The sequence below is a fragment of the Sporofaciens sp. St.21A7 genome (assembly GCF_059728535.1).
This window is the reverse complement of record NZ_BAAGFN010000001.1, coordinates 806415-1037100: the sequence shown is the minus strand read 5'-3', so window position 1 is coordinate 1037100 and position 230686 is coordinate 806415. Positions and strand designations below refer to the sequence as shown.

The 230686-nt window shown below is 45.3% G+C and carries 239 protein-coding genes and 18 pseudogenes (2 of these 257 only partly in view); 108 read left to right on the top strand and 149 right to left on the bottom strand.

Annotation, left to right across the window (positions count from 1 at the left end; all coding sequences use genetic code 11):
• The 18 genes and pseudogenes from AC6I3O_RS05085 to AC6I3O_RS05000 form a co-directional block, all read right to left on the bottom strand.
• Positions 1–4, bottom strand: the 5' portion of a protein-coding gene (locus tag AC6I3O_RS05085) for a hypothetical protein (RefSeq protein ID WP_497849976.1). It extends 206 nt beyond the left edge of the window; 4 of the gene's 210 nt are visible here — the first part of the coding sequence; the start codon lies at positions 2–4; the stop codon falls past the left edge of the window.
• 198 nt (positions 5–202) lie between these two features.
• On the bottom strand, positions 203–532 hold the full coding sequence (locus tag AC6I3O_RS05080) for a DUF6618 family protein (RefSeq protein WP_497849975.1): 330 nt from the start codon (positions 530–532) through the stop codon (positions 203–205).
• A 13-nt stretch (positions 533–545) separates the two neighbouring features.
• On the bottom strand, positions 546–1355 hold the full coding sequence (locus AC6I3O_RS05075) for an ExeA family protein (RefSeq protein ID WP_497849974.1): 810 nt from the start codon (positions 1353–1355) through the stop codon (positions 546–548).
• Positions 1352–2623, bottom strand: coding sequence for a DDE-type integrase/transposase/recombinase (locus AC6I3O_RS05070; protein ID WP_300918200.1), 1272 nt, complete (start codon positions 2621–2623; stop codon positions 1352–1354). The genes AC6I3O_RS05075 and AC6I3O_RS05070 overlap by 4 nt, the downstream gene beginning before the upstream one ends.
• Before the next feature lie 94 nt (positions 2624–2717).
• Positions 2718–3236: a DUF6431 domain-containing protein gene (locus AC6I3O_RS05065; RefSeq protein WP_497849973.1), complete on the bottom strand. Its 519-nt coding sequence runs from the start codon at positions 3234–3236 to the stop codon at positions 2718–2720.
• A 307-nt stretch (positions 3237–3543) separates the two neighbouring features.
• Entirely contained in the window at positions 3544–4110 is a 567-nt protein-coding gene (locus tag AC6I3O_RS05060; RefSeq protein ID WP_497853421.1) for a ParB/RepB/Spo0J family partition protein, read from the bottom strand.
• Positions 4111–4149: 39 nt separating this feature from the next.
• Positions 4150–4935: pseudogene (locus AC6I3O_RS05055) on the bottom strand (ParA family protein); the annotation flags it as partial.
• A gap of 135 nt (positions 4936–5070) precedes the next feature.
• Positions 5071–5250 (bottom strand): hypothetical protein, encoded by a 180-nt coding sequence (locus AC6I3O_RS05050; RefSeq protein ID WP_257341044.1) that lies wholly within the window; start codon positions 5248–5250, stop codon positions 5071–5073.
• Positions 5251–5434: 184 nt separating this feature from the next.
• On the bottom strand, positions 5435–5689 hold the full coding sequence (locus AC6I3O_RS05045; RefSeq protein WP_497849972.1) for an AlbA family DNA-binding domain-containing protein: 255 nt from the start codon (positions 5687–5689) through the stop codon (positions 5435–5437).
• Positions 5690–5736: 47 nt separating this feature from the next.
• Positions 5737–6603 (bottom strand): DUF2971 domain-containing protein, encoded by an 867-nt coding sequence (locus tag AC6I3O_RS05040; RefSeq protein ID WP_497849971.1) that lies wholly within the window; start codon positions 6601–6603, stop codon positions 5737–5739.
• 4 nt (positions 6604–6607) lie between these two features.
• A complete protein-coding gene (locus tag AC6I3O_RS05035; protein WP_497849970.1) occupies positions 6608–7822 on the bottom strand; it encodes a hypothetical protein in 1215 nt (404 codons plus the stop codon).
• 102 nt (positions 7823–7924) lie between these two features.
• Positions 7925–9055 (bottom strand): transposase, encoded by a 1131-nt coding sequence (locus AC6I3O_RS05030; RefSeq protein ID WP_497849426.1) that lies wholly within the window; start codon positions 9053–9055, stop codon positions 7925–7927.
• A gap of 547 nt (positions 9056–9602) precedes the next feature.
• Positions 9603–11222: a recombinase family protein gene (locus AC6I3O_RS05025; protein WP_497849969.1), complete on the bottom strand. Its 1620-nt coding sequence runs from the start codon at positions 11220–11222 to the stop codon at positions 9603–9605.
• Complete coding sequence (locus AC6I3O_RS05020; protein WP_497849968.1) at positions 11200–12879, bottom strand: recombinase family protein; 1680 nt, start codon at positions 12877–12879, stop codon at positions 11200–11202. The genes AC6I3O_RS05025 and AC6I3O_RS05020 overlap by 23 nt, the downstream gene beginning before the upstream one ends.
• Positions 12863–14584 (bottom strand): recombinase family protein, encoded by a 1722-nt coding sequence (locus tag AC6I3O_RS05015; RefSeq protein WP_497849967.1) that lies wholly within the window; start codon positions 14582–14584, stop codon positions 12863–12865. Before AC6I3O_RS05015 ends, AC6I3O_RS05020 begins: the two co-directional genes overlap by 17 nt.
• 107 nt (positions 14585–14691) lie before the next feature.
• Positions 14692–14958 carry a DUF6870 family protein gene (locus AC6I3O_RS05010; protein WP_497849966.1) on the bottom strand — a complete coding sequence of 89 codons (267 nt, stop codon included), beginning with the start codon at positions 14956–14958 and terminating at the stop codon, positions 14692–14694.
• Between the two features lie 480 nt (positions 14959–15438).
• Positions 15439–15678 (bottom strand): helix-turn-helix domain-containing protein, encoded by a 240-nt coding sequence (locus AC6I3O_RS05005; RefSeq protein ID WP_497849965.1) that lies wholly within the window; start codon positions 15676–15678, stop codon positions 15439–15441.
• A 5-nt stretch (positions 15679–15683) separates the two neighbouring features.
• Entirely contained in the window at positions 15684–16094 is a 411-nt protein-coding gene (locus tag AC6I3O_RS05000) for a sigma-70 family RNA polymerase sigma factor (protein ID WP_497849964.1), read from the bottom strand.
• Positions 16095–16685: 591 nt separating this feature from the next.
• Between AC6I3O_RS05000 and AC6I3O_RS04995 the strand changes: the two genes are divergently transcribed.
• Positions 16686–17051, top strand: a complete 366-nt coding sequence (locus tag AC6I3O_RS04995; RefSeq protein WP_497849963.1) for a helix-turn-helix domain-containing protein — start codon at positions 16686–16688, stop codon at positions 17049–17051.
• A gap of 75 nt (positions 17052–17126) precedes the next feature.
• Here AC6I3O_RS04995 and AC6I3O_RS04990 read toward each other — a convergent pair whose 3' ends face one another.
• From AC6I3O_RS04990 to cysK, 23 genes are all read right to left on the bottom strand, one after another.
• On the bottom strand, positions 17127–17981 hold the full coding sequence (locus tag AC6I3O_RS04990) for a MetQ/NlpA family ABC transporter substrate-binding protein (RefSeq protein ID WP_497849962.1): 855 nt from the start codon (positions 17979–17981) through the stop codon (positions 17127–17129).
• A 30-nt stretch (positions 17982–18011) separates the two neighbouring features.
• Positions 18012–19355, bottom strand: coding sequence for a dicarboxylate/amino acid:cation symporter (locus AC6I3O_RS04985; protein ID WP_497849961.1), 1344 nt, complete (start codon positions 19353–19355; stop codon positions 18012–18014).
• A 21-nt stretch (positions 19356–19376) separates the two neighbouring features.
• Positions 19377–20039 carry a methionine ABC transporter permease gene (locus AC6I3O_RS04980; RefSeq protein ID WP_497849960.1) on the bottom strand — a complete coding sequence of 221 codons (663 nt, stop codon included), beginning with the start codon at positions 20037–20039 and terminating at the stop codon, positions 19377–19379.
• Positions 20008–21045 carry a methionine ABC transporter ATP-binding protein gene (locus AC6I3O_RS04975; RefSeq protein WP_497849959.1) on the bottom strand — a complete coding sequence of 346 codons (1038 nt, stop codon included), beginning with the start codon at positions 21043–21045 and terminating at the stop codon, positions 20008–20010. The genes AC6I3O_RS04980 and AC6I3O_RS04975 overlap by 32 nt, the downstream gene beginning before the upstream one ends.
• A gap of 94 nt (positions 21046–21139) precedes the next feature.
• Positions 21140–21292: a YezD family protein gene (locus tag AC6I3O_RS04970; RefSeq protein WP_022745262.1), complete on the bottom strand. Its 153-nt coding sequence runs from the start codon at positions 21290–21292 to the stop codon at positions 21140–21142.
• Positions 21293–21374: 82 nt separating this feature from the next.
• A complete protein-coding gene (locus tag AC6I3O_RS04965; RefSeq protein ID WP_497849958.1) occupies positions 21375–21791 on the bottom strand; it encodes an SGNH/GDSL hydrolase family protein in 417 nt (138 codons plus the stop codon).
• Entirely contained in the window at positions 21724–22008 is a 285-nt protein-coding gene (locus tag AC6I3O_RS04960) for a hypothetical protein (RefSeq protein WP_497849957.1), read from the bottom strand. Before AC6I3O_RS04960 ends, AC6I3O_RS04965 begins: the two co-directional genes overlap by 68 nt.
• A gap of 29 nt (positions 22009–22037) precedes the next feature.
• Positions 22038–23342 carry an O-acetylhomoserine aminocarboxypropyltransferase/cysteine synthase family protein gene (locus tag AC6I3O_RS04955; RefSeq protein WP_497849956.1) on the bottom strand — a complete coding sequence of 435 codons (1305 nt, stop codon included), beginning with the start codon at positions 23340–23342 and terminating at the stop codon, positions 22038–22040.
• 112 nt (positions 23343–23454) lie between these two features.
• Positions 23455–24027 (bottom strand): pyridoxal 5'-phosphate synthase glutaminase subunit PdxT, encoded by a 573-nt coding sequence (gene pdxT, locus AC6I3O_RS04950; protein WP_016221450.1) that lies wholly within the window; start codon positions 24025–24027, stop codon positions 23455–23457.
• A gap of 1 nt (position 24028) precedes the next feature.
• A complete protein-coding gene (gene pdxS, locus AC6I3O_RS04945) occupies positions 24029–24904 on the bottom strand; it encodes a pyridoxal 5'-phosphate synthase lyase subunit PdxS (RefSeq protein WP_497849955.1) in 876 nt (291 codons plus the stop codon).
• Positions 24905–25022: 118 nt separating this feature from the next.
• Positions 25023–25943 (bottom strand): LysR family transcriptional regulator, encoded by a 921-nt coding sequence (locus AC6I3O_RS04940; RefSeq protein ID WP_497849954.1) that lies wholly within the window; start codon positions 25941–25943, stop codon positions 25023–25025.
• Positions 25944–25986: 43 nt separating this feature from the next.
• Complete coding sequence (gene larE / locus AC6I3O_RS04935; RefSeq protein ID WP_497849953.1) at positions 25987–26805, bottom strand: ATP-dependent sacrificial sulfur transferase LarE; 819 nt, start codon at positions 26803–26805, stop codon at positions 25987–25989.
• Positions 26806–26880: 75 nt separating this feature from the next.
• On the bottom strand, positions 26881–27654 hold the full coding sequence (locus AC6I3O_RS04930; RefSeq protein ID WP_497849952.1) for a class II glutamine amidotransferase: 774 nt from the start codon (positions 27652–27654) through the stop codon (positions 26881–26883).
• A complete protein-coding gene (locus AC6I3O_RS04925; protein WP_497849951.1) occupies positions 27655–28965 on the bottom strand; it encodes a hypothetical protein in 1311 nt (436 codons plus the stop codon).
• Complete coding sequence (locus AC6I3O_RS04920) at positions 28965–30338, bottom strand: glutamate-cysteine ligase family protein (protein ID WP_497849950.1); 1374 nt, start codon at positions 30336–30338, stop codon at positions 28965–28967. The genes AC6I3O_RS04925 and AC6I3O_RS04920 overlap by 1 nt, the downstream gene beginning before the upstream one ends.
• A gap of 12 nt (positions 30339–30350) precedes the next feature.
• Positions 30351–30746 carry a branched-chain amino acid transporter permease gene (locus AC6I3O_RS04915; protein WP_016221444.1) on the bottom strand — a complete coding sequence of 132 codons (396 nt, stop codon included), beginning with the start codon at positions 30744–30746 and terminating at the stop codon, positions 30351–30353.
• Positions 30739–31446, bottom strand: coding sequence for an AzlC family ABC transporter permease (locus AC6I3O_RS04910; RefSeq protein WP_016221443.1), 708 nt, complete (start codon positions 31444–31446; stop codon positions 30739–30741). Before AC6I3O_RS04910 ends, AC6I3O_RS04915 begins: the two co-directional genes overlap by 8 nt.
• A 48-nt stretch (positions 31447–31494) precedes the next feature.
• Entirely contained in the window at positions 31495–32397 is a 903-nt protein-coding gene (locus AC6I3O_RS04905; protein ID WP_497849949.1) for a transporter substrate-binding domain-containing protein, read from the bottom strand.
• Between the two features lie 36 nt (positions 32398–32433).
• A complete protein-coding gene (locus AC6I3O_RS04900) occupies positions 32434–33249 on the bottom strand; it encodes an amino acid ABC transporter ATP-binding protein (RefSeq protein ID WP_016221441.1) in 816 nt (271 codons plus the stop codon).
• 6 nt (positions 33250–33255) lie between these two features.
• Positions 33256–33930 (bottom strand): amino acid ABC transporter permease, encoded by a 675-nt coding sequence (locus AC6I3O_RS04895; RefSeq protein WP_497849948.1) that lies wholly within the window; start codon positions 33928–33930, stop codon positions 33256–33258.
• Positions 33911–34570 (bottom strand): amino acid ABC transporter permease, encoded by a 660-nt coding sequence (locus tag AC6I3O_RS04890; RefSeq protein ID WP_497849947.1) that lies wholly within the window; start codon positions 34568–34570, stop codon positions 33911–33913. Before AC6I3O_RS04890 ends, AC6I3O_RS04895 begins: the two co-directional genes overlap by 20 nt.
• Positions 34571–34657: 87 nt before the next feature.
• Positions 34658–35104, bottom strand: coding sequence for an RrF2 family transcriptional regulator (locus AC6I3O_RS04885; protein ID WP_497849946.1), 447 nt, complete (start codon positions 35102–35104; stop codon positions 34658–34660).
• Positions 35105–35127: 23 nt separating this feature from the next.
• Positions 35128–36060, bottom strand: a complete 933-nt coding sequence (gene cysK / locus AC6I3O_RS04880) for a cysteine synthase A (RefSeq protein WP_016221437.1) — start codon at positions 36058–36060, stop codon at positions 35128–35130.
• A 337-nt stretch (positions 36061–36397) separates the two neighbouring features.
• Between cysK and AC6I3O_RS04875 the strand changes: the two genes are divergently transcribed.
• From AC6I3O_RS04875 to AC6I3O_RS04850, 6 genes are all read left to right on the top strand, one after another.
• Positions 36398–36805 carry an RrF2 family transcriptional regulator gene (locus AC6I3O_RS04875; RefSeq protein WP_497849945.1) on the top strand — a complete coding sequence of 136 codons (408 nt, stop codon included), beginning with the start codon at positions 36398–36400 and terminating at the stop codon, positions 36803–36805.
• A gap of 274 nt (positions 36806–37079) precedes the next feature.
• Positions 37080–38315, top strand: coding sequence for a site-specific integrase (locus AC6I3O_RS04870; RefSeq protein WP_290451271.1), 1236 nt, complete (start codon positions 37080–37082; stop codon positions 38313–38315).
• Positions 38312–39295 carry a tyrosine-type recombinase/integrase gene (locus AC6I3O_RS04865; protein WP_004074395.1) on the top strand — a complete coding sequence of 328 codons (984 nt, stop codon included), beginning with the start codon at positions 38312–38314 and terminating at the stop codon, positions 39293–39295. The genes AC6I3O_RS04870 and AC6I3O_RS04865 overlap by 4 nt, the downstream gene beginning before the upstream one ends.
• Positions 39285–40310 (top strand): tyrosine-type recombinase/integrase, encoded by a 1026-nt coding sequence (locus tag AC6I3O_RS04860; protein ID WP_172538080.1) that lies wholly within the window; start codon positions 39285–39287, stop codon positions 40308–40310. Before AC6I3O_RS04865 ends, AC6I3O_RS04860 begins: the two co-directional genes overlap by 11 nt.
• Before the next feature lie 437 nt (positions 40311–40747).
• Positions 40748–41164 carry a plasmid mobilization protein gene (locus AC6I3O_RS04855; protein ID WP_497849944.1) on the top strand — a complete coding sequence of 139 codons (417 nt, stop codon included), beginning with the start codon at positions 40748–40750 and terminating at the stop codon, positions 41162–41164.
• Positions 41136–42788 carry a relaxase/mobilization nuclease domain-containing protein gene (locus AC6I3O_RS04850; protein WP_497849943.1) on the top strand — a complete coding sequence of 551 codons (1653 nt, stop codon included), beginning with the start codon at positions 41136–41138 and terminating at the stop codon, positions 42786–42788. The genes AC6I3O_RS04855 and AC6I3O_RS04850 overlap by 29 nt, the downstream gene beginning before the upstream one ends.
• Before the next feature lie 308 nt (positions 42789–43096).
• Here AC6I3O_RS04850 and tnpA read toward each other — a convergent pair whose 3' ends face one another.
• From tnpA to AC6I3O_RS04790, 12 genes are all read right to left on the bottom strand, one after another.
• Positions 43097–43531: an IS200/IS605 family transposase gene (tnpA, locus tag AC6I3O_RS04845; RefSeq protein ID WP_300512659.1), complete on the bottom strand. Its 435-nt coding sequence runs from the start codon at positions 43529–43531 to the stop codon at positions 43097–43099.
• A gap of 66 nt (positions 43532–43597) precedes the next feature.
• A complete protein-coding gene (locus AC6I3O_RS04840; RefSeq protein WP_497849942.1) occupies positions 43598–43879 on the bottom strand; it encodes a hypothetical protein in 282 nt (93 codons plus the stop codon).
• Positions 43880–43981: 102 nt separating this feature from the next.
• Positions 43982–44137 carry a hypothetical protein gene (locus AC6I3O_RS04835; protein WP_497849941.1) on the bottom strand — a complete coding sequence of 52 codons (156 nt, stop codon included), beginning with the start codon at positions 44135–44137 and terminating at the stop codon, positions 43982–43984.
• Between the two features lie 56 nt (positions 44138–44193).
• On the bottom strand, positions 44194–44571 hold the full coding sequence (locus AC6I3O_RS04830) for a hypothetical protein (RefSeq protein ID WP_497849940.1): 378 nt from the start codon (positions 44569–44571) through the stop codon (positions 44194–44196).
• Positions 44572–44661: 90 nt separating this feature from the next.
• Positions 44662–45561 carry a hypothetical protein gene (locus tag AC6I3O_RS04825; RefSeq protein ID WP_497853420.1) on the bottom strand — a complete coding sequence of 300 codons (900 nt, stop codon included), beginning with the start codon at positions 45559–45561 and terminating at the stop codon, positions 44662–44664.
• 151 nt (positions 45562–45712) lie between these two features.
• Positions 45713–46612 (bottom strand): YodL domain-containing protein, encoded by a 900-nt coding sequence (locus tag AC6I3O_RS04820; protein ID WP_497849939.1) that lies wholly within the window; start codon positions 46610–46612, stop codon positions 45713–45715.
• The gene (locus AC6I3O_RS04815) at positions 46612–46842 is read right to left on the bottom strand and encodes a transposon-transfer assisting family protein (protein ID WP_497849938.1); all 231 of its coding nucleotides are present in this window, start codon (positions 46840–46842) and stop codon (positions 46612–46614) included. The genes AC6I3O_RS04820 and AC6I3O_RS04815 overlap by 1 nt, the downstream gene beginning before the upstream one ends.
• Positions 46839–50636, bottom strand: a complete 3798-nt coding sequence (locus AC6I3O_RS04810; RefSeq protein ID WP_497849937.1) for a DUF3849 domain-containing protein — start codon at positions 50634–50636, stop codon at positions 46839–46841. Before AC6I3O_RS04810 ends, AC6I3O_RS04815 begins: the two co-directional genes overlap by 4 nt.
• Before the next feature lie 347 nt (positions 50637–50983).
• Positions 50984–51622 carry a hypothetical protein gene (locus AC6I3O_RS04805; protein WP_497849936.1) on the bottom strand — a complete coding sequence of 213 codons (639 nt, stop codon included), beginning with the start codon at positions 51620–51622 and terminating at the stop codon, positions 50984–50986.
• 26 nt (positions 51623–51648) lie between these two features.
• Positions 51649–51969 (bottom strand): hypothetical protein, encoded by a 321-nt coding sequence (locus tag AC6I3O_RS04800; RefSeq protein ID WP_497849935.1) that lies wholly within the window; start codon positions 51967–51969, stop codon positions 51649–51651.
• Between the two features lie 126 nt (positions 51970–52095).
• Entirely contained in the window at positions 52096–52818 is a 723-nt protein-coding gene (locus AC6I3O_RS04795) for a LytR/AlgR family response regulator transcription factor (RefSeq protein WP_497849934.1), read from the bottom strand.
• Positions 52819–53076: 258 nt separating this feature from the next.
• Positions 53077–53946, bottom strand: a complete 870-nt coding sequence (locus AC6I3O_RS04790) for an ABC transporter ATP-binding protein (RefSeq protein ID WP_497849933.1) — start codon at positions 53944–53946, stop codon at positions 53077–53079.
• Positions 53947–54804: 858 nt separating this feature from the next.
• On the opposite strand from AC6I3O_RS04790, the gene AC6I3O_RS04785 reads away from it, so the two are divergent.
• Together AC6I3O_RS04785 and AC6I3O_RS04780 are read left to right on the top strand one after the other, a co-directional pair.
• Positions 54805–55548, top strand: coding sequence for a sensor histidine kinase (locus tag AC6I3O_RS04785; protein WP_497849932.1), 744 nt, complete (start codon positions 54805–54807; stop codon positions 55546–55548).
• 699 nt (positions 55549–56247) lie between these two features.
• Positions 56248–56991: a sensor histidine kinase gene (locus tag AC6I3O_RS04780; protein ID WP_497849931.1), complete on the top strand. Its 744-nt coding sequence runs from the start codon at positions 56248–56250 to the stop codon at positions 56989–56991.
• Between the two features lie 102 nt (positions 56992–57093).
• On the opposite strand, the gene AC6I3O_RS04775 is transcribed toward AC6I3O_RS04780, so the two are convergent.
• The gene (locus AC6I3O_RS04775) at positions 57094–58347 is read right to left on the bottom strand and encodes an erythromycin esterase family protein (protein WP_497849930.1); all 1254 of its coding nucleotides are present in this window, start codon (positions 58345–58347) and stop codon (positions 57094–57096) included.
• A gap of 533 nt (positions 58348–58880) precedes the next feature.
• Between AC6I3O_RS04775 and AC6I3O_RS04770 the strand changes: the two genes are divergently transcribed.
• On the top strand, positions 58881–60011 hold the full coding sequence (locus AC6I3O_RS04770) for a sensor histidine kinase (protein WP_497849929.1): 1131 nt from the start codon (positions 58881–58883) through the stop codon (positions 60009–60011).
• An 89-nt stretch (positions 60012–60100) separates the two neighbouring features.
• Here the strand turns inward: AC6I3O_RS04770 and AC6I3O_RS04765 are convergent, their stop codons facing one another.
• A complete protein-coding gene (locus AC6I3O_RS04765; protein ID WP_497849928.1) occupies positions 60101–60826 on the bottom strand; it encodes a hypothetical protein in 726 nt (241 codons plus the stop codon).
• A 323-nt stretch (positions 60827–61149) separates the two neighbouring features.
• On the opposite strand from AC6I3O_RS04765, the gene AC6I3O_RS04760 reads away from it, so the two are divergent.
• Genes AC6I3O_RS04760 through AC6I3O_RS04750 form a run of 3 tightly spaced genes read left to right on the top strand, consistent with a single transcriptional unit; the run spans position 61150 to position 62761 of the window.
• Positions 61150–61788, top strand: a complete 639-nt coding sequence (locus AC6I3O_RS04760) for a TetR/AcrR family transcriptional regulator (protein WP_497849927.1) — start codon at positions 61150–61152, stop codon at positions 61786–61788.
• Between the two features lie 2 nt (positions 61789–61790).
• Positions 61791–62381, top strand: a complete 591-nt coding sequence (locus AC6I3O_RS04755; protein WP_497849926.1) for a flavodoxin family protein — start codon at positions 61791–61793, stop codon at positions 62379–62381.
• Entirely contained in the window at positions 62357–62761 is a 405-nt protein-coding gene (locus tag AC6I3O_RS04750) for an FMN-binding protein (protein ID WP_497849925.1), read from the top strand. Before AC6I3O_RS04755 ends, AC6I3O_RS04750 begins: the two co-directional genes overlap by 25 nt.
• Positions 62762–63003: 242 nt before the next feature.
• Here AC6I3O_RS04750 and AC6I3O_RS04745 read toward each other — a convergent pair whose 3' ends face one another.
• From AC6I3O_RS04745 to AC6I3O_RS04685, 13 genes and pseudogenes are all read right to left on the bottom strand, one after another.
• On the bottom strand, positions 63004–63156 hold the full coding sequence (locus AC6I3O_RS04745; RefSeq protein ID WP_497849924.1) for a DUF4177 domain-containing protein: 153 nt from the start codon (positions 63154–63156) through the stop codon (positions 63004–63006).
• Between the two features lie 92 nt (positions 63157–63248).
• Positions 63249–64016, bottom strand: coding sequence for a hypothetical protein (locus AC6I3O_RS04740; protein WP_497849923.1), 768 nt, complete (start codon positions 64014–64016; stop codon positions 63249–63251).
• 5 nt (positions 64017–64021) lie between these two features.
• A complete protein-coding gene (locus AC6I3O_RS04735) occupies positions 64022–64828 on the bottom strand; it encodes a hypothetical protein (RefSeq protein ID WP_497849922.1) in 807 nt (268 codons plus the stop codon).
• A complete protein-coding gene (locus tag AC6I3O_RS04730; RefSeq protein WP_497849921.1) occupies positions 64818–65543 on the bottom strand; it encodes an ABC transporter ATP-binding protein in 726 nt (241 codons plus the stop codon). The genes AC6I3O_RS04735 and AC6I3O_RS04730 overlap by 11 nt, the downstream gene beginning before the upstream one ends.
• 14 nt (positions 65544–65557) lie before the next feature.
• Positions 65558–65764: a DUF1648 domain-containing protein gene (locus AC6I3O_RS04725; protein ID WP_497849920.1), complete on the bottom strand. Its 207-nt coding sequence runs from the start codon at positions 65762–65764 to the stop codon at positions 65558–65560.
• Between the two features lie 283 nt (positions 65765–66047).
• Positions 66048–66581 carry a group II intron maturase-specific domain-containing protein gene (locus AC6I3O_RS04720; RefSeq protein WP_497853419.1) on the bottom strand — a complete coding sequence of 178 codons (534 nt, stop codon included), beginning with the start codon at positions 66579–66581 and terminating at the stop codon, positions 66048–66050.
• Positions 66561–66779: pseudogene (locus AC6I3O_RS04715) on the bottom strand (reverse transcriptase domain-containing protein); the annotation flags it as partial. The gene AC6I3O_RS04720 and the pseudogene AC6I3O_RS04715, both read right to left, overlap by 21 nt.
• 297 nt (positions 66780–67076) lie before the next feature.
• A complete protein-coding gene (locus AC6I3O_RS04710; protein WP_497849919.1) occupies positions 67077–67733 on the bottom strand; it encodes a reverse transcriptase domain-containing protein in 657 nt (218 codons plus the stop codon).
• Between the two features lie 599 nt (positions 67734–68332).
• Positions 68333–68872, bottom strand: coding sequence for a helix-turn-helix domain-containing protein (locus AC6I3O_RS04705; RefSeq protein WP_497849918.1), 540 nt, complete (start codon positions 68870–68872; stop codon positions 68333–68335).
• A 217-nt stretch (positions 68873–69089) separates the two neighbouring features.
• Complete coding sequence (locus AC6I3O_RS04700) at positions 69090–69296, bottom strand: transposon-transfer assisting family protein (RefSeq protein WP_497849917.1); 207 nt, start codon at positions 69294–69296, stop codon at positions 69090–69092.
• Positions 69297–69300: 4 nt separating this feature from the next.
• Positions 69301–70476: a nucleotidyltransferase domain-containing protein gene (locus tag AC6I3O_RS04695; protein WP_497853418.1), complete on the bottom strand. Its 1176-nt coding sequence runs from the start codon at positions 70474–70476 to the stop codon at positions 69301–69303.
• Positions 70477–70641: 165 nt separating this feature from the next.
• A pseudogene (locus tag AC6I3O_RS04690) lies at positions 70642–71549 on the bottom strand (DUF3849 domain-containing protein); the annotation flags it as partial.
• A gap of 186 nt (positions 71550–71735) precedes the next feature.
• A pseudogene (locus AC6I3O_RS04685) lies at positions 71736–72683 on the bottom strand (YodL domain-containing protein); the annotation flags it as partial.
• A 96-nt stretch (positions 72684–72779) separates the two neighbouring features.
• Between AC6I3O_RS04685 and AC6I3O_RS04680 the strand changes: the two are divergent.
• The 26 genes from AC6I3O_RS04680 (at position 72780) to AC6I3O_RS04555 (ending at position 92932) form a co-directional block, all read left to right on the top strand.
• Positions 72780–73256 (top strand): hypothetical protein, encoded by a 477-nt coding sequence (locus tag AC6I3O_RS04680; protein ID WP_497849916.1) that lies wholly within the window; start codon positions 72780–72782, stop codon positions 73254–73256.
• A gap of 198 nt (positions 73257–73454) precedes the next feature.
• Complete coding sequence (locus AC6I3O_RS04675; protein WP_368444840.1) at positions 73455–74048, top strand: DUF6431 domain-containing protein; 594 nt, start codon at positions 73455–73457, stop codon at positions 74046–74048.
• Positions 74049–74138: 90 nt separating this feature from the next.
• A complete protein-coding gene (locus AC6I3O_RS04670) occupies positions 74139–75407 on the top strand; it encodes a DDE-type integrase/transposase/recombinase (protein ID WP_039909679.1) in 1269 nt (422 codons plus the stop codon).
• Positions 75407–76213: an ExeA family protein gene (locus AC6I3O_RS04665; RefSeq protein ID WP_004604850.1), complete on the top strand. Its 807-nt coding sequence runs from the start codon at positions 75407–75409 to the stop codon at positions 76211–76213. Before AC6I3O_RS04670 ends, AC6I3O_RS04665 begins: the two co-directional genes overlap by 1 nt.
• A 13-nt stretch (positions 76214–76226) precedes the next feature.
• Entirely contained in the window at positions 76227–76541 is a 315-nt protein-coding gene (locus AC6I3O_RS04660) for a DUF6618 family protein (RefSeq protein ID WP_004604849.1), read from the top strand.
• A gap of 162 nt (positions 76542–76703) precedes the next feature.
• Positions 76704–78242, top strand: coding sequence for a tyrosine-type recombinase/integrase (locus AC6I3O_RS04655; RefSeq protein ID WP_497849915.1), 1539 nt, complete (start codon positions 76704–76706; stop codon positions 78240–78242).
• The gene (locus tag AC6I3O_RS04650) at positions 78239–79207 is read left to right on the top strand and encodes a tyrosine-type recombinase/integrase (protein ID WP_004058800.1); all 969 of its coding nucleotides are present in this window, start codon (positions 78239–78241) and stop codon (positions 79205–79207) included. Before AC6I3O_RS04655 ends, AC6I3O_RS04650 begins: the two co-directional genes overlap by 4 nt.
• Entirely contained in the window at positions 79197–80234 is a 1038-nt protein-coding gene (locus AC6I3O_RS04645; protein ID WP_497849884.1) for a tyrosine-type recombinase/integrase, read from the top strand. Before AC6I3O_RS04650 ends, AC6I3O_RS04645 begins: the two co-directional genes overlap by 11 nt.
• Before the next feature lie 535 nt (positions 80235–80769).
• Entirely contained in the window at positions 80770–80910 is a 141-nt protein-coding gene (locus AC6I3O_RS04640) for a Maff2 family mobile element protein (protein ID WP_497849914.1), read from the top strand.
• Positions 80911–81336: 426 nt separating this feature from the next.
• Positions 81337–81717 (top strand): GntR family transcriptional regulator, encoded by a 381-nt coding sequence (locus tag AC6I3O_RS04635; RefSeq protein ID WP_497849913.1) that lies wholly within the window; start codon positions 81337–81339, stop codon positions 81715–81717.
• Positions 81710–82570 (top strand): ABC transporter ATP-binding protein, encoded by an 861-nt coding sequence (locus tag AC6I3O_RS04630; protein WP_497849912.1) that lies wholly within the window; start codon positions 81710–81712, stop codon positions 82568–82570. The genes AC6I3O_RS04635 and AC6I3O_RS04630 overlap by 8 nt, the downstream gene beginning before the upstream one ends.
• Positions 82567–83211: an ABC-2 transporter permease gene (locus tag AC6I3O_RS04625; RefSeq protein ID WP_497849911.1), complete on the top strand. Its 645-nt coding sequence runs from the start codon at positions 82567–82569 to the stop codon at positions 83209–83211. The genes AC6I3O_RS04630 and AC6I3O_RS04625 overlap by 4 nt, the downstream gene beginning before the upstream one ends.
• 31 nt (positions 83212–83242) lie before the next feature.
• Positions 83243–83497 (top strand): YgiT-type zinc finger protein, encoded by a 255-nt coding sequence (locus AC6I3O_RS04620; RefSeq protein ID WP_251317895.1) that lies wholly within the window; start codon positions 83243–83245, stop codon positions 83495–83497.
• A 65-nt stretch (positions 83498–83562) separates the two neighbouring features.
• Complete coding sequence (locus AC6I3O_RS04615; RefSeq protein ID WP_497849910.1) at positions 83563–84057, top strand: RNA polymerase sigma factor; 495 nt, start codon at positions 83563–83565, stop codon at positions 84055–84057.
• A 654-nt stretch (positions 84058–84711) separates the two neighbouring features.
• Complete coding sequence (locus tag AC6I3O_RS04610; protein WP_497849909.1) at positions 84712–85107, top strand: plasmid mobilization protein; 396 nt, start codon at positions 84712–84714, stop codon at positions 85105–85107.
• Complete coding sequence (locus AC6I3O_RS04605; protein WP_497849908.1) at positions 85079–86710, top strand: relaxase/mobilization nuclease domain-containing protein; 1632 nt, start codon at positions 85079–85081, stop codon at positions 86708–86710. The genes AC6I3O_RS04610 and AC6I3O_RS04605 overlap by 29 nt, the downstream gene beginning before the upstream one ends.
• On the top strand, positions 86700–87086 hold the full coding sequence (locus AC6I3O_RS04600) for a cysteine-rich VLP domain-containing protein (protein ID WP_497849907.1): 387 nt from the start codon (positions 86700–86702) through the stop codon (positions 87084–87086). Before AC6I3O_RS04605 ends, AC6I3O_RS04600 begins: the two co-directional genes overlap by 11 nt.
• Positions 87087–87200: 114 nt before the next feature.
• Positions 87201–87965 carry a phage replisome organizer N-terminal domain-containing protein gene (locus AC6I3O_RS04595; RefSeq protein ID WP_016308249.1) on the top strand — a complete coding sequence of 255 codons (765 nt, stop codon included), beginning with the start codon at positions 87201–87203 and terminating at the stop codon, positions 87963–87965.
• Positions 87966–88027: 62 nt separating this feature from the next.
• Positions 88028–88873, top strand: coding sequence for an ATP-binding protein (locus tag AC6I3O_RS04590; RefSeq protein ID WP_497849906.1), 846 nt, complete (start codon positions 88028–88030; stop codon positions 88871–88873).
• Positions 88870–89067 (top strand): transposon-encoded TnpW family protein, encoded by a 198-nt coding sequence (locus AC6I3O_RS04585; protein ID WP_117649083.1) that lies wholly within the window; start codon positions 88870–88872, stop codon positions 89065–89067. The genes AC6I3O_RS04590 and AC6I3O_RS04585 overlap by 4 nt, the downstream gene beginning before the upstream one ends.
• A gap of 133 nt (positions 89068–89200) precedes the next feature.
• Positions 89201–90820 (top strand): recombinase family protein, encoded by a 1620-nt coding sequence (locus tag AC6I3O_RS04580; protein ID WP_497849905.1) that lies wholly within the window; start codon positions 89201–89203, stop codon positions 90818–90820.
• A gap of 253 nt (positions 90821–91073) precedes the next feature.
• The gene (locus AC6I3O_RS04575; RefSeq protein ID WP_497849904.1) at positions 91074–91289 is read left to right on the top strand and encodes a helix-turn-helix domain-containing protein; all 216 of its coding nucleotides are present in this window, start codon (positions 91074–91076) and stop codon (positions 91287–91289) included.
• Positions 91249–91626: a TnpV protein gene (locus AC6I3O_RS04570; protein WP_497849903.1), complete on the top strand. Its 378-nt coding sequence runs from the start codon at positions 91249–91251 to the stop codon at positions 91624–91626. Before AC6I3O_RS04575 ends, AC6I3O_RS04570 begins: the two co-directional genes overlap by 41 nt.
• Before the next feature lie 69 nt (positions 91627–91695).
• The gene (locus tag AC6I3O_RS04565) at positions 91696–92472 is read left to right on the top strand and encodes a GNAT family N-acetyltransferase (protein WP_497849902.1); all 777 of its coding nucleotides are present in this window, start codon (positions 91696–91698) and stop codon (positions 92470–92472) included.
• A 15-nt stretch (positions 92473–92487) separates the two neighbouring features.
• Positions 92488–92772, top strand: a complete 285-nt coding sequence (locus tag AC6I3O_RS04560; protein WP_497849901.1) for a BrnT family toxin — start codon at positions 92488–92490, stop codon at positions 92770–92772.
• Entirely contained in the window at positions 92750–92932 is a 183-nt protein-coding gene (locus AC6I3O_RS04555; protein WP_120433857.1) for a hypothetical protein, read from the top strand. The genes AC6I3O_RS04560 and AC6I3O_RS04555 overlap by 23 nt, the downstream gene beginning before the upstream one ends.
• A 119-nt stretch (positions 92933–93051) precedes the next feature.
• On the opposite strand, the gene AC6I3O_RS04550 is transcribed toward AC6I3O_RS04555, so the two are convergent.
• The 3 genes from AC6I3O_RS04550 to AC6I3O_RS04540 form a co-directional block, all read right to left on the bottom strand.
• Entirely contained in the window at positions 93052–93861 is an 810-nt protein-coding gene (locus AC6I3O_RS04550; protein WP_497849900.1) for a helix-turn-helix domain-containing protein, read from the bottom strand.
• 286 nt (positions 93862–94147) lie between these two features.
• On the bottom strand, positions 94148–95005 hold the full coding sequence (locus AC6I3O_RS04545; RefSeq protein ID WP_497853417.1) for an IS3 family transposase: 858 nt from the start codon (positions 95003–95005) through the stop codon (positions 94148–94150).
• 17 nt (positions 95006–95022) lie between these two features.
• The gene (locus tag AC6I3O_RS04540; protein WP_304523298.1) at positions 95023–95301 is read right to left on the bottom strand and encodes a transposase; all 279 of its coding nucleotides are present in this window, start codon (positions 95299–95301) and stop codon (positions 95023–95025) included.
• A gap of 113 nt (positions 95302–95414) precedes the next feature.
• Here AC6I3O_RS04540 and AC6I3O_RS04535 point away from each other — a divergent pair, with 113 nt between their 5' ends.
• The 17 genes and pseudogenes from AC6I3O_RS04535 to AC6I3O_RS04455 all read left to right on the top strand — a co-directional run.
• Positions 95415–96191: an HNH endonuclease signature motif containing protein gene (locus tag AC6I3O_RS04535; RefSeq protein WP_497849899.1), complete on the top strand. Its 777-nt coding sequence runs from the start codon at positions 95415–95417 to the stop codon at positions 96189–96191.
• Between the two features lie 96 nt (positions 96192–96287).
• Positions 96288–96785 (top strand): annotated as a pseudogene (locus AC6I3O_RS04530) (hypothetical protein); the annotation flags it as partial.
• On the top strand, positions 96778–97152 hold the full coding sequence (locus AC6I3O_RS04525) for a TnpV protein (protein ID WP_497849898.1): 375 nt from the start codon (positions 96778–96780) through the stop codon (positions 97150–97152). The pseudogene AC6I3O_RS04530 and the gene AC6I3O_RS04525, both read left to right, overlap by 8 nt.
• 127 nt (positions 97153–97279) lie before the next feature.
• Positions 97280–97819: a PadR family transcriptional regulator gene (locus AC6I3O_RS04520; protein ID WP_497849897.1), complete on the top strand. Its 540-nt coding sequence runs from the start codon at positions 97280–97282 to the stop codon at positions 97817–97819.
• A complete protein-coding gene (locus AC6I3O_RS04515) occupies positions 97816–98613 on the top strand; it encodes an alpha/beta fold hydrolase (protein ID WP_497849896.1) in 798 nt (265 codons plus the stop codon). The genes AC6I3O_RS04520 and AC6I3O_RS04515 overlap by 4 nt, the downstream gene beginning before the upstream one ends.
• On the top strand, positions 98594–98779 hold the full coding sequence (locus AC6I3O_RS04510; protein WP_034229227.1) for a cysteine-rich KTR domain-containing protein: 186 nt from the start codon (positions 98594–98596) through the stop codon (positions 98777–98779). Before AC6I3O_RS04515 ends, AC6I3O_RS04510 begins: the two co-directional genes overlap by 20 nt.
• Before the next feature lie 501 nt (positions 98780–99280).
• On the top strand, positions 99281–99796 hold the full coding sequence (locus tag AC6I3O_RS04505; protein WP_497849895.1) for a sigma-70 family RNA polymerase sigma factor: 516 nt from the start codon (positions 99281–99283) through the stop codon (positions 99794–99796).
• An 87-nt stretch (positions 99797–99883) separates the two neighbouring features.
• Positions 99884–100318, top strand: a pseudogene (locus AC6I3O_RS04500) (RNA polymerase sigma factor).
• Between the two features lie 108 nt (positions 100319–100426).
• Entirely contained in the window at positions 100427–101401 is a 975-nt protein-coding gene (locus AC6I3O_RS04495) for an AAA family ATPase (RefSeq protein ID WP_497849894.1), read from the top strand.
• A gap of 446 nt (positions 101402–101847) precedes the next feature.
• Positions 101848–102813: a MobV family relaxase gene (gene mobV / locus AC6I3O_RS04490; protein ID WP_497849893.1), complete on the top strand. Its 966-nt coding sequence runs from the start codon at positions 101848–101850 to the stop codon at positions 102811–102813.
• An 8-nt stretch (positions 102814–102821) separates the two neighbouring features.
• A complete protein-coding gene (locus AC6I3O_RS04485; RefSeq protein ID WP_497849892.1) occupies positions 102822–103676 on the top strand; it encodes a ParB/RepB/Spo0J family partition protein in 855 nt (284 codons plus the stop codon).
• Between the two features lie 77 nt (positions 103677–103753).
• Positions 103754–103984, top strand: a pseudogene (locus AC6I3O_RS04480) (YdbC family protein).
• Between the two features lie 2 nt (positions 103985–103986).
• Positions 103987–104247: a stage II sporulation protein R gene (locus tag AC6I3O_RS04475; RefSeq protein WP_456300598.1), complete on the top strand. Its 261-nt coding sequence runs from the start codon at positions 103987–103989 to the stop codon at positions 104245–104247.
• 54 nt (positions 104248–104301) lie between these two features.
• Entirely contained in the window at positions 104302–106215 is a 1914-nt protein-coding gene (locus AC6I3O_RS04470; RefSeq protein WP_497849891.1) for a recombinase family protein, read from the top strand.
• Positions 106212–107279, top strand: coding sequence for a helicase (locus AC6I3O_RS04465; protein WP_497849890.1), 1068 nt, complete (start codon positions 106212–106214; stop codon positions 107277–107279). Before AC6I3O_RS04470 ends, AC6I3O_RS04465 begins: the two co-directional genes overlap by 4 nt.
• Positions 107280–107438: 159 nt before the next feature.
• The gene (locus AC6I3O_RS04460) at positions 107439–108383 is read left to right on the top strand and encodes an Rpn family recombination-promoting nuclease/putative transposase (RefSeq protein WP_497849889.1); all 945 of its coding nucleotides are present in this window, start codon (positions 107439–107441) and stop codon (positions 108381–108383) included.
• A 137-nt stretch (positions 108384–108520) separates the two neighbouring features.
• Positions 108521–108724: pseudogene (locus AC6I3O_RS04455) on the top strand (ArdC-like ssDNA-binding domain-containing protein); the annotation flags it as partial.
• A 174-nt stretch (positions 108725–108898) separates the two neighbouring features.
• On the opposite strand, the gene AC6I3O_RS04450 reads toward AC6I3O_RS04455, so the two are convergent.
• From AC6I3O_RS04450 to AC6I3O_RS04435, 4 genes are all read right to left on the bottom strand, one after another.
• Positions 108899–109978 carry a CHAT domain-containing protein gene (locus AC6I3O_RS04450; RefSeq protein ID WP_497849888.1) on the bottom strand — a complete coding sequence of 360 codons (1080 nt, stop codon included), beginning with the start codon at positions 109976–109978 and terminating at the stop codon, positions 108899–108901.
• A 95-nt stretch (positions 109979–110073) separates the two neighbouring features.
• Entirely contained in the window at positions 110074–111102 is a 1029-nt protein-coding gene (locus AC6I3O_RS04445; RefSeq protein WP_160229083.1) for a tyrosine-type recombinase/integrase, read from the bottom strand.
• Entirely contained in the window at positions 111099–112076 is a 978-nt protein-coding gene (locus tag AC6I3O_RS04440) for a tyrosine-type recombinase/integrase (protein ID WP_497849887.1), read from the bottom strand. The genes AC6I3O_RS04445 and AC6I3O_RS04440 overlap by 4 nt, the downstream gene beginning before the upstream one ends.
• 4 nt (positions 112077–112080) lie before the next feature.
• Positions 112081–113295 carry a tyrosine-type recombinase/integrase gene (locus AC6I3O_RS04435; RefSeq protein WP_497849886.1) on the bottom strand — a complete coding sequence of 405 codons (1215 nt, stop codon included), beginning with the start codon at positions 113293–113295 and terminating at the stop codon, positions 112081–112083.
• Positions 113296–113430: 135 nt separating this feature from the next.
• Between AC6I3O_RS04435 and AC6I3O_RS04430 the strand changes: the two genes are divergently transcribed.
• Positions 113431–114024 (top strand): hypothetical protein, encoded by a 594-nt coding sequence (locus AC6I3O_RS04430; RefSeq protein WP_497849885.1) that lies wholly within the window; start codon positions 113431–113433, stop codon positions 114022–114024.
• A 40-nt stretch (positions 114025–114064) separates the two neighbouring features.
• Here AC6I3O_RS04430 and AC6I3O_RS04425 read toward each other — a convergent pair whose 3' ends face one another.
• The 10 genes and pseudogenes from AC6I3O_RS04425 to AC6I3O_RS04380 all read right to left on the bottom strand — a co-directional run bounded on the left by AC6I3O_RS04425 (position 114065) and on the right by AC6I3O_RS04380 (position 123976).
• On the bottom strand, positions 114065–115102 hold the full coding sequence (locus tag AC6I3O_RS04425; RefSeq protein WP_497849884.1) for a tyrosine-type recombinase/integrase: 1038 nt from the start codon (positions 115100–115102) through the stop codon (positions 114065–114067).
• Positions 115092–116060, bottom strand: coding sequence for a tyrosine-type recombinase/integrase (locus AC6I3O_RS04420; protein WP_497849883.1), 969 nt, complete (start codon positions 116058–116060; stop codon positions 115092–115094). The genes AC6I3O_RS04425 and AC6I3O_RS04420 overlap by 11 nt, the downstream gene beginning before the upstream one ends.
• Entirely contained in the window at positions 116057–117958 is a 1902-nt protein-coding gene (locus AC6I3O_RS04415) for a tyrosine-type recombinase/integrase (RefSeq protein WP_288974652.1), read from the bottom strand. The genes AC6I3O_RS04420 and AC6I3O_RS04415 overlap by 4 nt, the downstream gene beginning before the upstream one ends.
• Positions 117959–118100: 142 nt before the next feature.
• Positions 118101–118493 (bottom strand): annotated as a pseudogene (locus AC6I3O_RS04410) (type IV secretory system conjugative DNA transfer family protein); the annotation flags it as partial.
• A 35-nt stretch (positions 118494–118528) separates the two neighbouring features.
• Positions 118529–118678, bottom strand: coding sequence for a transposon-encoded TnpW family protein (locus tag AC6I3O_RS04405; RefSeq protein ID WP_016220928.1), 150 nt, complete (start codon positions 118676–118678; stop codon positions 118529–118531).
• A gap of 159 nt (positions 118679–118837) precedes the next feature.
• Positions 118838–119137 carry a hypothetical protein gene (locus AC6I3O_RS04400; RefSeq protein WP_016220929.1) on the bottom strand — a complete coding sequence of 100 codons (300 nt, stop codon included), beginning with the start codon at positions 119135–119137 and terminating at the stop codon, positions 118838–118840.
• Positions 119138–119211: 74 nt separating this feature from the next.
• Positions 119212–120693 carry a MobQ family relaxase gene (mobQ, locus tag AC6I3O_RS04395; RefSeq protein WP_016220930.1) on the bottom strand — a complete coding sequence of 494 codons (1482 nt, stop codon included), beginning with the start codon at positions 120691–120693 and terminating at the stop codon, positions 119212–119214.
• Between the two features lie 310 nt (positions 120694–121003).
• On the bottom strand, positions 121004–122032 hold the full coding sequence (locus AC6I3O_RS04390; RefSeq protein WP_016220305.1) for a tyrosine-type recombinase/integrase: 1029 nt from the start codon (positions 122030–122032) through the stop codon (positions 121004–121006).
• Positions 122019–123008 carry a tyrosine-type recombinase/integrase gene (locus AC6I3O_RS04385; RefSeq protein WP_016220306.1) on the bottom strand — a complete coding sequence of 330 codons (990 nt, stop codon included), beginning with the start codon at positions 123006–123008 and terminating at the stop codon, positions 122019–122021. Before AC6I3O_RS04385 ends, AC6I3O_RS04390 begins: the two co-directional genes overlap by 14 nt.
• Positions 123005–123976 carry a tyrosine-type recombinase/integrase gene (locus AC6I3O_RS04380; RefSeq protein ID WP_289695973.1) on the bottom strand — a complete coding sequence of 324 codons (972 nt, stop codon included), beginning with the start codon at positions 123974–123976 and terminating at the stop codon, positions 123005–123007. The genes AC6I3O_RS04385 and AC6I3O_RS04380 overlap by 4 nt, the downstream gene beginning before the upstream one ends.
• A 446-nt stretch (positions 123977–124422) precedes the next feature.
• Between AC6I3O_RS04380 and AC6I3O_RS04375 the strand changes: the two genes are divergently transcribed.
• The 5 genes and pseudogenes from AC6I3O_RS04375 to AC6I3O_RS04355 all read left to right on the top strand — a co-directional run bounded on the left by AC6I3O_RS04375 (position 124423) and on the right by AC6I3O_RS04355 (position 127216).
• Entirely contained in the window at positions 124423–124743 is a 321-nt protein-coding gene (locus tag AC6I3O_RS04375) for a TfoX/Sxy family protein (RefSeq protein WP_016289930.1), read from the top strand.
• Between the two features lie 31 nt (positions 124744–124774).
• Entirely contained in the window at positions 124775–125293 is a 519-nt protein-coding gene (locus AC6I3O_RS04370) for a signal peptidase II (protein WP_016218015.1), read from the top strand.
• Positions 125294–125478: 185 nt separating this feature from the next.
• Positions 125479–125766: pseudogene (locus tag AC6I3O_RS04365) on the top strand (MobA/MobL family protein); the annotation flags it as partial.
• A 296-nt stretch (positions 125767–126062) separates the two neighbouring features.
• Positions 126063–126341 carry a transposase gene (locus AC6I3O_RS04360; protein WP_497849288.1) on the top strand — a complete coding sequence of 93 codons (279 nt, stop codon included), beginning with the start codon at positions 126063–126065 and terminating at the stop codon, positions 126339–126341.
• A gap of 8 nt (positions 126342–126349) precedes the next feature.
• The gene (locus AC6I3O_RS04355; RefSeq protein WP_497849287.1) at positions 126350–127216 is read left to right on the top strand and encodes an IS3 family transposase; all 867 of its coding nucleotides are present in this window, start codon (positions 126350–126352) and stop codon (positions 127214–127216) included.
• 165 nt (positions 127217–127381) lie between these two features.
• Here AC6I3O_RS04355 and AC6I3O_RS04350 read toward each other — a convergent pair.
• A pseudogene (locus AC6I3O_RS04350) lies at positions 127382–128425 on the bottom strand (DDE-type integrase/transposase/recombinase); the annotation flags it as partial.
• A gap of 90 nt (positions 128426–128515) precedes the next feature.
• A complete protein-coding gene (locus AC6I3O_RS04345) occupies positions 128516–129109 on the bottom strand; it encodes a DUF6431 domain-containing protein (RefSeq protein WP_304532924.1) in 594 nt (197 codons plus the stop codon).
• Between the two features lie 271 nt (positions 129110–129380).
• Between AC6I3O_RS04345 and AC6I3O_RS04340 the strand changes: the two are divergent.
• From AC6I3O_RS04340 to AC6I3O_RS04300, 9 genes and pseudogenes are all read left to right on the top strand, one after another.
• Positions 129381–130694 (top strand): annotated as a pseudogene (locus AC6I3O_RS04340) (MobA/MobL family protein); the annotation flags it as partial.
• Between the two features lie 320 nt (positions 130695–131014).
• Complete coding sequence (locus AC6I3O_RS04335; RefSeq protein ID WP_354022698.1) at positions 131015–131581, top strand: DUF6431 domain-containing protein; 567 nt, start codon at positions 131015–131017, stop codon at positions 131579–131581.
• A gap of 92 nt (positions 131582–131673) precedes the next feature.
• Positions 131674–132963 carry a TnsB C-terminal domain-containing protein gene (locus AC6I3O_RS04330; protein WP_300968220.1) on the top strand — a complete coding sequence of 430 codons (1290 nt, stop codon included), beginning with the start codon at positions 131674–131676 and terminating at the stop codon, positions 132961–132963.
• Positions 132953–133759, top strand: a complete 807-nt coding sequence (locus tag AC6I3O_RS04325) for an ExeA family protein (protein ID WP_290452041.1) — start codon at positions 132953–132955, stop codon at positions 133757–133759. The genes AC6I3O_RS04330 and AC6I3O_RS04325 overlap by 11 nt, the downstream gene beginning before the upstream one ends.
• Before the next feature lie 113 nt (positions 133760–133872).
• Positions 133873–134712, top strand: a pseudogene (locus tag AC6I3O_RS04320) (DUF4368 domain-containing protein); the annotation flags it as partial.
• Positions 134631–135626, top strand: a pseudogene (locus AC6I3O_RS04315) (SNF2-related protein); the annotation flags it as partial. The pseudogenes AC6I3O_RS04320 and AC6I3O_RS04315, both read left to right, overlap by 82 nt.
• Position 135627: 1 nt before the next feature.
• A complete protein-coding gene (locus AC6I3O_RS04310; protein ID WP_497849882.1) occupies positions 135628–136434 on the top strand; it encodes a DUF3848 domain-containing protein in 807 nt (268 codons plus the stop codon).
• A complete protein-coding gene (locus AC6I3O_RS04305) occupies positions 136431–136775 on the top strand; it encodes a plasmid mobilization protein (RefSeq protein ID WP_004074163.1) in 345 nt (114 codons plus the stop codon). The genes AC6I3O_RS04310 and AC6I3O_RS04305 overlap by 4 nt, the downstream gene beginning before the upstream one ends.
• 149 nt (positions 136776–136924) lie before the next feature.
• Positions 136925–137239, top strand: coding sequence for a hypothetical protein (locus AC6I3O_RS04300; RefSeq protein WP_016318082.1), 315 nt, complete (start codon positions 136925–136927; stop codon positions 137237–137239).
• 245 nt (positions 137240–137484) lie between these two features.
• On the opposite strand, the gene AC6I3O_RS04295 is transcribed toward AC6I3O_RS04300, so the two are convergent.
• The gene (locus AC6I3O_RS04295) at positions 137485–137853 is read right to left on the bottom strand and encodes a hypothetical protein (RefSeq protein WP_497849881.1); all 369 of its coding nucleotides are present in this window, start codon (positions 137851–137853) and stop codon (positions 137485–137487) included.
• Positions 137854–137955: 102 nt separating this feature from the next.
• Here AC6I3O_RS04295 and AC6I3O_RS04290 point away from each other — a divergent pair, with 102 nt between their 5' ends.
• The 3 genes from AC6I3O_RS04290 to AC6I3O_RS04280 all read left to right on the top strand — a co-directional run bounded on the left by AC6I3O_RS04290 (position 137956) and on the right by AC6I3O_RS04280 (position 140606).
• The gene (locus tag AC6I3O_RS04290; protein WP_497849880.1) at positions 137956–138360 is read left to right on the top strand and encodes a hypothetical protein; all 405 of its coding nucleotides are present in this window, start codon (positions 137956–137958) and stop codon (positions 138358–138360) included.
• A gap of 3 nt (positions 138361–138363) precedes the next feature.
• The gene (locus AC6I3O_RS04285; RefSeq protein ID WP_497849879.1) at positions 138364–138906 is read left to right on the top strand and encodes a hypothetical protein; all 543 of its coding nucleotides are present in this window, start codon (positions 138364–138366) and stop codon (positions 138904–138906) included.
• 281 nt (positions 138907–139187) lie between these two features.
• Entirely contained in the window at positions 139188–140606 is a 1419-nt protein-coding gene (locus AC6I3O_RS04280) for a relaxase/mobilization nuclease domain-containing protein (protein WP_497849878.1), read from the top strand.
• 218 nt (positions 140607–140824) lie between these two features.
• Here the strand turns inward: AC6I3O_RS04280 and AC6I3O_RS04275 are convergent, their stop codons facing one another.
• A complete protein-coding gene (locus AC6I3O_RS04275; RefSeq protein WP_004074170.1) occupies positions 140825–141181 on the bottom strand; it encodes a helix-turn-helix transcriptional regulator in 357 nt (118 codons plus the stop codon).
• Positions 141182–141355: 174 nt separating this feature from the next.
• Here AC6I3O_RS04275 and AC6I3O_RS04270 point away from each other — a divergent pair, with 174 nt between their 5' ends.
• The 12 genes from AC6I3O_RS04270 to AC6I3O_RS04215 all read left to right on the top strand — a co-directional run bounded on the left by AC6I3O_RS04270 (position 141356) and on the right by AC6I3O_RS04215 (position 151638).
• On the top strand, positions 141356–141535 hold the full coding sequence (locus AC6I3O_RS04270; protein ID WP_497849877.1) for a helix-turn-helix domain-containing protein: 180 nt from the start codon (positions 141356–141358) through the stop codon (positions 141533–141535).
• Positions 141519–142211, top strand: coding sequence for a response regulator transcription factor (locus tag AC6I3O_RS04265; RefSeq protein WP_497849876.1), 693 nt, complete (start codon positions 141519–141521; stop codon positions 142209–142211). Before AC6I3O_RS04270 ends, AC6I3O_RS04265 begins: the two co-directional genes overlap by 17 nt.
• Positions 142212–142283: 72 nt before the next feature.
• Positions 142284–143192 (top strand): ATP-binding cassette domain-containing protein, encoded by a 909-nt coding sequence (locus tag AC6I3O_RS04260; RefSeq protein WP_497849875.1) that lies wholly within the window; start codon positions 142284–142286, stop codon positions 143190–143192.
• Positions 143170–143934, top strand: a complete 765-nt coding sequence (locus AC6I3O_RS04255) for an ABC transporter permease (protein WP_497849874.1) — start codon at positions 143170–143172, stop codon at positions 143932–143934. The genes AC6I3O_RS04260 and AC6I3O_RS04255 overlap by 23 nt, the downstream gene beginning before the upstream one ends.
• A gap of 7 nt (positions 143935–143941) precedes the next feature.
• A complete protein-coding gene (locus AC6I3O_RS04250; protein WP_497849873.1) occupies positions 143942–144844 on the top strand; it encodes a sensor histidine kinase in 903 nt (300 codons plus the stop codon).
• A 106-nt stretch (positions 144845–144950) separates the two neighbouring features.
• On the top strand, positions 144951–145124 hold the full coding sequence (locus tag AC6I3O_RS04245; RefSeq protein ID WP_497849872.1) for a hypothetical protein: 174 nt from the start codon (positions 144951–144953) through the stop codon (positions 145122–145124).
• Positions 145125–145136: 12 nt separating this feature from the next.
• The gene (locus AC6I3O_RS04240) at positions 145137–145826 is read left to right on the top strand and encodes an ATP-binding cassette domain-containing protein (protein WP_497849871.1); all 690 of its coding nucleotides are present in this window, start codon (positions 145137–145139) and stop codon (positions 145824–145826) included.
• Positions 145826–146581 carry an ABC transporter permease gene (locus AC6I3O_RS04235; RefSeq protein ID WP_497849870.1) on the top strand — a complete coding sequence of 252 codons (756 nt, stop codon included), beginning with the start codon at positions 145826–145828 and terminating at the stop codon, positions 146579–146581. The genes AC6I3O_RS04240 and AC6I3O_RS04235 overlap by 1 nt, the downstream gene beginning before the upstream one ends.
• A gap of 448 nt (positions 146582–147029) precedes the next feature.
• Positions 147030–147488: a sigma factor-like helix-turn-helix DNA-binding protein gene (locus tag AC6I3O_RS04230; RefSeq protein WP_497849869.1), complete on the top strand. Its 459-nt coding sequence runs from the start codon at positions 147030–147032 to the stop codon at positions 147486–147488.
• A gap of 369 nt (positions 147489–147857) precedes the next feature.
• Positions 147858–148208 (top strand): hypothetical protein, encoded by a 351-nt coding sequence (locus tag AC6I3O_RS04225; protein ID WP_497849868.1) that lies wholly within the window; start codon positions 147858–147860, stop codon positions 148206–148208.
• A 138-nt stretch (positions 148209–148346) separates the two neighbouring features.
• The gene (locus AC6I3O_RS04220; RefSeq protein WP_497849867.1) at positions 148347–150014 is read left to right on the top strand and encodes a recombinase family protein; all 1668 of its coding nucleotides are present in this window, start codon (positions 148347–148349) and stop codon (positions 150012–150014) included.
• Positions 149998–151638, top strand: a complete 1641-nt coding sequence (locus tag AC6I3O_RS04215) for a recombinase family protein (RefSeq protein ID WP_300815857.1) — start codon at positions 149998–150000, stop codon at positions 151636–151638. Before AC6I3O_RS04220 ends, AC6I3O_RS04215 begins: the two co-directional genes overlap by 17 nt.
• Before the next feature lie 142 nt (positions 151639–151780).
• Here AC6I3O_RS04215 and AC6I3O_RS04210 read toward each other — a convergent pair.
• The 6 genes and pseudogenes from AC6I3O_RS04210 to AC6I3O_RS04185 all read right to left on the bottom strand — a co-directional run.
• Positions 151781–152188, bottom strand: a pseudogene (locus AC6I3O_RS04210) (recombinase family protein); the annotation flags it as partial.
• A gap of 60 nt (positions 152189–152248) precedes the next feature.
• Positions 152249–152791: pseudogene (locus tag AC6I3O_RS04205) on the bottom strand (VirD4-like conjugal transfer protein, CD1115 family); the annotation flags it as partial.
• A 68-nt stretch (positions 152792–152859) separates the two neighbouring features.
• On the bottom strand, positions 152860–153390 hold the full coding sequence (locus tag AC6I3O_RS04200; RefSeq protein ID WP_300815856.1) for a PcfB family protein: 531 nt from the start codon (positions 153388–153390) through the stop codon (positions 152860–152862).
• Positions 153371–153724: a hypothetical protein gene (locus tag AC6I3O_RS04195; RefSeq protein WP_497849866.1), complete on the bottom strand. Its 354-nt coding sequence runs from the start codon at positions 153722–153724 to the stop codon at positions 153371–153373. The genes AC6I3O_RS04200 and AC6I3O_RS04195 overlap by 20 nt, the downstream gene beginning before the upstream one ends.
• Positions 153681–153842, bottom strand: coding sequence for a hypothetical protein (locus AC6I3O_RS04190; protein ID WP_497849865.1), 162 nt, complete (start codon positions 153840–153842; stop codon positions 153681–153683). Before AC6I3O_RS04190 ends, AC6I3O_RS04195 begins: the two co-directional genes overlap by 44 nt.
• Positions 153843–154044: 202 nt before the next feature.
• Entirely contained in the window at positions 154045–159501 is a 5457-nt protein-coding gene (locus AC6I3O_RS04185; RefSeq protein WP_497849864.1) for a SpaA isopeptide-forming pilin-related protein, read from the bottom strand.
• 578 nt (positions 159502–160079) lie between these two features.
• Between AC6I3O_RS04185 and AC6I3O_RS04180 the strand changes: the two genes are divergently transcribed.
• The 4 genes from AC6I3O_RS04180 to AC6I3O_RS04165 all read left to right on the top strand — a co-directional run bounded on the left by AC6I3O_RS04180 (position 160080) and on the right by AC6I3O_RS04165 (position 162233).
• On the top strand, positions 160080–160391 hold the full coding sequence (locus tag AC6I3O_RS04180; protein ID WP_497849863.1) for a hypothetical protein: 312 nt from the start codon (positions 160080–160082) through the stop codon (positions 160389–160391).
• Positions 160392–160497: 106 nt separating this feature from the next.
• The gene (locus AC6I3O_RS04175) at positions 160498–161034 is read left to right on the top strand and encodes a helix-turn-helix domain-containing protein (protein WP_497849862.1); all 537 of its coding nucleotides are present in this window, start codon (positions 160498–160500) and stop codon (positions 161032–161034) included.
• Positions 161035–161068: 34 nt separating this feature from the next.
• Complete coding sequence (locus AC6I3O_RS04170; protein ID WP_497849861.1) at positions 161069–161551, top strand: pyridoxamine 5'-phosphate oxidase family protein; 483 nt, start codon at positions 161069–161071, stop codon at positions 161549–161551.
• Positions 161552–161597: 46 nt separating this feature from the next.
• Entirely contained in the window at positions 161598–162233 is a 636-nt protein-coding gene (locus tag AC6I3O_RS04165; protein ID WP_497849860.1) for a GNAT family N-acetyltransferase, read from the top strand.
• A gap of 119 nt (positions 162234–162352) precedes the next feature.
• Here the strand turns inward: AC6I3O_RS04165 and AC6I3O_RS04160 are convergent, their stop codons facing one another.
• Together AC6I3O_RS04160 and AC6I3O_RS04155 are read right to left on the bottom strand one after the other, a co-directional pair.
• Positions 162353–162571: a helix-turn-helix domain-containing protein gene (locus AC6I3O_RS04160; protein WP_497849859.1), complete on the bottom strand. Its 219-nt coding sequence runs from the start codon at positions 162569–162571 to the stop codon at positions 162353–162355.
• Positions 162572–162754: 183 nt separating this feature from the next.
• Positions 162755–162973, bottom strand: a complete 219-nt coding sequence (locus AC6I3O_RS04155; RefSeq protein WP_497849858.1) for a helix-turn-helix domain-containing protein — start codon at positions 162971–162973, stop codon at positions 162755–162757.
• 177 nt (positions 162974–163150) lie between these two features.
• Between AC6I3O_RS04155 and AC6I3O_RS04150 the strand changes: the two genes are divergently transcribed.
• Entirely contained in the window at positions 163151–163489 is a 339-nt protein-coding gene (locus AC6I3O_RS04150) for a hypothetical protein (RefSeq protein WP_497849857.1), read from the top strand.
• Positions 163490–163554: 65 nt separating this feature from the next.
• Here the strand turns inward: AC6I3O_RS04150 and AC6I3O_RS04145 are convergent, their stop codons facing one another.
• The 13 genes and pseudogenes from AC6I3O_RS04145 to AC6I3O_RS04085 all read right to left on the bottom strand — a co-directional run bounded on the left by AC6I3O_RS04145 (position 163555) and on the right by AC6I3O_RS04085 (position 173098).
• The gene (locus AC6I3O_RS04145) at positions 163555–164010 is read right to left on the bottom strand and encodes an RNA polymerase sigma factor (RefSeq protein ID WP_497849856.1); all 456 of its coding nucleotides are present in this window, start codon (positions 164008–164010) and stop codon (positions 163555–163557) included.
• The gene (locus AC6I3O_RS04140; protein WP_497849855.1) at positions 164007–164258 is read right to left on the bottom strand and encodes a sigma factor-like helix-turn-helix DNA-binding protein; all 252 of its coding nucleotides are present in this window, start codon (positions 164256–164258) and stop codon (positions 164007–164009) included. Before AC6I3O_RS04140 ends, AC6I3O_RS04145 begins: the two co-directional genes overlap by 4 nt.
• 76 nt (positions 164259–164334) lie before the next feature.
• Positions 164335–164511: pseudogene (locus AC6I3O_RS04135) on the bottom strand (helix-turn-helix domain-containing protein); the annotation flags it as partial.
• Between the two features lie 267 nt (positions 164512–164778).
• A complete protein-coding gene (locus AC6I3O_RS04130; RefSeq protein ID WP_497849854.1) occupies positions 164779–165135 on the bottom strand; it encodes a DUF6050 family protein in 357 nt (118 codons plus the stop codon).
• An 83-nt stretch (positions 165136–165218) separates the two neighbouring features.
• The gene (locus AC6I3O_RS04125; RefSeq protein ID WP_497849853.1) at positions 165219–166373 is read right to left on the bottom strand and encodes a replication initiator protein A; all 1155 of its coding nucleotides are present in this window, start codon (positions 166371–166373) and stop codon (positions 165219–165221) included.
• A complete protein-coding gene (locus AC6I3O_RS04120) occupies positions 166354–167256 on the bottom strand; it encodes a ParB/RepB/Spo0J family partition protein (protein ID WP_497849852.1) in 903 nt (300 codons plus the stop codon). The genes AC6I3O_RS04125 and AC6I3O_RS04120 overlap by 20 nt, the downstream gene beginning before the upstream one ends.
• A pseudogene (locus tag AC6I3O_RS04115) lies at positions 167246–168032 on the bottom strand (ParA family protein). The gene AC6I3O_RS04120 and the pseudogene AC6I3O_RS04115 overlap by 11 nt, the downstream one beginning before the upstream one ends.
• A gap of 26 nt (positions 168033–168058) precedes the next feature.
• The gene (locus AC6I3O_RS04110; protein ID WP_497849851.1) at positions 168059–168226 is read right to left on the bottom strand and encodes a hypothetical protein; all 168 of its coding nucleotides are present in this window, start codon (positions 168224–168226) and stop codon (positions 168059–168061) included.
• Positions 168219–168683, bottom strand: a complete 465-nt coding sequence (locus AC6I3O_RS04105) for a DUF6075 family protein (protein ID WP_497849850.1) — start codon at positions 168681–168683, stop codon at positions 168219–168221. Before AC6I3O_RS04105 ends, AC6I3O_RS04110 begins: the two co-directional genes overlap by 8 nt.
• A 225-nt stretch (positions 168684–168908) precedes the next feature.
• Complete coding sequence (locus tag AC6I3O_RS04100; protein ID WP_497849849.1) at positions 168909–170561, bottom strand: S8 family peptidase; 1653 nt, start codon at positions 170559–170561, stop codon at positions 168909–168911.
• 162 nt (positions 170562–170723) lie between these two features.
• Positions 170724–171338, bottom strand: a complete 615-nt coding sequence (gene rbr, locus AC6I3O_RS04095) for a rubrerythrin (protein WP_491868249.1) — start codon at positions 171336–171338, stop codon at positions 170724–170726.
• A gap of 134 nt (positions 171339–171472) precedes the next feature.
• Positions 171473–172489: a glycosyltransferase family 2 protein gene (locus AC6I3O_RS04090; RefSeq protein ID WP_497849848.1), complete on the bottom strand. Its 1017-nt coding sequence runs from the start codon at positions 172487–172489 to the stop codon at positions 171473–171475.
• A 342-nt stretch (positions 172490–172831) separates the two neighbouring features.
• Positions 172832–173098: a sigma factor gene (locus AC6I3O_RS04085; RefSeq protein WP_497853416.1), complete on the bottom strand. Its 267-nt coding sequence runs from the start codon at positions 173096–173098 to the stop codon at positions 172832–172834.
• Between the two features lie 274 nt (positions 173099–173372).
• On the opposite strand from AC6I3O_RS04085, the gene AC6I3O_RS04080 reads away from it, so the two are divergent.
• The 5 genes from AC6I3O_RS04080 (at position 173373) to AC6I3O_RS04060 (ending at position 177539) form a co-directional block, all read left to right on the top strand.
• A complete protein-coding gene (locus AC6I3O_RS04080) occupies positions 173373–174092 on the top strand; it encodes a LytR/AlgR family response regulator transcription factor (protein WP_497849847.1) in 720 nt (239 codons plus the stop codon).
• Positions 174089–175390 (top strand): sensor histidine kinase, encoded by a 1302-nt coding sequence (locus AC6I3O_RS04075; RefSeq protein WP_497849846.1) that lies wholly within the window; start codon positions 174089–174091, stop codon positions 175388–175390. The genes AC6I3O_RS04080 and AC6I3O_RS04075 overlap by 4 nt, the downstream gene beginning before the upstream one ends.
• Before the next feature lie 119 nt (positions 175391–175509).
• Positions 175510–175689, top strand: coding sequence for a hypothetical protein (locus tag AC6I3O_RS04070; RefSeq protein ID WP_497849845.1), 180 nt, complete (start codon positions 175510–175512; stop codon positions 175687–175689).
• Between the two features lies 1 nt (position 175690).
• The gene (locus AC6I3O_RS04065) at positions 175691–176401 is read left to right on the top strand and encodes an ATP-binding cassette domain-containing protein (protein WP_497849844.1); all 711 of its coding nucleotides are present in this window, start codon (positions 175691–175693) and stop codon (positions 176399–176401) included.
• On the top strand, positions 176382–177539 hold the full coding sequence (locus tag AC6I3O_RS04060) for a hypothetical protein (protein ID WP_497849843.1): 1158 nt from the start codon (positions 176382–176384) through the stop codon (positions 177537–177539). Before AC6I3O_RS04065 ends, AC6I3O_RS04060 begins: the two co-directional genes overlap by 20 nt.
• Positions 177540–177553: 14 nt before the next feature.
• Here the strand turns inward: AC6I3O_RS04060 and AC6I3O_RS04055 are convergent, their stop codons facing one another.
• The 4 genes from AC6I3O_RS04055 to AC6I3O_RS04040 all read right to left on the bottom strand — a co-directional run bounded on the left by AC6I3O_RS04055 (position 177554) and on the right by AC6I3O_RS04040 (position 180745).
• Entirely contained in the window at positions 177554–177811 is a 258-nt protein-coding gene (locus AC6I3O_RS04055) for a TfoX/Sxy family DNA transformation protein (protein WP_491868258.1), read from the bottom strand.
• Positions 177812–178006: 195 nt separating this feature from the next.
• The gene (locus tag AC6I3O_RS04050; RefSeq protein WP_497849842.1) at positions 178007–178543 is read right to left on the bottom strand and encodes a hypothetical protein; all 537 of its coding nucleotides are present in this window, start codon (positions 178541–178543) and stop codon (positions 178007–178009) included.
• 113 nt (positions 178544–178656) lie between these two features.
• On the bottom strand, positions 178657–179958 hold the full coding sequence (locus tag AC6I3O_RS04045; protein WP_497849841.1) for a sensor histidine kinase: 1302 nt from the start codon (positions 179956–179958) through the stop codon (positions 178657–178659).
• 49 nt (positions 179959–180007) lie between these two features.
• Entirely contained in the window at positions 180008–180745 is a 738-nt protein-coding gene (locus tag AC6I3O_RS04040) for a LytR/AlgR family response regulator transcription factor (protein WP_497849840.1), read from the bottom strand.
• Between the two features lie 277 nt (positions 180746–181022).
• On the opposite strand from AC6I3O_RS04040, the gene AC6I3O_RS04035 reads away from it, so the two are divergent.
• The 5 genes from AC6I3O_RS04035 to AC6I3O_RS04015 all read left to right on the top strand — a co-directional run bounded on the left by AC6I3O_RS04035 (position 181023) and on the right by AC6I3O_RS04015 (position 187830).
• On the top strand, positions 181023–182591 hold the full coding sequence (locus tag AC6I3O_RS04035; protein ID WP_497849839.1) for a P-loop NTPase family protein: 1569 nt from the start codon (positions 181023–181025) through the stop codon (positions 182589–182591).
• A gap of 23 nt (positions 182592–182614) precedes the next feature.
• A complete protein-coding gene (locus AC6I3O_RS04030; protein ID WP_497849838.1) occupies positions 182615–183313 on the top strand; it encodes a LytR/AlgR family response regulator transcription factor in 699 nt (232 codons plus the stop codon).
• 19 nt (positions 183314–183332) lie between these two features.
• Complete coding sequence (locus AC6I3O_RS04025) at positions 183333–183995, top strand: sensor histidine kinase (RefSeq protein ID WP_497849837.1); 663 nt, start codon at positions 183333–183335, stop codon at positions 183993–183995.
• Between the two features lie 128 nt (positions 183996–184123).
• Positions 184124–185956: an ABC transporter ATP-binding protein gene (locus tag AC6I3O_RS04020; protein WP_497849836.1), complete on the top strand. Its 1833-nt coding sequence runs from the start codon at positions 184124–184126 to the stop codon at positions 185954–185956.
• Complete coding sequence (locus tag AC6I3O_RS04015; protein ID WP_497849835.1) at positions 185953–187830, top strand: ABC transporter ATP-binding protein; 1878 nt, start codon at positions 185953–185955, stop codon at positions 187828–187830. The genes AC6I3O_RS04020 and AC6I3O_RS04015 overlap by 4 nt, the downstream gene beginning before the upstream one ends.
• 122 nt (positions 187831–187952) lie before the next feature.
• On the opposite strand, the gene mscL is transcribed toward AC6I3O_RS04015, so the two are convergent.
• The 9 genes from mscL to AC6I3O_RS03970 form a co-directional block, all read right to left on the bottom strand.
• On the bottom strand, positions 187953–188366 hold the full coding sequence (gene mscL, locus AC6I3O_RS04010; protein ID WP_497849834.1) for a large conductance mechanosensitive channel protein MscL: 414 nt from the start codon (positions 188364–188366) through the stop codon (positions 187953–187955).
• Between the two features lie 66 nt (positions 188367–188432).
• Positions 188433–189470 carry a cytidylate kinase-like family protein gene (locus AC6I3O_RS04005; RefSeq protein ID WP_497849833.1) on the bottom strand — a complete coding sequence of 346 codons (1038 nt, stop codon included), beginning with the start codon at positions 189468–189470 and terminating at the stop codon, positions 188433–188435.
• A 15-nt stretch (positions 189471–189485) separates the two neighbouring features.
• A complete protein-coding gene (locus tag AC6I3O_RS04000; protein WP_497849832.1) occupies positions 189486–190928 on the bottom strand; it encodes a sodium:proton antiporter in 1443 nt (480 codons plus the stop codon).
• 276 nt (positions 190929–191204) lie between these two features.
• A complete protein-coding gene (locus AC6I3O_RS03995) occupies positions 191205–191855 on the bottom strand; it encodes an L-fuculose-phosphate aldolase (protein ID WP_497849831.1) in 651 nt (216 codons plus the stop codon).
• A gap of 35 nt (positions 191856–191890) precedes the next feature.
• On the bottom strand, positions 191891–193333 hold the full coding sequence (locus AC6I3O_RS03990; RefSeq protein WP_497849830.1) for an FGGY-family carbohydrate kinase: 1443 nt from the start codon (positions 193331–193333) through the stop codon (positions 191891–191893).
• A gap of 41 nt (positions 193334–193374) precedes the next feature.
• Positions 193375–194325, bottom strand: a complete 951-nt coding sequence (locus AC6I3O_RS03985; protein WP_497849829.1) for a 2-hydroxyacid dehydrogenase — start codon at positions 194323–194325, stop codon at positions 193375–193377.
• A gap of 45 nt (positions 194326–194370) precedes the next feature.
• On the bottom strand, positions 194371–195426 hold the full coding sequence (locus tag AC6I3O_RS03980) for an S-methyl-5-thioribose-1-phosphate isomerase (RefSeq protein ID WP_497849828.1): 1056 nt from the start codon (positions 195424–195426) through the stop codon (positions 194371–194373).
• Positions 195427–195463: 37 nt separating this feature from the next.
• Positions 195464–196669 (bottom strand): S-methyl-5-thioribose kinase, encoded by a 1206-nt coding sequence (gene mtnK / locus AC6I3O_RS03975; protein WP_497849827.1) that lies wholly within the window; start codon positions 196667–196669, stop codon positions 195464–195466.
• A gap of 24 nt (positions 196670–196693) precedes the next feature.
• Positions 196694–198016 carry a Na+/H+ antiporter NhaC family protein gene (locus tag AC6I3O_RS03970; RefSeq protein ID WP_497849826.1) on the bottom strand — a complete coding sequence of 441 codons (1323 nt, stop codon included), beginning with the start codon at positions 198014–198016 and terminating at the stop codon, positions 196694–196696.
• 358 nt (positions 198017–198374) lie between these two features.
• Between AC6I3O_RS03970 and AC6I3O_RS03965 the strand changes: the two genes are divergently transcribed.
• The 5 genes from AC6I3O_RS03965 (at position 198375) to AC6I3O_RS03945 (ending at position 202800) form a co-directional block, all read left to right on the top strand.
• Positions 198375–199145 (top strand): DeoR/GlpR family DNA-binding transcription regulator, encoded by a 771-nt coding sequence (locus AC6I3O_RS03965; protein ID WP_497849825.1) that lies wholly within the window; start codon positions 198375–198377, stop codon positions 199143–199145.
• A 34-nt stretch (positions 199146–199179) separates the two neighbouring features.
• Entirely contained in the window at positions 199180–200346 is a 1167-nt protein-coding gene (locus tag AC6I3O_RS03960) for an iron-containing alcohol dehydrogenase (protein ID WP_497849824.1), read from the top strand.
• Between the two features lie 102 nt (positions 200347–200448).
• Positions 200449–201066: a TetR/AcrR family transcriptional regulator gene (locus AC6I3O_RS03955; RefSeq protein ID WP_497849823.1), complete on the top strand. Its 618-nt coding sequence runs from the start codon at positions 200449–200451 to the stop codon at positions 201064–201066.
• 67 nt (positions 201067–201133) lie between these two features.
• A complete protein-coding gene (locus AC6I3O_RS03950) occupies positions 201134–201997 on the top strand; it encodes an ABC transporter ATP-binding protein (RefSeq protein ID WP_497849822.1) in 864 nt (287 codons plus the stop codon).
• Between the two features lie 14 nt (positions 201998–202011).
• Complete coding sequence (locus AC6I3O_RS03945) at positions 202012–202800, top strand: DUF2705 family protein (protein WP_497849821.1); 789 nt, start codon at positions 202012–202014, stop codon at positions 202798–202800.
• Positions 202801–203150: 350 nt separating this feature from the next.
• On the opposite strand, the gene AC6I3O_RS03940 is transcribed toward AC6I3O_RS03945, so the two are convergent.
• Together AC6I3O_RS03940 and AC6I3O_RS03935 are read right to left on the bottom strand one after the other, a co-directional pair.
• Entirely contained in the window at positions 203151–203339 is a 189-nt protein-coding gene (locus tag AC6I3O_RS03940) for a helix-turn-helix domain-containing protein (RefSeq protein ID WP_497849820.1), read from the bottom strand.
• A gap of 22 nt (positions 203340–203361) precedes the next feature.
• Positions 203362–204084, bottom strand: a complete 723-nt coding sequence (locus AC6I3O_RS03935) for a helix-turn-helix domain-containing protein (RefSeq protein ID WP_497849819.1) — start codon at positions 204082–204084, stop codon at positions 203362–203364.
• 153 nt (positions 204085–204237) lie between these two features.
• Between AC6I3O_RS03935 and AC6I3O_RS03930 the strand changes: the two genes are divergently transcribed.
• Positions 204238–206505: a glycoside hydrolase family 3 C-terminal domain-containing protein gene (locus AC6I3O_RS03930; RefSeq protein WP_497849818.1), complete on the top strand. Its 2268-nt coding sequence runs from the start codon at positions 204238–204240 to the stop codon at positions 206503–206505.
• An 88-nt stretch (positions 206506–206593) separates the two neighbouring features.
• Here AC6I3O_RS03930 and AC6I3O_RS03925 read toward each other — a convergent pair whose 3' ends face one another.
• From AC6I3O_RS03925 to AC6I3O_RS03810, 24 genes are all read right to left on the bottom strand, one after another.
• Positions 206594–207289: a thioesterase II family protein gene (locus AC6I3O_RS03925; RefSeq protein ID WP_497849817.1), complete on the bottom strand. Its 696-nt coding sequence runs from the start codon at positions 207287–207289 to the stop codon at positions 206594–206596.
• A 2-nt stretch (positions 207290–207291) separates the two neighbouring features.
• Entirely contained in the window at positions 207292–207516 is a 225-nt protein-coding gene (locus tag AC6I3O_RS03920; RefSeq protein ID WP_497849816.1) for a phosphopantetheine-binding protein, read from the bottom strand.
• A gap of 2 nt (positions 207517–207518) precedes the next feature.
• Positions 207519–209027 carry an amino acid adenylation domain-containing protein gene (locus AC6I3O_RS03915; protein WP_497849815.1) on the bottom strand — a complete coding sequence of 503 codons (1509 nt, stop codon included), beginning with the start codon at positions 209025–209027 and terminating at the stop codon, positions 207519–207521.
• A gap of 17 nt (positions 209028–209044) precedes the next feature.
• On the bottom strand, positions 209045–209827 hold the full coding sequence (locus AC6I3O_RS03910; protein ID WP_497849814.1) for an AAC(3) family N-acetyltransferase: 783 nt from the start codon (positions 209825–209827) through the stop codon (positions 209045–209047).
• Positions 209828–211147 carry a DUF4910 domain-containing protein gene (locus tag AC6I3O_RS03905; RefSeq protein ID WP_497849813.1) on the bottom strand — a complete coding sequence of 440 codons (1320 nt, stop codon included), beginning with the start codon at positions 211145–211147 and terminating at the stop codon, positions 209828–209830.
• Entirely contained in the window at positions 211132–212175 is a 1044-nt protein-coding gene (locus AC6I3O_RS03900; RefSeq protein WP_497849812.1) for an N-acetylneuraminate synthase family protein, read from the bottom strand. The genes AC6I3O_RS03905 and AC6I3O_RS03900 overlap by 16 nt, the downstream gene beginning before the upstream one ends.
• Before the next feature lie 16 nt (positions 212176–212191).
• Positions 212192–213799, bottom strand: coding sequence for a cytidylyltransferase domain-containing protein (locus tag AC6I3O_RS03895; RefSeq protein ID WP_497849811.1), 1608 nt, complete (start codon positions 213797–213799; stop codon positions 212192–212194).
• Positions 213800–213806: 7 nt separating this feature from the next.
• The gene (locus tag AC6I3O_RS03890) at positions 213807–214919 is read right to left on the bottom strand and encodes a polysaccharide pyruvyl transferase family protein (RefSeq protein WP_497849810.1); all 1113 of its coding nucleotides are present in this window, start codon (positions 214917–214919) and stop codon (positions 213807–213809) included.
• Positions 214916–215599: a CatB-related O-acetyltransferase gene (locus AC6I3O_RS03885; protein WP_497849809.1), complete on the bottom strand. Its 684-nt coding sequence runs from the start codon at positions 215597–215599 to the stop codon at positions 214916–214918. The genes AC6I3O_RS03890 and AC6I3O_RS03885 overlap by 4 nt, the downstream gene beginning before the upstream one ends.
• A gap of 27 nt (positions 215600–215626) precedes the next feature.
• Positions 215627–217018: an oligosaccharide flippase family protein gene (locus AC6I3O_RS03880; protein WP_497849808.1), complete on the bottom strand. Its 1392-nt coding sequence runs from the start codon at positions 217016–217018 to the stop codon at positions 215627–215629.
• A complete protein-coding gene (locus AC6I3O_RS03875) occupies positions 217015–218178 on the bottom strand; it encodes a hypothetical protein (protein WP_497849807.1) in 1164 nt (387 codons plus the stop codon). Before AC6I3O_RS03875 ends, AC6I3O_RS03880 begins: the two co-directional genes overlap by 4 nt.
• 12 nt (positions 218179–218190) lie before the next feature.
• On the bottom strand, positions 218191–219336 hold the full coding sequence (locus tag AC6I3O_RS03870; protein ID WP_497849806.1) for an O-antigen ligase family protein: 1146 nt from the start codon (positions 219334–219336) through the stop codon (positions 218191–218193).
• Positions 219337–219366: 30 nt separating this feature from the next.
• Positions 219367–219828 carry an acyltransferase gene (locus AC6I3O_RS03865; RefSeq protein ID WP_497849805.1) on the bottom strand — a complete coding sequence of 154 codons (462 nt, stop codon included), beginning with the start codon at positions 219826–219828 and terminating at the stop codon, positions 219367–219369.
• 1 nt (position 219829) lies between these two features.
• Positions 219830–220600, bottom strand: coding sequence for an SDR family NAD(P)-dependent oxidoreductase (locus AC6I3O_RS03860; RefSeq protein WP_497849804.1), 771 nt, complete (start codon positions 220598–220600; stop codon positions 219830–219832).
• A 47-nt stretch (positions 220601–220647) separates the two neighbouring features.
• A complete protein-coding gene (locus AC6I3O_RS03855; RefSeq protein WP_497849803.1) occupies positions 220648–221937 on the bottom strand; it encodes an ATP-grasp domain-containing protein in 1290 nt (429 codons plus the stop codon).
• Positions 221938–221957: 20 nt separating this feature from the next.
• Positions 221958–222719: an MBL fold metallo-hydrolase gene (locus AC6I3O_RS03850; RefSeq protein ID WP_497849802.1), complete on the bottom strand. Its 762-nt coding sequence runs from the start codon at positions 222717–222719 to the stop codon at positions 221958–221960.
• Positions 222712–223959, bottom strand: a complete 1248-nt coding sequence (locus tag AC6I3O_RS03845; RefSeq protein WP_497849801.1) for a glycosyltransferase family 2 protein — start codon at positions 223957–223959, stop codon at positions 222712–222714. The genes AC6I3O_RS03850 and AC6I3O_RS03845 overlap by 8 nt, the downstream gene beginning before the upstream one ends.
• Positions 223960–223979: 20 nt before the next feature.
• Positions 223980–224630: a PIG-L deacetylase family protein gene (locus AC6I3O_RS03840; protein ID WP_497849800.1), complete on the bottom strand. Its 651-nt coding sequence runs from the start codon at positions 224628–224630 to the stop codon at positions 223980–223982.
• Positions 224596–225288, bottom strand: coding sequence for a sugar transferase (locus AC6I3O_RS03835; RefSeq protein ID WP_497849799.1), 693 nt, complete (start codon positions 225286–225288; stop codon positions 224596–224598). Before AC6I3O_RS03835 ends, AC6I3O_RS03840 begins: the two co-directional genes overlap by 35 nt.
• A 13-nt stretch (positions 225289–225301) precedes the next feature.
• The gene (locus AC6I3O_RS03830) at positions 225302–226186 is read right to left on the bottom strand and encodes a UDP-3-O-(3-hydroxymyristoyl)glucosamine N-acyltransferase (RefSeq protein WP_497849798.1); all 885 of its coding nucleotides are present in this window, start codon (positions 226184–226186) and stop codon (positions 225302–225304) included.
• An 11-nt stretch (positions 226187–226197) separates the two neighbouring features.
• A complete protein-coding gene (locus tag AC6I3O_RS03825; RefSeq protein ID WP_497849797.1) occupies positions 226198–227034 on the bottom strand; it encodes a 3-hydroxyacyl-CoA dehydrogenase family protein in 837 nt (278 codons plus the stop codon).
• Positions 227035–227050: 16 nt separating this feature from the next.
• Complete coding sequence (locus tag AC6I3O_RS03820) at positions 227051–228241, bottom strand: acetyl-CoA C-acetyltransferase (protein ID WP_497849796.1); 1191 nt, start codon at positions 228239–228241, stop codon at positions 227051–227053.
• A 28-nt stretch (positions 228242–228269) separates the two neighbouring features.
• The gene (locus tag AC6I3O_RS03815; RefSeq protein WP_497849795.1) at positions 228270–229568 is read right to left on the bottom strand and encodes a DegT/DnrJ/EryC1/StrS family aminotransferase; all 1299 of its coding nucleotides are present in this window, start codon (positions 229566–229568) and stop codon (positions 228270–228272) included.
• A gap of 95 nt (positions 229569–229663) precedes the next feature.
• Entirely contained in the window at positions 229664–230023 is a 360-nt protein-coding gene (locus AC6I3O_RS03810) for a hypothetical protein (RefSeq protein ID WP_497849794.1), read from the bottom strand.
• 491 nt (positions 230024–230514) lie between these two features.
• On the opposite strand from AC6I3O_RS03810, the gene AC6I3O_RS03805 reads away from it, so the two are divergent.
• Positions 230515–230686: the start of a site-specific DNA-methyltransferase gene (locus AC6I3O_RS03805; RefSeq protein ID WP_497849793.1), read on the top strand. Its footprint extends 1574 nt past the window's final position; the window shows 172 of its 1746 coding nt (coding positions 1–172); the start codon lies at positions 230515–230517; its stop codon lies beyond the right edge, outside the window.

Below are 230686 nucleotides of genomic sequence, written 5' to 3'. Positions count from 1 at the left end.
GCATGAACTTTTTCATCTTGATTGTTGAACGGCGAATTGTAATCGGAACTAACAGCGAATTATTTTAACATGTTCTGAATATTTGACTGCGCAGTCCCGTATTTAACCGCACGCTGCCAGTAAACAAACAACACACTTCTATCGGCAGTTTCAAACATACAGAAGGCCATGGTCTTTAAGAATCCATGGCCTTTCACGTTTTTTACCCGGATACTGCGCCAGCCTTTTCAAGATGGCTAATACCGGCAGCTACTGTTACGGCATCTACTTTCCCTATCGGATGCATAGAAAGCCGTCCGACCGTCCAGCGTATATCAGAAAAATCCGCAAGCTCGCAGCCGATATCGTGGTTTGGTATGCACAGGAAGCTGCCGTATTTATGCCGTCCCGCAATGACATGGAAATAGGTGCCCCGTCCATTTATTTCAGCTTCATACTGGCCGGATGCTGTCATCCTGAGCGTGTCGATGCTGGCTGTCCATGATACCATACGTCCCTCTTCCTCCATGGCGCATTTATAATAGTAACCCATGCCCGCACCTCCCTTACATCAGGTTCTGGCCGGCAACAGCCGCCAGGATGACCTCTGCGTCGATGGTCTTCTTATCCATCTGTGAGCCAAGTGTGAACGCATCCGTCATCAGGTTGTCGATCAGGCGCGGGTTCCCGTTTGAATGGCTGTGCACGGCAGAGAGCGCGGCATTGTCCAGAATGGCCCGGGATCCACCGGCACATGTGATCTTATGCGCGATATACTCTGCGACCTCGGAATCGCCAAGCCCCATGAAATTATAATGCACCGTGATGCGCTGGCGGAGGGCCTCATGCACCGGGCGGCGCAGGATGCTGTTGAGGTGCGGTTCCCCGCAGAGTACGAGCGTGAAGCAGTTCAGCGAGTCATACCCGTGGTTCATCAGCATTTTTATGTCATTGAGGATGCCTGTGGACAGGTACTGCGCTTCATCGACCGCAAGAAGCAGCGGCTTGCGCTTTTCCTTGTAAAGGCTGTATACCTGCTCCTGTATCGCTTTGAACATGCCGGGCTTGCCGCCCCGGTCCTCCAGGCCGAGCACAGAGCAGAACTGGCGGTAAAACTCCATCACGCTGACGGTGGAAAGGCAGATGTATTCCATATGGTAAAGGCCCGGGTTCAGCCCGGCGGCAAAGCAGCGCAGGGCGAAGGACTTGCCCATGCCGGGGCTGGCGGTGAACACGCCAATGCCACGGGAATCCTTTAAGTAATCAAGCCTGGACGTCATTTCCTTAAGGTCCGCGGAAAGGAAACGGTCTTTCTCCCGGACAGCCTGCTTGTCAAACGGGTTGAATGACAGGCCGTAATAAGCCAGAGGTGTCATGACCCTGCACCCCCGATCCTCGAATAGTCAATGGCTGGCTGGTTTTCCCGCTTCGCGCGGCAGTTTTCGTTGCGGTCCGTCCTGCGGATCGGGTAATGCCCGCCGTCAGAAAGGATGAACGCGGAACCCATGTCCTCCGGAAGATAACGGATCTCCACTTTTGAGGAGATGAACTGCATGGGCACATCATAGGATACCTTGTCAATGGAAACCGTGGAATCCCTGTTTACCCTGCGCCAGACACGGTTCAGGAAGCACTCATCCAGCCATTCCCTGGATTTTGGAAGGCGCGTACAGCCGCATGTGCCGCGGTAGCGTTCAAAAGGGACGCCATCAATACCGGTATGGTATGTGGTATTGTATTCCCGGATATAATCCGCAAGCAGGCCGTTGAACTGCGCGAGGGAATGGATGGATTCGATGTCAAGTGCGTACAGCCATCGTTCCTTGAGCGTACGGAAATGCCGTTCGACTTTCCCCTTGCTTGCCCCATCCCTTACTTTTGTATGGAGGAGCACCGTCCCGATGGAGCCGCAGATCAGGGAAAGCTGCTCATTTGCATAGCTGCACCCATTGTCAACGTATAGTTTCGTCGGGATCCCATAGGCGGAAACAGCGGCCTTGAGTACTTTCTGGAAGTGATAGGCATTATCACTGTAAAAAAGCTCTCCGCCAACCAGGAGCCTGGAATGGTCATCAATGATCATGATACAGTAGACACGCCTGCGTACCCCGTTTTCTGTAATGTAAGGGAGGTAGCAGGTATCTGCCTGCCACAGCTTCCCGAACGCGTCTTCCTCAAATGCCCTGCGGTCACGTATGGACGGGTTTTTTGCGGATTTCAGGTCATGGTGCTTGACAAACCGCTGGACAGCGCACACGCTGACGGTTGCCGGGATGAACGAGCCTGCCACAAGCTGGCGGTGGATCTGTGTTGCGTTCAGCCTTGGGAATTCCGCTTTCAGGCGGTAGATCTCATCCACGGCGGCATCCGGGAGCACGCGTGTCCCGCCGCTGTCAGAGCGTTCTTTCGGCATGAGCGCGTCAATCCCCCCTTTCCGGTAAAGGGATTCCCACTTGGAGAGTGTCCCTGGCTTATAGTGCGCCGTACTGCCGTCCGGGAGTGTGAGCGGCTGCTGTGTGACGCGCTTATAATAAGCGTTCCTTGAGGCATCCGGATAAAGCCCGTGGATGGCAGGGGCTATGACTGCGAGCTTGAACTGCGCTATGGCAGCGGCTCCCGAAAGTTTTTTTGCGTGATGTTCCATAGACATGGATCCTCCTTTGTTTTTTTCCATCATATCCCCTGGATGCCGGGAGGGGAATTCCCATGGCGTGTGAAGCCCCACAGAACTGGATGTGTCAGAAAAACTCCTGACGGTAATCTGCGGGGTTCCTGTGTGACTGCAGGAATGAGCGCGCGGACAGGAGGACGAACTGGCAGGCAAAAGAAATGGAATACTGCTCCAGAAAACAGAGGCCCTTTATGAATGCGGACGGGGCGGTCTCTGCGGAAACAAGCATGCCGAGCCACTCCTGCTTGTGGGACAGGAAGAGGTCCCTCCAGCGGTAAAGCATGGACACGGAGATGCCGAAGCGGGAGCAGAGTTTTCCTACCGTATGCAGAGGAAGGAAGTATTCTGCCAGCACCCGAAGGATGAAGAAAAGGCCATATTCAGAGTAAGGGATGATGACATCAGGGAGGATGGCATGGGTATGCCCGCAGCTTGTACAGCACAGCCGCAGGACACAGATTTCCCCATAGACTGTCTTTCCATACGTGAAATCAGCCATGGAGCGCATGTAAGAGCCATGGGAGACGCAGTTCCCTTTGGAGCCGCACCATGGACATGTCTCATCCTCCCATGAATAAGACAGCATATATTCATTGAAAAGCTGTATGGATGTTTTTTTTATACAAATTATCTTGCAAATCAGTGAGTTTTTTCTTATCATAGTATTGTAGTGTTTTTAGTGCATCCACCTTAGTACTGGATGCCATTACAGGAAGAAAGAACCGGCTGGGGAGTTTGGTTCTTTCTTTTTTTGTTCCATACACCAATATATACCAATGGATGTGGGGATTCAATACCGAAAACAATGTGCCGGAAAAAACGGCACATTTACATAGTAATGTTTTTTAGAATGAAGATTTTAATTTGCAGCAAACCTGCGGTAATAGATAAATTTAATTTGCTGGCTGACACTTGATAGCCTGTGCAAGTGAGGGTGTGGCATCGTTGTACTCCATCGCTTCAAGCAGGGTGTACTGCTGTCCCTCGGTGAGATAGGATAATTCCACCGCAGGATTAAGGGCAATCCGCCGTTCGTCTACCATCATTAAAATCTCTGGTACAAGCTCGGTCAAACGAACAAAACGGAAAACCTGCCTTTCGCTATCCCCGCTTTTTTTAGCTACTTCTGAAGCACTCGACAACTTACTGCCAACTTGGCAGGAAGTTAAATCGCTTCTTTGCCCCTGCCTGTTCATGGCTTCAAGCCGCATCTTGTACGCAAAGGCTTTCTCGCTCGGCAGGATGGTGGTTCTCTGGAGATTGCTCTCCACCATGACGATAATCGCCTCGTCACGGGTCAGCTCCTTAACCTCGCATTTGAGCGTTTCAAGCCCTGCAAGCTCGCAAGCCTTTTTCCGTCTGTGACCGCTGATAAGCTCATAACGCCCGTCCTCTTTCATGCGGACGGTGGCAGGCGTCATCACGCCGCTTCGCTTGATGCTGTCAACAAGCTGCTCCATGTCCTCGTCCATTAAGACCTTGAACGGGTGGTCTGGGAACTCGTCAATCTCCACCTCCTTTCCGAACTGCTCATAAGCTGCGGCTACCTTGCCGCCTTTATCATAGGCAAAAATGCTTTTTCCCTCTGCGGTGGCTTCCACGGCACGGATGGAATGAGGTATCTGGGTATCAAACACCTTGATTTTCTGTCCGTAGGCACTTCTCACCGTGGCGGTGATTTCCTTGGAGATGTTCGTGCGGGGCATTACCATCGTCATTAGGATGCCGTCAATCCGCAGAGGGGGATTGATTTGCCGTCTGACTTTCGACACGGAGCGAAGCAACAGCTCTAAGCCTTTGGCAGAAAGATAGTGGGGCTGCGTAGGGATAACCACGCTGTCAGCCGCCGCCAGTGCGTTGATGGTGAGCATACCAAGGCTCGGCATACAGTCTATTAAACAATAGTCATAGTTCTTTTTGACCTCGTTCACGCAGGTTTTCAGCACACTTTCACAGCTTATGGCGTTAATCAGCCTTACTTCCAAGCCCGACAGCTCAATATTGGACGGTAACAGGTCAACACCCTCGCCGTGGTGCAGGATACTTTTCTGAACATCTATGGGATTGCCCTCAATGATGTCCTGCATGATGGTGGAGAGCGTGACGGGTAAATCGTCTGGTCTGTTATAGCCGAGGGACATCGTTAGATTTGCCTGTGCATCAGCATCAATGAGCAGGACTTTCTTGCCCTGCTGTGCCAGACTTACGCCCAGATTGACCGCCGTGGTGGTCTTGCCCACACCGCCTTTCTGGTTGGTTAAAGCGATTACTTTGCAATTTGACATAGGGTGCGTCCTCCTTTCGCATAGATTTAGCCGCTTTGTCGAGGCGGCTATGTAACTGTACCAGAAGACGCAGGACGCAAAAAAACCGCTTACTCTTAAAATCCATAAGAATAAGCGGCTTCATGGTGATGTGCCTTAGACATATTCGATTTTCACTTTCTTTATCGGGGCATTGGCTACCTTGAAGATAAGCTCGTCAACGCAGTCCCCGTATCTGCCCTGCTGTATGAGCTGGTTTTTCAGCTCCACAAGGCTATGTAAAAGTAATGATTTCTCCCTGCTGTCTACATATAGATGAGTTGTCTTTTCCCTCATGCCGTCCACCGTCCTTTCTTGGCTTCATTATACCGTTAAAGGGAAGTTCGGTCAAAACTGTAACTTTGCATTTCTTGGTATTTTACCGTATCAAGGCTCATTCCCCAGTAGTAAATAAGTAGTAAATAGGGGTTGCAATCCTCAAGAAATGCGGGGAAATGCTTTGTTTTGCGGGGATAGTTGCTCATTTACTTGATTTTTCGATTGAATTATTGACCGCGGTAACAAAATCTTTTTTCATTTGATCCAAAGCTTCCGGTGCAATCCCTGTAATTGACCCATTATCCTTTATCCCAAGAAAAATATGTCCGCCATCCCGATTAGAAAATGAACAAACTGTATCATAAACATCTTTTGTAATTTCATTTGTAGATTTTTTGAATTCTACAGTAGTGCTTTCTCCACTTCTAATTAATTCCAATATTTCAGCTTCTGTCATTTGATCATCCCCTTTATCACATATTGCTCTTTTGCGACATATAAAATTTATCTATAATCTATATCAGATATCGTAATTTCTGGCATTCTTACTCCTGTACGGCGACACATCTCTTCTACTTGTTCCTGTATATACGGAATTTTTCTGGATAAATTTTCAAATTTAGGACCCAGAATAATTTCCTTTAATTGTACCGGAAAATCTGTTTGCACAAATAATAATGGATATTCGCCATTTGTGTGTCGTATTATATTCTGACAATCAGAAAACTCATATAAAATTCGACATTCCTGTTCATAATAATAACTATTGTCTTTAAACAGATAAACCAGTATCCCTAAAACATCACAAAACATCTTGCGCCAATCATCTTCCTGCATTTCTTTAAAAATCTTAGCGAGTATTCTTAAATTACGCTGAATCATTTTTGTATTTATAATATTTCGGTTATCCTGCTGTTTTATATAGAACTCATGTCCTGTACGTTTCACATAGCAAACTTTATACAATGGAATTTGAATTTGTGCAGCTGGCTGTTCCCGATCCAAAACCAAGCAGCATCCTTTTGCATGCTCTCCATACATTTCCCACATAGGCAAATAATCTACTTGTGATGTAAAACACTTCATAAATACATAGGGTATTCGTACACTTTTTCTGCTTTTACTATTTTCACCCTGTGACCAACCATCACATACACAATTTCGCAAAATTTTCCCTTCATTAGGATCATTCATATAAGAAATGTTCATAATTGATAGCCGTCCACAGAACTCCGTATCTTTTACTCCTGCTGGAAGCATTTTAAAAAAAGTATCCATAGAAGTGTAATATGCCAAATCTTGTTGTATCTCTTTTATTCGAAGTTCCCAAAGAATTTGTTCTATAACCTCTGCAGCCTTGCATAATAACAATGCGTTATGTACTAATCCAATTTCTGTAGGATGTTGAGAATAGCGCCAGTTTACTAAGCTTCCCCTCCTTCATTTTTTTCAAAACATTTAGAACTTTTTCATTATAACATGCCTTTCCCTGTTTATCTCCATCCCCGTATAGGCAAGCTGTCGCTGCCAAAATTGTTTTTTTCCGCACTACATGAGCCATAAGATATAGTTGACGAAGTGCATTCTTTTTCTTACATGATTTTACAATTTCCGAAAATTCCAGCCAAAATCCATTTGATCTACGCACTACATCCTCACTCGCAGCACCTTTTTCTTCCATGAGCAGAATTTTCAAATACAGACTAACAATACCGGTAACTTCTATTTTAGATAAATCTAATTCATTTGCAGTTCCTTCTACAATTTGCTTATAAAGAGCAATTTCTTCATGCAATTCCATCTTTTTATTTCGAACTGATTCATCTAAATCAATTTCTGTTATCAATTCTTCTGTATAAAGGCCATACCAGTCAAGATCCGCCAAGCGATAATAACACATAGCAAGATCTATATCTTCTGATTCATATAGTGCTTTATCTCCTGCCTGCATATATAAATCATCAAAGTCAAATTTGAATGACCTGTTTACAATTTCCTCAAGGGGTTCATCTTCCACATAATAAACATCGTTATAATACTCTTGAACTATATGAATCAGCCATCTATCTTGATTATAACCGATAAGATTTCTAAACAATGTTTTCATAAAAATTATATTTTCATCATTACCACATTTAGCACATAGAAAATAATTCTCTATATCACTGCGCAATAAAGACAACCATAATTTTTTCTGCTCAATCGAAACATCTTGCTTCTTTAATTGAACAAGCATAAAAAGCGCATGTGAAATTGCATTTCTGTCATCATGTGAATAAAGTCCATAGTCATAATGATTAGCATAATTATCTACAATTTCAAGATTATGTAATTGTTCTGGTTTCAGTTCAATCAGCCATCTATCAATCTTATCTGGATACTCTTTTCGATATAAATCAGTATCAAAAATTCCATATTGAAATTTCATAATTATCCTCCGTGAAAACTCTTTTAACTCCGTTATCGTAAATAAACTAATTATATCATCTTTTGAATATGAAGTATACTTTTTCAATTCAGTTTCAGCTTTGACGCTTAAATTTATGTTTACTTTCTTAGAGCACATTGGATTCCATTTTCTCACATCCATTTATCGTAACATCCGATTTGAGCCATAAAATCCCTACGCCCTGTTTCCGTACGTTTTTTCTTTATCGTCTATCCTTCCATCACCACCTCTCCCTAATGCTTTCTATATAAACCGTATCTGTATCTTCTGATTTATCTCTTCCTTATATTTCTCTAGCAGCAGTTCCTTCATGGATTCCATCATCCGCTTATGCTTTTGCTCCAAACTTTGCTTTACTTTCTTCCATATCCGCTCCCATGCCTCCAGGAACTGTCCGATCATATGTCCAATCTGAATCAGGTAATAATGGTTTTTCAACGCCTGGTAATTCCTGCTGTACAGATGCTCCAGATAGTATCCATGCTTCTTCTGTGCATTGAATCCCTCATTTTCAATCCTCCAGCGCATCCTTCCCCTCTCCGTCAGATCAGCCACATTTTTTCGGGTGACAGGCAGATCCGTCAGAAACCAGAATTCTTTTTGAATGATTTCTGCTCTTCCTTTTTTCTTCCCCTTTTTACTGAGTTGTTCTTGATATTCCCCGTATTCTGCCAGATTCACCTTATACCCTTTATAATCTATCTCTGTTACGTAATCATGCCATTCCTTCCCCGTCTCTCTTTTGCGTTCCTGATAATTCTTTTCTATTCCCTTCAATTTCCGGTATTCCGTTCCGATTGTTGGGATACTCCCTTCCTTATAACGCAGAATATATTTCCAATTTTTTCTCTTGCATCTCTTAAAAAAACCTTCACAGGCATACAGGCTGTCACCGCACAGGCAGATTGGCAACCTTGGAAATGCCTTTTTCAGCTTCTCCATCAAACGCCAGCACGCTTTCCTTTCACAATCCTGCTTCTCTATCTCCTTCCCATCTTCATTGTCTACGAATTCTGTTTGGATACTGATGAGGATTTTCGGGTGTAATACCAGTTTCGCCTCCAACACATAATAATAATTCTCCTGGTACTCCTTTCCCGTCCCTTTGTTATGAATCCGGTGCAGACTCTTCCCGTCCAATTCCCCACGGCTACTGCAAAGCTGCGTCCCGTCTATGATTACCTGCCAGTATTTTCCCCTGATACGCATATCTTCAAATACCCGGCTGCGCAACCATCTGCGGCATAGACAATTGATCACATCCTGCAGATTTTTCGGCTCCAGTTTTTCCAGATACCGGTTGATGGTTTCCCAATAAGGCAATTCATCCACTACAGCTTCTTCTTTGCACAAGCTCCAGACATTTTTTATCATGATCTCCGAATTGAATTCTTCACTTGTTTTCCGCATACTACTGATGTAAAATAGAGAAGAAAGAATACGGGTCATAAGAAGTATCACACCCGGATAGGTAATATAACTCTGATTCCGGGGATCTGGTAATTGTTTTAACAATGACAAAAGATCTGGAAAATGGTGTCGGATCAGCTTGGCTAATTCGCAGGCAAGATGAAACTGTTCCAGGTGTTCCCTAGCTTCTTTTCTTGTGATTTTTATTCTCGCTTCATGGTAAAACCTCCTCTCTTTTATGGGTACTGCGAAAAAATAGTTTGTCGTTAATTCTATTATCTCGTATTTCCCCGTAAAATGGGAGGTTTTTTTACGAAAATTTTTTAAGCGTCAAAGCTGATTCAGTTTTAATAAAGTTTTCCCATGTTCTCACACTGGTATACTATCCCTAATACACAGCGCCCCATACCCCACCTGCGGATTCGGATACACGTCAAACCCCGGAAGCGGCCTCGCCCCTCTTCTCAAATACGCCTTCACCTTCTCCCCATATGGTGCTGTCAAGTAAGGACTAACAATTTTTTATACTTTTTTTAGATTTCTTTATTTTCTCTTTATAAACTATATCAAACTGCGTTTTCCCATATACATATATGGCTTCAATCCATTCATCCACCACTTCCTTGGTAAGGCTTTCCATTTTTCCAGTATATTCAACCTCTTCCTGATGTGAACTGCTTTCTTCCTCACGCCGATCTCTTTCTTCCTGTATCTTTTGAAGCTGTTCATTTAAACTGCTTTCTTCCTCCCTCAATGCCCCTACTCTATTTAAGTAAGTTCTCCGCTCCATCTGATTCAGTTTGTATTGCTCATAGAGATACTGCTTTTCCCTCTTTAATGAATCCTGTTTCTGCTCCAACACCATGCACATTTTTTTCATCTCTTTTACCGAAGGGAGTTTCGATGACCTGTTGTCCATCGTTGAAAAAACCGCCTCTGATTTCTGATTTTTTCTAACCAGAATCTCTTGCCCTAATTCCTGATTGATACGTTCCAGAACAGCCGCTTCCAGTTCCGGCTCGCTTAGCCGTTCACTGATACATCGGCTTCCCTGCTCATATGCCGACTTTTTACAGATAAAGCATGGTGTACTTTTACGCCTGAGCCGAACCAGGCTTCTTTTACAATGCCCACACCGCAGTTTACCCAACAATACGCTCTCTTCCTTCCGGTTATGCTTTTTCCCTTTCTGCTGTCCATTGTTCTTTATCACCTCTGATGCCAACAAAAACTCCTGCTCTGTAATAATCGCCTCATGCATATCCGGGACACATATCTGCTCTGCATCCGGCACCTGCCGGAAATGGCTGCCCCCGACCTCTGTCACTTTGGTTCTCCCATTTACAACAGTCCCCATATAAACTTTGTTCTGAAGAACTTTCCGAACCTTCCCACAATTCCAGTACCCTTCTCCGTCCATGATATGGTACTGCTGTTTCTCCCGGTTCTTATACCATCCCGGCGTTGGTATTTTTTCTTTATTTAATATTTGCGCTATTTTTCCAGTTCCATATCCTTCGCAGGCCAACCCGAAAATCCGCCTGACATACTGCGCCGCCACTTCATCCACTGCCAGGACTTTTTTATTTTTGGAGAACTGATAGCCAAACGGCGCTCTGGGGCCAATGAAATCCCCTCTCTTTCTCCTTACCAGCAGTGAAGAACGCATTTTTTCAGACAAGTCTTTACTATACATATCATAAAGAAGGCTCTTAAAAGCAATCTCAATCCCTCCGGTCGTCCCTATGTGGTCGTTACTATCATATCCATCATTGATTGCAATAAACCGGACTCCCATAAAAGGAAATATCTGCTCTAAGTAATCCCCAACTTCCAGATAATTCCTCCCAAACCTGGAAAGGTCTTTCACAATAATGCAACATACCTTCCCTTCCCTGACTAGCGACAGCATCTCTTTTACTGCCGGCCGGTCAAAGTTTGTCCCACTGTATCCATCGTCTACAAATTCCAATATCTGTACGGCGGGGTAAAGCTGTTTGTCACGGACATACCGTGTAATCAGTTCCCTTTGATGGCTGATGCTGTCACTCTCTGCTTTCGTATCGTCCAATACAACGTCCCCATCCTCCACAGAAAGCCTGAAATATTCAGCCAGAAATTTCTCTGCCACAATCCTCGCCCCTTTCCGCTAACTGGTTCATCAGGTACTCGTACTCATTCCGGAAACGGAATCTGATATGGATTCTTTTATCTTCATATACCTCCACCTTCTCCAACAGGCTTACCGCCATATCCCTTGTAAGCTCTTTTGCATCCCTGAATTTCAGGAAGGCTTTCAGCCATCGGTTTTCCCCGCTCATGCATTGCTTAAAATGATCCAGTTCGGCCTGCTTACTGTTCAATTCTGTTTCCAATTCAGAAATCTTCCTTGTATACCTTTCTTTCGCAGCTAAATATTCGCTCTTTGTTAAAATCCCCTGTTTCATATCTTCGTAAATACTGGTTTTTAGATATACATATCTTTGCAGTTCATCCCTTGCCTGCTCCGCTTCCTTCTTTTTCATCCTGTAAGCGGCAAGCTGGCACTCCGATTTTTTCATCCGCTCCAACAGGCTGTTGGCTTCTACGGCCAAATCTATCTGTAGCTTTATCTGCTTTAACACCATATCAAAAATTCTATGATCCACAATGGAGGATGTATTGCACTTTACCTGGGAATGGCCGTAGGCAGAGCCACAATAAAAATAATACCGCACCTTCCCATTCTCCACCTCTTTATTCCTCCACATCGCATGATGGCAGATCCCGCACACCAGAATCCCTTCCAGCACATTCCCATATCCCGGCCTGCCCTGCCTGACCTTCCATACTTTCCGGTTCTTTTCCCGGATTTCCTGTATTTTCTGGAACGCATCCCTGCCAATGATTGCCGGGTGTGCATTTTCGATGACTTTCCATGCATCTTCTTCTTTTTTCCCCCGCTTTTCCCTGGAATAAATGGAACGGTTATACTTTCCCTGCTCCAAATCCCCGGCATACGCCCTGTTATAAAGAATCCGGCTGACTGCTTCCTGCTGCCATAAAATATTACCGCAGTCCTTATACTTTTTCACGCCATGTTCCCCCGCATATCTGCTGGGGGACGGGACGCCCTCCTGGTTCAGTATACGGGCAATCTTGTAGGCGCTTATCCCATCTGCCTTCATTTCAAAAATCCGCCTGACAACATCAGCCGCCGGTTCGTCAATTACATAATGATTGTCTTTCAGGACATACCCATATGGAGCCTTCCCACCTATAAACTGTCCCTGTTCCTTTTTCACCCGGAACGCTGACATGATTTTATTTGATATATCTTTTGAATAGTAATCGTTTGCCAGGTTTTTAAATTCCGTGATCAAGTCCTTCGGAGGGAAAATCTCTCCTGCGCTGTCAAAACGGTCGTTGACTGCAATAAAACGGATGCCCAGGAATGGGAATATTTTTTCCAGATAATCCCCTGCTTCCAGATAATTCCTTGCAAACCGGGAAAGGTCTTTCACAATAATGCAGTTGATTCTGCCGCATTTTGCATCCTCCATCATCCTTTCCCATCCCGGCCTTTCAAAATCAGTCCCCGTCTGTCCGTTATCCATATAAGTTTCAGCGACCTTCATCTTTTCAAACTGTTTTACAAATTCCAGTAAATACTCAAGCTGGTTATCTATCCCGTCTGCACTTCTGCCTCCATTATCTTCATCGGACAAACGGACATACAGCCCTGCTTCCACGGCAGTCGGTTTAAACCGGGCTGCAGATTTTCCCTGCTTTCTACTCGTCCTTGCCATATGTACCCTCCTTTTTCCCATCGCTGGCAGACAGGCTGTCTGTATGCCCTGTGAAAGTTCCCCCATGCAATTCTTCCAGCATGTTTACAGACGTTTGGAATTCATCCTCATATTTGAAGCGTATTTCTATCCTCGGATAGCGCTCCCCTTCCTTCTTTTCATAAACCAGTATCTGCTCAATCAGGGAAACGACCACTTCCCTGGACAGGCATTCCAAATATCCATACTTCTTAAATTCATTGAGCCAGCCGCATGTATCTTTCTCCCCATCGACGAAAAAAGCCATTTCCACTTCCATTGCTTCCAATGACTGTTCCGCTGCCCTGGTTCGTCTTTCATAAATCTCTTTTAACTCCAGATATTCTTCCTTCGTGATCAACCCATCCTTGTAATCCTCATACAGATCCAGGCGCAAATGGTTATATTTCTGCACTTCTTCCTTTTTCTTTGTAATCTGGCGGTTCCTTTTTTCTATCTCCCCTTTCCTGATCTGCGCATCTTCCAGCTTATCCAGAATCCGTCCTAAATCCGTCACATTCTTAATCTGATGGTTCAACAGCTTCAGTACACTTTCCTCCAAAGCCTCCGCGTTGATGCTGTGGGAACTGCAAATATCCTTATTTCCTTTATGGCTCCCGCATACATAATAAATAAATTTCCTTTTTCCAGAGGGAACCGTCTTTCTGACCATGTTAGCGCCACAATCGCCGCACTTTACAACGCCGGACAGATAATATACCTTCTCTTTTGCAGTCCCTGTCCTCGTATCCATCTGTAACTGCACCTGTGCATTTTGGAAATCAACGGACGGGATGATCGCTTCATGGGTATTTTCCACCTGGCTCCATTTGCTCTGGTCACGCTTTACTTTCTTTTTCACTTTATAATTTGGCGTGGTTTCCTTCCCTTGAACCAGCGTCCCGGTGTAAACGGGATTCCCTAAAATGCGGAGTACATGCATATGCGTCCACTGGCTTTTCAGGTTCTTCTTAAAGCCGGTATAAAACGCACTGCCATTCTCCTTCTTATAGTCCATCGGCGTAAGGATGTTCTTCTTATTCAGCTTCTCCGCTATTTTATATGCATTGCTGCCCTGCAGATACATCCGGAAGATAGACCGCACCACTTCCGCAGCTTCTTCATCTATCTCCAGCTTATTTTTATCTGCTTCTGACTTCCGGTAGCCGTAAGGGGCAAATGGGCCTACAAAATCCCCCCGTTTCCTTTTCACTTCCAGATTGCTCCTGATTTTAGTGCTGATGTCTCTGCAGTATGCATCGTTGATCAGGTTTTTGAATGGAATGATAATGTTATTTGTCTGTGCGTCATTGGTTAGGCTGTCATAATTATCATTAATTGCAATAAAACGGACACCCAGGTATGGGAATATTTTTTCAATATATTTCCCTACCTCGATGTGGTTCCTCCCAAAGCGCGATAAATCCTTTGTCACCACGCAGTTCACTTTCCCCGCTTTAATATCCTCTAACATCTGCTGGAATGCCGGACGCTCGAAATTCACACCGGAATAGCCATCGTCCACCCTGACTGCATGGATCCTGATGTCCTCCCTGGATTTTAGAAACTCTAAGATAAGCTCTCTTTGATTCGTAATGCTGTCGCTTTCCTCCTTATCCCCATCTTCTTTTGACAGGCGCAGATAAACGTCAGCATTATATACATCAGTATTCAGATTTGTATTCATTTCATCACCTCAAATAGTCTTGTCTGTTGTCAAACCTTTCCTATTTGGGGTTCTGCTTCGTCCGTAATTATTGTACCATTCCAGACCGCAAATGTCCATAGGAAGCTCTAACAAAAACCCTGCCCTTCCATACTCATGCATAGCTGAACCAGTTTGTTTTCAAGGCTCTCTTTTGCTTCGGAGTAGGAAACCTTTACAACCATACCGTTACAGATAAAACAAAACGGATTCTTAATCTTCTCCGCAAAATCCACCCATCTTTCCCTGGCTGAAAGGGAACTGTCAATTTCTATTTTCTCTATATCTTCTAAAACGGAAACATCCACTGTGCGGACATCCACCTTTTTCAATTCTTCTAATTCTGCCCTGTTCATCCTAAATTCCTCGACTTTCCTTTCTTCACTATATTATCCTTTGATTGTCCATTATGTTCCTTTTCTAAATCCTGCAGGCGGCTGTCGGGAAACAACGCCATTTGCCATAACTTACGGAAAAAACTGCCAATGGCAGACTTTCCGTAGGAATTGCAATCTTTTCAGACCGGAGCAGCTTACCTCCGGAAGTATCATTGTCTGAAACAGCATCATCGCCGCAAAGTCCCTGTCCCTTTGCCAGTAATCAAATAGTTATCGCTCGTACCTTTACTTCAATGTCCGCATCAACATTCCCTCGTTTCTAATACCCACCACTTTACGACACCGTGTCGCAAAGTGGCGGATACAGATAGTCCTGGCGTATTCATTAAATAGCTCCGCTGCTTCATACATCCTGCAGGATTTTCTATATGAAATTGTCAAGGTACGCTTGTCTATTTCATTCCCGATGAATAGAAAGGGATATCCTATTCGGGATGATCAGACTTGGATTTTAAAGTCCAGAATTTTTGTTATAAGCTTTGTTTCCAGCCTTCGCTTCATATATTCATCCGTCATATAATGCTCATGTCCAAATTCATCTTTGAATTTTCTTCTGCATCTGGCATTGATATACGGCTGAAAATAGGAAATGATCTGGTTGATAGAATCAGCGTCACCCTGTATTGCCGCCCGAATCACATCAAATTCAACCGGCTCTCTGTATTTCTTGCCTTCCATATGTATTACTCCAAAATATCCTTTAACATCCGCAGAGATTCTGCTTTGTGATAATGCACGGTACTTTGTACCAGATGATAGTAGTCTGCAATTTCCTGTTCCGTCATTTCCAGAAAGAAAGCCATAAGTATAATCATGCGCTTCCGTTCCGGAAGTTTTTTCAGAGCATTGCTGATATCTTCATCACGAACTGGCACATCTGTGTTCATAACCTGAAAATAATTGATTTCCAACAAATCATCATATGCGCTCAACTTATTTTTCTGCTCTGCTGTCAGATCCGAAAAGCACACTTCACGCTCCTGCTGTTTCTCCAACTGCCGCAGATAATACAGCACTTCACCTTCCATAACCTTAATGCAATACTTACAGAATTTTCTCCGCACAATATCTTTTTCCTGACTGGTCAGCTCCAAAGGGGATCACCTCCCCTCTGCATGAAAGCCGTAGTAAAAAGTGTCTGATTCTCCCTTTCATATCTAGGAGAACTGGTTTTGCGGAAATTATCGAAGTTTTGAAAATATTTTTTTTACTTTTTTCTTGCGCATATCCTCAACTCCCTTCATCCGTCATATACTAATGATGAACAGGTGGAGAACGACATCTGACCATACGTCGAAAAAAGTCGATTAAAAATAAAACACCAAGATGCTTATTTTGCTTCTTGGTGTTTCTTTTCTTTAATTTATAAAAGTAATTTTTGTACCGTTTTAAACTATATAGTGATGCATATTTCTTTCCAAACTTATGCCCCGGGGGAATCAAATTTTTTTTGGCCAACATCTATTGTTTTGTTGTCCTCGAAAAATAAAGTTATCCATAAATTACTCCTACGGCAATTTGCAGATAGCTAGTGCAAATAGGTTCTACTGCAAAAAGTTATGTTTTTTAGCAGAGTTTTAATAATACGCTCCCAAAATCGGTATATTAGTATCTATTAAAAACATATATTGAGGGAATGTGAAATTTGTTATATGTACGATAGAATATATTCGAGGTGAGCTATTATGCCGACAGACAGATTGACTTATTTAGGTAACCGTATTCGAACTGCAAGAAAAGATTGCCATCTTACTCAGCAGGAATTAGCTGATCAATGTGGACTAGCAGTGAAAACAATACAAGATATTGAAAAAGGCCGTAAAAATGCGACTTATGAAACATTAGCACAGATAATAGAAAGATTAGGAATTCCTGCAAATTCCTTATTTCAATCAAATACACCCACTGATATTGAAAAAGTACAAAAATTCATCAGTAAATTTGAATCCTGCAATCCCGAGAACCAAAAAATCTTACTTAATACATTAGATTTTTTGGCAGAACAATTACTGAAAGACAAACATGATTTCAAATCCCCTCATTTTCAATGAAACCAGTAGAAATTATTTTTCCACTGGTTTCATTGTAATTCTCTAGTTTGTAAGAAGACACCATATCCATATAGTTCAAAAAACCGGAACAACTGCCCCTTTGTAATTATCCATAATGAAATCTTTCACTTTTTTTGACAAAACTGCTTCTACAAGCGCCTGCGTTTTTTCTGTATCTTCGTTTCCTTCTTTTACTGCAATCAGATTCGCATAGGTCTCAGCCGCTTCAGATTCTGCAGATTCCAACGCAATTGCCTCTTCTAATCCTGCCTCAATCGCATAATTTCCATTAATGCAGGCAATATCTACATCGCTGACCGCTCTTGCCACCTGAGCAGCTTCTAACTCTTTAATCCTAAGGTTTAGGGGGTTTTCTTCAATATCCAATATTGTTGCCTGCAGGCCAGCCTTCTCTTTCAGTTTAATTAACCCCTCCTGCTCTAACAGAAGAAGGGCCCTTGCTTCATTTGTCGTATCGTTTGGAACAGCCACTTCAGCCCCATCCTTCAGATCATCCAGACTTTTTGTCTTGCCTGCATAAATCCCAAGCGGTTCAAAATGAACATTTGCCACACCTACAATATGCGTTCCGTTTTCTGCGTTAAAGTCATCCAGATATGGTTTATGCTGAAAATAGTTTGCGTCTAAATCACCATCCTCTAATGCTGTATTGGGAAGCACATAATCATTGTATTCCACCACTTCAAGGGCGTATCCTTTTTCCTCCAGATCATCTTGAATTTCTCTTAATATCTCTGCATGAGGAGTTACACCTGCGCCAACTCTAATTGGTTCCAGTTCTTTTTCAATTTCAGAAGGCTGCTCCGAATTCCCATCCTTAGAAACCGTTCCTGATGATTGACCGCAACCCGTTAAAACTCCTGCTGTTAATGCCGTAATTATTATCAATCCTATAATTCTGTTTTTCATTATAATTATTCTCCTTTTTCTATGAATTCATTAATGCTGTGTAACTGCATTTCCTAATTTTTCTGAACCACCTCTATGATTATATATTTCACAATCAAGAAGCTGTTCCGATTTTGCAACGAGTATCGCTGCTGTTGCTGCTCCCGTCACGTTTGTTGCTGTACGCATCATATCAACAATACTTGAAATTGGAACCAAAAGCACTATAATTTCCACCGGCAGTCCCACTGCTGTAAAAATTGCTGTTGTTGTCACTGTAGATGTACCTGGAACCCCTACCGTCCCAATGGAAACGATTAGTGTAAGGACGATCAAAAATACATATTGTCCTAATGAATATGGTATATCAAAAATATTAATTGCAAGTACCGCTAAAAGCATTGGCCAAATACCTGCACAGGCCGGCATTCCAAGATTTGCCCCAAGAGCTGCAATAAATGACGCAATATCTTCATTCACCCCAAGTTCAGATACCAATTGTTTTATAGTAACCGGTATTGTTCCCACACTGGATTGTGAAGTAAATGCAACCACCTGAGCAGGCCAGAATCCCCGAAAAAATTTTAGCGGATTTAACCCTCCAACAATTTGAATTAAAGCCCCATCAATGATAAACATTTGAATCGCACATAAGATATAAGCTAATGCAAGAATACCCAATAATGGAACCAGTTCTGCAACACCATATGTACTTACAGCATTTGCAATAAGCGAAAGCACTGCAAATGGAGTCAGATCAATTACAAATTCTACAATTATAAACATCAGTTTGTTTGCTGAATCTATAAAATTTTTAAATGGTGCTGCTTCTTCATTGTTCTGTCCCTGCAAATATACAAGCGCAACTCCCACAAGAATTGTAAAAACAATGAAAGGAATTATTTCCCCATTTGCTGCATGCGCTACAATATTCTTGGGAAACAATCCAACAATTGTATCAAGAAACCCTGGCACTTCTCTTACATCATAATCTTCGGGCAATGTAAAATTTATTGCTTTTCCTATTTTTAAATTTCCTGCAATTATAAGTGTAAGTACTGAAGCAGTAAAAGTATTTGCAATCAGCCAGAATATACTTTTTAAGCCGATTGTTTTCAGTTTCCTTATATTTTCTAAAGATGATATGCTTGAAATAATACTTACAAATAATAATGGAATCACAAGCGCAGATATAACATTCGCATATATTTTTCCAAAAACCGCCGTTAATTCCACATGGTTTTTAAATACAATTCCAATTAAAATTCCAAAAATAAGTGCAAGTACCGTCAACACTCCAAAGTCAATATTCTTTTTCCTTCCCAAATAAGACAGCACTCCAAACAAAATGACTGTAACAGTCACGGAAGCAATTGATAAAATACTAACATCCATAAAATCTCCTCCTGTTTTTTCCTATTGTTTAATCCGCTTATCAATCCGATTTACTAACCACAGACCCCCCTCCTGAAACAACTGTACAATTACTACCAACAAAACCACAGTAATCAGCATGGTTTCACTGTCGTACCGATAATATCCATAGTTGGTTGCAATCGCTCCTAAACCGCCGCCGCCGACAAATCCTGCCATAGCAGAATAGCCAAGTATTGTTGCCAATGAAATTGTAACCCCGACAACCAAGGAAGGCCTGGCTTCCGGGAGAAGCACTTTACAGATAATCTGAAATGCTGATGACCCCATTGCCTGTGCCGCTTCAATTACCCCCTCGTTTACTTCCTTTAGAGAAGATTCCACCATGCGGGCCACATAAGGCGCTGCCGCTGCCACTAACGGGACAACGGTTGCAGTGGAACCGATACTGGTTCCCACTACCCACCTTGTAAATGGAAGGATTGCCACCAACAGAATCAGAAACGGAATTGAGCGGACCAAATTAATAATTCCTCCCACTGCCAGATTAATCCCCCTGTTTCTACAGATGCTGTTCGTATCAGTCACATATACCAGCACTCCCAGTGGAATTCCTATCAAATAAGCAAATCCCGTAGAAACCAACACCATATATAATGTTTCTCCAGTTCCCTTAACAAGCAACTCTATCATTTCCTGGCTCATAATTTCCTCCTTCCTCAAAGTATATCTTTTTTTCTTTTAAAAATTGCCTGATCTTCCTACATGTCTTTTCATTTTCAGGCTGTTCAATCAAAATCTGCCCATATGCCTTACCTCCAATGTTCTGTGTATTCGCTCCGAGAATATTAATCAATTCATTACAGTACACTGCTAATTCAGAAACAATTGGATCAAAAGAAGATTGTCCGTCAAATGCAATCCTCAATATCTTTCTGTCGTTCCCCATTTCATCCTGCTGATGATCGGGCAGGATCAGCTTTCTTGCCGTTTCTGACCTGGGATTCAGGAAAATCTCCTTTACGGTTCCGGATTCTACAATTTCCCCCTCACTCATAACCGCGATTCTGTCGCAGATCTGCTCTGCAACCTTCATCTCATGGGTAATGACAATCATAGTCACCCCGTATGATTGGTTAATCTTCTTTAGAAGCTCCAAAATAGATCTGGTAGTAATTGGATCTAACGCACTAGTCGCCTCGTCGCACAGCAGTACTTCCGGATTTGTTGCCAGGGCCCTGGCAATAGCCACTCTCTGCTTTTGGCCTCCAGACAACTGCGACGGATATGCCTTCTCCTTTTCAGTCAGATCAACCAGCTCCAGCAGTTCTTTTGCCCTCTTTAATCTATCTTTCTTTTTTACTCTGGCAAGTTCCAGCGGATAACAGATATTTTCAATTACATTCCTCTGCTCCAATAAATTAAACTGTTGGAAAATCATTCCCATTCTTTGGCGTATCTTTCTAAGTTCTCCCGATCCTGCCATCATCAGATTTGTATCGCCAAAATATACTGCGCCTTCTGTTGGATGCTCCAACAGATTGATACATCTGACCAGCGTGGATTTCCCGGCTCCGGAAAATCCTATGATGCCAAATATTTCACCTTTTTCTATTTCCATGCTGACATCCCTGACGGCAAGAACTTCTTCCTTTTTTCCGTAAAATTTCTTATATATATGATCCAGTCTTATCATACTTTTACCGCTCATATTTCTCATCCTTCCCACAAGACAATAAAAAAGAGACTTTAAAGATATAGCTTCTATAACCTATATCAATAAAACCTCTGGTTTTCCAGTCAGTTTATATTCTTATTTTCTCTTCTTTTTGTATCTGGACAATTCTGCCGTCCTGTACTGTCAGAGTAACAGAACCAAATTTTAATTCTTCCACTATCTGTCTTAGCAGTTTTATGTATTCATCATTTTTTCTGTCTTCCGACACCTGACATCTCATCCCTTTCCCAATCCCGACAAAAAACTGACTGTAAGATTTTTCGCCGGGATATGTATTCTAATAGATTGTTTCTTCTATACCGTTACCAATCTCTTATAATCGTATAAACGGCTTCTGCGAACACTCCATGTCCATGTGCATCCATATGCTCCTGATCTGCGTCACAACAGCTTACATATGCCGACGCTTTCATAAAACTCAGATTCCGTTCTGCGGCTATACCCTCATATACCTGATCCAAATTTCTGGACAATGCAACGGACTGTTTGGAAAATTCTCCGTCATATCCTTCGTGGAAAACTTTTTCGCCAAGATGGATCGGGGATACTAACAAAACTTTTGCCTTATCTGCATACTCATTAATCTGGTTCAGTAACAGAATGATCCCCTTTCCAATCACTTCTGCCGATGCCCCATATACGCTTTTACAGTCATTGGTTCCAAGCATAAGGACTATTCCATCCACCTGTGCATGGGTTTCCAGTAATATCGGCAGCAATGCTGTTCCCCGCCGTCCTTTCCCTTAACGGGTCTTCAAATACCGTTGTTCTCCCGCATAATCCTTCTTCAATAACATGATATGCATCTTCACCCAGCTTTTTCTGTAGCAGACCTGTCCAGCGCTGTTCCCAAGGGAGCCTCATCCCTGTTTCTCCATTCAGCCCCCATGTATTAGAATCTCCAAAACAAAGCAGTTGTTTTATATTGTTTCCCATAATCCCTTCCCCGCACTTTTATTTGCAGGCTATTTCACTGCCTCAAATGCTTCATCCAGCGCGGCGATCAAATCTTCCACTTTCTCGATACCAATAGAAAGACGGATTGTATTCGGCTTGATCCCCTGCTCTAGAAGTTCTTCCTCCGTACTTTGGCTGTGGGTAGTCGTCGCGGGATGGATCACCAGTGATTTCACATCCGCTACATTTGCCAGCAGCGAGAAAATCGCAAGATGGTCGATAAATGTCTGTGCCGTCTTTGCATCTCCCTTAATCTCAAATGTAAAAATGGAACCGCCGCCTTCCGGAAGATATTTCTGATACAGTTCATGGCTGGGCTCACCCTCAAGGGACGGATGATGCACTGCCTCTACCTGCGGATGGCTCGCAAGATATTCTACAATTTTCAGCGCATTGCTTACATGGCGCTCCACCCGGAGCGATAACGTCTCAAGCCCCTGCAGGAACAGAAACGCATGGAATGGGGAAAGCGTCGCCCCCGTATCGCGCAGGATGACTGCACGGATATAGGTCACGAAAGCCGCCGCCCCCGCCGCATCTGCGAAAGATACTCCGTGATAACTTGGATTCGCTTCTGAAATCCACGGATATCTTCCGGAGGCTTTCCAGTCAAAATTACCGCTGTCAACAATTACACCGCCAATCGCTGTTCCATGGCCTCCGATAAATTTTGTTGCGGAATGAACCACAATATCAGCCCCATATTCAATCGGGCGGATCAAATATGGTGTTGCAAATGTAGAATCTACTACCAGTGGGATCTGATGCTTATGGGCAAGATTCGCAAGCTCTTCCAGATCTGCCAGATTGGAATTCGGATTGCCCAAAGTTTCTACAAAGATTGCCTTCGTGTTATCCTGGATCGCCGCCTCAAAGGAATCTTCTGCCTCCGGGTCTACAAAAGTCGTAGTAACATTATTTGTCAATGGCAGTGTATGTGCCAGCAGATTGTAGGTCCCTCCGTAGATTGTCTTGGATGCCACAATATGTTCTCCTGCCTTCGCCAGCGCCTGGAAGGTATAAGTAATTGCCGCCGCACCGGATGCCACAGCCAGCGCTGCCACGCCGCCCTCTAAAGACGCAATCCGCTGTTCAAAAATATCCTGTGTCGGATTCGTCAGCCTTCCGTAAATATTCCCCGCATCCCGAAGTCCGAAACGGTCTGCCGCATGCTGTGAATCATGGAATACATAAGAAGTAGTCGCATAGATTGGAACTGCCCTTGCATCCGTAACCGGATCTGCCTGTTCCTGCCCGATATGTAACTGCCTTGTCTCAAAACCCCAGTTTTTTGAATCCTTTATATTTGCCATTTTAAATTCCTCCTTCTTTAAATCCTATAAATATACTAGCATAATAGGTTTACTTTGTCTAATACATGCAAAAAATATCTGGCTATAAATTCAATTTATAACCAGATATCCGTTAACTGCTGTTCCTGACCGTATCCAGGAACATTTCATGTATTCTGTTGTCCCTATCTAATTCCGGATGAAACGCCATACCATACTGCACTCCACATTTCACTGCCACAATTTTACCTTTCACTGATGAAAGAATTTCCACTCCATCTCCAACTTCCTCAATATACGGCGCCCGTATAAATGTCATGGGAACTTTTCCAATCCCTTTCATTTCCTGCTCCGTGTGAAAGCTTCCAAGCTGCCTGCCATAAGCATTACGTTTCACCTTTACTGGAAGTGTTCCAAAATAGACATGCTGATCATTGGTCAATTTTTCTGCCAGAAGAATCAGTCCCGCACAGGTCGCAAGCACCGGCATCCCACATACAATCTTTTCCTTCAATAGAGGATACATACCCAATTCTTTCAACAATTTCCCCTGGACAGTACTCTCGCCTCCCGGCAAGATCAGGCCATCGAAGTTCTCCTCTAAATCATCTTTTTTACGAAGCTCTATGCAGGATACCCCCAGATTTTCCAGTTTCTTTTGATGCTCAATAAAAGCTCCCTGAACCGCAAGTACCGCAACTTTCATCCTATCTGCCCCTCTCTGCCATCAGAAGTTCTATTTCCTGCTCATTGATTCCCACCATCGCCTCTCCAAGATCCTCTGAAAGTTCTGCTAACAGCCTGCTGTCCTCATAATTCGTCACTGCTTTCACGATTGCCGTTGCGCGCTTCTTGGGATCTCCGGATTTAAAGATACCCGAACCCACAAAAACCCCCTCCGCGCCAAGCTGCATCATCAGGGCTGCGTCTGCCGGTGTGGCAACTCCTCCCGCCGCAAAATTCACAACCGGAAGGCGGCCGTTTTTATGTACATACTCTGCCAATTCATAAGGTACTCTAAGATTTTTTGCCTCCTCGAACAATTCATCCTCACGCATAGAAACAATCTTTGCAATTTCCTGATTCATCATCCGCATGTGCCGAACAGCCTGGATCACATCACCGGTTCCCGGCTCGCCCTTTGTCCGAATCATCGATGCCCCTTCGTTAATTCTTCGGAGCGCCTCTCCAAGATCTCTTGCTCCACACACAAATGGAACTTTGAATTTTCGCTTATCAATATGATATAAATCATCCGCCGGAGAAAGCACCTCACTTTCATCTATATAATCAATTTCTATCGCCTCTAAAATCTGTGCCTCCACAAAATGTCCGATCCTGCATTTCGCCATAACCGGGATTGTCACTGCCTCCTGAATCCCTTTGATCATCTTGGGATCGCTCATTCTCGATACACCGCCTGCCGCACGGATATCCGCAGGAATCCGCTCCAATGCCATAACCGCACATGCTCCTGCCTTTTCTGCTATTTCAGCCTGCTCAGGCGTGGTCACATCCATGATCACACCGCCCTTTAACATCTGTGCCAACTGTCTGTTCAATCCATATCTTTCCATATCCATGTCTGATTCCTCCTTAATCATTCCTGCAAGTTTATATAAATATTAACGTAATACTGGCATTGTTAAAATATCCAATTATATATTATTTAACCATACCATTTATCTATTTGTTTCTTTTTCAGGAAATATGCAGATACTTTTTCAATTTATCGACATACAATTCCCCCATTTTACTTAAAATTGTATTTTTTCTTACAACATATCCAATCTCCATCACGCTGTTTGGATTCTGCTCATCTTCCTGAAAGGGAACCGCAATATAATCACTTCCATTCAGTTCCTCACAGATAATCCCGGAGCAAAGAGTATAGCCGTTCAGGCCAACCATCAGGTTCAGCATCGTCGCACGGTCATTTGCCTTGATAACCTGTGAGTACTCATTCGTTGAGAGAATTTCTTCTGCAAAATAAAAGGAACTGTTATCTCCCTGTTCAAAAGACAGGCAGGGATATCCGTTCAACTGCTCGAATCGAATCGTCTTTTCCTTCGCCAGCGGATGATTCTTCCAAATATAAACATACGCCTGACATTCTATGAGATGATGAAATTCTAGGCTCGCTGATTTTAAGAGTTTTTCCATAGATTTCCGGTTAAAATCACAAAGATAAAGGATACCAACCTCACTTTTCATGGTACTAACATCACGGATTACCTCCGCCGTCCTTGTCTCCCTAACAGCAAATTCATATCTTGACATATCAAATTCCTTTGCCATATCTACAAACGCTTTTACTGCAAAAGAATAATGCTGTGTGGACACTCCGAATTTCTTCTTATGGGCACCGCCCATTCCATATTTTTCCAGAACCGCCTCGTATTGACTGTAGAGCTGTTTTGCATAAAGCAGAAACTCTACTCCGTCATTAGTCAAAGTAACTCCCCTTCCACTCCTGTAAAGCAGGGTAACTCCCAGTTCTTTTTCCAGCTCCTTAATTGCGCTGGTCAGGGACGGCTGTGATACATATAACTGTTCTGCTGCTTTATTCAAAGAGTTTGTTTCTGCAATAACAATCAGATAATGCAATTGAATTAATGTCATCTTTTTTTCCTCATATATTTTCTAAATCCATAATGCCGACAGTTCACAAAATCTCATTCATACTGCCTGTCCGATATCCCTGCAGATCCATCGTAATATAAGTAAATCCCTCTTCTTTTAATCTATTTACAATATCCTCTCTACTGCGCAATAATTTTTCAAATTCATCCGGCATCACTTCTATCCTTGCCATCTTATCATGAATGCGTACACGCACCTGATGAACTCCCAAATCCAAAAGCAACTGTTCCGCATGATCCACCATGGATAATTTTTCTCTGCTTATCGTTTCTCCATATGCAAATCTGGACGAAAGGCAGGCAAAGGACTGCTTATTCCATGTTGCAAGCCCCATAGTCTTCGACAATATGCGTATATCTGCCTTCGACATACCGCTGTTTCTTAACGGACTTTTTATTCCAAATTCAGCCACTGCCTGCAATCCAGGACGATAATCTCCGTCATCATCCAGGTTAGAACCTTCTGCGATAGTTTTTATATTTTCCCGTTTTGCAATTTCCCTGATTTTTTCAAACAGTTCCCGTTTGCACAGATAACAGCGGTTCGGAGGATTTTTACCAAATCCTTCTATTTCCAATTCTTCTGATTCTACTATAATGTGGCGTATTCCCTCTGCCGCACAAAAGCCTCTGGCCTCTCCAAGTTCCCTTTCCGGGAAAGAACAGGAGCTTGCTGTAACCGCAATGCAATTATCTCCCAGAATATCATGTGCCGTTTTCAGAAGAAACGTAGAATCCACGCCGCCGGAAAAGGCAACTGCAACACTTCCCAATCCTTTCAAATAATTTTTTAAAGCTTCCAATTTCTTGAATTGTTCTTTTGACGCTGTTTGTTCTTCCATACTTATAGCTCCTTTTTCGCATAGTCAGTCAAATCCATTATCACTTCGCCGACCTTGAGCAAGCCAGCCACACCGCTACAGTCCCGCATAATCTAAAAAAAGCATCCTCATTTTTTCTTCACTGTCGAAGAATTCATTTTCATGGGGGTTCCCTGTATATTTCCATTTGCCCGCCTCAAAAGCAAGCAGCGTATTCATAGGCGCTTTCTCCCAATTCCCCTTATCCAGCGGCCTTGTGGACACAAAAACAGCCGTCTCTTTCCGTAAAAAATGCAGACTGTCCCTGTAGTTTGTATGCACATACATCAATTCTCCGTCAAACAAAAGCAAATTCACCTTGTTTTCAGGCGTGATCTCTTTTATCACCGCTTCTATTACCGCAAACCGTTCTTCCTGTGATAGTGTTCTTCCTTTTTTCTGTTCCTCCCCATTGATCCTGTCCACAGCATACAAAAGGATCCGTTCGCTGTCCGTCTGCCCTTTCTGGCTGTGTACGTATGGATTCAGTGCCTGACTCTCAAATATCGTGCCGTTATGCGCCAGCGTCCATGTCCGGCCTGACCAGTCCCTCTTCACAAAAGGGTGCGTATTCTCATATTCCAGCGTTCCTCTGGTGGCAAGACGGATATGAGCGATCATCTGGTCTGCTTCCATGTTCGCTCGCAGGCGCTGCCTTAAATACATACTTTTACATGCATTCTCTGGCTGTTTTTCCAATGATACTGCCTTTTCATAGAAAAAAGCCATGCCCCAGCCATGAGGATGCTCCACGCTATGGGAAAAAAATTCCTGAAGAAGGCTGTTAAGCCTTACTTTTTTTGCAGAGCTTACTCCAAATAATTCACACATTTATTTTTCCTGTCTTTCCTTTATCAGCTCCAGAGTCTTATTTACATAACCATCCTTGAACTGTTCCCTGATTTTCCACGCATACCGGTTCCGAGCGTCTGCAAATTTTTCATATTCAAATTCCAGGATCTCCTGTACCGGAAGGCCAATTTTTCCATAAAATTCCTTCATCCTGCGGATGATGGCAAGAGCCGCCTCTGCGGCCGACATACTGTCATTGTCCTGATTCAATATTCCTACTGTTTTTAAGTCATAATGCGCCGCATTCTTGAAATTCTGCACAGCCTGTATCTGATCCCTCTGCGTAAGAGGGACAGTTGGCGCAGACGCCAGCCAAACCATCAATAACTGCGCAAACCGAATGTCCTTTGCTTCCACCCCGGCTTCTACCAGAGGGTTTAAGTCAAACATCCGAAGCTCAATATGGTCCACCCCGTGCCTTCGCAGCACTTCCAGGCTGTTCTCTCCCCTGGGCTTTAGCCGGATAGGGTAGTACAATTCCGACGGCGCTTTCAGTAGGACATTATCAACATATTTTTGGATACTGTCTGCATACGCCTTGACACTGCTGTAATCAAAAATCGGCGCAAATTCATTCCAGTATCCCATTTCACTGCACCTAACGGATGCCATCCCCGTAAAAATATCCCTGTCATAGACTCCCTTTTCCAAAAATGAGCTGTCTAAAATCGGGCTTGCCGCCGTTACCGCCACGAGAATCCAGCCACATGCCGCCATTTGCTCTGCCAGTCTCAAATACAGACTGTTTTTATATTCCAGATAATCCGACTCATTTTCCAGCGGTTTCTTCTTCCCGCCAGTCCTCGCTCTTTTTTGTTCTTCTGTAAAATCTGCCCGCAGCAATTCCTCTGAAAATGAGAAATTCACATGGATCCCGGAAAAAGTCATCTTATACCGCCCGTATTTTTGGGACAGATAATCTCGGTAAGCGGTTTTGGAGACTTCCCTGCCTTCAAATACGGCTACCGGTATATCTCTTTCATTCTCAATATAGGGCGGGTTGGAGAAGGGCCATAGATATTCTTTCTCTGGAAGGCTCCACAGTTTCTGACAAATACGCTGATTATGGAATTCTAATTCTTCCAGTGTTTCTTCTATGCTGGCATGTACAGAAGTATTGATTTCCGTCTGGTTCTCGCAAAAATCCTTCACAATATGCCCATCCTCCGGAAATGGATGCAACGTATGGGCAAACATCCCATTTCCAAAAATCCGAAGACTTTCCTTTTCCAGCCCAAAATTCCCATCCAAAATATGCTTTTTTATAAATTCATTTTCAATATGAAGCATCACAATCTCCCATATTCTTCGATATATTCATCTAGCGTCCTGCCGAGCGCAAGCCCTTCCACCATCTCCCTTGCCGGGCTTTTCAGTTTTGCAGCACGCCTGTACAGTGGTTTTAGGAATTCGTCTTCTCCAAATCCACGCTTGCCCAGTCCATCCTTTGCGGTATCCAGAATCACAAAAAGCAACCCGGAAACCTTCTCCCAGTCAAAGGCGTCCGGCAGCTCTATTTTTACGAACATGCGCCGCAGTTCCGATGCATTATAGCCTTTGTGGTAGATGACGTGATCCCTCTCTATAATCTCAGTAAGCGCGTGTAGATTTTCCATCAAGCCGGCATGGAAGGCAGCCGAAGCCATGATCTCCTTTACCGGCTGCTCGCAGACACTGCGGAATTCTACGGTGCCCCGGAAAGTCAGATCCTCGAATTTAAAAGAACGCAGATACGAAAGATCGGAAAGTTCCGGGTGGAACCAGATTGTCTGGTACTGGTTTCCGTCAAAATACTCTCCTTCTATACTTTCCGAAGAAAAATATTCCTCAAGCGGAATCGGCCGGAAATTTACATATTTGCCATTCCTCTCCACGCAGTACAGGCTCATGCTTCTGATATAACAGATAATCTCATCCACAGACTCAAACTCCAGTCCATACATATCCACATTATGCCTGTTGAGGCCGTGCAGGCTGTTCCTCCAGAAATAATCCCTGCCGCAAAGCTCCTCGTTTTCCTTCCATGGTGAGTTGGCAAAAATAAGCGCTTTGAAAGGCTCCAGTTTTGTAAATGTATTTAATGTTTCCACCAGGTCTTTTTCCTCTACATCCAGTTGAATCTGGCTCGCACAGGAAAACAGGCCGAAATTGGGATAGTGATGGAATAACATCTCCTGTCCATATCTTCCGTAAGAAGAAAGATGGTGGTACAGCATACGGTATCTCTCACTGACCACCGGTATATTCCGGTTTACTTCATAGTGGGGATTGATTCCCATGCCAGTCAGCGTATGGCCGTATGTTTCCAGTTGCTCCCTCACAAAAGCATAGTACCGGGAAAACCGTCCATATACGGTATGCAGATCCATCTCTGTCCCAAAGGAAAATTCCAGCGTATTATAGCTGCAGTCAAAGGATAAGCTGTCCCCTGTCTTTCCATCCAGCGCCGCATAGATAAATCCATCGTCATCTCTTCCCGCCTCCTGGAAATGGAACTTACAGAGGAATGCGTCCGTCACTTTATGTATCACTTCAAAATCCACCGGAGCATGTTCCCGGTTCACAACCGGAAGCTCAAATTCCAGCCCCACACGCCCGGTTCTCTGCCTTTTCGTAGGCGCTATGTACCGATTATAAATTGCTTCATCAAGTGTCTGATCCATGATTTTGTTCTTTCAGAATTTCATAAAAAAATGTAATAAAATAATATTACATACCGTTCCAAGTGCAATCGACAGCATTGTATGATGCCTGTATTTGTAGCTTACAGCCACCAGACATGCGGATATCAGTTCCGACATGCCATACCCAAAGAAAATACCGCAAGACATACCCTTACGGGATTGGAAGACTCCGTTCATCAAGATAAAGTTTTTAAAATCCAGCAGCACATCTTTCAGGCAATATACAATCAGCACCGCCATAATCGCAGAGGGCAGGATACCCCCAAGACGCTTAAGCTTTTCCGGCATCTTCCTTCCATCCCGGAAGGCAAAAAAAGGCAGGGCACGAAGAAAAAATGTAATTGCCGCAGATACCGCCACTGCCGCAATCATCCATCCTCTATCCATCTTGCTTCTCCTTTGGGGCAGTTTCAGTCTGTCTATATTCTCTTTTTAACACCAGGATCCCGGAAGACGCTGCCAGCGCCGGAAGCATGAAATTCCTTTCTCCGAAAACAAGCAGACAGATAACTGCCGCTATAAAACCTGTGAAAGCAGGAACGTGATCCTTGGTTTTTTCCCATTGATCTATAAAAATAATAATAAATAATGCCGTCATACAGAAATCAATTCCCTGAAACCTTACTGGAAGAATCTGTCCCAACATTCCGCCAGCCACTGCTCCAATCATCCAGTAGCATCTGGACAGCGCTGCAATCAGGAACATCATATCTTCTTTCTGGGCGCCCTGCTCAGTAAGAGCCAGATTGACTGCATATGTCTCATCTGTCATTGTATGTATCATATAAAGCATTCTTTTTCCCATGCTCCGAAATTCATGGACAAACGTCAGACTGTAAAAGGTCTGGCGGCTGTTCATCAAGAGCGCCGCCAGAGCTATCGTAATCATAGATGCATTGCTGCTTAATAATGTAATCAATAAAAACTGGAATGCTCCTGTATATACTGTCATACTGATAAACAGCGAATCATACCATCCAAACCCGGCCTCCTCCATCATAATCCCGTAAGCCATGCTGACAAACAGGTAGCTGCACATGATTGGCAGGGATTTCACAAATGCTTTTTTGAAGATTTCTTTTTTCATAGAATCTTTCCTAAGAAACCGTTCAGGCAGACGTAAGTACTATTTCTCCTATTCCGTCACTCCGCCTTCTACCACCAGTTCTTCCTTGTATTCTTCCCCGTAAGTATCTACCAGCGTAGCGTCATAATCAGCATGGAAAAACTGTTCATCTGCTAACGCTTTTATCTCATCATTGATCCACTGAAGAAGTGTCTCATTTCCTTTTGATACGGCCGGCGCAATCGTATCTTTGCTTCCCAGTTCCGGAATGCCTACCGTATATCCTTTATTCTGCAGCGCATATGCGATGACTTCTGTATTATCATTCGCCCACGCAACGCCATTTCGATTTTCAAGGGCGTTTTTCGCTGTCGCATAAGAATCATATTTCTGCAGCGGAATATCCGGATAATTTTCTGTCAGGTAGGTCTCGGCCGTTGTGCCGGAGATCACAATGATCTGGTCGTCACTGTTCCAGTCGTCCAGGCTTTCCACTACTTTATCGTCCGGCGATACTACCCCAAGCGCCACATTCATATATGGCAGGGCAAAATCCACTTCTTCTGCCCTTTCCTCTGTTACGGTAAAATTCGCTAAAATAATATCTACTTTACCAGTCTGGAGATATTCAATACGGTTCGCGGCCTCTGTGGAAACGAAATCAACCTTCACTCCCAGATCCTCTCCGATCTTATTGGCAAAATAAACATCATATCCCTGGTATTCTCCGTTCTCATCTACGTAACCGAAAGGATTCTTATCGGAAAATACCCCGATATGGATGGTTCCGTCTTCCTTGATTTCATCCAGAGTACGGTATACTGTATCTGCGCCTGCTGTCTGTTCCTCCTTCTGAGCCTCCTCTTTCTGGCTGTCGCTTTCTGTTCGCTGACTCCCGCATGCTGTCAGTGCCAGAATGGCAGATACTGCAGCCGCTATGGATATAAATTTTTTTAAAACTGAATTTTTCATGATGATATATCTCCTTTCTTCTCTTTTTATTTTCTTTCATTTTCCCTGTTTATCTTTACCCTTTACCGTTTCAAAAGAAAATGTATTTAAAAATTGTTTTGCCCTTTCTGTTTTCGGATTTTCAAAAAATTCTTCCGGCGGCGCGTTCTCTATGATTTTCCCTTTATCTAAGAATAGGACTCTGTCTGCGACCGCACGGGCAAACTGCATTTCATGGGTAACGATCAGCATGGTCCTTCCCTGGGCTGCCAGCGCTAATATAACATCCAGCACCTCCCTGACCATCTCCGGATCCAATGCCGCCGTCACCTCATCAAACAGCAGCAGTTCCGGATGCATACACAAAGCCCTGACAATCGCCACCCGCTGCTTCTGCCCCCCTGACAACTGTCTGGGAAAACATCCGGCTTTCTCTTTTAAGCCTACCCTCTCAAGAAGGCTTACGGCTTCCTCTGTAATATCCGCTTTTTTTCTCTTTTGCACCTTCATCGGCGCAAGCAGGATATTATCAAGCACTGTCATATGAGGGAACAGCTCGTAGCTCTGAAATACCATGCCAATCTTCTGCCGGATACTGGTCAGTTCCCGGCTCTTCGGATCAATCTGTTCCTCCCCTAACCGGATGATTCCACCCTGAATCGGTTCTAAAGCATTGATACACCGAAGCATCGTACTTTTCCCGCATCCGCTTGAACCTACCAGCACGATCACTTCGCCCTTTTGGATCGTCAGGCTGATATCGTCAAGGATCCGGCTTTCTTCAAACTGCTTGGTTACATGTTCCATGGTAAGCAGCGCCTGGCCGCTGGCTACATCCTGCCCCGGCATATCCTGCAAGAATGGTCCTGCCATAAAAGATCACCTCCATCTTTGTTCCAGATATCTTGCTGCCATACTGATGGGCCAGCAGGCGAAAAAATATAATAAAAATACGACGAGGTAAATGCCAAATGCCGCATTGGGGCTTGCCGTCCGGTTTGCCTCTATGATCTGCTGCGCGACTTTGAGGATTTCAACCACTCCGATCATCAACACAAGGCTGGTTGTTTTGATCATTCTTGTAATCAGATTGATGGACAGCGGAATTAATCTTCTTAATGTCTGTGGAACCACAATATACCGATAAATCTGTACCTTACTAAGCCCTAATGCCTCTCCGCTCTCATACTGATGGACCGGTATGCTGACGAGCGCCCCTCTTACCAGATCGCTCATCTCTGCAGTTCCCCAGAGGGAAAATACGATAACCGAAGCACTTTCCCCTGACAAATCCCATCCAAACGCCCGTGTCGTCCCAAAAAACACAAGGAACAACAGCACCATCTGAGGCATGATGCGGATGATTTCCAGATAAACCCGGAGCGCTGCTTTTATGAACGGATTTTTCCATGTCATGAGGGTTCCAAGCAGGATTCCTGCCGGAAGGCTGACCGCCACAGATACCAGGCTGATCTTTAACGCTGCCAGAAGTCCGGTAAAGAGCCTTGCCATGTTCTGGCCTTTTAGCAGCACCTCAAGCCCCAAATCCAGCATAACGCACCCTCCTCTCCAACGCCGCCCCCAGTATGGATACCGGAAGCAGGATAATCAGATAGAACACCACCAGCAGAAACAGGCTTTCTGTCGTCTTATAATACAGTCCGATCAGATCTTTCGCTGTAAACATCAGATCCATCAGGCTTATGGCGCTGAATACGCTGGTTTCCTTCAAAAGAAAGATCACATTTGCAACAAAAGCAGGTACACTGATGGAAAATGCCTGTGGCAGAATAACATACCGCATAGTCTGATAACGGTTCATCCCCAGGCTTTGGGCGCTCTCCATCTGTATCTTCTCCACCGCCTCCAATCCGCTGCGGAAGGCTTCCGCCATGTAGCTACCTCCGAGAAACGCCAGCCCGGCCATACCGCAAACCTGTGCATCTGTCCTGACTCCGATCTTTGGCAGCCCATAATACAGAAAAAACAACTGGACAAGCAGCGGCGTATTGCGGCTAAGTTCTATATATACTACCGTTAATCCTGTTAAAACAGGAATTCTATAATACTGGATGGCCGCGCACAGCAAACCGATCACAATGGAAAGCAGAACTCCGGCAAATCCAATCTTTACAGTAAGCCATGCCGCTTTCTCATACAAAGGCAAATATTTTGTTATAAATTCGAGACTCATCGTGCCATCTCCTAATACAATGCTGCTTCTATACTCACGACCGATGAAATCTGCTGTGAGTATTGCGTCAGCACATTTACTGTTGTTTTAGATATAATACATATTCTGCAAAGCTTCTTCCTGCTCTTTTGCACATTCCGCAAGTTTTTCTAATGTCAGGCTATTGAAAAAGTGTCCTGCCAATTCATTTACAGGTTCAATAATTTCCCGCTGGACTACAGATACATTCGTTTCTCCTTTTCCATCTCCCTGTACTTCTTCGCTATCCAGGAAATAGCTTCCATCTAACGCTACAATAATATCTGCCGCCCTGATATCCTTTGGAGGCCTTGCCAGGAGATAGCCTCCCTGCGGGCCTTTAATGCTCTTGATAATTCCAGCTTTTCTGAGCGATGCGAATATCTGTTCCAGATACTTAACAGAGATGCTGTTCCTGTCAGCAATTTCATTAAGCTGCATACTGCCGTTTTCAGCGTTCCGTGCAAGATCAATCAGCGCCCGGATTCCATACCTGCTCCGTTTTGAAAAAATCATTGTTCCTGCCTTCCTTATCTTCTTTATTCGGTAAACAATGGAGTGGAATAATACCTGTCTCCCGTGTCCGGCAATAACGCCACAATGACCTTTCCCTGGTTCTCGGGACGCTTTGCCAGTTCAATGGCTGCATGCAGCGCTGCGCCGGAAGAAATTCCCACCAGGATACCCTCCTTTTTTGCGAGGAGCTTCGCCGCCGCAAAAGCATCTTCATTTTCTGCCCGAAATACTTCATCATAAATATCTGTATCCAGCACATCCGGAACAAAACCGGCTCCGATTCCCTGAATCTTATGGGCTCCGGCTTTTCCTTCCGACAATACAGGCGATGCTGCCGGCTCCAGCGCAACTACCTTCACATCAGTTTTTTGTTCCTTCAGATATTTTCCAACGCCTGTCACCGTTCCTCCAGTTCCTACGCCGGCGATAAAAATATCAATCTTTCCGTCTGTGTCATTCCAGATCTCCGGTCCCGTCGTCGCTTCATGGATCTTTGGATTCGCCGGATTTACAAACTGTCCGGGGATGAAGCTGTCAGGAATTTCCTCCGCTAATTCATCCGCTTTTTCAATGGCGCCCTTCATTCCTTTTGCACCTTCGGTCAGTACAAGTTCCGCTCCATATGCCTTTAAAATATTCCTCCGCTCCACGCTCATAGTCTCCGGCATCGTCAGAATAATACGGTATCCCTTTGCCGCCGCGATTGCCGCCAGTCCGATCCCCGTATTTCCCGATGTGGGTTCAATGATCACAGAGCCTTCTTTCAGTAAGCCTTTTTCCTCGGCGTCTTCTAACATCGCTTTGGCAATCCTGTCCTTTACGCTGCCAGCCGGATTAAAATACTCCAGCTTCACCAACACGGTTGCTAAAAGCCCAAGCTCCTTTTCAATATTCACGATTTCTACCAGCGGAGTATTCCCAATCAGCCCCAATGTGCCTTTATAATATTTTGCCATTTTCATTTCCTTCTTTCTTCATAATTACAGGCATAAAAAAGGAGTACTGTTATCTTCCAGTACCCGGATATATGCCGTGCCTTTTTACATGGAACTTAAGCATAACAAAGTCTGCTGCTACACCGTATCACACAACATATCCGGTAAACCAACATCCGACAACAGCATAAATTCCTGCAACAGTTATTTGCCATGACTTTTCTCCTTTCCTTTTCGTTGAATGTATATTACTACTACTTACCTACTATGTCAATAGGTTTATATGATTTTATTGAAATTATTTTTCGCATAGGATATAATGAGATATAGTAAAGAAGCAATATGGAGGTTCATTTCTATGATTTCAACAAAGGCACGCTATTCCCTCAGAGTGATGGTCGATCTTGCACAGCACCAGGAAGAAACTTACGTTCCGTTAAAAGAAATAGCAAAACGTCAGGAAATTTCTGAAAAGTACCTGGAAATCATTCTGAAAATGTTAGTGAAAGGCAAAATCGTAAAAGGACTTCGCGGAAAGGGCGGCGGATACCGGCTTACCCGTATGCCAAAAGAATATACCATAGGAGAAATCATAGAACTGACAGAAGGCCCCCTTTCCCCGGTTGCCTGTTTAATGCCGGATGCAGAAATCTGCCCCAGAAATGAAAAATGCATTACTTTACCATTGTGGAAGAAATACAACACCCTTATTCATGATTTTTTTTATAATATAACTTTAGAGGATCTAATAGCTGGGCACTTTTAAATGAACCACCCCGCAGTAAGTACGGGGTATCACATCTTGGCTTCCTTTTCGGAACGCAACAAGCCGCAGGGCATTAACCAAGGTATGACAAATAAATACCTTATCCCGAATTCGGGATAAGTAAAGGGCATTATCCGAGAAGTTTCATTATCAAAGAAACATCGTAAGAAGTGCAGTTTATAGGCGGTTTTCAAAAAACTTCTCAGATAATTACTTAAACCTTATACTGTAGATACAGCGTAAAAATAATGCTGAATGTATAAGGAGGACAACAATGATGTGCCAAAATAACAGTGTGCCGTTTGAGCAGGTAATCCAATCCTTAATGCAGCTTTTGGAAGGGCAGGGATACTGTGTAGCTGTATTAGCAAGGAATCGCCGGATTTCAGATGAGATGAGGGGATTTTTAAGGGAAAACAAATCTGACTTCTATACCGAAGATACCGGTAGGGCTTTTGTTGAGTTTTGCAAAACGCACGATGTGTCATCAGAAACAAAAAATAATGCTGCTCTATTCACCCAACGCCTGAATGCTATTTTAAGGGGAGAAAAACTCCCCATCTGCCTTATGCCGGAAGAAAATTACGTTCTTCCTGATGGTTTAAAGATCCTTTTGGATTATTACCATGCTGACTGTATGGTCAGAGGATTAAAGGAGATTACTGCCAGAATAAACATCCAGCAGAACAGGCGTTTTCTTTATCATCTTTCCTGCAATGGATGTACAGAAGCAGGCCAGATCAATTCAAAAGTGGTTGGAACAGCAATACTTGCTATGGGAAGCGGCTGTTACATTCCGAGGATAAAGACTTTTTTAAGATTCCTTTTTGAGCATGGACATACGGATAAAGATTTCTCTTACATAGTACCTGGCTACAGGATTCCACAGCCAGTTCCTTCTGTCTATTCTGAAGACGAACTGTCAAAAATAGAAGAAGCCGTCCTTTCAGGAAATCCTCTTGGCAGACGGGACTATGCAATCGTGTTGCTTGCCTCCCGTCTGGGTCTCCGCAGTGGCGATATTGCAACGCTCACTTTTGATTCGATTGATTATGACGCAAACCTTATCTGTATTATCCAACAAAAAACAGGTACGGGACTGGAACTTCCACTGCTTCCTGAAATCAGGGAGGCGATTGCTGCATATGCCAGTGAGGAACGCCCCATTTCCGACAGCCCCTATATATTCCTTACGCCGCGCGCACCATACCGGCATATTTCAGCCAAAGCGATAGGGAAACGGATTGCAAAGGCATTAGAGAGAACAGACATTGATATCGGAGGCCGTAAACATGGCGCACATTCTTTACGTGCCTCTCTTGCCAGTTCCATGGTAAATGAGGGCATTCCCTATGAAGCAGTCCGCAAGACCCTCGGGCATTCAGATTTGAACTCCACTAAATGCTATGCCCGTCTTGACTTAGAACAGCTGCGCCCTTATACGCTTTCCCCACCAGAGGCATCGGGGTTTTTCCTCGAATTCCTTATGGGAAGGAGGTGTGTTGAATGATGAAATTCAAGAGTGCTTTCAATCAGGAAATAAATGATTACCTTGCGCTTAGGGAACATACCGTATCCCATGGTACATACAAATGTGATTGCGTTACACTGCATTCTTTTGATGACTATCTCGCTGCAAATGGCATTTGCAACAAAGAAATCTCCAGTAAAGATGTTTACGGATGGATGCAGTTGCTGCACCCGGCTTATGCCAGAAGCACAGTCGTTGGAAAAGTCAGTAACTTAAGGAAGTTCCTTGAATATTTGCGCCATGTTGGATTTTCGGTATTTTTGCCAGACTGTCCGAAACTGCGTGATACATATATGCCATATATTTTCTCAGATGATGAACTGGATAAGATTTTCCGGGCTGCTGATTCAATCCAGATGACAAAAAACAGCATCCCCCATATACAGCTTGAAATCCCCATGCTTCTCAGGCTCCTGTATTGCTGTGGCCTCCGGGTAAATGAAGCGCTGACAATCCGCATAAAAGACATCCATTTTGAAAATGATGCTATTTTGATCCGCAATGCAAAAAACAAGAAGCAGCGGATTGTTCCCATAGGCGGGGAATTAACAGATATGTTGAAAAAATACTGTCTCTCAATAGACCTGTCAGGCAGTCCTGAAAACTTTCTGTTTCCAGGCCGTGTCCCGGAAAAACATATGTCAGAAAACACTGCTATGCGCCGGTTCAAGGCAATCCTGAAAGAAACTGACATTTATATAGAGCCTGTGCCGCATACCCGTGGACAGTGCCTTCATTGTTTCCGCCATCTGTTTGCCATCAGGTCGTTTGCGCAGGCAGAGCGCAACGGCCGGCTTACGGACGATTCTGTGCCATACCTGTCCTTATATCTGGGGCATGACGACATGAACGGCACAGAAAAATATCTGAAATTCAGCAGCGATATGTTCCCTGAATACAACGACCTGTTTGAGTCTTATGCCGGGGATGTTTTTTCGGAGGTGTCGTATGAGGAATAAAACAGAAACATTCATGGAAATATTACAGAGCTTTTTTGATATTTATATGCCCTATTCAGCCGGACTGTCTGACAATACAATCCATTCTTATAAATATGCATTCCGTCTGCTGTTGGAATACATGTTTGTCAAGCGTGGGATTCCAGCAGACAAAGTTACTTTTAAACTTTTGGATTACAATACGGTCAACAGTTTCCTTATCTGGCTGGAAGAAGAAAGGGGATGCACAGCTTCCACCCGCAATCAACGGCTGGCGGCTTTATCATCATTTGCGGCGTATGCACAAAACCAGGATCTTGAGGCTGCGTCCGTATTCATGCATAATTTAAAGAAGATACCAGTAAAAAAGCAAAAATCAGGCCCACGCACGGTATTTTCCTTAAATGAAGTCACTGTCCTGCTACAGATTCCAGACGAAAGGAAATATACTGGCAGACGGGACAAAGTCCTCCTAAACTTCATGTATGCCAGTGGTGCCAGGGCACAGGAGATCTGCGATTTAAGGGTTCGTGACATGCAGAAACAGAAAGATCAGGTTCGGATTACCCTCATCGGAAAAGGGAATAAATCCCGGCGAATTATAATAGCAAAGCAATGTGGAGAGATACTTTGCCAGTATTTGTCATACCGGAAAATTGAAAACAGGCCTAACAGCCATGTTTTCTCAAGTCAAACTCATGAGCAAATGACAATTTCCTGCATTGAAGGGATTTTCAAAAAATACGTCCAGGCAGCAAAACAGCAGAATCCGGACATGTTCCTTGAAGCGCATTATTCGCCGCATACTATGAGGCATACTACCGCTACCCACATGCTAGAAGCTGGCATTCCAATCATCGCAATAAAGAATTTTCTGGGGCATACGTCGGTTGCAACTACTCAACGATATGCGGAGCTTTCACAAGGAACGGTGAACAAGCATATCAAAGAATGGAATGAAAAGTGGTTCCCGAAACAGAATGTTGTCACCCAAAAGTCTGATAATGAAAATATTATGCCTGATTTCTTGAATTAGTACTGTATGAACATACATATATTATCCGAGAAGTTTTTTGAAAACCGCCTATAAACTGCACTTCTTACGATGTTTCTTTGATAATGAAACTTCTCGGATAATGCTCTTTATTTCAGTTCTGACATAAAAAGCAAGATTCGCCTGAGTAACTCAAAACCCACTTCGTGGATTTTGCTTACCCGGCAAACTTGATGGGGATTCCGCTCCCCATGCCCTCGGTTATTGCATATCTTCCAAAATATGCAGGCTGGCTCCTATTAAAAATAGTCGCAGCGTGATTGTTCCCATCACGGTGAAATCTAAATATTTCTATAAAATCCTTTTTTCATTTCCCATTGGTGTTCCCTAATCGGCTTATATTATAGGAACTCTTTTTGAATCCTTATACTCAACAACGAAATATCTTTTTTACGATTTTAACAGAAAGGGACTATACAATGGCAAGACCAAAGAAGGACAGGGAACTACAACACAAGCACCAAATCATGCTCCGCCTTACCGATACGGAATATGAAATCGTCTCTGAAAAAGCAAAAGCCACGCACCTTCCAGTGGCTGAATATGTCAGAAAACAGGTTATGAAGCAGACGGTCACGGCTAAATATGAGATTGTGGCAGACCTACCGGAGCTGAAAAAGCTGGTTGCGGAGTTTGGGAAAATCGGCAGCAACTTAAACCAGATCGCAAGACATTTTAACAGCGGTGGCATCCATTCACAGGAAATGCGTAAGGCAATCGACCGGAGCGTTGCCAGAATCTATGAAATGAAATATGAAGTCTTGAAGATGGCGGGAGATTTCCACTCTGCCGCCGGAGGAAGCCCTAATGGCAATACTGAAACACATAGCGAGTAAAAATGCCGACTATGGGGAAGCACAGCGGTATCTCATGTTTCAGTATGATGAAGATACAAACAAACCGATACTTGATGAAAATGGTGAATTGATCCCACGTAAGGAGTATATCATGGACGGCATAAACTGTGATCCGTTCACGTTTGACATGGAGTGCAGGGAACTAAATGCCCAATACCACAAAAACGAATCCTATGATGAAATCAAATCCCACCATTATATCATCAGCTTCGATCCAAAGGACGCAGCAGAAAATGGCCTGACCGGGGAACATGCACAGCAGATTGGAATGGAATATGCAAAGAAGAACTTTCCCGGCCATCAGGCTCTTGTCTGCACACACATGGACGGGCATAATGGAAGCGGCAACATCCACGTACATATCGTAATCAACAGCTTACGAAAATATGATGTGGAACGACAGGACTTTATGGAGCGGGCTTGCGATTCCCGTGCCGGGTATAAGCATCATGTCACCAAGGATTACCTGATCCACTTAAAGCAATCACTCATGGATATATGCCATCGGGAACATCTGCACCAGATAGATTTGCTTGCCCCGGCAGGGAAAAAGATCACAGACCGGGAATACCACGCAGGGCGCAGGGGGCAGAAGAAACTGGATGAACGGAACAGACAGCTCCGTGCAGACGGGCTTACACCGCGAAAAACGGTATTCCAGACGCAGAAAGATTTCCTGCGATCTGCAATCGAAGATGCCGCAGCCGTTTCCAGCGGCCAGGAAGATTTTCAGGCATTTCTTCTGGAAAAATATAATATCCGCCTGAAGGTCAGCCGTGGAAGGTTCAGCTACCTCCATCCGGAACGAAACAAGTATATCACCGGGAGGATACTCGGCACACATTATGAAGAAGATTATCTTTTGGAGCTGTTTAAGGAAAATGCAGAGCATAGAGAAAACAAAAAGAAAACGGTTGATGCGGAAAAACATAATACAGAATCGGAGAAATCTACAGCCCGTCCATCCAATCTACTGCTGGAGGAAGCTGTATCAATCTTGTTTATCAAGTCGGATCTGCGGCTGGTGGTTGATCTGCAGGATTGCGTAAAGGCACAGCAGAATGCCGCCTACGCTAACAAAGTGAAACTTTCCAACCTGAAAGAGATGGCTAAGACAGTCGCTTACATACAGAAACATGGGTATGACACAAGGGATTCCCTGGAAGATTCTTTTTCAGAGATTAAGGGCCATGCTTCCGCTTCCAGAAAAGATTTGAAGTCTGTGGAAGATAATCTCCGAAGGATAAATGAGCAGATTCATTATACAGGCCAGTACCTTGCCAATAAACCTGTCTATCAAAAATTTATGAAAGCAAAGAATAAAGGGCATTTCCGGCAGGAGCATCCGACAGAAATCGCACTCTATGAAACGGCACGAAACTTTTTAAAAGAGCAGTCTGCAGATGGGAAGCTCCCCTCCATGAAATTGCTGAAAGCGGAAAAAGAAAAACTTATCCAGCAGAAAAAAGAGGCACAGAAAACCTACCATTATTACCGGGATTATCAAAAAGAATTAAATACAGTCTGTTCCAATGTCGATAAGATTTTAGGGCAGACGAACACCCGGCAGACGGAGAAACAGAAAAGCGCCGATATTTCTTAATCGTTGTGACGGAAAAACAGCCGCAGGATTCCTTTATCAAATCCTTGCGGCTGTTATGATTCCAATGAAACGAATATGTTTAAAAAATATCTTCCACTTTAGGGATTATTCCGCTAATACCTTCGCTTTTTTCTCTCATAATACGGAGCATTTCATCCATTTTCTTCTCCACATATTTCCGCATTTCCACCCGTGCCGCTTCTTTCGGTTCAAAGGAAAACTGAACCACTACCGGCTAAAGCCGGTAGGTTCGGTGTGCTGCTAAAGCAGCCTAAAGTTGTCTCTGCTCTTTGTTATTCCTTTTATCTTTAACTTATTTCAAAGTTGTCTGTTTTTAATTTCTCTTGTAAATCTTGATTTTTAATATACTCTTTGATAATTTCATCTGTTACATTTCCACTACTTGCCACAAAGTATCCTCTTGCCCACAAATGCCGTCCCCAGAATTGCTTGTTCAATTCTTTGTATTCCATCTGCAATTTTCGGGATGTTGTTCCCTTAATATATTGTACCAGCTTACTTGCTGATAGATGCGGCGGTGCTGATACCAGCATATGGATGTGATCACTTCCTACATGCCCTGCCAGGATTTCTACCTCGTTCTTTTCGCATATGATTCGGATTAATTCTCTTGTCCGTACCGCTATCTTTCCTGTTATCACCGGTTTTCTATATTTTGTTATCCAAACCAGATGGTACTTAATATCATACGTGCAATGTGACGATTTTCTATAATTCTCCATATTCTTCACCTCACGTTTAGTATTTCTATTTTTACTTTTTTCTAAACTTGAGGTTATGGGGTTGACCTAAAGGTTTCGCCTTAAGGCGAGGGTTTTAACCCCATTATACAGACAATAAAGTGGCTTCTCCCATTTTGCCTGGAATGGATAGGGGAAAACATATAATTTCTTCACTCCCGGCATATCCGTAAACAACTGGAAAATCTCATAGGGCAGGATTTCCCCGCATACCAGGACAGAGCTTGTATCGGCATAGTAAACCTGGCCCTGATACGTCGGCGTACCCAGGGACGCAAGCTGCTTCAATGCGTTCATACGTATCGGTTCAATCTGGGTATGCTGTCCCACACGCCACCTTGTCTGCGGGGCAAGCGCCCTGTAAATCCGTCCGGCTTCTTCATCCTCCCGGATATTATCGTCATAGTCATACCTGTAATTTTCTACCTGTATCTATCTGTATGCAATCAGGCTTGTAAAAAGTGCAAGGGAATCCAGGTCAGCATATACTGATTGATGTCCCCTGCCCTGATAAGAGCATAGAATATCCTCTAATGCGTCCATGATTTTCTTCATGGTTTCATATTTTTTGTCCGGTTCTTTTCCCATTTCTTCTTCCTATTCTACGCTCCGTTTTTGCTGTCAGAAATATTTATTGGCATATCTTATGTCTTGTCCGATATTTCAGCCTGGTTTGCAGTTGCCGCCTTCTCCATTTTTTCTTTCTTCAACTGCTCTGTACGCCCTAAATCCACATAGTGCCTCTTCTTCACGCCCCACCGCTTGTAATAGCAGAATGACGGTTTTAAATTCGTTTTCTTTGCATAGGAGCGGATCTGTTTCATAATAAAAGAAAGTTTCTTTAAATTACACGTACAGACTGCTTCCAGATACCGTACTTTCCCGAATCTCCAATCCTCATATTTTTGTTTAGGCAGCACTCCTACGTCAACCAGTACATCTGCCGGGGCGGCGTACCCTCTCTGCTGGCATTGGTGGTAGACAGCGGAATGTACTTTCCCTATCATTTCTGATTCCTTCACTTTGTCCTCCATGTGAATAACCCCGGCTGTATCCATTTGCAGCCGGGGACTCCAATATTCTTTCTTTTTTATCTGCTTACTCCAAAATTATTATACCGTTTGAAGCAGCCCTTTTTCAATTTCCCGAATGTCTTCCACAGACAATTCAGGAAAACAGCCTGCAATTTCTTCTGCCGACATTTTCCCCAACTTTAACATATTTTCTACGCCACCCCTTACTGCCTCTTTTGCGGCCTCACGCCTTTCACTTGCGATATGGGTACGCATGATCTTCTCTTCATCAAACAAAGACATCATAATAGATATAACCTCCTTTTCCCTGCCTAACAAAAACTCACGTAACACATCCCTGTCCTTACAGATACGGATGGTTTCCGTGACAGCTTCCCGGCTCCTCCCATACTGTTTCACCTGTTCGTTATATACTTTTGTAAAATTTACATACTGGCTGATAATATCATTTCCTTTGCCGCCATAAAGCACTTTCACCTTTACTTCAATGGCACATTCCTTTCCGCCGAAAAATTCTTTGGAAAGTGAGATCGTTTCCGGCCTGCTGGCACGCTCTCCTGTAAATATCATGTATAACTCCGGTTCCGGGACATGGACTTTCTTGCTCCCGTATAAGTCTGCACCCTGTTCCTCAAAGTAATCATGGTAAATCTGCACTAAATACATCAGCACTCGTATAATGATATTCATCGTCCATGAAGATTGATGCTCGACCAGAAACATGATTTTATCCCCAACTCTGAAAGCCAGGTCATTAAAGATTCCGTTCGCAAGGACATTTCTTATGGTAATGTCTGTAAGCGCATCTTCCGTCGTCTCCGCATCCTCCGGGTGGAGCGCACGGTATAGCTGCATCAGGTACTTTTTATCCCGGAAAAGCGCCCCGAAAACACTGTCTTTCGCCGTATATTTTGCAAACGATTCCTTTTTCTCTGCCGTTTTCTCTTGTTGTTCTTCCTGTAATGTCTCACCCTGCATCATATCACCTCGGTTCCGGCTTTTCTGATCAGTCTGGCAAATCAGCTATGCCCTGTCTGCTATGGTTTTATTATACAGAGAAATTCTCCATTGTTCAAGACATAAAAAGAGAGAAGCATCCGGCAGCATTGGCCAGACACTTCTCCCTTTCTTACTTCCTCCTGCGCTCCATATCCTCTGCCATTTCCATCTGCTGTGCCGGCTTCCCATACCGCTTTGCAATCTCTGCCTGTTTGCGGCGGAGCTTTGCCAAGACGGATGCCCTGCCATTCTTCCCCTTGGGGGACATATTATTCCGCCTGCCATCTATCATGTTGTAGTTCTGTTCCTCGTCTATCTCGGAACTGCGGAGATACTCGCCATTCTCCATATATTTCTGCCAGTTTTCAAGAGGCGGCTTATCCATAGTATTGCCGGACGGCATCTGGATATACCTATTGGTTGTACTCTGTTTTTGCATCTCTGGCTCTGCGGTATGCTGCGGTGAATGGAGACAATCCTTGATCTGCTGTACGGTTGCCTGGTCAAAACCCTGGTATGTATGGTCTACAATGATCTTCCCTTCTTCATCCAGCACAACCCATGCCACTTCTTTTCCATAGGTTTCATGCTCCATCAGGAAGAACTGCTTTCCGTCTATGATAATGCTGTCAAAAACGTGCCAGCACCCCTCCTTCCCTTCGATATGAAAATCTGCTGTATCAATAGACACAAGTGCGCCGGATGAACCGCTCCGGATAAAACCTGCTATTACTGTAAAGCCATCTTTTTCAACATAATAGGAAGTCACAACACCGTCCTTATTCAGCACAAGCACATCGCTGACACTGATCGAATGGCCATGAAATGTCCGTGGCAGTTTCCTGTTAAAATGCCTGCGGATCTGTTCTGGTTCGTCTCCCGGCTGCATCCGTGCCAGGTATACCTGCTCATAATCCCCGTACCGTACCCGGATTCCCTTCTCCTGCAGCGCACTGTAAGACCGGAACCGTATCTGCCTGTTTTCCGGGATATTTTTAAGCTGGTAGACTGCAAATTGGTTCACATCCATCATTCATCCTCCACCGTTTCCTCTTTGTACGGTTCCAAATCCATGTTTAAAAATGCTTCATCCGTAAGGAACCATAGCTTTTCCAGTGTGCTGTTAATAAGTGCGAGCATTTCTTCATCCCTGCCTATGTAGGGGATCACATTATATATTTCCTCTATGGTTGCCTGCCTGCTTTCCTTCTGGAACATTGCCATCAGGAAATATTCATTTTCCTCAAACCTCACCATCATAATTCCGGTTCTCCTTTCTTCTTTGCCTGTGCCTTCTGCTCCTGTTTTTCCTGTCCCGGCTTTTCCTTCCCCTGCGCTTTCATTCTTGCCTGCCGTTCCCGGAGGGCATTTAAGACAGACTGCTTCTTGCTGCCGCCGGATATGGCTCTGTCTGCTTTGGGGGCATTTTCAGCCGCTTTTTTCAGTTCTGCAGGCTGCTTTTCCGATACCTCTGTATCTCCAACAGATTTCCGTACCTCTGTGGCTGGATTCCTGTTTTCTTCCATCTGAACAGCTTTTCCTTCCTTTACCTCTGGCATTGTCTGTTGCGGAAGCGCTGCTTTCTCTTGCGGAGCTGATACCTCCTGCCCCGTTCTTTGTTCCAAAAGCATTGCTTCCATATCCGCAATCGCTTTCTGCACCAGCGGGCTTTCTCTGTAATGAGGAATTTCATTGATAAATTCCGTTTGGATTTCTCCCGCCACCATAAGGTCACAAGTCGTACCATCATAGATGCTGTCATCCTCTAATTGAATACCAATACTTTTTATGCCATTTAGTCTGTCCGCAGGGATTTTTTCATATAATTCCATTGCTTCCTGCAATGTCTCCAAACGGTCGTGATATTCTCCCAATATATGAAATTCTGAACACTCTGCCACATAAAATGTTATAGACTGTTTCCGGTCTGCCCGCCCATTACTTTCAGGAATCTCCATATTGCCTTGCTTTTCGTCCAGATACTTCTCCGCACTTTCCAAATATTCTTTTAAACTCCCGGTCTGTTCCGTAGAGATTGGATTGATGTCAACCGGGATTCCTGCTATCTTCAACCCTCCCTCATGTAACGCATTGAAGAAAACATCCTCTTTCAGATTACCGCTGTAAGACACTGCAACATCTATATCCGAGCCTTCGTGGTAAAGCCCTTCCCTGGAACGGCTCCCATATACCCTTGCGCCAAGCAGCTCCACTTCCTCCGACAGCCCCATTTCATCAATCTGTGCCTGGGCATAGCAGAGTACGGTTTCCTCTATCCCTGCACGGCTCTGGCCGTTTAAGGCAGGCTCCGGCTCTGTCATATCAGAAACCAGCGGCAGCTTCCCCTTCTCCGTTTCTTTCGCCTGTGTTTTCTGCAGATCTTCCTGTGCGGCTGCTTCTGCCTTCTCCTGCAATTCCTCATAATCCATAACCTTACATGCCGTCATGGAGATTCCTTCATCAGAAAGGAGTGCTTCCATCGCTTCACCGATGGATATATCCGGGTTATCATACACTCCCCCGTCAATCTCCCGGAAATCCCTGCCATAAATCGTATAGTCGTAGCCATCTGAAACAGTCTGGATGGAAAAATACCCTTTTCCGGTCTGGTATGCAATCTCAACATCGCAATTATCAAGATATTCTTTTGCTTTCTGTGATGCCGCCATCGTTTCCTCACGCACCCATTTTCCACTCAGGGAGTATTTTTCTATGTCTGTGAGTGTTTCGGTTCCATTCCTGCACTCAATCAGGGACATCCTGGAGGGCGGCTGTTCGCTGCTCTCCATGCCAAGCCGCTTGTCCACATGGGGCGGAATCTCATGATAAGCAGTGACTGCCGTATCCATATCTGAAAAATACTGATATGCCCTTTCCGCTTTGCTGCCATCGGCATTCTGTATGACATAGTATTGTGCAATGAATGGCGTTTCCAGCTCTGCCTTCATCTCTATCCCCTTTTCCGAGAAATATTCACTAATGGCTTCCATTGCCCCCTGGTCAAACCCATGCTCCAAGTCCTCTGCCACCAATTCCCCTTGCTGATTAACAACAATAGATGCCACAGAATCCCCATATTCCTCATGCTCCATCCGGTAAAACAGCTCACCGCTGATCTCCTTTGCTTCTACCGTATGCCATGTGCCGAAATGCCCATTTGCAATAAACCCTTTCGTTTCCTCATGGATCTGCACACTTTCTTCCATCCCTAATTCCTGTTCCCTTATCGCATCCCTCGCAAACCCGATAAACCCGTCCAGTACCGCCGGGTGGCTGCTTACCACATAATCAGCATTCATATCCATCCCCAAGTTTATGTTCTCCGGTATCTCATACCCCTTTGCCCACGCCTTGTTCCCGATAGAAAACCGCCCGTCATGTTCCAAATGCTGTACGGTATTGGCAAGGATGAATACCACACGTTCCGCACCATATTCTTCAAGGACTCCCTTAGCGGCGTCATGCGCCAGATGCATCCCGTCAAAGTTCTCCTGGATTGCGTCCTCAATGGCATTTTTGCAGTCCAGGTTCAGCTTTCTTGATTCCAGGTAGTCATCCGCCCTGCCATGCTCCATCGCATAAGTAATGGTATGCGTATAGAGCGGTGGATACACTTTTTCATATGGTTTGCTTATATCATCGTTTTGCGGCTCCTGCAGGCTGCTTCCCTGTAATCCTGCGTTTTTTTCCTGCTCCATCTTTCTCTCCCTTTGCGAAAAGAACTCCGGCAGCTCCGTATATCCAAAAGAATCCACATAATGTGCCGTAACCTCCCCACCTTTTTTCAAAACAACTACATCGCTGACAGAGAGGGAATGCCCGGTAAAATCAAGCGGCCGCCCGATATTGAATTTCTCATACAGGGTATCCAGTGTTTCGTTTTCCCCAAGCACATCATTATAAACCATCTGGTAATCATCATATTCCACGGAAAATCCCTGTTTTTTCAGGTAGTCTATACCCATAAACAGATATTTCCGGCCTTCCCCATCATCCCTGATCTGATAGATGGCGTAACGATCCTGATTACTGCTGAAAAGTAAATCTTCGTTTAGATGTTCCTGCTCCGCATTTTCCTCACGCACGGATTCCATCACCTGGTAGCTTTCCCACTCCCCGCTTTCAATGCCGAATATCCCATCTGTTCCCATTTCCAAAATATCTTCCTGCGTATTCATCAGGGTACGGCTCCCGTCCTTATTCAGACTATATATATTTAAGCCTGCATTATGCAAAGCCACAGCCCGCTCCACCTTGAGGGGCAGGATAGAATCATTGCGGTAGCCAAATTCATGCATCTGCATAAGACCGATCTGGTTGTCCGGCAGAAAGTCAATCTCTGCCTGTACGTCCTCCATGATTTCCCGGATATTATGCGCTTCTGGATTTTCCACAGCCTTCGCAAGTTTATTCACCAACTCCCTTGTGTCCCTTGGATTGTCTAGCTTATAGGCATACAGGACAGCCAGGTTATGCGCTTCTCTCCCCAAAGCCGTATGCCCATACTCCGCACGGCTGATCATCATTTCCACCTGTACCAAAAGGGAAAACTCTGCCGCATCTACGATATGGCCTGCATCCATATACAGGACATCGTAAAACTCCGGCATCTCCTGGTTTTTCTCCGTATCTTCCGAATCCCTCCATAAATCCAGATGTACGCCGTGGCTTTTCAGGAACTGCTCCGGATTTTTATTTTCCCCCTCCTGTTCAGCAAATGTATGTAACAGCCTTAATAAATCTACCCGCCCGACATTATCTACAAGATAAAACTTTTTTGTATCTTCTCCAAGAGGTGCAAACTGGAATACCAGGTCATCTTCTGTCAGCTCCCTCTCAGCCTCTTTTTCTTTCTGCAGCTTCTGGATATTCTCTACCATGCTGTCAATGAAAGCTCCTGCCGTTTTCCGGATAAAGTCCATAGAGCCGCGTAGCTCCTTCATCTCCATGCTGCTGGCCCATCCCGCTAAATACGGAAATGAATAGTCTGACGTATCCAGATTGAAGAAACTGCAGACCGTGAAAGCCACGCTCTCCGCTTCAAATGGATACATCAACATTTATATTCAAATATACATTTTCCATCATTTTCGTTCTTACTATCCTCTTAGAACACGTTTATGAATCGTAAACGTCAATATCTGTTTTCCGCACTGCCTGAAAAGCTATGTACACACATATAGATTCCGGGAAATGCCTCTACAATAAAAAATCTTCGCCAGACAGCGAAGATTCTAAGAATGTCTACAAAATAACACTTATAAACATTCAGCTTTATTTCTATTCTGATACTCCTTTTCTGAAAAGTGTTCCCACTGGTTGAATTGAAGCAGAATACATATTCTTACATTTGATTACTGAATTTACACCCACCCGACAATTTTTCAAACTCGAAGTTATTTTATCCCCAATGTGGAATAACTAATTGATAAATAAATGCAATCACGAATGATAATCCGAGTTCAATGGCAAACTCTTTAGGTTTTCTATGCAAGATAACTACACCAATTATCCATGTAATAATTTCCATGATGTTATATACATAAAACCCCTGTGTAAGCGAAAACGCCTGGGCAAATAATACACCAATAATTACACTGGATATGATAATTGCTATAATTCCTTCTCCTCTTGCATACCAACATATATATGCCATAAAAACAGACGCAAAAGAAATCACAATCCATACCATCATATAAGCTCTCGGCAGGAACCCTAAGATATAATTGCAATAGAGATAATATCCTGCCAACATACTTACAAAGAATAAGAATGTGTTAATAGAAGCCCTTACTGGCGTCTTTGAATATACGGATATAACTGTCGCCAATAAAATCCATATTGCTAATCGACCAAAATAGTTTCTAATGTCAAGTTGCTGCATTAACAACGGGAAGAGATTGCTCGGTGAACCATCAATCCATTTCTGCAATACTCCAAGAGCAAATCCAAACAGTATTACTCCTATTGTTGCCACCATCTGTATTTTAAGAGGAACACCTTTTTCGGGGATTCTGATTTTTTCAAAGAATGATTTCATTTTTCCTCCACAAACTGGAAGTTGAGTTAATCTTTTGGTGTACATAAGTGCCATTCATTATCATACAATACAGCAATTCCACCTTCGACTTTTGCGTATGGCATTTCTAATTCTCTGTTAAAATTTGTTTCTCCGTCTTTTTCTGGAAAAGTATCTATATAAGAAGTTGTATATCCAATAATTGCACTTTCATCTACTTCTGCTGGCATTGGCTCTGAACTATACAAATAGATTCCTCCGTCCACCATAATTGCGGCTGGGTAATCTGACATTGATTCTGTTCTTGTACACCCAATTAATCCTATCAAGCAAACCAAAACTAATGCGATAGTTCTCATCTTTTTCATAGTCTACCTCCTTAACAACAAATCCCGATTTATATACTTGATTATAAATATTTACCTGCAACTTGCAATGTACATTTATAAGCTCATTTTTACTGAGTACACAACTCCAATAAGAAAGTTTTAATGCTATTTCAACCCTTTCATCATACGGCACGAAAGCAGGCATTCATCTCCATTGACCATGTAGATCACCCGGTTCTGAAAGTCTATTTCCCTGATATTATCCTTGTTCACCAAAAAAGACCTGTGACAGCGATAAAACCGCCCATCCACCTCTTTTTCAATCTCTTTGATCTTCCCTAAAAACTCCATCCGACGATTTTTGCAATGCAAAATAATCTTATGCACATTCGGAGATGTTTCAAAAAAGAGGATATCGTCATAATCTACTGTAAATACCTTTTCATTTACTTTCACTGAAAAATTTGCGTGTATCTTGTTATTGGCAGACGCAAATCTTTGATTCGCTTTCAGAATGCACTCGTATACTCTTTTACCTAATTCTTCCGGATCATCCTTCAAAATGAAATCCAATGCCTCTAATTTGTAAATGAATGTCAGGTAACTCATTTCCGAATGGGTTGTAACAAAAATAATAAACCCTCTTGGATCATATTTTCTGATTTCCTGTGCCAGAGTTAATCCTGTCATATCTGCACCAAGAGCAATATCCAGAAAATAGATTCCAACCTCCTCTGTAACTTTCACTTTTTCAAGGATTTTATGTGGGTCTTCCGAAACGCAGCTAAGTTCCATGTCCAGCTCTTCCATAAGGACAATATTTTCAACCACCTGCTGTATTTTATCTCTTTGCGCTTCTATATCTTCACAAATATATATTTTTAACATACTGCATTTCTCCTTACATCTGACACCATACCATAGCGAAAGCAACTCTTTCCGGCTACCATATAGGGCAGTTCTTTTTCGACTACCATAAAGACAGTTCACGGGACGAATTGTCCGTTGTTTTATTATCACGAAATGCCTGGAATTTGTCAATAAAAAAGAGGACAAATTACTATCATTCCGCATATTTTTCATAAACCGCCAAACCGAAAGAAGCCAAATGACTCCTTTCGGTTCAAACAGTTGATAAAATCGTACTTAGTCTTTCATAAGCTCTAAGAATGTATCCTCCAGCGTCTCGCCTGCCTCATAAAGCCCTGTCATTACTACATTGTGTGATACCAGTAATTTTGCCACATCCTTTTTTTCATCGGCATCAATGTGGAGCCGTAACTCCTGCCCGTTCTGCGAAACCACATGATATCCATTTTCCTGAAGGATTTTTTGTGCAGCTTCCGTGTCCAGACTTTCTATTACATAAGTAATCGGTTTCTCCGTCCTGCCACCCCGGAACTCCATAAACCTAATGACCTCACCTTTTTTGATTATGATCGCCCTGTCACACATTTTTTCCAACTCGCCCAATAAATGACTTGATATCAATACTGTGATGTTTTTTTCATTTGCAATCTTCCTTATATATTCACGGACTTCATAGATACCTTCCGGATCCAGTCCATTAGTAGGCTCATCCAGTATAAGAACATCAGGATCCTTTAATAAAGCCTGTGCAATCCCCAGCCTTTGCCTCATGCCAAGGGAGTATGTTTTGACATTCTTATTCGCAGCATCCATAAGCCCTAACAGTTCCAGCAATTCTCCTACCTTCTTTTTCCCTACACCATTTAATCCGGCAAAGTACATGAGATTCTGATAGCCCGTGTTGTACGGATAAAAACTAGGTGTCTCGATCATGCTGCCAATATCCCTAACACCACTCAGATCCACTTCCCCGGTATAATTTCTGGTCAGCCCTACTAAGATTTTCATGATACTGGTTTTTCCGGCTCCATTCGGTCCAATCAGCCCGACAATCTCTCCGCTTCCAAGTTCAAAGGATACTTTATTCAAAATTTGAAAATCTTTTGCCCTTTTACTGACATCTTTAACTCTTAATACACAATTCATATTCCGCCTCCTAATCCTGTTACTCAGATTTTCATCTTTACAACTTTATTATAAAGCAAAAATCCCTGTTCTATCTTTTCTGTCGTAAACGCCTGTTTTTTAATCATAACCGCTATTTTCCTTGCCAATTTATCCACAATAAGCTATAATGAAAGAAACGCCAAGATTAGCTCGCGGGTCTTGGCGTTGGTTTTTGGGGTCAGCTTTCCTGACAAAACACATTGATGGCTTCGTAAGCGCTCTTACGGAGCATTTATCGAAACTGATTACAATAATATGCTGCTTTAAGGAGTTTTTATGATTACACTATATTTGATTGCTTCCATATTGACTGCGCTTATGATGATATGTAATATTTTTATACTGACTCATCCTCATCTTTCCATAAAGAAATATCCCATTTTCTTTTTCTCATTTTCAACGCTTTTTTTCATAATGGTATATTTCACCTTTTATCCTATGTTATTTGTTATACTGGCGGTCAATTCTATTCTGTTAGTGAAATTCACTAAGAAATTATATTCGGTTTTTTATATTCCGCTTGGTTATATTTTCAACAACATTTTAGGCAATTTAATAACGTTTGCCGCCAATATATTATGGGGTCTCTCCATCAAAGAATTAAATGCTGATAGATTTCTTGTGACCATATTTCACATCTGCACAATAGCAGCGTCTTGTCCCGTTCTTTATCTGGTCAGACGCTTGCACGAGCGATATCTTATCAGTACTTTTGAAAAAATGAGCAAAAAACTGCTCACTTTGATAGCTTTAACCCTTTTGCTTTGTGCATCTATGCTTCTCACGATGGCTTCTTTTTTTGATAACCTAGAGATTACACGCAGAGAGTTCATTTTAATGGTTTCTTCGCTTGTCCTTTATTTTCTGTTTACAATAAGCATGATTGTAATCGTACTGCACACAACCCGAAAAAATTATGAAGCCCAGAAAAAAGTTGAGTATCTGGAAAACTTAAACGAATACACCAAGAACCTGGAAATGGTATATAATAACCTGCGGTCGTTCAGGCATGATTATATCAATATCATGGCTTCCCTTGCTGCATATATTGATGAGAAAAAATATGAGGAACTGGGAGCCTTTTTCTATGAACATATTTTACCGATGCAAAAAAACCTCACACAAAAAAATGGGGCGTTGAACAACTTATCAAATATAAATATACTGGAACTGAAAAGTATCTTATATACGAAACTGCTCTTAGCCGTCAATCAGGATATCGAAGTGAATATAGATATTCCGGATCAAATTGACTCCATTCACATGGAGCCGGTTGATCTGACCAGAATGCTCGGCATTTATCTGGATAATGCGATAGAGGCATCTTTGGAAACAGAACATCCGGTCATTCATTTTCATCTGGGCAAAATAAATCAGGATATCGTATTTATTATATCAAATTCGTTTATTGACAAAGGACTCTCTGTAGACCAGATGCTCAAAAAGGAAGTAACCACAAAGGGAACTGGACATGGTATCGGTCTTTACAATGTGTCTGAGATATTGAACCGCTATGATAATATCTACCATGAAACCTTGATTAAAGAGGGCTTGTTCATACAGCAGGTTCAGATATCATAAAGGATTGCCGTGAAATAGATCGACACTCGGATTTGAGTTAGCTTCGCTGACAAAACACATTGGCGGCTCCGTGAGCGCCCTTACGGAGCGTTTTTTCTAAACAGGCCACAAAAATTATACTGTTTTAAGGAGACTTTTATGATTACACTATATTTGATTGCTTCCATAGGAATTGGGCTTATGATGATCTGTGATATTTTTATATTGACTCATCCAGATCTTTCCATAAAGAAATACCTCATTTTCTTTTTCTCGTTTTCAGTGCTTTTTTTTATAATGGTATATTTGACCTTTTATCCTATGTTATTTGTTATACTGGCGTTGAACTCTATCCTGTTAGTGAAATTCACTAAAAAATTATATTCGTTTTTTTATATTCCGATTGGTTATATTTTCAACAACGTTTTAGGCAATTTAGTATCGTTTGCATTCAATATATTATGGGATCTCTCCATCAAAGAATTAAACGCTGATAAATTTTTTATTACCATATATGTTATCAGTACAATAGCAGCGTCTTGTCCCGTTCTTTATCTGGTCAGACGATTGCTCGAAAGGTATTTTATCCGTACTTTTGAAAAAATGAACAAAAAACTGTTCATTTTAATTGCATTAACCCTTTTGCTTTGTGCGTCTATGCTTCTCACGATGTCTTCTTTTTTTGATAACCTGGAAATTACGCACAGGGAATTTTTTTTAATGGTTTCTTCTGTTGTCCTTTATTTTCTGTTTACAATAAGCATGATCGTAATCGTACTGTACACAACCCGTAAAAATTATGAAGCGCAGAAAAAAGTTGAGTATCTGGAAAACTTAAACGAATACACCAAGAACCTGGAAATGGTATATAATAACCTGCGGTCGTTCAGGCATGATTATATCAATATCATGGCTTCCCTCGCTGCATATATTGATGAGAAAAAATATGAGGAACTGGGAACCTTCTTCTATGAACATATTTTACCGATGCAAAAAAATCTCACACAAAAAAATGGGGCATTGAACAACTTATCAAATGTCAACATACTGGAACTGAAAAGCATCTTATATACCAAACTGCTTCTGGCCGTCAATCAGGATATCGAAGTGGATATAGATATTCCGGATCAAATTGATTCCATTCACATGGAGCCGGTTGATCTGACAAGAATGCTCGGCATTTATCTGGATAATGCCATAGAGGCATGTCTGGAAACAGAACATCCGGTCATTCATTTTCATCTGGGTAAAATGAATCAGGATATCGTATTTATTATATCAAATACGTTTATCGATAAAGGACTCTCTGTAGACCAGGTGCTTAAAAAGGAAGTAACCACAAAGGGAGCTGGACATGGTATCGGTCTATACAATGTGTCTGAGATATTGAACCGCTATGATAATATCTACCATGAAACCTTGATCAAAGAGGGCTTATTCATACAGCAGGTTCAGATATCATAAATGCGTACCCATAGTAAATGACAAAATTTTTGTTTTTGGCACTCACCATAGGTACGCATTTCTTACGGATTATCCGCTTTATTAAAATCAGGGAATATATTTTTATTTATTAAGTAATGTTGACGGTGTAACAGCCTTGAAAACAATCATACCATCAAAAGTATCCTGTGGAATAATCGTACTTGTATATGCAGCTTTTACCTTTTTCAGCATACTGGACAAACCGACATTAAGCGTAGTAATTGTCTGCTCACTGCTCAGAATCTGTTTCCATGTTTCATCCAAGGCAGGACTTGTAAAGTCAATAAAATACTGACTGTTATCGGCATTAGTAAGTTGACTGTTTAGATCATTTGAATTGCTGACTTCAATAACCTCAAAATCCCCATTGTCTTTCTGGGAGTTAAATTGTGTTTTCTGTGCGTCCGTCCCAATCGCATAGTAGCCGTTGTCAAGATTTTCCGATAACAATTCTCCTAAACAGGTATAGCCTGCCACAGATGTTTTTCCAATGTGTCCATTATGTCCATTGATAAACAGGACGCTGCCATCGCCATGCTGCATAAACCACTCTACCTTCTCATACATATATTGGTCACGGGTGGCATTGTAGTTGTCACTCAACTGCACCTCACAAAACGCATAAATGGTATTTACACATTCTTTTGCAAAATCAAAGGCGGGCTGGCCCAGACTCTCTGCAATGTCGGTTTCAGCAGCGTCCAGTTTAAGTAAAAACTCTGAAACGCCTTCTTTTGCACTATTCAATATGGTTTTATCTAAAGAATATCTATTTTCATCTGTAAGTTGTGCAAATACTTCTGAATATTCTGCACTTAATTCCGGGTAGGCTTGGTCGATAACGGAAAACAGATATTCTTTGTTGTTATCAAACCCCTGTACATCCATACCATAAAAATGCAATGCTTTTTCCTGCGAAACGGTTTCGTTGTATGAACGCATCCAATCTACCAGATCCGCCATTTCCTGTGTACAATAAATGGAAAAACCTATTTCCGCAACTGCTTCTTCGGCAGTGCCATTGCCGCCATTGATATATTGATCCACTTTTAGCGCACCGCCAAAATCTCCTTCTATGATAAAAGTACGGCAGCCGTTATTCTCCACTAATGCTTTGAACACATCAGCTTTCATCTGATGATATTGCGCCACGCCATGACTCGCTTCTCCTAAACCCACTACCTGCACATCTGAAGATATTGGAATCGTTCCAATGTCAGCCTGTGTGTAAGACAGATCTGCGGAAACAGACGATGTAGAATTACCGCAGCCAGCAAACAGAGCCAGACAAATTGATGCTGAAAGGCATACATTAAAAAATCTTTTCAATTTCATACAAATCACCTCATTGTTTTATGTTTTTACAAATATGATTATACCTGTCTTTTACTGATTCTCACGATTTTATATTCAAATACCTGTTTTTCGTCATTTTCGTCTTTACAATCTTTTTGATATTCATTTAAGAATCGCAAACGTCAATATAAGCCCACCAATCATAAATACTGTTTTTCTTGCCAATTTATCCACAATGAGCTATAATGAGTGAAACGCCAAGATTCGCTCGCGGGTCTTGGCGTTGGTTTTTGGGGTCTGCTTTGCTGACAAAACATATTTGCCGCTCCGCGTGAGCACCCTTACGGAGCGTTTTTCCATACTGATTACAAAAATTATGTTGCTTTAAGGAGTTTTTTATGATTACAATATATTTAATCTCTTCAATATATATTGCGCTTATGTTGACCTGTGATATTTTTATATTGACTCATCCACATCTTTCCATAAAGAAATACCCCATTTTCTTTTTATCGTTTTCAGTGCTTCTTTTTATACAAGCATATTTTACCTTTTATCCTATGATATTTGTTATGCTGGCGTTGAATTCTATCCTGCTGGTGAAATTCACAAAGAAATTATATTCGGTTTTCTATATTCCGCTTAGTTATATTTTAAACTGCGTTTTAATAAATATATTAGGATTTGCCGCCAATATATTATGGAATCTCTCCATTAAAGAATTAAATTCCGATATTTTTTTCCTTACCATAATTGACATCTGTACATTAGCAGCGTCCTGCCCCGTTCTTTATCTGGTCAGACGCCTGCTTCAGAGATATCTTATCAGTACTTTTGAAAAAATGAGCAAAAAACTGCTCACTTTGCTTGCTTTAACCCTTTTGCTTTGTGCATTTATGCTTTTCACAATGGCTTCTTTTTTTGATAACCTGGAAATTACACGCAGAGAGTTCATTTTAATGGTTTCTTCGCTTGTCCTTTATTTTCTGTTTACGATAAGCATGATCCTTATCGTGCTGCACACAACCCGAAAAAATTATGAAACGCAGAAAAAAGTTGAGTATTTGGAAAACTTAAACGAATACACCAAAAACCTGGAAATGGTATATAATAACCTGCGTTCCTTCAGGCATGATTATATCAATATCATGGCTTCCCTCGCTGCATATATTGATGAGAAAAAATATGAGGAACTGGGAACCTATTTCTATGAGCATATTTTACCGATGCAAAAAAACCTCACACAAAAAAATGGAGCATTGAACAACTTATCAAATGTCAATATACTGGAACTGAAAAGCATCTTATATACCAAACTGCTCTTAGCTGTGAATCAGGATATCGAAGTGAATATAGATATTCCGGATCAAATTGATTCCATTCATATTGAGCCGGTTGATCTGACAAGAATGCTCGGCATTTACCTGGATAATGCGATAGAGGCATGCCTGGAAACAGAACACCCCGTCATTAACTTTCATCTGGGCAAAATGAATCAGGATATCGTATTCATTATATCAAATTCGTTTATTGACAAAGGACTCTCTGTAGACCAGATGCTTAAAAAGGAAGTAACTACAAAGGGAGCTGGACATGGTATCGGTCTTTACAATGTATCTGAAGTATTAAACCGCTATAATAATATTTATCAAGAAACATTGATTAAAGAGGGCTTATTCATACAGCAGGTTCAGATATCATAAAATGCGTACCCATAGTAAATGACTTTTAGCGTTCACTATAGGTACGCATTATTACGGATTATTCGCTTTGTTAAAGATTGGGGAAACTATTATAAATCTTTTTTCTGTAAAACAGCCATACCTGTGATTAAAAATACAATGCCTGTGACTATAAATACTGCAATGTTCTTGATACTCAAAACCTGATACATCAGGAATTCATCGGATATGCAAAACAACACATACTCCAGTCCTTTTTCCAGTGCTGTTATTTTCTGTCCAATCATATTTAAAATACTTGGCATTATCCAAAACAGCACGATCAGATAAATAAAAGGCGTAATGGTTGTGTTGAGAAAACATGTGACCATCACTGCTGTTGCACCTACGGCAAAACCGTAAATCATATAAATCAGGATTACTTTTCCAATGGTTTCCAATAACATAGGCGCTGTCCAAGGCTGTTTACAGATGATCAATGCAATGTCATATAGAATTCCGCCACATAGACCAATCAATATATTGGCAAGCGCTATACTCATAATTTTTGCCATGATGATCTGGATTCTGCTGCTTCTTGATGTAAAAACAAATGTCGCTGTTTTTAAATCAAATTCTTCCCCTAAACTCTTTGCTGCTAAAAACATGATTAAAATACTGGAAAAGTTTCCATAAAGGGCGATTACATTGTGTACCCCAAAATTATTTGGAAACGCATACGCACCGTACACCATTCCCCCATCCACGACCAGCACCATGATCAGACCTAAGAGAAATTCTCTTTTTTTCAATAATTTTGACAATTCCAGTAATGTAATACTTATTGTTTTCTTCATAACTATGACTCTCCTTTCACTTTAAACTCATTATATACATTTCCACTCCCTATTCCCGTTTTTTTCTTAAACGGGTAAAATTAAGTCGTAAGCGTAAAAGTATGTGTAAAATACTGCTTTTCCGCATCCTGCAGACAGAGTTACCCACATTTCCATAAAACAGCCAGTTATACACATTCCCACGAATGACGGCGACTACGAAATTCCATTCACTCATACATAATACATACATTTTGCTAAACACCTTTTTCCAGATAAAAGTTGACATTGTTCCTTAAAACCATTATAATTAAACTCTAAGTTTAATTATAAGGAGATAGGCAATGGCGCGGAGAAAAAAAGAACCGAAAAGCGTACACCGAGAAAAAATTGCTTCCGCTGCGTCAGTATTGTTCATGGATAAAGGTATTGCAGCAACATCTATGGACGATATAGCAAAAGCAGCCGGATATAGCAAAGCGACTTTATATGTGTATTTTGAGAACAAAGAGGAAATTGTTGGTATTCTAGTGCTGGATAGTATGAAAAGACTTTATAATTACATCGTTTCTGCACTAGAGCAACAAAAAACTACAAAAGAACAATATAATTTCATATGTCGTGGGTTGGTTCAGTACCAAGAAGAATTTCCATTCTACTTCAAAATGGTATTAGATAAAATCAATATTGATTTTGAAAGCCACGATTATCTTCCCGAAGAAAAAGAAACTTATCAAATAGGGGAAGAAATAAACGAAAAGATAAAGGAGTTTTTAATCTCCGGCATAGATAAAGGCGATTTGCGTGGCAATCTGAAAATCATGCCTACTATTTTTAATTTTTGGGGTATGCTGTCCGGGCTTATTCAGTTTGCAACAAACAAAGAGGAATATATTAAAAAAACAATGGGATTATCAAAAATCCAGTTTTTAGAGTATGGTTTTCATATGCTGTATTGTTCTATTGCAGACAAGGTGGAATGAGTATGTATGAAAAAAATTTGCTTGCTATTTTGGGAAGCCCTCATGCAAACGGTATGACCGCAACTATGTTAAATTATGCGATTCGTAAAGCCGAAGAAATGGGCTATAGCGTAACAAAGATTAACCTATACGAAAAAAATCTTTCTTACTGTACGGGTTGTAGGGCTTGTATGAGTACACAAACTTGTATTCAAAAGGACGATATACAGGAAATTGTAATGTGTTTACAGAAATGTCAAACGGTTCTACTTGCAGCTCCTGTTTATTGGGCGAATGTACCTGCTCCTGTTAAGAATTTATTTGACCGATTATTGGGAACGGCTATGGAGGAAACAAGTACTTTTCCTAAGCCACGTTTAAAGGACAAGAAATATATGCTTTTAACTTCCTGCAATACGCCTTCTCCTTTTTCATGGATATTCGGACAAAGCAGAAGGGCAATCCGCAGTATGGACGAGTTTTTTATGACAGCAGGAATGAAGCCAATAGGCAAAATTGTATGTGCGGGTACAGCAAGTAAAAAAGAGTTGCCAAAACAAACAATCAAAAAAATTGAAAGGTATATGAAATGCGAATATTCAAAAAGAAAATAGTTTTAATTGCTATTATGCTCCTTTTACTTGTTGGTTTAGTTTGGGGAATAATCTACCTTAAAAGTGTTGCAGATTATAAACGGGCAGTAAAGGAAACCACTTTTGAAGAAATAAATATTTCGGATATTTCCGACGGAGTTTATATTGGTGAATATGATGTGAATTTTATATATGCAAAAGTGGAAGTTACCGTACAAAATGGAGAAATTACAAATATTAGTATTTTGGAGCATAGGAATGAACGCGGAAAATCCGCAGAAGCCATAACTAACAAAATTGTTGATGAACAAAAAACAGACGTAGACGCTATATCCGGTGCAACAAATTCAAGCACCGTTATAAAGAAGGCTGTTGAAAATGCCCTAAAAAGTGAGCAATAGCCTTTAAAATGTAACTGTATATTATGCACCGCCCTATGTGGGAGAACGAGGGAAATTTCTGCAACTTGTACAGAAGCATACAAGGAACACATTATGTATTCTTTTAATGGCTTTTCAAATCTGTGAGATAATGTGCGGAATTCCACAGTCGTTGGTATTGTGGAAATTGACGGTATCCAAAAACAGATATAAAAAACAGGCTTTCCTATCCCAAATTTCAAACGGGAGAAAGCCTGTTTGTGTTAATCTTTCTTTCGCTCATATGTTACAATCACACCATATGGCTTTGCTAAATCTGGACTAACTGCAATAACTCTCCAACCCTCTTTTGCTACCATATTCATTTCTTTTTCGGCACTCTTTACTTTATAAACTTCCACTTTGTATTCATACATTCTTATTATCTCCACTAACTTCTTTTCTTCACTCTGCTAATCAATCCTGCGTTTTCACTTCAAGCTGTTTAATAACTGCATTCTTTCCTTTCTTATATCTCATAAAGCCGATACCGTCGGAGCCTCCCGTATAATACGAAAGAAACTGTCAGCAGCAAGAAAGAAGTTACAAGCATTACCAGACCGCTGTAATCTTGAAAAGCAGCACAAATCAACAGAGGTATCACACTGCTTAACATACCAATACCCATTGTCGCAAGAACGGAAATGGCGCCGCCTTTTACGGCATAATATTCACTCGTCCAGTCGTACTTCGGGAACTTTACATTCATATACATTCCCAAAACCGATATGAAACAGGCATAGACTGCCGGAACAATACACAAGAAAACAGCCTGCATCAAAGAAACCTCCATTTTGATACCTGCCAAAAGGGCGCTTATCAATACAAACGGACAGATCACTGTAAGATTGACAGCTACCTTTGCATGAAAGATATCAATGGCGCGGACAGGTACAGAACACATGATCCAACGGCTTTTTCCCTCTAAGGACAAAGAAGCGGAAGCGGTGGAAGTCATAGTAATGAATACGGCAATCACTAACGGAAGTACCCTGTGCAGCATCCCGCTAAGACCAATTATGCCGCTTTGCTGTTCTATCATTTCAGGACTAATGAACTGCAGCAATAAGGAAACCACAAGCAGCAACACCATTCCAATCGTAGAATTGAGCGCATAGATCGTACAGGAAAAATAGCGGCCAAATTCACGTTTATACATTGCTTTCAGTGGAGTGGAAACCTTTAAGGGCCTGCCCTCATACTTTGCAGCGGAATGGCTGAATGCTGCTGTATTCATTTTTCTTAGAAATGCGATACTATCCCTACAAAAGCACCATAGGTTAAAGCAGTCATTCCGATAAATATGAAAAAATATAGGAAATTTTGACTTTCAACTGCTTTGGATATAAGGGCTGCCGGGGGATAAATCCGGTTTGCCATATTGGAGAGTGTAAGTCCAATATCCAAAATTTCATCGGGCTTCATATTCTGCGCCTGTGTGGAAGCTGCCACGACCAGCAATACAACAAGTGTGCTTAATACAAGTGAAAGGATATTCTTATGCCTTGACCGGGACGAAACAGCAGCAATCAAAACACCAAGCCCTAAAGCGATAATCATAGGGATAACAGGCAGAAACACAAGGGAAAGCAGAAAAATAATACTTCCTGATGTTCCGGTTTCCGCATTTATCCCATAGATAATAACAGCGGGAAGTACCACAATGATACTGATCAACAGGTTTGACAGGTAAACAAAAGTCAGCCGGCTTAAAACCACTTCCCAACTGTTCACCGGGAGCGACATAACCATATCGTAGTCCCGTAACCCTACAAGAACGCCCGAACTTTTAAGGAAAGTCAGTATCAATGTGACCAGAGAGCATATCAGTATGGAAATTGTCGGCAAAATATTGACAGCTCCCATGCCTGCAAATCCGGCGCTGATCGATGTACTATGTGCAAGCATCAGCCCCACAGCAACGATCGCAATCACCCCGAAAGCCGCCCCGTGCTGCTTTTCCCTTTTACTGCGGGAGTGTAGTATGCGATTAATGCCGAAGAAGTTGTAAAGCTGCATTTTCAAAAGAAGCAGATACTTATTTTTCATTTTCCACTACCTCCATGAAAACATCTTCAAGACTGCCGGAACCCCGTACATCTTCCATACTTCCGCTTATGACTAACTTTCCCTGTTTGATGATAGAAACCTTGTCACATAATTTTTCTGCAACGTCTAGAACGTGAGTGGAAAAGAATATGGCGCTCCCCTGATTACACAATTCCTTCATGATTTCTTTCAGATGAAAAGCTGCTTCCGGGTCTAGTCCCACAAAAGGTTCGTCCAGCACAAGAAGTTTCGGCTTATGCATAAAAGCACCGATCAGCGCCAGCTTTTGCTTCATACCATGTGAATAGGAACTGACCAGGTTTCCTAAGTTGTCAGTAATACCGAACAGCTCTGCGTATTTTTGTATGCGTTCTTCACGGTGCTTCTTATCAACAGAAAACATATCCGCCATGTAGTTCAGATATTGAATACCTGTTACATAATCATATAAATCCGGGTTATCGGGAATATACGCTGTCATTTGTTTACACATAACAGGCTCCTTTCTTACGGAATGTCCGGCAATTAAAATCTCGCCCTTATCGAAGCCCATTACACCAACCACGGCACGAATGGTAGTTGTTTTTCCGGCTCCGTTGTGCCCGATAAACCCATGAATTTCTCCGGGCATAACCGCTAAAGACAGGTTATCCACTGCCTTTTTATCCTGCGAATATTCTTTCGTAAAATTCTTAATCTCCAATACTGACTGCATAATATCCCTCCCTATTATTTCAATTTGCGGCAGACCGCCCAAAAGAGAATGGCAGGAACAGGCACAAAAATCAGCAGGAAATATTTGCTTGCTACATTGCCCGCCCCAGTTGCTCCAAAATGTAACGGAACCAAGTCCGGCAAAAAGTTAAGTGCAACAAGTACGCAGATCAGCGTAACTAAAGTAAGGATAAGCATAATGCCTTTTTGTTTTTTGTTCATAGAAAATGCTCCTTTCGATTTTTCGCAATACACTGTAATTTTCCTGATTTGAAATTTAACATCTGTCAAAAAATGGCATTCATAAATGACTACCTCCCAGAAAAATCATTGTTCCATAGTGCAGTCCGTCATGTATGGAATTTGCTCTATGTTTTCATATAGAGAATATTATCACTATGAGAATATAAAGTCAATAGGGTAGAGGGAGGATAATTCCTCGCCCCTCCCGTTGCACCGTACGTACGGGTCTCGTATACGGCGCTACATCAATTGTAATCCTATATCAAGTGTTACTAAGATAATACGCAAGGGGGTCTACAAGGCCGGGATATACTGTGCCTCCTCCTTTGCGTTTTAATTTTGTCCCAAGGACTTTCGGACTTAGAATATAGTTGATCACATCTCCATTGCACTGCGCATATAGTCCCTTTCTCGAATTGGCTACTTTATAGAGGGCTTCTTCTTCAAAGACGAACCCGAATACTTTGCAGTACCATCTTAATCCTTTCATGATGGTCTTAGGCTTCTTCCATTGCTTCACTATGACCACTCTGATCCTGTGTCTTATCCATGACCCTATTTCCGCCATGAAGCCTTTCATACTGCCAATCCGGTAATAATTAATCCAGCCTCTCATTATCTGGTTCACTTTGGTGACTGTCTCTGACAATGGCCTTGCCGCCGCTTTCCGTCTACAGGTTACTTCCCTGAGTTTATCCCGTAGCCTTTGCTTTCTGCTTGCCAGCGGTTTGCATTTCCATGTGCCTTTGTCACTCCAGTAGCCAAATCCCAAAAACTCACTTTTGCTTGGACGCACGATGTTTGTCTTGCTCGCGCTGACTTTCAAAAATAGTTTTCTTTCCAGCCAACTGCTTACGGATGCCATGACTCTTTTTGCTGATTTTTCACTTCTTGCAAATATATCGAAATCGTCACAGTACCTGACAAAACACAACCCTCTTGCTTCCAGCTCTTTATCCAGTTTGTCCAGATACACATTTGACAGCACGCAGGATAATGGTCCTCCCTATGCAAAGAAAGTAACTATGCAAAGTAAATCCCTAAAATCCCCTTTTCAAGCCATTTTTTGTTGCGCTACTTAGCATAGTCTCCGGAGATATCAACGAGAGCTATTTTTAAAAATATCATATCAGAGGTGTCTTTATGGAAAAGCATACTTACAAGACCTGATTTTAGGATTAGACAAGGAGCCGAACTGGAGCAAAAATAGTGACTTGATGCAGTAGCTATCTAAGCCGTAATTACTATATGTGGAATATTATGCAAAGTAAAATCTAAGAGAAGCCTTTATTTATAAGGAAAAGTGGTACATTCTTTGCATAGTCTTCTGCTTTGCATAGGGGGGAATATGCAAAGCTTTGCATAGTCCCCCCTGCGGCACTCCTTCCTCCGTTGGACTTACCAGACCATCCTCCATCACTCCTGCTTTCAGGAAGGAACGTATCAGATGCAATATCTCTGCGTCGTTCATCCGTTCTCTTAGTATTGAAATCAGTTTATCATGATTTACTGTGTCAAAATACTTTTCCACATCAAAATCGATTACCCAGGTTCGCCCTTCATTGAGATATTCCAGGGCTTGATGCATTGCTTTGTGCCCGTCCCTGTTTGGTCTGTAGCCGTAGCTGAATTCACTGAAGTAGGGCTCATATTCCCTTACCAGCACTCTCGCTACCGCCTCTTGTATCACACGGTCTACTACTGCCGGTATTCCCAATGGACGGAATTTTTCTGTGTTCGGTTTCGGTATGTATACCCTTCTCACAGGTTTCGGTGTATACCTTTTATTCCTTATCTGTTCTTTGATGTCCGCACCATGTTTCTCAAAGTATCCTTGTAATTCTTTTACGGTCATCCCGTCTATACCGGGTGCCCCGTTATTTTCTGTTACTTTCTTTATGGATTCCCTGATATTTTCTTCACTTAAAATCATTTCCACCAGATTCACCTGTTGCTCCTCCTCTCTCGTAAAGATGCCGGGAAACTTCTTCCTCTCTACAGTCCCCACGAAATACGATTGCGCTTGCTGGACTGCTTCGGGGTGTAATGCAGAATATCCCGACCTTGCTTGCAGCGATTTGCAATACAATTAACATTAGACCCTTCGGGAACTGGCGCAGTTCCCTCAATGCTGTCCTATGGTCTCAGCTGACTCCCAGCCATAAACTTTCTATCGCACGTGCGTAAGATTGCGACCGCAGCATCGGCCGCTTTGTCCCCCCTTTCCTCTGGCACGCTAACTGGGTCTCCCGGGGTAATTCACAATTCTTTCATCACACAACCTCCTGATTTACTCTCTTGGTTCTACGCTTACCACGGACTTTGGTTTGTTATGCAACCTTATCCACCATTTAGCCTCATATCAGGTTTCTGTTCGTAGGCTCATGACTTTGCTATGCGCTTCCTTCACCCCACCGTCTCCGGTTTCGGCTTGCGCTCCACTACACAAGCGGTAAGTTACTCGTGACCGGACTTTCACCGGCTAGAATTGTGCCATGCCCGGCACACATAAGAACCGCTCCCATTTTTAAGGGAGCGGCATATAACTTATTTTGATTTTTCCGGTGGGGAAACAATTACCCCTATCGTCCTTAATTTCCGTCCTTCCTTTGGCGCATTCTTTTCTGCAGCGCTGATTACTTTTGAAATGCTCTTTATGAGTTCGGTCAATTCTTCGTCCGATAAATATAGGTGAGAAAGAGAAAAACCCGACATATCCTCTTTGATATTGATGTCTGGAGAGTTACAATACTCCCGGAACTGCTTAGCAAATCCTAAAAAATACTGCGTGAACGTCTGCATATAAAGTGTGCCGGAGTTTTCAGCTAATATCGTTTCAAAGTCGCTTCCTAAATCAAATGCAAGTGCATAAGTTTTTTCTAATGTGCCACGCACCGGAGTTTCCTCTGTCACTTTTAAGATACCATCACTTAACATCTTCTTCAAATGGCGGTATAATGTAGCTTGTGGGATATCATCAAGCGTATCAGATAAGTGCTTTGCGGTTGCCTGTTCCCTAGCATATATTTCAAGCAATAATTTACATTTTACCGGGTTCGTAATACACTCCATAATTTTGTCCGTCATGTTCTGTCCTCCTGCTCAAATATATGAAAATATTATCATTTTGAGAATGAAAAGTCAATCCATGACTACCTCGTTTAAAATCATCATATATGATATTACAGTTTTATATTGTAGTGCTGTTCATGCTTGCCGTTGTTACCCAAATGAAAACAGCAACAAAAAACAGGCTCTCCTTGCCCGCACTATAAACGGGAAGGAAGCCTGTTTCCGTTACATTTTAATCTGCTTCAATCAATTCAAGCTGTTCAAATTCTTCATCTGTCATGTTCCGCAGCTTTTCGATTATCCTGTTGGACAACTCCTCCATATCCGGATCATCAATATATGGCAAAGCTCTTTCAATATCCTCTATGACTTCGCCCCTGCTCTCTCCTGCATATATACAGATTAAATTTACTTCTTCCACAGTGAAATTATGTTCCATGCTCTTACATCTCCCTCTGATTATTTTTTATATTTTCCTGTGCTTCATGGTCTTTTCCCTGACCGAAAACAAGTGCCTTTTTCTCTGCAAGGCGGGCTTTCAAAGAAGTTCTTGCCGCAGGACGCTCCTGCTCTTTTTTGTTTTCTTCCTTTTGCGCCTTTTCCCCTGCGCCGTTATTCAGCACATTATCGACCATGTTGTAATTCTGTTCTTCCATTTCCTCAACTTTGGCAAGAGGCTTGTACTCTGTCAGCTTTTTGAGAATCTCCATAGCCTTTTCTTTTTCAGGTTCTGTTCCCTCCGAAAACACATCAACAAGCCACAGCGCAATGTCATGGGTATCCCTCTGATTTAAAGCTTCTGCAATCTCTGACACATTCACTGTCATGCTCTGGGAATTGTCACGGTAAAGGGCGGTATCATAATCATATACAAAACGGTCAATCTCTACCGCAAGCTGTTCTGCAGGTGTCAGATCAGGCATACGTTTCTCCCATACCTTCGCTTCAAATTCCTCGCTCATGCGTCCGTCTATTTCCATTTCCGGCAATTTCGCCACAAGCTCCGCAATCACTTCCATTGCCTGGGGATTACCCTTGATGTCAGGGATATACTCTAAAATATCCAGGTCAATCCGGTTCCCGGTTAAAATGTCAATCCCCACATCCTCAAACGCCTCCGTTCCCGGTGTATGGATATTGACGCCGATTGCAGGGATACCATTCATACGCTCCGGCGGTATCTGTTTCCAGATTGCGACAGCTTCCTCCACTGTAGGGATATTCTCATAAAACTCGCCCAAATTGTGGAACTCGCCGCACTCCGCAACCGTCAGCGTCACTTCTGGTTCCGCCTGCTCCTGGAACAGGCTTTCTTTCGTTTCTTTTTGGTTTTCCTCTCTGGAAATGCTGGCGGCCAAATCTCTCTCCATCGCTTCACGCATCCCCTCCAGATAGTCCTCCACCAGCGGGAGATATGTTTCAAGGCTCCCCGTCCTCTGTGCTGTGATTGGGTCAATATTCACTTTTACACCGCCGATAGAAAGCCCGTTTTCATTCAGCATATTAAACAGCTCATCTTCCCGCTCATTCGTGGAAAACTCCACTACCACATCAAGGTCAGAGCCTTCCTGCTCCAGCCCCCGGCAACGGCTCCCGACGACTGCCACATCCACGATCATAGCATCCATGCCGGATTCCTCTAACTGCGCCCGCACATGGCATTTTACAGTTTCCTCTATCTCTGCCGGGTTCATTTCACTGATCTCATGGAACAGCTCATTTGTCTTTGCCTTAAAATCTGCTACCACACTGCTCTGCGGCGCAATCGCTTTTGCCGCTTCCACCTTCTCCATCAATCCATCATAATCAATCGGTATCCGCTCGTCACGATCATGGATATTTCCCCTTGCGCCATTGTCAAAAGGAATGATTCTCAAATCTTCCATGATTTCATCAAACGCTTCCCGGATGCTGATATCGGGATTGTGATATATGTCCTCATATAACTCCTTATAATTCAAGTCCATAACAGAATAACCATAGCCGTCCTCTGTTTTCTGTACGCTGATGTAACGGTCTGCGATCTGAAAGGCAAGCTCTGTTTCTGCCGTTTCCTCCGGTTCTGCCTGTTCCGGCTTCTGGACATTGTGTCCAGAAGTTTCCTGTCCTCCCTCTAAAGACTGCCTCATTTCCGCAAGGACTTTATCCTTTTCATCTCCAAGGTCAATGATCTCGTCACCCTCGTCCAAATCTTCCAGTTCTGGTATCTCGACAGGCTTCTCCTTCCCGCTCTGCTCTGTCTGCGGTTCTGATTTCTCCACTTCTGTCTGCTCCGGATCTGACTGTTCCATAACTGTCTGTTCGGTTTCCGGCTTTTGGACATCATGTCCAGAAGTCACTTTTTCCTGTCCGGTGGACAATTCTTTTTCCTGTTCCAGAACTTCCTCACGGAACATACCGATAAAACCATCCAAGACTGCCGGGTGGCTGCTCACAATCAGTTCACGGTTCATATCTATTCCATGCACGAGATTTTCAGGAATGGAAAACTCTGATGCCCACGCTTTGTTATCCCTTGAAAACGTCCATCCCACGATTCCTGCTGAAGCGTATTGGCAAGGATAAACGCCATGCGCTCCGCACCGTACTTTTCCGCCAGAGGCTTCACAATATCATGGTTTAAGTGCATACCGTCAAAATTCTGCCGGATTGTTCCCTCAATCGCTTCCTTACATTCCCGGTCAAATTTGTGGGATTCCATATATCTGTCCACTTCCCCATGATCGGCTGCATAACGCAGGGTATGCCCATAGAAATCCGGATAGGTTTTCTGTTCTGTCTGTTCCGCTTCCGGCTTCTGGACATCATGTCCAGAAGTTTCCTTCTTTTCTTCCGGTTCCGCCTTTTGGGTATCCTGCTCTTTTACACCCTCCAAAGCCCTCATAAACTCAGGAAGTTTTGTAAATCCGTAAGAATCTACAAAGTGTGCGCTGTTCTCCCCGTCCTCATGCAGCACTACAATGTCACTGACGGAAAGGGAATGCCCTCTGTAATCTGCCGGGTGGTCTATGTTGAATTTCTCATAAATCGCATTCAGCTTCTCCATTTGCGACTGTCCATGTATGTCCGAAAGCTCCCCCGCATAGACAAGGTTATAGTTTCCCGGCTGGATTTCCCTGAAATCGTCAGAAAGGATACCTCTTTTCAAAAGCTCCGCTGTGCCTGCAAAGTGAAAATCCCGAAGCCCCGGATCATCCTTTAACTGGTAAATGCCATATTTATCGGTATCCCCATGCAGAAGCTGTGCTTCCCTGTCTGCCCTGTTTTTTTCTATCGCCGCTTTTATGTCGGTGATCTCATTGGTATCCGTATTATACCGCACATCAAGGTGGTACTCTCTAACTTCCCTCGTCTGCTCATTGGCAACCTCCGTCGTCCATGCGCCCCTGCTCTCCAGATATGCGGCAATGCTCAGCCTGTCATCCTCATTCATGGCAGAGAGGGCTTCCACGACCTCCGCCGCATCCATTCCCCGGACGCTTAAAAGGCTGTACTCAGAAAGGTCACTGTTCTGTATCAGCAAAAGGCTCTCCTTTTCCTGCTCCTGCATCATTTCCCGGTCACGTTGTATTTCTATAAGCTGTTCCTCAATGCCCGTGATCAGCTCCGATGCAGTCCTGCGGATTGTGTCAAGGGAAGATTTCAGCTCTTTCATATCCTTTCCGCTGCTCCATCCGGCAATATACCCGAAAGAATATTCCGATGTGTCTATGCCGAAGTGCTGGCACACCGTATAAGCGATACTCTCAGCCTGAAATGTTGATGTATCCATTTGAGGCCTTATATCCATGTTTTTATAATGTTGATCTTTTAAACTATTTCCCATAAATCCTCACTTTCTTGTACAAAAGATGAGCATTATCAGATACGCTATTCTTAGGTTTTCCCCTCAGATGGGAATCCGGAAAGGAGCGCATTTGATATGCAAATAAACTATTTAGATGCTGTTTCATCAGTTCTCAATATGATGAAGCAGCCTGACAGTGCATGTAAAAATATAGACATGCATAGAACCTGTTACACTACATTTTTCAAGTACCTGATGGATAATGACATTCCTTTTTCTATGGATGCCGCACTGGACTGGCTTGAGATTAAGAAACTGGAAATTTCCTACGAGGCGTGTTCCCAATATAGAAATGCCCTGTTCCGCCTTGAGCATTACCTGCTTTTTGGGGATATCAAAAGTCCTTTCTGCCGTTCGGAAGACAGCTTTTTCTGCAGGAGCGGAATGTCGGAATCCTTTTTCCGTCTGACATATGAGCTGGAAGAATACTATGCGGCCAGCCAAAACCCCGGCTATTACCATACGTATTCCGTTGCCATAATGTCGTCCCGCAAACTAAAGTTCAAATCTCCCGCACAAAAACGTCAAATTAAAATCTCAAGTCCCAAATAACGTCTATAAGAATGTGCTGTAGGAAGCAGCACGTTTTCCTCTTGACCATTCCATGCTGTTCCGATATAGTTTTTATGGAACGAAAAAAAGAGAAAGAACAGCACCCCTACAGTTCGTTCTTTCTCTCATACACCAGTGTGCCTGCCATATACGGGATCATGTCCCACTCTTGTGACTCCGGCACTACCGACATATACTATGATAAGAGAAAACTCCCTGTTTTGCAAGCTGATTCGTATAAAAACTTCATCTAAAGTCCTGTTTGATTCTTTCATGGAGGGATTCTGCCCTGAGCTGCAGACCTGTCCCTGTTGTGGGGCTAAGGGAAGCTGCCGGATCCATGCCTACTATGGCCGTTCTCTGGTGGACTTCGTGGGTGGCACCCCTGTCCGCCACAGCCTCTGCATTCTGCGCCTTATCTGTACCTGCGGCCATACCCATGCCATCCTTCCGGACTTCATCATCCCCTACTCCGGCTATGGCCTGTTCTTTCTCCTGCGTGTCCTGGCGGAGTATTTCCTGCACCTGTCTACCGTGGAGAGACTCTGCGAGCGCTTCTCCATCTCTCTTTCCCAGCTGCGCCGATGGCTGGATCTTTTCCGTGTGCAGAAGGTGGAATGGCTGGGCATCCTCTCTTCCGTGGAGATATCCGCCCTTTCTTTCCTGAAGGCTCTGTCCATCCAACCCGCCTATTCTGATTTTGCTTCCGCCTTTGTCCGCCGCTTTGCGAAATCCTTCCTCCAGTCCCATAGGAATCCGGCGCCTTACTGCCAGCAGGTATTCGGCCCGTGAAATGCTTTCCCTCAACCACACGCCATAGGTATGGCTTCCTTTCCCCACCTCCCTCATAATGGTGCAAAACAACCTAAGGAGGATATTTTTATGGACAACAATCAAAAGAACCTTTCGGATGCAGCCGCCATGGCACAGTTCCGGCTCGCGCTCATTGCACCGGTCATCCATGACCTTTACCCAGATGCGTCCAGGAACGCCTACTACCAGCGTATCACCGAGAACCCTCTCACCCTGCCGGATGGTTCTGTGTTCCGCTATAGCCCCAAAACCATCAGCAAGTGGGTATCCCTTTACCAGAACGGCGGCATCGACGCACTTATGCCCCGGGAGCGCTCCGATAAGGGTGCCACCCGGGTGCTGCCAGATACCGCCATCGAAGAAATCTGCCGGCTCAAGGCGGCTTTCCCAAGACTGAATTCCACCCAGATCCACAAACATCTTGTGGAAGAAGCCTTCATCCCTGCTTCCGTCAGCGTCTGCGCAGTCCAGCGTTTTGTGAAGAAGCATGACCTGAAATCGGCATCCAACCCAAACCTGAGGGACAGGAAGGCCTTCGAGGAAGATGCCTTTGGGAAAATGTGGCAGGCGGATACCTGTTACCTTCCTTATATCACGGAAAACGGCCAGCGCAGGAGGGTCTACTGCATCCTGGTCATTGATGACCATTCCCGTTTCCTGGTGGGCGGCGGACTCTTCTATAATGATACGGCCTACAACTTCCAGAAGGTGCTCAAGGATGCCGTGGCCGCTCACGGGATCCCGTCTAAGCTCTATGTCGACAACGGTTGCAGCTACGTGGGTGCGCAGCTCTCCCTGATCTGCGGTTCCATCGGCACCGTCCTTTTACATACAAAAGTACGGGACGGTGCCTCCAAAGCCAAGATAGAACGCCAGTTCAGGACACTCAAGGAAACCTGGCTCTATACCCTGGATATGGATTCCATCACCTCCCTGGCGCAGTTCAACGGGCTCCTTAAGGATTACATGCGCTCCTACAACACTTCCGTCCATTCCGGCATCGGCACTACACCCCTTGCGCGCTACCAGCAGACCCGTTCTTCCATCCGCAGGCCTAAGTCCAGGGAATGGCTGGAGGAATGCTTCCTGAACCGTATTACAAGGAAGGTGAACAAGGATTCTACCGTCTCCATCGACAGGGTGGCCTACGACGTCCCCATGCAGTTCATCTCATCAAAAGTGGAGATCCGGTTCCTTCCGGATGACATGTCCTCCGCCTTCATCCTTTACGAAGGGGAGCATTACCCCATCCGGCCTACGGATAAGAACGAAAACTGCAGGACCAAGCGCAATAACGCACCAGGCATTGACTACTCAAAGTTAGGGGGTGGCTGTTGATGTTCCGTTCTTACTATGGATTATCTTTCAATCCTTTTGATAAACAAATGGCCCGGGAGAAAGACCGTTTCCTTTCTAAGGACATTTCTGAGATGCTCTCCCGGCTGGACTACTTAAAAGATACCAGGGGCATCGGCCTGTTCACGGCACGCCCCGGCATGGGCAAGTCCTTCGCCCTGCGCTGTTTTGCAAAAGGACTCAACCCCAACCTCTACCACATGGAGTACATCTGCCTCTCCACCGTAAGCGTCATGGAGTTCTACCGCCAGCTCTGCTCCGTCCTGGGGGTGGAGCCAAGGGGCGGTAAGCCCGGGATGTTCCGCGCCATACAGGAGCAGATCCTCTACCTTTACAAGGATAAGAAGCAGCCCCTCCTCCTGGCCGTTGATGAGGCCCAGTACCTATCCACAGGCATCCTGGAGGACATCAAAATGCTCATGAACTACGGCTATGACTCCCTGAACTGCTTCACGCTCATCCTGTGCGGGGAACCCCATCTTAACAATACCCTGCGCAAGCCCGTTCATGAAGCCCTGCGGCAGAGGATCACTGTGCACTACAACTTCTCCGGTCTCTCTGATTCGGAGGTGGCGCAGTACGTGCTCCATAAGATCACCTGTGCGGGAGGCTCTTCCTCCATCATAGAGCAGGCCGCCCTTTCCGCGGTCCACAGCCACTCCCAGGGAAGTCCCAGGCTGGTGGACAACCTCATGACTAACGCTCTCACCCTTGGCGCACAGATGGAGAAGAAGATGATCGACACAGAAGTGATACTAGCCTCCGTCAGCAGCCAGAATCTTGGGTAGGGAGGTGCTGCTTATGGAATATAACTGTATCCTCAGGGATGGTCCCCGCAGGGAAATCTGGACAGGAAAGATCCTCTTATTACGGTGGCGGCCTGGGTGGTATGAAGCAGAGATCAATGGGCGGGGGACTTACTTCCACATCCTGGCCGGGCAGCATAAATATGGGAATTACCTTTGTATCCCGAACCATGATGTAGGATGTGAACTGTCTGATTTTTCTGATATTTTTTGGAATGAGGGGCGGCTCAGCAGTCTGATGCGGAAGGTAGATGCAGTTACGGTTGCCTCTGGCTTGGCTTATCTCCCGACTCTGGCTGACAAACAATGAACCACCTATATGCATCTTGTGGCCGTGGATCTTACGACAGGATCTATGGCCTTTTGCGTTTCAAAGGAAAAATCAATACCGGCAGTGTGCAACATTTTCGACAGCATTATGCATTTGCAGAAGGCACTGCGCAGTCTACGGGAGAAAAGTTGGAAAAATAATTTGCTGTTTGCGTCTCCCTCAATTCGCCGCCCAACAGCCATAAAAGAGTTTTTCCGGCTTGCGACGTCCCTTGGAATTACAGAGCCGGAAGCAGTAACCATAGATACTCTTATCGAATACTGGAATACTTACTGCAAATCCTGCAGTTCTTCCGGCAGACGCCAAAACGCCGTATGCGCTATGACGGCGCTTATGAAATACCTTCACCGCCGGGGTGATGTGCCGGAGTGCTATCAGCTGGTTCTTTTTGGTGGGAACGCTGAAATACTGCCGGGTATGAGGCTTCCAAAAACAGGCGTCGCATTTCATCCCAGTGTACCCCTTGAACATAAAGCGGAAGAATATCTTGACGCTCTGAATGATTGGAAATACATGGAGTCATCAAAAGCTGTTTACCGCAATGATTTCACCTGGTATTTTATGTTTTTGGAACTTAACCGTCTGGAACATTCACCAGAAACTGTAACCCTATGGATAGATATGCTTCCGGATTGTCCGGATCAGGCCAAAGCCGGCAATTCCATATCGGCCCGCCGTTCACACACGATCAGAATGTTTGGGAAGTATCTCCAGGGCACAATGGAATCTAACATAACTGCAGGCCAAAAGCGTGCGTCCGACCAACTCCCGTCATGGAGCAAAACCATTCTTGATGGTTTTATAGAGAGCCGCAGGCGGGATGGGATGGCCAATAATACACTTACCATGTGCAGAGCTGCCGGATGCAGTTTTTTCAAATATCTTGAAGACAACGGGATAGATCATCCAATGTCCATAACGCCGGATGTGGTGAAAGCATTCCATAACCAGGATGTCCACTCGACCCCGGAGAGTAAAAATGCATATGGGTCTAAACTCCGCCAGCTTCTGCGGTACATGGCCGGCCAGGATCTGGTTTTGCCGACACTTGTTTTTGCGGTATCCGCAGGCTGCGCTCCCCATCGCAGCATCGTTGATGTCCTGAGCGATGATATGGTTAAGAAAATATATGAATACCGTGAGAAAGCCTCCACCCCCATAGAACTCAGGGACACAGCCATGGTTATGCTCGGACTCCGGATGGGTATCAGGGGCGCAGACATCCTAAAGCTCCAGGTAAATGATTTCGACTGGAAAAATAAAACGGTCTCCTTCATCCAGCAGAAAACAAGAAAAGCAATCACGCTTCCAGTACCGACAGACGTAGGTAATTCAGTATATAAATACATCATGGATGGGCGTCCGGAATCGGCTGCCGCAGGTAACGGATATATATTTATCCGCCATCAGGCGCCATATATCCCGCTTAAAGTTACAACGGCATGCCGCGGGGCTTTAAAAAGAATACTTGCCGAATATGGTTTTGAACTGTCTGCCGGCCAGGGCTTCCATATGACACGGAAGACATTTGCCACAAGAATGCTCCGGGCAGGCAACAGGCTTGATGATATTTCTAATGCCCTTGGGCATGCACGTCAGGAAACTGCTGAGGTATATCTTGAACGTGACGAAGATAAAATGAGGCTCTGCCCTCTGGAATTTGGAGGTGTCTTATCATGACATACATTTTTGAGAGCGGCCTGGCACATCATATCGAAGGGCTTATACAACAAAAACGGGCTGATGGATATGCCTATCATGCCGAAGAAAAGCTGTTAAAACGCTTTGATACTTTTTGCGTACAGAATTATCCGGAACTGACAACAGTTACTTATGAAATGGCAGCCAAATGGTCCGAAGCCAGACCTTGCGAAGGAGATGCCTATCACAACCGCCGTATGTCGGTCGTGAAAGTGCTGGGTGAATATATCCTTTCCCTCGGCCAGGAAGCATACATCCCTAATTTTTTCTGCAAGGCTTACCGTCCGGCCCTTTACATCCCGTCAAAAGATGAGGTTAAGGAGCTGCTGCGGAAAATGGATATCCGCACATCCCATAATTCAGAGCAGCTAAGGCTCGACAGGGAGTGCAAGATTCTTTTTCTCCTGTATTTTTGCTGTGGGCTGCGTCTGTCAGAAGGGCGGCTGCTAAAGTGGGAACATATAGACCTGGAAAAAGGGATCCTTACTATCCTTGGCTCAAAAGGCAGCAAAGACCGCCTTGTATACCTTCCGCAGGACAGCCTTCCAGTACTTAAAAGCTATAAAGAATGCCAGGAAAAGCTTTTCCCCGGAATTGACTGGGCTTTTCCAGGAAAAGACCCGCATAAGCCTGTTTCGTGTTCCGGAGTAGAGTCAAGTTTTAACCGTCATTGGGCTATGCTTCCAGCTGCCGGGACACTTGCTAAACACCCGACGCCCCACTGTTTACGCCACGCTTTTGTAGTGGAGAGGTTTAATGAGTGGATGCACCAGGGAATTGATACAAACACTATGCTCCCATATTTAAGCAGATACCTTGGACATAAAAGCCCTGATGAAACGTATTATTACTATCATCTTGTAGAAAAGGCATTTGATACTATCCGGGAGAAAGATACAGTGTCGGGAAAGGTTATTCCGGAGGTGGTTCCCTATGAAGAATAAACCAGAAAAGATACGGTCTGGCCAGCTGTTCTTTTCCCAGACATGGAACTTTCTAAATGTCTATTTGGTAAAGCAGGCCGGACGCAGTCAGGCTACAGCAGAATCCTATAGGGATTCCCTTACAATATTTAAAAACTATCTTGTAGGTGAATTAGGTAAGTCCATAAGCACCTTTCAGTTTTCCGACTGTACCAAAGAATGTATTTATAACTTTAGAGAGTATCTGCTTGCAAATGGCAGCCAGCCATCAACTGTAAATGTAAGAGTCGCGGCTATCCGCGCCTATCTGAACTATGCCTCGGATATGGACATATCCATCCAGTCGGTTGCTCTGGCAGTCAGCCAGATATCACCCTGCAAAACCATAAAAAAGGAAAAGCCTGTTCTGTCCGAGGATGCACTTGCCGCAATACTGTCCGCACCGCCGGATACGAAGTTTGGTGTACGGGACCGTGCTATTTTGATTCTCCTCTACGATACAGCTGTAAGAGTCAGTGAGCTGCTCAACATCCGCTTATGTGATGTTGCAATGGAATCAAAATATCCCAATATTTTCATAACAGGCAAAGGCAACAAAGAGAGAACCATACAATTGACAGCTAAGGCGGCTGGACACCTTAAGGAGTATATGCGTGTATATCACAACAATTCTTCTAAAGAAGCCTACTTATTTTCCACAACGATAAAAGGTGTGGCAGACAGGATGTCCGTTGGAAATGTCCAGAGGATTATAAAAAAATATGCAGCCCTGGTAAGCGAGGCAGGGATCAGCATTCCAGATTCAGTCCATTGCCACATGTTCCGGCGGACCAGGGCCACAAATCTTTACCAGGATGGGATCGCCATTGAACTTGTCTCTATAGTGTTAGGACATGCCAGGACTGATACAACCAAAAACTACTATGCAAAGCAGTCTGTTGAACAGCTTCGGGGAGCAATGGAATCTGTTCCAACACCTATACCTGATGAAGCGGCAATGTGGGAGGGCAGTGAAGATGAAATGGCAAGGATTTGTGGATTGCGCTAACGAATAATGCTCATCTTTTAGTAGTAAAGTGCCTTATTTCTCAGCATTCTTTAAAATGATTAACATTTTGGAATGCTGAGTATAACGCTTCAAATGTTGATGTATCCATTTGAGGCCGAAACGCCGGAGCCAGCGGATGGGGAACGGCAGAGGGCATAGACAGGGAAGCTATTCTTTTTGCTGTATGTCAGGCTGGAACTTTGCGACACGATGTCGTAAAGTGGGTTCCATGCAGAAATATTCTTTTGAGATTTGACAGAAGGAAACTTTACGACACGATGTCGCAAAGTCAGAAAGGGGAGATAATGATTTTTAATAATATTCGGGGAATGCAATCGGAGCATATCCTGCCGCATGTCCGGGCAGAGCCTGTGGTGGGCAGGAAACAGTCCATTGCACAATAAAAATAATACAAAATAAAAAAGAAAGGATAAGCCAAACTGGAAAGGGCGAGCCGTCAGTAGATACTGGCGGTTTTTTGTTTGTGCAAAACAGATAATTCTGTTTATTTCCGGTTTGGGTTTCAGGACAATTTATGGCATTTTTTACATCGGCAATCAGTATTTTAAAGACATTGGTAGTAGCTATCGGAGCGGGGCTTGCAGTATGGGGAGTGCTCAATCTTCTGGAGGGTTATGGAAACGATAATCCGGGAGCCAACGCTCATGTACGGTAAAGAAGCAAGCAACCAAAAACAAGAGATAGACCGCCAGCACCACACTATTCCGAACCAAAGAAGCCAAAGACCAAAAGACAAGCATTATGGAAATGTGCATAACAGGCTATGGAATCATGGATAACTCTATTCACAGGACGTGGAAAAGCTAAAGTGCAGCTTTCCCACGTCCTGCAAACAGAGTTACCCACAATTCCATAAAACAGCCAGTTATACACATTCCCACAATGCCGACTACTACGGAACTCCCCTCATTCTTTCTTTGATATTTCCCTATCAACAAATTTATAGAAAACCTGTTTTAGTCGTAATGTTCTTTGAAATATGCAAAACTCTATAAAAGTTATTTTTATCCTATTGACATGGCTGATATTTCTGGATATACTGTATATGTTCTTTAATATACAGTTGAAGAGAGGTGATTGCATGCATATTGTAATATCAAATAGTTCTGATTTGCCGATTTATGCGCAGATAAAGGAACAGGTAAAAGAACAAATCTTAACAGGGGAACTTGCAGAAAACGAAACGCTTCCTTCGCTTCGGCAACTGGCAAAAGATTTAAAAATAAGTGTGCTAACCACTACACGAGCCTACAACGAATTGGAACAGGAGGGTTTTATTACAAGCCGTCAAGGTAAAGGCTTCTTTGTGATGTCAAGCGGCTCAAACTTAATCAGAGAGCAGCTAATCAAAGAAGTAGAAAAAAACCTTAACAACGCAATACTGGCAGCCGGGCGCATCCCTATGTCTGATGATGAAATTGTCAGTTTGTTAAAACTTTTATTGGAGGTAGACCATGACTGAAAAATGTTTGGAATTAAAAGGTGTAAGCAAGAGCTTTCAAGGGTTTAGACTCAATCATATCAGTTTTACTTTGCCGCAAGGTTACATTATGGGACTGGTTGGTTCAAATGGCGCTGGAAAAACAACAACGATACGGCTTATTCTTAATATGCTTGAAAAGAATGAGGGAGAAATTCTGGTTTTTGGCAAAGATAATGTACTTCACGAAAAGGCGGTAAAACAGGAAATCGGTGTTGTATTTGACCATATGTTTTATGTTGACAGTTGGACAGTAAGGGATACAGAAAAGGCGATTTCTATTTTCTATGACGATTGGCAGCACAATACATTTGACGATATGATAAGACGTTTTTGTCTGCCGCAAAATAAAAAAGTTGGCGAGTTATCGCGTGGTATGCAAATGAAACTAATGCTTGCCTGTGCTTTTTCACATAATGCGAAGCTGCTTATATTGGACGAACCAACAAGCGGACTTGACCCCGTTACCCGTGACGAGTTTTTAGAAATTCTGCAAGACTATATAAAAGATGGGGAACGGAGCGTTTTATTCTCAACGCATATTACTTCTGATTTGGAGCAGGTTGCCGATTACATTACGTTTATCAATCAGGGCAATATGATTTTTACGGGCAGTATGGAGGATTTGATAAACAGTTATCGGCTTGTCAAAGGCAGACCGCAAGACCTCACGCCGGAGCTTGAAAAAAATATTGCCGGATTGCGTAAAACAAATATGGGATTTGAAGGGCTTATTGCCGCAAATGAAGCAGTTCAATACGGGCATTGTATTCTTGATACTGCCACGATTGATGATATTATAATTTGTATGAGCAAAGGAGGTATAAAGAAATGAGAGCTTCTATGAAAGTCGCAAAATTGGATTTTTTCACGATGAAATCACAGCTATTTTCATATTTGTCGTTGGCAGCAATCGTTTTGATGTTTGGATTTATGGGTTCCTCTGTTACTGTGTTATGTATTACGGGCGCATGGTTCGTAGCATTGCAGGCTTCCAGCATTTTTGCCATACAGGAAAAAAACAACCTTGACCACCTATATGGTTCTGTTTCCGTTGGGTTAAATGATATTGTTCTTGGACGATATATTTTTATGTATGTAAACTATCTTATCACTGTTTTGGCGGTTATTGCCCTATATTTTGGCTTTGCGTTTTATCGAAACGCAGCGATTAGTATACAAGATATCATGTTTGGATTCAGTTTATCTTTTTTGGTTTTTTCTGCAATAACGGGAATACAAATGCCCTTATATTTCAAAATGGGCTACACCAAAGCCAAAATGTGGTCTTTGATTCCTTTTGTAGCAGTAATGGCATTCGTGTTAATTCCTTCTTTTGTATCCGCATTGTCTGGAATTGTAAAAAGTTTGCTGTCGCACACAATCGTTTTAACGATTGGAGGTATAGCGGTAGGCAGTATGATTCAATTCATTTCGTATCGAATTGCTGTTGTTCTTTATCTTAAACGAAAATAAGAAACAATAATTCAATGTAAGGAGGCAAAATATGTTTTTCAGTAAGTGCAAAAAGTGTGGCGGCAAAAAAGTTTCCATCATCACTAATATTGACATTGAAATACACGGAACCATGCGGAAAGCAACAAATGTCCCGGCAAAACAATGTGAAAAATGCGGGGATATTGTTGTGAACGATATTATATTAGAACGCCTGAAAAAATATGCCCATGATTATCCATCAAGGAATCTTGATTATGCAAAATATGAAGAGGAAGAAAGCGCAGCGTCACAAATCCTTTTTTAGTTGAATGATAAATATGCAACCGTAAACCATGCACCGCCCTATGTGGGAGAAAGGGGGAATCATTTATGCCTTGCACAGAAGCATACAAGGAACATATCATGTATACTTTCAATGGCTATTGCAAGACCGTCATACGCTTTGCGGCTATCAACGCATGGCGTAACAGGAGCAGACGGCGGCAAAAAGAAATATCCCTTGAATACCTCACAGAAGAAAAGTTTTACCCATTAGGCACAACAGACGAATGTTTTGAAGCACCCTATGAAGAATACCCCATTACGATATGCGGTCAGACAGTTATCCTCACCAATGGGGAGCTTGCCGCCGCACTGTTATCTCTGCCGGAGAAGAACCGGGAAATCATTTTCCTTTACTTTTTCGGGCATTACACACAGCGGGAAATCGGGGAAATGTACGGACGCTGCCGGAGTACCACCGGGTATCAAATCCGCAGAACTTTACAGCTTCTGCACAAAGAAATGGAGGTGCTTTCACATGGGGAATCCGAATCGCCGCCATTGAAAACGGGCATATCGACAGGGATACAGAGGACAGCATAAAATCCCGGCTTGTTGCTGCATTATTTAAGTTTCGTTTTGATGAACAGCCATACCCCAAAACTGAATAACCGCCGCTACATAGAACGGCACACCAAGACAGGAAATCAAGAAAAGGTTTCCTGTTTTTTTGCGTCCATTTTTGGCATTTTCAAAAATCGCCAGTATTATGCCGTGCAAAGGGGGATAAAAAAGAATTTTCCTCTCCCGTTTGGCAAATCCGCAAGCTGTCCGTGGAGGGTGGGCGAGAAGAAATTTTCATAAATTCCCGCCTATTCGAGTTTGTGTGGTGTTGTAGGTAATGAGGGGGAATTTCTGCAAATCAACGTCCATTTTGCTTTTTGTTGGTTTGTAGGTATTAGAGGGAGAAATATCGCTGCAACTTTGGCAAACTCTCCGCTTGTGGCACTAAAGATATTGAGAGGGAAATACCAACGTAAAGTTGGCAGAAGCCCCGCCCTCTCCGTCGAGGGTATCAGCAAAAGCCCACACAGCAGAAGCCGTCACTTTCTTAGAGCAAGATTCTACCACAGTACCAAATTTCGCTAATCGCTCATTTTGTCCTGCGGGAATCTTGTTGGGGTTGCCACCCCAAGCCCGCCTTTTTGCGGCTTACGCCGCTTGAAAAAATCCACCCATGAAAGGAGGTTCACAGCCATGAAAAAATACAACACGCCCCACCGCCACCGGGTAATCAAGACACGCTTGACCGAGGAAGAATACGCCGAGTTTTCCGAGCGTGTCACCCTCTGCAAAATGAGCCAAGCCGAGTTTATCCGGCAAGCCCTCATTAAGTCAAGCATACGCCCGGTTATCACCGTTTCCCCGGTCAATGATGAATTGCTGTCTGCCGTTGGGAAGCTAACCGCTGAGTACGGGAAAATCGGCGGCAACTTGAATCAGATTGCCCGCTGTCTGAATGAGTACGGCGCACCTTATAACGCCCTCTCCCAAGAGGTACGAGCCGCCACAGCGGAGCTTGCCGCCTTGAAGTTTGAAGTCTTGCAGAAAGTAGGTGAAGCCGTTGGCAACGTTCAAACATATCAGCTCTAAAAATGCCGACTATGGGGCGGCTGAACAGTACCTAACTTTTGAGCATGACGAGTTTACCATGAAGCCCACTCTTGATAAAAATGGGCGGCTTCTCCCCCGTGACGATTACCGCATAGCTTCCCTTAATTGCGGCGGGGAAGATTTCGCCATAGCGTGTATGCGCTCCAATCTGAAATACGGCAAGAACCAAAAACGGGAGGACGTAAAGAGCCACCACTATATTATCAGTTTTGACCCCCGTGACGCACAGGACAACGGCTTGACCGTAGACCGGGCGCAACGGTTAGGCGAGCATTTCTGCAAAGAGCATTTCCCCGGACACCAAGCCCTTGTATGCACCCACCCGGACGGGCATAACCACAGCGGCAACATTCATGTGCATATCGTAATCAATTCTTTGCGGATTGCGGAAGTGCCGCTACTTCCCTACATGGAAAGACCAGCGGACACAAGGGAGGGCTGCAAGCACCGCTGTACGGACGCTGCTATGGAATATTTCAAAGCGGAAGTCATGGAGATGTGCCACCGGGAAAACCTCTATCAGATTGACTTATTGCATGGGAGCAAGAACCGTGTCACCGAGCGTGAGTATTGGGCGAAACGGAAAGGACAAGCCGCACTGGATAAAGAGAACGCTTCCCTTGCCGCCACAGGAGAGCCGCCCAAACTCACGAAATTTGAAACCGATAAGGAGAAGCTACGGCGCACGATCCGCACCGCCCTGTCCTCTGCCCTCTCTTTTGAGGACTTCTCCGGGAAGCTGTTACAGCAAGGCGTGACCGTCAAGGAGAGCCGGGGGAGGTTATCGTATCTCACGCCGGACAGGACGAAGCCAATCACCGCCCGGAAGTTGGATGATGATTTTGACCGTGCCGCCGTACTGGAAGCACTCACCCTAAACGCACAGAACGCCGCCAGAGCCGCCGAAAAGCCCCTACCCAAAGAGGAATACCCCCGGAGCATAAAAGACCGCTTACAGCGGAATAAAGCCGCCACAAACGCCCCGAAACAGGACAGCGTACAGCGCATGGTAGACATAGCTGCCAAGAGAGCCGAGGGCAAGGGGAAAGGCTACGAGAAGTGGGCGACCCTGCACAATCTGAAGCAAATGGCGGCGACCATGAGCATTTATGAGGAATCCGGCTTTTCTCCCCCGGAAGAACTGGAAGCCGCCCTTGCCGCCGCCAGTGCCGGGCTGCATGAAGTGACCGGGAAACTGAAAGCCGTGGAAAGCACCTTGCGGGAGAAAAAGGACTTGCAGAAACAGCTATTAGCCTACATCAAGACCAAGCCAGCCCGTGACGGACTTAGGGCGCAGAAAACGGAGAAAGCCCGGAGAGCCTACCGGGAGCAGCACGAAAGCGAGTTTATCATTTCCGAATCTGCCGCCCGGTATTTCAAGGCACAGGGAATCTCCAAGCTGCCAGCGTCCAAGACATTACAAGCAGAGATTGAGCAGCTTACACGGGAGAAGAACACGCTTTACAACGAGTACCGGGAGAAGAAAGGGAACGTCCGGGAATTGCAGACCGTCAAGGGCAATATTGAGCAAATCCTACGGCGTGAGCCGGAACGGGGAAAGGGGCGGGAGAATGAACGGTAAACGCCCCTACATGGACTACCGCCAGTACCGGGCGGCGTGTCGGCTTGTGCATGAGTGCTGCAACTATGACAACGGGAATTGTATTGCGCTGGATAACGGCGAGCCTTGCGTGTGTGTGCAGAGTATCAGCTATTCCCTCTTGTGCCGCTGGTTCATTGCCGCCGTGCTGCCGCTGGACGGGAAGCTGGAAGCCGCCCTTTTGCACCGGGCAGACAGGAAACGTTGTACCGAGTGCGGCGGGTATTTTCTCCCAAAATCCAATCGGGGGAAATACTGCCCGGATTGCGCCGGACGCATGAAAAGAACCAAAGCCGCACAGCGCAAGCGGAAACAAAGGCTACTATGTCACGCTTTAGGAACTGGAAAGCCCCCGTAAATCAAGGCTTTTTTGACCGCCCTCAACGGGTAGGCGATATTTATATCCTTTACCCCTCAAAACGGCGTCCTAAAGCGTAACAGAAGCCACAGAACAGACCATAAGGAGGAACGAATGGCAGACAACCGCAAATATTACTACCTAAAGCTGAAAGAGAGCTATTTTGACGAGGACGCTATCGTGCTGCTGGAAAGTATGCAGGACGGTATGCTCTACTCAAACATCCTCTTGAAGCTGTACCTAAAATCACTGAAAAACGGGGGGAAGCTCCAGCTTGCCGAGAATATCCCCTACACCGCACAGATGATAGCCACAATCACCCGCCAGCAGGTAGGCACAGTGGAGAGGGCTTTGCAGATTTTTATGAAACTGGGGCTTGTAGAACCCTTGCAGAACGGGGCTTTATACATGAGCAACATTGAACTCTTAATCGGTCAGTCCTCTACCGAGGGGGAGCGCAAACGCCGGGCAAGGCGGGCTTTGCAGGAACAGAAAGCCCTGCCGGAAGCCGTGGCGGACAAACGTCCACCATATGGGGCGGACATTTGTCCACCAGAGATAGAGATAGAGAAAGAGATAGATATAGAGTTAGAGATAAAGAGAGAGGGAGAGATAAAGACAGGACAGACAGCCCCCGCCCCTTTTGGCAGATATGAAAATGTATTCCTGTCAGAAAGAGAGCTTGCGGAGCTGCAAGAGGAACTTCCCGGCAAATGGGAATATTACATAGACCGCTTATCCGGCTATATCGCTTCCAGCGGGAAGAAATACAAGAACCATGCCGCCACTATCCGGCGTTGGGCGGCTGATGACAGGGCAAAGGGGAAGCCGAAAAAGGGAATCCCCGATTATTCCTACAAAGAGGGCGAGAGCCTTTGACGCATATACACAACGCCCTGTAAACAGGGCGTAAAAGACCATGAACAAGGAGGAACGATTTTATGTGTGATTATGATAACGCTATTTTCCGGCTTGCCACAGAAGCAGAGCCGGAGGACTACACGGGCGAGGACGGGCTTTTGTATTGCGGGAGCTGCCGCCAGCCCAAAGAAGCCTATTTCCCGGAGGGCAAGACCATTTTCGGACGTGACCGCCACCCCAAAGAATGTGACTGCCAGCGGAAACAGCGGGAGGAACGGGAAGCCGCAGACCGTGAGCAGAAACACCGGGAGGAAGTGGAACGGCTGAAAAGGATAGGCTTCACCGACCCGGCTATGAGGGAATGGACTTTCGGGAACGACAACGGGAAATGCCCGCAAATGGGTTATGCCCGTGAATATGTGGAGTGTTGGGAACTGATGAAAGCGGAGAACCACGGATTGATTTTATGGGGGAGTGTCGGCACAGGCAAGAGCTATTTTGCCGGGTGTATCGCCAATGCCCTTATGGAGCGTGAAGTATCAGTCTGTATGACAAATTTTGCGGCGATACTTAATGACCTTGCCGCCAGTTTCAAAGACCGCAACGAATATATCTCCCGCCTTTGCAGCTTCCCTCTGCTTATCCTTGACGATTTCGGCATGGAGCGTGGCACGGAATACGGCTTAGAGCAAGTCTATAACGTGATTGACAGCCGTTACCGCAGCGGCAAGCCCTTAATCGTGACAACGAACCTCACGCTGGAGGAATTGCAGAACCCGGAGGACACCGCCCACGCCCGGATTTATGACCGACTAACAGAAATGTGCTGCCCCGTCTGCATTACCGGGGAGAATTTCAGAAAAGCCAAGGCACAGGCGAAAATGGAACGCCTTAAAACGCTGCTGAACAGAAAGGAGAGCCTATGACCGACACCCCCAACAGAAGCACCGCCACTACCGCCCGCCGCCCGGATTGCGTCACTGAGGTACGCCGGGGGAACACCGTCCTTGTGGTTTCCGGCTATTTCAAACAGGACACTACCGCCACCGCCGCCGACAAGATGATGAAAGTGCTGGAAGCGGAAAGCGCAGCCGGGGGAACAGCCGCCCATGCCATGTAAAGCGACATTCCTTACTGAAAATCAATCGACATTATGTGCCATAAAGTAACAAAAAGGACTGTACAGCCAGCCCCGCCCTATGGTATAATAGACATACGGAATAGTGGGCTGGCTGTCGGAAACGGAGGAAACCATGTTAAGACAGACCACCCAAAAAATCACCGCCCTTTATCCGAGGTTATCCCATGAGGACGAGCTGCAAGGCGAGAGCAATTCCATAAGCAACCAGAAGCGAATCCTTGAAAACTACGCAAAACAGAACGGCTTCGGCAATCTGAAATGGTACACGGACGACGGTTATTCCGGGGCGAATTTCCAAAGACCCGGCTTCCAGTCCATGCTTGCCGACATTGAAGCGGGGCTTGTGGGAACGGTTATCGTAAAGGATATGTCACGGTTAGGGCGAAACTATCTTCAAGTGGGAATGTACACAGAAATGATTTTCCCACAGAAAAACGTCCGTTTCATTGCAATCAATGACGGCGTTGACAGCGCACAGGGCGACAACGATTTTGCCCCCTTGCGTAACATTTTTAACGAATGGCTGGTGAGGGATACGAGCAAGAAAATCAGAGCAGTCAAGAGGTCAAAAGGCATGAGCGGGAAGCCTGTCACAAGCAAGCCTGTTTACGGCTACCTCATGGACGAGGACGAAAATTTCATCATTGACGAAGAAGCCGCCCCCGTGGTGAAGCAGATATACAGCTTATGCCTTGCCGGGAATGGACCGACCAAGATAGCCCGTATGCTTACCGAACAGCAGACACCCACGCCGGGAACGCTGGAATACCGCAGGACGGGAAGCACACGCCGCTACCACCCCGGCTATGAGTGCAGGTGGGCGACAAACACCGTGGCGCATATCCTTGAAAACCGGGAATACACGGGCTGCCTTGTGAACTTCAAGACCGAGAAAGTGTCCTACAAGGTAAAGCAGAGCAAGGAGAACCCCGCCGAAAAGCAGGTAATCTTTGAGAATCACCACGAGCCAATCATAGACCGCGACACATGGGAGCGTGTGCAGGAGCTACGCAAGCAGCGCAAACGCCCCAACCGCTATGATGAAGTGGGTTTGTTCTCCGGCATACTGTTTTGTGCCGACTGCGGCAGCGTAATGTACCAGCAGAGGTATCAGACGGACAAAAGGCGGCAGGACTGCTACATATGCGGCAGCTACAAGAAGCGCACGGCAGACTGTACGGCGCACTTTATCCGCACCGACCTTTTGACCGAGGGCGTGACCGAGAATTTACGGAAAGTCACCAGCTACGCCGCAAAGCACGAAGCACGGTTTATGAAGCTGTTGACCGAGCAGACCGAGGACGGGAGCAAACGCCGGAACGCCGCCAAGAAGAAAGAGCTGGAAGCGGCAGAAAAGCGGATTGCGGAACTCTCCGCTATCTTCAAGCGGCTGTATGAGGACAGCGTGACCGGACGCATATCGGACGAGCGTTTCACGGAGCTTTCGGCAGACTATGAAGCCGAGCAAAAGGAACTGAAAGAGCGTGCCGCCGTTCTGCAGGGCGAGCTTTCAAGGACGCTGGAAGCCACGGCAAACGCTGAAAAGTTTATGAAAGTAGTTCGCAAGTACACCAGCTTTGAGGAACTCACCCCTACCTTGTTACGGGAGTTTGTGGAGAAAATCGTAATCCACGAATCGGAAGCCCTTGACGGGAAACGCCGGGGGAAGCTCCGCAGACAGGAAATCGAAATCTATTACTCTTTTGTCGGCAAGGTAGAGTTGCCCGACTAAAGCCCGACCCGTCCGGCAGTCAGCCGGACAGGGAACGGCAAAATTTTTTACACTTCTTTTACTTCTTTATCTCACATGAGCAAAATCGCAAGGAATTAAGCAGGTCATGGCTAATTAGAGGTAATCAAAAGAGGAAAGGAAAAGCACAATCCAGACGGAACCGGCGATACCGTCAAGAAATATTTGTGAGTTAGCAAGAATCCTGATATAATGGGTTTAAACGCCCATCCGGGGCAGAAAGGCAGGGAGAAACATGCACATCAGCTACAAACCGCTCTGGCACACGCTAATAGAGCGGAATATGAGGAAAGAGGGAAAACACATCAGCATGGACACGCTGGCACGAATCTGCGAAACGCTGGATTGTGGTATTATGGACGTGATTGAGCTGGCCAGTGACGAGCCTTCCACCACAGGAGGGAACGACAATGGAAAAACTGAAAAAAAGAATCACAGAGAACGGCATTGATTATATTCTGGTAGGCGACTACTATATCCCGGACTTGAAGCTGCCGGAGGAAAGCCGCCCCATCGGACGCTATGGGCGGCTGCACCGGGAATATCTCAAACAGGAACACCCGGCACGGTACAGCTCCCTTATCCTGACCGGAAAATTGTGGACATACCTTGCCGACCTGAACGAGCAGGCGGAGGAACGGATGGACTTAATCATAGAGCAGATGAAAGCCGCCGAGGGAGTGACCGAGGAACTGAAAGCCCAGAACCAGTTTGGTTGGGTAGGCCGGATGAACAATATCCGCAACCGGATAGAAGAAATCATAAAAAGTAAGATGATTTATTCGTAGATATATGATAGAATTATTTCAGACGATAAATTGGGATTGAGTAACTGAGGCGATAGGAGGACACGATTTATGATCACCGAAGAGATATTGCATATTGCGATGGAACAGTCTGCCGAGGACATTAACTGTAAAACGGAAGACTTTCTAAAAAATCAGAATGTTATCGTTCCATTTCGTTTGGGAAAAAAAGCACGAAAATATCTGAAAGAGCCAATTATAGCGAATTTTGTTTCTTATGGAAATAATGTGGTTGCATCAGTCACTGAGGATGTTAGAGAAATAGTAACAGAATATGTTGGCAAATATGAATTCTATCACCTTTTTGAAACACCGAATTTGCACTGGTTGAGTAATAGACTGGCTGGGCATGGATATAAGATATGTTTTATGGCAGAATATTTTCTTCCCGATATTAATAATCTTCGTCCAATCTCCTGTGATTATGAGATGAGGGTTCTTGAACAACAAGACTTTGAAAAGTTATATTTGCCAGAATGGAGCAATGCCCTTTGCAAGGATAGAAAACATTTAGATTTACTCGGTGTTGGGGCATATGAAGATGAGAAATTAATCGGGCTTGCAGGCTGTTCTGCTGATTGTGAAAAGATGTGGCAGATTGGGGTGGATGTACTGCCAGAATATAGGAGAAAAGGAATTGCATCTGCACTTACCAGCGGACTGGCTCATGAAATACTTGAGAGACGAAAAATTCCATTTTATTGCTCCGCATGGTCAAATATCCGTTCTGCAAGAAATGCTGTAAAAAGTGGTTTTATTCCCGCTTGGGTGGAGATGACAATAAAGCCAAAAGCCATTGTTGATGAAATAAACGGAGAAGTGAAATAAAAGAAGGAAATTCACATGGAACTAAAATTTGAATGGGACGAGGAAAAAGACCGTATCAATCGCCAAAAACACGGCATCTCTTTTGAAACAGCTTCATACGTTTTTCGTGATGAATATTACATAGAGATGTATGATTTCGAGCATAGTATGGAAGAAGACCGTTATATTGCAGTTGGTATGGTTGGCGATTTATTGTTTGTTGTATTTACCGAACGGGGGGAGAATATCCGGTTAATCTCCGCAAGATTGGCAACAGAAAGTGAAAGGAGGCTTTACTATGACCAAAACTTTTACAATTAAGGATGGCCAGGCTCCTACGCAGGAGCAGTTGGAGGAAGTCAGGGCGGCGGCAAAGCGGGAAATTCAATTTGATGAAGATTCCCCTGAACTGTCCCCAGCAATGTTTAAGGCATTTAGGTGTACCGTAACACAGCGCAACAGAAAAAAGAAGAACGCATAAAATTCTGTTACGAAGTGAAGATGTGCCACCCCGGACATTTCGGCTTATGTATTGAAAACTGAATTAGATTTATCCCAAAATGCCGTTGCATGGACAAAAACCCAAGCAACGGCATTTCCTTATCTCCGCTTCATCCTGCTCAACGGGGAATCCTTATATGCCGGAGTTTTCTTCATAACATTCTTCAAAACTGTGCGCTCCTGCTCCGACAGCTTCTCATACCGGATTTGAAGCTGCGTACACATCAGGGCGGTGAACACATCCAGATAGGAACCCGGCACGGCCAGCGCCTTCTTTGCGTCCTTGATTAGCTTCATGCCATTGGAGCCGTCCGGCGCACTGTCTGTATCATTCTTGTGCGCTTCCCTTATGGCATGGAGGATAGTGTCCCAAGTCCGGTGCGTGACCTGACAGAAATAATCTTCTTCCTGTACCTGCATGGTTTCCAACGCCTTTAACGCAGCATCTTCCTCCACCGGCTGATATTGGGAAAGGACTTGCCCCCGCAGGACTTCCAGAAGGCTGTTGAAGTTTTGGAAGTGGGCGGTTGCCACACCATCTACATAAATTTCCGTGTCCGTCATCAGGGTAACAAAATCCTCATGTGTGGCAATCTCACACAGCAGCCGGTTGTTGATACGCCCGCTTTTCAACAACTCCACCATGCTGTTACTCAAATGCAGCTCCGTAAGTTCCATGCCCGGATGGTTCTGGTTCTCTGTCAGGCAGAGTAGGTAATCCGTTGATACACCGTAAAACTTTGCCAGCTCCACAAGGTTTTTGTGGCTGATTTCCTTGAGTTCGTCATTCTCATAGCTTCCAAGGGCTGATTTGGAAATCCCCGTAACCGCTGCCAGTTCCTCTAATTTTAAATGCCGCTCCGTCCTTAAATCCTTTAACCGTTCCTGAACCGTTATCCCCTGTTTCATAACTTCCTGCTCCTTCCCTGTGGCCAGCTTTTGCCTCCATCCCCATTGTACCACATATCCATGCCGGGCGCATTTCCCTTTGTGATTCTTTTCAAAGGCGCAAAATGCGCTTTTGATTTGCCCGGATTTTCAGAAGTGCAAAATGCACGTCTGATTTTTGCACCCGTCCGGCAGAAAGCCTTTTCCGCAATCGTGGAATTTTTTAAATTTTGGTCTTTATTCCTGATTCGTGGACATACGGCACATTGGACCTATGTCAATACTTTGGACAAAAAAAGTTGAAAGCTTATGCTGCTTTTTTTAATTCCTCATCCTCCTTTTGCTGAGGTGTCATATAACCAATAGCACTGTGTATCCGCTTACGGTTATACCAGCCCTCTATGTATTCAAAGATTGCCCTTCGGGCCTCTTTCGAATCCTGATAATTATGAAGGTAGATTTCTTCTTTTTTCAGTACAGAATGGAACGATTCGATACAGGCATTATCATAAGGGTTTCCCTTCCGGCTAAATGAATGCAGTATCTCCCTGCTCTTCAGGATCCTCTCAAACGATTGACTCGTATATTGGCTTCCTAAGTCACTGTGGAGAATAATCCCCTTTGTCTCCCTGACATTCAGACAGGCGTTCTTAACAGCTTCTATCGCCAGTTCTGCTGTCATGGATGTTCCATACGCATATCCGATAATCTTACGACTGCACAAGTCCATGACTGAAGCCAGATAGGTCCATCCTTCTTTTTGTACATGGATATAGGTAATATCGGTACACCATTTCTGGTTGATGGTTTCCGTCTCGAAATCACGCTTCAGAATATTCTCTTTATTATCGGGAACGGTTCCGTGATTGGCATGATGGTTGTATTTCTTTACTACAACAGAGCGAAGCCCTTGCTCTGCCATATGCCGCTGAACCCGTTTTATGCTGCAGGGAGTCCCGCTGCCATTGAGCGTACGGCATATTTTAACTGCCCCATACCGCTGCTTTGAATCTTCATAAGCGTCTTTTACCTTCTGGCTGAATTCCTTATATTCCTTCTGCCGGTTTGAGGGTACACAAACCAGAGCTTTGTAATAGGTACTCCTTGGGAATTTCAAGGCGCTGCAAAGCTGGGATACCGTATAATGGGCTAAGTTTTGCTGAATAAAAGAAACAATCTCAGCTATTGTTCTTTTGCGAATATGGCGGTCGCTTTTTTTAAGATTTCATTTTCAATTCTAAGGCGCTGGATCTCTTTCTGGAGAGCCTTATACTCTTTGAGGGTAACGGTTTCCTCCTCGGACACATTGATAGGAGAAAGCTGTTTTACCCAGTTGCTGAGTGTACTCCGATTTACGCCATATTCACGTTCCAGTTTTGGATACGAGGTTCCTCCGGCATTATACAGATCCACAATCTGCTGTTTAAATTCCGGAGTGTAAGATTTTTGGTTCTTCGCCATGTTGAACATCTCCTTTGCTCTTTCACTTGATAGTATAGATTGTTCAACTTTTCCTGTCCACACTTATATACTAACACCACGATAAGGCTGTAAAGAAAGCGGCAAAGAAGCTGGTGGAGCAGATAAAGCGCATACAGAAGCCGGACAGCGGCAAAGAGCAGTATAAGATGATACAGAACTACAACTCAAAAGTCATGGGCATACACAATTATTATAAAACAGCTACCCGGATATGCCTTGACTGCCGGAAGATAGCGTTCCAGACAACGGCTGTGTTTAAGAACCGTATGAGGAAAAACTATAAATCCGTGAAGTATTATAAAAAGCGGAAAAAGAGAGTGCCGAACATATCAAAAGCTGTGAAAATGAACTATGGGAAAAGCGAGCAAATCCGATTTATAAGCGGCTATGCAGTAGCCCCGGTTGGGTATGTACAGAACAAAATCCCTAAGTGTAAGAAAAAGTCTGTCAATAAATACACAGCGGAAGGGCGTGCTGAAATCCACAATAATTTAGGGATAGACACCTTTACGCTGTTGAAACTCATGCAGAACCCTGTCAGCAACAGGAGCATACAGTATGCGGACAACAGGATTTCACTTTATGCCGGGCAGTATGGGAAATGTGCAGTAACAGGGATAAAACTGGAATACAGCGACATCCACTGCCACCATAAAACCCCACGCTGTCAAGGCGGTACAGATGAATATAGAAATCTGGTAATCGTGCATGAGGACATCCATAGGCTAATCCATGCGACAAAGCAGGACACAATATCACAGTATATTTCCGAATACAAAGACACCATAGATTTACGCAAACTGAATGAGTTGAGAAACTTAGCTGGAAACACAGAAATAAGTTCTTTGGATAATACTATTGCAATCTAATTATTGATGGAGCGCCGTGTGATGGGAAACTGTCATGCACGGTGCGAACCGGGGGAAAGCGGCGAGAACTGTAAAGCCAGTTCAGACCGTTACCTATCGGTATTGAAAATTACCAACGATGGGAGGAAATGCGCCCTGGATCAGCGGCTTATCAATGACATGCTGCCGGATGCGGGGGAAAGCAAGGTCAACCGCTGTGTAAACAATGCGTTTGACATTTGGGAAAAGACTTCTGCAGACAAAGGGACACAATTAATTTTTTGCGACCTGTCTACGCCGAAAAATGACGGCACATTCAATGTCTATGACGATGTGCGGGAAAAACTGGTGGCAAAAGGAATCCCCAGAGAGGAAGTGGCGTTTATCCATGAAGCCGGGACGGAAACAAAAAAAGCGGAATTATTTTCAAAGGTGCGCTCCGGGCAGGTGCGTATCCTTCTCGGCTCTACACCGAAGTTAGGAGCCGGGACAAATATACAGGACAGGCTGGTTGCCTTACACCACCTGGATGCGCCTTGGAAACCGGCCGATGTAGGACGGATTTTGCGGACATTCAAAATAAAAAAGAATGTGGAGGTAACAGACAATGGCTAAATCATTATTTGAGGAACTGGGCGGCAAATATGAGCGGCAAGGAGATTACTTAATACCGTGCTTAATCGTACCCGCCGAAGAAGAACAGCCGATAGGCACATGGGGACAGCGGCATCTGGATTATCTGAAGCAGTACCGCAGGGTTACATACACCAATCTTCTCACAAGCGGCAGACTGAACATTTACCTTGCCGACATCGACAGGCAGGCGCAGGAACGCTTTGAAAGGCTCATAGAGGGCATGAAACAGGCGCAGGGCATTACGGAACGGCTAAAGGCTGAAAACGCCTTAGAATGGGTCGGGAGGATGAACAACATACGGGCTTGTGCAATGGAGATTGTAAACGAGGAAATAATCTACGCATAACAGACAGGCGGCAGAGGGTAAAAGCTCTGTCGCTGTGCATTTGTTAAAAAATATCTGTCTACTTGACTTTTAAACACAAGATGCGTATAATAGTAATGTTACTAATAGGAATATATGGAGGTTAACGATGGACAATATCATTCTTGGGCTTTTACTTATGTGCAATAGAACAATCTATCAACTAAGGGAAAGAATAGATAAAGGAATCAATTTGATGTATAGCAGTAGTATGGGAAGCATACAGGCAGCTATAAGAAAATTGCTGAATTGTGGGTTTATCAGCTATGAGGAAATAGTTGATAATGGAAAGTATAAGAAAGTTTATTGCATAACCGAAAGTGGACGGCAACATTTTTTCGCATGGATAAATGCACCCATAGAAGAACAAAGTCCCAAAAGCCCAGAGTTGGCAAAGGTCTATTTTATGGGATTTTCGGATAAAAAAAATCGTGAAATAAGCATACAACAGCATTTAATATTTTTGAATGAAAAATATAATGTATTATCGGCAATATGTGAAGAAGCAGAAAATATCAAAATTTCAGAGGAAAATAAAGATATACTTAACTATCAGTTTGTTTCCGCTCTTTATGGAAAAGAACTGATTAAATTTAATATCGACTGGTTTGAAAGCTTGTTAAGAAAGATGAGGAACGGTGAAATATGAAACAATACCATTTAGAAGAATCGCCTATTGTTTATTATATCAGTAGAAAGGAAAGGGCTGAGTGGATACTTTTTATACATGCTGCTTTTGTAAACCACAATATGTTTCAAGCACAAATTGACTATTTTCAAGATAAATATAACATTCTTACCCTTGATATTATCGGTCACGGTAAATCAACAAAAGTACAAAAAGGCGATAGTATAGATAAAATGTCATCGTGGATAAACAAAATTCTAAAAACAGAAAAAATAGAAAAGATACATATTGTCGGGATTTCATTGGGGGCTATATTAGCGCAAGACTTTGCAAACCAGTATCCAGAAGCCGTACAATCACTTGCTTGTTTCGGCGGTTATGATATAAACAATTTCGATGTCAAAATGCAGAAGGAAAATAGCGCATCACAGATACTTATGATGCTTAAAGCTATATTTTCAATTAAATGGTTTGCAAAGTCGAATAAAAAAATATCTGCTTATACTTTACAGGCTCAAAAGGATTTTTACGAGATGAATATTCAATTTTCTAAGAAGTCATTTATGTATTTATCTTCTTTAAGCAGTATGATAAATGTTCGGCAGACAGAACCGAGGAAATACCCTTTGCTTATTGGCTGCGGAAAGTACGATATTCCAATGGAACTATCCGCCGTAGAAATGTGGAAGAAAAATGAACCAGAATGTGGTGTGATTATTTTCGAGGGAGCTGGACACTGTGTGAATATGGACACACCGAATAAATTTAATGCAGCTATGGAGGAATTTTGGTTAAGTGGAAACGGCAAATACTAAAAGTGATTGGATACGCTGCCCTGTTTGCGGAAATAAGACCCGTGACAAAATTAGAGAAGATACGATTTTAAAAAACTATCCTCTCTATTGCCCGAAATGCAAGCAGGAAACATTGATTGAAGCAAAAAATTTACAAATAACAGTCATCAAAGAGCCAGACGCTTAAGACGCAGAGCCGATGAACAAGTGAGTAGTCACAGTTCATTGGCTCTATTTTATTTCATAAGGTTTTAAGGCAAACGCCCACCATATAAAAAAACGGCGTGTGGTGGGCGGTATTGCTATGCCCGAAAAGACTTAACAGACACTCTCCAGACCTGTTTTAAAGTTTGGAAGGATTTTTTTATGTCCTTTTTTCGGGCAGTAATTCATCTGCTCATGCAATGCAGAGTTAATCCATACATAGCATATCGAGGAATGGCAGAAAGCCAGTTAAAAAAATCCCTGCCTATGCAACGCTACTTCTCACCATGAAATCAGAAGTAGAATCTCCACTTATCAGAATATATATCTCCTATAACCGTAGAGGTCACAGTGCCTTTGCGGTTTTTCTTTTGTCGTTTTTTATCGGAATGTGCCGCAGGGCTGTATCTGGTATTCATTGCCGCTCCCCACCCTCTCTATCTGGATTTCAGCATTTCAAAAATTCAGATGGGAGGTACTTACGGTGAAGTATGCACCAAGAAAAGTATATATCAAAGAGAATAGCGGCTATGTGGAATTATCCTATACGGACTTCTGCCGCCGCAGGCAAGCCGACCAGAGTTACATGGACAAGCTGTTTATCCCCGTGCAGGGCTGTCTGCTTGAAGTCGTGCGGGAACAGTACGCAGATTTCTACAAGGAGAAAGAGCGGTGGCGTTATCTGAAAAAACTGGACACGAACCACAGCCTGCTGTCATTAGAGGGATTTACGGACAGCGAGGGGAATATTCTTGATTTCATTGTTGATGAAGCGGTGGACGTTGCGGAAACCGTTGTCCGTGCGGTGATGGTGGACAGGCTGAAAGCCGCCCTGCCTTTGTTGTCGGACAGTGAACAGACGTTGATACAAGCAATCTTCTTTGAGGAACTTTCCGAGAGGGAAGTCGGGTTGCGGTTAGGCATAACACAGAGCGTTGTGAACAAGCGTAAATCCAAAATCCTTGCGAAGCTGAGGAAGATAATCGAAAACAAAATTTAAGGCGTTCAGCCCCCTTGTTTTTTCCTTTGGGAAAATGAGGGGGCTTTTCCCTGCCCCCTCAATCAATTCTGATTGGAGGAAATAAGGATGGCATACAACCACGGACGGGAGGACAGAAAATGGCGTATCTGGAAAGAAGCCGAGGAAAAGGTTCTGCGTGAATGCGGCGTTGATGAAGCGGTCATTGAGCAAATCCGCACAGACGACAGGGCAGATTTTAATTCCAACAGGCGGTTTTACTGATGGGCGAGCGACTTCGGCGAATACCTTGAGGGCATGGCGGACAGGGAGAAGCAGGCAGAGGTAAAGTCTGTCTCTGATTTACTGGACGAGATTGAGAACGAAACTCTGTACCTTGCCTTAATCAAGGTGGACAGGCGCACGTTACAAATCGTCCTGCTGAAAATGCAGGGATATTCCACTAAGGAGATTGCCCCACTTGTGGGATTGACAACGGGAGCAATCTACGCAAGGTTAGACCATCTGCGGAAGAAGCTGCGGAGGATTTTAAGACTGCCGTAATTGGCGGCATTACATACTCTCACTTCTTTTCGTGGGAGTAAATCTATTTTAGGAGGTCAACGCCTATGTGCAACAAAACCAAAGACACCGCCCGAAAGGAGGAATCCCATGCAGAAGCTCCAGACGGTCAACGCCGACACGCTCCTCTATGAGCCGCTTGAAAAGCCGTCCTTTGTGGTAGACGGTCTGATACCCACGGGCTTAACCCTATTCTGCGGCTCACAGAAAATCGGCAAAAGCTGGCTCATGTTAAAGCTATGCCTCTGCGTGTCGCAGGGAATCCCCTTATGGGATATGCCGACACGGGAGGGTGACGTGCTTTACCTCTGCCTTGAAGATACGTTCTGCCGCATTCAAGACAGGCTGTTTCGTTTGACGGATGAAGCGAGCGGGCGGCTTCACTTTGCCGTGGCAAGCGATAAGCTGTCAGACGGTCTTATCGTGCAGTTGGAGGACTATTTGAAAGAATACCCCGACAGCAGGCTCATTGTCATTGACACCTTGCAGAAAATTCGTACCGCATCCAAAGACAACGCCTATGCAAGCGATTACGGGGACATCTCCCTTATCAAAGACTTTGCCGACAGGCACTCTCTGGCGGTCATTGTCGTACACCACATCCGAAAGCAGAACGACAGCGACGTGTTCAACAAAGTGTCTGGCACGACGGGATTGACGGGGAGTGCGGACGCAACCTTTGTCCTGGAACAGGAAAGCCGTGCGTCCAACGCCGCAAAGCTGTATGTGACGGGCAGGGACACGCCCTATCAGGAGTTTACGCTCCGTTTCCGTGATTGCAGTTGGGAGCTTGTGGAGCGTAAGGAGCAGGAACAGCTTGCGGAAGAAGCGATACCAGATATTCTTTTTCGGTTAGTGGATTTCATGCAGGGCAGGGAGGAATGGACTGGCACAGCCACCGAGTTACTGGACGCTCTGGGGGAAACAGGGACGGCGGCGAATGTTTTGACAAAGTGGATGAACGAGTACCGCCTTGATTTCCTGCTTGAAAACCATATCCGCTATGATTTCAGCCGCAGGAGCAGCGGGCGGATGATTTCCCTTGCTGTTATCAACGACATTTAGACTTAAGCAGAACCGGCGGCTCTGCCCACTGCGTGACGGTCATGACGATGATGACGGTGTTTTTGGGATACCCCCGCCGCTGTCATCCCTACGGGAGAACACCCCGTAAACGCAAAATGCAGGCGTAGGCATTACTCGCCCTTTTCGGCTCGTAATGCCACCCCTGCGGTCAGAAAAATCTTCTGATTTTTCCGACTGCGTTTACAGGGTGTAACACACTACACTTTGCCCTGCAAAGTCGTGTGCCAGACGTTCCCTCTGGACTCCCTTATGGCAGGGCTTTGCCCTGCTTATCCTACGCTTTCCGCTTCGGATAAAAGAATGTCGGCGTGACGGTTACGGCTCTTATGAGGGGGTATCCCAAAAACACCGTCATCATCGTCATGACCGTCACGCACCAAAGACAGGAAACGACAGTTACCCACCGAAAGAAAGGAAGATGAACTATGCCCTATGCAATCCTGCGTTTCCAGAAACGCAAGGCAGGCGGCGTTGCGGCTTGCGAACGCCACAACGAGCGGAAGAAAGAAGCCTATAAAAGCAACCCAGACATTGACGTGGGACGCTCCAAAGATAACTACCATCTTGTGAAGCCGCCCCGTTACACCTATAAGAAAGAGATAAACCGAATGGTGGCTGAAGCAGGGTGCAGGACAAGGAAAGACAGCGTGATGATGGTGGAAACACTTATTACCGCTTCACCCGAATTTATGAACAGCTTACCGCCCGAAGAACAAAAAGCCTATTTCCAGACGGCTCTTGACTTCATTTCGGAGCGTGTGGGGAAGAAAAATATTCTCTCCGCAGTCGTCCATATGGACGAGAGAACGCCCCATATGCACTTATGTTTTGTGCCGCTTACGCCCGACAACAAGCTGTCAGCGAAGAGTATCTTAGGCAACCAGAAATCCCTATCCGAATGGCAGACCGCCTACCATGAGAGGATGTCCGCACGGTGGAATCAGCTTGAACGGGGGCAGTCCTCAATGGAAACGAAGCGGAAACACATCCCCACATGGCTCTATAAACTGGGCGGCAGACTGGATAAACAGTATGAAGAAATCGTATCTGCCCTCTCCGACATCAACGCTTTTAACGCTGGCAAGAAAAGGGATAAGGCGTTAGAACTGCTCTCCGCATGGCTTCCAGACGTGGAGAAATTCTCTAAGGAAATCGGCAAACAGCAGGCGTATATCGACAGCTTGAAAGAGAGAATCGGGCAGGAATCCGATTATGCGGGGCGTATGCGTGATGAAAAGTACGAGCAGGAACTAAAGGTACAGAAAGCCAACCAGAGGATATTTGAGTTGCAGAGAACCAACGAGCAGATGGGGCGGCTGCTCTCCAAAATCCCGCCAGAGGTATTGGAAGAATTGCAGAAAAGTAATCGGAACAGAGCGAAAGAAAGGTAGGAATGTGAATGAAGAAACAGGATTTTAAGGTATTAAAGACCGCAGATTTATATCCGTTTCCAGATAACCCGTTTCATGTAGTGGAGGACGAAATGTTATCAGAATTAGCAGAGAGTATCAAAGAGTTTGGAATTGTAACGCCGATAATCACACGCCCGAAAGAGGATGGGAATGGATATGAAATCATTGCGGGACAGCGGCGTGTCCGTGCTTCGGAGCTTGCAGGGATAAACACAATCCCCGCTTTTGTCCTGCCCTTAGACCGTGACCGAGCCATCATCACCCTTGTGGACAGCAACTTACAGCGTGAAAATATCCTGCCGAGTGAGCGGGCGTTTGCCTACAAGATGAAATCCGAAGCCATGAAGCGGCAGGGCTTCCGCACGGATTTAACCTCGTCACAAGTTGGGACGAAGTTGCGGACAGACGATAAGGTGGCGCAGGGCTTTGGCGTTGGCAGGATGACCGTGCAGAGATTTATCCGATTGACGGAACTGATACCGCCGATTTTGCTGATGGTGGACGAGGGGAAAATCGCCCTCACGCCTGCGGTGGAGCTGTCCTTTTTGAAGAAAGACGAACAGGAAAATTTATTCGCCACGATGGAAAGCGAGGAAGCAACGCCCTCACTCTCACAGGCACAGCGGATGAAAACCTTGAGCCAGAGCGGGCGGCTTGACATGGATATGATATTTTCCATTATGACGGAGGAAAAGGGAAACCAGAAAGAAACCGTGAAAATCGGCATGGAGCGGTTAAAGAAATACTTCCCGAAAGGCACAATGCCGAAGCAGATGGAGGACACCATCATCAAACTTTTAGAGCGTGAATTGCAGAGGAAACGGAACAGGGACAGCCGATAATCTTCTCTTTTCGGGAGGTAAATATATAACTTTATTCAGATAAAATGCGAAAAGCCAAGACAGGAAAGGGGCAGGAAATGAAAGAAATCCAGTATGAGATGGTAAAGGAAATCGCCGTATTGTCTGCGGGTGACAGCGGCTATACAAAGGAAATCAATTTAATCTCATGGAACGGGAAAGAGCCGAAGTATGACATCCGCAGCTTTTCCCCCAACCGTGAGAAATGCTGAAAGGGAATCACGTTGACCGCCGATGAAGCGGCGGCTCTCCTTAAAGCATTGCAGGAAGAATTGAACAGCGGGGATTGATTGTGTCTGATTGGCAGGGCGGGGGCGTTTTCAGACACTCCCCTGCCCTGTCGGGAAAGGAAAATTTGAGTATGGGCGAGGATAAGAAAGCAAACAAAAAGAGAAAGCGTATTGTGGCAAGAGAGCCAGTGCAGATGATTGTCAGCCGTGAATATGTCGGCACACAGACCGTTGCGGAGGCGTTTATCCCGATTATCTCCGAGGACATCCGCAGGAAGATTGCCGAGGGTGACACCTTCGACAATGAGGATATATCCGCTTAGAATGTACGCAATGGAATATGAAATTTAGTAGAGCAAGGACGGAGGTTTCACAGTATGGCAGGAATCAAAGAAGAAAAGAAAATCTATTTAGTCGGCATTTACTGCCGCTTGTCAAAGGATGATGGGACGGATAATGAGAGTGCGAGCATTGCCACACAGAAATCCATCCTCACGGATTATGTAAAAAAACAGGGCTGGCATTTGGCAAAAACGTATGTGGACGACGGTTATTCTGGTACGAATTTCCAAAGACCGAGTTTTCAGAACATGATTAAGGACATTGAAAACGGGCTGATAAACTGCGTGATTACGAAAGATTTATCAAGGTTAGGGAGGAACTATCTTGACTGCGGGCTGTATCTGGAAGTCTTTTTCCCAGAAAATAATGTGCGGTATATAGCTGTCAATGACGGCGTGGACACGCTCAATAAATCGGCGATGGACATCACCCCATTCCGCAACATCCTAAACGAAATGTATTCAGCCGATGTGTCGGTCAAGATAAAATCGGCATATCGGGCGAGGTTTCAGCAGGGGAAATTCATGGGGCCATATGCACCCTATGGGTATATCAAAGACCCTGCCGACCACAACCATCTGCTGATAGATGATAAGGTGGCGCACGTTGTAAGAGAGATATTTGACCTTGCACTTGCGGGAAACGGAATCGCCAAAATCCGCAAGCACATCAATAAACAGCACGTCTTACGACCTGCCGCTTATGCGGCGGAGCAGGGGGCGGCAGGCTATGAGCGGTACTTTGAGGATAACGAGGAAAACCGTTATATCTGGAGCGAGAACAGCGTGAGGGGCATTTTAAGAAGCCCTGTCTATGCGGGAAACCTTGCAGGCTATAAGCGGATTGCCGCCAACATGAAAAGCAAGAAACGCCCCTCTAAGCTGCCCGAAGAATGGGAAGTGATACCCGACACCCATGAGGGGATAGTCACGCAGGAGGAATTTGATACCGTCCAACAGCTTATGACGAGCCGCAGGCGGGAACAGAACGCAGGGGGATTTGAGAATATCTTTGCAGGCGTAATCAAATGTGCAGACTGCGGCTATGCGTTGCGGGCGATGAACGCCAACAGGAGGAAACGCCCAGATGTCATTGACTGCGTACAATATTCCTGTAATAATTACGCCAGATACGGCAACGTCATGTGTACCGCACACTCCATTGAAGCGAGGGACTTATTCAACGCCGTGCTTGCCGACATCAACCGTTTTGCGGATATGGCGGTGAATGACGAGCGGGCGGTGAGGGCGATTGAGAAGCGGCTTACGGAAACAGACCAGAGCAAAGCGAAGGCAATGGAGAAAGAACAAAAGAAGCTGAACAAACGCCTTGCGGAGCTTGACAGGCTGTTTTCCTCTCTCTATGAGGATAAGGTCATGGAGCGTATCACCGAGCGGAATTTCGAGATGATGTCGGGGAAATACCAGAAAGAACAGCTTGAAATCGAAGCACGGTTAAGGGAAGTGACAGAAACGCTCAACGAAAGTTATGAGAAATCGCAAGGAATCCGTGACTTCCTCTCTCTTATCCGCAACTATCAAGGATTAAAGGAACTGGACGCAACAGTAGTAAATGCACTGATAGACAAGATATTTGTTTCGGAGCGTGAAAAGTCAGCGGACGGGACGGTTAGGCAGGAAATCAAGATTTACTATAAATTCATCGGCTTTGTCGGTGAATTACATATCACACCCACAAAACGGTGGACGGCGTTGCCCGCTAAACACTGTACGGTGTGCGGCGTTGAATATGTCCCTGGCTCTGCTATCTCAAAATATTGTCCGATATGTGCGAAAAAGGTGCAGAGGGAGAAATCAAACGAGAGCAGACGCAGGAGCAGGACAAGGGACAGACAAGTATGTATTGAACTGTCCGCAAAAAATGACCGACTGACATTGAACAGCAGGAAGGCCGTATTCTGCGTCAGGGCAATCTCAATCCTAAAGTGAAGATTTTCCGGTATGTGACGGAAGGCACATTCGACAGCTATTCCTGGCAGCTCATTGAGAACAAGCAGAAATTCATCGGGCAGATCATGACCAGCAAATCCCCGGTGCGGAGTTGTGAGGACGTGGACGAAGCGGCGCTCACCTATGCGGAGGTAAAAGCCCTTGCAACGGGCAATCCCTACATTAAGGAGAAGATGGATCTCGACATTCAAGTGTCAAAGCTGAAGCTGATGAAAGGGAACCACACAAGCCAGAAATACAGACTTGAGGACGATATTTTAAAGCGTTATCCGCAACAGATAGCTATTCTGAAGGAGCGGATCAGCGGCATGACAGTGGACATTCAGACCGCAAAAACAAATCTTCCGGCAGACAAGGAACAGTTTGTTATGAAAGTCGGGGATAAGGTTTACACGGATAAAAAAGAAGCCGGAACCGCACTGGTGGAGATGTGCAAGGAAATGAAAACGCTCAATGTGCCTGCCACGGTCGGGGAATATGCAGGATTTAAGATGGCGGTATCCTTTGATTCCTTTAATCACAAATTTGTGATGAATTTAAAAGGGCAGCTTTCGCATAATCTTGAGATTGGCTCTGACCCACTGGGCAACATTGCCCGTATCAACCACGCTCTGGAATCCATGCCGAAACAGCTTGCCGAAGCACAGACCAAATTGGAAACGGTGGAGCGGCAGCTTGAAACTGCAAAGGTGGAGGTCACAAAACCATTTGCACAGGAAGCGGAGCTTGCGGAGAAGCTGGAGCGCCTTGCCGCCTTAAATGCCCTGCTCAACATGGACGAAAAGGGAGATGAGGCTCTCGGCATGGAAGATGCTCCGGAAGAAGAAAACGAGAGCCAGAAAACTTCTGGACATGATGTCCAGAAGTCTGCGGCGGGGGATGACAGTCCACAAAAGCCCAAACCTGCGGCGGCAATGGCGGATAAGCCTATACAGAGAACATCACTAAAGGAAAAACTGGAAGCGTTCAAAGTGAGAGCTGCCGGGGGAAATACTGAGAAAACCATGCCGAAAAAGGCAAAGGGAAAGGAGGAAATGTTATAACGATTTGGCAGTCAATGAAAATCCGGTACATTCGGCAAGGCACTCTGGAAAGTTCCGATTGATTTAGCAAGGATTTCAAGGTATAATGATTTTGAGGTCATATACCTTTGGGGAATGGCTTTTGCATTTCCTGCCAATATAAAAAAGGAGGTTATGGCTGTGGATACAGAGATAAAGAACGCAGTGAGTGCGGCAGACGAAGATGCCCAATATGACGAGAAGGCAAAACGGCTGTTGGGAAATAAGATCATTCTGGCGCATATACTGGTAAAGACCATTGATGAATTTAAGGGTATGAACCCGAACGATGTGGTATCCTACATTGAGGGAGAGCCTTTTATCAGCATGGTTCCGGTAGAGCCGGGGCTGACCAATATCGAAAAAGAAAAAAGCGGGCAGCGGATCGTCGGGCTGAATACGGAAAATGCGGAGATCCATGAAGGGCTGATCCGGTTTGACATTATCTTTTATGTACGCATGAAAGACGGCATCTCACAGGTAATTGTGAACGTGGAAGCTCAAAAAGACGAGCCGACAAGCTACCATATCCTGAACCGGGCAGTTTTCTATGTAAGCCGCCTTGTTTCCTCGCAGAAGGAACGGGATTTTGTCAAGACAAACTATAATGACATAAAACGTGTTTTCTCCATTTGGGTATGTATGAACATGGACGAGAACAGTATGGACTATGTGCATCTGACGGATGATAAGCTGTTAGGCTCTTATCCGTGGAAAGGCGGGCTTGACCTGTTGAACATTGTCCTGATCGGTATAGCAAATGAACTTCCAGAGCATGATGATAAATATGAGCTGCATCGTCTGCTGAGTACACTGTTGTCAATGGAGCTTTCTGTTGATGAAAAATTAGGAATCATGGAAAAAGAGTACAGCATTGTGGTAGACGATAGAATAAGAGAGGATGTGAGCGCTATGTGTAACTTGTCGCAGGGAATTAGGGAAAATGCAACAGATAACGCCATAGCAGGCGTAATAATGAATATGCACAGAAAAGGCTACACATTAGAGCAGATAGCGGAGTGTGTGGAAAAGACGATTGAAGAAGTAGAGGCTGTTATCAAAAAGAGGGAGCCTGTGCTGGCATAGTCAAAGTAACTTAATAACAGATACAGTGAAGCAGTGAACTGGGTTTTGCAAAAAACAGTTCGCTGCTTTTTCTGTTTTCAGGGAGAAAGACAGTCAAATCGGATTGTCTTTTTTATTGCAGAGAAAGGATTGAAAATATGGCAGATGCAAAAACAGAAAAGCAGAAAGTGAAAGAGATCACCGACAAGCTGGAGGAAGGCTTAAAGGAACTTTTTGAAAGTGAAAAATACAGAAGCTACCTCTCCACCATGTCAAAATTCCATAATTACAGTTTTAACAACACGCTCTTAATTGCCATGCAAAAACCGGAGGCAACCCTGGTTGCTGGGTACTTATCCTATTTCTCGGATAAATAGCCATATCCTTGCTTCATAGTTATCCTCCTTTATGCTTGCTGAAATATAAAAATCCGAGAAAATCGCTAAAGATTTCTCGGATAACTTTTTATATCATGAAAATGTTATTTGGGGTAATAATAGAATCCGCTACCTAACTTTAGGTAACGGATTCTAACATTAAACATCTGGACGAACAAGTATTAGATCATTTAAGTCAACGTCGTCACGAGCATAAAGCTGGGGAATATTTTCACCAGGAATGTCTTCTAATAGTAATTCAGCTATAGCCTGATTAAATGAAGTTTGCAGTGAATGTCCAAAACCTATAGATGAATACAACTGGGCAGCAAACGTGCAAGCTGTATCATCTCTGATAGAAGCTGACATGCCGATTGCAGCTTCTATATGCTCCACGACACTTTCGGCCTGTGTTTCTGAAAAGCAGGCGTTAAAAACAACCAGACGTATTGTATCAGATGCAGTTGACATGGCCATTGTAATTGCTTCCTTTGTAACGGTCTTTGTGCTTCCATCTGGATTCAATAAAGCAAGTTCCCCCGATTTGGCGCCATGACCACTAAAATGAACGATTGTGGGGTTCGTTTCATTGATTGCCTGCAATATATCTGATGCGCGAGTAGCCCACCGACTTTCGAAATGAACCGATTCACGATATTCTGATAGGCGGATTTTTTGCTGAATAGAGCGTGCCTCTTCGTCGAGAGAAAGCTGCGGTGTATCTTTTGGGTTTGCAGCAAGAAATAAAACTGTGATTTTTTCAGGTATCGCTTTTAACCGTTCAATTTCCAGCTGCATTTGCGATTGGGCATTTCCGTATTCCCTTAATGAGCGCTCAAATGAAGCTGCCTGGCGCAGTGCATCCTGCTGGCGTTTTTTCTCTGCCTCCATGTTCTTTTTGTTTACCTTTGCTTCCTCATTCCTGTAGTTTTTCTCCGCAGTAGATCGTTCCTTTTCTTTTTGAGCGATTTTTTTCTGGATATCGCCACACTTCTTCTGAATATCAGAAATTGATTTTTCTGCCCGTTCAATCTCATTGAGTTTAGATTTTATGGTAGATTGGCTTTTTGTTCGGCCGATAGCGCCCTTGGCTGATATGATTTTCTTCTGTAGCGGTGCTATTTTGGCCTGTTCCTTTGCCATGTCTTGGTTTAGTTTTGATATATCTTCCTGTTTTTTTAACAAAGTATTTCTGTATGTATCAAGCTGAGACAAAAAATCACCTTCTTTCTTTTCCATGATTATACAGTTTAATCCTTTCTAAAGCAATAAAAATGTTGGCCTTCTTCAGAAATCGCAAAAATATCTGATAAAGATTCTTATCTGGATAATTTTTAGTGATATAAAAATGGCAATGCCTGCGCTAACGGTTTAGGGGATGTTTCTACGTTTCTTTCAGGGATAGGTTTCCCGCGCTCATCAAGATATTTATTTGCCAACTCAGGTGTCACCTGTGCGTAGACAGTTGTTGTTATGATGCTGGCATGTCCCAGAAAGGCTTTTATCGTTACAAGTGAATCCCCAGCCTCAAGCATATGGACTGCTATCGAATGCCTGAATGAATGAGGGGAATATCCTTTTTCAAGAAATTTGTCCGGATGTTCCTGCCTGCAGACAGCCAGATATTTTCTTACAATCCCCTCCACACATGATATCGACATATGCTCATTGGTGCGGCTTGAAAAAAGATGTCTGTTCTGTATGCCGGGGTCATTTGAACAAAATCCACGGCTTTTCATATAGCCCTTTAACAAAACCGTGCAGTTTTGGGGGATGGTGACAATCCTCGACTTGTTCCCTTTTCCAGTCAGCTTTATTCTTGTCGGGTCAGAGAAGGAAATGTCCTTTATCGTGATGTCACAGAGTTCCTGCGCCCTTGCGCCTGTTGCATAGAGGACACTCAGTAGAGTTATGTCCCTCTGTCCGGTCAATGTATTGGCATTTGGCGCGGAAAGGATGATGCATACTTCTTCTTTGGTAAAATATTTGATGGAAGCATTTTTAGGTTCTTTCTTTTTCGGAGTTTTTACCATCGCCGTATAAAAAGACATGGATTCTGTGAAATCCTTATCCGCTGCATATTTTGCGAATGCCATGAGCGCAGCCCTCCGCAGGTTCCGGGTTTTCACTGTACAGTGCCGCTGTTCTTCCAGATACGCGAGGAAACTGTCAACAGCACTGCCGCTGAGTAGTTCAAAAGTCACTTTATCCGGCAGGATCCCCTTTTCATCTGAAAAATATGCAAACAGAAGCCGGAATGCGTACTGGTAGGCTTTCAGAGTATTGCTGCTGACACCTTTGGAAGATGGGAGGTATTCTGTGAAGAACCTCTCCAATAATGGCAGTATTGATCTTTTTTTCATTCGAAATCCACCTCCGGGAAAATATGTCCTATGGACTGTTCCATGCGATCCTGCGAATCTTTATATAAAGTATAATCTGTTGCAAGATACCGTTCCGTTTCCAAAAGCGATCTGTGCCCCAGGTATGCGGAAAGATATGGAATAAACTGCTCCAGCGTCCGCCCTTTATCTTCTGCCTGCAGGAAGGACTTATAAGTAAAGTAGTGCCGAAGGGTATGCGGGGAGATTGCGCGTCCGTACTTTTCCTGCCGTTCATTGCTTATCCCAGCCTGTTCCATGACTGACAGGAACCAGTTCCGGAAAGTCCATCCAAGGTATGGTGTGCCAGGGACGCGGTCGCTTTCAAAAACATAAACGGAATCCGGGTTTTCAGAAATCCGCCGTTTTTTATATATTTCCAGCAGGCTTGTTAAGGACGGATCCATCGGAACATCGCGCTCCTTATTATTTTTCGCTTTCCTGATGTGCAGAATTCCCGCCCCGAGATCTACATTTTCCCAACGCAGCGCAAGTGCTTCGCCAAGCCTCAGCCCGCAGCCATAAAGCATACGCAGCAGCATGGGGAATGCCCGGGATGACTTTGTGCTTCCACGGCGATTCCCTAAAAATTCATCCGCAGCATGGATAATTGCCCGGAACTCTTCATCCGTAAAAGTATAAGGGATATACTCAGACTGCTCTCTCATATATCCTGGTTCAAAAGCCGGGATTTCCAATGCGTTCAGGTATCTGGAGAATACCCGGACATGGGTTATCCGTCGGTTCTTTGACTGGGGCTTACAGGACAGGGAATCCAGCCATCTGCTGATGGTCTCATCTGTCAATGCTTTCCCCTGGACAGGGTTTTCCGAGATAAAGATGTCGAGGGACTTAAATGTCGCTTCATATCCACGTGTCTGTTGTCCGGCATCCCGGATCATTATTAGAAAGTTTTTAAATTCGGATGCAAAAACACTTTGAAATATATAAGCCATGAACTCAATCCTCCTTAAGGTAATCTGCAAATTTTCCGCCTGCTTCCGGCACTGGAAGCGCGCAGGAGCGCAGGCTCTCCGTTGAAAGCGCTACATAATGGGATATCGCTGCGTTATCTTCATGTCCCAAAAGCCGGCTTACAGCTTCTAAAGGAACATCCTCGGCAACCAGTTCACTTGCGAAAGTCATGCGCAGTGAGTGCGAGCCGTGATGGCGGCCTTTCGGAGCTATCCCAGCCAGCTTGAAATATTTGTCAGCTACTACTGAGACTACAGACCGAGACAGCTGCGTTTTCCTGTAAGTAAGGAAAATGTATGGCTCATCTGTCTTCGGACGGCCATTTTCAATATAGTCCCGCAATGCATCCTCAATCTCAGGAAGTAATGAAAGTGTCTGTGGGACATCGGTTTTGAATTGGATGTAGGAAATCTTCCTGTTTTTGAAATCAATATCCGGGAAGCAGAGAAGGCGGATATCGGAAGCCCTCATGCCCAGCCGGACAGCCAGCAGAAGGATTGCGTAATCCCGCTTTCCCATAGGAGTACTACGATCCACACATGACAGGAGCCTTTCTACTTCCTCATATGTATAAACAGAAGGAACTCTTTGTGGATAACGTACCCTGGGGAGGATGCCTGAATAATTGGCGGCTACGGTTCCCTGTTCCACAAGATAAGAAAAGAATCTTCTTGCATATGTGGCAAAGACTGCTCGGTTTGCTGATTTTTCAAAAGCCTGCTGTACACAGGACGCATTAACTTCTCCCCATGAAGCAATCCCGTTTTCCGAAAAGCAACGGAGCATTTTTACAAGCTGTGAATGGTATTGGCGCACCGTGATTTCTTTATAACCGTCATCCCGGAGAGTCTGGAGAAAAGCCTCCAGTTCACATTCAAAGCATTCAGGGCATTGGTATAAAATCCTGAGCCGGGCAAAAGTATAACTCCTTCCGTTTATGTATTCATCAAGGCGGCGGATTACTGTAGATTTGAAGCCAAGTGTTTTGGAATCCCATTCCTTCAGCCGTGCTTCAGACTTCAAGAATTCCTGCCCGATTTCAGGTGTGTATTCCATGTACCCCAATGCATTGGCATAACGTATCAAGAAATCGAGCTGCCCCCTGTAATGCGTAAAGGATGATTTACCATAACCTTTTTCCCGTAAAAAATCTATGAAGTCATCCTTTAGCTGGTACCAATAACTGCTTTTTTCGTTCATTTTGAACCTCCTATGTAATGAATTTGGCCTTAGCAAAGGTCATACATAGGATTATACCGTAACCAAAAGTTATCCGAGCAAACCATACGGTAATGCCCGGATTTACAGAAAAAACAACGATTAAGGAGGATAACTGTGAAACAAGGATATGGCTACAAGGCATGGCAGAAGAATTTTAACCGCCACGTAAACAAGGGGGAAAAGGGAATCCGTATCCTTGCCCCTGCCCCTTATAAAATCAAGGAGGAACGGGATAAATTAGATCCTGTGACCGGGGAAGTGATGCTGGATCAGGACGGTATGCCGCAGAGGGAGGAAGTAGAGATAAAAATACCCGCCTTTCGTGCTGTGTCCGTGTTTGATGTATCACAGACGGACGGGGAGCCAATCCCGGAACTGGAAGCAAAGGAGCTTTTATCCACGGTGGAGGGCTATGAGGATTTTATCAAGGCAATCACTTATGTTGCACCTGCGCCAATCGGTTTTGAGGACATTCCCGGCGATTCAAAGGGATATTTCAGCCCGACAGAAAACCGGATTGCGGTGCAGGAGGGCATGAGCGAGAGCCAGACCTTAAAGACAATGGTGCATGAAACAGCCCATTCCATGCTGCACAATAAGGAAGTTAATAAAGGGGATATCCTTGCCCCGGTAAAGGATAGAAACACCAAAGAGGTGGAAGCGTTATACTCAGCATTCCAAAATGTTAATCATTTTAAAGAATGCTGAGAAATAAGGCACTTTACTACTAAAAGATGAGCATTATTCGTTAGCGCAATCCACAAATCCTTGCCATTTCATCTTCACTGCCCTCCCACATTGCCGCTTCATCAGGTATAGGTGTTGGAACAGATTCCATTGCTCCCCGAAGCTGTTCAACAGACTGCTTTGCATAGTAGTTTTTGGTTGTATCAGTCCTGGCATGTCCTAACACTATAGAGACAAGTTCAATGGCGATCCCATCCTGGTAAAGATTTGTGGCCCTGGTCCGCCGGAACATGTGGCAATGGACTGAATCTGGAATGCTGATCCCTGCCTCGCTTACCAGGGCTGCATATTTTTTTATAATCCTCTGGACATTTCCAACGGACATCCTGTCTGCCACACCTTTTATCGTTGTGGAAAATAAGTAGGCTTCTTTAGAAGAATTGTTGTGATATACACGCATATACTCCTTAAGGTGTCCAGCCGCCTTAGCTGTCAATTGTATGGTTCTCTCTTTGTTGCCTTTGCCTGTTATGAAAATATTGGGATATTTTGATTCCATTGCAACATCACATAAGCGGATGTTGAGCAGCTCACTGACTCTTACAGCTGTATCGTAGAGGAGAATCAAAATAGCACGGTCCCGTACACCAAACTTCGTATCCGGCGGTGCGGACAGTATTGCGGCAAGTGCATCCTCGGACAGAACAGGCTTTTCCTTTTTTATGGTTTTGCAGGGTGATATCTGGCTGACTGCCAGAGCAACCGACTGGATGGATATGTCCATATCCGAGGCATAGTTCAGATAGGCGCGGATAGCCGCGACTCTTACATTTACAGTTGATGGCTGGCTGCCATTTGCAAGCAGATACTCTCTAAAGTTATAAATACATTCTTTGGTACAGTCGGAAAACTGAAAGGTGCTTATGGACTTACCTAATTCACCTACAAGATAGTTTTTAAATATTGTAAGGGAATCCCTATAGGATTCTGCTGTAGCCTGACTGCGTCCGGCCTGCTTTACCAAATAGACATTTAGAAAGTTCCATGTCTGGGAAAAGAACAGCTGGCCAGACCGTATCTTTTCTGGTTTATTCTTCATAGGGAACCACCTCCGGAATAACCTTTCCCGACACTGTATCTTTCTCCCGGATAGTATCAAATGCCTTTTCTACAAGATGATAGTAATAATACGTTTCATCAGGGCTTTTATGTCCAAGGTATCTGCTTAAATATGGGAGCATAGTGTTTGTATCAATTCCCTGGTGCATCCACTCATTAAACCTCTCCACTACAAAAGCGTGGCGTAAACAGTGGGGCGTCGGGTGTTTAGCAAGTGTCCCGGCAGCTGGAAGCATAGCCCAATGACGGTTAAAACTTGACTCTACTCCGGAACACGAAACAGGCTTATGCGGGTCTTTTCCTGGAAAAGCCCAGTCAATTCCGGGGAAAAGCTTTTCCTGGCATTCTTTATAGCTTTTAAGTACTGGAAGGCCGTCCTGCGGAAGGTATACAAGGCGGTCTTTGCTGCCTTTTGAGCCAAGGATAGTAAGGATCCCTTTTTCCAGGTCTATATGTTCCCACTTTAGCAGCCGCCCTTCTGACAGACGCAGCCCACAGCAAAAATACAGGAGAAAAAGAATCTTGCACTCCCTGTCGAGCCTTAGCTGCTCTGAATTATGGGATGTGCGGATATCCATTTTCCGCAGCAGCTCCTTAACCTCATCTTTTGACGGGATGTAAAGGGCCGGACGGTAAGCCTTGCAGAAAAAATTAGGGATGTATGCTTCCTGGCCGAGGGAAAGGATATATTCACCCAGCACTTTCACGACCGACATACGGCGGTTGTGATAGGCATCTCCTTCGCAAGGTCTGGCTTCGGACCATTTGGCTGCCATTTCATAAGTAACTGTTGTCAGTTCCGGATAATTCTGTACGCAAAAAGTATCAAAGCGTTTTAACAGCTTTTCTTCGGCATGATAGGCATATCCATCAGCCCGTTTTTGTTGTATAAGCCCTTCGATATGATGTGCCAGGCCGCTCTCAAAAATGTATGTCATGATAAGACACCTCCAAATTCCAGAGGGCAGAGCCTCATTTTATCTTCGTCACGTTCAAGATATACCTCAGCAGTTTCCTGACGTGCATGCCCAAGGGCATTAGAAATATCATCAAGCCTGTTGCCTGCCCGGAGCATTCTTGTGGCAAATGTCTTCCGTGTCATATGGAAGCCCTGGCCGGCAGACAGTTCAAAACCATATTCGGCAAGTATTCTTTTTAAAGCCCCGCGGCATGCCGTTGTAACTTTAAGCGGGATATATGGCGCCTGATGGCGGATAAATATATATCCGTTACCTGCGGCAGCCGATTCCGGACGCCCATCCATGATGTATTTATATACTGAATTACCTACGTCTGTCGGTACTGGAAGCGTGATTGCTTTTCTTGTTTTCTGCTGGATGAAGGAGACCGTTTTATTTTTCCAGTCGAAATCATTTACCTGGAGCTTTAGGATGTCTGCGCCCCTGATACCCATCCGGAGTCCGAGCATAACCATGGCTGTGTCCCTGAGTTCTATGGGGGTGGAGGCTTTCTCACGGTATTCATATATTTTCTTAACCATATCATCGCTCAGGACATCAACGATGCTGCGATGGGGAGCGCAGCCTGCGGATACCGCAAAAACAAGTGTCGGCAAAACCAGATCCTGGCCGGCCATGTACCGCAGAAGCTGGCGGAGTTTAGACCCATATGCATTTTTACTCTCCGGGGTCGAGTGGACATCCTGGTTATGGAATGCTTTCACCACATCCGGCGTTATGGACATTGGATGATCTATCCCGTTGTCTTCAAGATATTTGAAAAAACTGCATCCGGCAGCTCTGCACATGGTAAGTGTATTATTGGCCATCCCATCCCGCCTGCGGCTCTCTATAAAACCATCAAGAATGGTTTTGCTCCATGACGGGAGTTGGTCGGACGCACGCTTTTGGCCTGCAGTTATGTTAGATTCCATTGTGCCCTGGAGATACTTCCCAAACATTCTGATCGTGTGTGAACGGCGGGCCGATATGGAATTGCCGGCTTTGGCCTGATCCGGACAATCCGGAAGCATATCTATCCATAGGGTTACAGTTTCTGGTGAATGTTCCAGACGGTTAAGTTCCAAAAACATAAAATACCAGGTGAAATCATTGCGGTAAACAGCTTTTGATGACTCCATGTATTTCCAATCATTCAGAGCGTCAAGATATTCTTCCGCTTTATGTTCAAGGGGTACACTGGGATGAAATGCGACGCCTGTTTTTGGAAGCCTCATACCCGGCAGTATTTCAGCGTTCCCACCAAAAAGAACCAGCTGATAGCACTCCGGCACATCACCCCGGCGGTGAAGGTATTTCATAAGCGCCGTCATAGCGCATACGGCGTTTTGGCGTCTGCCGGAAGAACTGCAGGATTTGCAGTAAGTATTCCAGTATTCGATAAGAGTATCTATGGTTACTGCTTCCGGCTCTGTAATTCCAAGGGACGTCGCAAGCCGGAAAAACTCTTTTATGGCAACGGAATACGTATGGTAATAGCCGGGGTTTTGGCTGGCCGCATAGTATTCTTCCAGCTCATATGTCAGACGGAAAAAGGATTCCGACATTCCGCTCCTGCAGAAAAAGCTGTCTTCCGAACGGCAGAAAGGACTTTTGATATCCCCAAAAAGCAGGTAATGCTCAAGGCGGAACAGGGCATTTCTATATTGGGAACACGCCTCGTAGGAAATTTCCAGTTTCTTAATCTCAAGCCAGTCCAGTGCGGCATCCATAGAAAAAGGAATGTCATTATCCATCAGGTACTTGAAAAATGTAGTGTAACAGGTTCTATGCATGTCTATATTTTTACATGCACTGTCAGGCTGCTTCATCATATTGAGAACTGATGAAACAGCATCTAAATAGTTTATTTGCATATCAAATGCGCTCCTTTCCGGATTCCCATCTGAGGGGAAAACCTAAGAATAGCGTATCTGATAATGCTCATCTTTTGTACAAGAAAGTGAGGATTTATGGGAAATAGTTTAAAAGATCAACATTATAAAAACATGGATATAACTCTGTAATTTCCTTTGTCTCCGAAGCATTGATAAACTCCAGTAACGTAGAGAAGTTCTGTTCTTCCTCCGGCGCTTCATAATAGATGTAACCAATCAATGCACAGTACAAAAGTCTCTCTGCTTTCGTCCAGAAATCCTCTGAAGATTTTTCTCCTTCCCCTTTCGTATTTGCGATAATGGTATTCACCAGTTTCAAAATATCTTTTTCCGAGCGGATATACTGGAACGGATTGTAGTGCATACTTTTCTTAAAATTGATAGTGTTTAAAACTTTAATCTTATACGGTTCATATACAACCTTCCCATCCTTATCCCGTACTGCTTTCCCATCTTTCATTTTCGGTGTGCCACGCTTTAACATTTCCCCGCATTCGACCAATATTGTACCTTTTCGGACGATATGTCAAGGACATAGAGCAAATCCCCTCAAAAATTCATTCCTGACAGGTCATTTTCCAGTAACCGCATAACTTTATCACTCATACTTTCACTACTGGTCTTGCTGAAATGTAACGAAACTTCATAAATAGTCCTGCCGATTTTTCGCTTAATTGTCTGTGGTTCTCTAACCATCATTTTTTCATCTCTTGCTTGTCTAGTTTCCGTCATACATTCCCCTTTCTTTAAAAAATAAAAAGGGCGATAAAACCACGTGATTTAATAGTTTTACCGCCCCTGCTTTGTATAGGTGACTATTATTTAATTTTTTCTCATCCTAAAAGTTACATGGCAGGATTATTTTCCTGCCACATCTTTTGATTTATTTTTTACACTATCAATTCTATACCATAAATAAAATATACTACTACCTGCCGCTACCAATAAACTTATCCCCAAGATTATATCCTTTCTTATAATTTCATAAACACCGACAATTATCAATCCAAAACTAATGGCTACGGCACACCAAAAACATAATGCCGGTACGAATGATTTACGCTTTCTTTCTTTATCTGATTGAATATATTCTTCTGTCCTTTCCCAAAACAGAAATTCTGTGATACCGCTGATTATTATTTCAAAAATATCTTTCATAAGCTCAATCCTTCCCCAATAAACTCAAGTTATCCATATGTTTTCATATCTATTGTATCACTCATCCACCTCAATTACAATTCCATATTTTTCTGCTTTATTTTTGTTTTGGTTTGTTCGGTCTGTACGGCCTGTTCCACGCATTTCCTAATTGTCTCTGCCTCATATACTTCATCTTGCAGACTCTGGACTTCGCTATACAGACGGTTCTTTTCTAAAGCAAGGGTTTTGATATCCGCTTTCCATCCTTTCAGGTTCAGCATGTTGTTATCGCCTAAATGCTCCTTCAGATAGCGTTCTGCGGTCTGGTACAGTATCAATTCGGCGGTATGCTCGTTGTAAAAGCGTTCCTTCTTTCTTGGCTTCGTCTGCTTATACTCCTTGTAAACAGGGCGGTATTCGAGGTACTTCTCGGACTGGTCTACCAGTTCTTTCCGCTCATGTATCTGCTTCTCCGTCTGTTTGATGCGCTTATTGGTGTCCCGGTAACGCTTCTTTATCCCCGATACAGTATCTTGGAACTGTGCAAGCGTTGTAATCTCTTTCCTTCGCAGGAAACTGACAGCCTTGGCATATGCTTTTAAATCTCTGGCTTTCCCATAGCCGCTCTGTTGGGTGCTGCCCTCCTGCATGGCTTTGTTTAAGTAATCCAACAAAGTGAGGGATTGATTTTGATTGGATTGGATAGGATTGATAGATGGTTTCTCCCTTTCCTGCACTGCCATCTGCCTAACCCATAACGTAAGGCGGGAAATCTGTCTGCGTACTTCTGTCAACAGGCGGTTCTGTTTCCGTATCTCATTGTTCCTCCCACCCTTGTCTGTTGCAATGCCCCTCCGCTCCATCTGGGTAGCCGCAACTCCCATATGTACAGTCGGTATCTTATCAATCCCCTGTCGTTCATAAGAACGGTGGTCAATGCGTTCCGGGCGGTTCTGTTCCGCAAGGTAACGGTTCGTGACGTCCGCCCACGCTTTTCTCCAAACCTCCGCTTTCTCCTTGTCATTCCAGTCTACTGTGTTGATTTTCCGGGTTTTGAATGTCCCATTTTTCAGCTTCACACGCTGGCCGTCTTTATCTAAGATATATTCTTTCCGGGATTTTGCTCCCCACTCGCCGGATTCTGCAAGCGGACGCATGGTAAGCATGATATGTGCGTGTGGGTTTCCATCCTCCTTATCATGGATGGCAATATCGGCGCACATGCCAGCCGACACAAAATTCTCTGTCACATAATCCCTTACAAGCTGTATCTGCTGTTCCCTGTCCAGTTCTACCGGGAGTGCAACCTCTACCTCCCTTGCAAGCTGTGAGTTCCTCGCTTTCTCGGTTTTCTCCACGCTGTTCCATAAAACGGAACGGTCTGAAAAATCCGGCGGGGCATGGGATGGCAAAAGGATTTCTGTATGGACAATCCCCCTTTTCCTCGTGAAGTCATGGGTAATTCCGTCATAATCATTGGTGAGGGTTTCACCGCTCCTATAAGCAGAAGCCGCAACCGCTGACTTCCCTTTCCCCCGGCTGATTATCTTTATACTGCAATGGTAAATCGCCACGCTGTCAACCTCCTTCCGGGTGGCTCGTCCAGACTTTGCGGACAGGTGCGCTCCGTTTTTTGGAGTGTGCCTGTCCGCAAAGTACACAAGGGGTAGGGCATCGCCCGTAGGGGAGTGTAGCTCCCCTGTGCCTGCCGCAAGGCTGGCAGAAGCCCTCGGCAGAGCGCACACACCTGTTAAGGTGTATAAGTGCGCCCTATCCGAGTTCTTGGATAGGGCGCATTATCCGAGATAATCAATTATCCGAGGAAACTCTCAAAACCTCCAGCATAAAAGGCTTTCAGAGAAGTTGCCTCGGATAATGTAAGAACTATTTCAGGAAGTCAGGGAGCTGATGCTCTTTCTTTTGTGTAACAGGATTTTCTTTTTGATGGGAAAACCACTTTTCGTTCCAATCCCGGATATGCCTGTTTACGGTTCCCTGTGAAAGTTCAGCATACCGTTCTGTTGTGGAGATCGAGGAATGTCCGAGAAAATTTTTGATTGCCATAATTGGTACCCCGGCTTCCAACATATGTGTGGCGGTCGTATGCCTCATGGTGTGCGGGGTGTAGCGTTTTTCAAGGAACATTTCCGGATGCCCGGTTCTTGCGAGCATGATATATTTTTTATAAATCTCCTCAATACAGGAAATGCTCATCTGCGGATGGGTCTGGCTGGAAAAGATGTAGGCCTCCAACCGACCGGCCTTTCCCGTTTCCTCCAGATATCGTTCCAGGAGAGTTCCGCTAGGCCTTGCAATCACGATCCTCCGGGTTTTGTTTCCCTTTCCAGTAATTGTAAGCTTATAGAGGTTTTTCTCGGCCAGGAAGTCCCTGACTTTGAGATCGCAGATTTCCTGTGCCCTGGCTCCGCTGGCATACATCAGGTTCAAAAGGACCTGGTCACGGAAGCCCATCCGTTTCCCGGGATCAGGAAGCCGGAGCAGGATTGAAACTTCATCAAGCGTAAAGGTGATCCTCGGCTGGACGGCCTCTTTTTTTACAGGCACTCTTTTCACCGCATTTGCAAACACAGTCGCTGCTTCAAAATTCCTGTTCTGTGCGTAACCGGCAAAAGAGGCCAATGCTGAAAGCCTGAGATTCCTTGTGGATACTGAGCATCCCCGTTCTGCTTCGATCCATTTCAGGAAGCCGTCAATAGTCTCGAAATTCAAATCCCGGAAGAGGATTTCGCCAGCATTTTTCTTCTTTTCCTGATAAACATACTGGAACAAAAGGCGGAAGGCATGTTTATAGGATCTCGTGGTATTAGGGGAAAGCCCTGACGAGAGCGGCATATATTCCGTAAAAAACTGTTCCAGGAGGAGCATGAATTCAGGAAGTTTATTTTTCCTCATACGCCACCTCCGTGAATACGCCAGCGGCATAATCTTCAAACAGCTCCGTATATTCAGGGAACATATCACCACTGAATTTCAGATATTTCTCCGTTTCGTCCATGTCATGGTGCCCAAGATAGACTGACAGGAAAGGAACAGAGTCATCTGTCGGGCGTCCGTTTTTCTCTGCCTGCGCAAATGAATGGATGGCAAAATAGTGACGGAAGCAATGAAGGCACTGCCCTCTGGAATGGGATTTTTCCTGTACATACAGGCCGGTTTCCCGCAAGAGGTTCCTAAACCGAAAATCAAAGGTTCCTTTACTGACGGAAAACTCTTGGCCCCTGGCTGCCGGGAACAGACAGCTTTCCGGTTCTGTTTTGATCCCCATAGCAATGCAGTATCTTTCCAGCATCTCTGTCAATGTCCTGTCCATTGGAACAACACGCTGTTTGTTGTTCTTGGCATGGCGGATCAGGATGGTCCCATTGCGGAAATTTATATCTTTTACCCTGGCGGCAAGCGGTTCTCCCAGGCGGAACCCGCACCCAAGGAGCATCCGGAGCAGCATACAGAACTCCATGTCCGTCCGGCGGGTTTTCGGGTCTGTATGCCTGTTGGCCCAGCTGTCGGCGCAGGACAGAAGCGTTTGGATTTCCCTGTCCGAAAAAATATATGGGACATAGCTGTCTGATGTTTTGGGGCAGGCGGGCATGAAAACACTGTACCCCTTGTATTGAAGGTACCGCAAAAATTTGCGGAGATAGCTTACCTTATCGCTGACCGTTTTGGGCGCGTTTATCTGCTGGAGTTCCCTGATCCAGTGATTGATGGCTGTTTCCGTAACCCTGTCGGCGTTTTCTGCCACCAGCAGTGAATCGAACGAAAAAAGGGTTCTGCGTGTACTCCGCAAAGTATCATCGCTGACAGTCCCCTGGCTGATTTCCAGATATTCTGCAAGCTCATGTTTGAAAACCGACTGGAACTGTGTCATGACAGGCTCCACCTCCCCTCCAGAAAAGCGGCAAATGTACCTGTCGCCTCCATGACCGGGAGGGCGTAGTTCCGCAGCTGCTCCACATCCAGACTGGCATAGGATTGGATGGCGTTCTGGTCTGTATGCCCAAGGGCTTTCCTTACCGCCTCATAAGGGATGTTGTCATTGACCATGGAACTTGCCAGGGACGACCGGAAAGCATGTGCGCCCTGTTTGCGTCCCGCCGGATCAATTCCAGCTGCCATAATGGCAGTCCTGACGATCTTGGTGATTGCCTGCACAGAGATATGGCTGTAAGGGGGAACGATGCGGAGAAATACATACGGGCTGTCATAGCAGGCCCGTTCTTCCTCTAAATACTGTTTCAGGGCGGCCTTTACATCCGGGACCATGGGAAGTTCAATGTCAACGCCGGTTTTGTGCTGTGTAAGCAGAATCAGGTTCCTGCCAAAATCCAGTTCCCGGAATGTCATGGATGAGATGTCCCCGCTCCTGATCCCCAGCCGTGTCGCAAGAAGCAGCACTGCGTAATCACGCTTTCCATGTGGGGAGTCCCGGTCTACGCTGTTTTCAATTTTCAGGATTTCTTCTATTGTATAAACAGAAGGGTACGGCTGCGGCCTCTTGAAAAGAGGAACGATGCCGCTGTAATCCCTGTCGGTATGTCTGGCCTGATATGCATATCTGAGGAATGTCCGGATGTGTGAAAGGTACCATTTGCTGCTGACCATTAAACACGCGGCTCCTACATTTTGGGCGTTCATTGCCTGCGGCGCTGCGCAGCCTGTATCAGCCAGGGCGGATAAAAAGTAGTGCCCAATCTTATCGTGAAGATGGATGCTGCTTTCCTGAAGCCCCTTGCGTTTCCCGTCTTCAAGGTACTCCGCTAAAAGAGCCTCCATTTCCGGATTCAATTCGTGGTATCCGCATGGCACTGTGTTGGTTTCCCTTGTATGGTAACCCATAGTTAAAACCTCCTGTTTGATAGCTTTAACTGTACTATGCCCATGTGGATAAATTTTATCCGAGATTTTTTGCATGAACCCCCGCATACAAAAGGTTTTTAAGAATTTCCTCGGATAATTAAAAATCTCGGATAATGCGCCCTATCCAAGAACTCGGATAGGGCGCAATTATACACCACCCAGAGGTTGGTGCATTGCGTTCTCCGAAGGCTCCTCGCCGGAGGGCTGTGATTTTCCGCAGTCAAGGTCTGCTCCAAATCAAACAGGGGACGCTACGCTTCCCCTGCGCTGGCTGCCGCCAGCTACCCTTTTGTGGACTTGCCATCTGGGGACACCTTGCAATGCAAGCTGTTCCCAGCCGACAAGTTTCATAAAATATGCTATCTTTTCAGGAGGTAATGAAGTATAATGAAAGCAGTAATAAATTTAGAAATTGAGGTAAAGTTATGGCATCCAGCAAAGAATATTTAGAATTTATTTTAGGTCAGTTATCTGGCTTGAATGAAATTACCTATCGAGCTATGATGGGCGAATTTGTCATTTATTATCGTGGTAAGATTGTAGGCGGTATCTATGATGATAGATTACTTGTTAAACCAGTAAAATCAGCAATAAGTTATATGCCAACGGTTTCGTATGAGTTACCTTACGAGGGAGCAAAAGAAATGTTGTTGGTAGATGAAGTTGATAATAAAGAGTTTTTGACAGGATTGTTTAATGCTATGTATGAGGAATTGCCTACCCCTAAATCGAAAAAGAAGAAATAATAAAATAATAATTTGAGAGGAAGTGTTACTGATGGAAAAGTTTAAGCCGTTTATTATACCTGTGGCATTATTGGTTTTAATTGACCAGACGGTTAAAATAGTAATTTCAAAAGTATTTATGAAATGCGAATTTGATATAATAGCCAAAGTTTTAAGATTTAATCCAGAACTAAATACTCGTTTATCTTATGCTGGAAATTTCTTCGAATTATTATCAAGTCCGTTTGTTACCATTTTATTGAATGTGTTTGTTTTGTTCCTCTTTTTTTCAGGATATATGCTATATCAGGCAAAAAGAGCACATATAAGTTTTTGGGTAAAAATAATAATGATTTGTGGCATATCGGGATGTTTATGTAGCTTGATTGATAAGCTGTTTTGGGGTGGAAGTTTAGATTTTTTGCAGATACCTACCCTTTTTATTTTTGATTTGAAAGACTGCTATCTTACAGTTGCAGAAGTTATATTTGTTGCTATTGGAATTTTGAATAGCAAAGAAATATCGGTTAAAGAGTATTTACATTTTTGTTGTAACAAATTTAGCTTGTAAACTTCTGGTTTATTATTTCTTATACATCGGGTCAACTTGCCCCGAACTTTTACAACTAAATACCCGCCGCCCACACAGCGGCACACCGAGCAGGAAATCTGAAAAGGTCTCCTGCTTTTTTTCTGCCCCAAATGAGGTGGTAAAACGCCACCCCATCCACCAATTACCGAAAGGAGGGACACGAAATGCCCTGTCCACACAACGAAATCACGATTGTTCAGCGCAGCCAGCGGCAGTCTGCGGTTGCCGCCGCTGCTTACCAGAGTGGCGAAAAGCTGTTCTGTGAATACGACCAGCAAGTGAAGCACTACCCAGAAAAGCGTGGTATCGTCCACAATGAAATCCTGCTCCCGGCAAATGCCCCACAGGAATATGCAGACCGCAATACCTTATGGAACGCCGCCGAAGCGGTGGAGAAGCAATGGAACTCTCAGCTTGCAAGGCGGTGGGTGCTTACTGTCGGACGGCAAATTGATGGAAACGCAAACAGCGAATTATTTTTCCGACATTTATCCTATTGACTGCGCAGTGCTGTCTGCAAATGCACAATCCTGTCAAAAATGCTGCACGTTGTTGTCGGTATTGTTTTGCGCCTGAAATGCAAAAGGCCATGGATCCCTCATGAGACACATGGCCCATATGAAAAATTTAGTTTTTCCCCTGCCTGTCGGCCAGAACAGGAAGATGAACTGGTGTTAGTATATAAGAGTGGACAGGAAAAGTTGAACAATCTATACTATCAAGTGAAAGAGCAAAGGAGATGAAGGGCATGGCGAAAAACCAAAAATCTTACACTCTGGAATTTAAACAGCAGATCGTGGATCTGTACAATGCCGGAGGAACCTCGTATCCAAAACTGGAGCGTGAATATGGCGTAAATCGGAGTACTATCAGCGGGTGGGTAAAGCAGCTTTCCCCAATCAAAGTATCGGGGGAGGAAACGGTTACCCTCAGGGAGTATAAGGCTCTCCAGAAAGAGAACCAGCGCCTTAAGATCGAGAATGAAATATTAAAAAAAGCGACCGCCATATTCGCAAAAGAACAATAGCCGAAATTGTGGCTTTTATCCAGAACAACCTGGCTGATTACTCTGTGTCCCAGCTTTGCAGCGCCTTGAAATTCCCAAGGGGCACCTATTACAAGGCTCTGGTCCGTGTGCCTTCAAATAAGCAAAAAGAGTATGAAGAATTCGGCCGGAAAGTGAAACAGGCATATGAGGACTCAAAACAGAGATATGGAGCTGTCAAAATATGCCGCATACTGAATGATAACGGTACATCCTGCAGCGTCAAGCGGGTGCAGAGGCATATGGCAGAGCAGGGGCTGCGCTCTGTTGTAGTAAAGAAGTACAACCACCGTGCCAATCATGGCAGCGTCCCAGATGATAAGGTAAATATTTTGCAGCGTGATTTTGAAACGGAGACCATTAACCAAAAATGGTGTACGGACATTACTTACATCCATGTGCAGAAAGAAGGATGGACTTATCTGGCGTCTGTTATGGACCTATGCAGCCGCAAGATCATCGGGTATGCCTATGGAACATCTATGACGGCGGAACTGGCAGTCCAGGCAGTAAAGAATGCGTGCCTGAATGTCGCGGATACAGAGGGGATTATCCTGCACAGCGACCTTGGGAGTCAGTACACGGGTCGGGAATTTGAAAACTACTTGGCCAGCAGGGGAATCCTGCATTCTTTCAGCCGTAAGGGGAATCCATATGACAATGCCTGTATTGAGTCATTCCATTCCGTGCTGAAAAAGGAAGAAATCTATCTCCATGACTATCAGGATTCAACGGAAGCCCGCAGAGCAATCTTTGAATACATAGAGGGCTGGTATAACCGTAAAAGAATACACAGTGCTATTGGTTATATGACACCACAACAAAAGGAGGATGAAGAACTTAAAACAGCAGCATAACCTTTCAACTTTTTTTGTCTAAAGTATTGACATAGATCCAACCTGGTATAACCGTAAGCGGATACACAGTGCTATTGGTTATATGACACCTCAGCAAAAGGAGGATGAGGAATTAAAAAAAGCAGCATAAGCTTTCAACTTTTTTTGTCCAAAGTATTGACATAGGTCCACCTTCCTGGTGATGCGGTTCAGGAAACATTCCTCCAGCCACTCCCTGGACTTAGGGCTCCGGATGGAGGAGCGTGACTGCTGGTAGCGGTCCATGGGCGTTGTGCCGATGCCGGAATGGACAGATGTATTGTAGGTGCGCATATAGTCTTTAAGCAGCCGGTTGAACTGTGCCAGCGTGGTGATGGAATCCAGATCCAGCGTATAGAGCCAAGTCTCCTTGAGCGTTCTGAACTGGCGTTCTATTTTGGCTTTGGAAGCACCATCACGAATTTTTGTGTGTAAAAGTACGGTGCCGATGGAGCCGCAGATGAGGGAAAGCTGCTCATTCGAGTAACTGCAGCCATTATCGACATAGAGCTTCGCCGGGATTCCATGGGCTGCCACAGCGTCCTTGAACACCTTCTGGAAGTTATAGGCATTATCGTTATAGAAGAGGCCGCCGCCCACCAGAAACCGGGAATGGTCATCAATAATCATGATGCAGTAGACTCTCCTGCGCTGGCCGTGCTCCGTGATATAAGGCAGGTAACAGGTATCTGCCTGCCACATCTTCCCAAAGGCGTCTTCTTCAAACGCCTTCCTGTCCCGCATGCCTGGGTTGCGTGCTGATTTCAGGTCATGTTTCTTCACGAAGCGCTGGACGGCGCAGACGCTGACTGTGGCAGGGATGAAGGCTTCTTCAACGAGGTGCCGGTGGATCTGGGTGGAGTTCAGCCGTGGGAAGGCTTCCTTGAGGCGGTAGATCTCCTCGATGGCCGTGTCCGGGAGCACCCGGGTGGAGCCCTTATCGGAACGCTCCTGCGGCATGAGGGCGTCGATGCCACCGTTCTGGTAGAGGGACACCCATTTGCTGAGGGTCTTTGGGCTGTACTGGAATACCGAGCCGTCAGGCAGGGTGAGCGGTTTTTCGGTGATACGCAGGTAGTAAGCGTTCCTGGACGCATCCGGATAAAGGCCATGGATGACCGGCGCTATGAGAGCGAGGCGGAACTGTGCCATGGCGGCTGCGTCCGAAAGTTTTTTTGGATTGTTGTCCATAAAAATGTCCTCCTTAGGTGGTTTTCCACCATTATGCAGGAGAGAAGGGAGGGAAGCCATACCCGTGGCGTGTGGCCGACGGAAAAAGGGTCAGGGGCCGAACACCTGCTGGCAGTAAAGTGTCGGGTTTTTATGGGACTGGAGGAAAGACTTTGTAAAACGGCGGACAAAGGCGGAGGCGAAATCCGAATAAGCCGGCTGCGTGAGCAGGGACTTCAGGAAGGAAAGGCCGGAAACCTCCATGGAGGAAAGCACGCCGAGCCAAACTTCCTTCTGCACCCGAAAGAGCTGCAGCCACCGGCGCAGCTGGGAAAGGGTGATGCCGAAGCGTTCGCATAGCCTTTCCACAGTGGAAAGGCGCAGGAAATACTCTGCCAGGACACGTAGAAGGAAGAACAGGCCGTAGCCGGAGTAGGGAATGATGAAGTCCGGGAGGATGGCATGGGTATGGCCACAGGTACAGATAAGGCGCATGATGCAGAGGCTGTGGCGGACCTGGGTGCCGCCTATAAAGTCCACCAGGGAGCGGTCATAGTAGGCATGGATGCGGCAGGATCCCTTTACCCCACAGCAGGGACAGGTCTGCAGTTCCGAACGGAATCCGGCCATAAAGGAATCGAACAGGATCTTTGATGAACTTTTTATACGAACCAGCTTGCAAAACAGGGAATTTTCTCTTATCATAATATATGTCGGTGGTGCTGGAGCCTCATGAGCGGGACATGATCCCGTATATGGCAGGCACACTGGTATGTGAGAGAAAGAACGAACTGTGGAAGGTGCTGTTCTTTCTCTTTTTTTTGTTCCATAAAAACTATATCGGAATGACATGGGATGGTCAAGAGGAAAACGTGCCGCCTCCTGTAGCACACTTTTATAGACAGTGTTTAAAAACTGAGATTATAATTTGACGTTTTTGTGCGGGAGATAGGAACTTTAATTTGCTGGGCTACAGCTTACCAACCCCAGAGAAATACCGCCCGACCAGTACGCTGTCCTTGTCCGGGAGTTTTGCCAGAAGCAGTTTGTTTCCAAAGGCATGATTGCTGATTTTGCTATCCATGACCCCCATCCGCCGGGACATAATCCCCACGCCCATGTCCTGCTGACCATGCGGGCAATGGACGAACATGGGAAATGGCTTCCCAAGAGCCGCAAAGTTTATGACCTTGACGAAAACGGGGAACGGATCAAACTTCCGTCTGGCAGGTGGAAAAGCCACAAGGAGGATACGGTGGACTGGAACGACCAGAAGTATTGCGAAATCTGGCGGCATGAATGGGAGGTCATCCAGAACCGCTATCTGGAAGCCAATGACCGCCCGGAGCGTGTGGACTTGCGTTCCTATGCCAGACAGGGGCTTGATATTATCCCTACTGTCCATGAGGGGGCTGCTGTCCGTCAGATGGAAAAGCGTGGTATTCAGACGAATATCGGCAGCCTGAACCGGGAAATCAAAGCCGCCAACAATCTGATGAAGTCTATCCGGCAGCTTATCCAAAACCTCAAAGGCTGGATTACCGAGCTGGGAGAAAAACGGAAAGAGCTGCTTGCACAAAAGGCGGCGGAGGAGGCAACACTTCTTCCCAATCTGCTGATGAAGTATATGGAGATACGAAAGGAAGAACGGAAGGACTGGACAAGGGCTGGACAGAACCGGGGGACTTCACAGGACTTAAAGGCAGTCAGCGAAGCCCTGTCCTATCTCCGGCAAAAGGGGCTTTCCACTGTGGAGGACTTAGAAGCGTTTCTGGAATCTTCCGGGAAATCAGCCGCCGATTACCGCAGTCAGATGAAGCCAAAGGAAGCCCGCAGCAAAGTGATTGATGGGATTCTTGCCAGCCGGACAGACTGCAAGGAATGTAAGCCTGTCTATGAGAAGTACCAGAAGATATTTTTCAAGAAAACAAAGGAGAAATTCAAACAGGAACACCCGGAGGTTGCCCGATATGCGAAAGCCGCCGCCTATCTTGCCAAGCACCCGGACGATAAGGATAAAACGAAAAATGAGCTGCAACAGGAGCAGGAAACGCTTCTTAGCGAAATCGCAGAGCTGAAAGTACCGCTGACCGAGGTACAGGAGGATTTGAAGAAGCTGCGGGACATCCGCTACTGGGTACGGAAAGCCACACCCGGCACAGAGGAAAGCAAAGAGCCGCCCAAGAAGCAGCCTATCAAGGAAGTCTTGCAGGATAAGGCAGACGAGAAAAAAGCACAAAGAACCGCCCCGGCGCAGACGAAACACAGACAACAGGATATGGAACTTTAACAGGCACTTGCCATTTTCAAGCAGAGAATGTCAGGTGCTTTTTTCTTTTTAAGGAGGGATAGATTTGAATTTATTTGAAGCTGTGAAGCAGTCCGTCACAACCAGACTGTAGAGCAACATTTTATGAATGATTGAGATTAAAAGAAAAAAGCAAATTATAAGAATAGATAGAACAAGAGGGAGATGAGAGTGTGCTGTGTTTTACTGCATGCTTTTTTCTCTTTACAAACAGGATTATAATAAAAAAGAAGGAACCCCTTCCTGGCAAGAACCGGTTCCATCTTTCATCAAATACATCCCAAAGGAAGTATCCAAGTATTATGATACGCATTTTCAATCTGTTTTGCAAGCTGAAAAAAATAAAAATATCAGACCAGGAGTGGTTTGACCAGGCGGTTGGAGACCTGATGCTTTCGGACCAGTGCTGCCCATACTGTGGGGCAAAAAGCAGCATGAAACCCCATGACAGCTATTCCCGTTACATGGTCACGTTAAAAGGGGATAAACCGGTAACGGAATCCCTGTGTGTTCCACGGGTAAAGTGCACCTCCTGCGGGCATACCCATGCCCTCCTTCCTGAGATGCTGATCCCCTATTCATCTTACAGCCTGCGCTTTGTCCTGTCCGTTCTGAATGCTTATTTCCTGCATGCCCATACGGTAGAAGATATTTGTGAAGCTTACCAGATCTGCCATTCCACACTTTACGTCTTCCGGGACCTGTTCCTTTCCCATAAACAGATGATCCTGGGGCTCCTGAATGATGCACAGAAAAAAGCGTCTGATTTTATCGGAAAACTGGACGGGGAACGGCTCTTCCGGTTTTGGGAGTCGTTCCGGTATTCATTCCTGCAGGCATACCATGCGTCAGATTTCCATCACCGCTGAAGTTCCAGGCAAAACATTCCGGATGTTTCCCATAATCCCGGCATGTACTTTGGGGGGCGGCGGGGATATACTGTAACCGGAGGCGATATAAAATGGAACAACAAAAGAAAACAGAACGGACAGAGGAACAGATGGAGGCAGCCCGGCTTCGCTTTGGGATGATCGCGCCGGTGATCCAGGAAACTTACCCAGATGAATCCGTCATGGCTTACTGTCGGAGGGTATCCCGGACGCCAATGCGGCTTCCGGATGGGCGGACTGTGAAATATAAGCCCAAAACAATCGGAAAATGGGTCAGCCTTTACCGGAACGGCGGGATTGATGCCCTGACGCCGAAAACGCGGTCCGACCTTGGAAAGACCAGGGTGCTCACAGAAGAGGCAATTGATGAGATCTACCGGATCAAACAGAAATATCCGAGGTTGAACGCAACACAGATCCACGCCAGGCTGGTACAGGAGGGCTTGATCCCGGCAACGGTTTCTGTGGCAAGCGTCCAGAGATTTGTGAAACGCAATGGGCTGAAAAGCGCAGACGCGGCATTGGCCGGGCGTGACCGGAAAGCGTTCGAGGAGGCGTATTTCGGCGGCATGTACCAGGCAGATACGTGTTACCTCCCGTATCTGGAAGAAAACGGGAAAAAGCACAGGACGTACCTGATTATGATCCTGGATGACTACTCCCGGATGATCGTGGGCGGGCGTATCTTTTACCAGGAGAATGCATACAACTTCCAGAAGGTCCTTAAGGACGCAGTTGCGGCTTATGGGATCCCGAACAAACTGTATGTGGATTCCGGTGCGCCCTACAAAAACCGGCAGCTGGATATGGTGTGCGCATCCATTGGGACAGTGCTTCTGCATACCCCTGTCCGGGATGGGGCCAGCAAGGGGAAGGTGGAGCGGAATTTCAGGACACTCAAGGAAAGATGGCTTTACGGGCTCGACATCAGCCAGATCCGCTCGCTGGACGAGTTCAATGACCTCCTGGCAGCATATATCCGGAAGCACAATACGACAGAACATTCCACGACAGGGGAAACGCCGCTGTACCGTTATCTCCACAGCCCACGCCCGGTAAGGAAACCACAGTCCGCAGAATGGCTGGAGGAATGCTTCCTGAACCGTACGACTCGCAGGGTATCCCGGGACGCCACGGTGGAGCTGGACTCCCGGTGCTATGACGCGCCGATGCAGTTCATCGGCCAGAAGGTAGAGGTCCGCTATCTCCCGGAGGACCCGGAAAAAGTATGGGTGTTCTCGGAGGGGAAGAGATATCCGATGCGCCTGACAGATCGGGTAGGGAACGGGAAAACAAAGCGGGAGAACCATGTATCCATAGATTACAGCACAGCGCTTGGAGGTGGGGAAGATGTACACTGATTATTATGGTCTGGGTTTTAATCCGTTTGATAAGCAGATGGTAAAGGAAAAAGATGCTTTTGAATCCGAAGATTTCCGTGAGATGACAGCGCGGCTGGAATACCTGAAAGAGATCCGCGGGATCGGGGTGTTTACGGCAAGCCCGGGGATGGGGAAGACATTTGCACTGCGGTGTTTTTCAAAGAAACTGAACCCGAATCTGTATCAATGTGCTTATCTGTGCCTGTCCACAGTAAGCGTGCAGGAATTCTACCGCCAGCTGTGTGAAGCGCTGGGGCTGGAATCCGGATTTGGGAAGAGCCAGATGTTCAAGTCGATCCAGGAGCGGCTGTATTATCTGTATAAAGAGAAAAGGCAGCCGTTCATCTGTATCCTGGATGAGGCACAGTACCTGAACAGCAGCATCCTGCGAGACCTGAAAATGCTAATGAACCAGAAATATGATTCGGTGAATTGTTTTTCGCTGATCTTATGTGGGGAACCTTATCTGAACCACATCCTGGAAAAACAGGTCAATGAGGCATTGCGGCAGAGGGTTGTGGTGCATTACAACTTCCATGGCCTGACAGACCAGGAAGTGCCGGACTATATCCGGCAGAAGATCCGGAATGCGGGCGGGAGCCCGGAGATCATTGATACTGCAGCGATCAGTTCTGTCCACAGCTACAGCCAGGGGAATGCCCGGCTGATTGACAATGTGATGACAGACGCGATGACTTTGGGAAGCCAGATGGAGAAAAAAGTGATTGATGCCGAGGTAATGTTAGCGGCGATCAATAACCAGGCATTGAGCTGAGAGAATGCAGGGAAAGAGGCATGACCGTGTCGTTGAGATGCGGTTGTGCTTTTTTTCTGGAAAAGTTGGCGATTATAAAGTGCCGTTTAAGTCTACCAGAAAGTGTCGCTCGACAGTATGGCAACGTCATGTGTACCGCACACGCTATTGAAGCAAGGGATTTATTCAACGCCGTGCTTGCAGATATTAACCGTTTTGCGGATATGGCGGTGAATGACGAGCGGGCGGTAAGGGCGATTGAGAAGCGGCTCACGGAAACAGACCAGAGCAAGGCAAAGGCAATGGAGAAAGAGCGGAAGAAGCTGAACAAACGCCTTGCGGAGCTTGACAGGCTGTTTTCTTCTCTTTACGAGGATAAGGTCATGGAGCGTATCACCGAGCGGAATTTTGAGATGATGTCGGGGAAATACCAGAAAGAACAGCTTGAAAGCGAAGCACGGTTGAGGGAAGTGACGGAAACCCTTAATGAAAGCTATGAGAAATCGCAGGGAATCCGTGACTTCCTCTCCCTTATCCGCAACTATCAAGGCTTAAAGGAACTGGACGCAACGGTTGTAAATGCGCTGATAGACAAGATACTTGTTTCGGAGCGTGAGAAGTCAGCGGACGGAACAGTGAAGCAGGAAATCAAGATTTACTATAAATTCATCGGCTTTGTCGGTGAATTACATATCACACCTACAAAGCGGTGGACGGCATTACCAGCTAAACACTGTACGGTGTGTGGCATTGAATACGTCCCCGGCTCTGCCATATCGAAGTATTGCCCTGCCTGTGCCAAGAAGATACAGAGGGAGCGTGGGATTGAGGGAAAACGCAGGAGCAGGGAGAGAAAAAGGCAGGTATGTATTGAACTGTCCGCAAAAAATGACCGACTGATCTGGCCCAGCGAAAAGGGCGGATCGAGCGCCAGGGCAACCAGAACCCGCTGGTCCATGTTTACCGCTATGTGACCGAAGGGACCTTCGACGCATACCTCTGGCAGACGGTGGAGAACAAGCAGAAATTCATTTCGCAGATTATGACTTCAAAATCCCCGGTCCGCAGCTGTGACGATGTGGACGAAACCGCCCTGTCCTTTGCGGAGATCAAGGCCCTGTGTGCCGGGGACCCCCGCATCAAGGAGCGTATGGATTTGGATGTGGAGGTATCCCGCTTAAAGCTGATGAAGGCCGACCACCAGAGCAAGCAGTACCGGCTGGAAGATCAGCTGTTAAAGCACTTCCCGGAGGAGATCGAGAAACACAAAGGCTTTATCCAGGGCCTGGAAACAGATATGGAAACCCTGGCGGCGCACCCACACCCAACAGACGGATTTACCGGCATGGAAGTCCGGGGCGATACGCTCACCGACAAAGAGAACGCCGGAGCCGCCCTTCTGGACGCCTGCAAGGAGGTTAAAGGCTCCGAGCCGGTGCAGGTCGGCAGCTACCGGGGATTTGCTATGTTTGTAACCTTTGACGCTTTTCAGAAGGAATATATGCTCCAACTGAAAGGCCGCATGACCCACCGTACCGCCCTGGGCGCGGACCCGCGCGGCAACCTGACCCGGATTGACAACGCGCTTTCCCAGATGCCCCAGCGGTTGGAAAGCGTAAAAGTCCAGCTGGATAACCTTTACCAGCAGCAGGCCGCCGCGAAGGAGGAAGTGGGCAAAGCCTTCCCCTATGAGGAGGAATTGCGGGTCAAGAACGCCCGTCTGGTGGAGCTGGATATGGAGCTGAACATGGACAGCAAGGGGCAGTCCCGTCCAGAAGCGGCGATTGCCAAACGCGAAAGGCCCTCGGTGCTGGAAGGGCTGAAACGCCCCATCCCGCCCCGCAGCATGGAAAAGAAACCCAGACAACAGGAACAGGAGGCAAGATAATATGAACAGCAACGAAAAGAATACGGCCCTTTATGAGAAGATGGCCGCTGAACAGGATACCTTCCGGGATTGGCTGAAAAGCCAGTCCCCGGAGGAGGTCTTAAACCATGCCTATGAGTACACCGTCCGGGAGGACATTGTGCTGGCGATGGAGGAACTGGAACTCTCCGATAACCAGGCACAGGCGCTTCTGGATTCCCCCTCGCCGCTGGCTGATGTGTACCGCCATTTTGAAAAGCTGGAAACCGGCTATATGGATGTGATACGGGAAAGCATTGAGGAACGGGCGAATGAGATGCACAGGGCCAAAGAAGAACAGAGAGCCGCCCCGGTCTATCCCCACTCTGCCGCCTATGCGTCCGAGCATGGGGAGATGGCACAGTACCGCGCCTCCCTGCAAGTCAGTCTTGCCTGCAAAGAAGCCATTGAGCAGGCCATTAACGCCCACTATGGGGATAACCGTCTGAATACCGAGGCCGCTGTCAAAGAGGTGCTGGAACAGTTCGGGCCGGAGCGTATGCAGTACATCCTTGCCAATACGGTGCTGAAAAAGGAGCATGACGGGCGCATCTCCCGCGATAACAAAGCCTGGGCGAAAACAATCCCCATGCCGGAGGATGGCGGCGATCCCCGCCACAGCTATGCCCTGGTGGTGGATAAGGTCAACCCCGGTCTGACCGACCTGTTTTTGAAGCAGGCGCGGAAAGTCCTTCAAGCCCCGGAGAAAGGCTCCGTCCTGGAAAAACTCAAACAGGAGCCGCCGGAACGCAGACCCGCCGCCCCTAAAAAACGGGAACCGGAACGATGAGCGCGGCAAAGCGGAAACGGGAGGTACAGGTGAATTTCCGGGTTTCCCCGGAGGAGCTGGCCCTGATTGAGCAGAAAATGTCCCAGCTTGGAACCGTCAACCGGGAAGCCTACCTGCGGAAAATGGCGCTGGACGGGTATGTGGTAAAGCTGGATTTGCCGGAACTGAAGGAGCTGGTGTCCCTGATGCGCTATTCCAGCAACAACTTAAACCAGCTGACCCGTAAAGTGCATGAAACCGGGCGGGTTTATGACGCTGACCTGGAGGATATATCCCAGCGGCAGGAACAGCTTTGGGACGGTGTGCAGAAGATACTGGCCCAGCTTTCTAAGCTCTCCTGACCGGAGAGTTTACCCCATCTGCGGAGGGAGGAACGGCGTTCTTCGCCGCGCCTTCCTCCGCTTTTTCTTTTTGACGGTAAACTTGCCGGATGTGCCGGAATCATGGATAATAGCGGCAGAACAGGGTTTTACGAAAGGAGTGGACTGCTATGATGTCATTTGAACAGGTGATAGACATTTTTGGGGACTATCTGGCATTGGATACAGAAATGGAAGTCTGCAAAAGCCGGTATGGGTATATCCGGGTGGAGTTTCATGGGACAGGGGAATTACCCGGCTATTGCAGCGGCATGGTCTGCCGTACCCCAAAGGAGCTTTTTGACCTTCTGCTTTCCGATTATGAAAGCTATCTGGAAATCCAGCGGACAAAGGGACGCAGGAATGTGACGGAGGAAGATAAAAACGAAATTACCGCACTGTGTCAATCCCGTTTGGAGAAGTGGGAAAAAGGAAACGCCAGATAGCTTTGGGTGATTTACTTTTGGCATGAAACAGGATAATCCGATATAAAAATGTTGAATAAAAAGAAACAAGCGGTCTGCGTATGCAGGCCGTTTTGTATAGCCTCTCGGATTCTCACCAAATAGCCGGAGAGTAAATTCTGACAACTGAATATTGTGAAATTTTGGAAAGATATTAGATAAATGTGCAAAAAAGGGCGCACTTTTCCCTTGGAAATTGATGAGATTTTTTTGAAATTGTGGTATGATTAAACTGCGGTTGCCATTCGTGTGAATGTAAAAATGGTGTCAACACGAGTCGGCATTTTCCATGCATCAAGATGTTGCAGCATCATGATTGCATAGAGGCGGCAGTACCACATCTTAGAAGAGCGGTGCCTGCCGTCTTCTAATTTATAATCTATCTTTTCCCGTTTATTTGACCTCTCCACAGATGTCCGTCTGTTGTACTCCAGTCTCCATTCCTTACTGTCTCTTGGCGGTATGTTAAAAATCCTTGGATTGTCCTTCTGCTGAATATGTACGGTTCTTCCATATTTGGAATCGGAGCAGGGGTGTTCACAGAAACAGCCTTTCTTCCGGTTCGCAAGAGGACAGCGGTATTTTTCGCGGTGCATTGCTTTTTCCACACCATCGTGGTGCATACGTAAGCCCATTTTACAGACAGGAACACCATCTTCATCTATTGTAAAGTCATCTTTGTATTTGAAGTGTCCCGTATGACCGGGATTGAGGTCAATGAATGGTGTTATGCGGTTTGTTTTGCAGTATTCATAAAGCGGATAAGCATCATGGGCAGCGTCCAGCAGGAGCTTTTCAATATGAAACTGAGGAAGGTAGGATTTCATGGAGAAAAACGTATGCAGGAAAGAGAGCATATCATGTCTGGAAGCGCGCTCGAGCATGGGGAAAACGGGAAGGTCGTTTTCAGAATCAGCAGCAACAAACATGTAGAGATGGTAACCGAAAAAATATTTGTTTCTGGAGGAATCCCATCCCCAGTTGCAGTCAGGCTGAGAAAACTTCCGTTTGCAGCCACAGTCAGAGCCTTTTGGGCAGCCGCAAATCCTTTTGGAGCGTTCCAGCCTTGCGGTTTCAAGAGGGGTGCCGTCACCGGCAAGTGAAAGGTGGCAAGGATTTATCAGTCCCCTGCGGATGGATTCATCAAGGAACTGGGCTTTATACAGCCGGAAGATAAGGTAGAACGGATGATTGTTTGGAAGGTTGATACGCTGCAAAAGAGGAAGGAGTTTTGCGGCAGCACTGTCCGTGTCGCAGGGAGTCTTATCACCATGTTTTTTACCCTTTTGCGGTTTTGCTTTTTTATGTTTGATCTGACGGATGTAGTTGTCTTTGTCAGACTGCCAAATGCGGTTAAAGAAATCGTAAAAAGTGCCGACACCGGGAGTGTCGTCTGCGGGGAACCCACTGAGGATGGCGTACAAAGGAGTTATTTTAAGCAGTCTGCACCATTCAGTAATGGAATCTACTTTGAGTACGATGGAGAGAAGATAGGAACGGAGCAGGCAGGAAGGGAAACGAGTGGCGGGCTTGCCGCGCAGAGAATAAAACTCCTGCAAGATGGTATCCGTTTCAGAGAGATCAAGATACCAGAATTTCACAATGATATCCCAGGTTTGCTTAGGGAGAGCAAATGGATTGGGGAATAATTCAAGGAACTGGGACACGAAAGTGTCCTGATAGGCGGCATGGCCGCCATAATTAACAGGTAACATAAAAATTGCCTCCAATCAAAAAATGCTTGCTGGCTACGCCGGAGTGAAAAGTGCTTTTTTCATTAAGAGGCGCGAAGCGCCGCATTTTTTGACTGGTTTGTCAAGTGTTTTTTGCAAAAAAGTGGGGGAATTTTTAAAAAACGGGATTTGAAAGCCGCAGAAAATAAGGGCTGGAGAATCCGAGAGGCTATTTGTTATGAAGGGAGGATTCCATCATGGCAACCACACGCATCATGCCGCTGCACACCGGTAAGGGCCGCACCGAAAGTCAGGCTGTCAGTGACATCATCGACTATGTATCTAACCCGCAAAAGACAGATAACGGCAGGCTTGTCACCGGCTTTGCGTGTGACAGCCGGGTAGCCGACGCCGAGTTTCTGTTGGCAAAACGGGAGTACATTTCTACCACCGGACGGGTACGCGGCGAGGACGATGTGCTGGCCTACCATGTCCGGCAGTCCTTTGTCCCCGGCGAGATTACCCCGGAAGAAGCCAACCGGCTGGGCGTGGAGTTTGCAAAGCGGTTCACCAAGGGCAGTCACGCCTTTGTGGTCTGTACCCATATCGACAAGTCCCATATCCATAACCACATCATCTGGAACGCGGTCAATCTGAACTGTGACCGGAAATTCCGAAACTTTTGGGGCAGTACCCGCGCGGTCCGGCGGCTCAACGATACCATCTGTGTTGAGAACGGCTATTCCATTGTAGAGGACCCAAAACCGCATGGAAAAAGCTATAACAAGTGGCTGGGGGATCAGGCAAAGCCCTCCCACCGGGAACAGCTCCGCATGATGATCGACCAGGCGCTGGAACAGAAACCGGCTGACTTTGACGCTCTGTTAAAGCTGCTTGCGGAAATGGGCTGTGAGGTGTCGCGCCGGGGACAGGCAATCCGGCTCAAAGCCCCCGGCTGGAAGAATGTTGCCCGCATGGATGAAAAGCTGGGACAAGGGTACAGCGAAGATGAAATACGGGCGGTCCTTGCCGGAGAAAAGCAGCATACGCCCCGCAGAAAAGACGCGGTTTCAACTCCCACTCCCAAGGTCAATCTTCTGGTGGATATTCAGGCAAAATTGCAGGCCGGAAAAGGCGCTGGCTATGCGCGCTGGGCAAAGGTATTCAATCTGAAACAGATGGCGCAGACGATGAACTACCTCACCGAGCATGGCCTGCTGGAATATGCAGTCTTGGAAGAAAAAGCGGCTGCTGCTACCACCCGCCACAATGAGCTGTCGGCGCAGATCAAGGCGGCGGAAACCCGCATGGCGGAGATTGCCACACTGCGGACCCACATCATCAATTACGCCAAGACCCGCGAGGTCTATGCGGCCTACCGCAAGGCGGGATATTCCAAGAAATTTTTAGCGGAACATGAAGCGGATATTCTGCTCCACAAGGCGGCAAAACAGGCATTTGACGATTTGGGTATCAAGAAGCTGCCCACCGTCAAGAGCTTGCAGGCCGAGTACGCAACATTGTTGGAAGGAAAGAAAAAAGACTATGCCGAGTACCGGCGTTCCCGCGAGGAAATGCGGGAACTGCTGGCCGCAAAAGCCAACGTGGACCGGCTGATGGGAGATGGGGAGGAACGCCAGAATGACCGGGAAAAGGAACAGGGGCAGGATCGCTGACGCGCCTGTTTTTTCGCATTTTCTCACCGCCGCAGGCCGGTAAAAAGCGTTCCGCAGGAACGCGCAGCCACAGAATGAAATTCTGTGTTCAAAGGGGCTTGGGGAATCCCCAACAAGCAGCGCCAGGAGCCGGATGGCTATCCTGGGGCATTGCTTGCCACTTTCTTGGTGATACAAAAACAGCCAGAGAGAGAAACTTTCAAGTTTCACTCACTGGCCTATTCTTTTTCAAGTTTCTTAGAAATTTCCTTTAGTTCCTCCGCAAATCCACGAGTATGGCTCAACAAGGTTTCCCGCATCTCTGGCGGACAGTTTAGATATAGCAGCTTCATCTCATTTTGCCCAGCTTCATCTGGTGTCAGCTCCGGCCTGATAAGAGAGTCGAGAGAAAAGTGCAGAACTTTCGCTAATGTTTTCATAATCAGGTAGGATGGATTTCTTCTGCCTTTCTCAATATCGGCAATCTCTTTGATGGAAATATGCGATTCATCTGCCAGTTGCTGCTGCGTGAAATTTTTTTCTTTTCGTGCGGCTCGAAGCATATTCCCCAATATGGTTAAATCATCAATCGGCATTATCGTTCACCTCAATAATATTGTATCGTTCCGGCATGATTTAAGGAATAACCTTATATTACCGGTAAATAGGTATTATTATGCCGATTTTCTTTTTAGCAACATAGTTGCAGGCTTGTATTCTTCGAGCAATAGAAATATAATAGAATAGAATAGATTGCAGGAGGTGCAGAGATGGACTATATGACCTTAAAAGAAGCAAGTGATAAATGGGAAGTTTCCGTTCGGCAGATAAACTATTATTGCGCCGGTGGTCGTATTCCCGGTGCTGTGAAAATGGCCGGTGTCTGGCTGATTCCAAAAGATGCAGAAAAACCGCATGACAGGAGAACAAAAGATGGAAAACAGTTTTAGTATTTTAATTATCGAAGATGACGTACTGCTAAATGATATGACTAAGCGGCTTTTAACCCAACATGGATATTGTGTAACTTCTGCCTATTCTGGAAGTGAGGCGCTTTTATTGATCGAAAAAAGCAGCTTTGACTTGATTTTACTTGATCTGATGCTTCCCGGCATACCGGGCGAGATCGTATTGGACAAGATAAATGCTATGATGGACATTCCGATTATCGGTGTTTCCGCTAAAACAGATATAGACAGCAAAGTGAACCTCATACGAAACGGCGCAGATGATTACATCACAAAGCCATTTGACAATCAAGAGCTGCTGGTGCGGATTGAAGCGGTATTGCGACGCTTTCAAAAATCCACCGGCTCCAATAATGGCAAAATGCTTCATTTTAAGGATTTGTCCCTTGATACAGAAGCTATGGAAGCTAAGATCGGTAATACCACTATTGCTTTGACAAGGTACGAATACCTGATTTTACAGCTTTTGATGTCCGCACCCTCAAAGGTATTTACGAAAAACAATATTTTTGAAAGTGTATGGAATGAAAACTTTATTGGGGATGACAATGCGATCAATGTCCATATTGGAAATCTTCGCAAGAAATTTGCCAATGTCAATCCAGAGGAAAAGTATATTCAGACGGTTTGGGGCCTCGGATTCAAAATGCAAGGTTAATCCTTAGAGAAATCTTATAAAGTTTGAATGACAATCTGCTACAATAAGACTATATAGAAAGGGGATGATTGTTTGGAGGCTGCTTTGGAAACAGCCGGGTTGACTTATGTTTTCCCGGACGGAAACGGGATTAAAAATATCACATTTCAGGTAAAGCGCGGAGAAATCTATGCGCTATATGGCGGCCATCATGCTGGAAAATCTGTACTGTTGCAGGCCATTATAGGAGCAATTAGACCTCAATCCGGCACATTCAAATTATTTGGCAATATAGACGATCAGCAGGAGCGCCGCCGGATTGGGTTTGTACCCCAAAAGCCTGTAACAATCAGCTCTCTATCACCAGCTAATATGCTTCGTTATTTTTCTTCCGCTTTCGGAACCACAGAAAGCCATATTCAGGATATATTGCATTTGAACCTGAAAGAGAAAACGGCGGTGCGGCGGTTGCCATTATCGACCCAACGATTAGTGAATTTGGCGGTTGCTCTTTTGGGAAATCCAGACTTTATAATTTGGGACGACCCTTTTTCCGGTATGGATAAAGGAGAATGTGAACATCTGATCTCTGTTCTGGCCTATCTGCATGAAATGAACCATACTACACTTCTGATCTCTGGACAAGATTATTCACAGCTTTCCCGGCTCGCATCAAAATATGGTGTGATGGCAGACGGAAAGCTGATTTGTGAGCTTACGGCTGGGGAATTAAACGAATGCTGCCAGCGGTGCATAAAGATAAGAACGCCCCAATTAGAACGAGCTATCACCATTTTAAGCCAGCAGTTTCCCGATTTTGAAGTGTTGAGCCATGATACGATAAGAGTTTTTAATTATAATGAACAATCCGGGGAAATCAATGCCCTGCTGGTTTGTTCCGGGATAGAGGTATCAGAAATCTGGCTGGCCGGTATGGAGCCGACCGACTATCTTTTGAAAATGACAGGAGGTGCAAAGAATGATCCAGACTATGCAAAGTGAATTGTTTCGTATCCGCAAAAGTCGCCTGTTTTTTGGATGCCTTGTGCTGGCTGCGTTTTTTGTCTTTGCGCTTGCCTTGACGTTTTATCATAACTCGGTAAATGGTATGCTTTCTGCCATATCGCTGGTTCCGTTTACGGAGTTTCTGTTTTCTGATTATAGTCTGGTCTTTCCACTTACGCTGTTTTTTTGTCTGTACTTTACAGAAGATTTTCATACCGGCTCATACAGCATGGTACTTTCTAAAGGGGCAAACAGGGCGCAGGTATTCTTCGGTAAGCTATTGGCAGCATGGATCAGTGTTTTCTTTTTTCTGCTTGTATGCTTTGGAGTTGCATATTTGTCCATTCTGATGATGGGAACAGCCCGGCACGACATAGAATATTCACTACCTGCAATGGGAACCTTTGTCCTGATCCAATGCCTTTGTTTTTTTGGTTATACCGCTGTTCTCAATCTGATAAGTTACTTGCTGAGGCATCGAATTATCGTTACCATTGTCGCTTTCTTTGTGCTGGGAGTTTTGTATCTATATCTCACAAAGATAAGTGCAGCATTGGACATGGATTATTCGCTCTACAAATATTGGATTGTAGGGCTATCCCACAGTTTGCGGATAAATACCATTGCGGAAGATTTCATGCCTATCTTGATTACATTAGCCGTATATCTTTTTTTGCCAACAGTCGTGTCTTTTTCCCTGTTTCAAAAGTTGGATTTACGCAGTCTGGAAAGGCGGTGATAGCGGCGTGCTTGCGTTATGTGTGTTATTGGCAACACTCTCTTTGTTCCTGCTGCTCAAACTGATTTATCAACGAAAACTGATCCGTGAACTCAAAAAGCAAATTGATTTTCTGATTGATCGAGATACACAAACAGAAATCATGGTAGAACAAACGGATGGCCCGATACAGGCTTTGGCTGCAAGTATCAATCATCTTCTGAAAAAGTATCGCAGCATGGGGCAAGAAATCGAAAGGAGCGATACTCTCTTTCGGGATACCATTACAAGTTTATCTCACGACTTGCGAACCCCGCTGGCGACAGCAAACGGCTATATTCAGCTCTTACAGGAACAGGATTTAACCGGGGAGCAAAAAGAATATGTATCGATAGCGGGAGAGCGAATTTCCGCTGTGAAGCTGCTTCTCGACCAACTCTTTGAATTTGCAAGGATTGAAGCCGATGAACTAAAACTAAATTGCAGAAACACGGATATTCACAGCGTACTTCGGGATGTTGTCGCCTCTTACTACGGCGATTTTGAACAAAAAAAATGTATTCCCCGTATCGCTATCCCAAGTACACCGGCTATCATTTGGGGCGATCCAGATGCATTGACCCGGATATTTTCAAATGTGGTTTATAATGCGCTTGTTCACGGAGAAGGAAATTATCAGATCACCGCAGTAATAGAGAAAGCTCAAACGGTCATAACCGTTAAAAATGCGTCGAGCAGTATTCAGCAGGAAGATATTCCCCATCTGTTTGACCGTTTTTACACCACCGACCAGTCAAGGACAAAAAAGACAACAGGACTGGGACTGGCAATCGCCCAAAGACTTGTGACCCGTATGGATGGAAAAATCTCGGCCTCTCTGCAAAATGGTATCTTTACAATGCAAATCGTATTTCCTATTATTGATCCATAAAGGGCTGCTTCGGCAGCTCTTTTTTTATCCTTAGACTTTCCTTAGACTTTTCATAAACAATTCCTAAACCTCTTTGGTACAGTATGAGCCATAGGAGGTATAAACAATGGTTAAAGTAGCTTTAGTGGTTTCTATCATCGCTTTGGCGGTGTGTCTGCTCATTGCCCTGAATGGCATATTGAGCGATGGTCTAAAGGGGTTAAAACAGAGATCAAAACCTATCGGGATTTCATTTTTGATTTATGCTGTGGCCTTTTTGCTTTTCATCTTTTTTCAATAACGGAGGTATTTTATGCTGCAAATCAAAAATGTAAATCTGAATGTTGGAAATGTCGCCTTGCTGTCCAACATCAATCTGACTTTAGAGCAAGGAAAAATCTATGGCATTTTGGGGCCGAACGGGGCCGGTAAAACAACGCTGTTCAAGTCCATGCTGGGCCTGACCGCTTTTTCAGGAGAAATCCTTTCAGATGGACAGCCCGTTTCCAGCAGATGCTTTGGAAGTTTGATTGAATACCCAGCTTTTTACCCACGGCTCACCGTAGAGGAAAATTTGAAGCTCCACGCACAGTATTTAGGTTTGAAACAGCCCAATATTGAAGCGGCGCTCAAGCAAGTCAATCTGCTGGACGCCCGGAAAAAGCTGTTCTCTCAACTTTCTTTGGGGATGCGCCAACGGCTGGGAATTGCCCGCGCCTTTTTAGGCAATGTTCAATATTTGCTGCTGGACGAACCTACCAATGGTCTTGACCCGATGGGAATAAAGGAAATCCGGCTGCTTCTGAAAGAACGCTTAAAATCTCCCCAACACTGTATTTTGGTATCAAGCCATAATCTGACGGAGATAGCTGCCGTTACGGATGTTCTTATTTTCATTCGCGGCGGAAAAATCATTAAGATTATAGAAAACGACTTTAACGAAAAAGAACTGGAAGCGCTGTATGAGGATATTATGACTTCCGGCCAGAGGGAGGAAGCATAATGGGAATGTTGATTAAAAATGAGTTTTCCAAGTTGAAGCGGGAATGGTTTATGGTGTTTCTCCTGTTATTGTCGCTTCTTCCCATCATCACCGGCGGCGCAGGAGCAGTTTTCAACAACAGCACAAAATCACTTGCTGACCTGTTCTTCTTTATGAATAACCAGTTTTCCATGTTCTTCCCAATGGTGATCTTCATTTTGATTGGTTCGCTGTTTTATCAGGAATACAAGAACAAAACTTACATCAACTGGATTACCTACGGCTTTTCAAAAAAGAAGCTATTCCTATCAAAAGTCGTAGTCAGCATCGTTATCGGCATTGGATTTGCGGCGGTTCTGTTTATCTCATTCGGCCTGCTTGTAGCGATACTCAATGGAGCAGGCAAAATGACAGGAGATATTTCCCTGTTTGTAAATCTGGCAATCGGGTTTGGAATGGAAGCCTGTGTTATTGTTTTGATAACTACTTGTCTGGGAGCAATCGTTATCAATCTAAGCCGCAATATTATTGTGACAAGCGTAGTAGGGGTTATATATGGTTTTGCATCCTGCCTGTTCATCGGTTCAGAAAGAGGCTTTGTCATTCCGGGCAGCTTCGCATACCGTGTGTCCATGTTTTTCTCGGATAAATCTACTTACTATGAAGCCCCTGTACCGGCTACCATCGGCGGATGTATCAGCATTGTACTTTGCCTTATCGTGATGTTTCTGGTTGGATTGATTGTCTTTTCCCACAAGAAAAAAATTGAAAACTAACTGCTGCCGGGCGACGGCAAAAAGAAAAAAGCCGTCGTGCAGCAGCCCTTTTGACACACCCATACAACCAGCGGCGGCTTTGAATAATCAAGGCCGCCGCTTCTTTTTGTCCAAAGGTTCACGACGAGCCAACACCTTGCAAATTGGCACGACGGCAACAGGAGGATGCCGCCATGTGCTACAAAGCCTTTCGACATAAAACAACAAGAGCCATCTTGTCAAAAAAAGCCTGAGTTTTGCCCGGATACATTATGCACCTCCACCGGCACTATCATGGTGGGAATATCGGTATTATCGTGTATTTTTCTGCGCCAATTTCCTTTTATGGGAAACTGGCGCTTTTGTTTTCTCTTTTTTAGAAAGGCATCCTAAACCTTACCGTTGCCGTTCGCCGCCCTCAAGAGTTTGAAAACCTACTCACTTTTCAAACTTTTGGGAGGTAACGGCTATGAGTAAAAATCAGGAAGAAAGGGCGAATTATTATCTTTACATAGATGGACAGGCTGTGCCGGTAAGCGAACAGGTTTACCGTGTGTATCAGCACTACGAGCGAAAAGAAGAATACTTTTCCTACGATTTGAAAACGGAGAAGTTCCAGAAAGACACAGCGACTTTCCTCCCCAGCAGAGAGGATTCCTATGAGCGTCTATTGGAAAAGGACCAGCAGTTTGCTGCACCCGGAAAAAGCGTAGAACAGCTTGCAGCGGAACATCTGGAAGCAGAGCAAGTACGCTTCTGTCTTTCCAAATTAAGCAAGGATGAGCAAGAGTTGATTTTACAGCTTTTCTATCAGGAAAAGACGGAACAGGAAGTCGGGAATATGCTGCACATTTCGCAGCAGTCGGTCAATAAAAGAAAACAGGCACTACTGTTGAAGCTGAGAAAAATTTTTGAAGAATTTTTCTAAAATCGGTTGTTAAACTGCCTTCCCAACGGGGAAGTAAGTGAGGGGGTCTATCTTCCTCATGCAGCTTGACAACTAAATAGACGGCATTTCCGGTACATAACCCATGTACGAGCGAATCAGGCGCGCCGCGAAGATGGACAGCCCCAGGAGGTGATGAACAGGACTGTTCCGAGCGATCAACGCCAGCCTGAACCCCGAAAGCGGCATTTCGGGCGCGGTGACTGCATGGGGGCTTAAAGATACTTCCTCACGGCCTCCTAAAGACTTGGGGGGAACCCTGCGGCGCACGAGTAAAACGACGCTGCGGAGTTATGACAGCCGCGCCAGCGGAGACCGGGATGTCCCCATCGTCAGGGGTGCGTGGCAAATATGGCGAGCAATAAATCAAACTATCATACAGCAGCCGTACCGATTGTCAGGTTTGCATATACCCTCAACTTTATCGGTGCGGCTGCTTATCTTTTATATGAATTGAGAGAAACTGTTTCCTCATATCTTATGAAGAAACAGTTTTTTGACTGGAGGTGCGTCAATATGGATCAGCAGATTACCCCTACGACCTCCTACAAAGAGGTGAAAATCGGGAAAACCATTTACCGTGTGACCAGCTTTTTTTCGGGCGAAAAGGAGCTGGGAAAGACTTTGGAGCAGCTGGCTGTCCGGCGCGCCATGTCGGAGGGTTCCACACCTGCCGGCTGCTCCGCACACACGGCTACATAGTCACACCATCCTCCCGGCCTTGCCGCATCCTTGCGCGGCGATGGATTCTCCGTTACGATGTTCATACAGGGAGATTCCCTGTGGAGCCATCACGCCGCACGAGGTATGGAATCTGGATGATCGGGAGGGAAAATAAAGATGACCACAAAAACATACAACGTCGGCATTTACTGCCGTTTGAGTAACGACGATGAACGCGACGGCGAATCCGTCAGTATCGAGAACCAGAAGCTGCTGCTTCAGAACTATGTGCGGCAGCGGGGCTGGAATGAAATTGATACCTATATCGACGATGGATATTCAGGTACGAATTTTGACCGTCCCGGGGTCAAGCGGCTGATTGAGGACGCCAAGGCCAAGCGGATCAATGTGATTCTGGTCAAGGACCTGTCCCGTTTTGGCCGTAACTACATTGAATTTGGACAGTACACAGACTACCTGTTTCCGTCCCTGGGCTGTCGGTTTATCGCTCTGAACAACGGCATTGACACGGAAAGCACCAATGGCAGCACCGATGTCATGTGCTTTTTGAACTTATTTAACGAATTTTATAGCCGCGACACCAGCAAGAAGGTCAAGGCGGTCAAAAAAGCCTGTGCGGAAAGCGGCAAATTTATGGGAACCTACCCTGCCTATGGCTACAAGCGGGACCCGGCAGATAAGCACCATCTGGTGATTGACGAGGACATCGCCCCGGTTGTGCGCCGCATTTTTGAGATGCGGGCAGCCGGAACAGGGTTTCACGCCATTGCCGTTATGCTGAACGAGGAAGGCATCCCGTCCCCCGGTGTGCTGTACTACCAGCGCAAGGGACAGAGCGATCCGCGCCGGGTCAATCACAAATGGGCAGACCAAACGGTGAAAAACATCGTTCGCAGCGAGGTTTATATTGGCAATATGGTTCAGGGAAAGACCGGAACCCTGTCGTATAAGTCACGCAAACTCGTGGGTAAGCCGGAGGAAGAATGGATTCGTGTAGAAGGGACCCACGAACCGATTATCTCACGGGAGCTGTGGGATACCGTAGCCAGCATTGACAAAAAGAAGGTGCGGAAATCTTCTGCCGCTGACGGTTATAAGAGTATCTTCACCGGCCTTGTGTACTGTGCGGACTGCGGCTTCAAAATGCGGAATCATGTGGAGCGGTTCACCTATAAAGACGGAACGCCGGGGCGGTACAGCTCCTTTATTTGCGGCAACTATTCCCGCAGTGGCAAGGGGGCCTGCACCATTCACACCATCTATGAGAATGTGCTGACCCAGCTGGTGTTGGAGGACATTCGGGAAAAGGCCCGTTTTGCGGAATATGACCCGGAACAGCTGGTTCAGCAGATTATCCGCCTAAAGGATAAGGAAGCCAAAAGCCGCCTTTCCTCCTGTGAACAGGAGCTGAAAACATATACAGCGCGGCTTTCCGAGCTGGAACGGCTGATGCAGAATCTCTATGAGGACAAATGTGCCGGGACTATTCCGCAGACCGTTTTTCAGACCTTAATGCACAAATATGAAGCGGAACGGGCGGAAAAGTCCGAAGCAATCCCGGAACTGGAGCGCAAGGTCAAAAGCTATCTGGAAAACCGCACGGATGCGAACCGCTGGCTGAACATTATCCGCCAATACACAGAGATTACGGAGCTGGATGAGTCCATCCTCTTTGAACTGGTGGACCGCATTGAGGTTGGAGAAACCAAAAAAGTGGGTGGACAGCGGGTTTGTGACCTCCGTGTTTACTACCGTTATGTGGGCAATGTGGACGCGGCGCTGGCGCAGGAAGAAAGGAGGCAGCCACTTGAAGAAGCAATATAAGGTCGGCATTTACTGCCGCCTGAGCGTGGACGATGCCTCCAATTCCGCAAAGGCAAAGAATTATATCCCCGGCGATGAATCCGCCAGTATTGAAAACCAGTACGAAATCCTCTCCAAATTTGTCATGCTCAACGGCTGGATCGAGGTCAAGACCTATCGGGACGATGGGTACAGCGGCGGAAATTTTCAGCGGCCCGGATTTTTGGAAATGCTGGAGGATGCCCGCCACGGCCTGATTAACCTGATTCTGGTCAAAGACCTGTCCCGCCTGGGGCGTGACTTTGTGGAGGTAGGCCGCTATACGGATGTGATTTTCCCGTCCCTGGGCTGCCGGTTTGTGTCTGTGCTGGACTGTCTGGACAGCGAAGGTGACAACACCGATATGCTGCACTTCCGCAGTTTGATGAACGACTACCATCTGAAAGACCTGTCGGGGAAAATCAAATCGGTGCTGTACGCCAAAAAGAAAAGCGGCCAATACCTGACCGCCTATGCTCCTTACGGATACCGCAAGAGCGACGAGGACAAACACCGGCTGGTGGTGGATGAAGAAGCTGCCACGGTAGTACGGGAAATCTACCGGATGCGCTGCTCCGGCATGGCCTACGGCAAGATTGCGGCGGCGCTGAACGAGAAAAGCATCCTTTCTCCCCGCTGGCATTGGGAACTGCACTACGGGAAAAAAGGAAGCTGCAAATACTCCAAACTGTGGACCTATGCCACAGTGAAAAACATCCTGAATGACACCGTTTATCTCGGCATAGTCACACAGAACCGCACCGGCTCCCGTTCCTACAAGGATAAGACCATGATACAGAAGCCGGAAACGGAATGGATTTGCCACGAGGATGCCCACGAAGCAATCGTTGACCGGAAACTGTGGGAGACGGTTCAGGAAAAGAACCGGGCAGTCAAACAGCAGGCAGCAAACCGTGCCGCCCCTCTGCCTGCCCTGTTCACCGGCAAGCTGGTCTGTGCCGATTGCGGGCATCCTCTGGTAGCCACCCGTGAGACCCAGCGCAGAAAAAACGGGACATCCAAGCGATATGTTTCCTATATCTGCTCCCACTTTGTCACCACCGGACGCAGCGCCTGTTCCTGGCACCGGATTTATGAAATCTCGCTGAAAACGCTGGTGCTGAATGAAATCCGGGCGCACAGCCGGGCGGTGGCACAGGATGAAAATGCCGTGCTGGACAAGCTGAGACAGCAGATACTTTCCGAAAGCGCAGCCAGACAGGAGGATTCCAGACTGGAAATCAGCCGGTTGCGGCGGCGTATCGGAGAACTGGAACACATGACCGCTAAACTTTATGAAGATAAGGTCAGCGGCATAATCAATAACGATACCTTTGCCGTCCTGATTCAGAAAAGCGAACAGGAACGTCTCCAAAAGGCAGAGCGTTTGGAGGTTCTTCTGGCAGAGGAGCAAAAAGACCGGCAGGAGGTTGAAAATATCCGGCAATGGGCAGGCATCATCCGCCGCTATCTGGATGTGCAGGAGCTTGACCGGGAAATCGTTGAGGAACTGATTGACCACATCGAGATCGGAGAACGCTCTGTCATAGACGGCCAGCGTCAACAGGACATTAAAATCTTTTACCGCTTTGTTGGTGTGGTATAATGGAAAAAAAAGACCCGGCTGCATCCGCAGTCCGGGCATACACCTGACAACATTCTATGAAAACGGTTTGCGATTGAACCGCATCGCTTTGTCGAAAAAGAGTGATTCAGCAGAACACCTTTCCCAAACAGCTTATGTTCTTCATGATATTTAAAAAGGGTGTGAAATCGCTGTCCTGCTGGTTTTCACTGTCTATGCCATTATTGATTGCGATAAAACGCACTCCTTTTTCTTTGAACATGACCTCTGTGTAAAATCCCACTTTCAGGTAATCCCGACCGAAGCGGCTCATATCCTTGACTATGACTACCCCGACCTTCCCGGCTTCAACCTTTTCAATCATGGCTTTGAACCCCTCACGCTCAAATGTGGTGCCGCTCACCCCGTCATCGGTAAAATGCCGGATATGGGAATATCCGTTTTTGGTAGCATAATTTTCAAGTAGCTGTTTCTGGTTCGTAATGCTGTTGCTTTCCCCTTGGAGTTCGTCATCCCGGCTTAAACGCTCGTATAACGCGGTGATTTTTCCTGCTTTTTCCTGTGTCCTCATAGTCTGTACCTCGCTTTCTTAAGGCTGGAATATTCTCTGTCCTTGGGAGAGTAACACGTTCGGATCAGTGACACAGTAGCTGACGTTTGGTGTCATCTGCATGAGCTGCGGTTTGACATAGAACCGTGTCTTGCCGCTCCCACTCCCACCGATAATAATGACATTTTTATTCCTGGCATACTTTGGCTGCTTCGGCCTACTGTTCATGGTAAGGCGTTCCGTCTGCGTCAGGAGGATATTATTCTCAAATACCGGGTCTATGTATGGGGCAATGTCTTTCGGCGTTCCCCATCTTGCAGATCCGTACTCCACTCCCTGCCGGTACTTCTTCGCATTTTTGCCTTTCAGATATACCATGAGCTTCACTGCCACCGCCCCGGCTGCTCCGGCCAGCAGGTCAATCCCGTGGATACTCGGAAATGGATTTTCAAATGCCAGTTGGAAATTTAAGAACAGCGCCATCGCCTTATCCATCAAGGAATCCCCTATGCAATGGCGGTACAGCCATGCTAATTTATCCACCAGATAAAACACAATTCCATAGGGGATATTCAGCATTACCAGACGTTTCGTATCTACAGGCGGCATTTTCTCCCGGATCATGCTTTTTAATTTCCCGGACAATGGCACGGACTTTTTCTCTGCTGCAGGTCTTTTTTTCCGTTTCCCACTCAATGCTCTGGCCCCCGTTCCTTCTGTTTTGTCTTTTCCAGTTCCCTGTGCTTCGACGTCCGCTCCTTTGCCTGCTCCAGTTTCTTCCGGATTGACGGCTTTTTGCTTTTTGCCAGTGACTTCCCGGTGTATTCCTTAAATGCTGCCGTCATAACATCCACGTCTTTCGCCTTGAAGAATACATAATAGCGGGGCGGGGAGATGGACATATCTTTTTTCAGGCTGAAATCAATACTGTATTTCCGGGCGCATTTCTCAAAAGATTTGATATTGCCGTTCGTCACTTCAATGTTAGAAAGCTGGCAGCCCTGTTTCATCAGCTTCTCCATGCTCTGCTTCCCGTGACAGACAGCGCCGCCCTCCTGTGACTTCTGTATTACTTTTTTCTCTGCCTGTTTCTGCTTTCCGTTCCGCTTCTCCTGCTCCATCTTTGCCAATGCTTTCAGCATGGCGGCTTTCAGAATCCGTGCGGAAATCTTGCCGCCATTGACGCACAGTGATACGGTTTTCTCATTTACCTCGTCCTGCAAGGCGTTCTCCCTCCTTTCCTGCGGATTGTTTTTTCTCCCTCATCTCCCGCAAAATCTTCTTCATACAGTATCCGATGCACGGGGAATGTCTGCCATATGGACATCCTTGACAGTTGCCGGTACGATTCTCATCTGACTTCTGATGAAATACTTCTCCTGTCACAGTTTCTGATGTTGCAATATCCTCTGGAAGAAGGTAATAACATTCCTTCTGGCTGCATCCTTTCCGTTTCCCTTTCCAGAAATAGCAGTGCTTACAGTCACCCGGCTTTTCCGCCGCATATTCCCTGTTATCCTTCGCCCGGTTCCGGCTGTCTGCCCTTCCTGCCTGCATCCCATTCCCCTCTCCGTTTCATTTCCTCCATACGCCTGTCCTCCTGCGCCCCTGCCCGGATACATGAGTACAGCGTGGCCGCCGCAAATATTCCTGCAACGGCAAGAATCCCTTTCATTTTGCTTCACCCCTTTCCATATGGGGAACTGCCATGCACAGGTTCCTATCAATATATTTCCATGCAAAATCTAAAATCAGCAGTTCCCCATATATACAGGCATGAAAAAACGCTTACAGATTCTTTCCGTAAGCGCCTGCCATGCCTTGTTATCTTATTATTTTGTTACAATAGTCAGCCACCCGGATTTCTCCAGGCGCTGTCAGTCCTCCTTCCTTTTTCTGCAGAATATAAAAATGGAACCTCCAATGCCGCAGACTGCAATCCCGGCTAAAGCAATCCATAACCAAAACGGCCTGTCATCCCCTGTTTTCGGCGTTCCGGCAGATGGTGTTTCCGGCTTCGACGTTTCCTTCGGCTGTTCCGGCTCATCCGGCTTTGCTTCATCCTTCATCGCAACCTTCTGAATCTCCCCGGTATCTTTTACTTCAAATTTCACATCCCCTGCTACCAGATAACCGTCCGGCGCACTTTCTTCATGAAGCGTGTATTCCCCAATCGGCAGCATTTCCATATAATGCGGCTTATTTTCGGAAGTCCAGCTTTCCACTATTTTCCCTTCTTTATCCATGATGGAAAGTTTCGCTCCCGGCAGCTCCTTCCCAGCGATATCCGTTTTGGAAATCTCCACCTTTGTCACATCATCCTTCATTTCCACCTTCTGCACTTCTCCCGTATTCTCCACGGTAAACTCAATGCTTTCTGCAGTCACATATCCGTCTGCAGGCTGTGTCTCTGTCATGGTATATTTCTTACCGACCACTAATTCCTTGATGATGTGCGGTTCCTTGCCGGAAACCCATTCATCCACGACATTTCCTTCTTCATCCGTCACCTGAAGCTTCGCGCCCTCTACCTCTTTGCCATCCGTAAGGGATGTTTTGGTAAACTCGAATACCGTAGGCACATTTTCAAAGGCAAGCACATAGGAAAGGCTTTTTTGTTTCGCAGTTTCATAGGTAAAGTCAAATTCCTGTACCTCTCCCTCACTGGTGAATCCCGGAGCCGGGGCGGTTTCCTTCACATAATAGGGGAATCCTATCGGAAGGTCAGCCGCAAATGACAGCTTACCGTCTTTATCTGTGGCTTTTTCCTCAATCACCGTATCCGCTTCCATGATCACTTCGCCGTCTTTATTGGTAATGTCCTCTTTCGCACAAAGGGCAAATACCGTCCCTTCCACCGCACGGTCAGAGTCCTTCTCGGTTTTCATTACATTCACTTCCGCTTTCTGGCGGTTATTCTGCCAGTCTGTAGAGAAGGTAACAACTGCGGCATCCTGGTCGCGGTAAGTTAGGTCAATCTCCCGGATCTCTCCATCCAGGACATAGCCCTCTGCCGTTTCTTTCTCCTTCACATAGTATTTCCCAAGAGGGAGATTTTCCAGTTTCGCAATTCCGGTATCGTCTGTGGTGATGGTGTCCACCAGCTCATCTTTTTTGTAGTAATCGTCACTCTCCCCATCTGCCGCTTTTATATCCTTTAAAGCATATACCTCAAAGGTAACGTCTTTCAGTGAGCCGGTGACATACTCAAACAGATGCGTGATCCAGCCGCCAATGCTGTCCAGCAACGACACATCCTCTAAAAACTCCCCTTCTTTGTTGATCAGGAGCGTACCTGTCGGCACATCGTCCTTCATCTCCGCCTTTTGGATTTCAGTCGTATCTTCCACGGTAAACGTGATTTCCTCTGCCTTTAAATATCCATAAGGCGCTAATTCCTCCCGGAGCGTATAGGTTTCCCCTACTGTCAGCCGTTCTATGATATGTTCCTTGCCTTTGACGGATTTCCATGTGTCTACGGTGTTCCCCTCTTTATCAAGGACAGTCAGCGTCGCACCAGAAAGTTCCACGCCTGTTGCAAGGTCTGTCTTTTTAATGGAAACGGTTGTCGGCTCATTCTCAAATTCAGAGACGTATTCCGCTACCTTCACATCCTGCCCTTGATAAGCTGCAGATACTTCAATGGTTTCATCGGAAGATACATAGCCTGCAGGAGCCTGCTCCTCCCGGATGTAATATTCCCCGAAAGGCAGATCCAAGTCAAAGACTGCCCGTCCATCTTCCCCGGTCATGGCTTCCCCAAGCAGCGTATCCGCTTTAACGATTACTTTCCCATGTGCCAAAATATCAGCCTTCGCATACAGTCCAAAGACTGCGCCCGCGACCACAGCTCCATTCTTCGCGTCTTTCTTCACCACCGCAATCTTCACTTTTTGGCGGTCATTTTCAAATGTGGCTGTCTGCTCGATGATTGGCGTATTCTGGTCTGCATAAGCAAAAGTAATCGTCTGCGCCTCTCCATTCAGCACAAACCCTTCCGCGGCTTTTATTTCCTCTACCCGGTATGTGCCAAGGGGGAGGTTGCCGATAAATGTTTTCCCATCTTTATCTGTCACCAGCGTATCCACCAGTGCGCCGGAAGCATACTCTAAGATACGGTTCCCGTTTTTATCTTTCTGAAAATCAGCGGTGTAAATATCTTCTGCCGCATAGACTTTGAACTCTGCTCCCTCCAGGTTCTCCGTTTCATATCGGAAATCCTTATCATCATACTGGTTCAGCACTTCGCCCTTTTTCACGATATGAAGCTCGCCCTTTACCGGATGGTTTTCATAGACAACATCAATGATAACATCCCCCGACACATCGTCCATCTGGTACAGCGTATCGGAATCCACGGATACTTCATAATAATTCTCATTTAATGTGTATCCGGACGGAGCGTTTACTTCCTCAATGCGGTAATGCCCGATTTTCAGGTTCTGCGGCAGGATCAGATAACCCTCGCTGTCTGTAAAATAGGACTTATGCGTTACCACGGTCGGATAAGTCGTTACCTGCTCCACATATTTTTCATTGTCCAGGTCGTATACCTTGAACTCTGTATTTTCCGCAAGCACAGCCTTTTTCGTTTCATCGTCCTGCTTTACGATTTTCAGCTTCGCTTCAAATTCATCGTCCAAAAGCACCCGCCATACCTGCGGTGTGTTCGGCTTATGCTCCGTGATACGCACAAGAAAATCCTTGACCGGCGTATAATTATGCGGCGTAGTTGTCTCCCTCACAATGTACGTCCCGAACGGGAGCGGGATACTGCAGGCATACCCTCTTTCATCGGTGAAGATTTCCGTTGCCCCATTCTCCCCGATTACCACAGGTTCAGCAGAATCAAAATCATAGCCGCCATTCCCCTTCTTATCCAGGGAAGATACCAGCCATGCTGTAAACCCTGCGCCGGATAATAAATCTGCATCGGTTTTCCCATTGTCTGCCGCCTTGATAATCTGGAACGGCTGCTTTTTCACCTGTTCCGGGGATGTGCAGTCACGTTCTACCGTAGCCACCAAATCTCCCTCATAGCTGCAGGCCAGGTTATACTCCGCTTCATCCGCCAGATAACTCGTGGGCGGCGTGATCTCTTTTACAAAATACTCCCCAAGGTATAAATCTGTAATCTCCGCCCTTCCCTCTTTATCCGTGGTCAGCGTCCCCACCTGTTCCCCGGCTTTATAAAGGATACCTGTCTTTTTATCCGGATGTAAAATATCATTCCTTGCATATAAGCCATAAACGGCATGTTCCAGCGTTGCGTCCCCTTGCGGGATATTTTTATTGGTTTCCTTATCCTTCTTCTGCAGACGGATCGTGGCATTGACACGCTCATTGGCAAAGATATGTGAGAAAGTCACTTTCGCCTCCGTATCATTGGTATAGCTGAACCGGAAAGAATATATATCTTCCGTATTCCTGACATATCCTTCCGGAGCCTGGATCTCCTTCACCTCATACCCGAATCCAATCGGAAGGTCTGCGGAAAATACCGCATTGCCGTCATTGTCTGTCGTTGCCTTGTCAAGCAGCGTCCCTCTGGATACAACAACATTCCCATCTGCATTGGTGATATTTTCTGAAGCATACAGCCCGAAAATTCCCCCTGCTAATCCGTTTGCCGTATCTTTATCTTTCTTTACCACACACACTTCCGCCTTCTGCCTGTCATTTAAGAATGTAGTGTCAGAAAATGCCGCTTCTGCCATCTGCCCGGCATAAGTGACCGCCACGTCTTTTGTTTCCCCTTTGTTGTAGAAATTCTTCGGAGCCTGCATTTCTTTTACCCGGTATGTTCCAAGATGCAGATTTTTAAGCGTCACAGAGCCATTGTCCCCGGTCGTAAGGTTTTCCGCTACCAGCTCCCCGGCTTTGTAGACAACAGAACCGTAAGGCGTGGTAATATCTTTTACTGCATATACATTGAATACAGCGCCTTTCTGCCTGCGGCTTTCATACTGGAATACCGTACCATCCTCATTCGGTGAAGCGCCTTTCAGGACTTCCCCCTCTTTGTAAATGGTTAGGTTCCCAAGCTGCTCCACATCCGGCACAGTCGTGGAAATCGTCTGGTTCGCTTTCAGCGCCACACGGTAAGCAGTCGCATTATAACGGTATCCCACAGGGGCTGTGATCTCTTTCAGATACACGGTATCCTGCGTCATGACAATTTCTACTTCCGATGCACCGTTACTGTCCGTTACAGGCATCCGGGTAATCAGATCGGTACAGTCCTTATCACGGTAAACGCCGAATACGGCTCCGGAAAGTTTTGCGTTGGCAATGGAATCCACCTTCACCACTTTCACTCTTGCACGTTCCAGCCAGTCCACGGAAAGGCTCACGGAATTGCCGCTTTCTTCCTCATAATAACTCCCGATATCCTGTGTAGCGCTCCCTGTGGGAACGACAAGCGCTTTCTGCAGGTTCGGATTCCCGTCTATGATTTTAGCGGCGTAGCTCCCAGTATCCGGGGAACCCTTTGCCGATTCCAGACAGTATGCAATCTTGCCGTTTACCGTAAAATAACAGGTGGAATAGTTCCCCAGGTTTCCGGGATAATAAATCTTCCTGCCTTTTACCATCGTTGCGGAGCCGGATGCCCTTGCCATCTGCCGGTTCTCCGCAAACAGGAGGATGCCTTCTTCCTCTGCAATCATTTCCGCATCCTTCCTGGTATCTTCTGCCTGTTCCATGCCCTCTATGACCGCCTCCATCTCGGCTTCCGTCATGGATTCTTCTGGGATTTCTTCAGTACCTGCCGCCTGTCCCGGCAAATCTCCCTCCCCATCTTCTATGTTTCCTTCCGAGCCGTCAGAATGGCTGTTCCCACTTTCTTCTTTATCTGCCGCCTGCTTTCCCGAAGATGGGGCAGACGCTTTTTCCTTTACAATGATGTTACGGCTTACAAGGTAGGACGGATTCTTACTAACAGGCTCTACAAAATAAACTGCTTTGTAAGTCCCTGCCTTCCCGATGTCAAACTTTTTCCCATCGTTATTCTTTGCCTCATGGAATGTGACTTTTACCTTATCCGACGAGAACTCTATGCCGGAGAAATCATGTTCCACGTCAAAACTGCTGTCAAGCTCTACGGTATAATCTCCCACATCTACAATTTCATCCGTAGTCAGTTTTTCCTTCACCTTCTCCAAAGCCGGATACTCTGCTTCGTAAGCTGCAGGTTCCAGCTCTGCCGCATGAACTCCCGCCGGCTGTAAGAAGGCTGACAAGACCGTGACCGCCGACAGCAGGCCAGATACAATCCTTTTTACGTTTCCTTTCAATATATTTTGTCCCTCGCTTTCTTCGTTGTGCAGTTCCATAACTGCCATTATCCTGTATTTTCCGCTTACTTCCTTTTCTACGTTCCCATATATCTGTCTCCCTTCGTTTTATTTGCACTGCCAGCCGATAACAGCACATCAATACAGGAAAGCCCTCTGCCCTGGCACATAAACGCACCGGTGCAAAAGACTTCCCTGCATGGCATCTGCTGTTATCCAGCCCGGTTGCCCGGACTGGTTATATTTCATATTGAGCGTTTTCCTGTGTTCCTCCCAGACCCGTTCCCTGCCCCGGCTTCTCTCCTGGAGCGTTTTCTCCGGCAAGGTACGCTAAGGATGCACACTCAATACCGGGTATCAATCTGGGCAGGATATGAAATTTTCAAGGTACGGTGAAAGGGAAACTCTTTGAATTGTGATAGATTGAAATTTTCAGAAATGTTACCCTTTCACTAATCGCAGACTGGAAAGGGTAAAATACAAGCAGATTTGAAAACTTTTTCATTTTCTTGTAAATGAGCTGAAATATTGAATGAAAAAGGCATTTAGATGTGCTAGAATATAAAGAACAATCGGAATTTGCAGTTCGGATAAATGCTGAAAGGAGAAAAAATATTATGAAAATTGATAGAGAGGAATATATTAAAAGTCTGGAGGAAAGAATAGAAAAACTCGAAAAACTATTTGAACATTTATGTATTGATCAATGTAAAGAGATAGTACTTACTAAGTGTTCCTTGGGAGATATCAAACTTGGTGATAATTGCAATATCACATTGAATAGCTGTCCTGTTGGAGGCGTGATATCAGATATTGAAGGTGCAGAAAGCAGAGTTGATGATTTGGAAAATAGGATAGAGGATATATTGAATGACATTGATGAGGCAGGAATTCGTTTGGATACATTGGAAAATGATTCTGAATGCTAAATTCCATCCCACGTTTCGTAGTATTTCGCACCACAACATCTACGACAAGTAGGTTGAATAATTTGGGCTGCCAATATAAAATAGACGTGAAAGGAGGCAGGTTCAAATGGAATCCAAAAAACTTGGTGAACACATAGCAAAGCTACGAAGGGAAAGGCATATGACGCAGACCGAACTCGCCGACAGGCTGTATATCACAGAAAAGGCGGTGAGCAAGTGGGAGTGTGGAAACGGATTTCCTGACCTTGATAATATTGGAAAGTTGGCAGCGCTTTTTGATATTTCTATAGATGAACTGTTGCAGGCCAAAGAAAAGGACAAATCAGAAACGGTGTCAGAGGAACAAATTCTGCAATTACAGGAGGGTAATTCCCCGTTGATAAATTGTTATGAGGATATTGTTGTTTACAGTTCGTATATGAATAGTCCTTTAATTAACAGATTGGCCGAAAAATATATGGATACAATAACTCAATTTGAAGAAATCTTTTATCTTTTAGATTATTTTACACAGGAGACTTTGCAGAAGCTTTGCCTGTATCACAAAGAAAAAATTGCGGAAGATACCGATTTATCCCCTTTATTAGGTCGAATAAGCAACGACAGCTTCCTAGCCTTGTGTGAGAGCAAACAAGCGAGATAAATCGGGATTTGTGATTTTCAAATGGGAGGTAAAAATGCGTCGTTCAGATAGAGAAGTTAAGGAATTTGAAGATATTGTAGCTATCATGGAAAAATGTGATGTGTGCCGAATTGCTTTAAACAATAATGGCTATCCGTATATATTACCACTCAATTTTGGGATATGTATAAAAGAAGATAAAATTGAGTTGTATTTTCATGGAGCTATGGAGGGAACAAAATTTGATTTAATCGAAAAGGATAATAGAGCCAGTTTTGAAATGGATTGTGAGCATAAATTGGTAACAGAAACTGAACGTGGGAGTTGTACAATGGAGTATAAAAGCGTTATAGGACAAGGATACATTAAAATGCTTTCTGATGATGAAAAATATGATGCTTTATGTATTTTGATGAAGCATTATCATCAAGAGGATTTTCCGTTTAACAAATCAGTAATTCCTCATACAAAAGTTTTCAAACTAGTGGTAGAGAAAGTAACAGGCAAAGTAAGAATGAAGAAAAATGATAAACAATAAAATTCCAGTTTGTGTAAAAGTTATTTAGTATACGGAGGAACTAAAAATGCTGAATATTCGCAATGAAGAGCCAAGGGACTATAAAATCGTAGAAAGCATAACACGAAATGCATTTTATAATTTGTATATACCTGGATGCGTGGAACATTACCTTGTCCATACTATGCGGTCACATAAAGATTTCATCCATGAACTGGATTTTGTCTTAGAACTTGATGATAAGGTTATTGGAAATATTATGTACACAAAGGCGACATTGACAGATAGCGATGGAAATATAAAAAATATCCTGACTTTTGGCCCGCTTTGTATAGAACCTGGATATCAACGCAAAGGTTATGGAAAGCTGCTGATCCAGCATTCCTTTGAACAGGCAATGTCTATGGGATATGACACAGTAGTTATTTTTGGATCGCCGTCTAATTATGTATCCAGTGGATTTGTAAGCTGTAAAAAGCACAATGTATGCGTAGAAGGCGGTAAGTTCCCGGCGGCTATGTTGGTAAAAGAACTTAAAGCAGGGGCGCTGGATGGCCGGAAGTGGTATTATAGGGACAGTCCGGTGATGGAAGTGCTGCCGGAACACGCAAACGCTTATGATAGTACCCTGCCCCCGAAAGAACGGAAACACACGCCTGCACAAGAAGAATTTTATATCATGAGCCATTCTTTTTTGGAATGATACAGCTCCACTTTGTCGTAACCTTAGAATTGTAAAAGTGCTAAAGCGAAGCTGTATTTACAGGGTGGCTTGCATAGCAAAAGGCTATGGTACATGACTTATTTCCATCCCATAGCCTTCTATTCACCATATTTTCTCCTGTTATCTGTAATACCCAATATATAATCAACACTGACATCATAGCACTCTGCGAGTTTCATCAATGCCCATAGCGGTATCTCCCGTGAACCATTTTCGTATCTTCTGTACACACCTTCATGGCATCCTAAATATTCAGCTACATCTATCTGCCGTAAATCATGGTCTGTCCTTAAATCCCTGATTCTCCTGTAATACATACCACACCTCACCATTCGGTTAGATTCATTTTTTATCTTACCATTGGATAGGACATTCCATTCAAAACCAAACCATTTGGTTAGGCGCGAGAAAAATAGTCAATACTAAAAAAGCAAAATACCTTGCAGGAGAACATGATATAAAAAAAGAGTTATGACATGAGAAATTTATGTGCCACAACCCTATTCACCATATTTTCTTCTGTTATCTGTAATCCCAAGCATATAATCGACACTGACATCATACCGCTCTGCCAGCTTTAGCAATGCCCATAGCGGTATTTCCCGCACTCCATTCTCATATCTTCTGTACACACCCTCATGGCATCCCAAAAATTCAGCCACATCTGTCTGCCGCAATTCACAATCTTCCCTCAAGTCCCTGATCCGTCTGTAAAGCATATCGCACCTCACCGTTTGGTTAGATTTACTCTTTCAAATTTTACCACCAGATCATATACTTTTTTCAAAACCAAACCATTCGGTTAGGTCATTGGAGGTCATGGAGATAAAAAAACAGGAATCTTAATTTTATTATCATGCAGCATAATATGCGGGTGTTCCAAAGAATACATTGAAATGGATGTTATTTCTTCCCGCAACACAACATCCAGTAACTGGTATGAGTTGGATATTGATGTCATTGCCGATGAAGATGACGTGTCCGACAAAGATGCATGTTCCAGGGAAATCATACAGCATATCCTTGACAATGATTTCCACAGTACACGCTTTTCGTTTGATATAAACGGATATCCTAATAGTGTGTCAGTCGATGTATTTACTTCTGAAAAAAATGTACAAAAGGACAGGAAAGCCTATTCTTTTGAATACGTCACGGAATTTAATACAGAAAATCCTGATAAACAAAATAATATCAAAGACAATCCAGAAGAATTTGAAATACAGCACGAATAAAATACTTTTAAGGGCAGGATTCCACTTTGCGACACGATGTCGCAAAGTGAGAAACCATACACTGTTCAGAAATACCCGCCCTGAATCCCCTGTTCTTTCATTTTCTGGCATAACTCTTTTAATATTCGTTTCCGGCGGTTCTGTATCGTTTTACGGCTGCATCCAAAAATCTTTGCCGTTTCCGTTACTGTAACTTCCGCAAAATACAACATCTCAATCAATCTGGCATCCTCTGCAGACAGGCTATGCAAAACTTCCCTCACTTTATCCCGGCAGATATTTCGCAAAACCGTTTCCTCCAATCCCTCTGCCACATTCTGAAAATGCCCGGAACCGTTCTCCCTGCCCTCTAAGCCATCAAGACTGCATATGCCGTGTTTCCGGCTCCGCTCTTTCTGATACCGCTCCCTTCGCCGTGACCGATACCACTCTAAATAAACCTCCCTGGTTACTTCCACCAGCGTGCCGTCTGCCATCCGCAGCACATAATGCTCCCGCTCTTTCGGCTGTTTTCCTCTCATACCCTGCCCTCCCCATAACATATTGCGTTGGCAGTATGATTCTGAAAAAGCGGATGATTTTTACGGATACAGCGGATTGCCTGGGAAATCACTAAGGATACCGCCTGTTGGCTGATGCCTAATTCTTTTGAAATCTGCTCCTGTGTTTCTTCCTGCAGGTAGTATTTTTGAATGACATATTTCTGCCTTGCCGATAGAATCCCTAATATTTCTGCCACTGTCTCCTGCTTTGTCAAATGTTCTAACATAGATTCTGTCCGGTTTTCCATTGCCAGCCATCTTCCGGCACTGCCCATCCCCTTCTGTCTGGCTGTTTACACCGAGAAGCTCGTTCGCATCCACACCGAGTATCTGCACCATTTTTATAAATATCTCTATGGACATCGCAGACTGCCCGCCCTCAATACGGCTGACTGTGTTAGCGCTGATCCCTGCCTGTTCCGCAACCTTCTCCTGCGACATGCTGATCTCATTCCTCCGGTCACGGATACGGTTGCCCAATTCAATCAAGTCCTGCGACCCTGCACGATTGCCCAATATGCACCTCCTTTCTGGTCAGAATCTTCGCCCGGAACTTTGCGACATCGTGTCGTAAAGTGTGGAATCCACTTTACGCCGCCATTCCGTTAAGCCCTGTCCCCCGACTTTGCGACACCGTGTCGTAAAGTCGGGCAACAAAAAAACAGCCATGTATCAAGCTGTTTTTACGGATTGTTATTCAATTTATTCCTGTATTGCCTATCCTTTTCTGTTTCTTTCACACGCCAATCACGCCCCGCAAGGCTTCCCGGCCATCTTTTTCACTGTCCATCTGATCACTGCCACAGCCGCTTTCACCAGATATACTGCGGCCACCAGCAATCTCCAGACAAGAACGATCCCTCCAATCACGCCGCCCACAAGGACATTGATAAACAGGATACCCACCGTGCCGCCTATGTCATAGCCTTTCGGGATAATCCAGAAAAACATCCTATGTATGCCAAACGGAATCCCCATAAACCACCAGAGGCTTAGATAATTGCACTCCCCATTCTCCATGCACAGCGGACGGAACAACGCCGCCAAAAACAATGCCGATACAACCGGGATTACCGCTTTTTTTACAAATTCGCTTATCTTCATACCTTCCTCCAATCTATGTCTGCATCCAGTATATCACGCCGCAAACGCCAAAACAATTTTATCATCAACATTCACTATATTTCTCACCCACTCCCATACAGATCGTGGTTTACCTCCGCCGTATAATAATTGCTTATGGTCATCGGGGCATTATACAGCGTTGTCAGAAGATAAGCCTTGATATTGCCCACCTTCGTTGTATTTGCGCCCAGACAAGTTAAAATATACTCAATATGCCCATGCTCCAGCTTCATAAACCGGTTCTTGACAACCGCCACCGGCTTTTCCACCCCTGCAATCCGCATTGTGCCATTGTCCGGCAGCATCATCACTTCCACCATCAGCTCAACAAGCTCATCCACGTCCTCCCTCCGGTGATAGCGTCCGTCCTGAAAACACTCGTAAGAAATGTGTTCCTGGATGATGTCCCGGTAGGCATTCATCTCATCCATCACATCCGGCGCTGTACCAGGGATAGATAGATTAGACTGGATAGGATTGGGATGGATAACAGACACACCTGGTTCCGTATCGTTAAAATCCGTCTTGCTACACTCTGTTTCACTAAATTCAGTATCACTAAGATCAGTCTTGTTAATATCAGTATCATTAGATTGTGATTTTGGAAATTCTTGAATTGTGATTCCCACCATTCCAGAAGTATGATTTTCACTATTCTTGAATTGTGATTCTGGAGATTCTTGAATTGTGGTTTTCATCATTCCAGAAGTATGATTTTCACCATTCTTGAATTGTGATTCTGGAAATTCTTGAATTGTGGTTTTCACAACTCTTGAATTGTGATTTTCACCATTCTGTGCATTTACAGGCGTTCCGCCCTGTTTTTCCCTTCTTTCCTTGTCCTCTGTCTGCCGGATAATGAAATTTTTCACGTATATGACATTCGGCTTTCCAAGTCCCAGGCGTTTCTTTTCAATCAGTCCAATTCCTTTATCTGCATCCAGTTCTTTTAAGAGCCTTACTGCTTTCTGTGTGCCGCAGTTCATAAGTTCCGCAATCTCTTCCACCGTAAAAATAATATACACCCGGTCTTCTTCGTCAAACCACCTGTTCTTGATGCTAAGGCTCATACGGTCTAATAAAAGACCGTATAAAACCTTCGCTTCGCAGGAGAGGGACTTGAAGCATTCCGCAGTAAACAGAACCTTCGGAATCCGGTAAAACGTGTACTGCTCTGCTTCCATGCCCCGGTAATAATCAAACTGTAATTCCTGCATCCGTTGTCCCTCCCTCCTTCTGTTTCCATTCCTCCAGAAGTGTATAGATCACATCTTCAATCTGTTCCCTGGAATATTCTGTAGGGAAATAGTTGCGGATTTTCTTCGCAGAGATTGTCACATTCACACTGTCTTTTTCTTTCCGGATTAAAACCGCATATACATTCCCTTCCGTCAATTCCCCCGTCTCACTGTTTGCCTTTAACTGCTCTGCCTGCGCCTTCGATGGGAATATGCCGCTATTACCGATGGCATCCACAACCCATGCCTGCTCCTCTGCTTTCAGATAGGACAGCTTTTCACCGACTACCATTGGAATTTTATTTTCATCCACATAATCCAGCAATTCTTCCATCAGTTCAGATAGCCGGATATAACGCTGTACCGTCCTCCCGCTGTCCCCGGCAGTTTCCCCGATAGCGTCTGCAGTATATTTCTCCCCCTTGCTACCCTGGTGCTTCATTGCCTCATATTTCATCCGGTATGCCTTTGCCTTCTCACTCGGCAGGATATCCTCCCTCTGGATGTTTGTATCCACCATCAGGACTACCGCTGTATCATCATCCATTTCCCGGATAATCACAGGCATTTCCGTAAACCCTGCAAGCTCACAGGCCCGCCACCGCCTATGCCCTGCAATGACCTCGTAGCCGCCTGTAGGGTACGGGCGCACAATCCCCGGCATCAGCACACCATACCGCTTCACACTTTCCACTGTTTCCTGCATCTTTTCATCATCCAGCACACGGAATGGATGGTCTTTGAATGTATGTAACTGGCTGAGGGGAACAGATGTCACCGTTTCCCCTGCCGCCGCTTCCCCTGTACCAAACAGGTCGTCAAAGGATGTCAGCCTAACTTTCTCCGCACTCTTACTTTTCATCCGCAAGCACCTCCTGTGTCAGTGAGTGGTAGCCGCCTGCCACAATCCCCTTCGGATCATGGAGATAGATGCTTTTCCCTTCTGCCGTGGTTTCCGCAGCCTTTACAGACAATGGAATACAATTTTCAAAAATATGTACCCGATTCCCATATACCTCCCGGATCTGCGCTGAAATATCCCTTGCGAAGTTTGTCCTGCGGTCTACCTTTGTCAGCAGAATCCCCATAATGTCAAGCGCCGGGTTCAGCTTTCTGTGAACCCTTCCAATCGTCTTTATAAGCTGTTGTAACCCCTTGACCGGAAGGATATGCCGCCTCTACCGGGATTAGTACGCTGTCGGCCGCTACAAGGGCATTTATCGTAATCATGCCAAGCGAGGGCATACAATCAATGATTGCAAAGTCATACTCCCCTTTTATGCTGTTCAGATACTGGCGCAGTATCGTTTCCCTGCTCATCACATTTACCAGGGCCGTTTCCAGTCCTGCCAGTTCAATATTTGCCGGAATAAAATCAATCCCTTCCTCATGGTGGATGATGCCCTCCCCAGGCTCTACGTCCTCGTCGTTGATTACTTTTTCCATGATGTTGACCAATGTCACATCCAGCTCGTCCGGCTCTGCAATCCCCAGGCTCACAGCCATACTACCTTGGGCATCTGCCTCCACCAACAATACTTTCTTGCCTGCCCTTGCAAGCCCGATCCCTAAATTCACACACGTCGTTGTCTTGCCGACTCCGCCTTTCTGGTTTGCCACTGCGATCACTCTGCACATAAATACTTTCCTCCTGATTCTCTAATCTATTTTTCTGATCTTTCCACTTCCGCATATACACGGAAATATTTATTTGTTCCCTTGTTCGCAAACGGTTCCGATACAGACATTACATCCATGCCCTCATGCCGCTCTAAAAGCCGCCGAAACCAGTGAAGATCTTTCTTTGTCCCCTGCATCCTGATCTTAAGCATATAAATCCTCCATATCCACGTAAAAACAGTATTCCGGATAGCGGAGCTTGACTGCCTCCCAAAAGTATCTGGCATAACCGCAGCAGAATAAATCTTCCACCGTATAACACTGGCACTCTTTTAACTGTTCCTCCGCAATTTCCGTATCGTAGACACTTGGTGTGCTATTACAATAGAGATTAAACGCCATCCGGACAATCCTTGCACTTCCGCTAGTCTGCCATCCTTCCATCAGGCACTCTGTTTTTACGCATCCCGTTTTAAAATCATAAATCCTGTTTACATTTACCCTTGTATCCCGGTCAATCCCCAGGCAGTACACCAATGCTTTATGGTACACATCCTGACATCTGCATTTCTGCAGATACTCTTTATAAAATTTCTTGTGTTCATCGTTCTTGAAAGTAATTGTGCGAGCATCTTTGTTCCCTGCACCTTTCGCTGTACTTGCTGCCATAGTTTGTCCTCCATTTTTGAAATACTTGGGAGCTACACTCCCAAACCCTTGTGGATTCGTGCTGACAGTTACCCAAAATGCGGCTAACTGTCAACCCGAATTTGCTTTTCATGCCGACATTTATGTGCTATACTTTTCGTAACGTTACTTGTCTTAATTTCAGGTGTAGAAAACCTGATGAAATGAAAATGGACTAAGCAGAAACCCCTGTTTTTCAAGGTTTTTCTAACTTAGTCCAATTATAACAGCATCATACAAATAAGCATCATTCCCCTTCACAATCCCCCACTCCATCATAAGCGCCGCCCCGCCCGTCACAAAAGGCGTCGCAAAAGAAGTCCCCGTAAACTGCGCATACCCTCCCCCCACCGCCGCTGTAGTCACATCCACTCCCGGCGCTACAATATCCGGCTTCACCAGATTCGTCTCCCGCGTATACCCTCTCCCCGAGAAATCCGCATAAGCAAACGTCAGCCCATTATACGCCCCCACCGTAATCACCCTCCCCGCCGTAGACGGAATCGTAAGCGTCGTCTGCTCTGTCGGGAACAAAAAACCGGTCCCTCGGTTCAGCACATTCTCACTGGGCAGCCACAGCTCATATGCCCCCGCCACCACCTTTTGGGGCCTTAAAATCAACCTCCACACTCCGCTGTCCACATAAGTCTCCCTTGGAAGCATATCAATAAAAATCTCCTGCGCAGTACTGTAAGGACTAGGCTCCCCATAATACAGTAATATCTCCGTCTGCCCCACTGTAAACCTCTGCGGCCCCAGAATCTCCTGAATCGGCCCCACCGTAACCCCCGCAGGGGTCATCAGGGAAATATCCACCACATCCGTATACTCTTTCCATATCTGTATACTAAACGCAGGCTGGTTACTCTGTACTGCCAGTTGTATAATCTCCTCTCTCCCTTCCCTCAATACTCCCGACGTATGCCCAGCACTGGCAGCCTCATTACCAGTGCCAATACAGATACAGCTCTTCCAGATATTTGAGATATCGTCAATAAACCTCTCCAACAGCGAAGTTCCGTCATGAGAACCATAAGTATTTCCAAAACTGATATTCACAGCTACAGGCATACGAAATTCCAATGCCTTTCTAACCACATAATCAATCCCCTGCATAAGCTCCGTTGTCCTGGGGAACCCCTCCTGCTTCGGGTTCCCAAGCTTTACGACTAACAATTCACTTCTCGGAGCAACCCCGGCATAAAGCCCGTTACTGTTTCTGCCGTTTCCGGCTGCAACCCCGGCCACCGCCGTCCCATGCCCGGAGGTATCCATACTTGGCACAATCCTTCTTCTGCCCTCCAGCGTCGTCTGCTCAAGGGCATCATTAATCTGCTCTGCCGTATACTCCGCCCCAATCCCATACCCCTTTGGAGGAATCCTGCCCTCGCCGGGTGCAAGCGACTGGTCCCACAGGGCGCGAATCCTGGTCGTCCCGTCCTCATTCCGGAAATCTGCGTTCTCATACTCAATTCCAGAATCGATAATCCCAACCAAAACATTTTGTCCATACAACGAAAGACGGGTATCCTGCACCGCATTGATACAGGATACCCGTCTCCCATTTACAACCTCAAAAAATAATCGCTTCGGTTTTTCAATATACTCAATCTCAGGAATCTGCGTCAGCGCATCAATGTCCGACTCCCGAACCGTAATGATCGCATACTCATTCTGAAGTTCCACCACATTAGACGCCAACTCCCTCACTGCCTCAAGGTTTCCCGAATATTTCACTATCAGGTCCCATACTCTCTCTTCCGGGTCATACCCCACCTCCAACTCCAATGACTTTTCCCGCTCTTCCTGTGTTGCATCCAATGCCAAGTTTAATAAATTTTCAATTTTCTGGCTTGCCATATCAACCCTTCTTCACACAAATATTTTCCACAGTTCCATTTTCACCTATCCGGTAATTTACACTGTAATGTATTCCAAAGAACGCCAGTCTTATTCCCTATTCCTTAAAAATATTTGCCTGTCTCGCCTTTATCTCCCATTTGCCGGAATAATACCTTTAAATTACTTTTTCAGAAAATCGAACCCAAGATACGGGGCAATCTCTACGGGAATGAAGTATCCCCTCTCATACCGGCATACGGGACACATAGGCGGAACCATTTTCCCGGACTGGATATGCCCGCAGTTCATGCACATCCACTGCCCCTCTGTATCCCGCTCAAAATACTTGTTCTGCTCCAACAACTCCGCCAGTTTCCTAAACCTCCTGCCGTGAACCGCTTCCACCTCCGCAATCTGGTAAAATGCAGACGCTGCCTCCAAAAATCCTTCTTCCTTCGCCACATTTCCAAACGCCTGATACACATCATCCGCCTCTTCCATCTCATTGTGCTCCGCCTTCTTCAGCAATTTCACAACATCATCAAAATGATCCACCGGATATCCGCCCGAAATCTCAATCGTCGTTCCCGACAGGTTCTTTAGCAAATCATAATACCTTTCCGCATGGGCGCGCTCCTGGTCAGCCGTAAATAAAAACACCTGCTGAATGGAATAAAGCCCCTGTTTCTTTGCCGCATCCGCAGCAAACGTATACCGATTCCTTGCCTGGCTCTCCCCGGCAAACGCCCGCATTAGATTCTCTCTCGTCTTACTCGCCTGAAATTCAACCGCCATGTCACATTCTCCTTTTTATTTTCTGAGAACCGCCAAACATCACAGATATAATCCTACGGTTCCCCTGTACTCCTTTAGTATGTGACACAAAAGCCAAATTATGCAGCCTCCGGCCCGACTCCCTCAAAAAGAAATCAGTTGAACCCGATAATCCGCCTCGCCACGCTGTACACAAGCGACGAAATCTTCCGCCCGGACTTTCCAGGTATATTCATGGTCTGCCCGAGAATCCCATAACGTATCTTAACATACGCCTTAAAATCCTTCATTTTCAGATACTTCCACAATTCCCGTTTCTTCTCAATATTTTCCTTCGTCTTAGAACGAATCAGAATAATCGAAGAAACCGTCATCATAATCGCCAGATAATTGACCATGTACTGCCTTAATTTCTTGCTGGAAATCTTCTTCAACTCATACATATCAATCATAGTCTTGGTAACAAAAATCTGCTGGTCAGCCCTTGCAATCATGTTCTTCTCATTCACCGACTGGTCGTCCCTGCCGATAAAATACCGATAGAAATCCACATCCAGATAATAAATCTTCCGTACATGGGGCAGCGGGTAATACACATAAATATTATCCACATAAAAGGTATGCTTAGGCAGCCTTAACTGAATCAGTTTCAGCAAATCCGTACGGTAAATCACAGAATGCATCAGGATATACTGGTCCAGACGGAAATGCCCCATATCATCCCACCTGAAAATCTCATCCTGAGGCAGCGCATTGCGGTAATGGACACATTTCTTATGGGACGCGCCCACCTTCTCGTAGACAAAATTCGATATCAGCATATCAATCTGCTCACCCTCATCGTCAAGGTTGCGAAGCAGCGTCAAGATTCTGCACAACGCCTCTTCGTCTACCCAGTCGTCGCTGTCCACCACTTTAAAATATTTCCCCCGGGCAGCGCCAAGCCCCTCGTTGACCGCATCTCCATGGCCGCCGTTTTCTTTATCTATCACCCGGACAACTCCGGGGTATTTTTCCATATATTCGTGGGCGATTTCAGACGTACGATCCGAAGAACCGTCGTTTACGATGAGAATCTCGACCTCATCCCCGCCAGGCAGGATACTTTCAATCGCCCGCTCCATATAATCCTGTGAATTGTAACACGGGATTGCAAATGAAATATACTTCATTACCTTCTTTCCTCCTACTACAATCATACACACACAGAATATTCCAGAAAATCCCAGAATAATTCCATGCTTTGCTTAGTATAAATCATTTTCGTATTTTTTCCAACCTATTCACGGCAAAATCTTCCATATATCCTTGTTCATAATTTGTTCATTCATCTTTCAAAAAACCTTCATTTCTTCAACACGGTTTCTTCACAGGTCTGGCTTATACTAAATTCATCGAAGTAATTCGAGACGAGATACAGACCATTTACTGATAGTTTTAAACTATTTTTGATTAAACTTTTTCATAATACATGCCGGGCATTGCGTATAGCAGTGACCCGGCATCCTCCCTTTTTACAGGGTCATTCCCCTGATTTCAAATCTATTTTTTCCATCTCCGCCTGCCCCATCCGTTTCTTCTTTGCGCCTGACATGCCCCTTCTGCGGCCGCATCCGTTTCTCCCTGCGCCATGTATCCAGATACAGATTCCTCGCGCCCCTAAGCAGCCATGGCAGCAGTTCCTCCCCTGCAGTCTCGATCGAACAGAACGCCCTGAGAAATGTCTCCTGCATCAAATCCTCCGAAAGCCTATGGTCATGACAGAGAGAATAGAGATACAGATAGACTGCTTTTTCTTCCCATACTTCACACTCTTTATTTGTTTAACGAATTCTCCCCGAAAATGTTACACAAATCTTTAAAAAAATCTACAGCGCCCCTGAAATTATACCCAAAAGGCGCGCCGTAATCCATGCCCCTGTCGGGGCGGGCGGACTATCATCCGATAAGGTATACCCGAAGGGCGCACCGTAATCCATGCCCTTCGGGCGGGTTGACTTCGTCAAATAAGGTATAGTATAATACCCCCAAAACATGCGAAACGAGGTGATTCCCATGCTGCACATAGCAATCTGCGACGACGAAGAAACAACCGTCAAATCCAACGCCCTGATCACACAAGAATGCCTGAACGAATCTGGCTTTGCCGGAGAAATCCACACCTATACCAAAAGCGATAATCTTCTGTACGATATCACGGAAGACCGTTTCTTCTATGACCTGATCCTCTTAGATATCGAGATGCCGGGTCCCTCCGGCATGGAGCTTGCAGCCGCCGTCAAGCCTTTCCTTCCCGATGTGAAGATTATCTTTATCACGTCCCACATTGAGTATGCCATAGACGCTTTCGAGCTGTCAATCTTCCGCTATGTGCCCAAAAATGATATCGGGAAACGCCTTCGTCTGGCAATCACTGACGCCCTGAAATTACTTGCGTTAGAAGAGGGAAAGACCTATACCATAAAGGCCGGCAGCCGTCTTGAACGGATTCCCTATAAGGATATCCTTTACCTTGAACGCGACGGGAAAAATGTAAACATCGTCACCGCCGCCGGTACGTCCAAAGTACGCCGCTCCTTACAGCAAGTCTATGAAGAACTCGGCTCCGAAGAATTCATCTTCATTGACCGCGGCTGTATCGCCAACCTCATACACATCATGCAGATAAATTCCGGCATGGCAGTATTAAAAAACGGAACTGCCCTCCCTGTCAGCCGTTCTCATTTGCAGGAAGTCAAAGAGCAGATCAACCGTTACTGGGGGATGCATCTATGACAGGCTTTATGATGATATTTTCAACCATTGCCTCCGACAGCCTGCGCGCCGCAGTCTGCTTCTACTTCATCCACAGGCTTCTTAGCGCAGGACGCCCGAAAGCAGCCGAAATCCTGGCCGGGTCGGCGGGTATCGCCGTAATCACAGCCGGTATCTATTCTCTAAGCAATACGGCTGCGGTTCCTTTTTACCAATTAGCGCTGGTCATCCTCTGGACGGCCTTATGCGCCAGCCGGATGCAGGAAGCAGAGATACGGATGTGCCTGTTCATCAGCATTTTCTATAAGATTGCCGTTACCTTCTGGCAGTTTTTGATATGGGCAGGCATGGGAATCCTGCTTAAATCCAATATTTTTGTAATAAGCGCTCCTCTCAACATCCATTGGGCTGCATGGGCCTTGAATCTGCTCCTGATACTGCTTACATTTTTCGTAATTAGGAAGCCGGAAATGACCGGACAGGAGGCGTTCCGTCTGGCTTCTGCTATCGCGCTTACCGGATTTCTCGCCGTCGTTACACTGGGGAATCAGACCATACTCCCCATCCCTGACGACACGCTCTATATGTGGGTGATTCTGTCCGTCATCCTGATGATGTCCGTACTGGTACTCAATCTCAACCGCCAGTATGTAATGGAAAAAGAGCTTGCCAGGTTGAAATCCGGCCAGGCTGAACTTTTAGAACGGGACTATACGGCGCTGAACCGCAGTTACACTGTGAATGCAAAATTGTTCCATGATTTTCATAACCACATGGGCACGCTGCGGCAATTCCTTGCCCGTGAAGACTATGCAGAGGCGGTAGAATATCTGGACAATCTCTGGGAGCCGCTTCGGGAGATGGCGGATACGGTATGGACAGGAGATACCGCCATCGACTATCTGATTAACAGCAAAATGGCGGCGGCTTCAGAAAAACGGATACGGATGGATGTGCAGGTGGAATTTCCCCGCAATACCAATATCCGCAGCGCTGACCTCTGCGCCATTCTTGGAAACCTGTTGGACAATGCTTTAGAAGCAGCAGGCAATGTTTCCGTACCGGAACAACGCTTCGTCTCCCTGACCATACGGCGCATCCATCAGATGATCGTCATAAAGACAGAGAACTCCTATGACGGGGAAATTCAGGTAAAAGACGGGACGCTCCTGACCACGAAGACGGAGCATGGCTTGCATGGCTGGGGCTTAAAGAGCGCGCAGACTGCCGCCGGAAAATATGACGGCATGGTGCAGACCTCCTATGACGGCAGCCTGTTCCGGGCAGTCGCTACACTCTCCTATAAGGGGATCGGATAAAAATTTCATGGACAAAAACCTACCGTTTGCGGACACTTTGGCAGACGGTAGGTTTTTCAGTTATACTTTGTTACACAAACAAAGTTGAAATCATTCATTCAAGCAAGGAGGACTTTATCATGCGTCACATTTATATCCGAAGTTTTATCGCTCTCATCTGGCTGGCCGCCGCAATCTACTGTGGAATTTCCGGTAATCTGGAAATGACCGGTCTATACCTGATCCTTGGCGGTGTTTTCCTGTTTTCCGCCCGAACCATGTGGAAGAAGAAAAAAGAACAGGACAAAGGAGAAAAATAGTATGAACCGCCCACCATTGTTATCGCTCCAAAACCTTCGGGCATGGTATCGCCCGGGAAAGCATATACTGACTGATTTTTCCATAGAAATCAACGCCCATGAAGCGATTGGGCTAATCGGGCTGAACGGCGCCGGAAAGACCACCTTCCTGAACCTGCTCTCCGGTCTGCATCCACATTTTCATGCAGACCAGATTCTGGTGGACGGATGCGAATCCACATTCCGGAACCCGGATTTCAAGCTGCGCCGCTATACCGTCTTTGCAGAAGACCACTCCTTTCAGTACTTTACGTTTTGGGAATATCTGTCCTATGTATTCGCGGCGTATGGGCAGAAGATTCCTGACATATCCTGTCTCGTCGAAGGATTCCATTTCGGGGAGTATACGGAAATGCTGCTAAAGGATTTGTCGATGGGCAATCAGAAGAAGGCTTTCTTAATCACTGCATTTGCATTGAAGCCAGAGCTTCTTCTTCTTGACGAACCGGTAAACGGACTGGACTTTGCCAGTACGGAGTATTTGTACCAGTTGATTGCCGGTTATAAAGAACATGGAACCGTCCTGTTTTCTTCCCACATATTAGAAAGCGTCACCCTGACCTCTGACCGGGTGCTGGTTTTGGAAAACGGAAAAATACAGAAGAATTTTGGACAAGAAGAAATCGATACAGCAAAAATCAGGGAGGCGCTGCATGAAGAAACACATTTATAAAGCATTTGCAAAGAAATTATTCGGGGCAAGGTATGAAAGGCTCGGCAAGACGGTTTTTACCGAAATCATCTTATTCTACAGCCTGCATATTACCGGACTTCAGGTCAGGATTGCCCCGTCCGTCCTGTATGTGATGACCACCGTATTTACCGCCGGGATTATGTGGCAGGCTCTTTCCTCCTCCGACCACGCGGGACAGCTGAAACATATGCTGATGCTCCCGTTCGTTGGAAAGGAGTTTATCTCTGGCTATGTGGGGATGCTGGGCATTTATACGCTCATTACGAAAACTACAATGCTCTGGTCTGCTGTGTTTGCTGTCTCTGACCGCAATCTGCCGGAACTGATTGTGAGCGTACTTTGCGCGCTGAATGGGGTCTTCCTTCCAAGCCTTATATTTGTTCTTTTAAGAAATATGGATGCTTACAGGTTCTTTCTCCCATTGCATCGTGTTTTCGCAAAACCATTCTATATGGGGCAGTCATCCGGTAGGCAGTCCCCTTGGCAGACTGTCCATGCAGCAAGGCTGACGCCCCAGAAGAGCGGCTGTGCATACATGTGGAAATACTTCTTCCGCTATCTGACGGCACATAAAAACTACCTTGTCAACACTGCCGCCATGTGCGGGATTGCCTGTGTGCTTCCATTACTGTTCGGCAATACAGAGCCGGGATTCATACTGCCAATCGGCCTTGGGATTCTCTCCATGAACACACCCCTGTGCACCCTGCTCTCCTGCGACCCTTCGCTCAATCAGGCGGTTCGTTTTCTGCCCGGACAGAAACGATTATTCTGTGTCTCATACTGTGTCTTTATCTTCGGCGTGAATCTGTCAGTAGATATCATCTTCCTGTTAAGCCTTGCCGCCCGGTTGGGAAGTCTCGGTATGGATGCCTTCCTCATGGCAGTCTTCTTCGCACTGCAGGGCGCAGTCGGTTCTGTCTGGTTAGAATGGTCCTATCCAATCAAGAACTGGAAAATTGAAAGCGACCTCTGGCATCATCCGAGGAAATATATCGTACCTGCGGCTCTTGTTTTAATCGCAGGATTGTTGGGAACCGTGCCATGGTTCTTGTATATCCTATATGGAATTTTAGGAATTGAAATCCTTGCCGTAAGATGTTCTTTTGAAGGATAGCTGTCCTTTTGCGGCTATCCCTTTAAAAATTCGCTGAACTCCTTCAACTCTTTTTTCTTCTCTTCCGAAAGGCTGTTAAATTCTATATTCTCAACTGCTCCCTCAAGCGCGTAGAGATGTACCAGGCATACGTTCGGGTATGCCATTTTCAGCTTCAAAAATGCCTGTTTTGCACCCGACTCAGCCAGTTTCTCAGGAGAATCAATTCCGACCGATGTCAGCTTCTTTGCCATCTCCTTGCCAATGTTCCTCATAGATGTTAATTCCGCCATTTTTCTCCCTCCTGCCGCAACTCTGATACAAGTGTGCTGTCTGCATTATATTCAGGCAGCACACTAGCACAATGAATAAATTCATTATACCGCATTTTTACTTGAAGTAAAATCCTTTCATCTATCAAAAGAGGGGTGCTGCAAAACAGCTCTATATAAGCCGCATTTTGCAACACCCCACGCTTATCCAACCGGTCACATCTTCGTCATCACCATATGCCGGCGCCTATACCCGTCGTTGTCTTTCTGACTCAGTTCTCTTTCCACCTGTGCAAGCTCCCGCTCTAAACTCTGAACCTTGCTTTCGTCCTGTTCCATCCTAAGTTGCCCTTCCAGCTCACTTTTCCGCTTCTTTAGCTTCTCAATCTCACGGTCAACCTTATCTGTGCTTCCCATGTACCTTTCCGTCTTCTTCCCGTCCGCCTTCTTTGCAGCCTTATCCGGTTCCATCCCGTCCGCCTTCTTTGCAGCCTTATCCGGCTCTTCCCCACTTTCCGGAAGTTTTCCGGATTCCGGAGTTCTGTCTGGTCCCGGAACATATTCATCTCTTATACGCTGTCCCGGAACATTCCCGGCCCCTTTGGCAAAACCAGACTCCTTCTCAGTCTTAGATGTCTTCAAATCTTGAGAGCCTGCATACTTCTCTTTTTCAGCCTTCTTCTCTTCCATCCTTTCTCTCCACTGCAAATACGGATCTATCGGCCTGGCATTCACTCTTGAAATCGGTCCCATATTCTCCCTCCTATTCTTGTCAACTCATCTGCTTACAATGCCATTTTACCCCGTTCTCACAGGATTGCAATGGATTTGGCATGACCTGTCGTTTTTATGTATCAGAATGCAGCTCATACATTGGGTTGCGCATTCTGATACCTGCCGACCTCAGCGAGTGACAAATTCAGCAGCACATTCAGCCGGAACCGCTGGTTTCCATACTCCGTCTGCATTGCACCATGATATTTTTCCGCCACTGCCCTTACATTGGAAAGACCAATTCCTTCCGCCACTGCCGTTCCTGCGGCGCAGCTATTATCAAATTCCAGCATATAATAGTCCCCCTGCCCCTCCCCTCTTACTGTCATCATTTTCCTAGCATCACCAAGGGCAGAACACGCCTCTAACGCATTATCCAGCGCGTTTGCAAATATCACACACAGGTCAAAGTCATCAATCCCGCAGGTTCTTGGCAGGATAACGGAAACTGCCGTCTCAATCCCCTCTAGCCTTGCCAGCTCCATCTTCTCCCCCAGCAGCACATCCACAACAGGATTGCCCGTCTGGTATGGAAAAGATAATTCGGCCGTCTTATATTCCAGTTTCTCCAGATAATCTTTCGCCTCCTCAATCTGCCCCGTATTCAGCAGATTGCCCAACACAGATAAATGATTCTTGATGTCATGGCGGAACGAGCGCGTCTTTCCATACCGCATCTGCGCCTCTGCAATATAGGTTTTTTGAGCCTGCGCCGCCTGGGATAAAGAAGCAAGTTTCGCCTTGGTCTTTAGCTCACAACGCGCCCTTCCATAGGCATACAGGGTACAGCAGAGCGCGCCAAGCCCCATGACTTGCAGCATAAGCAGCAGCAAATGCTTTCCCGGCTCATGAAAATTCACATGGACATATGAATTCTGCATAATGTAAAATTCCGCCGCGCAGAAAAACAGACCGGATAACAACAGAATCCAGATGTAGGAGCTCTCTTCTTCCAATGATAAGAACTTCCGGATAAATGCATAACAGAAGGCGCTCAGCATAAATGTGGCGGCAGTCGCCAGAATAATGAGTAGATATAACAGCGGACCTCTTATGGACGGCGGCATCAGCAAGACTTCCACAGCATTCATAATCCCGAACGAAAGCTGCGTGACATAAACGGCCAGGACAGACGCCACCCAGGACACGGAAGGGCGATTCCTAAGCGCCCATCGGCTCATTACATATAATGCCGTTATTTCTATGCAAACCGAAATGAAATCAAGAAAATTCAACACCACGCAAATCTTCTGAATTATGCAGAGCATGAAAAAATAAACAGCCATCTGCCAAATTCTCCATTCTTTCCCGCTAATGGCGGCGATAAAAACGATATGCGCAATACTTAATCCGGTAAGCGTAAGGACAACAAGCAAAATACTGAACCAATCCATATCCGACCTCCTCCAAGCTGATATTGCCATGAGCCGATATAGCTTATGCTCATGGGCGCTCCTTGTGCCTTTCGGCTATCCTTCTTTCTTTCATATGGCACAGAAGCGCCTGCGTCAGTTCCCGCTCCCGCAGCCTTGACACGGGAATCTTCTCTCCTTCTGGCAGCAATACCTGTCCTGCCTCGCAGCCCCTTACATAGTCAAGGTTCACCAGATAGCTCCTATGGCATTGGAAGAACCGACCGTCCACATGACTTTTCAGGTTCTCCATCCGGTCATAATAGTCGATGATTTCCCCGTTTTTCTGATGAATATAGATTTTCCTTCCCTGGACTTCACAGTATACACTCTCGGACAGCAAGACCACCTGGCTCTGATTTCCTCTCTGCACCAAAAGCCGTTTTGCAGGCTTTTGCCTAATACGCTCATACACCCGCTCCATCGTCCGTTCAAAATGTCCGGTATCCAACGGTTTGAGCAGGTAGTCACATGCTTCCACCTCAAATGCATCAAACACACACTCTTTTAGTACAGTCACAAAGACCAGCAGGCTTTGGCTCCCCCTCTGCCTGAGCCTTCTAGCCGTCTCCATGCCGTCAGGCTGTTCCATCTGGATATCCAGAAATATCAAGTCAAAATCATGCCCCCATGCAAGGAGCTGTTTTCCGCTTTCAAATCCCCTGATGCGATAATCCATGTCCTGTCTTTTTGCCATGTAGTCTGAAAAATGGCGGGAAATTTCTTTTCGCATAACCGGCTCGTCGTCACAGATTGCAATTTCCAACATTGTCGTCACCACACTATCTATTCATTGGGATATAACATTATCTTATCAGGATACCAAAATTGCAGTCCTATGCCAATTACTTTGTCATGAAATGTAGGAATCCTGTCATGAATGTGCCGATGTCCACACTTATAACGCTCTCATTGACACATCCATTTTAGCTGCATTTAGCTGCATTGTACCATTTCATTCTTCCCATAACAGCGGCTCTATAGTATAATAGAGATAATATTTTTTAAGGCAATCGAGCTTTCATGTGCCTAAGGAGGCAGCTTTCATGAGACATTTTAATGTAACTGGTCTATGTACGCCAGATAAGGATTATATGGTCGATATCTCTGATAAAATACAAAAGATTCGTGGTATGGTCGATATGGAGGAATATTTTACAATCAACCGCGCAAGACAATATGGAAAGACCACCACACTGCAAGCATTAAAAAAAAATTTGAATATGGACTATATTGTATCCAGAATCAGTTTCGAGGGAATCGGCGGAACTATTTTTTCGGACGAGGCTAAATTCTGTCTTGGATTTGACGAACTTTTTGGCAAAAGCCTTCGTTTCTCATCAGCATCTTCGGAAGATATGAAGCAATGGAACCGCTATCCAAAAGACACGGACAGTTTCCTGAGGCTTTCTGAAAAAATTACGGATTTCTGTATGAACCGAAAAATCGTCCTGCTGATCGACGAAGTGGATCAGGCTTCGGACAATCGGGTATTCCTACATTTTCTCGGCATGCTCCGCGAAAAATATCTGGCAAGGAAAGCAAATGAGGATTTTACTTTTTTTAGCGTGATTCTTGCCGGCGTTTACGACATAAAAAATATGAAACTCCATATGATAGAGCGAGGTTATCATTCAACGCCACAAGGGGAAGTGAAATACAACTCTCCTTGGAACATTGCGGCAAATTTTGATATTGATATGTCTTTTTCTGCCTCTGAAATTGAGTCTATGCTTTCGGAATATGAGACAGACCATCGTACCGGAATGGATATCCCCCGAACGGCGTCCCTGCTCTGGGACTATACCAATGGATATCCTTTCCTTGTAAGCCGAATCTGTCAGGAGATTGACGAAACGGGATTGGCATGGGACTGCTCCGGAATCCAAATGGCAGTTAAAAATATCCTACTAGAAAAAAATACGCTCTTTGATGACATTTCCCACCATTTGGAGAATAATACTGAACTGCGGACTTTTATGTACGAACTTTTAATCCTGGGACAAGAGAAGCCATTCGAGCGGACAAATGGTACGGTGGATCTAGCGGCGACCTTTGGCTTCATCCGCAATGATAACGGAAAATCCGTGATTGATAACCGCATGTTCGAGATAAAGATTGCAAATTATTTTATATCCAGAAATCAGGAAGATAAAAAGCATTTAAAAATCACAGGAGTCTTGTCAGAAGATGTGATACAGGACGGCCATTTTTGCATGGAATACGTATTAGAGACATTCTCACATCATTATGAGGAACTTTATGAAAATATAAAAAACAGGAAGTTTCTGGAAGAAAACGGCAGGATTCTTTTTCTTACTTACCTACGTCCGCTAATCAACGGGAAGGGATTTTACCATATAGAATCCCGTACGAATACCGAACGCCGGATGGATCTGATCGTAGATTACGGAACTGAGCAATATATCTTAGAGTTAAAACGCTGGTATGGAACAAAAAAACATGAAGACGCCTATGAGCAACTCTTCGGATACCTGGAAAGCATGCACGCCGAAAAGGGATATCTGCTGACCTTTGATTTCCGTCGCCAGAAGAAGCCGCGGATGGAATGGATTACGTATCAGGGAAAGCAGATTTTTGATCTTATCATGTAGAAAACCAGAAAGGCGGTGTACCTATGGTCTGCCATATTGCCATATGTGACGATAATCCCGCAGATTCCGGATATCTGTCAAAACTCTTAGACATCTGGTCTTTGAGACAGGATATCCAGCTTAAAATGGAAACCTTCACTTCGGCAGAGGCTTTCTTGTTCCGCTATGCGGAAAATAAATACTTTGACATCATTCTGCTTGATATTGAGATGAAGGGCATGGACGGCGTAACTCTTGCGAAACAAGTACGCCGAGAAAATGAAGCCTTACAGATCATCTTTATTACGGGTTATTCTGACTATATCGCAGAAGGCTACGAAGTAGCCGCCCTCCACTATCTGATGAAACCTGTGAAGGAAGACAAATTCTTCTCGGTCATGGACCGCGCCGTTGAAAAGATGAACCAGAACGACCGCTGCCTGAACCTGAATCAGTCGGGCGAGATGGTGCGGATTCCACTCTATGAAATCCGTTATCTGGATGTGCAGAAAAACTATGTGACGATTCATGGCAAGGAAGATTATACGGTCAAGCAGACCTTGAACCATTTTGAAAAAGAACTGGATCAGCGGTTTTACCGGGTGGGACGTTCCATGATTTTAAATCTGAACAGTATCCGGCGGATTACAAAAACAGAAGTCCATCTTCTGGACGGAACGGCCCTTGCACTTCCCAGAGGAGCCTATGAACCCTTGAACCGTGCTGTCATTTCTTATACATGATACATTCAGGAGGTAAATCATGTCATTTTTATCCCGTCAAATCGACAAACAGCTTGCCGCCTATCAGCGTGAACTGATTGAAACCCACTACCAGGAGGTAGAGAATATGTACCGCCAAATCCGCGGCTGGCGGCACGATTACCGTAACCATATCCAGACTATGAAGGCATTTGCCGCAAATGGAGATATGGATGCAATCAAGGCTTATCTGGACGAACTGGATACGGATTTAAACACGGTAGATACGGTAGTCAAAACCGGAAACCACATGGCGGATGCCATCTTAAACAGTAAGATTTCCCTTGCTAAGTCCAAACATATCCCAGTCCATGTGGACGCCCATATCCCCGTAAAGCTGCATATGTCAGAGCTTGACCTCTGTATAATCATCGGCAACCTCTTTGACAACGCCATCGAAGCCAGTCTGCCGCTGCCAAAGGATGAGCGGCTGATCCGGGTATACATGGACATGAAAGGCACACAGCTCTACCTGTCCTTTACCAACTTCACCGCCACAAAGAAACTTGAGAAGAAAGGCAAGCTGTTCGGCACAACCAAAGGAGACGGGCATGGGTTCGGGCTGGTGCGCATTGACCAGATTATCGAACGGCTGGACGGGTATCTAAGCCGAAACAGCGAAGACGGGGCCTTTACAACGGAGATTCTAATACCCCAGTTATGAGAAAACGATTCATCCCCCCTTTTGAGCAATTCGTCCCCGAAAATATCCGAGAGCAGATTTTCGTACTATGATGTCCATGAACCTTTTAGAAAGGATTATGGACATTATTTCATTACGAGGAGGTAACTATGACGAAAACAACCGCCAAAAAGACAAAGTATAATCTATGGCAGAATACCGCTTTCATGGTGCGTATTGCCTGGAATACCTGCCCAAGCGTCATTTTTATAGGGATCGCTCTGGCGCTGGCAACCACAGGAAGCACAGTTGCAGAACTGCTGCTTACTCCTTCCATCCTACAAAAATTAGAAACAAACGCATCGCTTACGGAACTGCTGATACTGATTGGTATATTCAGCGTCAGCCTTGTGATTCTCAACGGGTTTCTTGGATATCTGTACGAAAATACCTCATTCGGGCGTATCGAAATCCGCACAGAAATCGTATGGTTAATCGGACGTAAACTTGCCCGTACTTCTTACTCTAACCTTCTGGATACTAGATTTATCAGCTTCAAGAGCAAAGCTGAACAGGCATGCAGCTCCAACACCGCTCCTACGGAAGCAATCTGGGATACCTGGGTCCTGATTTTGACAGATGCTATGGGTTTTCTGATATACCTGCTGCTATTGTCCGGATTGAACCCATTTCTTATTGCAGTCGTCATTCTTACTACAACTATCGGTTTCTTCCTGAGCAAACGCCTGAACGAATGGGGGTATCGCCATAGGGAAGAAGAAACTGCTTACATAAAAGAAATGGACTATATCTGCCAGACAGGCACTTCGCGCAATTATGCCAAAGATATCCGAATCTTTGGTCTGCGCCCATGGCTGACCGACGTATGGGGCAGTGCATTCCATCTATACCAGTCATTTCTTGCCAGACGTGAAAAAGTATATATATGGACAAATATCATAGACCTTTTGCTTACATTGCTTAGAAATGGTATTGCTTATGCTTATCTGCTCGCTCTGACTCTAAGAGACGGGCTGCCTGCCTCAAAATTCCTTCTTTACTTCACAGCTGTCAGTGGATTCACCCAATGGGTTACGGAGATTCTGGAGCAGTTTACCGAACTGCACAAACAGAGCCTTGACCTCTCTACACTCCGTGAATACCTGGAATGGCCGGAGCCATTCCGGTTTGAGGACGGAACCGCGATTGCCACAAACCCTTCCGGAGATTACGAACTTCGTCTGGAGGATGTATCCTTCCGTTATCCCTATGCTTCAAAGGATGTAATCTCCCATATCAGTCTGACCATCCGTCCCGGCGAGAAGCTTGCCATCGTAGGCTCAAACGGAGCCGGCAAGACAACGCTTATAAAACTCCTATGCGGATTCCTTGACCCCACAGAAGGCCGCGTCCTTCTGAACGGTGAAGATATCCGCCAATACAACCGCCGAGATTACTACGACCTGTTTTCTGCAGTATTTCAGGACTTCTCTGTCTTGGAAGCCAGTGTGGCGGAAAATGTGGCACAACGAGCAGATAACATTGATATGGAAAAAGTCCAGGCATGTCTTGAACGGTCAGGCATATCAGAAACCGTCGCGGCTCTTCCCAATGCTCTTGAAACGAAGATTGGCCGCCAGGTTTACGAGGATGGCGTCGAACTGTCCGGGGGGCAGATGCAGAAGTTGATGCTGGCACGAGCTTTTTACAAGGATGCTCCTATTATCGTGCTTGATGAGCCTACCGCCGCCCTTGACCCTATAGCAGAGAATGAAATTTATCTGAAATACAATGAAATGACCGAAGGACGAACCGCCCTGTTTATCTCCCACAGACTTGCCTCTACCCGTTTCTGCGACCGAATACTTTTTCTGGAGCAAGGGCATATTGCAGAGGACGGCACCCACGAATCACTGCTTTCACTAGGTGGTAAATATGCAGAATTATTTGAGATACAGAGTCACTATTATAAAGACAGGGAGACGAAAGGAGATGCACAATGATGAAGCAAAAACAACTGACTTACTGGGAAGCGCTGAAACTCAATTACCGCTCCCTCATTATCTGGCAAAAGTTTTGCCCCAAATTGTTATTATCTATTCTGGCATCCTCCGTCTTCGAGGCGTTAAGTCCCTATGTCACGATTTGGCTGTCTGCCAGGATCATCAATGAACTTGCCGGGAACCGCAATCCTCAGGAACTTATCAGGCTGGTTCTGCTGCAGATATCTTCTGCCGCAATCATGGCGCTAATCGGAGGAATATTAAGCCGTTGGAAAAACTATGAAAAAGAATCTTCCGACCGCATACACAGCAAACTTTACATGGAGAAAATGTTCAGGCTGGATTATGCCGATATTGACCGGCAATACATTTTCGACCTATATTCTCAAATCCTGCAAAACGATAAGGTAAGCTGTTGGGGATTCCGCTCCATTGTGACGCTGTTTGAAAAACTATCCACAGCTACACTTCAATGTCTGGGCGGTATTGGTATGACCGTCACCCTGTTTTTGTCCCCCGTTCCGAAAGGCAACAGCAGCTTCGCATTCCTAAACCATCCGCTTAGCATCGTAATGGTTGTGTCGGTCATGCTTCTGACGGCGGTACTTTCCACGTACTGCTCGAACCGCAGCATCGGTTACTGGCTCCATCATATGTCACAGGCAAAGCTTGGCAACCGTTATTTTCGCTTCTACGGTATGATAGACGAGTACCCGAAACGCATGGAAGATTTCCGAATCTACAGCCAGCACGAAAATGTATACAGAACCTACGTAAAAGCCTGCAACTTATTTGCCCCGGATTCCAAACTTGCCAAATGTGCCCGTGGTCCGATGGGTCTGTGTTCCGCCCTTTCCCAGGCTATTTACGCATTACTGACCGGGATTATCTGCCTGTTCGTATGCCTGAAATCCTATGCCGGAGCTTTCGGCGTCGGTTCCGTGACACAATATATCAGTGCTATCACCAGACTGTTTCTGGGAATCTGTGATATCCTGAGATATTCGGGACCTTTGTACGCTAACGGTGAATTCCTGAAAACCTCCTTCGAGTTTCTGGATCTGCCCAATACCATGTATCAGGGCAGCCTCACCACAGAAAAACGTTCCGACCGGCAGTATGAGATTGAATTCCGGGACGTATCCTTCCAGTATCCCGGCTGCAGCCAGTATGCGCTGCGCCATGTAAACTTAAAGTTCCGGATTGGAAGCCGTCTCGCCGTCGTAGGCATGAACGGTTCCGGAAAGACCACATTTATCAAACTGCTGTGCCGTCTCTACGACCCTTGCGAGGGGCAGATTTTACTGAACGGAATTGACATCCGCAAATATCAGTACGACGATTACATCAATCTTTTTTCCGTCGTATTCCAGGACTTTCGGCTTTTTGCCCTTCCGCTGGGAGAAAATGTCGCCGGCAAAGCAGACTATGACCGCAGACGCGCCAAGAAATGCCTGGAGCAGGCAGGATTTAGTGACAAGCTTACCGCCATGCCCGAGGGGCTAGACACCTATCTTTATAAAGAAATGAAGCCAAACGGCGTGAACGTCTCCGGTGGGGAAGCACAGAAAATCGCGCTTGCAAGGGCGTTATACAAAGACTCGCCGTTCATCATACTAGATGAGCCTACGGCTGCCTTAGACCCTGTGGCAGAGATGGAAATCTACTCTAAATTTAACGACATCGCAGGCGATAAGACGGCTGTCTACATCAGCCACCGCCTCTCCTCCTGTAAATTCTGCGATGAGATTGCGGTGTTCCACGAAGGAGCCATCATCCAACAGGGCAGCCATGAGGAACTGGTTGCGGATGAAATGGGGAAATATTATGAACTGTGGCATGCACAAGCGCAATATTATGTGAACGCCGGTTAGCGATATCCTCTTATATGTCCATTGCAAATCAGGCGTGTGATTTGCTGCATCTCATACGCCTGAATGTCACTTCTATTCCATTTATACACTGCATGCCGGCAGACCGGACATAACAGAGTGGGTTAGCAAGAAAGCTCAGATGTACAATTCGGACATCTTGTCGCATCAACTGCGATTTCACTCTTACAGAAAGGACATTTTTTTGTTGTTGGTATCTCTTCCGCTTCTTTTCTTGTAATCTTGTCACCCATGCCATTTACCACTTTCATAAGCAAAAATACGATAAATGCCATGATCAGGAAATTCACGACAGCAGTGATAAATTTCCCATAGTTAAGCGTGACTTCCCCCAGCAGCTTCACATGCAAACGGTCAAAATTCATTCCTCCAAACAATCCAAGCAGCGGATTGATAATATCTTCCACTAGAGATGTAACGATACTTGTGAAGGCGCCGCCTATAATGATACCAACTGCCATATCCATGACATTGCCGCGCGCGATAAATGCCTTGAACTCTTCCATAAACTTTTTCATTTGTAAAATCCTCCCATCTTCTTGAAGTTTGAAACATATAACAGGATAATCTAAATGTTCCCCGCCTTACTCCCCACGCCCGCTAATCATCCGCATGATTAAATCCACAGACCCTTGAATCCCATAACTTGCGCTGTTAATACACAGGTCGTAATTCCTTGCCTTCCCCCAGTTGCGCCCCGTATAATACTTATAATACTTAATATGTGCCTTGTCGAGCCGCGCTAACAGACGTTTCGCCTTCTTCTCATTCTCGACCCCACGCACTTCCATAACCCGGTGTACCCGCTGTTCTAAGGGGGCTGTGATAAAGATACTAATATGCGGGATACGGTTGTTGGTCAGTATCGCATCCGCACACCGCCCCATCACCACAAAATCTTCCTTTTTTGCCATATCGCACAGCAAATCACTCTGGTTAAAAAACACGGCGTCCTTCTTAGGCAGCCCGTGATACCGGTTGAACTCCCTGAATTTTTCCTTGAGCGTCGATTTCGGCGCAGGGGTAAATGCCGGGATCTCATTCAAATACTGTCGGTTATCCCCCTCTCCCTTCTTATAAGGATAACCGCCCCGATCCAGCACGGAAGCCTTCTCCGCCTCTAACCGTTTCAATACCTCGTCAAATATCTCAACATCATAGTAATTAATCTTCAAAGTATCCGCCAGCGTAAACCCTATCTCACTGCCGCCGCAGCCGTAAGTACGCCCGATACAGATAATCAGGTGGTCATTTTCCGCAAAACGCGACTGCAGATTCAACGTATTTAACTGCGCAATCTTCTGATCCAGAATATCCCCTTGGGTAAAACTGGCTGGAAGCTCCGTGACTGCTTTCAGAATCTCATCATACTTTGCCATGATCCTTTTCTTACTCGCCTGATCTGGAATCGTCCGCGCCATATTGCTGATCAGCGCAAGCTCATTTCTCAGGATATGCGCCTCGTTCCGCTCATGCATCATCCGTACCGTTTCCTCGATACAGTCGTCCTTCTTCCCGTTAAACACACGCCCCAGAGAGGAGCCAAGTTCCCGGTAGACCTCTTCATCCAGGTCATAAATCCGTCCGGCAAGCCCTCTTAAATCCTTCTCTTCATTTGCCATCCTAAAACTCCCTCCTTATCTGAAAAACAGCAATGTGTCCAGCAGAAATACCGGAACAAGAACCATCAGCGACCATCCGATATACTTGAAAAACGACGGCATATGGATACCATTTTCATCTGCAATCGCTTTCACCATAAAGTTCGGCGCATTTCCGATATATGTATTCGCACCCATGAATACAGCGCCGCAGGAGATTGCCGTGAGAACCTTAACAGGCACGCATCCCAGCGTTGTAACCAGTCCGTCGGTAAACCCGATTGCCCCCGCAGTCGTCAGAAACACCAGATAGGTAGGCGTATTATCGAGGAAACTAGAAAGCACACCCGTTGTCCAGAACATCTGATAAGGCTCTGTGATTCCTAAATCCGCCCCCATCCCCTTCAGTATCGCTAATGCCGGCTGCATCGTGATAAAGATTCCGATAAACAATGTCCCTACTTCCTGTATAGCGCCCCATGTAAAATGGTTCTTAGTACGGATGACAGGATCCGTCGTACGAAATGACAGGAAAGCCGCCAGCAGGATAATCAGAATCTCAATAATTGCCGGGAAACTTAATACCACTTCTCCGAAAATGTGGATTCCCCGCACATGCCCTTGCGGGTCCTGAAACATCGGCTGATCCGGCAGGATTCCGCTCAAAACCACAGCCGCCACAATCATTGCCAGAAAAATCAAATTGTGAAGCCCACGAATCTGAATCTTCGTTCCCGGCTTGCTGATATCCGGTTTTCTTCCTCTCGCCATGTCCCTGCAATACCGTTTCCGGTCAATAAAGTAGAAAATAACCAGAAGCACCACCATATTGAACAGCATGATTGGAAACAGGTGCAGGCTCCAGAAGAACGGCACTCCTCTTGAAAATCCCATCAACAGAGGCGGATCTCCAATGGGAGTTAAGCATCCTCCAATATTCGACACCAGAAATATAAAAAATACCAGAATGTGGGACCGGTTCCTGCGCCATGCGTTCATCTTAATGACCGGACGCACCATCAGCATACTTGCCCCCGTTGTCCCAATCCAGCTTGAAAGCAGCGTCCCAATGGTCAGCAGGATGATATTTACCCGGGGAGAACCTGCCAGATCCCCCTCCATCGTAATATTTCCCGCTACACAGAACAATCCGAACAGCAGCACGATGAACGTCAGGTAATCGTTGACCAGACATTCCAGCGCCGTTTCCAGCGCAGCCCCGGCTCCGTACAGAAATCCGAAGGGCAGGATAAAAAGAAGCGACCAGCCTGCCACTGCCAAGGGCTGATGGGATTCCCACCATTCTGCCTTCACAAGCGGAAGCACAGCGATACAGAACAAAAGCCCGGCAAACGGGATACAAAGCCACATGGGTATGGGCTTTGCCGCTGCGGCTTCTTCTGCTGCAAATACAGTCAACGGGCTGCATGCCAGCAGGGCGAGGAGGCTCCCCAGATAAACAATACATTTCTTTAACATCAATATCCCCCTATCCTCTTCCCACGCTCCCTATGAAATCTGCCGGGAACGTTCATGTGAAAGAATTGTCAATTAACTCAAATATTATAGTCAAATCTTTCATTATGTTCAAGAAGAAAATATACCAATTCTCGGCTGGGATTTCCAGAAGAATTGTACAATTTCATTTAATTCGACAGAAAAAATAAACTCCCGATTCACCATATAGCATGGAAACATCAACAAAACTCCCGCCCGCTCCTGTAATGTTCGTCCAGGAGCGGGCGGGAGTTTTATTTACCTTTTCGGCTGCCCATAGCTTTTGAAGCTTTCCAATACTTCCGCCATCTCTTCCGCTGACAAGTAAACCGGATTGCCAATCGTTCTTGCGCGATACTCTACTTCCGCGCAGAATTCCATTCCACAGGCAAGAGAATACGCACCCGCAAGGCTTCCGCCGCAGGCAAGCATACCATGGTTCGCCAGCAGTACGGCATTACTGTCGCCGATTGCCTTGACTGCCGCTTCTGCAAGCTTGCGCGTCCCGTATGTACAGTAGGGTGCACATGGAACCGTATCTACGCCTGCATCTGCAATTACATAATGGGCAGGGCGCAATGGCTGGCGAAGCGTTGCAAATACCGTACAGTACATAGAGTGTATATGTACGACAGCCCTGCAGCCTGGTTTCGCTTTATACATCGCCGTATGCAGCGCCCACTCACTGGACGGCTTCCTCCAGCCTTCTATGATGTCCCCATTTAAATCCATAACTACAACATCTTCCGGCTTTGTGTCAAAATACCCGATACCAGAAGGACTGATTGCCATCCAGCCCTTCTCGGCATTGTAAATACTGATATTTCCGCTTGTTCCGGCAGCCAGCCTGTCGCCGCTCATTCTTTTTCCATATTCTACAATCTCTTCTCTTTCTTCTTGTAATAACATTTGATCTCCTTCTTTCCTTTGTTTTTGTCTTATTTTTAGGGATTTAACACCCGGCGGTTCTCCAACCATTCTTCATAATATGCATGTATCAAACCCTGTCCGCACGGCATATATACTTTTTCTTGCTTTGCACCGCCTTTCCCATCTGCATCTTTTCCGTACCGCTCGTTGCAAATCTTTACACATCCATGAATAGACGCCTGCTCGAAGCCCTCCCTTATCACCAGTTTCTTGCCTGTCAAATCCGCCAGATGTTGGCATAAGATCTCGGAACGAAACCCACCGCCGCATCCTAAGATATATTCTTTCTTATGCCCGGTCATTTCACATAGATTCTGATACTGTACATATATGGAACATGCAATATCTGCCACTACCGCCCACATCATATCGACAGCATCCAAATCTGCGTCAAACGGCGCCTTTGTCACAAATCCTCCCTTTTTCAGGGAACGCTTTTCTGAAAAATGCAGGGATGAAAAAGTAGCCGTACACAAATACCCTTTCTGCCGTGCCATATTCTTTTCCACCTCTTCATATGAGGTATCCGGGAATAATAACGCTTTCATCCGCTGATAGTTCAAACCGGTTACTCCTGGATTCGTCTCAACCTGATAAGTCTCCCCTCCCAGATTAGAATCTGTCCAGCACCGCTTCTGTTCGTCGTAATATTTATAATCTGTGATGGTGACAACTGGCGAAGTCGTCCCGGATACGACGGCTATATCCCCGATGCCAATTCCGATGCCTTTCACCGCAATCTGTGTATCTGCGCCGCCTACGATAAACTCTGCCTGCCCATTGAGTCCAAGCTTGTCTGAAAACTCTTTTTTGATGGTTCCCAAACTGTCGCCTGCTTTCGCTATTTCCGGCAATATGCCCATGGGAATTCCATAATTCCTGCATAGCCTTTCTGACCACGCTTTTTCCTGGATATCAAATAGCTGGGTTTCACATGCCTGCGACGGTTCTATCACGATTTTTCCGGTAAATATTTCTCCAACCCACTCGCTCAAACTGGTAATTTTTGCAATGTTTTGGAACTCTCTTGGATATTTTTTCTTATATCCCATTAATTTTGCAGCCGGAAAATCTTCCGTCACCCATCTTCCTGTCCGTTCATAGATAAATGCACAGTCTTCAATCTCGTCCATCCAGGCGCGGCCGCGGTTATCGATATTCGGAAGTCCCATGAAAGCCTTCCCTTCCCCGTTATAAAGGACAATACTCTCTCTGGCTCCGGTTGAAGTAATGGCTTTCACCGGATGCTCCGGGAATTCTTCCATTAATTCCCGGCATCCTTCTAAGAGATAACCGCTCCACTCTTCCGGAAGGAAATACTGCGCGTCTTCGTATAATGGATCGGTATGGTAGCGGTTCACATAGCTGCGGATTCCCAGGACAACTCCGTCGGAAGATACCAGCCCGACTCTGGAATTGCCGGTTCCCATGTCCAAAATCAGATAATTATTCTCCACCTGCCTCTTCTCCTTTATCTTCTTTTTTCATCTTCTTTCTCTTATTTTTTCTCTTTCATCCAGGCGTCAATACAGTCTGCCATAATCTGTGATTGATGATCTGTCACTTCATAGGCGGCCCCGCAGATATGGGGCGTCAGCAATACATTATCCAATTTTGCAACCGCAAGGGCGTCTTCTGTCGGCGGTTCAACCGACAGCACGTCCAGAATTGCACCTTTGATTTTTTTCGCCCTTAATACTTCTATCAGTGCCCCCTCGTCTACCACTGCGCTTCTTGCGGTATTAACAAAAATTGCTGTTTCTTTCATTTTTGCAAACAAATCTGCATGTATCATTCCCTTTGTACTTTCCATAACCGGAAGGTGAATGGATACAATATCGGAATTCTCGAATATCTCTTCTAATCCGCATTTCTGATAGGCTTCTTGTACATGATCTACATATGGATCATAGAAGAAAATCTGGCATCCGTATGCTTCCAGAATCCGGGCGGCATGCCTTCCGACTGCCCCGAATCCGACAAACCCGACCTTCTTGCCACACAGTTCATGTCCCATCCAAGTATAATAAGGGGTCGTCCCCTCCACCCATTTACCTTCCCGGACCCATTGTACTGCCGGGATGATATTCCGCATGTAGCTGACAAGAAGCCCTGTCAGCATCTCGGCAACTGCCTGCGCGTTCCTTGCAGGCGTACACAGCACCGGGACATTTGCCCTCTTACAGGCGTCTACGTCAATGTTTGCCGGGACAGCCCGGCAATCTCCGATAAAGAGCAATCTGTCATATCCTGCCAGAACCTTCTCTGTGATGCGGTCAAGCTCTGTAATCAACGCGTCCGGCTGTTCCTTTCGCAACGCGTCCAGCATCTCGTCCTCATAGTATCGCTCTCCCGTTCTGGTCCATGGGTCATAGACAATCTCATCAAAGTAAGATTCCAGTCTTTTTCTTTCACATTCTGTAAAAGGCGCTCTTATTAATAATTTCATTTTACCAATCCACCTCTCTAAACCTGTATCTGTATCCGATACATTTTAATAAAACTCTTCGACCTTTCCCTTAAAGTAATCGTTTAACAAGCCCGGAACATAGACGCCCTTATCCGTTACCACGCCGCTAATCAAGTGCGGCGGCACAATATCAAAAGAAGGATAGATTCCTTTTACACGAGGAATCGTACTGGGAATCCCACGGTAAGAAAGCACCTGTTTGGCATCCCTTTCTTCTATAACTATATCCTCACCATGCAGCTTATCTTTATCCGGGATTCCGGTCACATAATACGGAATCCCAAAATATTTTGCCAGTATCGCAATCTGGAAAGTCCCTATCTTATTCGCAATGTGCCCGTCTCTTGCAATGGTGTCTGCCGCGGAAGTAAAGAGGTCAATTCCTTTATGCTGCATAGAATAGGCTGCCATGTTGTCTGTAATTACCGTAGTATCAAATCCCATCTGCGCACAACAGGTTGCAGTTAATCTTGCCCCCTGAAGATACGGCCTTGTTTCGGCACAATAAATCTTGATATCATTTTTATGTTTTCTCGCCGCACGGAGCATCATTCCGATGATGGTCTCGCCGAAACACTGGGTCATAACCGTTCCGTTCTTCGGGAACAGAGACGCAAGATACTCTCCCACCTTCTCCATGGTGGAATACCTTCTGTTCAGAGAATCAACCGTCCTGCAAAAGCATGCTTCTACTGCGCTCTTTCCTTCTGCAAGGGCTTTCTTTGCCGCCTCAAGGCATCCCTTTGTTATGATTTCCATCCTGTTTGCAGTCGTCGGCCTTGCATGGGAAATATCATAAGAAGCCTGCGCAAGGAATTCTGTCTGCTCTTGCTCTGTCTTTCCTTCCACCTCATGGGCGGCAAGCGTCATCCCCATTCCCGCGGCGGTATAAGGCCCTGCGCTCTGTGTAACCATATCGGCAATCGCTTTCTTTACTTCCTTGTAAGTTGTACACTCGACAAACGTTACTTCTGTCGGGTAAACTCTGCGATCCAATATTCTTACTTTTCCATCTTCGTACCATGCTACATTCTCATACCGCAGCATGAACGCCAAATCCTGATCATATCTTTCCATCATACATCTTTCCTTTTCTATCTGCCGCCAAACCGCTGGTTCAACAGAAATATTTTGTTCCGACAGCACGTATATCTATTCCGGTCCTAAGCGCGGCTCTTTCCTTAATCAGTTTGATCCCGATTTCAATCAAGGCTCTTTCCATCGGGACTCGAAGCGTCAAATCTTCCACATCCGTAACCTCTTTTACCTTTGAATCCCCGACGATGCGCCTGATAATCTCTGTTCCGGCATACCCGAAGGAATCCGACATCACTTGTTCTATGTAATCTTTTTTGAATTCTTCATTTGTATATAACGGGAAGGTCACAGTCTCATCCCATTTTTCATTGAATTTCTCTCTGACTTTATCCACAACTTCCCCAATCGTATTCTCTATCCATACCAAAAATTCCCGATTGCCGGAATCGGTATAGAATTTATTTGCCCATGCAAAGAACAGATTGCCGATCACATTCCCTATGTCATATCCCATTGGCCCATAGAATGCAAATTCCGGGTCAATGACCTTTGTCCCTTCCTGATTCACGAAGATTGAGCCAGAATGCAGATCCCCGTGAAGCAATGCCTGCGCATGATTCATAAAGCCGTCGCGAAGTTGCCCCACATTTGCATGAAGCTCTTTGTCTCCATAAAGCTTCTCTTTTACAAAGTCTCTGTTCTCATCCAGAATCACGTTACGTCCCTTATAATCATAATATGGTTCTGTGAACACCAGATCTTCAGTGATATCACAAAGCTCCGGATTCATAAACAGTTTTACCCTTTCCTTCTTCTTTGCCCTGTCGAGAATCAAATCCGTGGTCAGAAGCAGCGTTCCCGCCATAAATGCTGTAATATCTTCCGCCAGTTTTGGGAATATCTTACCAGCCGCCATTTCGGTACGAAGATTCTTGTATGCGGAAATGTCTTCCATAGACATCGCATACATAATTTCATCATACAGATATATTCTGGGGACAAGCCCCTCTGCCAATTCACTTTCGATGCCAAGCATTTCCGCCTCTATCTTATTCCGATACCGATCCAGCGGCCTGCCAGAAGAACGCAGCACCGTATCTGCCTGTTTGACAATCAGGGATCTGCCTGTCTGCGGATTCCACACTTTAAAGACATAGTTAATATTCCCATCGCCAATTTCGGCTGCGTATAGTTTTTCTTCTTCTTTGAAATATCCGACCTTTTCTTTTGCATATTCTTTTACCGTATCAGCATCAAGCAAAAAGTACTTTGAATATTTTTCCATATCTAAATTCCTCCCCGACTGACTTTAATCTTCCTTTTTGGCGGCTTTTCCCTTGAATTTCGGCAAGCCCAGCAAAATGAAAATAACACCGAAGATAATCATAAGAATATCGTACCAAACATAAGGCATAATCGTTACCGGTGCGATCTGTGCCATTGCGCCCGCTGTCAAAAGCTGTCCTGCATAAGGCGTTAAACCGTTAAACGCGGACGAAAACAAGTCCAAAATGCTCGCCGTCCTTGCCGGAGTGATATCGAACTCTTCTGAGATATCTTTTGCAATCGGCCCGCAGGCGATAATCGAAATCGTGTTGTTTGTCGTGGCTACATCCACCAGGCTTACCAAAGCGGCAATGCTAAGCTCCGCGCCCACTTTGGACTTCATTCCCTTAGCCAATTTGTTCAGCAGCCAGTCAATGCCTCCCAAATACTGCATGATTGCCACCAGCCCGCCTACGAATATCGCAATAACCGCCATATCCTGCATTGAGCACATCCCATTATGCACGACTGAGAAGGATTCAATAAATGTGAAATCTCCGTGTATGATTCCAATCACCATACCTGAAATTACTGAGATCGTCATTGCCATGACTGCGTGCATGCCAATCAGGGATAACGCGATAATCAGTATGTAGGGAATCAGATTTACGAGATTGATATCTCCGCCTGCCGAAATCTTCGCTGCATCGATGGGATATAGCGCTAATGCGATTACTGTGATGACGACCGCAGGCCCAACCATAAAAATATTTGCTTTGAATTTTTCCTTGTTTTCAATTCCCTGTGTTGTGGTCGCTGCAATTGTCGTATCGGAAATGAACGAAAGGTTATCGCCAAACATTGCCCCTCCAACTACGACGCCGCTTACAAGCGCGACGTTCACGCCTGTCTTCGACGCGATATCAATCGCAATCGGCATCAGCGCCGCCACAGTCCCCATCGAAGTACCCATTGAAAAACTAAGTACGCAGCCGATTAAGAATAATCCGGGAATAATCATATTTGTCGGCAAAATTGAAATACCGATATTCGTTACCGTATCTGTGGCGTGCATCCCGCTTGCCACTCCGTAAAAGGCGCCTGCCAGCATGTAGATGATGACCATCAGGATCAGCGTATCATCTCCCCCGCCCTTACAAAACATGACAACCTTCTCCGTAAATGATTTTTCTTCGGCAACCGGGCTCTTCATAAACAACGAAATCGCAGATGCCAAGAAAATACCAATCATCAATGGGAAGTTAGAGAAATCTCCGGTCCCGATTCCCATTGCGAAATATACGGCCAAAAAGATAACCAGAGGCAATAATCCCTTAAAGCTTCCTTTTTTATTCGCATTTTCCATTTTTTTCTTTCCTTTCTTTGTAATTCAACATTTTTCTTTCATTGACTGTCCGTCCGTCTGATGCTTTCACATACAAATTTCCATTTTTCCTATTATTCCCAAAAATCACATTTTATTTCCACTACCCTCCTTTGATTATTTTTGCCTTTCCAACACATTACAACATAAATCAACATTTGTCAACATGCTATTGTTGATATTTTTTATATTTTTTGATATTTTTTTGCATTTTCTCGTCATTTTTCCATATAATTTTCATTTTAATGTTGATTTATGCGGTTTTTTTTGATATTATAAGATTGTATTCAATATCACGATTCATTTTTTCTATAAATATTGCCGAAAGGATTTATAAGCCATGTTAAAAATTGAACGTCACAAACTGATAGAGGAAGAGCTGCATACTTACGGAAGCATTCTTATCTCTACGATGAGCCAAAAGCTGGACTGCAGCGAAGAAACCATCCGGAGAGATTTAAAAGAGCTGGAAGCACAAAATAAGTTAAAGAGAATCCATGGCGGAGCTTTCCTGCCGGACGCCGATGACAAAGGCGCACCGGTGCAGCTTAGGGAAACCTTCTTTTCCGAGGAGAAGAAGAAGCTTGCGTCCTACGCAATCGATAATTTCATTAAAAATAGCGATACGATTTTCCTGGACTGCAGCACTACCTGTCTGGCACTCGCCAAAGAGATTGTTCAGCGCAATTTAAGCGTTACGATTATTACGAATTCCCTTCGTATATTTGATTTATTCAGCAATCAGTTTTCCAAAGTCAAATTGATTGCCCTCGGGGGAACCTTCCGCCAACGCTCGAATTCATTTTCCGGATACCAGACTACCGACGCAATCTCTTATTACCTTGCGGACAAGTGTTTTATCAGCAATCCGGCCGTTGATTTAGACCACGGCCTGCTTGACAATAACATGAATGAAAGCCAAGTCCGAAAAGCTTATATTTCCCAATCACGAGAGCATTATCTGATTGCAGATCATACCAAGTTCTTTGATTCCGCCGATTACATCATAACCGGCCTTGGCAGTATCAACATGATCATCACAGATAAATGCCTGCCTGATATATGGAATGAAAAACTGAGACAGCATAACATTCCCGTCCGTTATTGCTAAACCCAAAATTAAGGTAAACTTTAGGAGGATTACGATGCTAAACTTTCACTATAACAATCCAGCCCAAATCTTTTTTGGAGATGGGGCGCAACAGAATATCTATCAACTGCTAAAAAAATATAAAGTCACTTCTCTGATGTTTGTATACAGCGGGGATTTTATTAAGACACTTGGAATCTGGGATGTAATCAAGGATGCATGCAGCCGTTTGGATATTGATTTTCTGGAATGCGGCGACGTTGTGCCAAATCCAAAGATTGAACTAATCCGCAAGCTGGTCGCGGTTTCCAAAGAACACTCCGTGGATTTTGTCCTTGCAGCCGGGGGCGGAAGCTCTGTGGATACGGCCAAGGCAATCGCCCTTGGAATTCCTTATGGAGGCGACGTGTGGGATTTCTTTGACGGAACGGCAGCGCCGGAATATGCCGTTTCTGTGGGCGCAATTACGACACTTCCGGCAAGTGGGTCCGAGACGTCCAATGCAGCTATCATTTCAAACGGATTGATGAAGCTGGGATTTGAGGACGATATGATCATACCGAAATTTGCTATCATGAATCCCAAATACACCCTGGGGCTTCCGGCATACCAGACCTCCTGCGGATGTGCCGATATCCTCTCCCACTTGCTGGAGAGATATTTCTCGGATGTGAGCCACACAGACACCACAGACTATATGATTGAAGGCGCTATCAAGGCGGCTCTGGTAAACTCACTGCGCCTAATGAAAGAACCTGCGGATTATAATGCCCGTGCAGAAATCCAGTGGCTGGCGTCTATTGCACACAACGGCATCCTTGATACAGGACGCGCCGCCGACTGGGGCTCACACCGGATTGAGCATGAGCTCAGTGCCCAATACGGGATTACTCATGGCGAAGGCATGGCAGTCGTCCTCGTTGCATGGTGCAGATATATGGCAAAAATCAAGCCTTACAAACTTGCGCAGCTTGCAAACCGAGTCTTTGGCATCGATTCCTACCACTATACGGAGGAAGAGATGGCATGCCTTCTGGCAGACAAATTGGAAGACTTTTTCAAATCGTTGAATCTAAAGACAACTTTGACAGAGATGGGCATCGACGATACGCATTTTGAAGAAATGGCGGTTAGGGCCACGAACAACGATACCTCGCCAGTCGGCCATTATGTGTCCTTGCATGTAAAGGAATTTGTTGACATTTTAAGATTAGCAGTCTAATCGTTTGAAAAAAATCTTTTATAAATAGTCTTCTCAAAAACGGTCAATGGAGTATAATAAGAGATAACCTATTGACCGTTTTAGTCAGCGAGGAATTTCCATATGAATGAAAGATTCTATACCCTTCCTCCGGAAAAGCAACAGCGGATCATCAATGCCGGATTCCGTGTATTTTCACAGAATTCCTACCGCAAAAGCCCTATGCAGGAGATTGCGGATGAGGCGGGGATCAGCAAATCCCTCCTGTTCCATTACTTCCAAAATAAGAAAGAGCTGTACCTCTTCCTATGGAACAAAGCGGCGGATCTCACCTGCGAATATCTTGCAGAGAACCGCTGTTATGATTCCACGGATTTATTTGAAATGATGGAGCGGGGCATGTACGCGAAAATACAGATGATGTGCCGCTACCCAGACATGGCGGCATTTGCCATGAAGGCATTTTACGAAAAGGAACCGGCCGTCTATGAACATATCCAGAAAAGCTACCGGCAGCATTTTGACCGGAAGGCGGCAGACGCCCTTGCCGGACTGAATCCCGACGATTTTATTCCCGGGCTGGATCTTGCGATGATGCACAGGCAGATTTATCTGATGTCTGTAGGATATCTGTGGGAGATTGTACAGCGCGGGGAGACATTAGACGCCAAGACGCTGGAAGCGGATTTCGGGGCAATGTTGGCATTTTGGAAAAATGTTTACCTGCGTAAGTCCTCTTAAAAAATATATCCAAAAGGCACCCCGGGAAGCATGCAATGGATACCTCAGAAAGGAGCTTATGTGAAAAATGGATGCGATCAAAACCACTTCACTGACAAAATATTATGGAAGGGCACGGGGAATCACGGATATGAACCTGACCGTGGAACAGGGAGATTTCTTCGGTTTCATCGGGCCTAACGGCGCCGGGAAGAGCACCACGATCCGCACCCTTCTTGGATTGACCTCGCCTTCGGAGGGAAGCGCGCAGATTCTCGGCATGGATATCAGCCGCCAAAAAGAGGAGATTCTCTCCCATGTGGGATATATGCCTTCGGAGGCTTCCTTTTACCGTAATATGCGAGTCCGGGATGTAATTGGCTTCTCCGCCGAGCTGCGCCGCAGGGATTGCCGCGCAGAAGCGAGAAATCTCTGTGAGCGTCTGGAACTGGATGTGAACAAAAAAATCCGTGAACTGTCCCTTGGCAACCGCAAGAAGGTTTCCATCGTCTGCGCGCTCCAGCATATGCCCGAGGTCTGCATTCTGGATGAACCTACCAGCGGGCTGGACCCGCTGATGCAGCGGGAGTTCTATTCGATATTGGAAGAGCGCAATAAGAACGGAGCTACCATCTTCGTATCTTCTCATATCCTTTCGGAAGTCCAGCGGTACTGCCGGCACGCGGCTGTCATCCGAGAAGGGCGCCTGCTGGTTTCAGACAGTACACAAAATCTTGGGCATACTGATACGAAACGGGTTCGGCTAAGGGGCGCGAAACTGCCGCTTGAGCTGCCAGACATGAAGGATGTGCAGACAGACGGGGATTCCGTAAGTTTTCTTTATGGCGGCAGTCTGAAGGATTTGCTGCATGTTCTGGCCAGGCTGAGCCTTACGGATGTTTCCATTACCGAGCCGGATTTGGAAGAGATATTTATGCATTATTATGGATAGTGAGGAGAATTCATATGGTTATGATAAAACACGAATTGAAACAGGGACGGATAACCTTACTCATATGGACAATGGTGATAGCATTGATGATGGCGCTCTGTGTCCTCATATATCCGGAAATGGAGACACAGATGGGGGACGTCAGCGCGGTGTTCGCCGAAATGGGCGGCTTTTCCGCCGCTTTTGGCATGGACAGGCTTAATTTTGGCGAATTCATGGGGTTCTTCGGCGTGGAATGCGGCAATATCCTGGGGCTTGGGGGCGCTTTTTTTGCGGCTCTTCTGGGCATCTCTGTGTTAGTGAAGGAAGAGAAGGAACAGACAGCGGAATTCCTCCTCACTCATCCGGTCAGCCGCCGGGAAATCGTGGGCAAGAAGTTGGTTTCTGTGTTGATACAGATTTTGCTCCTGAATCTTTCCGTAGCCGCCGTTACCGCTGTCTCTATCTGTGCAATCGGGGAGACGCCGGACATTCGCCCGCTCTTTTTGTTGTTCCTTGCCTATTTTATCTTGCAGGTTGAGGTGGCTTCCGTTTGTTTCGGGATATCGGCTTTCTTAAATCAGGGAGGCGCAGGAATCGGGCTTGGCATGGCTGCTCTTCTTTACTTTCTGAATATTATTGCGAATCTGACGGAGCAGGTGAAATTCTTGAAATATCTGACACCCTTTGGCTATACGGAGAGCGCGGATATTATTGCGGATGAGTGTCTGGATGTGAAATATCTTTCGGTGGGGCTTAGCCTTACGGTGATTGGGATTGGAGTGGGATTCTATCGGTATTGCAGGAAGGATATCCTTTCGTAAAAATCTATATCGACAAGACCGGATTAATCTGCTACTGCAATCAGGTAATCAACCATATCACTGTTAATATCCATAGTTTTACAAATGATATAGTTACATTCCACTCTAAAGATGATGTTCTGACGCTCCTTGTCCATCTGGGATACCTACAGCATTAGACAGCACAGTTGTAAGATCGAATCTCTCTCCCTGTGAATACTGACAACCGGATATCAGCTCTAAAAACGGTCAATGGGGTATAACAAGAGATAGCCTATTGACCGTTCCAGCCTGCGAGGGTTTCCTATCCGGACAGATAATGCGGATTTATGATATCTCCAGCATCTTCAAGTAACTGTCCAACCTTGCATTCACATAACCCGCAAACAGCTTTTCCATTGCACCAAGAGTCCATCCTCCGGTTTTTTCGCATCTGATGAAATCATCCAACTTCGCCCTTCTCGTGTAACTCCTGGAATCTTTCCTTCCGAGCAAAGTATACGCACTCGTCTGTCGGAAATCCCCCACTTTTCTGCTGCCTGCTTTACCGTTATGTACATAAAGATCGCACCTCTCTTCTGCTTAATGACTCCGCCTATACTGCCCCGGAGTCATTCCCGTGTATTTCCTGAATATCCTGATAAAATAACTCTGCGTCGAGAAATACAAGTACTGGCTAATTGACGCCAGCGTCTCATCCGAATTGACCAGCATATGTTTTGCCGCCTCTACCCGTTCCTTCTGCACGTAATCAACGATAGACATCCCTACTTCTTTCTTGAAAATCCGGGACAAATGGCACGGACTTAATCCTACTGCATCCGCCGCATTTTCCAGCGTAATCTTCTCATGGAGATGAATCGTAATATAGTGCAGAGCCGCCTCTATCTTACTGCTGTAATGCCTGTTTCTCGCCACCGCATAAGTGTATTCCCGGAAAGCCCGGTCGCTGAGTTTACCTAACTCCTCAGCCGAAGTACACTCCTCTCCCTTCAAAATATAGCTGTCGCTCATGGCATACGCCAGCTCTTCCGGAAGTCCGCCGTCCATGGCATACCTGGTAAATATGGTGATGGCGGCAATCAGCATATTCTTCTGGTGGCGGAGTGCATCCTTTGACAGGATGCCTTCCGTCCCATCCGGAGGAATCCGAGCCACGGAATCCAACAAGTCCACCCGCCCTTCCCGGATAACCCGGTATTTCTCCTTCTCATATGCATATGACATGTGAGGCTGCGCAAGCTCTCTCCTCTCAAACATACTATCTTCTCTATATGCCTTCAAAAAATCCGTTTTCTTATTCATGGTCATTCTCCAAATCCTGATATTCGCACTCTGCATCTAAACGTATTAACAAAATTTTACTATATTTAACAAGAAATTACTATATATTTTATCATATAACTGGTAAATTTAAAGTATCCAAAAACAATATCTTATGTAAAGGAGATACTGACCATGAACCGAAATGTAAAAGAACTCATCAGCCAGATGACTCTGGAAGAAAAAGCCGGAATGTGCTCCGGCCTTGATTTCTGGCGCCTCAAAGGCGTAGAACGGCTTGGCATCCCAAGCGTAATGGTAAGCGACGGCCCCCACGGCCTGCGCAAGCAGGATGAACAGGCAGACCACCTTGGAATCAACGACAGCATCAAAGCCGTATGTTTCCCGCCCGCCGTATTAAGCGCATGCTCTTTCGACCGTGATCTCATGCATGAATTCGGCGACGCCATCGGAAAAGAAGCTCAGGCAAACGACCTCTCCGTCGTCCTTGGACCTGCCGTCAACATCAAACGTTCCCCTTTATGCGGGCGTAATTTTGAGTATTATTCCGAAGATCCCTACCTTGCAGGGGAAGCAGCCGCCGCATTCATAAACGGCGTACAGGAACACCATGTGGGAACCTCAATCAAGCATTTTGCCGCAAATAATCAGGAATTCAACCGCATGAGTTCCTCCTCCGACGCAGACGAGCGCACCTTGCGGGAAATCTATTTCCCGGCGTTCGAGACTGCCGTTAAGAAAGCCCAGCCTTACACATTCATGTGTTCCTACAACCGGATTAACGGAACCTTCGCCTCTGAGAATCCGTGGCTCCTGACGGAAGTCCTGCGTGACGAATGGGGATTCAAAGGATATGTGATGTCCGACTGGGGCGCTGTCAATGACCGTGTGGCAGGGCTAAAGGCCGGACTGGAACTTGAGATGCCGTCATCCAACGGCGTTTATGACAAAGAAATTGTCGAGGCTGTGAAAGACGGCTCTCTGGAAGAAGCGATTCTTGACCAGGCTGTGGAGCGCATTTTGAACATTATATTTGAATATACGGACCATCGAGAGGAACAGGCGTTTACGCTGGAAGCTGACCATGACCTTGCGAAAAAAATCGCGGCAGAATCTATGGTTCTGCTGAAAAATGATTCCATACTCCCGCTAAAAGAGACGGAAAAGATTGCATTTATCGGAGAATTTGCCAAAAAGCCCCGTTTTCAGGGCGGCGGAAGCTCCCATATCAACAGTTTCCGTGTCAGCAACGCCTTAGATGCTGTTTCCGGAAATGCAAATATCACTTATGCCAAAGGATTCCCGGCTAACGACGACATTTACGACGAGACGCTTGCAAAAGAAGCAGTAGAAACTGCGAAAGCGGCAGATAAGGTTGTTATCTTTGCTGGTCTTCCGGACAGTTTTGAGTCCGAGGGATACGACCGTACACATATGCGTCTGCCCGAGTGCCAGAACCGTTTGATTGATGAAATCCTTGCCGTACAATCCGAGGTAATCATCGTCCTGCACAATGGTTCTCCTGTGGAAATGCCTTGGCTCTCGGGCGTAAAAGGGCTTCTGGAGGCGTATCTCGGCGGGCAGGCCGTGGGAGAAGCCGTCGCCGACATCCTGTTTGGCAAAGCGTGTCCTTGCGGGAAACTGGCGGAGACGATGCCTTATAAGCTGTCTGACAATCCCTCTTACCTTTCTTTCGGAGATGGGAAAAATGTAAACTACCAGGAAGGCATTTTCGTCGGATACCGTTACTATGACGCGAAAGAAATGCCGGTAGCTTTCCCCTTCGGGTACGGGCTTTCTTATACCAGTTTCGCCTACAGTAATTTGAAGATTAACAAAACTGAAATCGGAGAAGATGATACCGTGACGGTTTCTGTGGATGTGACGAATACCGGCGATATGGAGGGGAAAGAGATTGTCCAGTTATACATAAGCGACCAGACCAAAGCGGCACGCCGTCCAATCCGGGAGTTGAAGGGATACGAGAAAGTATCCTTAACGCCTGGTGAGACAAAGACCGTGGTTTTCACTCTGAATTACAGGAGTTTTGCATGGTATAACGTGGGAATCAAGGATTGGTATGCGGCTTCCGGCGACTATAAGATTCTAATCGGCGCATCTTCCCGTGACATGCGGCTGTCGGGGAATGTGCATCTAACAGCAGAGAAGCGGCTTCCGATTCAGGTGCATATGAATACGACGCTTGGAGAATTGTTGGCGGACGAGCGTACTGCGGGATATGTGGCGCATTTTAAGAAGCAGTTGGAAGGAATATTCGGGATGTCTTCTGAAGGCGGCAAGAAAGAGGACGGAGACGTGGCTATCAGCGATGCGATGAATCATGCGATGGTGGCATGTATGCCGCTGCGCAATGTTGTGTCCTATGGGATGTGTGGGAAACAAGAACTTTTGGATATGATTGAGAAGATGAATCAGTTGTAAAATCTACATAATTTGATATACTCCCTTCTAGTTAAACAAGTGAATGAGTAAACTCTTGTAGTAGAAGGGAGTATATTTTATACGGCAATCATTCCCCCATTCCTAATGCTTTTTTCACAACTGCAGCAACATTTTTATGTTTCTCTAATATAAAAAAATGATCGCCCGAAAACTCATAATATGTAATCTGCCTACTGCAAACTTCTTGCCAGCGCTGCACATTTACAAGCGGCGTATCTGTCTCGGAAAATAATACTGATACAGGACAGTCAATCTTTTTATCTGTGGACATGAACCTGTGTTGTTCTGCAATATTAAAATCCGCCCTTAATGTTCTTGAGAATAATTTCAAGAACTTCCGTCTTTCAATCAGCCTTTTATCAACGCCTCCAAGCTTTATAACTCTATCCCAAAACTCCTCTTCCGGAAGCCTTGAAATTGGAGAAATCTCCTCCTTGTTATTTTCACAAGCACATATAAACAAATGTTTTGGCTGCGCCACATATCCCTTGGCTACAAGATCATATACAAAGAACCCACCGATACTATAGCCAAGAAGCGCATACGGAATACTATTGTCTCGATGCTCGTTAATATATGCACAGATATCATCCATAAATAATCCGTAATCTGTGAAAAAAGGTTCCTTTGCCCTTCTTCCACGTCCTGCATATTCAATCGTATTCACTTTTATATATGGCTCAAGATCAGCGCAGAAAGCATCAAATTGCGATGCCTTTGAGCCTGAAAATGGAAGAATAAAAAGTTCAAGCTTCGTTCCCATGATTAACCAATCGCTTTCTCTAACATTTCCTGTATGGCTTTCGCAGACTGAAAATTATCCGGGTCAATCTCATCCGGGTCAATTTCAATTGAATACTCCGTTTCAATTTCAGAAATGATCGAAACAATATCAATTGAATCCAGGATTCCCTCATCAACCAAATTCTGGCAAACCATAAAATTAACTTCGGGTTTTATCCTATTTAAGATTTCGAGTAACTTATCCATACTTACACCTCCGTATATTCCTTCTTTAATTTCACCCTATCTATTTTCCCATTGAGATTCATCGGCATCGTCTTCAAATGCTCATATCTGTTAGGGAGCATATAATGCGGTATCTTATCTTCCATTATTTCAGAAACCTCATCACTTTTTACTTTTCCAGTATAAATTGCAATTATGTCACTATTTTCAGGGTTAAATACGCAGCATGCGCTCTCTACTTCATTGACGGACATAATGGCATTTTCAATTTCACCCAACTCTATTCTATGTCCCAGCCGTTTTACCTGAAAATCTTTTCTTCCGGCAAATATAATGTCTCCAGCTTTCTTATATGCTAAATCTCCAGTTTTGTACATCAACTCAATCCACCTTTGATTTATTGGATTCTGTACAAACACATCTGCTGTTTTTTCTGGATTATTATAATACCCATTCGACAGACATTGACCCAAAATACAAATCTCTCCTATTTCTCCTTCGGCAGCCTCTTTATTATCATCTGTTATCAGAAGAATTTCGCTATTTTCACATGCCCTGCCAAGCGGCAGCTTTTCATCATCCTGAAAATCCCGGTCTATATCATAATACATACAGGCATACGTTGCCTCCGTCGGTCCATACATATTAACATAGAGGGCCTCAGGAATATATTTTTTCCAAACATTCAGATGTTTACAAGGCATGACTTCTCCACAGAATATGACCAATCTAATCGTTGTTGGAACCGCAATATGAAACGCCTTGCAATTTACAACATTACACAAAGCTGACGGAACCCACACCAGTGTATTTATGTTTTTTTCAATAATGAATTGAAGAATTTTCTTTGGAAATGTGTAATAGGATTTAGGCGGAATATATACGGCAGCCCCTGTTTTAAGCGGGATATATAAGTCCGGAACTGAGGCGTCAAAATAAAACGGAGCCTGATTACAAAGCGTTGTCGTTTCATCCAAATTGTACTTTTCACAGACCCAATCCATAAAATCAATCACTGCTGCGTGAGAAAGAGTAACCCCCTTAGGAACGCCGGTTGAGCCGCTTGTGAATAATACATAAAGTAAATCTGTACTTTTTGAATATGACCGAATATAATCAAGTGCTTTCTGGTTTATACCGCCGGTCACAGCATCCTTGTAATGAACTGTTGTAATCCCAGCGGGAAGCTCTGCAAGATTCTTTTCCGTAACATCATCATAAATAATAATACTTGGATGGAGCGTATCGAGAATCAAGTTAATTCTTTCTGACGGCATCTGGCTATCAATAGGAACATAAAAGCATCCTGCATACGCTGCTCCGAAAAAAGCCGCAACGTTATATGCCCTCTTTTCCATATATACCACAACCGGTTCATGTAAACCTATGCTTTCAGAGATGCAGCTTCCTATTCTCTTTGCACAATCTAATAACCTGCAAAACGAAAACTCTTCCTTGATATCAGAAAATGCTATTTTGTCAGGATATTTTGATGTAATATTCTCTAAATCCTGAAGTATTGTCGTTCTCATAATCTCCCCCTCTCCTGCTATTGAAATATAATTTCTCTTTCAATATTAAAATCGTAAATGTTTCTGCATTGGTTTGAAATAATATCATCACAGACAATCGGAAAGCTCGCAGCCAAATCAATATCATAGCATTCCAGCCCATTTATATTGAGCCTTTTAGAAACACCCTTTTCCTCAAGAATAGATCCCATCTTGTTAAATACTTCTTTGGGCTCTATCTCGAGTTTTCTGGCCGCATAATTGTATGTGCGTTCTTCTTCTATCCCCTCTGCATCAACATAGATTCCAGAGAAGCTCTTTGCAAATCGATAAGGGACATTACATACCACTTCTGCATAGTGGACAAAGGTCATTGCATGAACATAGTCTGTGCCAAGAATAATCTGTCTCACGTGCTTACCAAGACAATATCCAAACGGTGAGTCTATACCAAAAGAGTTCTTATTATCCATTCTGACAAGTTCTTCCTTTTCTTTTCCCCATACCACAAATGAATGCATTGGGTGCTGAGTACGGCAAAAATCAGCCCGTCCTAGCGCAATATTGCCTAATGCTCCCGTCGTTCCCTTTGTGTTCAAGACATCATATCTGCCTTTATTGCTGAATTCAAATGAAAATACCGGAATCATTAAAGTCCCTTCTGTTCCCACAGCCTCTTGAAATGTATCAATAAGCACAGACCCATCGAACTTTATTCCCTCTTTCTTAAACCGGAGAACTAATTTAATTAATTCAGAAGAAAGCCAAACCCTGTCCCCCTTATTTATTTGAAACTGTTCTACCAGACTTTTATAGTCCATCTACTTTACCTCGCTAAATAAATCAGCCGCCATAAGCGTTTGTGCTATCTCGTGAAGCCGTGTTACCGGCACTCCGATTCTATTGCTTATCTGGAACAGATCTTGTGTACCGTCAGCATAAGCAATAAAGTCCATCATATCCTTTACTGTTACTGACGATCTATGAAAACTCTCTGTTGGATATAACCCTCTCGCTCCAAGCTGTGGTTCACAGTAACAATTAACTTTGTATTTTGTATTGTACTCCAGAGACATGATTATCTCTTTATATATATCAAATGCTCTTTGCAGCCCTTTCGGGCTAATCAAGCTCATGTCATCTGCGCTCGTATGATACTCTGGATACTCGTGGTATTTTGAACAGCAAACACTGCATACTGGAAGCTCCACTCCCGGTGCGTTATACTGACGTTCATCAGAGCCTCTATGTAGAAAATCATAACTTATATATTCCGGATACATAAAATGAAGAACATTCCTCGCCGCTTGATCCGCAAGTGTATTGCCATATTTGCTTGACACATACGAGACAGCTCGTTCATCACCTACACAGGTTAAGTTGTAGCCGGCAATAATCCGCTCCTTCATGGTATCGAGATTTCTTGAAAGGTAAGTTATCGCTCCTATTGTCTCTGCTACCCAAATGAAACGATATGAATATTTCCTTTTTTTACTATTTTGAATCCATTTCGCTAATTCCAACTGCACCACCGGACCGGATAACTCATTATTCGCCATCGAGGGGTGGCATACGTAAGTTGATAAGAAAATCTCTTTATTTGATTTACCCGGAATCAACAGTTCGCCATACGACAAACTTCCCTCAAACAACTTGCTCTTAATAATCACATGGTACTGCCCATCTTTCAGAGACATCCTCTGATTGTGCGCGACACAGAACCCCCAACGTTCCTTGTAATAGCTGGTTACATATGGAATCCAGTCCGGATACTCCGGAAGTGAATATAAATGCTTATCCAATTCTTCTAAGGAAACCCACTCATCAATTGGCGAAGAATATCCTACAACATGGAGATTGTTCTGCTTGAAATCGACGATTATGTTTCCATCCGCATCTTCGATATATGCATCTTCGATTTCCCATTCATTCGGTATTGTCCAATCAAAAACCTTTGTCCCGGTAGGAATCTCATGGATTATCATATGTGGTATCTCTTTTTGGATACGCCTGAGCGTTGTCCTTGTTCCTTCCCCGGTAATACTCCTGCAAACTGGAAATAATTCTCCCGCCAATTTATACATTCGTTTTCCTTGGGAATCATTCTCTGTGTTCATCTTCCTTTTTACACCATATCCCAAGTCAGGATTGTGTCCTCCTCTAAATCTTTTACAACCTTTCGGCCTACAACAATATCTGTATAGACTGGTGAAATACCAGTTCCCGGACGTTTCGGCATTAAATCTTCTTTCCGGATAACTTCATCCGCTTTCATATCTCTAGTCAAGACCAGGGAACGTCTTGCTTCACGTCTCGGAATCCATTCACACTCAAGAACCGTCTTCTCTCCACTACCAAGAACCATATCAATCCACTTGAAGTTTGCAATCGCTTTTTTGAAATCTTCAGGTTCTCCTGCATGATAGTGATCATTGCCAGGCAGTTTTTTGTCAAGGGTGAAGTGTTTTTCAATGACATCTGCACCGATCATATACGCCGCAGCTAAAGTCATCATCGTATCGTCCGGGGCAACATGATCACTGAATCCAACCTTCACATTCGGGAAATCCTTCTTCAAGGTTTCTATAATTCGTAGATTCGCATTCTTCGGAGCAGTCGGATATGAAAGGACGCAATGTAGAATTGTGATATCCTTACAGCCAGATTCTTTCAAAACTCTGACGGCTTCATCAATTTCAGAAAGATATGCCGCGCCTACAGACAGAAATACCGGTTTCCCTTTCGCTCCGATGTGTCGGATAAAGGGCAGGTTGGATAGATCAGAGGAACTAATCTTATAAAAATCAACCATATCTTCCAGATAATCTGCCGATGCATAGTCAAAAGGCGTGGAGGTAAAATCAATGCCTTTGGAATGCGTATACTGGCAAAGCTCGCGGTATTCATTTTCCCCAAAGCTATCATGCTTTAAAAACAATTCATATTGTGTCCTGGTTGGTTCCTTCGTCGTATCCCAATATGCCGGTGAATTCTTTGAGACAATCGTGCCAGCCTTATAAGACTGGAATTTTGCACAGTCAATCCCTGCCTCCGCCGCCTTATCAATATAAAGCTTCGCCGCTTCAAGCGGAGAAATATCCATCACTCTAGCCGTGTCATAAAAATTAACACCAATTTCAGCAATCAAATACGGTTTAGAATTTCTCATTTTTTCCCTCTTTCTTTTACAAATTCTGTATCAATCGAATTACACGTTTACGACCATTCTTCAAATCATTCTGAAGCAGCTTATTTTGCAACCCCTGTCTATCTTCCTGGGGCATAGTCACATACATATCAAGCGCTGACTCAATCATATGGTCAGATGGGTTTGTACCCATATACATAAACCCATTCTCGTCACAAACGAAACCATGTCCCTCTTCCCTTACATTCTGCGAAAGAACAATCGACGGAATCCCTAGGATTGCAAGTTCATATGCCGTCCTTCCTCTCGAAGTCAAGGCCACATCGCATTCGCTCATTAATTCCGGCATATTTTTTACATCAAAATATACATCCATGTTTTTGGATTTGTTGTACTCCATAAGTGCATCGACATTTTGCTTTGCACGGCCAAGAGCAATGATAAAGTAAAGATTCTTATACTTTTCTTTGCTAATAATTCTAAACACTCTGTCCGTGTAATTCTGCGGATCTGCACCGCCAAAACAGATAAATACCTTCTCGACTTTTTCTTTCATCTTGACTGGCTTATACATTAAGAAAATTTTCGGAGCAATATAGTATTTTTCACCGCCATAGAAATTTTTGCCTTCCTGTTCGGAATAAAGTGCATTGAAGACCAAGTCGGCTTGTCCTGCGCCTTCTCCCTCGTCCTCAAAATTGATGACTTTACCATTTTCCGGCATAACGCTTCGAAGACCAATCATATAATCAATGGATGTAGCAAGGATGTCATTGATAAAGACTGTATATTTCTTCTCTTTTATTATTTGAAACAGCTCGGCGATTCCGTTTACAGGTATCAGGTTATGCGTTGTATTACCAAAAAGTATTCTATCTGTTTGATTGCTGTCATAATAAATATCCGGTTTTGAAAGAAATTCATCTGCAAGCTCAAGAGCCCGGTATATATGGCCTGTACCTCTCAAGGTATTACCGTTCACATAGATAGCAACCTTCTTCTGATTAAGAATCTCGCCTACCGCATACAAGTCAATAAACGTGTCTACATCTATCGCTTCATTTTCTGAAACTTCATATACATCAAGTTTCTTCCCAATTCTACTATTTTCAGAAACTACCGCTCTCTTAGATACAACAAACGCTCCTGTTTCCATATAATTAGCCGGAAGATACTGCCGATTCAATCTTTTCTCATAATTCGGCACTGCCCGCCCGTTTTCTTCCCTCCATGAAAGATGGGGATGATTGATTGCTGAAATTACAGTGTCCAAATCGTCTTCTATCGTATGCCTGATTGCGTCATCAAGTGTTGAAACTTGAAGGGTTGGAGAGGTGGGCTGCATTGTAATCACATAGTCATATTCCTTTTCATCATTCACAACAGCATCGTATATAACAGCATCCAGCGCCACGGAATCCTCGCAAAGCTCCGGCCGTCGCCAATGGCAGCGAACGCCCATCTGTTCCGCTATAATCTTAACTTCATACGAGTCGGTGGAAACAACAACATCCGTTATATAGTTTGATAAAATAGCATTGTTGATTGCATAAAAAATCATCGGATGTCCATTTACAGAGCGAATATTTTTATTAGGTATTGCTTTTGACCCAGCACGTGCCGGAATTACAGCCAGTATCTCCATTGTGATATCACCAATCCTTTATCTTGCTTATGTGTCTGATTAATTGTTCAAAGTAAAACTGCATTCTTTTGAACGCCAATTCATACTCTATCCAATCCGTGTAATCATTTCGCTCTATATTTCTTAGGATCTCATCTTTCAAGTATGTATTGACTGAGGGAAACAGTTTGTTTTCCAGGCGTTTTGCAAGTTCCGGCTTAAATTGCCTTCTATCGTTATAAACATGTATGCTGCCAAGGCCAAGAGCCTGATTAACGCCAGCGCCTCTACCGTCCTCTTCAAGTAACACCGTCCGATTTCTTTTGCTTAAATTATAGATATGAGCATGGACTCTAAACCCTATGTGAAGATCGCAATCATCATAAATGGAAAATCCTTCGCATCCTCCAGCTATATTAACCCATCTGATACGATTTTTTTTCAATGTTGGCTCAATTCCGGTTCTCCTTAACTCACCCCGTTTGCCTTCTTCTTTCTCCCATGCTCCTCGATGAAACACATAAATCATATCTGCTGCGGGGTATAACTTTTTAAGTAGATCAATTAGATTTACAGCCGCATTTGAATTGTTAACATTTGCAGGATCGGAAATGCATATTTTCTTAATTCCATTGATTTCCCGTAAAGTGGAGCTTCCAACATTCTCAATGTCATACCATGCGGGGCAACCATGCATTTCTGCCTTGAATCCCTTGCTCTTGAGCATATTAACTGTATACCAATCCCTACAACTCAGGCATCCTGCGGAAGCCTCTATTTTCTTTAGTAGTTTCATACTGGTATGATCCATTTCATAATTAGCAACCGATTCATACCTATAATCCGGTCCATACCACCCTCCTCCTATATTAAGCATAGGAAGTCCGAACGAGTCGAGGTTTGAAACAAACGGAATATCTCCCGGATGGATATGGTGGGTGAAAAAAGGTCCGCCTCCAAATACGACTCCATCCTTATCTTTAAGATGAGATTGGATTGTTTGTTCATTTTCTCCTTCCCACAAAGCATCAATTTCACAATTGGGGAGCGTATACTTTATTAGATTCTGCGATCTAAGAGATATTAGGAAATCTCCCGAATTTTTTATTGCCCCATGTAAAAAGAGTATTTTCATCATCATTTCTCCCTATTATCAGCAAACGCCTTTAATTTCGCAGCCGTTTCATAGTCTAATTTCTTCCTGAACAATTCCAAGCATTCGCGTATTTCCTTCGGCTGCCAATTCCACCATTTTATCTCTTCAAGAACTTCTATCGTCTTCTCATCGAATCTTGCTCCAATTTTTTTAGCCGGAACTCCTCCCCAGATTTCATATGGAGGAATATCCTTAGTAACTACTGCACCGGCGCCGACGACAGCCCCATTGCCAACAGTCACTCCTGCAATCAAGGTCGCATCACATCCTATCCAAACATCATGCCCGACTTTAGTTCTTTTCTGCGGTAAATTATCATCAAAGTCAACAACACCATATTCTTTTCGATATGTGAGCGCACAATTTGTTATTGTTGAAAAAGGATGTGTCGGAGCGCCGATTGTTACGTCCCATGAAATCGAACAATACTTTCCAATATCCGCTTCCCGGATTTTATCGTATCTTCCGATAGAGGTATGGTTGCCTATATGACTATTCTGAATTTGTGCATGGTGTGCAACAAAGACAAAATCTTCAAAGCTGCACTTGTTATCTATATCTATTCCATTCCACACCCCCCCCCCAGAAAATCCTGGACACATCTTATAGTACTTATTCCATATGACGTGTTTTACTTTATTCTTAATGCTATTTTTTATCGACATTTCAATTCCCCCTATCCTCCGACCCCTTTAGAATATGGCTCTTCTTTTTATTACTCTATATCCCTCAAACCCACCTGCAAATAAAGCTATTATCCACCTGACATACCATTCAATGCCTACCACACTTAGAATACCTATCACGGAAACAATAATGATATACGGTATGATGGCCTTGATAGAGAATGGATATTCTGTACCTTTTACCACATATTTCGCGGCAAAATAATGGAACAGGAATTGGATAATATATGAAATTAACGTTGCAGTCGCCGCCCCGTATGCTCCCCATCCTTCAATTAAAACATAATTGAGAATAATATTTATTATGGCAGAAGCTGTACTTCCCACTGCAATAACTTTTGTCTTCTTGTGATATATTTCATAATTAATTGGGAAGCTATACAAAAATATAAAATAAAAACCAACAACAAAAATGGGGATGATTGATGAATGGCTTCTATACTCCTCTGATGCAAAAATCTTGTACACTTCCGGAGTGAACATCATAAACCCAACGCACAATACGGAAAACAATTCTAAATAGTTTTTTGTCTGTTTTTTTATTCTGCTTATATTTCCTGCTTTTGTATTATCATAATAAACTGGCACCCAGGTATTATTCAAAGCTGACCAACATACATTAATGACATTACTAAAGGTGTAAGCCAAACTATATATGCCCGCTACGGAACTACTTTGCATAGCCTGAAGCATGACCCTGTCTGACTGGCTTAGGATTATTCCTGAAATACCATGAAAAACCATTGGAACTGCTAATGGAAGTGCAAATTTCCAATAGGTATAGTTTACAACTTCTTTTCCTTCCAAAAGGATATAGATGGCAATAAAGACCCCTATAACGAAATACGGTATTGTCATTCCATAGATTCTTCCCCAGTAATTATTTTTCGCATCATATCCGTTTATCATGATAATTGAAAGAACAATTGTGATAACCGATATTCCAACTGACATATAAAAGTTAAGATCAGCCCTAAATTCGTATGTGAATTTGCTGTTTGCAAACATAACACAAAACATTCCAAATCCCTGAATAATCATCATAACCACAAACAGCAACTGGGATGAGTTAACAATTGCAACGATGACTAATGTCAAGATTGAAAATCCTATAAAAATTAATATTGACAGCGACAAGATAGATGACTGGTATCCAGCTTGTTCTTCTTCTTCATATTCTGTTATTCCCATTACTATCGCCCCGTTCATTCTAACGAAAAATACAATCGTTATCACCGTTACCCAAGTATTAAATACAGAAACAATTCCGTAATTTGCAGTTCCAAGTATTCTTGAAAAATAGGGTGAAGAGAAAAACGCAAGTCCTTGCAATATAATGGTACTTAGAATGTTAAACAATGCTATAACATTTTGGTTTTTTAATTTCCCTTTGCTCATATGCCCAGCTCGGCTTTCATAATATCTGACAAACGCAAAGTTGCATGATTAAGATTTTTCATTCTTAAATAAATCATATCTTCCATATCATAGGCAACGTCATCGATTACAGCATCTAAGCTATTTGCTAATGCTTCTGATAATACCGTGGACCTTGTTGCGACAACATAATCCGTGTTTGTAATAGAGTCTCCTATCGGAACTTCTCTTGCATTCTCAAGATGTATCATCCCATCATTAAAAACAGCCCTTACAGCTCTTGTATTCCTTGCTCTCGGATGGTTCCGCAAATTAACGGAATACCCTTTCACAATAAATTTCATTAAAACATTGCGTATACGAATCAGTTCATTCCTAGTTTCATCTCCGGCAAGATAATATGTTAAATGGTATTCAGGGGTAATCTTCTTAATTAAATTGCCATCGAACCTTTTACACTTGAATGTGCGTGCAAAATCTAATCGAGTGTTTACTAACTCTAAATTCTTAATGCTATCTTCATCCCACACATAGTACTCTGAGAATCGGAAATATGCTAAGTTGGGATCATAACAATAATCTCCATGTTGGATACCAATATATTTAACGCCTAAATGTTCACAGTAATTTGTCAATATACTTGTTGTAAAGTCTTCATCGGTCTGAGTTGTAATAATTACTGACGGCTTAAATTTTAAGATTAAATGCTGGATTCGATAAATATGAATCATAACGCTGCAATTCATAAAAAAAGAAAATGGATATCTTTTGGCAAGTTCCTTGCATAATTCGCGTCCATGGTCATCAAGATAAAATCCCTTTATTGGTATCTTGTAATCGTTTGCCAAAATTGAAGCAATATTGGAATATTCACTTAACACTGACTCCGGCAAATCTTCCAGCACAAACTTATATTCATCATTCGGGCAAATAAATATTGTTTCCAGATTATTTATTCCATTTTTATTCTTGTTATGATTTGTATTTATTTTATTCATCATTAACAATACTGGATATTGAAGCATACAAAACACATTCAGTACATAGTATAACTGAGTCCTAAATAATTTCCTGCCTAAATAATGCCGTCTTACTCGCTCATAGTCATCTATCTTATTGCTGAACCTTTCAGTAATCTTTTCCCATTTATGCAGTTTTTTCACATATTTCTTGAAATCCATTTTTGAAATCACCTATATTAACATTTCTTTATTTTTCAATGCGTTCATAGCAACATATAGTATTGCTGAAATACAAATCCACTGAAAAAGGAATACTCCTGTAAAAAATGGATGCATCATGCAGATAATAACATAAACGAAAACAGGAAATAACAAATCATATGTATCAACTTTCACCCTTTTTATGATACCTTTTATGATAATGAATGCAGATAGCAAAAAAACTACTAAACCCACACACCCATATGTCAGCAATATTTCTATCAGAAAATTATGTGCCTCCAACCGTTGAGACATCATCTGAACATAATCGTTTCCTGTACCAAACAACCTATTATTACTGCTCTCTAAAGAAAATTGTTTGAATGCTTGTCTCCATATGGCAACGCGTGTTCCCAATGCATAACTGTCGATCTTTATCGTTCCATTTGCAATAAAATAGATTACTACCATAGCGCCTATCATGGCAGTTGCTATGATAGCAGAAATCAGTTTCCTCCCCTTTGTTGAAAAAAACAATCTCATCCTTCGGCTCATAATCAAAAACATCATTGTCTCCAAAATGCATAATATAAATGCCGTATCAGATCCAGTTGTTAATATGTTTATATATGCCGTAATAATGAATAATCCTTCTTTTATGTGCAACGCTCTTCGGCATTTTTGAATTTGTGTTACAATGACGGCCAGCATAACAACAGACGCGCCTGCACACCCATTTACGGAGCCTAAAACAAAGAAATCGCTTAGCCACTCTATTTTCATAATTGTCTGAATACTATAAAGAATATTAAGGCCAATCATAATATAAATCAGCAGATTTAAACACTCATCTCTTTTCGCCGTTGTGCTAAATGACAGAAGAAACAGGGCCGGTGCACAAATTCCTTTCGTAAGACCTATAATCCTTATTATTTCATCTGTTTTGACATTTCCCATTTTATGCTGCATATAGCACATGAAGAAAAAGAAAATGATAGTCAGCGCCAAGACACTGTAGTTCCTATTTCCAATTATTTGCTTGATTTTCTTCCTCTCTATTATGGCTATTGACACTAAACAGAATGCAGAAATAAATTCTGCAAGCATACCTCCGAACATAATGGTAAATGTATAAACAAAAAAAAGCGCTCCGTTCAATGACACTTTTAGTTCCATATGCGCCTCCACACATTTGAAAGATAAGCATTATGTTTTCCGCTTTTCCCTCAGTTCATCATAATTCCCAATGACCTTAGCCGGTACTCCTCCTACAATACTTCCAGGAGGAACATCTTTGCCCACGACAGCCCCTGCAGCAACAATGACATTTGGTCCTATATTGCAAGGACCTAGTATAATAGCATTTGCCCCTATAAACACATTATCAAAAACTTCAATTCTGCCAACATGTTCCTTATACTTTTCTTCGCCCATATGATTGAATACGCTGTGAATTGCATCATGAGGCACAAATTTAGCCCCTGATGCCACTTCGATATTATTATGGAGAAATATATTCTCAGCCCTTAGTGGAATCAAACCAACTGGCAGCCTGACGTCTTTACCACAGCCGCCATATATATGATGTTTCCTTACATAATCTCCACGCTTTTTAGACGAAAACAATATCAGCAATCGAAAGGATTGCCATGCTCTTTTAATATCCATTTCAAATATACTCCCCAGCCGTCACTCTAAACGTGCTTCCAGTCATCATGGAGCTTGCATCCGACATAAGATAAATCAAAGCTTCCATATAGTCGTTGCGCTCACACATACGACCCATGGGAAGGATTTCAGCAGCACGTTTTCTCAGCTCTGCTTCTCTCTCCCCCTGGCTTAATCTAAGTTCTACTTCCCCCTCCGTGGGGGTCCACCCCAGCGTCAAATAATTGCAACGAATCTGCTCTGCGGCATATTGATGAGCGATATGTTCATTCAGTATCCTCAGCACACCTTTCGTCATCGCATACGCAGCCCTGTCCTTCTGTCCGCCCCAGGCATGTGCAGAACCTGTAAGAACAATCGAGCCGCCGCCGTTCATTCTCATGTAATTCACTGCTGCCTGACAGCAGAAGAAAGCCGCTTTATAATTCACGTTTGTCACCCAGTCAAAGGTCTTCTCATCACAGGTATCAAGCGGGCTTACCGGAGTCACACCGGCATAATTGAAGAAACCGTCGATCTTCCCGAACTTCTCAAACCCAGCATCAAATAGGCGCTTGCACTCTTCCATCTTCTGCAAATCCGTGTGGACGAATATACCATCAGAACCAAAAGTCTTAATATTCCTAACCGCTTCTTTGCCAGCCTTTTCATCGCGGCCGCCTATGACAACCATTGCGCCTTCACGGCCGGCGACCTCAGCAAACGCACGGCCAACCCCCTTTGTGCCTCCAGATACAACAATCACCTTGTTTTTTAATCTCTCAAATTCCATCCGTGTTCCCTTTCTTTCAGTCAAAGTCGGTCTACAAGGAGAGAACATTATCGTTCAAGCGCCTTATTTACATTAAATCCTTTCAGGAGCATATTATTGCCATCCTCATCCATAACTTTTACCGTGTTCATATAATACTCCAGTGTATCAGCCAATTCCTTTTTACTATTACAGACAAGGTACATACGGGTTAATACCTGTTTTTCATTACCGATCCATTCAGGAAGAACGGTATCTCCTTCGTGCAAACGTTGAATGTTTGCCACAACCCTATCATCTTCATAAAGATTTTCCATACCAACTATTTTATCTATCTTTCCTTCTTTCAACAGAAACCACAACGTAGCTGCCCACTTACCTCGCAGCCTCGTATCGTCGGCGGTCCTAAGGTCTATATCCCCCTCAGAACCAGTCAATGCAAAACGGATTAACATTTCACGCTGGTCAAAACCATGAATCGCCTTCATGAGCAGATGAGGCGCTTCGCCCTGAAGACGGAAACCTGTGTCATACACATAAAACTCTCCATTCTCATAGAAACCCGAGAGCATTAAAACGCCATTTTTAATACCAATCTCTTTAAATAGACGCAACGCATTAGGATGCATACGCTCAAAGTATTCTTCAAGATGTTTGGACGGATATGTACCGCCAAGGCAAACACGGGAAAGTCCTGGCTGCTCATCTGTCGTATAACGGTCATAGATGCAGGATGCGGAGCAGTACCCGTCTTTAAAGGTGTAATACATCCCCATATCATCACACTGCATGTACTTTTCAACGATAAACCGCTTTTTTTTGCTGTTCTCAAGAGCCTCTTCTACACCTTTCCTCAGCTCATCCTCGTTGTAAGCTACAGTCATACCGACACCGCCGCCATTATCAACAGGCTTAACCATGACCGGGTACTCGATCTTGTCCAGATCTTCACGTTTCATATCGGCGTCCAGATAAAACTCTGGTATGCCGTGAACGCCAAAACGTTCACAAGTGGCCTTAAAAACATCCTTGAATGCAAACACATCCACAATCTGCTGTGTGGCATAGCATGGAAGCTCCAGTGCTTCGCATACTTTACAGTACGCGGGGACAAGGATATCGGCAACGCCGACAAGCACGCCGTCAACCTGTTCTTCTTTTGCAAGCGCCACCAGGCCAGGGACATCCATACCGTCAACGTCATATGCCTTCCATGCGGCGCGCTTTGCCGGGTCGGTATGGCGCGCAGAAGACACAACCGTTTGGATTCCCATGCCATTAGCAATCTCAACCAGCGGGACCGTCTCTGGATTGCCGCCAAGGATCAGCAATTTCTTACCTTTAAATTCTTTGACCATTTTCATTTCTCCTTCCGCTCTCAGAGCGTATATTGTTCCCCCTGTCCCATAAGCAAGAAAGGCAATTCCTTTTCCGTCATAATGTCATAGAACCTGCCTACATCTCCGTGATGTGCCGCAAACATCCCATAATGGCATGGAATGGTGACTCCGGGAGCCAGAAGCTCTGCCAGCACCGCGCACTCCTCTTCATCCAGATTCCCATAAGCTCCGTTAATGGGGGCAATCAGCACATCTAAGGGCTTTTCAACCTCATCCAGGGAGTCTGTCCGCAGGCATGTATCGCCTGTCTCGTAAATGGTTTTCCCGTCAACTTCCACAACCACGCCGACGGCATCAGGCGCGCCGGTTCCGTGGTCACAGTTGACAAACTTGATATCAAAATCGCCAACCGTCTCATAGCTGCCGGGTGAAACATAGATAATGTCCGATTTGTAATATTCCAGCCTAAGTTGTTTTACCAGCCTGACGCAGCCTGCAGAGCAGAGCAGCTTTGTACCTCCCCCCATCATTTCAGGCACAGAGTCAACATCGAAGTGGTCAAGATGGGGGTGCGTGCAGATGACTGCATCAAAACGGACTGCCGCAGGCTCCAGAATCCTTGGCAGCAATCTCTTAAATCCTTTATTCCCTTCTACTCTCTCCACGCATTCCGACAGATATAGGTCAATAGCCAGAAGCTGCCCGCTGCTACTCTTGATAATGTAACCTGCCTGCCCTACTGAGAAAATATGTGTCTGCCCTGTTCTTGCCGAAAGCATCTTCTTTGCTAAATCAAGCATGTGATAAAACCTCGCATTTCTTTTTTGCTTCCATCTTTTTTATCGTATCCACATCAAGGAAACGTTCTATTAAATGTCCTTTCTCTTCCGGTACTGCCACCGTGAGAATTCTGTCTTTGCTTATCCCTAGATCCAGCAGCCTTTTCACAGATTTCCCTGTCGCAGCAGGATCTACGGAAGCAACCAGGACATAATCAAAATTAGTTTTTGTCACAGCCTCCACTGGATCGACGTCCAGGCAGCACCTCCTATATTCCCAATAGTCGTCGTCAAGCCATGCCGCCACATTACAGTGGTCCGTTTCCCTGAAACGTCTGACTAGCTGCTGACCGAACGTTCCGGCGCTGTAAACTGCCACCTTTTTGCCGTAGTAGGCGGTATCAAAGACTGAAAAATCATCCTGGGGAGTCCTGCCGCCGGAGCGCATGACTGCCATTGAGAGGACATAATCCCTGACTTGTGCCGCAATCTCCAAGCTTGGATCTGTGGACTGACTCCACTGTGTCATATAGCGGTACAGGTAACTCAATTTTTGAGCCTCATCCCCATAGCACGCGCTCTGCTTGAGCATACTGTCTTCCCTTTGCCGGTAGTGATATGCCACATTACCGACGACTGCCACACGTCTGCAGTTCAGGAGTGCAGGATATGTAACCGCCCCGTCCTCACCGATCGAAATTCTGTCGTCTACCATCGATTGCGGCGTGAGCAAGACTTCCCTTCTAAACAGCTTGTTCCAGACGTAGGTGCTGATTCCAGGGCGGTAGTAAGACCCGTAAGAAAGCATGTTCTTCCATAAATATTTAAGCTTCTCTCCTTCGTAAATCCCTGACGGCAAAGCATTGGAAAAATGTGCGGATTTCGAGAATAAGTCCCGTGTCAGCCCGGCACAGACCATATCTGCGCCGGATGTATATACGGCTGTATAAAGGACCTCTATAAATCCCGGACCAATCCAGTCGTCCCCATCAACATAAGCTATGTAGTCACCGCCGGATATCCTAAGCCCCGCCTTACGAGCGCTTACCAGTCCACCGTTAGGTTTGTGGATGACCTTGATTCTGCTATCCTTCTTCGCATACAGCCTGCATATCTCAGGGCACCTGTCTTTTCCCCCATCGTCAACAAGGATGATTTCGAGATTCTGGTACGTCTGGTTCAATATACTTTCAATACATATGCCAATGTATCTGTCTATCATGTAAACCGGAACAATTACACTGATAAGCGGTCTGTCCATTTCACCCTCCTTATACAGCCTTACCACATCTCACGGACAACAGCAAACGCCTCCGCATATCTTCTGCATACCGTACTGCCGCGATGCATCGCCAATGCCCGTATCGCTTCCAGCGACCTTGGATGGGGATACTCCCGCAACTGGCTTGCATGGCACTTCATCGCTTCCAGCTTAATCTCTAATTCATCTGTAATGTCAACAAACATGCCCGGAATAAACGAATGCTCCACAGACGGGGTATTCCAATCCGTCTCTGACAACGTTTCATATGCATAAATCCCTTTCAAATCCGGAAACGACACCGGACGAAGCGCTACCATTGCAGCCTCAGCCGTCATCCTATGATCGATATGCATATCACCTTGATGCGGAATAAAAACAACATCCGGTTTCAGGTCTGACATCGTTTCCTGAAAGGCACGGTTAAGCTCCGTCGTCTTCATTTCTCTCAGACCTACCGCCGGTAGATTCATGAAATGCGTCTTTGCTCCTACCAGTTCATGGGATGCCGCCGCCTCTCTTTTCTGATGCTTTACCATCTCATCCTCCAGATCGCCTGCCGTCACTTCGCAGACAATCACCTCATTCCCCGCCTTTGCCAATTTTGCCATTGTCCCTCCAACGCCCAGTATCTCATCATCGTTGTGGGGAGCAATTATCACTGCCCTCATTTCCCCTACCACCTTTTGCATCTGAATTCAAATTTTCTCCCGTAAATTCTTCCCGGTTCCCTTCAACCCGGTATCCGGCTCCCGCCACTGCTTCACGTAATACCGCGAACACCATTTTCACATCTACCCAAAAGCTGCAATGTTCTATGTACCATACGTCATTCTCAAACTGGTCGTTCCAGGTCCATGTATGCACCGGTTTCAACGGGACACATGCAAATCCCGGCCGCACCTCATGACGCTGCATATGCCGCTTGGTATAGAGGGGAAGATACTTCGCAAGCAGCGGCCTTGGACCGATGATGCTCATCTTTCCTGTAAAGATGCACAACAGTTCCGGCAGCTCGTCAAGGGACGTGCGGCGGATAAACTTCCCAAACTTTGTGGCGCGCTGCTCTTCTGGAAGAAGATTTCCCTCTGCATCCGTCTCGTTTGTCATGGAACGGAACTTGCACAGCTTGAATACCTCTCCATGAAGCCCTGGTCTTTCCTGCTCAAACAAGATGGGCCTGCCATGATAAATGAGTTCCAGGACGGACAGAAGCAACAGCAAGGGACTCAGCAGTATCATCGCAATGCCGCTGAGGAGGATATCCAAAAGCCGCTTGCCTGCGACTGTATAAAATGTTCTTCTAACCTTTGGCAGCTTCTCTGTCATATCAACGCTCCTGTCACTTCGCCGGATTTCCCTTCACTACCGCGCCGTCGCCAACGTCGCCAACTACCACAGCCCCCATGCCCACCATCGCCTTATCTCCGATATGGCGTCCGTTGCGAATCGTGGAGTTTCCGGAAAGAAATGACTGTCTGCCTGTCGAAGAGCTGCCAAACATGATTGTCTCGCCAACAATAAAGGTATCTTCGCCCACCACAACATTGTGAGAGATAAAAGCGCTGCTGTCTATTTTTGCGCCGCGCTTTAAGACGGTATTGTCAATGGCTCCCCGACAAATCACTGTAAGCGCGCCAATCTGCACGTCATCCTCGATGACTACGCCGCCAAACTGCGGCATCGTTAAAGCCCTTCCTTCCTCATCCCTGTCCGTAGACAAGCCGTCTGCTCCGACCACCGTATTCTCCCGGATAATCACCCGGTTCCCAATGTGTACTTCCCCCACCAAACGGGTTCCGGCGCCAATATAACAGTTGTCGCCTATCTCAGTTTCTCCGCCTATGTATGCGCCTGGCAGGATCGTACAATCCTTTCCGATTACAGCCGTTTTTGCGATATATGCGCCGCCTGCAACTTCAAATTCTTCTTTTGGGGGATAATAGGTAATCTGGTTATCCCGATAAAAAGCGCAGTACCCGTTTTTTGCAGATGTACATTGTACCACTGCATGCCGATTTGCAATCTTTTCCGGGACCTGGATTTTCTCCGGCCAGAATACCAGACAGTTTTTACAGTCAAGCAGTGCGTCTGCTTTGTCCATATACTCTTCTGTGACGAACATCACGGCGTGGTCTTTCGGATAGTTCAGCGATGCCGGACGACAGACCACGAACTCCTTTTCCGGAACATATCGGTTTACATTTACTTCAAAGTATGTCTTCATACCTATCCCCTTTAATACGGATAAAATCCTTCGCCTGTTTTTCTCCCAAGTTTTCCCTCTCGGACCATCTTCTTGAGCATGGGCTGCGGAAGATATCTGTTATCTCCTGTTTCTTTCAGCATCACATCCAGAATCGCCAGCACGACGTCCAGACCAATCAAATCCCCTAACGCTAGGGGGCCCATCGGTTGGTTTGCACCCAGTTTCATTGCCGTATCAATATCCCCAGCCGAAGCAACGCCCTCTGCATAGATTCCGACGGCTTCGTTAATCATCGGGATAAGGATGCGGTTCACCACGAATCCGGGAGCCTCCCTGACTTCTACCGGAGTCTTTCCGATATTTCGGGCAATCTCCATCACCTGGGCAACCATATCCTGGGGCGTGTCGTCTGCCGCAATCACTTCAACCAGTTTCATCACTGGGGCTGGGTTGAAGAAATGCATTCCCACCAGCGGCCGCCTTATGCCCCTGCCGATTGACTGAATCGGAAGGCTTGATGTATTGGTGGCAAAAATCGTGTGGGAATCACATATGGCGTCCATCTCCCGAAATAACTTTTGCTTCACCTCAAGATTTTCTGCTACCGCCTCTATCAAGAGGTCCGCGTCTTTTGCATGTTCTTTGCCGCCCACCAGGATTTTACCCAGATACCGATTGATTTCTTCCTGTGTCAGTTTTCCCTTTGCAGCCAGCTTTTCAAAAGCTCTCTCTATCTTATCCCTGCCGTCGCTCTCTGACGTCTCCCTTCCCTTACACAGATAGACCTTTTCCGTCTTTTCACACTGCGCAAACACCTGGGCAATCGCAGGGCCAAGGGTTCCGGTTCCAATTATTGCAATAATCATCCATGTTCTCCAGTTCTCAAATATTTTTTATCATGGCGCTGCATCCCATGCCACCGCCGATACAGAGCATTGCCATGCCGGTCCTGGCATTCTTCTGTTTCATCCCATGGATGAGGGTCACAAGAATGCGGCATCCGGAAGCTCCTACGGGATGGCCAAGCGCAATGGCTCCGCCGTTCACATTCAGCTTTTCGTCCGGAATATTTAATTCGCGCTTGACTGCTATAGACTGCACGGAAAAAGCTTCGTTCCCCTCAATCAAATCCATATCGTCAATGGTAAGGCTGCATTTTTCCAATAGTTTCTTCGTGCTTTCCACCGGGCCAATTCCCATGATTGCAGGGTCAACGCCGCCAAGCGCCCCGCCGATCCACTCTGCCTGGGGCTGCAGCCCCAACTCCCTGCCCTTTTCCTCTGAAACTAGGACAACTGCCGCAGCTCCATCATTAATTCCCGAGCTGTTGCCGGCTGTTACGATACCTCCATCCTTAAAAGCAGGTTTCAATCGCGCCAGAGCGTCTGCCGTGACGCCGGGCCTGGGACCTTCATCTGTGTCAACCACGGTATCGCCTTTCCGCCCCTTTATGACTACTGGGACAATCTCTTCCCGGAACCTGCCTGCCGCTATCGCATCCGCAGCTTTCGCCTGGGAAAGGGCGGCGAACTCATCTGCCTCCCGGCGTGTAATGTTCCATTTCTCTGCTATATTTTCTGCTGTAATGCCCATGTGGTAATGGTTGACGGCATCCCACAGCGCATCGTTCACCATCGTATCTACCAGCGGCGTTTCCGTCATCGGACTGCCCATGCGATATCCGTATCTAGCGTCCATGAGCACAAACGGAGCCTTTGACATGGATTCCATGCCGCCGGCTACCACCACGTCGGCTTCTTTGGCGCGGATGAGCCTTGCGGCAGAATTGACCGCGTCCAATCCTGAGCCGCAAACCACATTGACTGTCTGTGCCGTTGCCGAAAACGGAAGCCCGGCTTTCCATGCCGACTGCCTTGCCACATTCTGCCCAAGCCCTGCCTGTATGACACATCCCATGTATACGTGGTCTACCTGTTCTGGGGAAATTTTGCTTCTTTTCAGGGATTCCCTGATAACCAGCGCCCCTAAGTCTGCTGCCGATACCGAAGCCAGCGCCCCGCCCATTTTGCCGATTGGGGTGCGGCAGGCCCCTAAGATGAAAACTTTCTCCATCTGCATTTTCCTCTCTGTCTATCTTTCTTTATTTGAAGCAGCGATGTATGACGTCTATAATCCGGTCTTGCTGCCTGGGTGTCATCTTGTTATCGGATGGCAGGCACAATCCTCGATGGAACATATCTGCCCCTGCATCTAGTGATTCTGTTTTCTCCAGATATGCGTTGCTCTGTGCCCTGCCGCTGCCTTTTGCGGTTATAAACTCATTCATTCGATAGATGGGCTGCATATGCATGGGCTTCCAGATGGGACGTCCTTCTGCGTTGAAAGCATTTAATGCTGCCAGTATCTCTGTCGGGCAGGACTTTCCTGGAACGTTTACATAGAGTGGGTCTTTCTCCCCCCGCACCTGGGGACACATGGCGTCAGAGTCTATAATAAGGCAGCTTAGCCAGAAGTTCGGTATGCTGTTCTTTTCATCAAAGGGATTCATCCTGACAGGCAGATCTGCAAGTCCGGCCTGGTATCTCTCATAAACTGCCCGTTTCTGCCGGATGTGTTCATTTAGATGGGGAAGCTGTCCCCGAACCACGCCTGCCACAACATTGCTCATGCGGTAGTTGTACCCCATCTCTTCATGCTGATACCATGGGGCGGCTTCCCGGCTCTGTGTACTCCATTTACGTACCTGGTCCGCATCCTCCTTGCTGTCCGTCAGGTACATTCCCCCTGTGCTTCCGGTCAGGATTTTATTCCCGTTGAAGGAGAGTATGGAGGCATCTCCAAACTTGCCTGTCTGCATGCCTTTATACAGCGCGCCGAATGACTCTGCTGCATCTTCTACGAGCAGTGCATGGTGGGCATGTGCGATTGCCTTTATCTCGTCGATTTTCCCCGGTGTACCGTAGAGATGGGCCCATACCACGAGCCGAACGTCGGGATATTTCTCGAATGCCTTTTCCAAGGCCTCTGGGTCCATGTTCCAGGTGTCATACTCGGAGTCAATGAAAATGGCTTGGCCGCCTTCGTATGCAATCGGATGAACGGTGGCCCCAAAGGTCATGTCGGAGGCAAACACTTTGTGCCCTTCCAACGCGCCGAAACCAGCCTTGGGTTTGCCGTATAGCTTCTCACCCGCCTGCCTGATGCCAAGGTGGAGCGCTGCTGTGCCGGAAGACAAGGCTACCGCATACCTGCGTCCTATGATTTCCGCCGTCTGTTTTTCGATTTCATTGATATTTGTCCCAACGGTGCTGACCCAGTTGGACTGTAACGCCTCGTCCACCCACTTTTGCTCATCTCCGTGCATAGTGGGGGAAGACAGCCAGACTTTCGTCTTAAAAGGTTCAATACCTGCAAATCTTCGGTCTGTTTGAAAGTCCATAAATTCGTACATCCTCATCATTCCTCGTCTACAAATCCTATTCCCCATAAATTCTGTGCCATTCTCAACTTCCCGTGCCAATGTTTCAAGAAGTGTCAGATGCTTTTCTCCACAATTTCCAGTCCCGCCGGGATATACCGGCTATCCTGCCCCTCCTGTACCCGTAGCTTTGCCAACCGCTTATGCCGGTCGATTTTGCAAATCCGGGCTTCCATCCCTTTTAACGGACCTTCGGTCACTTGCGTAACCCCACTGCGGATCACACCCCTGGACATCCCTATATGATTCCTTTTCCCGCACAGGATTCTCAGAATCTTTTCTTCTTTCGGATTTATTTCCAGGACGGTCTGCACCTTGCCCGAAATTCCTTTATATTGAGCCAGTTCATCTCTTAAAATAGATTCATTCTCACTTTCCAACATTACGTATGCCGGAAATATTAACTTTTTCTCCATATGTCATGCTCCCTGATACCGACACATCCTGTCGTAAGTAAGGATGAAGGCATCTTTTAGCGCCGTTTCTGAAAGATAGTTTCTGCATGAATCTAAAGTTCTTTGTTCCTCCTGTTCCTTACAGGGTAATAAATACCAGATAACCATCCTCTCCCCAGTCGCAGAGTATCTTCCTCTGCGATTTTTTATGCTGATTTTTGGTTCAAAAATAGTAGGGATGACAGCGAAAATAAAGACAAATATATAAGAATCTTTTGAATAGACTGAATATTATTCTGGATTTTACACCAAAATATTACAAAACAAAATTATATATTGACTTATTTGCATTAGATAGTTATAATTAATTTGCTTTTTTAAATAAAAATCGCAGAGGAAGATACTCTGCGATTTTTTCTTATTTTAAATAGATGAAAAATCCACTTTTTCATGATATAATACACAAAGTTATTGGCTACAATGCACAACTTCAAACGAAAGCGGAGGAATCAATGATGGCAAATAAATTAGAACTGACATGGATCGGCAAGGATGAGCCTATGAATATTGAACCTCGTCTATTGATTGAACGTCCTGAGCTATCCAATACAGAAAAAGACCCGGAAACACAGAATATGCTAATTCATGGAGATAACCTGTTAGCATTAAAAGCTTTACTGCCAC

Coding starts and splice junctions, on each gene's coding strand:
- AC6I3O_RS05080 (WP_497849975.1), bottom strand. CDS start 532: ATGGGTTACTATTATAAATGCGCCATGGAGGAAGAGGGACGTATGGTA.
- AC6I3O_RS05075 (WP_497849974.1), bottom strand. CDS start 1,355: ATGACACCTCTGGCTTATTACGGCCTGTCATTCAACCCGTTTGACAAG.
- AC6I3O_RS05070 (WP_300918200.1), bottom strand. CDS start 2,623: ATGGAACATCACGCAAAAAAACTTTCGGGAGCCGCTGCCATAGCGCAG.
- AC6I3O_RS05065 (WP_497849973.1), bottom strand. CDS start 3,236: ATGCTGTCTTATTCATGGGAGGATGAGACATGTCCATGGTGCGGCTCC.
- AC6I3O_RS05060 (WP_497853421.1), bottom strand. CDS start 4,110: ATGGAGCAGCTTGTTGACAGCATCAAGCGAAGCGGCGTGATGACGCCT.
- AC6I3O_RS05050 (WP_257341044.1), bottom strand. CDS start 5,250: ATGAGGGAAAAGACAACTCATCTATATGTAGACAGCAGGGAGAAATCA.
- AC6I3O_RS05045 (WP_497849972.1), bottom strand. CDS start 5,689: ATGACAGAAGCTGAAATATTGGAATTAATTAGAAGTGGAGAAAGCACT.
- AC6I3O_RS05035 (WP_497849970.1), bottom strand. CDS start 7,822: ATGGATGTGAGAAAATGGAATCCAATGTGCTCTAAGAAAGTAAACATA.
- AC6I3O_RS05030 (WP_497849426.1), bottom strand. CDS start 9,055: ATGATAAAAAATGTCTGGAGCTTGTGCAAAGAAGAAGCTGTAGTGGAT.
- AC6I3O_RS05020 (WP_497849968.1), bottom strand. CDS start 12,879: ATGGCAAGGACGAGTAGAAAGCAGGGAAAATCTGCAGCCCGGTTTAAA.
- AC6I3O_RS05015 (WP_497849967.1), bottom strand. CDS start 14,584: ATGAATACAAATCTGAATACTGATGTATATAATGCTGACGTTTATCTG.
- AC6I3O_RS05010 (WP_497849966.1), bottom strand. CDS start 14,958: ATGAACAGGGCAGAATTAGAAGAATTGAAAAAGGTGGATGTCCGCACA.
- AC6I3O_RS05005 (WP_497849965.1), bottom strand. CDS start 15,678: ATGGAAGGCAAGAAATACAGAGAGCCGGTTGAATTTGATGTGATTCGG.
- AC6I3O_RS04995 (WP_497849963.1), top strand. CDS start 16,686: ATGCCGACAGACAGATTGACTTATTTAGGTAACCGTATTCGAACTGCA.
- AC6I3O_RS04990 (WP_497849962.1), bottom strand. CDS start 17,981: ATGAAAAACAGAATTATAGGATTGATAATAATTACGGCATTAACAGCA.
- AC6I3O_RS04985 (WP_497849961.1), bottom strand. CDS start 19,355: ATGGATGTTAGTATTTTATCAATTGCTTCCGTGACTGTTACAGTCATT.
- AC6I3O_RS04980 (WP_497849960.1), bottom strand. CDS start 20,039: ATGAGCCAGGAAATGATAGAGTTGCTTGTTAAGGGAACTGGAGAAACA.
- AC6I3O_RS04975 (WP_497849959.1), bottom strand. CDS start 21,045: ATGAGCGGTAAAAGTATGATAAGACTGGATCATATATATAAGAAATTT.
- AC6I3O_RS04970 (WP_022745262.1), bottom strand. CDS start 21,292: ATGAGATGTCAGGTGTCGGAAGACAGAAAAAATGATGAATACATAAAA.
- AC6I3O_RS04960 (WP_497849957.1), bottom strand. CDS start 22,008: ATGGGAAACAATATAAAACAACTGCTTTGTTTTGGAGATTCTAATACA.
- AC6I3O_RS04955 (WP_497849956.1), bottom strand. CDS start 23,342: ATGGCAAATATAAAGGATTCAAAAAACTGGGGTTTTGAGACAAGGCAG.
- pdxT (WP_016221450.1), bottom strand. CDS start 24,027: ATGAAAGTTGCGGTACTTGCGGTTCAGGGAGCTTTTATTGAGCATCAA.
- pdxS (WP_497849955.1), bottom strand. CDS start 24,904: ATGGATATGGAAAGATATGGATTGAACAGACAGTTGGCACAGATGTTA.
- AC6I3O_RS04940 (WP_497849954.1), bottom strand. CDS start 25,943: ATGACATTAATTCAATTGCATTATCTGATTGTTATTGCAGAAACAAAC.
- larE (WP_497849953.1), bottom strand. CDS start 26,805: ATGGAAGAACAAACAGCGTCAAAAGAACAATTCAAGAAATTGGAAGCT.
- AC6I3O_RS04930 (WP_497849952.1), bottom strand. CDS start 27,654: ATGTGTGAATTATTTGGAGTAAGCTCTGCAAAAAAAGTAAGGCTTAAC.
- AC6I3O_RS04925 (WP_497849951.1), bottom strand. CDS start 28,965: ATGCTTCATATTGAAAATGAATTTATAAAAAAGCATATTTTGGATGGG.
- AC6I3O_RS04920 (WP_497849950.1), bottom strand. CDS start 30,338: ATGGATCAGACACTTGATGAAGCAATTTATAATCGGTACATAGCGCCT.
- AC6I3O_RS04915 (WP_016221444.1), bottom strand. CDS start 30,746: ATGGATAGAGGATGGATGATTGCGGCAGTGGCGGTATCTGCGGCAATT.
- AC6I3O_RS04910 (WP_016221443.1), bottom strand. CDS start 31,446: ATGAAAAAAGAAATCTTCAAAAAAGCATTTGTGAAATCCCTGCCAATC.
- AC6I3O_RS04905 (WP_497849949.1), bottom strand. CDS start 32,397: ATGAAAAATTCAGTTTTAAAAAAATTTATATCCATAGCGGCTGCAGTA.
- AC6I3O_RS04900 (WP_016221441.1), bottom strand. CDS start 33,249: ATGGCAGGACCATTCTTGCAGGATATGCCGGGGCAGGATGTAGCCAGC.
- AC6I3O_RS04895 (WP_497849948.1), bottom strand. CDS start 33,930: ATGCTGGATTTGGGGCTTGAGGTGCTGCTAAAAGGCCAGAACATGGCA.
- AC6I3O_RS04890 (WP_497849947.1), bottom strand. CDS start 34,570: ATGAGTCTCGAATTTATAACAAAATATTTGCCTTTGTATGAGAAAGCG.
- AC6I3O_RS04885 (WP_497849946.1), bottom strand. CDS start 35,104: ATGATTTTTTCAAAACGGAGCAGGTATGGAATCCGGGCGCTGATTGAT.
- cysK (WP_016221437.1), bottom strand. CDS start 36,060: ATGGCAAAATATTATAAAGGCACATTGGGGCTGATTGGGAATACTCCG.
- AC6I3O_RS04875 (WP_497849945.1), top strand. CDS start 36,398: ATGATTTCAACAAAGGCACGCTATTCCCTCAGAGTGATGGTCGATCTT.
- AC6I3O_RS04870 (WP_290451271.1), top strand. CDS start 37,080: ATGATGTGCCAAAATAACAGTGTGCCGTTTGAGCAGGTAATCCAATCC.
- AC6I3O_RS04865 (WP_004074395.1), top strand. CDS start 38,312: ATGATGAAATTCAAGAGTGCTTTCAATCAGGAAATAAATGATTACCTT.
- AC6I3O_RS04860 (WP_172538080.1), top strand. CDS start 39,285: ATGAGGAATAAAACAGAAACATTCATGGAAATATTACAGAGCTTTTTT.
- AC6I3O_RS04855 (WP_497849944.1), top strand. CDS start 40,748: ATGGCAAGACCAAAGAAGGACAGGGAACTACAACACAAGCACCAAATC.
- AC6I3O_RS04850 (WP_497849943.1), top strand. CDS start 41,136: ATGGCAATACTGAAACACATAGCGAGTAAAAATGCCGACTATGGGGAA.
- tnpA (WP_300512659.1), bottom strand. CDS start 43,531: ATGGAGAATTATAGAAAATCGTCACATTGCACGTATGATATTAAGTAC.
- AC6I3O_RS04835 (WP_497849941.1), bottom strand. CDS start 44,137: ATGGGAAAAGAACCGGACAAAAAATATGAAACCATGAAGAAAATCATG.
- AC6I3O_RS04825 (WP_497853420.1), bottom strand. CDS start 45,561: ATGCAGGGTGAGACATTACAGGAAGAACAACAAGAGAAAACGGCAGAG.
- AC6I3O_RS04820 (WP_497849939.1), bottom strand. CDS start 46,612: ATGGATGTGAACCAATTTGCAGTCTACCAGCTTAAAAATATCCCGGAA.
- AC6I3O_RS04815 (WP_497849938.1), bottom strand. CDS start 46,842: ATGATGGTGAGGTTTGAGGAAAATGAATATTTCCTGATGGCAATGTTC.
- AC6I3O_RS04810 (WP_497849937.1), bottom strand. CDS start 50,636: ATGTATCCATTTGAAGCGGAGAGCGTGGCTTTCACGGTCTGCAGTTTC.
- AC6I3O_RS04805 (WP_497849936.1), bottom strand. CDS start 51,622: ATGAAATCATTCTTTGAAAAAATCAGAATCCCCGAAAAAGGTGTTCCT.
- AC6I3O_RS04800 (WP_497849935.1), bottom strand. CDS start 51,969: ATGAAAAAGATGAGAACTATCGCATTAGTTTTGGTTTGCTTGATAGGA.
- AC6I3O_RS04795 (WP_497849934.1), bottom strand. CDS start 52,818: ATGTTAAAAATATATATTTGTGAAGATATAGAAGCGCAAAGAGATAAA.
- AC6I3O_RS04790 (WP_497849933.1), bottom strand. CDS start 53,946: ATGAATTGTGTATTAAGAGTTAAAGATGTCAGTAAAAGGGCAAAAGAT.
- AC6I3O_RS04785 (WP_497849932.1), top strand. CDS start 54,805: ATGGTTTCTTCGCTTGTCCTTTATTTTCTGTTTACAATAAGCATGATT.
- AC6I3O_RS04780 (WP_497849931.1), top strand. CDS start 56,248: ATGGTTTCTTCTGTTGTCCTTTATTTTCTGTTTACAATAAGCATGATC.
- AC6I3O_RS04775 (WP_497849930.1), bottom strand. CDS start 58,347: ATGAAATTGAAAAGATTTTTTAATGTATGCCTTTCAGCATCAATTTGT.
- AC6I3O_RS04770 (WP_497849929.1), top strand. CDS start 58,881: ATGCTGGCGTTGAATTCTATCCTGCTGGTGAAATTCACAAAGAAATTA.
- AC6I3O_RS04765 (WP_497849928.1), bottom strand. CDS start 60,826: ATGAAGAAAACAATAAGTATTACATTACTGGAATTGTCAAAATTATTG.
- AC6I3O_RS04760 (WP_497849927.1), top strand. CDS start 61,150: ATGGCGCGGAGAAAAAAAGAACCGAAAAGCGTACACCGAGAAAAAATT.
- AC6I3O_RS04755 (WP_497849926.1), top strand. CDS start 61,791: ATGTATGAAAAAAATTTGCTTGCTATTTTGGGAAGCCCTCATGCAAAC.
- AC6I3O_RS04750 (WP_497849925.1), top strand. CDS start 62,357: ATGCGAATATTCAAAAAGAAAATAGTTTTAATTGCTATTATGCTCCTT.
- AC6I3O_RS04745 (WP_497849924.1), bottom strand. CDS start 63,156: ATGTATGAATACAAAGTGGAAGTTTATAAAGTAAAGAGTGCCGAAAAA.
- AC6I3O_RS04740 (WP_497849923.1), bottom strand. CDS start 64,016: ATGAATACAGCAGCATTCAGCCATTCCGCTGCAAAGTATGAGGGCAGG.
- AC6I3O_RS04735 (WP_497849922.1), bottom strand. CDS start 64,828: ATGAAAAATAAGTATCTGCTTCTTTTGAAAATGCAGCTTTACAACTTC.
- AC6I3O_RS04730 (WP_497849921.1), bottom strand. CDS start 65,543: ATGCAGTCAGTATTGGAGATTAAGAATTTTACGAAAGAATATTCGCAG.
- AC6I3O_RS04725 (WP_497849920.1), bottom strand. CDS start 65,764: ATGAACAAAAAACAAAAAGGCATTATGCTTATCCTTACTTTAGTTACG.
- AC6I3O_RS04705 (WP_497849918.1), bottom strand. CDS start 68,872: ATGACGGACAAAATTATGGAGTGTATTACGAACCCGGTAAAATGTAAA.
- AC6I3O_RS04700 (WP_497849917.1), bottom strand. CDS start 69,296: ATGGAACATAATTTCACTGTGGAAGAAGTAAATTTAATCTGTATATAT.
- AC6I3O_RS04695 (WP_497853418.1), bottom strand. CDS start 70,476: ATGATCGTGGATGTGGCAGTCGTCGGGAGCCGTTGCCGGGGGCTGGAG.
- AC6I3O_RS04680 (WP_497849916.1), top strand. CDS start 72,780: ATGCAAATAAACTATTTAGATGCTGTTTCATCAGTTCTCAATATGATG.
- AC6I3O_RS04675 (WP_368444840.1), top strand. CDS start 73,455: ATGATAAGAGAAAACTCCCTGTTTTGCAAGCTGATTCGTATAAAAACT.
- AC6I3O_RS04670 (WP_039909679.1), top strand. CDS start 74,139: ATGGACAACAATCAAAAGAACCTTTCGGATGCAGCCGCCATGGCACAG.
- AC6I3O_RS04665 (WP_004604850.1), top strand. CDS start 75,407: ATGTTCCGTTCTTACTATGGATTATCTTTCAATCCTTTTGATAAACAA.
- AC6I3O_RS04660 (WP_004604849.1), top strand. CDS start 76,227: ATGGAATATAACTGTATCCTCAGGGATGGTCCCCGCAGGGAAATCTGG.
- AC6I3O_RS04650 (WP_004058800.1), top strand. CDS start 78,239: ATGACATACATTTTTGAGAGCGGCCTGGCACATCATATCGAAGGGCTT.
- AC6I3O_RS04645 (WP_497849884.1), top strand. CDS start 79,197: ATGAAGAATAAACCAGAAAAGATACGGTCTGGCCAGCTGTTCTTTTCC.
- AC6I3O_RS04640 (WP_497849914.1), top strand. CDS start 80,770: ATGGCATTTTTTACATCGGCAATCAGTATTTTAAAGACATTGGTAGTA.
- AC6I3O_RS04635 (WP_497849913.1), top strand. CDS start 81,337: ATGCATATTGTAATATCAAATAGTTCTGATTTGCCGATTTATGCGCAG.
- AC6I3O_RS04630 (WP_497849912.1), top strand. CDS start 81,710: ATGACTGAAAAATGTTTGGAATTAAAAGGTGTAAGCAAGAGCTTTCAA.
- AC6I3O_RS04625 (WP_497849911.1), top strand. CDS start 82,567: ATGAGAGCTTCTATGAAAGTCGCAAAATTGGATTTTTTCACGATGAAA.
- AC6I3O_RS04620 (WP_251317895.1), top strand. CDS start 83,243: ATGTTTTTCAGTAAGTGCAAAAAGTGTGGCGGCAAAAAAGTTTCCATC.
- AC6I3O_RS04615 (WP_497849910.1), top strand. CDS start 83,563: ATGCCTTGCACAGAAGCATACAAGGAACATATCATGTATACTTTCAAT.
- AC6I3O_RS04610 (WP_497849909.1), top strand. CDS start 84,712: ATGAAAAAATACAACACGCCCCACCGCCACCGGGTAATCAAGACACGC.
- AC6I3O_RS04600 (WP_497849907.1), top strand. CDS start 86,700: ATGAACGGTAAACGCCCCTACATGGACTACCGCCAGTACCGGGCGGCG.
- AC6I3O_RS04595 (WP_016308249.1), top strand. CDS start 87,201: ATGGCAGACAACCGCAAATATTACTACCTAAAGCTGAAAGAGAGCTAT.
- AC6I3O_RS04590 (WP_497849906.1), top strand. CDS start 88,028: ATGTGTGATTATGATAACGCTATTTTCCGGCTTGCCACAGAAGCAGAG.
- AC6I3O_RS04585 (WP_117649083.1), top strand. CDS start 88,870: ATGACCGACACCCCCAACAGAAGCACCGCCACTACCGCCCGCCGCCCG.
- AC6I3O_RS04580 (WP_497849905.1), top strand. CDS start 89,201: ATGTTAAGACAGACCACCCAAAAAATCACCGCCCTTTATCCGAGGTTA.
- AC6I3O_RS04575 (WP_497849904.1), top strand. CDS start 91,074: ATGCACATCAGCTACAAACCGCTCTGGCACACGCTAATAGAGCGGAAT.
- AC6I3O_RS04570 (WP_497849903.1), top strand. CDS start 91,249: ATGGAAAAACTGAAAAAAAGAATCACAGAGAACGGCATTGATTATATT.
- AC6I3O_RS04565 (WP_497849902.1), top strand. CDS start 91,696: ATGATCACCGAAGAGATATTGCATATTGCGATGGAACAGTCTGCCGAG.
- AC6I3O_RS04560 (WP_497849901.1), top strand. CDS start 92,488: ATGGAACTAAAATTTGAATGGGACGAGGAAAAAGACCGTATCAATCGC.
- AC6I3O_RS04555 (WP_120433857.1), top strand. CDS start 92,750: ATGACCAAAACTTTTACAATTAAGGATGGCCAGGCTCCTACGCAGGAG.
- AC6I3O_RS04550 (WP_497849900.1), bottom strand. CDS start 93,861: ATGAAACAGGGGATAACGGTTCAGGAACGGTTAAAGGATTTAAGGACG.
- AC6I3O_RS04540 (WP_304523298.1), bottom strand. CDS start 95,301: ATGGCGAAGAACCAAAAATCTTACACTCCGGAATTTAAACAGCAGATT.
- AC6I3O_RS04525 (WP_497849898.1), top strand. CDS start 96,778: ATGGCTAAATCATTATTTGAGGAACTGGGCGGCAAATATGAGCGGCAA.
- AC6I3O_RS04520 (WP_497849897.1), top strand. CDS start 97,280: ATGGACAATATCATTCTTGGGCTTTTACTTATGTGCAATAGAACAATC.
- AC6I3O_RS04515 (WP_497849896.1), top strand. CDS start 97,816: ATGAAACAATACCATTTAGAAGAATCGCCTATTGTTTATTATATCAGT.
- AC6I3O_RS04495 (WP_497849894.1), top strand. CDS start 100,427: ATGCAGAAGCTCCAGACGGTCAACGCCGACACGCTCCTCTATGAGCCG.
- mobV (WP_497849893.1), top strand. CDS start 101,848: ATGCCCTATGCAATCCTGCGTTTCCAGAAACGCAAGGCAGGCGGCGTT.
- AC6I3O_RS04485 (WP_497849892.1), top strand. CDS start 102,822: ATGAAGAAACAGGATTTTAAGGTATTAAAGACCGCAGATTTATATCCG.
- AC6I3O_RS04470 (WP_497849891.1), top strand. CDS start 104,302: ATGGCAGGAATCAAAGAAGAAAAGAAAATCTATTTAGTCGGCATTTAC.
- AC6I3O_RS04450 (WP_497849888.1), bottom strand. CDS start 109,978: ATGGAAAAGAAAGAAGGTGATTTTTTGTCTCAGCTTGATACATACAGA.
- AC6I3O_RS04445 (WP_160229083.1), bottom strand. CDS start 111,102: ATGAAAAAAAGATCAATACTGCCATTATTGGAGAGGTTCTTCACAGAA.
- AC6I3O_RS04440 (WP_497849887.1), bottom strand. CDS start 112,076: ATGGCTTATATATTTCAAAGTGTTTTTGCATCCGAATTTAAAAACTTT.
- AC6I3O_RS04435 (WP_497849886.1), bottom strand. CDS start 113,295: ATGAACGAAAAAAGCAGTTATTGGTACCAGCTAAAGGATGACTTCATA.
- AC6I3O_RS04425 (WP_497849884.1), bottom strand. CDS start 115,102: ATGAAGAATAAACCAGAAAAGATACGGTCTGGCCAGCTGTTCTTTTCC.
- AC6I3O_RS04420 (WP_497849883.1), bottom strand. CDS start 116,060: ATGACATACATTTTTGAGAGCGGCCTGGCACATCATATCGAAGGGCTT.
- AC6I3O_RS04415 (WP_288974652.1), bottom strand. CDS start 117,958: ATGCAAATAAACTATTTAGATGCTGTTTCATCAGTTCTCAATATGATG.
- AC6I3O_RS04405 (WP_016220928.1), bottom strand. CDS start 118,678: ATGATGGTTAGAGAACCACAGACAATTAAGCGAAAAATCGGCAGGACT.
- AC6I3O_RS04400 (WP_016220929.1), bottom strand. CDS start 119,137: ATGAAAGATATTTTTGAAATAATAATCAGCGGTATCACAGAATTTCTG.
- AC6I3O_RS04390 (WP_016220305.1), bottom strand. CDS start 122,032: ATGAGGAAAAATAAACTTCCTGAATTCATGCTCCTCCTGGAACAGTTT.
- AC6I3O_RS04385 (WP_016220306.1), bottom strand. CDS start 123,008: ATGACACAGTTCCAGTCGGTTTTCAAACATGAGCTTGCAGAATATCTG.
- AC6I3O_RS04380 (WP_289695973.1), bottom strand. CDS start 123,976: ATGGGTTACCATACAAGGGAAACCAACACAGTGCCATGCGGATACCAC.
- AC6I3O_RS04375 (WP_016289930.1), top strand. CDS start 124,423: ATGGCATCCAGCAAAGAATATTTAGAATTTATTTTAGGTCAGTTATCT.
- AC6I3O_RS04370 (WP_016218015.1), top strand. CDS start 124,775: ATGGAAAAGTTTAAGCCGTTTATTATACCTGTGGCATTATTGGTTTTA.
- AC6I3O_RS04360 (WP_497849288.1), top strand. CDS start 126,063: ATGGCGAAAAACCAAAAATCTTACACTCTGGAATTTAAACAGCAGATC.
- AC6I3O_RS04345 (WP_304532924.1), bottom strand. CDS start 129,109: ATGATAAGAGAAAATTCCCTGTTTTGCAAGCTGGTTCGTATAAAAAGT.
- AC6I3O_RS04335 (WP_354022698.1), top strand. CDS start 131,015: ATGATACGCATTTTCAATCTGTTTTGCAAGCTGAAAAAAATAAAAATA.
- AC6I3O_RS04330 (WP_300968220.1), top strand. CDS start 131,674: ATGGAACAACAAAAGAAAACAGAACGGACAGAGGAACAGATGGAGGCA.
- AC6I3O_RS04325 (WP_290452041.1), top strand. CDS start 132,953: ATGTACACTGATTATTATGGTCTGGGTTTTAATCCGTTTGATAAGCAG.
- AC6I3O_RS04310 (WP_497849882.1), top strand. CDS start 135,628: ATGAACAGCAACGAAAAGAATACGGCCCTTTATGAGAAGATGGCCGCT.
- AC6I3O_RS04305 (WP_004074163.1), top strand. CDS start 136,431: ATGAGCGCGGCAAAGCGGAAACGGGAGGTACAGGTGAATTTCCGGGTT.
- AC6I3O_RS04300 (WP_016318082.1), top strand. CDS start 136,925: ATGATGTCATTTGAACAGGTGATAGACATTTTTGGGGACTATCTGGCA.
- AC6I3O_RS04295 (WP_497849881.1), bottom strand. CDS start 137,853: ATGCACCGCGAAAAATACCGCTGTCCTCTTGCGAACCGGAAGAAAGGC.
- AC6I3O_RS04290 (WP_497849880.1), top strand. CDS start 137,956: ATGACCGGGATTGAGGTCAATGAATGGTGTTATGCGGTTTGTTTTGCA.
- AC6I3O_RS04280 (WP_497849878.1), top strand. CDS start 139,188: ATGGCAACCACACGCATCATGCCGCTGCACACCGGTAAGGGCCGCACC.
- AC6I3O_RS04275 (WP_004074170.1), bottom strand. CDS start 141,181: ATGCCGATTGATGATTTAACCATATTGGGGAATATGCTTCGAGCCGCA.
- AC6I3O_RS04270 (WP_497849877.1), top strand. CDS start 141,356: ATGGACTATATGACCTTAAAAGAAGCAAGTGATAAATGGGAAGTTTCC.
- AC6I3O_RS04265 (WP_497849876.1), top strand. CDS start 141,519: ATGGAAAACAGTTTTAGTATTTTAATTATCGAAGATGACGTACTGCTA.
- AC6I3O_RS04255 (WP_497849874.1), top strand. CDS start 143,170: ATGATCCAGACTATGCAAAGTGAATTGTTTCGTATCCGCAAAAGTCGC.
- AC6I3O_RS04245 (WP_497849872.1), top strand. CDS start 144,951: ATGGTTAAAGTAGCTTTAGTGGTTTCTATCATCGCTTTGGCGGTGTGT.
- AC6I3O_RS04240 (WP_497849871.1), top strand. CDS start 145,137: ATGCTGCAAATCAAAAATGTAAATCTGAATGTTGGAAATGTCGCCTTG.
- AC6I3O_RS04235 (WP_497849870.1), top strand. CDS start 145,826: ATGGGAATGTTGATTAAAAATGAGTTTTCCAAGTTGAAGCGGGAATGG.
- AC6I3O_RS04230 (WP_497849869.1), top strand. CDS start 147,030: ATGAGTAAAAATCAGGAAGAAAGGGCGAATTATTATCTTTACATAGAT.
- AC6I3O_RS04225 (WP_497849868.1), top strand. CDS start 147,858: ATGGCGAGCAATAAATCAAACTATCATACAGCAGCCGTACCGATTGTC.
- AC6I3O_RS04220 (WP_497849867.1), top strand. CDS start 148,347: ATGACCACAAAAACATACAACGTCGGCATTTACTGCCGTTTGAGTAAC.
- AC6I3O_RS04195 (WP_497849866.1), bottom strand. CDS start 153,724: ATGCAGGCAGGAAGGGCAGACAGCCGGAACCGGGCGAAGGATAACAGG.
- AC6I3O_RS04190 (WP_497849865.1), bottom strand. CDS start 153,842: ATGAAAGGGATTCTTGCCGTTGCAGGAATATTTGCGGCGGCCACGCTG.
- AC6I3O_RS04185 (WP_497849864.1), bottom strand. CDS start 159,501: ATGGAACTGCACAACGAAGAAAGCGAGGGACAAAATATATTGAAAGGA.
- AC6I3O_RS04180 (WP_497849863.1), top strand. CDS start 160,080: ATGAAAATTGATAGAGAGGAATATATTAAAAGTCTGGAGGAAAGAATA.
- AC6I3O_RS04175 (WP_497849862.1), top strand. CDS start 160,498: ATGGAATCCAAAAAACTTGGTGAACACATAGCAAAGCTACGAAGGGAA.
- AC6I3O_RS04170 (WP_497849861.1), top strand. CDS start 161,069: ATGCGTCGTTCAGATAGAGAAGTTAAGGAATTTGAAGATATTGTAGCT.
- AC6I3O_RS04165 (WP_497849860.1), top strand. CDS start 161,598: ATGCTGAATATTCGCAATGAAGAGCCAAGGGACTATAAAATCGTAGAA.
- AC6I3O_RS04160 (WP_497849859.1), bottom strand. CDS start 162,571: ATGTATTACAGGAGAATCAGGGATTTAAGGACAGACCATGATTTACGG.
- AC6I3O_RS04155 (WP_497849858.1), bottom strand. CDS start 162,973: ATGCTTTACAGACGGATCAGGGACTTGAGGGAAGATTGTGAATTGCGG.
- AC6I3O_RS04150 (WP_497849857.1), top strand. CDS start 163,151: ATGGATGTTATTTCTTCCCGCAACACAACATCCAGTAACTGGTATGAG.
- AC6I3O_RS04145 (WP_497849856.1), bottom strand. CDS start 164,010: ATGAGAGGAAAACAGCCGAAAGAGCGGGAGCATTATGTGCTGCGGATG.
- AC6I3O_RS04140 (WP_497849855.1), bottom strand. CDS start 164,258: ATGTTAGAACATTTGACAAAGCAGGAGACAGTGGCAGAAATATTAGGG.
- AC6I3O_RS04130 (WP_497849854.1), bottom strand. CDS start 165,135: ATGAAGATAAGCGAATTTGTAAAAAAAGCGGTAATCCCGGTTGTATCG.
- AC6I3O_RS04125 (WP_497849853.1), bottom strand. CDS start 166,373: ATGCAGGAATTACAGTTTGATTATTACCGGGGCATGGAAGCAGAGCAG.
- AC6I3O_RS04120 (WP_497849852.1), bottom strand. CDS start 167,256: ATGAAAAGTAAGAGTGCGGAGAAAGTTAGGCTGACATCCTTTGACGAC.
- AC6I3O_RS04110 (WP_497849851.1), bottom strand. CDS start 168,226: ATGCTTAAGATCAGGATGCAGGGGACAAAGAAAGATCTTCACTGGTTT.
- AC6I3O_RS04105 (WP_497849850.1), bottom strand. CDS start 168,683: ATGGCAGCAAGTACAGCGAAAGGTGCAGGGAACAAAGATGCTCGCACA.
- AC6I3O_RS04100 (WP_497849849.1), bottom strand. CDS start 170,561: ATGGCAAGCCAGAAAATTGAAAATTTATTAAACTTGGCATTGGATGCA.
- rbr (WP_491868249.1), bottom strand. CDS start 171,338: ATGGCGGTTGAATTTCAGGCGAGTAAGACGAGAGAGAATCTAATGCGG.
- AC6I3O_RS04090 (WP_497849848.1), bottom strand. CDS start 172,489: ATGAAGTATATTTCATTTGCAATCCCGTGTTACAATTCACAGGATTAT.
- AC6I3O_RS04080 (WP_497849847.1), top strand. CDS start 173,373: ATGCTGCACATAGCAATCTGCGACGACGAAGAAACAACCGTCAAATCC.
- AC6I3O_RS04075 (WP_497849846.1), top strand. CDS start 174,089: ATGACAGGCTTTATGATGATATTTTCAACCATTGCCTCCGACAGCCTG.
- AC6I3O_RS04070 (WP_497849845.1), top strand. CDS start 175,510: ATGCGTCACATTTATATCCGAAGTTTTATCGCTCTCATCTGGCTGGCC.
- AC6I3O_RS04065 (WP_497849844.1), top strand. CDS start 175,691: ATGAACCGCCCACCATTGTTATCGCTCCAAAACCTTCGGGCATGGTAT.
- AC6I3O_RS04060 (WP_497849843.1), top strand. CDS start 176,382: ATGAAGAAACACATTTATAAAGCATTTGCAAAGAAATTATTCGGGGCA.
- AC6I3O_RS04055 (WP_491868258.1), bottom strand. CDS start 177,811: ATGGCGGAATTAACATCTATGAGGAACATTGGCAAGGAGATGGCAAAG.
- AC6I3O_RS04050 (WP_497849842.1), bottom strand. CDS start 178,543: ATGGGACCGATTTCAAGAGTGAATGCCAGGCCGATAGATCCGTATTTG.
- AC6I3O_RS04045 (WP_497849841.1), bottom strand. CDS start 179,958: ATGGATTGGTTCAGTATTTTGCTTGTTGTCCTTACGCTTACCGGATTA.
- AC6I3O_RS04040 (WP_497849840.1), bottom strand. CDS start 180,745: ATGTTGGAAATTGCAATCTGTGACGACGAGCCGGTTATGCGAAAAGAA.
- AC6I3O_RS04035 (WP_497849839.1), top strand. CDS start 181,023: ATGAGACATTTTAATGTAACTGGTCTATGTACGCCAGATAAGGATTAT.
- AC6I3O_RS04030 (WP_497849838.1), top strand. CDS start 182,615: ATGGTCTGCCATATTGCCATATGTGACGATAATCCCGCAGATTCCGGA.
- AC6I3O_RS04025 (WP_497849837.1), top strand. CDS start 183,333: ATGTCATTTTTATCCCGTCAAATCGACAAACAGCTTGCCGCCTATCAG.
- AC6I3O_RS04020 (WP_497849836.1), top strand. CDS start 184,124: ATGACGAAAACAACCGCCAAAAAGACAAAGTATAATCTATGGCAGAAT.
- AC6I3O_RS04015 (WP_497849835.1), top strand. CDS start 185,953: ATGATGAAGCAAAAACAACTGACTTACTGGGAAGCGCTGAAACTCAAT.
- mscL (WP_497849834.1), bottom strand. CDS start 188,366: ATGAAAAAGTTTATGGAAGAGTTCAAGGCATTTATCGCGCGCGGCAAT.
- AC6I3O_RS04005 (WP_497849833.1), bottom strand. CDS start 189,470: ATGGCAAATGAAGAGAAGGATTTAAGAGGGCTTGCCGGACGGATTTAT.
- AC6I3O_RS04000 (WP_497849832.1), bottom strand. CDS start 190,928: ATGTTAAAGAAATGTATTGTTTATCTGGGGAGCCTCCTCGCCCTGCTG.
- AC6I3O_RS03995 (WP_497849831.1), bottom strand. CDS start 191,855: ATGTTATTACAAGAAGAAAGAGAAGAGATTGTAGAATATGGAAAAAGA.
- AC6I3O_RS03985 (WP_497849829.1), bottom strand. CDS start 194,325: ATGAAATTATTAATAAGAGCGCCTTTTACAGAATGTGAAAGAAAAAGA.
- AC6I3O_RS03980 (WP_497849828.1), bottom strand. CDS start 195,426: ATGATGGAAAGATATGATCAGGATTTGGCGTTCATGCTGCGGTATGAG.
- mtnK (WP_497849827.1), bottom strand. CDS start 196,669: ATGGAAAAATATTCAAAGTACTTTTTGCTTGATGCTGATACGGTAAAA.
- AC6I3O_RS03970 (WP_497849826.1), bottom strand. CDS start 198,016: ATGGAAAATGCGAATAAAAAAGGAAGCTTTAAGGGATTATTGCCTCTG.
- AC6I3O_RS03965 (WP_497849825.1), top strand. CDS start 198,375: ATGTTAAAAATTGAACGTCACAAACTGATAGAGGAAGAGCTGCATACT.
- AC6I3O_RS03960 (WP_497849824.1), top strand. CDS start 199,180: ATGCTAAACTTTCACTATAACAATCCAGCCCAAATCTTTTTTGGAGAT.
- AC6I3O_RS03955 (WP_497849823.1), top strand. CDS start 200,449: ATGAATGAAAGATTCTATACCCTTCCTCCGGAAAAGCAACAGCGGATC.
- AC6I3O_RS03950 (WP_497849822.1), top strand. CDS start 201,134: ATGGATGCGATCAAAACCACTTCACTGACAAAATATTATGGAAGGGCA.
- AC6I3O_RS03945 (WP_497849821.1), top strand. CDS start 202,012: ATGGTTATGATAAAACACGAATTGAAACAGGGACGGATAACCTTACTC.
- AC6I3O_RS03940 (WP_497849820.1), bottom strand. CDS start 203,339: ATGTACATAACGGTAAAGCAGGCAGCAGAAAAGTGGGGGATTTCCGAC.
- AC6I3O_RS03935 (WP_497849819.1), bottom strand. CDS start 204,084: ATGAATAAGAAAACGGATTTTTTGAAGGCATATAGAGAAGATAGTATG.
- AC6I3O_RS03930 (WP_497849818.1), top strand. CDS start 204,238: ATGAACCGAAATGTAAAAGAACTCATCAGCCAGATGACTCTGGAAGAA.
- AC6I3O_RS03925 (WP_497849817.1), bottom strand. CDS start 207,289: ATGGGAACGAAGCTTGAACTTTTTATTCTTCCATTTTCAGGCTCAAAG.
- AC6I3O_RS03920 (WP_497849816.1), bottom strand. CDS start 207,516: ATGGATAAGTTACTCGAAATCTTAAATAGGATAAAACCCGAAGTTAAT.
- AC6I3O_RS03915 (WP_497849815.1), bottom strand. CDS start 209,027: ATGAGAACGACAATACTTCAGGATTTAGAGAATATTACATCAAAATAT.
- AC6I3O_RS03910 (WP_497849814.1), bottom strand. CDS start 209,827: ATGGACTATAAAAGTCTGGTAGAACAGTTTCAAATAAATAAGGGGGAC.
- AC6I3O_RS03900 (WP_497849812.1), bottom strand. CDS start 212,175: ATGAGAAATTCTAAACCGTATTTGATTGCTGAAATTGGTGTTAATTTT.
- AC6I3O_RS03895 (WP_497849811.1), bottom strand. CDS start 213,799: ATGGAGATACTGGCTGTAATTCCGGCACGTGCTGGGTCAAAAGCAATA.
- AC6I3O_RS03890 (WP_497849810.1), bottom strand. CDS start 214,919: ATGATGATGAAAATACTCTTTTTACATGGGGCAATAAAAAATTCGGGA.
- AC6I3O_RS03885 (WP_497849809.1), bottom strand. CDS start 215,599: ATGTCGATAAAAAATAGCATTAAGAATAAAGTAAAACACGTCATATGG.
- AC6I3O_RS03880 (WP_497849808.1), bottom strand. CDS start 217,018: ATGAGCAAAGGGAAATTAAAAAACCAAAATGTTATAGCATTGTTTAAC.
- AC6I3O_RS03875 (WP_497849807.1), bottom strand. CDS start 218,178: ATGGATTTCAAGAAATATGTGAAAAAACTGCATAAATGGGAAAAGATT.
- AC6I3O_RS03870 (WP_497849806.1), bottom strand. CDS start 219,336: ATGGAACTAAAAGTGTCATTGAACGGAGCGCTTTTTTTTGTTTATACA.
- AC6I3O_RS03865 (WP_497849805.1), bottom strand. CDS start 219,828: ATGGATATTAAAAGAGCATGGCAATCCTTTCGATTGCTGATATTGTTT.
- AC6I3O_RS03860 (WP_497849804.1), bottom strand. CDS start 220,600: ATGGAATTTGAGAGATTAAAAAACAAGGTGATTGTTGTATCTGGAGGC.
- AC6I3O_RS03855 (WP_497849803.1), bottom strand. CDS start 221,937: ATGGTCAAAGAATTTAAAGGTAAGAAATTGCTGATCCTTGGCGGCAAT.
- AC6I3O_RS03850 (WP_497849802.1), bottom strand. CDS start 222,719: ATGCTTGATTTAGCAAAGAAGATGCTTTCGGCAAGAACAGGGCAGACA.
- AC6I3O_RS03845 (WP_497849801.1), bottom strand. CDS start 223,959: ATGGACAGACCGCTTATCAGTGTAATTGTTCCGGTTTACATGATAGAC.
- AC6I3O_RS03840 (WP_497849800.1), bottom strand. CDS start 224,630: ATGAGGGCAGTGATAATTGCTCCCCACAACGATGATGAGATACTGGGC.
- AC6I3O_RS03835 (WP_497849799.1), bottom strand. CDS start 225,288: ATGACAGAGAAGCTGCCAAAGGTTAGAAGAACATTTTATACAGTCGCA.
- AC6I3O_RS03830 (WP_497849798.1), bottom strand. CDS start 226,186: ATGAAGACATACTTTGAAGTAAATGTAAACCGATATGTTCCGGAAAAG.
- AC6I3O_RS03825 (WP_497849797.1), bottom strand. CDS start 227,034: ATGATTATTGCAATAATTGGAACCGGAACCCTTGGCCCTGCGATTGCC.
- AC6I3O_RS03820 (WP_497849796.1), bottom strand. CDS start 228,241: ATGGAGAAAGTTTTCATCTTAGGGGCCTGCCGCACCCCAATCGGCAAA.
- AC6I3O_RS03815 (WP_497849795.1), bottom strand. CDS start 229,568: ATGGACTTTCAAACAGACCGAAGATTTGCAGGTATTGAACCTTTTAAG.
- AC6I3O_RS03810 (WP_497849794.1), bottom strand. CDS start 230,023: ATGGAGAAAAAGTTAATATTTCCGGCATACGTAATGTTGGAAAGTGAG.